Genomic DNA, 230,686 nt, shown 5'->3' on the forward strand with positions numbered 1-230,686 from the left:
GCGATGCGGGTGTACGTGGAGCCGGTGCTGCCCAAGCCGCAGCTTTGGTTACTGGGCCACGGCCGCATCGTCGAGGCGGTGTGCGAATTTGCCCATCGGCTTGGCTTCGACGTGATCGTCGACGACCCGCAAGCTTGCGCCGACCGCTTCCCGGCTGCGACCAGGCTGATCGATGATGATGTCCGCTACCGCCAACTTCAGCCCGGTTCTGGCGATTTCGTTGTGATCGCAACCCACCATAAAGGCGATTACGATGCGCTGAGCCAGGCGTTGCATTCCGAAGCCTGTTACATCGCGCTGGTTTCCAGCCGGAAAAGGGCGAAATTGGTGCTGGATCGACTGGCTGGCGAGGGCTTCTCTCAGACTACATTAGCCGCAGTCAGAGCGCCGGCCGGCCTGGATTTGGCGGCGAAATCGCCGGAAGAGATCGCCTTGTCCATCGTCAGCGAAATGGTCGCGCTTCGTCGCGGCGGTAGCGGCTTGCCGCTGAGTCGGGCCATAGCACCGGCCTGATCCGCCGACCTTTACCGGTCGCAAGCCGGCGTGTAACATCCTCGGCCAATTCCGGTGTAGCCACGTTCTTACCGCGTCCAACGAACCCAGGGGAGTGCCAGATGACCATACTCAACATCAACGGCAAAAGCCGAAAAACCCATTTGCCGCCCGACACGCCGCTATTGTGGCTGTTACGCGACGAATTGGGCTTGACCGGCACCAAGTTCGGTTGCGGTATCGCCATGTGCGGAGCTTGTACTGTACATATGGACGGCCAGCCGATCCGCGCTTGCGTGACGCCGATTTCGGCCGCAGAGGGCAAAGCCATCGTTACCATAGAGGCCATAGCTCAGGACGCCGTCGGTAAGAAGGTGCAGGATGCCTGGCTGGATTTATGCGTGCCGCAATGCGGTTATTGCCAATCGGGCCAGATCATGGCCGCGACTGCGTTGCTGAAGCAAAAGCCGCAGCCCGACGATGCCGACATCGATAAAGCCATGAGCGGTAATATCTGCCGTTGCGGTACCTACCCTAGAATCAGGGCCGCGATCAAACAGGTCGCTGCTAAAGCGGAGGTGCAGCCATGAACCGTTTGGCTCAGGATCTTGAGACTTCCGGCGTCAGCCCGGCCGACACCGATGGCTTTGAAATTGCCAACATCAGCCGCCGCGAGTTTTTGAAGGATTTAGCCTTGACCGGCTTGGTGTTGGCGGTCGGGGTGCCGCAGCTTTTGCAAGCCGACGAAACCGCCGCACCGGCGCAAGCCGAAAAGTTCGGCGCCGAGGCGATGCCGCATGGCTGGGTCGATAATCCTTTGGTATTCGTCGCGATTGCCGCCGACGGCGCCGTGACCATTGTCTGCCACCGCTCGGAAATGGGTCAGGGGGTGCGCACCAGTCTGCCGATGGTGGTCGCCGACGAAATGGAAGCCGATTGGGAGCGGGTCAAGGTGGTGCAAGCGCCTGGCGACGAGGTGCGCTTCGGCAACCAGGATACCGACGGCTCGCGCAGCACCCGCCACTTTTTTCTGCCGATGCGCCGGGTTGGCGCCGCCGCTCGGCAGATGCTGGAAACCGCAGCGGCCCGACATTGGCGGGTGGCGATCAGCGAAGTGCGGGCCGAGCGCCACGCCGTTTTGCATATACCGACCGGCCGCACCCTGGATTACGGCCCATTGGCCAAAGCTGCCGCGAAATTGCCGGTACCGGCGCGCGATAGCCTGCGCTTGAAAACTGCCGACCAGTTTCGTTACATCGGCAAGGGCAAGCAAGGTTTGTACGACGGTCGGGACATCGTGTCCGGCGCGGCGCAATACGGTATCGATATTCAGTTGAAAGATATGCTGTATGCCGTTGCCGCGCGGCCGCCGGTGCTGGGCGGTAAAGTGGTGAGCTACGACGCCAGCGCGGCCCTGAAAGTCCCCGGCGTGGTTAAAGTCGTGGAATTGCCGAGCAGTCCGTTGCCGGCCGATTTCAATCCGCTGGGCGGCGTTGCGGTGATTGCGCGCAATACCTGGGCGGCGATCCAGGGCCGTAAGGCCTTGAAGATCGAATGGGACCACGGACCGCACGCCGGCTACGATTCCGCCGCCTACAAGGCCGAATTGGAGGCAGCGGTGCGGGCGCCGGGCAAAGTGGTGCGGAACGAGGGCGACGTCGATACAGCGTTGCAAAATGCGGCCAAACGCCTGGAAGCCGAATATTACGCGCCGCATCTGGCGCAGGCGCCGATGGAACCGCCGGCCGCGACGGTGCGTATCGCCAACGGCGCCTGCGAAGTCTGGACCTGCACCCAAGCGCCGCAACTGACTCGCGAGCGGGTCGCCAAATGGTTGAAATTGCCGGTGGCGAAAGTCACGGTGCACGTCACGCTGCTCGGCGGCGGGTTCGGTCGCAAATCCAAACCGGACTACGTGATCGAAGCGGCTTTGTTGTCCAAGGCAATGCGCGGCAAGCCGGTGAAAATGACCTGGACTCGCGAAGACGATCTGCGCCATTCCTATTTTCATACCGTGTCGCTGGAGCGGCTGGAGGCCGGCCTGGATGCCGCCGGCAAGCCGGTGGCTTGGCTGCACCGCACCGCGGCGCCGTCGATCTCGTCGACCTTCGGTCCCGACAGCAAACAGCAGATGCCGGTGGAACTGGGCATGGGCGTTATCAATAACCCGTTCGCGATTCCGAACTTGCGGATCGAGAATCCGCCGGCCGCCGCCCATACCCGGATCGGCTGGTTTCGTTCTGTGTCGAATATTCCGCGCGCGTTCGCGATTCAATCCTTCGTCGCCGAACTGGCCGCCGCGGCCGGACGCGACCACCGCGATTTTCTGCTGGAACTGCTCGGCCCGGATCGCCGGATCGATCCGCGCGACCTGAAAGACATGTGGAACCAGGGCGAATCACCGGTTTTGTATCCGCTGGATACCGGTCGTTTGCGGCGGGTGATCGAAACCGCGACCCGCGAGGCCGGTTGGGGCCGGCCGGCTCAAGCCGGCCGCGGTTTGGGTTTGGCGGCGCATTACAGCTTCGTTACCTACGTGGCGGTGGTGGCTGACGTTGCCGTCGACGCCGGCGGCAAACTCAGCATTCCGCGGGTCGATATCGCCGTGGATTGCGGGCCGCAAGTCAATCCGGAGCGGATTCGCTCGCAATTGGAGGGCGCTTGCATCATGGGTGTCAGCTTGGCGACGCTGGGCGAGATCAGCTTCAAGGACGGTGCGGTAGTGCAGGATAATTTCCATACCTACCAATTGACCCGGATCGACGATGCCCCGCGCGAAATTCGGGTGCATTTGCTGCCGTCGGCGGAATACGACGCTCCGCTCGGCGGCGTCGGCGAACCCGGCGTGCCGCCGATCGCGCCGGCCTTGTGCAATGCGATTTTCGCCGCCACCGGCCAGCGCATCCGCCAGTTACCGATTCGCGACCAATTGTTGAAGGATTGAAGCGCTAGCGGTTGCGGTCCAGTTTACGGTAGCCGATCGCTTCGCTGAGGTGGGGGATTTCGATTGTCTTTGCGTCGGCCATGTCGGCGATAGTGCGGGCCAGTTTCAGGATGCGATGGTAGGCGCGATGCGACAAGCCGAATTTCTCCATGGCCTGCTCCAGCAATTGGTGGCCGGCGTCCGTCAGTTTGCATACGACTTTGACTTCGGCAGCCGTCAGTGCCGCGTTGGGTTTACCGCTGCGGGCATCAGCGATTTGCCGCGCCGCGACCACCCGGCGGCGGATGGTTTCGCTGCGTTCCTCGCCTTCCGCCGCGCCTTTGCGCAACATTTCCAGCGAGACTCGCGGCACTTCCAGGTGCATGTCGATCCGGTCCAGCAACGGCCCGGAGACTCGCGCCCGGTAGCGGGCGACTTGTTCCGAGGTGCAGCGGCAGCGGCCGGAGGCGTCGCCCAGATAGCCGCACGGGCAGGGGTTCATCGCCGCAATCAGTTGGAATCGGGCCGGAAAATCGGCTTGGCGATTGGCGCGGGATATCGTGATATGGCCGGTTTCCAGCGGTTCGCGCAACACTTCCAGCACTTTGCGGTCGAATTCGGGCAGTTCGTCCAAAAACAGCGCGCCGTTATGCGATAGCGAAATCTCGCCGGGTTTGGGGTTGCTGCCGCCGCCGACCAGGGCTGCGGCGGACGCGGTATGATGCGGTGCCCGAAACGGCGGTTGCCGCCAACGGCCGATGTCCAGACCATGGTCGCTGATCGAGGCGAGCGCGGCGGTTTCCTGGGCTTGTTGTTCGGTCAGTTCCGGCAGAATGGTCGGCAGCCGCGCTGCCAGCATCGATTTGCCGGTGCCTGGCGGGCCGAGCATCAGCAGATTATGTTGACCGCTGGCCGCGATTTCCAACGCCCGTTTGACGTGGTACTGGCCGTGAACGTCGGCGAAGTCGACTACAAAGGCCGCGGCGGTGCCGATTGTGCTCGGGGCGGGCGGTTCGATTGGCTTGTGTCCGCTCAAATGCGCGCAAACTTCCAGCAAATGTGCGGCCGGCAATAAGCCGGCGTCTTTGATTAAACTCGCCTCGGCAACGCAGCCAACTGGCAGAATCAGTTGCCTATGCGCGTCGCGGCAATGAATCGCCACTGGCAAGGCGCCGGGTATCGGCCGTAGCTCGCCACCCAGCGACAATTCGCCGATGCACTCGTATTCGGCCAACGAATTCTTCGGGATCTGGCCGGACGCGGCCAAAATCCCCAAGGCGATAGCCAAATCGAAGCGGCCGCCTTCTTTGGGCAGGTCGGCCGGCGCCAGATTGACCGTGATGCGTTGGATCGGAAATTCGAAATGCGAGTTGACGATCGCGCCGCGTACCCGATCCTTGCTTTCCTTCACCGCGGTTTCCGGCAAGCCGACGATGTTCAGCGCCGGTAAACCGTTGCTGACGTGGACCTCCACCGTTACCAACGGTGCGTCGATGCCGGACCGGCCCCGGCTGTAAACCACGGCCAGCGACATCGCTTATTCTGGCGACAGGCGCTGTTCCAGTTCGGCGATGCGTTGTTCCAGCTCTTCCAGGCGGGCGCGGGTTTTCGCCAACACGGCCTTTTGTACTTCGAATTCTTCGCGGCTGACCAGATCCAGTTTTGCCAAGCCGCTTTGCAGCAAGGCGTGGACGTTTTTTTCGACATCGTCCTTCAGGTTGGTCAGGCCGGGCGGAATGGCGCCGGCGATGCGCTCGGCTAAATTATCAATGGCTTTGGGATCGAACATGGTCATCACTCGTGGTCAATAAAGGGGTTGGGTGTCGGTAAATGGTCTCGGCAAATCTTGTCGGTATCATCCCGGTCTAGCGGTTGTTCGGTCAAGCCGCACTGGTAATGGTGCTGTTCCACTCGGAAATAATGGCAGGAACGGCACAAACCGAAACTTTTGGATTGGTTGACTTTTTGCAATAAGCCTAGCGCATTTTGCAAGGCCTCGCCCACACTGTCCACTTCCTGGCGGCTGATACGCGATTCGGCTTGCTTGAAGATGTCCAGCGGCTTCAATTCGTCGACCAAGCGTTTGCCGCTGGCAGTCAGGCTCAAATGGAAGATACGGCCGTCCAGCGTGTCGACCGACTTTTCCAAATACTGTTTGCGTTCCAGGATTTGGATGCTCTGTGACACGGTGCCCTTGGTCAGGCCCAGATATTCGGCAACCGCCGTATGCGTATTGCTGTAGCGGTTGCAGCGGGCCAAATATTCCAGAACCTGGCCGTGGACCGGTTGTAAGCCGATGGTTGCGTATTTTCGGCGTTCTTCCGAACGCAGTATGGCGCTGATCCGTTCGATCAGCTTGAAGGTTTCTAATTCATGCATCGGCCCGATTCTAACACAGGCCGGCCGGGCAGCCTTGAACTGCGGCCGGTCTGTGTCGGATAAACAGGCTTACATTAGTCGAGTTTGTCCATTTGGTCGCTCCAGTTGAGGTTATCGCGGACAAAATAACGGTATTCCGCCTGTTTTTGCAGATTCAACACGTACAGCGAGCGGCCGATGCCGCGCCGGCGGTAACCACCGTTTTCTTTGTCGACGATTTGATCGCGCCAGGCGCCGAAATTGACGTAGGTGAAGTTCTTGCGGGTCGGGCTGTCGATGTCGGCCTCGGCTTGCAGTGGGATATGGGTATGCCCCTCGCCGTGGATTTGGAAGCCCTGTTGCAATAGTGCTTCGTGAAAGGTCGGAAAGGCCAGCAAGTTTTTCAAACTGGCGCCGTCCTCGCTGTACACCGAGCTAGGCCGGATTCGTTCCAGCCAGTCCAGCACTTTCAGGACGCCACGCACGAACTGCAATTGAATGCGGTACATCAGGAAGGATTCGGTGAATTTCAGCCAGTATCTGGCCAGCGTCAAACCCAGGCGTTGCGAGCTTGGGGCGCTGGCCAGGGTATAGTCCCAATTCAGCCAGTCCTTCAAGGCTCGGAACAGCTGGTTTTCGATGATGTCGCGAATCCTGGCGTCGGTCGACGAACGGCTGGTTTCGTGCAGTATCCGGCTTACTGCGGCCGAACTGGGTCGGTACAGGTCCAACTCGTCCAAAATCCGGGTGATGCGGGCCAGATCCGGCGGAGCTGTGTCGGAGGTTTTGAATGCGTTCTCCAGCTCATCCTTGCTGCGCCAGATAAAGGTGGATAATACGCCGGCCGCCACGGTATCGCCGAAACAGGCTTCGGTGAACGGCCGGTAATTCAGCTTTTGCCAGGTTTTTGCTGCCCATCCGTCCTGGGTGTTCCAACCCGGCAGGCCGTCGGTGGCGGCGATGGCTAGACAATTGGCCCGGTCGCGCCACTGGCCGTGAGTGACGAACAGTCGCAAATCGGTGTCACCCCAGTAAAACGGCAGCCACGGCACGCTGTCGGCTGCGGTAAAGCGATCGGGGTCGCCGAAGTACATGTTGCCGATCCAGGCCCGGTATGCCGGTGTGAGTTCGCCAAGCGGCTGCCCCAGACAGTCTTCGTAAAACCGCTTCAGAATATCGGGATCGGCGAATATTTCCTTGTCGTGGTTGCCGAGCAATACCAGCACTTCCACCGTCGTAGGCGTGGTATCGGCACTGGTATTGAGCTTGCGTTTGGTTTTTTGGGCCTCGAGCAATTGCTTGGGAAGAGCTTTCAGGTGGTAGAAAAAACCGCCTGAATGCTCGCCTTTTGCCGGTGGCCGGTCGTGCAGAAGCAGAATCCCGTCCATGATCTTATGCAGGCATTCCTTGAATTCCGGCTTGCTGCGTTGCCACGGGTAAACCCCGGCTTCAGCCCAAACCGAGGTGCGGATCATATCCACGACATCGCCGTCCAATATCAGCGTCAATTGGTCGATGTGCTGGTTTTCGCAGGTGTCGGCCAGGTCGGAGAAAAAATCGGCCCAGACTGTTTCTTCGGCGCTTTGGGTGCCGACCGTGCCGTCGGTGAAATGGACGTCGCTAATTACGACGCAGAGCCGGTTCGAGGCCGTGCCGGAACCGGACGTTGCCGGTTGCAGCGTATCCAGCGTCAGCTGCAGATCTTCTTGGGTGATTGCCATGGTCGTATGCCTCAATTCCGGTGTTTGTTCAAAAATTCCACGAAGCGCGGAAACACGTCTTGCGCGGCGTTCTTACCCATGATGACGTCGGCATGGCCGTAGTCCGGGATCACGGCCAGCTCGTGGCGGCCCGGTACGATTTTTTCCAGGCGCTGGTGGCAGACGATGTTGGAGTCGCGGAACAGAGCGTTGTCCTGGCCGGCGACCAGCAGGCACGGGGTCTGGATGTCGGCGGCGTCGGCCAGATAGTTGTCCGGCAGGCTGCGGTAGCGCGGTTCGTTGGGCAGATACTTGACGGCGGTGTTGCCGGCGTTGACCATCTTCAACACGTGGCGGTAGTAATTGACTGAGCTGCCGCCGAACAGGTCGCCGCAGCGGCGGTGGGTGACGTCGTGCAGATTCTCGTGTTTGTACAGCACCGGAAATCCCCAGCCCCACATGAAACTCAGCATGTGGCATTCCGGCGAATCGCATTCGTGGTGGAAGGCCGAGATCGCCATCGCCAGCAATTTGCCGGCGCCGAAGCCGGGGTCGCGCCGCCAATGCGGATTCAGATAATCCACGCCCAAAATGTAATCGGCGGCCAACGGCCCCAAGTACAGTTTGATCTTGGCCGGTAGCGGCACGCACGGCGTCAGCGATACGCCGTTGGCGATCAGGCTGCGAATGCCGGTGACGGCTTTGCCGAACAGGCTCATGCTGAAGGCCAGCGCACCGAAGCAATGGCTGATCACATGGATCCTCACGTCCGGACCGACGGCTTGGCGCACGGTCGAGATCGCCGCCGGCATGTCGTACAAGGCCAGATCGTCGACGTTGTAGCGGTGGCGTTGCAGGTTGTACGAGTAGCGGTTGCTGATTCGGCCGTCCAGGGTCCAGACGTCGGTAAAGCCCTGGTCCAGCAGATAGCTGGTCAGGTTGTAATGTTCCGGCATGATGAACATGTCGCTGGCGGCAGTCAGGCCCGGAACCAGAACCACCACGTCGTTGCTCGGCGCCCGCTTGAAGCGCAACAGGCTCAAGCCCAGTCGGTCGGCGGTGGTGAACGGGTGGGTCGAGACTTCGGCATCCTTGACGCCTTCCAGCGTATACAACGGAATTTCGCGGACGAAGGCGCCCATTTTCGGCGTCAGCGCCGGTTTATAGACTTCCCACAAGGCGCCTAGGAAAAAGCCGCCGAAGCGTTCCACGGCGTGCAGCCGGTCGGCTAAGGTATCGCCGCTGGCGCGGATCGTGGTCAATTGTTTGGCGAAGTCCATGATCTCGATGTGCAGGATACCGGTGGCGTAGACCTTGGCTTTGGCTTCCTGGTCGGCTTCGACGTGGCCTTTGAACAGGTTAGTGAACAAGGTCGTGGTGTCGGCCCACAGATCCGGTCCGACATTGTCCTGGATTTGTTTGGCGCCGCTCAGCGTCAGCTTTTGGCCGTTGCTGTCGGTGAAAAACAGCCGGTACAGCATTTGTTTGCGGTTGGCGTCGGCACTGTCGACGAACAGGTTGAACACGCCCTGGTCGACAGTGCGACGGCCGCCGACCAGATCGCCTTCCACCCAGCCGATAGCGGCGGCCTGGTGGCGATCGTTATCCAAAAACGTATCCAGATCATCGCTCTGGATGGTCAGATGAAACATGAAGTAATGGCCGTCGGTCTTGCCTTGGTCGTAACCGTCTTGAAATGCAGTTTGGCCGGGGCTGAGGTAGCCTTTCATTTCTTCGGTGAATTCGAACGAAGTTTTTGCGTTGGAGTCAGTCATGTCTGTGTCCTCTGGCGATGGGGCTACACGCCCAGGCTGGCGTCGGGTGCAATGCCGGTGATGCCTTCGGCAATCCACTCGGCAGTAGCGGAAATGGTGGCGATCGGATTGGCGCCGACTGCGCTTGGCAGGATGGAGCCGTCGGCTATGTATAGGCCTTGGTAACCGAAGGCCTGGCCGCGGCTGAGCGGGTCGGCGGAGACCACGCCTTTCTCTACCGAGTCGGCCAGGATACAGCCGCCCAACGGGTGCACCGTTACGTTGTGTTTGACCGGCAACTCCCAAGTCGGCAATGGCAAAAACAGCTTGCCTTTGATAAAGGCGTTAAAGCGTTTGCCGGTGTCGAGAATGGCCTGATACAGGCCCATGCTGGTCTCTTGCGGCCAGTCCAGGTCGATGCGGCCTTCTTGGTTCAGGGTCAGGGTGCCGTCGCCGTTATCCAATCCCATGCAGAGCAGCACGCCGCTTTTCGAAGACAAGTCGTCTTTCAGGATTTCGTGCAGCGAAAAGCCCAGCGAGCCGTTCCAGATACCGTTGACCAGATATTTTTTCAGCCAGGCAATTAATGCCTTCGCCGCACGGACCAGTTTACGCAACAGACTGGTCGGGAAGGCGCCTTCGATATACCAAGCCAATGTGGCCGGGTAAGAGGCGTCTTCCATTATGAAGGCCCGGTTGCGCTGGAAACGGTCGAACAGGTGGTAGTCGGTGTATTGGGTTATCACCGGGCCATAGTTCGGATCGGCGTCCTTTTTGCCTTCGATTGCGAACGACAGAAAATCGCCGTTGCCGGAAAACCAGCGGCCCAGTTGCGCGCTTAATTTCGGCAACGTGCCGAATACGTCGCGGCAGCGCAGCAATAGCTCGTTGGTGCCGAAGGTGCCGGCCGATACGACCACGCGCCGCGCGGTAACGCTTTGCAATGTGTCTGCTTCCAGATCGCGGAACTCAACCCGATAGCCGTGTTCGCCGCCCGCTTGCGGGTCGTCGCGGCCGTCGGCACCGAGCGGGACGATTTTCTCGGCTTGGCGGTCGGTCTGGATCTGGCCGCCGTGGTGGTGTTCGCCGGCGTAGAGGTAGTTCAGGTCCAGTGTGTTCTTGGAATGGGTGTTGCAGCCGATATCGCACTCGCCGCAGTAGGTGCAGGAGGTTTGAGTGGCGCCGTAGCGGTTTTTCTCCTGGAGGCCGATGGCCAGTGGTTGCTCCCGGCCGTTGTAGCTGTAATCGTTGCCGAAAAATACGCAAATGTCGGCCAGCTTACTGGTGCGGTTGTCGTGGGCGGCGAATTCCTGAAACAGTTCGGTGCGGACGATTTGGCGGCGCGGATCGGTTTGCCAGGAAGGTACCGGCCGTGCCCCCAGCACTTGCTTGGCCACCCGGTAATAGGGCTGTAGCGTGTCTTGGTTTATCGCCGCGGGCCAGCCTTGTTCGAAGACGTGGGCCGGCGGCTCCAAAAACACGTTGGCATAAATCAGCGAGCCGCCGCCCAGGCCGGCCGAAATCACCGCATCCATTTTTTTGTAGTTGCGGATGTCGAACAGCCCGCGCAATTTCTTGTCCTGAATGTGTTTGGGCCGCTTCACCCCGTTGCCGTCGATGCTCCAGAAACTGTCGGCAATTTGTTTCGGCGAGCGGGCGAAAGACGCCATCGGATAGCGCCGTCCGCGTTCCAACAGCAAGACCTTGCTGCCCCATTTCTGCGCCAAGCGGCAAAAACTGATGGAGCCGCCGAAGCCGCTGCCGATGATGATGGCTTCGTAATCTAAATCCGGACCGGCCATTGATACCTCCTCGAGAAAGATTTTTTTATTATTATCGGGATTAGCCGAGTCCGCTTGTTAACTAGTTAACTTGCAAAAAGCCCAATATTACAAAGCCTTGCACAATGGTCAGCCGACGCGGCGGAGCCAGTATAGACCAATTGACAATTGACTTCGACGATTAACTGTGAACTTGTCGGGCGCCGATTCGGAGAGACGGCGTTATACTGCAAGCTCGATTAGTAATGCGTCAGGAGCAGGGTATGCAGAAAATAAAGGTGAATAATCCGGTAGTGGAAATCGACGGCGACGAGATGACCAGGATTATCTGGCGTTTCATCAAGGACAAACTGATCCTGCCTTATCTGGAATTGCCGATCGAATATTACGATTTGGGTATCGAGCACCGTGACGCCACCGACGACCAGGTGACAATCGATGCCGCCAACGCTATTAAAAAACACGGCGTCGGCATCAAATGCGCGACGATTACGCCGGACGAAGCCCGTGTCGAAGAGTTTGGTTTGAAAAAAATGTACAAATCGCCGAACGGCACGATCCGCAATATCCTGGACGGTACCGTATTTCGCGAACCTATCATCTGCAAAAACGTGCCGCGGCTGGTGCCGAACTGGACCCAGCCGATTTGTATCGGCCGGCATGCCTTCGGCGACCAATACCGCGCCACCGATTTTGTCACCAAGGGCAAAGGCAAATTGACGATCAGTTTTAAACCGGACAACGGCGGCCCTGAACAAAGCTACGAGGTCTACCATTTCGCCGGCGACGGTGTGGCGCTGGCGATGTACAACACCGACGAATCGATCGCCGGCTTCGCCCGTAGCTGTTTCAACGTCGCGCTGGACCGGGGCTGGCCGTTATACCTGTCCACCAAAAACACCATCCTGAAAAAATACGATGGCCGCTTCAAGGACATTTTCGAAGCCATTTACCAAACCGAATACAAAGCCCAATTCGCCGTCAAAGGTATTGTTTACGAGCACAAATTGATCGACGACATGGTCGCGTCGGCCTTGAAATGGAACGGCGCTTTCGTCTGGGCCTGTAAAAATTACGACGGCGACGTGCAATCGGATACCGTCGCCCAAGGTTTCGGTTCGCTGGGGCTGATGACTTCGACGCTGGTGACGCCGGACGGTATGATCATGGAGGCCGAAGCCGCACACGGCACCGTTACTCGCCATTACCGGATGCACCAGCAGGGTAAGCAGACTTCGACCAATCCGATCGCGTCGATCTTCGCCTGGACCCGCGGCCTGGCCTTTCGCGGCAAACTGGACGGCAACGCTCAACTGATCGATTTTTGCCACACGCTGGAAAAGGTCTGCGTCGATACCGTCGAGTCCGGGCTGATGACCAAAGATTTGGCGGTATGCATACATGGCGACGCGGTCGACGATTCGCAATATTTAACCACCGAGGCTTTCTTGGCGACATTGCAAACCAATCTGGAGCGCAGTTTGGCGTTGTAACCGATTTCCGATTTGGCCGATCCGGCTTTCCGGCTGGCCGGCCGAAACGAAAAAAATCTTGTCGGTCACGGATTTCGTCGGCTTGCGTTACCGTTTGATTTGCTTGATAAATAGCGAGTCGAAATCTGTTTGGCTTGTTTCGGAACGTGATTCAGCGCAATTAATCACGCAAATTTCACAGAGTTTATCTGGAAAACGGTGCTATGATCGCGCAACCTGATTGGGAATGCCGCCTTTTCGCCGTTCTGGCGATGCCGTTGCCCAACCGGGTACTGTAGCAATCCGATAACCGTTCTCCAAGGGAGTGGTTTGGCGGCAAAGAGGGTTGAGGAAGCGGTTTAGCCTACTCTTCAAAACTTGGCCGCCGGATAGAGGGGCTGACCGGAAACTTACAGTTGGAATGACCAACAATTTCCAGGAACCATGCCGCCCACAGCCGCCTCGCCAGCGGGCTAAGGACGAATCCGAGCCTGGCTTAGCGAGACGAGATTTCATGACATCTGCCAATCCCCACCTGCTCCACATCAAATACCGCCCCGATATCGACGGCTTGCGCGCCGTTGCCGTGCTTTCGGTCGTGGTGTTCCACGCCTTTCCCAACGGTTTGAAAGGCGGGTTTATCGGCGTCGACATTTTCTTCGTCATTTCCGGCTATCTGATTTCCAGCATCATTTTTCAGAATCTGGAGAAAGGTACCTTCAGTTTCGGCGAATTCTACGCCCGTCGGGTCAAGCGCATCTTTCCGTCGCTGATTCTGGTGTTGGCCGCCAGTTATGCGTTCGGCTGGTTTGCGCTGTTTGCTGACGAATACAAAGAGTTGGGCAAGCATATCGCCGCCGGAGCCGGCTTTGTCTCCAACTTTGTGTTGTGGGGCGAAGACGGTTATTTCGATTATTCGGCGGAAGCCAAACCGTTGCTGCATTTGTGGAGCTTGGGGATAGAGGAGCAGTTTTATATCGTTTGGCCCTTCCTGATTTGGCTGGCGTGGCGGCGGAATTTCAATATTTTGACCGTCACTGTACTGGTCGCGCTGGCGTCCTTTTATCTGAATATGCGGGGAATACGCTTCGACAGCGTAGCCACTTTCTATTCGCCGCAAACCCGTTTTTGGGAGTTGTTGTGCGGCAGTATGTTGGCCTGGCTCGCGCTTTACCGGAAAGGCGCTTATGCCCCTTTCCGGGCCAAACTCGATGGCTGGTTGGCGAGCGTGGTGTATCGCGAGACGCACGAAGCGGACGGCAAGACCCTGGCCAACGTTCTCTCGTTTATCGGTTTGTTTTTGCTGATTTACGGATTTTCCATCATCAACCGCAATTTTTACTTTCCCGGCAAATGGGCGGTGATTCCGATGCTGGGTGCGGTTTTGATCATCTCGGCCGGGCCGCAAGCCTGGTTTAACCGGATTGTTTTGTCCAACCGTCTGGCGGTTTGGGTCGGCGTGATCAGTTTTCCGCTTTATTTGTGGCATTGGCCTTTGCTGTCGTTTGCGCGGGTTTTGGAAACGGAAGTGCCCAGTGTCAATATCCGTTTGGTCGCGGTGGCGCTGTCCGTGCTTTTGGCATGGTTGACGTACCGCTTGGTCGAGCAGCCGATTCGTTTCGGCAAGGGCAATAAATCCAAAACGGTCGTTCTCATAGGGATGATGTTGATCATCGGCAATATCGGTTACTTCTCTTACTTGAAAGACGGTTTCGAGTTTCGCCAAGCCGACGCCCCCAGTAAGACCACGTTATTTGCAGACGTCAAAGGCACGGTGTTGTTCAATACGCCGGATGATTGGGTCGACGATATCTGCAAAGCGGAATTGGGCGCCAGTTACGAGTATCTGATTTGTCGTTTTACGACTTCGACCCCGAAAACCTTGGTCGTCGGCGACAGCCACGCTGCGCAATTCGTTTACGACTCGATATCGAAAGGGGCCAACGATTTGGCGTTGGTGGCGGTAAACGGTTGTTTGCCCTTTGCCGATTTGGTCGCTATCAATCCGTACGAAGAGTTCTCGGATAAGGCCTCGCGCTGCAGAGTCGTGATGCCGATTGTGATGAAAGTTCTCAGAGATTTTCCGTCGATCCAGCAAGTGGTGTTTGCCACCAGAGGGGCAATGTATGTCGATGGCTCCGGTTACGGCGATATCGAGAAGAAAAATACCTACCGCATCATCAAAGAGCCGAACGACTTGCTGCCGGAAAATTACAACCGGTTTATTTCCGGTTATGTGGCGTCGATTAACGAGATTCTGAAATTCGGCAAACAGGTGATTTTCGTCGAGGACGTTCCGGAAATAGGCGTCGAAGCCAGAAGTTGCGTTGAAGACCGGCCGATAAAAATTACCGACAAAGAGCGGCCGGATTGCAACGTGCCGCGCAAATCGTTCGACCAGAGAAATACCAATTACCGGCATGCGGTCGGCTCGATTAATGCTGCGACCGAAAACCGGATCAAGATTTTCCCGGCCTACGAATATTTGTGCGACGAATCATCGTGCGGAGCGGGCTTGGAAGACGGTGTGTCTTACTTCTACGATGACGACCATCTTTCCCTGCGCGGCAGTCATTATATTTTCGGTAAGTTCTCCGAGTGGCTGACTAAGGCGTCGCAAAAGAAATAATCCCAATTTCGCTCCGAGTTAAGACTAAAGCTGAATAAGGCTTGGCCGGGCGGTCGTTGACAGAATCAGCCGACCGGGCGGGCCGCGCGTTGGTCTTCCCGGTTGCCGATATCCGCAAAATTTCATTGTTTCCCAGTTACCTGCCGGCTTGGCGCGAAGATGCACTCGCCAACCGCTACGGCAGAGTCTGATCGGGCCGATAGATATCGGCGTCCCGCCCGTCACGCGGTTCGGTTTGTCAAATAGCGCGTTTCGTTTTAGAGTTTGTGCTCAGTTGCTCGGCAGGCCAATTGCCTTGCTGGGTTTGATCCGCCACCGGTCGAACACACACTATTGATTTCGGAAACGCCATGGACGAACAATTTCGCGGTAAGCACCAATACGGTTTATATGCGCAAAGCTTACTCTATCTGGCGTTGACGGCTTGTGCCTCAATAGGAGTCAGCCTGTCGCCCGGCGGCGGGGATCTTCTGCAATATATCACTCCGGCCGGATTTGGCCTTATCGCTTGGTATTGCGGATATGCCGGGGTAAAACACTATCGGGGCGGATTCTGGTTTTTGGGGGGTAACCTGTTTTTGGCTGTGGCGGTGTTCATGTGCTGGGTGGCTTACGATGGCTACCGCAGGGCCGACGCCAACGTCATGGTCGGGAGCTGCGCAGTCATTGGGCTTGCAGTGCTGGTGGCTTTGCCGTTGTTTTGGCAGGGCCATCAACGTCATCGCCGTTGGTGGCGGGCCGCCCACGGTTTTCCCGAATTCGAAGCTGTCGCCGAAGCAAATCCGGCACCGGCGCTGCCCCCAGACAATACTCTGCCGTTACTCTACCCTCCGCAACCCAACTGGCGCTTATTATTATTGATGGTGTTTAGCGCGATGCTATATGCGCCGTTTTTGATGTACCGCATTGCCAGCGACATGTGTGCTTTGGGCGGATCCCGCCTCAATCCGCGCCGCTGCGCTTGGCAGATGCTGGTTCCTCTTTACAACTTCAATGTGTTTTACCAAATGGCCGCGCAAGTTAAACGCTTGGCGCAAAAGCGCGGAATGGTTTTCAAGTTTTCGCCGCCCGTTCTGGCATTGATGTTAGTTGCTGCGACATTCGGCAATTTCGCCATGCCGCAGTTTTTATTCTTACTCGGTTGCATCCTGGCGGCATTGCCGTGGTTGATCTTGAATGCTTGGATGAACCGCTTGCGCGTCGCGCAGCCGGCGCAATGGCGCGCTCCGCTCGATCGATACACCTGGCGGCAGCGTAGTTTGTTTTTGGCCGGTATTCCGCTTATCGCGCTGGGTCTGCTCGGTAGCAAAGCCGAGTTCGCTTATTTCAAGGCGCCGGCCTTGGCCGCCGAGCAGCTGGTGTCCGGACCGGCCGCAGACTATGTCTTGACGATACCGGACCGGCAGTGGCGCGTGGTCGAGCGAGGAACTTTGTATTCCGACACCGATCTCGAATTGGTCAATCGAGTGACCGGCGAATGGGTCGTGGTGCGCATCAGTCCCAGCCAGCAGCAAACCCTGGACGGCTTCGTCGACCAGCGCCAGGCGTTGGTGGCGGCCAATTGGAACGATTACGAGGTGCAGGAGACGCGGCGCTTTACGGATGACGGCCAAAGTTTTCCGATGTCGCTGGCCCGATACAGCTACAAGGGGCCGGTGCCGTCGCGGGATTCGCCATTGCTGGTAGCGACGGTGTTGACCCCCGAAAAAGTGTTCGAAGTGGTCGGCCACGGCGGGAAACAGCCGAATGCGAGTGCGATGCAATTGGTCGAGAGTTTTCGGTTGGCCGTGGGTGGGAAGAAGTCATGAAAATAGTATGGATGCTGGTTGGATGCCTGTTGCACAGCGCAGGCTACGCGGCGGACACGGGCCGCGATTTGAAATTGGCCGGCTACGCGCCGAATTTGGTGCGCTGGGCGCCGACAGGCCAGCATTTGGAGTATGCCAGTCTCGCGCCGCAGCCGGAGCGGATCGAAGCATTAAAACAGCTCGGTTACGGCAGTGTGGCTGTCGATGAAACTCACCGGCTTTATCTCAGCCGCGACCGTCGGGTAGAGGAAACCGTCAGCGTTGCCCAATTGTATCTGACGGTAAAAGGCATAGAGAGCGACGGCAATAACGGTTTCTGGCTGGATGCCAATCACCAACGGGCCGACATCGAAGCAGCCTACGTGGTGCAACCGGATGGCGCGATTACCGATATCGACCCGAACACGCTGCAAGTCAATAACCAGAATGTCTACAATATTTTCACCGATACCGTATATGTGACGGTGCCGTTTGCCCGGCTCAGGCCGGGCAACATTGCGGTACTGCGCTACAAGATCGTGTCGGATCGCAACAAGTTGGCGATGGCTTGGGCGCGCAACTTGTTTCCGGCCAATTTTTATCCGTTGGAACGTTTCCGCGCTGAAGTCCGCTGGGACGGCCCGGCGCAGAAGCCGGCCTGGCAAACCGATTACCCCAAACTGACTTGTCGCGAAGGGTCGCAGGAAATGGTCTGTACCAGTACGGAAGCGGCAGCGCCGGTTCCGGTCGATAACCAGATGCCGTCGGCTTTCGACGTCTTGCCGGTTTTAGTGTTGGCTGAGCCCGCCAGTTGGGCGGCGGTTGCCGCGAGTATGGACAAACTTGCCGCACCGGCGTTGAGTCAGGACGCCAAAATCGAAGAGTTGGCGATGCAGCTCCGCGGCGACGCCAGCGATGTAAGGCAAATCGTGAGCCGCTTGAGTGGATTCGTCTCGCGCGAAATCCGTTACGTCGGCTTGGAGCGCGGCAACGGCAGTGTCATTCCCAGGCCGACTTCAGCGACGCTGGAGCGCCGCTTCGGCGATTGCAAGGATAAGACCATGCTGTTCGTTGACTTGGCGCGTCATGCCGGGCTGGATGCCTATCCGGTGTTGGCCTCTACCGGGCGCATGTCGCTGACCAAACTGCTGTTGCCGAGCGGCGTGTATTTCAACCACATGTTGGCCTGCGTGAAATCGGTGCAGGCCGGCGAGATTTGCGTGGACCTGACCGATCCCGACACCGGCGGCGGTCATCTGCCTTACGCCTTGCAGGGGAGTGTCGCTTTGGCAGTCGGCCGCGACGCGGTCGCTCCGCATAAACTCGGCAGCGAACCGTTTACCTGGGTGGAGCAAACCAAGGCCGATAACCGGTTGATCGGTGACGGCAGTGTGCAGGAAAGCCTGGCCCGGACCTACGACACGCACTGGGCTGCGGAATTACGGCGTTCGTTGTCGGCGAAACCGCGGGAAGAGCGCGAGCGCTGGCTGCATGAAGATTACCGGTCGGTGATGGGCGACAAGGCCAAGCCCGAGTTCAGTGCGCAAGGATTGGAGGCGGTCGATTCCGGCGTCACGCTGGCGTCGAGCGCCGAATATCGGAATGTATTCGATCCGGCGATGCTCAAAATCTACCGTGACGTTGAACCCTGGTTGAATTCGTTGGTGAAAGACGTCAAGTCCCGGAATAAGTATTATCCGTACGCCTTTAAGGGCATTCATTACCGGAGCGAAATCCGTTACCAGTTGCCGGCCGGGAGAAGCGTCGGCAATGTCGGTCCGAAAGCCGATTACCTGTCGCCCTGGGGCGCGCTGCATCGGTATTACCGCCAGGAGGGGAATAGTGTGACCGCGTATACCGACCTGCAAATGCCGAGGGCGGACGTGCCGGTCGAAAAATTGGCCGAATTCAACCGCTTTCTGGAATTGGCCGGTCAGGAAACCCGAATCTCGTTCACGCTGCGGGCAGCGGATTCGGCGCCGCGCTAGGCTCGGTTCCGCGAATTCGTCGGCTGTTGTCGGCGCCTTTTGAAAATCCCGCCGCGACAAGGTAGGCTAGCTGCCAAAGCCGATTGGATCACGCCGAGTATGACTAAAAGAAACCTGATAATTCTCGCCGCCCTGTTGTCGGCCGGTATCGCGTTTATCTACGCCCGCCGCCCGCCGCTACTGGAAGTCGATACCTATACGCTGGCGGAGGGCGAAGTCAGGGCTAGCGTCTCCAATACCCGGGTCGGCACCGTCAAAGCCTGTCGCCGCGCCTATTTGGCGCCTGCCACCGGTGGTCAAGTCGCGGCATTGCATGTCAAGGAGGGTGCCAAGGTTGGCCAGGGCCAGGTTTTGCTGGAAGTCTGGAATCAGGATTTGAAAGCCCAGGTCGCATTGCAAAAGGCGCAAATCGCGGCCAGCCGGGCCAGTGCCGAACAGACTTGTCAGTTAGCCGGAGGGGCCGAGCGCGAGGCGGCGCGGATGACTAAGTTGCGACAGCGCAATAACGTCGTGTCGGAAGAGCAAGTCGATAAGTCGCAGACCGGCGGCAAATCGCAGCGCGCGGCATGCGGGGCTGCGTTGCGGAATATCGAAGTCGCCGAAGCGCAATTGGGCGTTGCCGAAGCCGCGGTGCAACGTACCTTGGTCAAGGCGCCTTTCGACGGCACGGTTGCGGAAGTCAATGCCGAGTTGGGCGAATTCGTGACACCTTCGCCGCCCGGCATTCCGACGCTGCCGCCGATCGATTTGCTCGATGTCAGTTGCCTGACCGTATCGGCGCCGATCGACGAAGTCGACGTGGCCCGGATCAAAACCGGTATGCCGGCTTGCGTTTCGCTCGATGCGTTTCCGGATAAACGTTGCTCAGGCATCGTCACGCGAGTTGCACCGTACGTGTTGGAAAAAGAAAAGCAGGCGCGGACCGTGGAAGTGGAAGTGACCTTGCGCGACCCGAAAGACTTGGCCGAATTGTTGCCCGGCTACAGTGCCGATATCGAAGTGTTGCTGGCCGGTAAGGACAAGGCGCTCCGGTTGCCGGCCGAAGCCATTCTGGAAGGCAATCGCGTGTTGCTGGTCGGTGCCGACAACGTATTGCGCGAACAGCGCTTCGAGCCAGGGTTGACCAATTGGAACTACACTGAGGTGCTGAGCGGACTGCGGGCCGGCGACCGGGTGGTATTGTCGGTGGGCAAGGAAGGCGTAGCGGCAGGCGTGACGGTGCGGGCCAAACCATGATCCGGCTCAGCGGCATCGAACGCCGGTTCCAGGTCGGCGAGCAGACCGTGCATGCGCTGAATGGTATCGATCTGGCTGTTAAGGCCGGCGAGTACATTTCGGTGATGGGGCCCTCCGGTTCCGGTAAATCGACGCTGCTGAACATCATCGCCTTGCTGGACCAACCCTCTGCCGGCCGATATTGGCTGAACGGCCGCGACGTCACCTGCCAGAGCGACAACGAGTTGGCTCACACTCGGCGGGATAATATCGGTTTCGTATTCCAGTTCTTTCATTTGATTCCGCGCCTGACTGCGGCCGAGAACATCGAAATGCCGCTGATTCTGGCCGGAATAGACCCCACGCGCCGCCGCGAGCAGGTGCAGCAGGCGCTCGCCGAGGTTAACCTGAGCGATCGAGCCGAGCATCGTCCCAATCAGTTGTCCGGCGGTCAATTACAGCGTATTGCGATCGCCCGGGCCATGATCATGCGGCCGCCGATTTTGTTGGCGGACGAGCCGACCGGCAATCTGGATAGCAAGGCCGGCCAGGACATCATCAATTTGTTGGAAGAGTTGAATCGGCAGGGGGTGACGCTGATGGTGATTACCCACGACCAGCAAATCGGCGGGCGTGCCGGACGCCGGTTGAAAATTGTCGACGGCCGCTTGGCCGATTAGGCCGGAATCAACGCAGAAAAGGCAGCAATACGCCGAATACGGCGATTAGCGCCGCGCCGAGCAAAGCGCTTTGGGCCGGAATTTGGTCGAACAGGGTCACGGCCCAGGCCAGACTCAAAACCGGTGCCAAATAACCGACCGAACTGACCAGGGCTGCGGGCGCCCGCTGATAGGCGCGGGTCATGAAATGTTGGGCGCCGCTGCCGAATACGCCGACCAATCCCAATAAGCCCCAAGACGGGTAGTCCCGCGGCAGCTCGGCGCCGAACGTCGCAAAATAGACTGCGTGCAGCGGCAGTGCGACCAGGCAAAAATAGAAAATCACCGTCTGCGGCGCGTTGCTGCGACCGGCCCGGGCCACCATCAGAAACGCCAGGGCAGAGAGGAGGCCGGATAACAAGGCCATGGATTGGCCGAGTAGATTGTGGCTGTCGTGCATATCGAACAGCAAAGACACTCCGGTAAATGCGCCGATAATCGCCAGCCAGACTCTTAAGGAGTTGTGCTGGCCGAGCACCAGCGGCCCGAGCAATGCGACAAACACACCGCTACTGGCGGTTAAAAATGCGCTTTCGCCGGGGCCGATGCGCACGATTGCGGCGAACGACAACATTAATGCCGCAGCGCCGAATAAGCCGCGTAACCACAGCGAGGGCCGGCCGTCGCCGAGCAGCGCCCTGGTTCGACCCCGGATCAAAGCCGGAAGCAGCAGGATCAGCAAATTGGCCAGAATCCGGAAAAAGCTGATCACGCCGGCCGGCAGCGTGGCATCGAAGACGCGGATGGCATAAACGCTGGCGTTCATCAGAGAAAACAACAGGCAAGCCAATACCATGTCCAGCAAGCCCCGGCGAATTCCGGACTTGCTGTTCGGCGACGGTAATGGATTCTTCACGCCGTCGCGTCCGGCTTAAACGGGACGGGCTCAACCGGATGCGGCGGTCTGGCGTTTGGCAATATGGCGGGGCGAGATTCCAAAATATTTGCTGAAGGCGGCGCTGAAGTTACTGGCGTGATTATATCCGACCAACTCCGCGGCCACATCGATTTGGCAGGTGCCGGCTTCCAAGATGCGGTAGGCGCTATGCATCCTAGTGTTCAGAACTATTCCGTAAGGTGTGTTCTCGAAATAATGGTGGAATAGTTTCTTTAATTTGAATGGATTGGTGCCGACGCGTTTGGCTAATTGCGCGACCGAAGGCGGCGAGCGAAACTCCTGAATTAAAATTGTGCGGGCCGCATAAGCCATGGCCCGGTCTTTTTCGGTAAAGCCCGACCGGTGATGAATGCTGTTTTGCCAGAGAGGATTTAATTCAGAGGCTAATATCGACATCGCTTGACCGTGCATGAACATGCGTTTTAACGGGGTCGAAACGTTGCAGGAAACTAATTGTTCGGCGGCGATTAGCGCCGTGCTGGAAATAGGTTTCTGGCTTAATAAATTAATGCCGCCGTTTTTAAATAAAGCTGCTGAAGCGTTTTCTCCGAGATATTGGTCCAGCCAGGTTTTGGTCAGAGAAAAACGCAATTGCCACATTTCGCATTCGGCTTGGTATTGGCGCTCCCCGTCACTGGCATTAAAAGCGGTAATCGAGGTATAGCCTTCGTTGAAAACGATTGCGGTGCCGCCGCGCTCGACGAAACGCGAGCAGCCCCGCATGCCTAGCGTTACTACCAGACGCGGCTCCTGCCGCTCGATCCGGGTCGAGACGGCCAAGTCCCGGTTTGGCCGGTAGCGGGTTTCGATAAAGCTCAAATCCGTGTCGAGTGGGAACACTGCCGAATGGCCACTACCGAGTGCGTCAGGTAAAGATTGCCGTAATTGGTCCGACAACTGTTGCGCCGGTAAATCGTGTTGATCGATTTTATATTGTCCGGTAGTTTTTATGGCAGCTTCCAGCATAATATCGGCCCTTATTAAACTGTGTTATTTGGCGTGGTTTTCGGTAATTTTATTGCGAATTGTGACAGCAAATTTTTATACCATAAAAAATTACTCGGCTTGCCGGTTTATCTGCCGCCGATCAAATTATTTTTGCAGGGAGATTTAATAATCTCCAGCAGGGTTTTTTCGAAAAGATGTTGAAGGTTGCAACCAAAGGTTGGCGGCGATTGCGGATCAGACCAGTCTGCCATTCCGGCTCCAGCGGGCGTCTTTGCCAGGCCAAGTCGTCAGCCGTTCTCCGCGGCAATCTGCCGGCGTTTTGCGACATGCGGCAAATCCGGCTTGAGGTACACTGTCGCCAACACCGTATCGGCAAAAGTCATGCTGCAGCGAGATTTACTGATTCAGGCTGTCAAAGCCATCCGCACCCAACCGATGCGCGCCGTACTGATTATTCTGGCGATGAGTATCGGCGTAGCGTCGGTCAACGTACTGACCGCGTTGGGCGACAGCGCCCGGCGTTATGTGGTGCATGAGTTCGAATCGTTGGGTACGCATCTGGTCATCGTATTGCCCGGACGCAACGAGACCACCGGCGGCCACCCGCCGCTGTTCGGCGAAACGCCGCGCGATTTGACGCTGGACGACGCCGCGGCCTTGTTCCGCAGCCGGCAAGTTGCCGCGATCGCGCCGGTCAGCATCGGTGCGGCGCCGGTGTCGGTGGCGGGATTGGAACGGGAAACCAATATCATGGGTTCGACCCATTCTTTGTTGCGGGTAAGGCACTTGACGATGGCCCAAGGCGTATTTTTGCCTGAGGCCGAAGCGGATAAGGAAATGCCGGTTTGCGTGATCGGCAAAAAAATCGCCGACGAGTTATTTGCCCGGCGTAAAGCCGTGGGGGAATGGCTGCGCATCAACGACCGTCGCTTCCGGGTCGTCGGCGTGTTGGCTAAGGAAGGCCAGTCGATCGGTACCGGATTCGACGAATTGGTGATTGTGCCGGTGGCATCGGCGCAGGCCTTATTCGATAGTCATTCGCTGTTTCGGATATTGATCGAAGCGCACACCGAAGCGGCAATGCATAAAGCGGTCGACGAGGTGCGGGCGATCATCAGATTACGCCACGAAGGAGAAGATGACGTGACCATCATCACCCAGGACAGCGTGGTCAATACCTTCGACAAAATCCTGACGGCATTGACCTTGACCGTGGCCGGGATTGCCGCAGTCAGCTTGGCGGTGGCCGGGGTGTTGGTCATGAACGTGATGCTGGTCAGCGTCAGTCAGCGCACCGCCGAAATCGGCTTGCTGAAGGCCTTGGGTGCGACCCGCGGCCAATTGTTGCGCTGGTTCCTGTGCGAGGCCGCATTACTGTCGTTGGCTGGGGCGTTGTGCGGCGTTTTGCTGGGAAGGGTCGGCCTCGCGGCACTGCAATGGTGGTTTCCGAACTTTCCGGTGGCCTTGCCGGCGTGGGCCATGTTGGCGGCACTGGCGGTAGCGCTGGTAACGGGGCTGGTGTTCGGCGTGATGCCGGCCCGCAAGGCGGCGGCCCTCGAACCGGTTGCGGCATTGAGTAGGCGCTGAGCGATGGCCTGGCAGGATTTGTTCAAACTCGCGCTCGGCAGCATCAGCAGCCACAGGCAGCGCTCGTTGCTGACGGCGTTGGGGCTGATCATCGGTATTGCCGCGGTGGTGATCTTGACCTCGATCGGCCGCGGCGTCCACGGCTTCGTCTTAGGCGAGTTCACCCAGTTCGGCACCCATTTATTGGCGGTTTATCCCGGCAAGACCACCACCTTCGGTTTATCCGGCGCCACCATCAGTACGGTGAGACCCCTGACGGCGGCCGATGCCGAAAGTTTGGGCGCGGTCGAATCCGTGTTGGCGGCGATGCCGCTGGTACAGGGTAATGCCAGGGTCGAGGCCGGCGATAAACAACGGCGCAGCAATGTGTTCGGCGTCGGTGCGGCATTGCCGCAGGTGTGGCGAATTGGCGTCGATATCGGCCGTTTTTTACCCGATGAAGGTGCCGACAACGCCAGACCGTTCGCCGTTCTCGGCAGTAAGGTGCGGCAGGAGTTGTTCGGCGGCGCCAGCCCGTTGGGGCAGCGCATCCGTATCGGCAGCGATCGGTTTCGGGTGATTGGCGTGATGCGCAGCAAGGGCCAGATGCTCGGCTTCGATCTGGACGATACGGTGTTCATTCCGAGCGCCAGAGCGATGGAGATGTTCGATCGCCAGGGGCTGATGGAAATCGACGTGCTGTATCGCGCGGACGCCAGCGTCGAGCGAGTCGAGCAGGCTGTCAGGCAGCGGATGTTGGCTCGGCACGGTGCGGAGGATTTTACGATCGTGACCCAGAACCAGATGCTGGAAAAAATGGATTCGGTGTTGAGCGTGCTGACTCTGGCGGTGGCGGCCTTGGGCGGAATCTCGTTGTTGGTCGGCTCGGTCGGGATCTTGACGATCATGACCATTGCCGTTTCGGAGCGAGTATCGGAGATCGGCTTGTTGCGGGCGATAGGTGCCGAACGCGCTGCAGTGTTGCGCTTGTTCCTTTCGGAAGCGGTGCTGCTGAGTCTGGCCGGCGGTGCGGGCGGCGTGGCCTTGGGCATAGGTGCCGTCAAACTCGTGGCCTTACTGGTGCCGGCTTTGCCGGTGCAACTGGCCTGGAACTACATCGCGCTGGCGTTTGCAGTATCGTTGGCGATCGGCGCCGCAGCCGGAGTGGCGCCGGCGATAAAAGCGGCGCGATTGAATCCGTTGGATGCCTTGCGCGCCGAATGAGGCCAAGGCCGCTAAATTCTGTTGTTACAGTTGATCCCGAAATTCCCGCACTCTGCCATCGAATTATGGCGGCTTAGCACGCAGGCTAGTATTTCTCCATTGGCGCCATGACAATTGCGCGCGGTCTAAGTGCTCCGGTTTTTAAGGTCTTTTCAAGCTTGGATCGCCGTTATGGCAACTGAGTCTACGAGAAAATCGTGGCTCGCTTGCTTTCAAAATACTTACATGGAACAGGATTAGTCATTTATGAGAACCATAACAAAAACTTCTTTGGCAATTTTCGGCGGTTTGGCAATGGCGATGAATGCCGGTGCGGCCTGGAGTTCGCCGACCCACGCTACCGCATTGATCGACTGGAGTTCGCTTACGATCAAGGCCGTGGGTTTGGGCGACGTCGCGCCGACTTACACGCTGAGCGGACTGGGCGGCAATTCCAATTCCAACACCAGCGATTGGCTGCGTTGGAGCAGCGATACCTCCACTTCGGGGAATGCGTTCGGTGCCGGTGTAGGCGGCAGTAGCCAAGGTAGCGGCTCGGCTTCGGCGCAACGCAGCGCCAATTTCACGATATCCGGCAGCGGTTTTCTGATGCTGTCGGCGAATTATTCGCTCAGCGCCGAGATCAACGGCAACAATTGCTACGATTACTACTGTTACGGTACGAACGCGGCCAGTGCCAGCGTCAGTTTCGATCTGACCAACGTGTCCGGCTCCCAAAACCACCAGTCCCGCGCCGCGCAGTCGCTAAACTTGGGCAATTATTGGCAACCGGGTTTGACTTCCGACAGCAAACAGGGTGTGTTATCGGTCGGAGTGATCGTCAATAACGGCGATGTATTGAATTTCTCCGCCGCGGTTGCCGCCTCGGCTTCGGATACCATCAGCGGGCAGACCGAATTGCCGGGGGCTGGTAGTGTGTTATTGAACAGTGGTTCCGGCTCGGCAACGACTACGTTGGTCACGTTCCCCGTGAATTTTCAATTGACTGCGGTACCTTTGCCGGCTAGCGTCTGGTTGATGGGAACCGCTCTGGCCGGGCTGCTGGGACTTGGCCGGAAACGTCAGGCCTTGCTAGCGTAACCTGGCGGCGCCGGCCCAGCCGCGTCGACGGTTGCGGCCCGGCCGGCTTCGTGGCGGCGGATTCTCGGCTATGCTTATCCCGCTACCGATCATCCGACCACGAGGCCATTATGCTGAACATCAATAATTACTATGAGCGGTTGGTCATCGACCGCTTGTGGAAACTCGCCGAGCAATCTAACGAGCCTTTCCGGCAGGCGTTTCAAGAGGATGTCGCTTGTCTGGCACTGAATAAATTGCCGCCGTGTTATGTGCGCAATACCATCGATAAAGGCATTAATGTCAGCGAAGAGCACTATTTGCAGATGGTCGCCGCAGTGGAAACCGCGGTCGAGCAAGCGATGCAACAGGTGTTGAGCCGGCCGCGCCTCGATCGGGAATCGGCCGAATGAAGTCCAGGTTGTCGGTGTTGTATTTGGGCGCTTGTCTGGCGGCTTGCAGTGGTCCGCAGTCGGAATCGACCTCGGACACCATATCGGCCAATGGCAGGTCGCAACAAAACGCCGCCGAAGCTTTGCAGCAGGCCAAACAGGCGGAAAGGCAGGTGTTCGACAGTGCCGAGCGACAGAAAAAACAGGCTGATGAGTTTTGACGAGATTCAGCCCCGCCGTGCCACACGGCGGGGCCGGGTTGGCGGGTTATTTCAGTTTAGGGCAGTCGATATAATCAGGATGCGCGGAAATAACCACGGCGACGCGGTGCTTTTGGTCCGCGGTGTTATCGGGGCCGCCCGCTTCGCCGATCGCTTTGACGATCAATTGCGTGGCTCTGGCGCCATTGCTAATCAACATTTCGCTAACGGTTTTGGCCCTTCTTTCCGATAACGCTTGGTTAGCGGCCGGTTTACCCACGGTGTCGGTAGATGCGGTAACAGTCGCTGTGGCATCGGGGTGGTCGTGTAAAAAGTGGCCGATATGGCTGATGGTGTCTTCCTTGGTTTTGAACGGCACGTGGCTACCGGTTTTGAAATAGGCCACGGTTTCATGAATGGTTTCCACGTGATGGTGGTTATGTGAATGCACCTCTGTCAGCCACGCACACATTTCTTTTTCGGACTCCAACCGATGCTGGGCTGCGGCATGAGCGGCTTCCAGTGCGGCTTGTTTCTCGTCGATATTCCAGTAGTAGCCCTTTTCCCAGTGCTCCAGAATCTCGTTGGCGGTTTCCAGGCTTTCTTCCGCCAATTCCTGGTGCAATATGGATTGGCCGTAGTGGCCGGCCATGGCCGCATCGATTTCGGCTTTCAGGGCGGAAGTGTCTTGCTTGGGCGTGCTGCAAGCGCTCAGCGTTAAGGCGATGGCCGCGGCAGGCAGATATATGTATTGTTTTTTCATGGTTGTATTCTCCTTAAACTCTTAGCGCTTAGCTTATTCGCCGTCGTCCAGAGGACCGTAATGGGTCCAGTAGCCGGGCAAATGCAGACCGAAGTAGCGGGTATCCTCGCTAAACCGCTCCCAAGGGTAAGCCGGGGAAATAAACTCGTCGCTAGGGATAGGGGCGCTAATAAATTCCACCGCGCCGATCAAGGTACGGTCAACCGTATGGGCTACGCCGCGCAGTAAACCCCAACTCATCCCCAGCAGGATGTTTTGTTCGCTGCTGATGTTGACGATATTTTTGGGTAATTCGAGGATGCCGCCGGCCATATTAAAAAAGCCCTGGCTGACTTTGCTGGTGAAACCGGACAAGTAGCTTTGATGGCCGTCGGCATTGACCGCCGGCGCCAGCAACATGCCGGTCAGGAGGCAGGTGATGACAAATTTGTTTTTTTTCATTGTAGTATCTCCCATGGTGTTGCAATGATGATTCCGGTTAGCATCTATAAGCATAGCAGTAGAATGCCGAACACATTGGCGTTCAGACACTAACCCATGCCGGGCACAATTGCAAACCTCAAGAGCGGCGGTTTGGCCGGGTTGCGGCGGCTGATCGAAGCCGTTTTTTGAAGGAGTGAGCGGTGCCGGCTCAGGCAGGGGCGGACTGGTTGCGGGTCACGGGCCGATTTCCACCCGGTTACGGCCGTTTTTTTTGGCGAGATACAAGGCGTCGTCGGCGGTGCGGATGATGTCGTCCAGCGCCATAGTGCCATCGATCCGGCGGGTACACAGGCCAATAGACAGCGTCGATGGGATCGTGAAATTCTGGTAGCGGAAGCAGTGTTGCAGCACGGTTACTCGAATGCGTTCCGCCAGCGCAACCGCGGCTTCGGCGGAAATTTCCCGCAGCAGCATAATGAATTCCTCGCCGCCGTAACGTGCTAGCAGATCTTCGCGGCGCATTTCCGCTTGCAGGATCTTCGCCAGATCGCGTAGAACCTGATCCCCGGCCAGATGGCCGTAGTTGTCGTTGGTCAGTTTGAAGTGGTCGGCGTCGCACATCATCACCGTCAACCGGCTCCGGTTGCGTTTGCAGTACGAAAACTCCTGCTGGGCCCGGGAAATAAAAGCGTTTCGGTTCAAGACCTGGGTCATCGAATCGATGTTGGCCGCTTCGTAAAGCGCCTGTTCCGACAGCGCTTCGTTCGGTAGCTTGTAATCGATTTTCAGGTAAGTGTCGCCGATGCGGATTCGATCCAGTAGTTGCACGAGATGGCGGGTAATGCGTCGGTTGTTGACGAAGGTGCCGTTGGTGGAGTTAAGGTCTTCCAGATGCACCTGTCTGCCGTCTAGCGAAAGCAGGCAATGGCGGCGCGATATTTTCGGGTCGGCGATCGCGATATCTGCGCTAAGCTCGCGGCCCAGAACGTGCCGGGTAGCCATCAGCGGGAATTGTTTGCCTTGGTCTCTGCCGGACAGCACTACCAAGTAAGGCTGCAAATCGGCGCCGTCGCGGCCGGTTTGGGTGGGGTTGCCGGTCAGCGTATTCGAAAATGCGTTTAGTGTGGGATCGGGAGGGGCGGTCATTGCCTGATTCGGCGGGGTGGCGCCGCGGCCGGTAACGTTGATTGGCGAAAATTCCATGCTTGGCCCAATCGGTTGCAGCGGGTAGCGGAGGCCGGCCAAAAACGGTTTTGCATGGTCAATATTCGTGATCTGCTGATACGGCGCCCAGTGTCGCAGATAGGCCGATTGCTCGCAAGCCGCGAGCTTTTAAATCGGCTGTTGCCGCAGGGCTGTTCCGCGGCAACAAGGCAAGGCCTTATGCAAAAGCCTTTTTGAAAAACTCCGGCATCGCCAGACTGGCTTTGTGGATATCGCTGTTGTAGTACACAGTGTCGAAACCTTTGTTGATTGCATCCTGTTCGCGGAACGCGGCGAAGGCGTTCTTGCCGGCCATGGTTGCGCTCCACCAGCCGGATGGATAGATGCATTGCGGGAAGAACACGGTCTGGTAATGGTTAAAACCGCCGGCCCGCATCTCGTCGCGCATTTCCCGCAGGATGTGCATGTGCAGCAAAGCCGATTCGCTTTGTTGGACGACGATGCCGTTTTCGGTCAAGGCTCTGAAGCAGTCCTTGTAAAAGTCGGCGCAGAACAAGCCCGCCGCCGGGCCTACCGGATCGGTACTGTCGACGATGATGATGTCCACGCTGTTAGGCGCTGCATCCTTCACCCATTTGATGCCGTCGATGAATTTCAGCTCGGCCCGTGGATCGTGGTTGGACTCGCACAATTCCGGGAAATAAATTTCGGACAAGCGGGTGACGCGTTCGTCGATGTCGATCTGCACGGCTTTTTCGACGCCTGGATGTTTCAGCACTTCGCGGAGCGTACCGCAGTCGCCGCCGCCGATGATCAGTACGTTTTTGGGGGCGGGGTGGGTAAACAATACCGGGTGACTCATCATCTCGTGGTAAAAGAAATTGTCCCGGGTCGAAACCATGGTGCAACCGTCAATCACCATCAAATTGCCGAATTGTTCGGTCTCGTAGATTTCCAGAAACTGAAACTCCGACTGCTCTTCGTGCAATTTGCGTTTGATTTTTAATGAAAAGGCGGAGCCTGACGGCTCTTGCGCTTCGCTGAACCAGGTGGCGTCGAGCATGAGTTGTCCTCAAAAAGTCATAAAAGTCGCGGCATTATACTTTAGAATCCCTGCATCTATATGACAGTACGGGGAACCTGAGTGCCGGCACAAGCATGGTCGATTGAACAGGCAAAACAGCTTTACGCGATTCAACAATGGGGCGACGGTTATTTTTCGATTAACCAACACGGCCATGTCTGCGTCAAACCGAGCAGCGACAATCCGTTGGCAATCGATTTGTTCGAAGTGGCCGAGGCCTTGCGCGGTAAAGGCTTGAATCTGCCGGTACTGGTACGCTTCACCGATATTCTGCCCGACCGCATTCGCCGGCTGCAGCAGGCTTTCGATCAGGCCAGAACTGCTCATGGCTACGCTGGACATTACACGCCGGTATATCCGATCAAGGTCAACCAACAGGGCAACGTGGTGGAGGCCATCCTGTCTGCCGACAATATCGGTCTGGAAGCCGGTAGTAAGCCGGAGTTGCTGGCGATTCTGGGTTTGGCCAAAACCAACGGCACCATCGTCTGCAACGGTTACAAGGACAGGCTTTACATCCGGATGGCGCTAATGGGCCAGCTGATGGGTTTGTCGGTGTTCATCGTCATCGAAAAGCCGTCCGAGCTGGAATTGATCCTGGAAGAAGCGGCCAAACTGCAGGTCAAACCGTTGATAGGTCTGCGGGTGCGGCTGTCGACCATCAGCGCCGGCAAATGGCAAAACAGCGGCGGCGAAAAGTCCAAATTCGGTTTGCATGCCAGTGAAGTGCTGCAGTTGGTCGAGTACTTGCGCCAGGCGCAGATGCTGGATTGCCTGCAACTGATGCATTTTCATATGGGCTCGCAGATCGCCAACATTCACGACATTAAATTGGCCTTGAAGGAAGCCGGCCAGTTTTATCTGCAATTGCGTCGGCTCGGTGCCGAAATCAGCACAGTGGACGCCGGGGGCGGCTTAGGCGTGGATTACGACGGCAGCGGCTCGCGGCGGGAATGTTCGATCAACTACAGCATGTCCGAGTACGCCGATAACATCGTCCGCGCCTTCGCCGAGGTCAGCCGACAGCACAATTTGCCGCAACCCAACATCATCACCGAGTCGGGCCGGGCCATTACCGCCCACCATGCCGTGCTGATCACTAACGTCACCGAAGTCGAGCGGTTGCAGGGAGCCGGCTTGGTTGCCAAGCATTTCGATAACGTTAGCGAGGCTTATCATAATGCTCAATTCGACATGGCCGAAGCCCGCGCCCGTTTCGTGCAAGGGGATATCGATTTAGCCGATTTGGCCGCGGCCGAGCGGCGCTACGTCGGATTATGTCAGCAGATTCAGGAGCAATTGAATCTGGATAACCACCATCATCGGGAAATTTTGCAGGAGCTCGACGAAAAACTGGCGGACAAGGTGTTTTGCAATTTCTCGCTGTTTCAGTCGATGCCGGATATCTGGGGCATCGATCAGATCTTCCCGATCATGCCGATTCACCGCTTACACGAGCAACCAATCCGGCGTGCGGTATTGCAGGATTTGACCTGCGATTCCGACGGCAGGATCGACCAGTATGTCGATCGGCAAAATATCAGCAACACCTTGGCGCTGCACGCAATCGGCGATGACGAAGATTACTTGATCGGCTTTTTCATGGTCGGCGCCTATCAGGAAATCCTGGGCGACATGCACAATCTGTTCGGCGATACTCACTCGGTCAACGTCGAACTGGCGGCCGGCGGCTACCGCTTCAGCGATTTTATGGAAGGCGAAGATGTCAGCGAGTTGCTGGATTACGTGCACATCGATGCCGAGGCGCTGAAAGCCGCTTATCGGCGTAAACTGGACGGCGCAGCGTTGACGGCAGAACAGAAAGCCGGCTTCGAACAGGAGTTGTCGGCCGGATTGAACGCTTATACCTACTTGGAAAAATAGCTTCCTTAGAGTGACACAGGACGGGCGCAGACGATGAAAACGGGATTTATCGGTTTGGGGGCAATGGGGCTGGGCATGGCCCGCAATCTGGCCAAGGCCGGTCATTTGGCTGCGGTGTATAACCGAACTGTGGAGAAAGCTGCGTCCTTGGCAGCGGAAACGGGTGCGGAGGCTTGCGGTAGCATAGAACAGCTCGCTGGCAATGCCGAGGTCATAATGATTTGCGTGTCGGCCGACCAAGACGTACTCGACGTGGTGGATGCCGTTTGCATCGGCGTCAAGCCGGGGACTGTGGTCGTCGATATGTCTACGGTCAGTGGCGAGACCGCGAGAATAGCGGCGGCAAAGCTTGCCGAAAAACAAGCGGAATTTCTGGACGCGCCGGTATCCGGTGGCGTAGAAGGCGCCAGAAACGGCACTTTGGCAATGATGGTCGGCGGCGACGCGGGAGTACTGGAGCGGGTGCGGCCGGTATTGACCGCGATGACCGCGCGGATCGAACACATGGGCGGCGTTGGTGCCGGCCAGGCTTGCAAGGCGGTTAACCAAATCATGTGCGCCGGCATCAATCAGGCCGTGACCGAAGCCTTGGCGTTCGCCGCCGCGCAGCAATTGCCGCTAGACAAGGTTGTAGACGTGATAGTGGGCGGGGCCGCCGGCAATTGGTTTTTGCAACATCGCGGCAAGACCATGACCAACAACCAATACGCGCCGGGTTTCAAGTTGGCGCTGCATCACAAGGATTTGCTCATCGCCGAACGGATGGCGGCGCAGGTTGGACTGACATGTCCGTTAACGGCAGCAACGCTGGCGGATTATGCCAAACTAATGGCAGAGGGTTACGGCGACGAGGATATCTCGGCGCTGTACCGGTTAAAACAGCAATGATCTTTCAATTAGCTTACAAGATGTAACAATGAAAATTACGGTATTTGGCAGTGGATACGTCGGTTTGGTCACGGGAGCCTGCTTGGGCGAAGTGGGTAATCAAGTGCTGTGCATGGACGTCGATCAACGGAAAATCGACCAGCTGAAACAGGGCGTTATCCCGATCTACGAGCCCGGTTTGGACGAAATGGTCAAGGATAATGTTGCCGCCGGCCGGCTAAGCTTTACCACCGACGTCAAAGAAGCCGTCGATTTCGGTTTGTTCCAATTCATCGCCGTCGGTACTCCACCGGACGAGGATGGGTCGGCCGATTTGAAATACGTGTTGGCGGTGGCGAAAAGCATTGCCGAACACATGAACGATTACAAAATCGTCGTCGACAAATCCACTGTGCCGGTCGGTACTGCCGATAAAGTGAAGCAGACCGTGGCCGACGCGCTGGCCCAGCGCGGCCAAAGCTTGGAATTCGATGTCGTGTCCAATCCGGAGTTTTTGAAGGAAGGCTCGGCGCTGGACGACTTCATGAAGCCCGACCGCATCATCATCGGCACCGACAACCCGCGTACCGCCGAGCTGCTGAAAGCGCTATACGCGCCGTTCAACCGCAGCCGCGAGCGGGTCATTACCATGGACATCCGCTCTGCGGAACTGACCAAGTACGCCGCCAACGCGATGCTGGCGACCAAAATCAGTTTCATGAACGAACTGGCCAATCTGGCCGAGCGGTTGGGTGCCGACATCGAACAGGTGCGCCACGGCATCGGTTCCGACAGCCGGATCGGTTATAGCTTTATCTATCCGGGTTGCGGCTACGGCGGTTCCTGCTTTCCGAAAGATGTCAAAGCCCTTGAGCGCACCGCCCGCGACAACGGCTATCACGCCGAGTTACTGAGTGCGGTCGAGAACGTCAACGACCGGCAGAAACACCGCTTGTTTGAAAAAATCAGCGCGCATTACCCGGATGGCGTTAAAGGCAAAACCTTTGCCTTGTGGGGCCTGGCCTTCAAGCCCAATACCGACGACATGCGCGAAGCACCTAGCCGGGTATTGCTGGAAGCGTTGATCGAGGCCGGAGCCGTGGTCCGGGCCTACGATCCGGAAGCGCTGCAAGAAGCGCAGCGGATCTATGGCGACAAGGCCGGTTTGGTTTATTGCGCGAAACAGAATGAAACCCTAAACGATGCCGACGCGCTGGTCATCGTTACCGAATGGAAACAATTCCGCAGCCCGGATTTTGATGACTTGGGGCATTTGTTAAAGGACAAGGTGATATTCGACGGGCGGAATATGTATGAGCCGAGGTTGGTTAAGCAGTTTGGGTTGCAGTATTACGCGATTGGGCGTTGATTAGTTTTTTCTTGGATTCCGTTCGCCCTGAGCTTGTCGAAGGGCTATCGAAGTTGAGGTGTGTCGCTGGCGCGACGGCTTGATTTAATGTCGGTTCTCGCACTGACGGGCGAGATACTTTTCTTTGCTTGTCCAAAGAAAAGTATCCAAAAGAAACGACACCCGGATTCCGCTTATTCCCTGCGCGCCGAAGCTTTTGAACGGGGTTGCCGAAAGGGGCTCCTGCCCCTTCGTCAACGTGCGGCATCCATGCCGCACCCCTTCGGGCTATTCCGTTCAAAAGCTTCGGTGCTCGGCGCGGCATACGGGAGAAGCCCCGTCGTGGGATTGGTGGAGTAGCTCCGAATAGCGAAGCGTATTCGGAGGAATGAGGGATTTTGATCTATTACCGATAGCGCGTATGTCGAAAGATTTAAATCCAACATGAGTCCGATTACGCTTAAGCTAATCGGACTTATCACGCTGATTCCGACGAAAGCTCCGGTGCTGGGCGCGGCATACGAGGGAAATACCATCGCGGACTTGAAAGGCTTTGGTGATTCTTTTCCTCGTTCCCACGCGCCGCGTGGGAATGCAGACAATCCGCGCCAGCGGTAACAATGACCAAGCTATTAAACGAGGTCAAATTCATGGGCCGCAGCCGTTACCGCATTCTCCAATCAGACCATCCCCATTTCATAACCTGCACCGTACTGAACTGGATACCATTATTCACGCGTCCGACTACGGTGCAAATCGTGCTGGACGCTTTGCTCTACCGCCAACAAATGCACAATTGGCGAATCTACGGCTATGTCATTCTGGAAAATCATCTGCACTTGCTGGTACAAGCTGACGATTTACCCAATCAAATAGCCCACTTCAAGTCTTATACCGCGCGGCAGTTGATCGATTATTTGCAAGCTATGAATGCCGAGCGCTTATTGAAGCAATTGAGCTGGTTTCGCAAGGCGCATAAAACTGATCGGGATTATCAATTGTGGGAAGAAGGTAGTCACCCGCAGCTGATCGACAGCCCCGATGTTTTGCAGCAGAAATTGGATTACATCCACCTGAATCCGGTTAAACGTGGTTATGTCGATTTGCCGGAGCATTGGCGGTATTCGAGTGCCCGGAATTATGCGGGGCAAGAAGGATTGTTGTCGATCTATCGGGATTGGTTTTAGCTGATGACCGCAGCGCGGTTTGTTTGCGTTCCCACGCGGCGCGTGGGAACGAGATATTATGCTTCGGGGCTGCGAGGCTTGCCAGCGTACGGTCCCCAAAGCCCGTCTGTGCGCCATACTTCGGCAAACTTGCTTTCTCGTCCGTCATCGCGACTAGTTGGATAGTACTCACCACCGATGTATTGATCTACGCTGGTTACCGAAGCCGAGTAGTCGGAATATGGCCCGGTCAGCGGATTGAAAGGGACATAGATATGTGGCTCCCTAACATACTCATCCCCAAGTTCGTCAATTTCCAGAATGGCTTCAAAAGGGATGAGTGCTTCCAACTCAAACCACGCTTGGTTCGTTTTGGGAATTTCGTTCCAGAATGAGTAGATCTCCTGTCGCAACTGCCAGTTGTCAGGGTTACCTCGCCAAGGGTCGTGGTGCGGACGAGCGTCATCAAGCACAAAGGCAGCATCCCAGGCAGTGCGGTCATCGTTAAGGTACGCGAAGTGCCGCCTGACCGTGAACAAGAGCCCGGAGTGGCTGAGCCTTTTGTAGCTTGCCATGATCCATGGCGGTTTCCGCTCAAAGTCCGGTATCAGATCGCTATACGGATAGTCGAGTGCATCTGGCGCGCGGAGCAGGACTTGTTGGTGACTGTGAGTCTCTAGCACTCGATGAGCTTTGCGCTTAATGGCCAGCCGGGCACGCAACTCAGTCTTCTGACTCCTGCGGCGGATTGCTAGTGAGACTCCGAAGTATGCAAAGAGCAGGGAATCGTTTCTGGGTTGGAACAGGAGGTCTTCGAGTTCTGCTTTGCCCCAGAGATGCCACTCCTCGATGCCAAGTTCTTCGCACCGCGCACGGAAGGTGTCGCGTGCGCGCTTGGAGAAGTCGCATGCTGCAGTGAACACGATCCCATGCAGTCTTTCGTCGGAGGCTAGCTTTGTGTCGTTCAGGTAGCCCTTCAGTTTGGCAGGAGAAATCGTCCGCTCCCTCTTGCATTGAATCAGCCATAGGCGATCGGTGCTGCCCGTGACCACCATCTGTTCGTCTGTTTCATTAGGCTCATCGTCCTGCGTAATCTCGAAGCCCCGGGCGTCAAAACCATCGTCGGAGCCAGCGCGGCCGGTTGCTTCTAGGCGGCGCCAACGCTTGAAGTCATACACTAACTGTCGCACTAGATCTTCGAAGCGCTTCGGCTCGAGGTCTTCAAAGTGTAATGGCCCCAAAGTACGAGTAACTGGCAATGCGTGCTCCTAAAGTCTGGCTGTTCCGTGTCGGCAAGCTTGAGAGATGGAATCCAAGGCCTAACAAGTAACTCAGGGCGAACGGAATAGTTGTAAGCCATTCAGCCCAAATAAAGTTAGTAAGACCGCAGCTGACTATGCTTCACCCCATACCCAAAATAAATCAAAAACCCTAGCAGCAGCCAAATCAATAACCTGATCCAGGTATCCATCGGCAAGCCCGCCATCAAGCTCAAGCACACTAAAATCCCGCCAATTGGCACATAGGGCACGGCCGGGCATTTGAAATGGCGTTCCATTTCCGGGTGGCTGTTACGCAAGATCCAGACACCGCCGCAGACCAGGACGAAGGCGAACAAGGTGCCGATGCTGACCAGTTCGCCAAGTTTCTCGATCGGCATGAAGCCGGCCAGCAAAGATACGGCGACGCCGACCAGGATGGTTGATAAATGCGGGGTTTGAAACTTGGGGTGGACTTGGGCGAACAACGGCGGCAGTAGTTGGTCTTTGGCCATCGAAAAGAAAATCCGGCTTTGGCCCATCAGCAATACCAGCATCACCGAGGTCAGGCCGGCGATGGCGGCGATTTTGATGATCGGCGACAGCCAGCCCATGCCGACGTGGTCGACCGCCAGTGCGATCGGTGCCGGGACATTGAGTTCGGTATAGGAAATGATGCCGGTCAATACGCCGGCGACCAGAATGTACAACAAGGTGCAGACCGCCAGCGAGCCGATGATGCCGATCGGTACGTCTCGTTGCGGGTTGATGGCTTCCTGGGCGGCGGTGGATACCGCATCGAAACCAATGTAAGCGAAAAAAATCACGCCGGCTCCGGTCAACACGCCGCCGAAGCCGAACGGTGTGAAATTCGACCAATTCGTGGTATCGACGTGGCCGGCGCCGGCGACGATGAAGATCACGATCACCGCCGATTTGATCAATACCATGACGAAATTGAAGATCGCGGATTGGCGGATGCCGAGCACCAATAATCCGGTCAGCAGCAGGATGATTGCGGCGGCGGGCAGGTTAACGAAGCCGGTTTCGGGATTGGCCAGATAAGCCGTGGTGAGATAGGTGGGTAGATGCACGCCTAACGCGTCGAAGAAGCTGGTCAAGTAGCCGGCCCAGCCGATCGCTACGGTGCTGCTGGCTAGCGCGTATTCCAGGATCAAGTCCCAGCCGATAATCCAGGCCATCAGTTCGCCCATCGTGGCGTAGGCGTAGCTGTAAGCGCTGCCGGACACCGGGATCATCGCCGCCAATTCGCTGTAACACATCGCTGCCAGACCGCAGGCGATACCGGCCAAAATAAACGAGACGACGATGGCCGGGCCGGCATATTTGGCGGCGGCGATGCCGGTCAGCACGAAGATGCCGGCTCCGATGACGGCGCCGATGCCGAGGATGGTCAAGTCTTTGGCGGTCAGGGTTTGTTTCAGGCCGTGCTCGACATCGGTCAATGCGTCGACCGATTTGCGTTGCAGCAGTTGCTTGGGAATTTGCATGAGCGGTCTCGGTTATTTAGTTTGGGCGGATGTGACGGAGTCGGGCAGATTCTTGGCGCCGTCGAAGCGGGTGCCTTGCAAATTCGCGCCGGTAAAAATTGCATCGTGCAATTTCGCTTCCGAGAAGTTGGCGTTGCTGAGGTCGGCTCCGCTCATATCGGCACCGTCCATTTCGGCGGAATACAGGTCGGCGTTCTGCAAATTGGCTTTCACCAATTTGGCGTGTTTCAGCATGGCTCGGCCGAGTTGAGCGTTGCGTAAATTGGCTCCGCTTAGGTTGGCACCCTTCAAGCTGGCGCGCATCAGACCCATCGATTGGTTTTTCATGTCGGCAGCCCACTGTACGTTGCTGAGATTGGCATTGCTCAGGTTGGCGCCATCCATGATCGCCACCACCCGGCTGCCGCTCATGTCGGCCTTGCTGAGGTCGGCGTGCATCAGACTGACCCCGAAAATGCTGGTATTGGCCAGATTGGCGCCGCTTAGCTGGATGCGGGTCATCACCGTCAGGTCCAGCGTCAGGCCTTGCAGATTAGATTTATTCAAATTCGAGCGCCTAAGATCCGCTCCCCACAAGTCGGCGTTGCGAAAATCCAGGTTGGATAAGTCCAGATCGGTCAGATCCTTTCGTCGCAGGTCGGCTGGGTGCTGCTTGTCGGCTTTTGCGAGCAGTTGTTCGACTTGGGCTCGATTAAGTTCGGCGGCTAGGGTTGGTATCGGGCCCATTGCAATTGGGATTGCAAAAAGCACCGCTTTGATTGGGAAGTTCATAAAGTCTCCTGGCCATTTGCAAGGGAGTTAGGCTGCTTGGGTTTGGAAAATACGATGATATTGGCGTGCTGCTCCGCAATTGAAAAACCGTGCGGAACAAGTATTTCCGCCATTTTCTGCTGCCAATCGATACTAACAGGCGCTCTGGCGATATCGTTGCTAGGTAGCGCTATAAAATAAAATGGTCTAACCGTTGTAACCGAGTTAGACATTTCTATAACATCCATTAAGCTCTTATCCAAATTTCTGGCGTTAAAGTCCAGGGTTCTGACCGGACGGCCGGTCACTCGGCGTAAAGCACCGCCGACATTCGATATTAATAAGGCATCTCCCGGAAGAGCGGATACGGTGTTCTGGATAATAGGATCTCGGCTAATTTTAAAGATAATTTCGTTCGATAGTATTTTATATTTTCCGGTAACTGGCTGCGCCGCGGCAACAATGTCTGTAGACTGGTTGAGGCTGTTCAGAATGTCTTCGGTTTTTTCGATGTCGGATTTAATAAAATATAAGTGGCCGGCAATAATGATGGTGCCAATAGCGACACCGACGGCTTTGTAATATGGGCCTTGATTTTTGACCCGAAACGCAACTAAAAACAGGGGGAAAAATATCCAGCTAAAAGGATATACGTGGCGGATCAGATCTCCCGGGTCCAGGCCGTGGTAAGTATGGGCAATGACTAGCATTCCGCTCGAAGATGTGAGCAATAGCAGCGCGAATAAAATAAAGAACTTTTCGGTTAAATTGTAGCTATGCCGGTGTTTCCAACAAAAGTAAGCGAATAGAGTTGCCAGCGGAAGCCCGATTGAAATTAAGCGCAAAAAATCCCACGACAACATCGATATGTCCCGCGAGCCACTCAGGTCAAGTAGGATAGCTTCAATTAAAACGCGTAACGAAATCAGCGGCGTTGAAAAGTAACCTTGATTGACTTTGTAGGGTAGTGCTTCGCCAAATAGACTAATATTCCTCCAGAGTAAGGCTATTACGATAGGGGTCAAGCCCAATAGAAAAAATCCGAAAATTTTGGCAATCTTTTTCGGGCTTTCCTGTCTTAATGCTCCTAGTACTAGTAGTGCCGAAAAAAAAGATAAAAAATACGCCAAGCCAACGTTTCTGATGGCATAGGCAATGCCGGCGATAAATCCGGACAAAACAAATAATTTTAAACTTTTATGCTTATCTTCATATTGTAGGCTTCTAGTTGTTACGCCCAGGGAAATCAAGATCAGCAAGCTATAAACCGGCTCAGTAAATGGGCCTGGGCTGAATAAATAAAAGCTGGGGGCGCTTGCGATTATTGCTGCGGATAGAATCGAAAACGTCAGACCGATTAGCGGCCGTAGGAGAAAGACAAGGGCAGAGGGCGTTAATATCCAGCAAATCCGAGAAATCCACAGGTCGGCGTCGGTGGGTGGTAGACCGAATTGTGTAACCAGATAAATTAGTATTCCGTAGCCTGGCGGTTGATATATGGTTGGTTCGTAATCCACGGTGTAGTTGTTCGCCGCCCAAGGCGTTCTGGTTAAGCCGTGGCCCTTGATGAAATTTTGAGCTTCTTCGTAGTAGCTGTCGTTACTCGGGTAGAATCTTATCGAATCGATAAATGCTGTCAGATTCAATACGATAATTGTGCTTAATAGCAGCAACGGCAGGTATATGTAGAAAAAGTCCCGTAGATTGGGGCGAATATGCAAACTAGCCGTCAGACCGTTTTTCATGGTTTTTCCTGTGACTCTCAAGGTAATCGTATTGTATATCAATAATTTTAGGCTGGTAAGGCGGCGCCGGGAGGTGCTGCCGGAAACTGGCGATGTTAGTGAAATTGCCTATACTTGACCATTGATCGGTGTGTTGTTTCGGCTCTGGCGGGAATACGAAGCGGCAGTTTTTATTTTATAAGGGTCGAAAATACATTTGCGGCTATGCTGTTAAAATAGTCGCTATAAAATATAACAAATATTGAATGGTGGCATCATGTTATCGATAATTGTTCCGGCATATAACGAGCAGGAAGTGCTAGATCAGTTTTATGCTCGTGTGACGGTTGTGTTACAAACCGCCGCTCCGGACTACGAGTTGATTTTTGTCAATGACGGTAGCCGAGATGGCACTCTGCAGTTATTAGAGAGATTGTCGGAATCGGATCCGCGAGTTGTTGTTATCGATTTGAGCCGAAACTTCGGCAAAGAAATTGCTGTTTCGGCCGGGATTGACTTCTCGCGGGGCGATGCAGTGATTATTATCGATGCAGATTTACAGGATCCGCCTGAGTTAATCCCGGAGTTGTTGAAGCAATGGAATAGTGGCTTCGATAATGTTTATGCACGGAGAATTAGCCGAGACGGCGAGTCGGTAATCAAGAAAACGACTTCGTATCTGTTTTACCGGTTTATTCGAAGAATGACTAATATCGATATTCCTGCCGATACCGGAGATTTTCGGTTATTGAGCCGGCGCGCGGTCGATTCGTTGAAACAATTGCCTGAGCGGAATCGTTTCATGAAAGGCTTGTACGCTTGGATCGGTTATTCCTCTGTTGCGGTAGAGTATCGGCGTGATCCGCGCTATGCCGGCGAAACAAAATGGAATTATTGGAAGCTATGGAATTTCGCGTTGGAAGGGATTACTTCGTTTACAGAGGTTCCGCTTAAGGTAGCTAGTTATGTTGGCGTAGCTGTAGCATTTGCGGCATTTTGTTACGGAGTTTATATTATTATAAATACTATTTTGTATGGTAATCCGGTTGCAGGCTATCCGTCATTAATTGTGACGATTTTATTTCTCGGCGGAGTGCAATTAATATTTATCGGGGTATTGGGGGAGTATCTGGCGAGAGCCTTTTCTGAGTCCAAGCGTAGGCCCTTATACTTTGTTAACAAAGTTATCAGGAAATGAGGCTGTGGACGTTAAAGAAGAGTCAATATTAGGCGATGCTGTTTATACGCATTGGTATTACTTGTCCAAACTGAAAGCCATTCAAGGATTATTGGCGGATATTGTTTTTAAAAGAATTCTTGATGTTGGTGCAGGATCCGGAATTTTTTCGAAATTGTTGTTGATCGACGCTGGGTCGGCTGCGCGTTGCGTCGATACTGCATATGTCGATGATGAAAGGCGCGAGCTTTATCAGGGTAAGGATATCGTTTTTGTTAAGACAATCAATTCTGTCGATGAGGATGTCGTATTAATGATTGACGTTATTGAACACGTTGAGAACGATCGAGAGTTTTTAAAATATTATGTTGATAGAATGCCTGTGGGTGGGCATGTTTTAATTTCTGTGCCGGCGTTTAATTTGCTATGGTCGGGCCATGACGTTTTCTTGGAGCATAAGCGACGCTATTCTTTAGGGGAATTAGAATCGCTTGTAAAGAATGCAGGGCTACATGTAGTAAAAGGTCGGTATTTTTTTGGGTTGCTATTTCCTATTGTAGCCGCAATTCGAATATTTAGTAGATGGCGAGGCAGGACGAATAAAAATCAGGCGAAAAGCGATTTGACTAAGGCAAGTAATATTGTCAATAGTTTATTGATAATGATTCATCAGGTGGAAGCCAAGACTTTATTTTTGATCAATAGAGGTGCAGGGTTGTCTGCTTTTTGTTTGGCAAAGAAAGTGAGTTAGGAAAAAGCCCATTTTTTGTTGATAATGAAAGTCGTCACCGGAACTACTGTTACCATAAATAATATGGCGTAATGATAAGGTAATAACAACCGCTCGACGATAACCAGCACTCCCGCAGTATTTAGGCCCAATCCAATCAATGCGACGATCAAAAACTTGGTCATCTTTTTGGACCAATGCGTATCGCTGCTATTTCGAAAGGTCCAGTGGTATTGGCCTAAAAAGGATATTAAAAAGGCGACGGCAAAGGCGATAAAGTTAGCTTCTAGGGCTTGGGCTAACTGCGTTTCAATAACAAAGGCAAATATACCCGCATGCGTTGCTGTTGCTAAACCGCCGACGATGGCAAATTTTAAAATTTGCCATCGGGTTTGGCTTGATGGATTTCCGGATTTGGTTGGGACTGCAATATAACGCGGTTTCCCTTTGACTCGGTGATGTTTTTTTTGCTTTTTGGTTTTACGCATAGCTAACAGTTAACCGGGGTCTTTTTTCTATACCTGATCGACAGGTGGCTGATTGATATGTCGAAAATGTTTGCACCTATCTCAACAGACAGAAAGGTAAAATATTGTAACTGCGGTGTTGGTGCAAACTGATTGCCGTATTGTCGCAGATAAGTTTGAGCCAATTATGAATAAACCCAAAATATTCGGTTTTAAACCTGCAGCGGATTTTAATAAAAATCAGATTAGTTTATGCCTAAGCAACATTGCCAAGCAACGGGAATTGTTGGCAATCGTTCGAGCCGGATTACCGGATGATCTGTCGAAACACGTTTTGCATTGCGTTGCCTCGGATTCGGCGATTCTGCTCTACAGCGACTCCGCGAATTGGGCATCGCAAATTCGTTTTTTTGCGCGGAACATTCTGGAAAAGTTGCATGACGCCGGCGAGATGGGCTTGGTCAAACTGCAGGTTCGAATCGTGACCGCGGCTGTCGGCGCATCTGCGGCGCCCCGCAAGCCAAGGTTGCCTTCGGCGGAGGCCATCGAAGTACTTTGCCGGAGTGTTGACAGCGCTACCGGCGATGACGCGTTGGCAGTAGCGTTGAAGCGTTTGGGCGATACTTTGCGGCGGAGGACGCAGGAAGGCTAGTTGATGGAGGCGCTGCCCGGACGAACTAGAACCAGGCAGCGTCAAGATTGAGTCGGCGCGTTATCAGCCCGTGGCCCGTGCGGAAGACTGAGCCGAATGCAAGAAGGAAATCGGCGCGTCCTCGGCGTTTTCGAAGGTGACCTTTTCCCAGGCGTCGGTTTCGTTCAGTAGCGTCAATAACAATTTATTATTTAGCGCGTGGCCGGATTTGAAGCCCTGATATTCGCCGATCAGGCTGTGGCCCAGCAGATACAGGTCGCCGATCGCATCGAGAATCTTGTGTTTGACGAATTCGTCGGCGTAACGCAGACCGTCTTCGTTCAGCACCTTGTCGTCGTCGACCACGATGGCGTTATCCAGGCTGCCGCCCAGCGCCAGATTATTTTCCCGCAAAAACTCGATGTCTTTCATAAAGCCGAAGGTGCGGGCTCGGGCCACTTCCTTGACGAAAGTCGTCGTCGAGAAATCCATCACCGCGGTTTTCAAATGCTCGGAAAAAGCCGGATGTTCGAAATCGATCGTGAAAGTGACTTTAAAGCCTTCGAACGGCAGAAAAGCCGCCCATTTGTCGCCATCCTCGACCCGGACTTCGCGTTTGATCCGGATATATTGCTTGGGCGCGTCTTGTTCGACGACGCCGGCCGACTGCAGTAAAAATACAAAAGGCCCGGCGCTGCCGTCCATGATCGGTACTTCGGCGGCGCTGACATCGACGATCGCATTATCGATGCCCAGTCCGGCCAGAGCCGACAGTAAATGCTCTACCGTGGAAACCTTGACGCCGTCGCGTACCAACGTGGTGGATAGTTTGGTCTCGCCGACATTTTCGGGACGCGCGGAAATCATGACCGGCGCTTCCAAATCGACGCGGCGGAAGCGGATGCCGGTGTCCGGCTCGGACGGGTGCAGAGTCAGATAGACTTTGTCGCCGGTATGCAAGCCGACGCCGGTGGCTCTGATCGTGTTCTTCAAAGTACGCTGTTTAATCATGAAATGCCGACAATATGTAAAACAAGGCGGGGGAGTCTATCACAGATTGGGCGATAGCTCCCCCCGAACTTGGTGGGCCGCCTGAAGCGCTAAGCGGCGGACTTGCTTAGTCCGCTTGGCGACGCAAGAAGGCCGGTACGTCCAAGTAGTCCAGATCGACATCGTTTCTCGGTTGGGCGCCGAAACGCGACTCCCGGGTCGATTCCTGCTTTTGCTGGCGGATTACGGTTGGTTTTTCCAGTTGGCCGTAATCGACTTCGCCGGCCGCGACCTTTTTCACCAGACTGATCGGAGCGGCGTGTTTGGCTTTATCGCCCATGCCGGTCGCAACCACGGTGACTTTGATTTCGTTACCCAAGGTCGGATTAACCGCCATGCCGATTTTCATGTCGGCGTCTTCGGAAGCGAACGCGTGCATGATGCTGCCGATTTCGTCGAACTCGTTCAGGCCCAGGTCGCCGTTGGAGGTGACGTTAACCAGGATGCCGCGCGCGCCTTGCAGATTGTTGTCGTCCAGCAGCGGGCAGGCAATGGCTTTTTCCGCCGCCAAACGGGCCCGGTTTTCGCCGCTGGCGACGCCGGTACCCATGATCGCGCTACCCATGTTGGACATCACGGTACGGACGTCGGCAAAGTCGACGTTCATCAGGCCCGGATGGGTAATCAGCTCGGTGATGCCCTGAACCGCATCGCGCAATACGTCGTTGGCAGCGCGGAAGGCTTCGACCAGTGATTTGTTGTTGCCCAGAGTCGGCAGCAGTTTTTGGTTAGGAATGATGATCAAGGAATCGACCAGTTTTTCCAGTTCGCGCAAGCCGGCGTCGGCCACGCCTTTTTTCTTGGAACCTTCGAAGTCGAAAGGTTTGGATACCACGGCAACGGTCAGTACGCCCAACTCTTTGGCGACTTCGGCGAACACCGCAATCGCGCCGGTACCGGTACCGCCACCCATGCCGGCGGTCAGGAATACCATGTCGGCGCCAGAGATGACTTCGCGGATGCGGTCGCGGTTTTCTTCGGCCGCGGCCCTACCGATTTCCGGCCGGGTGCCGGCGCCCAAGCCTTTGGTCAGCTCTACACCCAGTTGGACGATGGATTCGACGTTCATTTCCCGCAGGGCCTGGGCATCGGTGTTGGCGCAGATAAACTGGACGCCGTCGATACCGTCGGCTGCCATGTGGTTGACCGCATTGCCGCCGCCGCCGCCGACGCCGATCACTTTAATCACAGCACTGCCGCTGCTATCCAATAATTCATATTTCATATTCACGCCCTCCAGACAAAAGATTAAAAATTACCTTGAAACCAGCTTTTTATTTTCGATAACAGATCGGCGCCGTCATCGTTTATGCCTAACGCCCGGCCGTGATGATCCTTGCCGTAAAGCAACAGACCGACCGCGGTCGAATAAATCGGGTTTTCCGCCACATCGGTCAATCCCGACACGTGCAGCGGTACGCCCATCCGAACCGGCATGTGGAAAATTTCCTCCGCCAATTCGACCAATCCCTTCACTTGGGAGCTGCCGCCGGTGATTACCATGCCGGCGGCGATCAGATCTTCATATCCACTTCTTCTCAATTCTGCTTGCACCAACAGCATCAACTCCTCGTAACGCGGCTCGACGATCTCGGCCAGGTTTTGCGCCGAGATTTTGCGCGGCTCGCGGTCGCCGATGCTCGGCACGTTGATGGTTTGTTGCGGATCGGCCAATTGGGTCAAGGCGCAGGCATACTGGCGCTTGATGTCCTCGGCGTTTTTGGTCGGCGTCCGTAACGCGACCGCGATATCGTTGGTGACCTGATCGCCGGCAATCGGAATCACCGCTGTGTGCTTGATCGCGCCTTCCGAAAAGATCGCCAGATCGGTGGTGCCGCCACCGATGTCGATCAGGCACACGCCCAGATCCTTCTCGTCGTCGGTCAATACCGCCGAACACGAAGCCAATTGCTCCAGCACGATGTCGTCGACGTCCAGACCGCATTTGCGGATGCATTTGACGATGTTTTGTTCGGCGCTGACGCTGCTGGTGACCATGTGTACCTTGGCTTCCAGGCGAATGCCGGACATGCCTATCGGTTCCTTGATGCCTTCCTGCTGGTCGATCACAAACTCCTGCGGCAGGATGTGCAGGATTTTCTGATCGGCCGGAATTGCCACCGCCCGCGCCGAATCGATCACCCGGTCGATGTCGTGCTGGGTGACTTCCTTTTCCTTGATCGCGACGATGCCGTGCGAATTCAGGCTTTTGATATGGCTGCCGGCGATGCCGGCGAAAACCGATTTGATCTGGCAACCGGCCATCAATTCGGCTTCCTCGACCGCGCGCTGGATCGAATGCACGGTCGATTCCAGATTGACCACGATGCCTTTTTTCAAGCCCTTGGACGGCGCGGTGCCGATACCGATCACTTCGATTTCGTCGCCGCCGCGGTATTCGCCGACGATGGCCGCGACCTTCGACGTGCCTATGTCCAATCCCACTAAAATATTTCGATCTGTCTTTTTGGCCATTGTTGTGTGCTCAGTAAGCGTTTAAATCAGGTTCTTATTCTTTTCTGCGATTGCTTTCCAATCGATAGCGGCGGCTTCCGGTTTCCAAGTCACGGCAAAGCCGTTCGGATAACGGGTGTCCACGCTCGCTATCATGGCGATTTGCTCCTCGCCCAATAAATCCATGGTCTTCAAAAAACGCTGCATATTCTCCAGCGGCGCCTTGCGGCCCAATTGCATCTCCATGCCGTTGGCCAGTTTAATCCGCCAAGCCCGGCGTTCGTTGACGTGGAACTCGGCCAATTGCATCGATTTATCCTTCAACACGATGTAAACGCCCTTCATGATTTCCAGCAGCTTTTTCTCCTGGCCTTCCGGGCCGGTAATCAACGGCAGATTCTTGAATTCCTCGATGTTGTCCGGAACCAGCAAATCGCCTTGTTTGTTCAATAGTGCCGAGTTGCCCCAGCGCACCACCGGCTTTTGTTCGGTGATTTTGATGTGCACCGCGTCCGGCCACACCCGTTTTACGTCCACCTTGTCCACCAACGGCAAGGCTTTGATCGCCTGATGGATGGCCTGCATATCGGCGTGGTAGTAACCCTGCTTCATCTGCGGCGCCAAAACCTGCTTCAATCTGTCCTTGCTGGTGTATTGGAACGCACCTTCGATGCGTACGTAACGGATCGGTTGGCCGCGCAGGGCTCTCTCGCCGAATTGCTGCCAACTCCACCAGCCGGCCCCGGCCAATACCAGGACCACAATCAAAAATCTAAGCCGCACCGGCCGATCCCGCCACGCTGGTCTCCAGGATTCGCCAGACCAATTCCTCGAAACTGACGCCAACCGCCTTGGCCGCCATCGGCACCAGGCTGTGGTCGGTCATGCCCGGCACGGTATTGACCTCGATCAATTGCAGCCGGCCGCTGTCGTCGATGAAGGCATCGACCCGGCCCCAACCGGTGACGCCGACGGTCTGACAGGCTCTCAGCGCCAGGGCTTGCAATTCCCGCTCGCGCTCCGGGCTCAAGCCGCACGGACAATGGTATTGCGTGGTGTTGGCGCGGTATTTGGCGTCAAAGTCGTAAAACGTATGCGGCGTTTCCAGCCGGATCGCCGGCAGCGCCTCGCCGTCCAGCATGCCGATGGTGAATTCCTGGCCCTGGATCCATTGCTCGGCATAGACCTCGCAGCGGTACTGGCTGGCGATTTTCAACGCCGCCAGCAATTCCTCGCGGTTATGGGCTTTGCTCATACCGATGCTGGAGCCTTCCTGGGCCGGCTTGACGATCACCGGAAAACCCAGCGCGTTGATACAGGTATCGATGTCGTGCTCGCCGCTCAACAAAAACCAGCGCGGAGTCGGCAGGCCGGCGCCTTGCCAGCATAATTTGGTGCGCAGCTTGTCCATCGCCAAGGCCGAGGCCAGTACGCCGGAGCCGGTGTAAGGCAAGTTCAGCGTCGCCAATACCGCCTGCAACACGCCGTCTTCGCCGCCGCGGCCGTGGATGATGTTGAACACCCGGTCGAAGTTGCGTCCTGCCAGGGCATCGATCGGGCTGCCGGTCACGTCTATTGCGGTGGCATCGATGCCTTGGGCTTGCAAGGCCCGGTATACGGCGTTGCCGCTGTTCAACGATACTTCGCGCTCGGCGGCGGAACCGCCCATCATCACCGCGACCTTGCCGAATGCGGCGGGATCTTTAATCCGTAAGGGCCTCATGTTTTGTCACCTATCCGGCAAACTTCGGTCTGCAGACTGACGCCGAACTTGGTTTGCACTTGCGTTTGAATATGTTCGATCAGAGCTTCGATATCCGCCGAACTGGCGTTACCCTGATTCTCGATAAAATTGGCGTGTTTTTCCGATACCACGGCGCCGCCCACTGCAAAGCCTTTCAAGCCGCAGGCTTCGATCAGCCGCGCGGCGAAGTCGCCGGGCGGATTCTTGAACACCGAGCCGCAGGTCGGCTTGTTGGTCGGCTGGGTCGCGTTGCGTTTCTCCAACAGTGCCTTGATATGCTGCTGGCTGGCTTCGCTATTGCCTTTGACCAATTTCAGTTGCACCGACAGAAACCATTCGTCTTCCAGGCCTTTGACCGAGCGGTAGGCGACTTCGAACTCGCCGTGATCGCGCTCGATCACTTCGCCGCGGGCGTTGACCATTTCCACCCGGTCGACGATGCGCCAGGTCTCGCCGCCGAAAGCGCCGGCATTCATTTTCAGGGCGCCGCCCATCGTGCCGGGGATACCGGCCAAAAATTCGGCGCCGGTCAGGCCCAAATCGGCGCAAAAGCGGGCGACGTGGGCACACGGCACGCCGGCTTCGACGTAAACCCGTTCCGAGTCGATCAGCCGCATCTCTTTCAAGCGGTTGCGGGTGTTGATCACTGTGCCTTTGATGCCGCCGTCGCGCACCAGCAAATTGCTGCCCAGGCCCAGCCAATACAAAGGCTCGCCTTCCGGCAGTTCGGCAATGAACTCGATCAGGTCGGCCTTATTCTCCGGAATGTACATGTGCTGCGCCGGGCCGCCGACCCGCCAACTGGTGTATTTGGCCAGCGGCTCGTCGTTCAGCAAGGTGCCTTTCCAGCTCGCCGGTGCCATCACTCGCTTCCTCTCAGTTCGGCCAGCGCCTCGGCCAGCTTTTGCGGCAGTTCGGCGGCGATTTGGCCGACGTTGCCGGCGCCCATGGTCAGGATCACGTCGTCTTTTTCGACGATGCCGGCCAGGATGGTGGCCAAATCCTCGCGGTTTTGCACGAATACCGGATCGACTTGGCCGCGCACCCGAATCGAGCGGCTCAAGGCTTTGCCGTCGGCGCCGGTGATCGGAGCTTCTCCGGCCGAGTAAACGTCCAGCAAAATCAACACATCGACCCCGGACAGCACTTCGACGAAATCTTCGAACAGATCGCGGGTGCGGGTATAGCGGTGGGGTTGGAATACCACGACTTTACGCCGACTCGGCCAGGCTTGGCGCAAGGCTTCCAAAGTGGCGGCCAGTTCGCGCGGGTGATGGCCGTAGTCGTCGACCAAGGTCAGTTTGCCGTCGGCGAAATCGACGTCGCCGTTAATTTGGAAGCGGCGGCCGACGCCTTTGAATTCGGCCAAGCTTTTCACAATGGCGGCGTCGTCCACGCCCAGCGCGGTAGCGATCGTGGTCGCCGCCAGCGCATTCAACATGTTGTGCCAGCCGGGCAAATTCAATGTGACTTGCAGCGGCGGCAGGTTGCCCCAGCGCAGCACGGTGAAATGGGTGCGCAGACCGTCTTGTTTGATGTCGACGGCGCGGACGTCGGCATAACTGCTGACACCATAGGTTTTTACCGGTTTCGAAATGTTCGGCAGCACGTCGCAAACGCCGGGGTCGTCCACGCACATCACGGCCAGTCCGTAGAACGGCAACTGGTGCAAAAATTTCAGGAAGGTGTCCTTCAGCTTGCTGTAACTGCCGCCGTAGGTCTCCATGTGGTCCTGATCGATATTGGTCACAATCGCCATCATCGGCTGCAGGAACAGAAACGAGGCGTCGCTTTCGTCGGCTTCGGCCACCAAATACTTGCCCAGGCCCAATTTGGCATTGGCGCCGGCACTGTTCAGGCGGCCGCCGATGACGAAAGTGGGGTCCAGGCCGCCTTCGGCCAGCATCATCGTGGTCAAACTGGTGGTGGTAGTTTTACCGTGAGTGCCGGCGACGGCAATGCCGAAGCGGAAGCGCATCAGTTCGGCCAACATTTCTGCGCGCGGAATCACCGGAATCCGGTTTTCGTAGGCCCTGACCACTTCCGGGTTGGTTTTATCTACCGCAGTGGAGGTGACGACGACATCGACATCGGCGACGTTTTCGGCCTTATGTTCCAGATAGACTTTGACGCCCAGGTTTTGCAAACGGTCGGTGACCGGCGAGGCCTTGATGTCGGAGCCGGATACGGTGTAGCCCAAGTTGCTCAGCACTTCGGCGATGCCGCTCATACCGGTGCCGCCGATACCGACGAAATGGATTTTGTCGATGTCGCCCAAGGCCTGATTGGCGGCGGGAATATTGGGGCGGTTCATCGCGCGGCCTCCGCGTGAGGCGCGGCAATTGCCGCGCAAATGTCGGCCACGGTTTGGGTGGCAGCGAGTCTGGCCTTGGCTTTCGCCGCTCGACTCATGGAATCTAAGGATGTCATGGCTTGGGTAATGGTTTTACGCAGGTTTTCCGCGTTCAATTCGGGTTGCGGCAGCAGTAAAGCGGCGCCGGCGTCGGCTAAATATTTGGCGTTCGCGGTTTGGTGGTCGTCGATGGCATGCAACAACGGCACGAAGATCGCCGGCAATCCGGCCGCCGCGACTTCGCTGACTGTCATCGCGCCGGCGCGGCAGACGATCAAATCGGCCCACCGGTAAGCGGCGGCCATGTCGTCGATGAAGGCTGCTACTTCGGCGTTTAGGCTGGTAGAGCGGTAAGCGGCGGCTACCTCGGTTTGCATCGCGGCACCGGTCTGGTGCTTGATCTCCAGATTGGCCAATGTCGCCAAGGCGGCTGGCACGGTCTCGTTCAATACTTTGGCGCCCTGGCTGCCGCCGAGAACCAGTATGCGCAGGTTACGGCCGGCGTCCGGCGTCCATGCCTGTTTGTCCGGCAATGCGCTGAAGCCGCTGCGCAACGGGTTGCCGGTGCATTCGGCGCCGAGATTCGGCGCAAAACTGGCGGGAAAGGCTTCCAGAATTTTGGTTGCCGCCAGTTTGGCCAGCCAGCGGTTGGTGGTGCCGGGCACCCGGTTTTGTTCGTGGATTACCAGCGGAATGCGCAGGCTCTTAGCCATCAGACCGCCGGGGCCGGCGACGAAGCCGCCCATGCCCAAAACCACATCCGGCCGGCGCTCGCGCAAAATCCGTTTGGCTTGGCGGCAGGCTTGCACCAATTTGACGATACCGCCGACTTTGGCTAACAAGCCTTTGCCGCGCAGGCCGGCCACCACCAGCCAGTCGATATCGATGCCGGCGGCCGGTACCACTTTGGCTTCCAGACCGGTCTGGGTGCCGAGCCAACTCACTTGCCAGCCGCGCGCAGCCATTTCCTGGGCCACCGCCAATGCCGGAAATACGTGGCCGCCGGTACCGCCCGCCATGATCACAATGCGGCCGCTCATGCCAGTTTCCCCTTGACGTTGCTCTTGTTGTGTTCGGTCACTTCGTAATGAATCCGAAACAACACCGCCACCGCGCCGCACATCACGATCATACTGCCGCCGCCGTAACTCATCAGCGGCAGGGTCAGGCCTTTGGTGGGCAACATGCCCATGTTGACGCCCATATTGACGAAGGACTGAAAGCCGAACCAGATACCCAAGCCGTAAGCCGCGAGCGAGTTAAAACGCAGGCCGGCCTGTTCCGCTTGTTCGCCGATCGCAAACGCGCGCACCACCAGGGCGCTGAACAGCGCGATGATGACCAGTACGCCGACCAAGCCCAGTTCTTCACCGAGTACCGAGAATAAAAAGTCGGTATGAGCTTCGGGCAGATAAAACAATTTTTGCAGGCCGTTGCCCAGGCCGACGCCGAAGAACTCGCCGCGGCCGAACGAAATCAAGGCTTGCGTCAACTGGAAGCCGGTGTCCTTGGCGTCGGCCCACGGGTCGAGGAAACTGGTGACCCGCGCCAGCCGGTAAGGCGAGACGATCACCAACATGACTGCCAGGCCGGCGACCAGCGCCAGCAGGATGACGAATTGCGAAATCCGCGCCCCGCCCAGAAACATCATGCCCATCGCGATGATCAGAATCACGACGGCGGAGCCGAAGTCCGGCTCCAGCAGCAACAGTACGCAAGCCACCGAAAACAGCATCAGCGGTTTGACCAGGCCGAAGGCGGAACGGCGCACGTGTTCGGCGTGGCGGGTGACGTAGCCGGCCATGTAAATCACCGAAATCAGTTTGACCACCTCGGACACCTGAATCCGCAGACCCAAAATCGATAACCAACGGATACTGCCGTTGACTTTGACGCCGACGCCGGGAATCAGCACCACCAGTAGCAGCGCCAGACCGGCGATGAACAGGGTTTGCCCCATTTTTTCCCAGCTTCTCATCGGCACGTTCAAGATAAAGCCGGCAAAGGCCAAGCCGAAGGCGATGTGCGCCAATTGTTTGAACGGATAATGCGAAATGTCGTCGGCCATCTTCACACCCAGGTGCAGCGAAGACGACGTGACCATCATGAAGCCGATACCGAGCAGGGCGAAGCAGGCCAGCATCAGTACCGGATCGGTATGCAAGCGGCTTTGCCGAGGCTTCGCTGCGGGCGTAGGCTTCAACATGACGGCAGCTCCATCACCGCTTCGGCAAATTTGTTGCCGCGGTCGACGTAACTGCGGTATTGGTCGAGGCTGGCGCAGGCCGGCGACAACAATACGCTGTCGCCGGCATCGGCCAGACTGGCGGCGGTTTTGACCGCTTCTTTCATGTTGCCGGCGAATTTGACCGGTACGTAATCGTGCAAGGCATCGGCGATCAATTGCGCATCCTTGCCGATCAAGACCACGGCTTTGGTTTTCTCGCGCACGGCCGGTGCCAATTCGGCCATGTCGGCACCTTTGGCGTCGCCCCCGGCGATCAGTATCACTTTACGGTCGTAGCCTTGCAGCGCGGCGATACAGGCGCCGATGTTGGTGGCTTTGGAGTCGTTGATCCAGTTGATGCCGGCTTTTTCGGCCACCTTCTGCATCCGGTGCGGCAGGCCTTTGAAGTTGCGCAGCGCGGTGCACATCGCGGTCATACTCAAACCGATGGCGCTGCCCAAGGCCAATGCGGCCAAGGCGTTGGCCAGATTGTGCGAACCTTCCAGACGCAAGTGAGAGGCCGGCATCAATACTTGATCGCCGTGCATCAGATTGATGGTTTCGCCGCGTTGCAGATAGAAATCGGCGGTGCTTTGGATCGAAAACGTCAAGCTCGGCCGGTTGGTGTCGCGCATCGCCATGACCAGCGCATCGTCCGCATTCAAAACCATCGTGCCGTCGCCGCGGAATATGCGTTGCTTTTCGGCGGCGTAGGTTTCGATGCTGGCATGGCGATCCAGATGGTCCGGACTGACGTTCAGCACGGTGGAGGCTTTGGCGTTCAAGGCTCGGGTGCGTTCCAACTGGAAACTGGACAGCTCCAGCACGTATAAATCGGCGTCCTGTTGTAATAAGTCCAGCGCTGGCGTGCCCAGATTGCCGCCGATGGCGGTTTTCACTCCGGCGGCGTTGGCCATTTCGCCGAGCATGGTCGTCACCGTGCTTTTGCCGTTCGAACCGGTGATGCCGATGATCGGCTTATCGGTGGCGCAGGCGAACAAATCGATGTCGCTGATGACTTTTACTCCGGCCTGCACGGCTTTGTGAATCGCGGTTTCGTGCAGCGATACGCCGGGACTGACGAGCAAGTGAGTGGCGACATCCAGCGCGGATTGATCGAAGCCGCCGGAAAACACGGGCACGTCCGGCATTTGTTCGCGCAGATTGTCGATCAACGGCGGTTGCTTGCGGCTGTCGACTACGGCGAACCGGATCGGGGTTTTTTGCAAAAATTGCGCGGCCGAATAGCCGGTCGCGCCCAGGCCGACGATCAGCAGTCGAGCGTTGGCCGGATCCAGTTGAAAATGGCGTTCCAGATTGGCGAGTAATTGTGCGGTATCCATGGCTATCTCAGTTTCAATGTCGCCAGGCCGATCAGGACCAAAATGACCGAAACGATCCAGAAGCGGACGATAATGCGCGGCTCGGGCCAGCCTTTCAATTCGTAATGATGGTGAATCGGGGCCATCAGAAATACCCGTTTTTTGCGGGTTTTATAGGAGGCGACCTGAATGATCACCGAAATGGTTTCGACCACAAAAATGCCGCCCATAATCACCAAAACGATTTCCTGGCGGACCAGCACGGCGACGATGCCCAGCGCGGCGCCCAATGCCAACGCGCCGACGTCGCCCATGAATACCATGGCCGGATAGGCGTTGAACCAGAGAAAGCCGAGGCCGGAGCCGATCAGCGCGGCGCAGAACACCACCAATTCGCCGGATTTGGGGATATGCGGTATTTGCAGATATTGGGCGAAATTGGCGTGGCCGGACAGATAGGCGAAGATCGCCAATGCGGCTGCGATCATCACGGTAGGCATGATCGCCAGGCCGTCGAGGCCGTCGGTCAAGTTCACCGCGTTACTGGAGCCGACGATGACGAAATAGGTCAACACGATGTACATCCAGCCCATGTCCAGCGTCACGTTTTTGAAAAACGGCACGATGAATTGGGTTTCGGCAGCGACTTGAGCGGTGCTGTACAAGTAGATGCCGGCACCCAGTGCGACCACCGACTGCCAGAAATATTTGGCTTTGGCCGACAGGCCGACGCTGTTGCCGAGCAGCACTTTCTTGTAATCGTCGATAAAACCGATGACGCCGTGCGCCAGCGTCACCAACAAAACCACCCAGATGTAACGATTGCTCAGATCGGCGCAGAGCAGGGTGCTGATCGCCACCGCGAACAGAATCATCGCCCCGCCCATGGTCGGGGTGCCCGATTTGGAGAAATGGCTTTGCGGACCGTCGTCGCGCACGCTTTGGCCGATTTTTCTGCGGGTCAGCTTTTCGATCACCATCGGGCCGCTCAGCAGCGAAATCGCCAAAGCGGTCAACACGCCCAGGATGGCGCGAAAGGTCAGGTAGTGTAAGACCCGGAAGCCGCTGTCGATACTGCTTAAAAAGTCTGCGAGTAAAAGTAACATTATGCCGCTCTAAAATTGTCGACCAGCGCCGCCACCACGTTTTCCATTTTTTGGGCGCGCGAGCCTTTAACCAGTAAAGTTTCCCCGCCGCTCAGTTCCGCGGTCAGGTCTGCAATCAATTGTTCCTGCGTGTCGTAATAACGCGCGCCGGCGCCGAAGCCGGCGACGCTGTGGCGGGCCAATTCGCCGGTGGCGAACAGGCGCTTGGCACCCATGGCTTTGACCAGTTCGCCCATCTCACGGTGTATTGCCGGACTATCCGGACCCAATTCGCCGAATGCGCCCAAAGCGACCCAGAGCTCGGTCTGGCTGCAGCCGTCGATGGCTTCCAAAGCGGCGCGCAGCGAACTCGGATTGGCGTTGTAGGTGTCGTCGACCACGATGTTGTTGCGGCGGCCGCGTAACGGCTGCATCCGGCCGACCACCGGCCGCAAGCCTTCCAGACCGGCTTTGATCGCGTCGAGCGCGATGTCGAATTGCCGCGCAACCGCCGCCGCTGCCAACGCGTTTTTGACGTTGTGGGCGCCGGCCAGATTCAAGCGGATAGTGATGCTCTCGCCGCCGGCTTGCAACTGGAAGCGGGTGGCGAAGCCGTCGGCATCAAGGCCGGTTTCGATTTGCTCGGCGCGTACGTCGGAAGCAGGATGGAAGCCGAAACTAACCGATTTGCGCAGGCCGGCCAGGGTGAGCCAGAAGTCGTAGAAGGCGTCGTCTCGATTCAACACCGCAACGCTTTCCGGGCTCAGGCTTTCGATGATCTCGCCCTTGGTTTTGGCCACGCCGTTCAGGTCGCCGAAACCCTCGATATGCGCCGCACCGACGTTATTGATCACGCTGACGTCGGCTTGGGCATAACGGCTGGTATAGGCGATTTCGCCGATGTGGTTGGCGCCCATCTCAATCACGGCATAGCGGTGGCCGGCATCGAGTTTCAGCAAAGTTAGCGGGACACCGATGTCGTTGTTCAAATTGCCTTGAGTCGATAAGGTGGGGCCTTGGGTAGCGAAAATCGCCGCGATCATTTCTTTGACCGTGGTTTTGCCGTTGCTGCCGGTGACGCCGGCAACTTTGACCGGCAATTGCCGGCGCCAGTAGCCGGCCAATTCGGCCAGCGCCAGGTGGCTGTTGTCGACCACGATTTGCGGTAGATCGGATGCGCAGGCGCGTTCTACCAGCAGCGCCGCGGCGCCGGCCTGTTGCGCTTGCTCGATAAAATCGTGGCCGTCGAAATTCTTGCCTTTCAAGGCCAGGTAAAGTTCGCCGGGTTTGAGCGTGCGGGTGTCGATGCTGACCGACTCGACGCTGCGGTCGGTTCCGGTCAGAGTGCCGTTGACGGCTCGGGCGATTTCGCTGAGCAGCATCTTCATGGTTTGCGCCACTCCGCCAAGGTTTTTTCCACCAGCGCGCTATCGCTGAACGGCCATTTTACGCCGGCGATTTCCTGGTAATCTTCGTGGCCCTTGCCGGCGATCAGTACGCAATCGTCGGGAGCTGATTGTTGTATGGCTGTGTTTATGGCCGTGGCCCTGTCGTTAATAACGGTTACTTTATCGCTACGGCAGCCCGCCAAAATGTCGGCGACGATGGCGGCCGGAGCTTCGCTTCGCGGATTGTCGTCGGTGACGATGACCTGATCCGCCCAGGTCTCGGCAATCCGGCCCATTTCCGGGCGTTTGCCTTTGTCGCGGTCGCCGCCGCAGCCGAACACCAGTTGCAACCGACTGTTGCCTTTGATGGCTTTCAAAACTTTTTCCAAGGCATCCGGGCTGTGGGCATAGTCCACGAACACGGTCGGTTTGCCCTGGCCGCCGAATTTTTCCATGCGGCCGGCAATGGCAGTTAGTGAGGCCAAGCGTGCTACGGCGGTTTCGAAACCAATGCCCTGGGCCAGCAATACGCACAGCACCGCCAGCAGATTTTCCAGATTGAAACTGCCGGCAATGCCGCTGGCGGCGGTTAGCCGTTTACCGCGCCAAACCGCGTCGAATTCGATGCCGGCGGCGCTAAATTTTGCATTTTCGGCCGTCACGCATTCGCAGCCCGGAAGCGTTCGTCCGCTGGCGCTGAAGGTCCACACCTGGACACCCTGGCCGATACTGTCCAATACCTGTGCGCTGCTGGCGTCATCCAAATTGATAGCGGCAAATTTCAAGCCCGGCGTCTTGAACAAGGCCAGCTTGGCTTGCAGATAGCTCTGCATATCGCCGTGATAATCCAGATGGTCCCGGCTCAAATTGGTGAATACCGCGCCCTTGAATTGCACGGCATTGACCCGGCCTTGCTGCAATCCATGCGAGGACACTTCCATGGCGACTGCGCGTTTGCCTTGGGCCGCCAATTCGGACAAGATCCGTTGTACGTCCAGCGCATCCGGGGTTGTATTTGCGGTCGGCTGTAACTTGCCGAATTCGCCCCAACCCAGCGTGCCGATCACGCCGCAATCGGGCAGCGCCTGCGCGAGCAGTTGGCTGCAGGTGGTTTTGCCGTTGGTGCCGGTGACTCCGATCACATCCAACTGCGCCGAAGGCCGGCCGTAAAACCGGGCGGCGATCTCGCCCAGACTGTCCGCCAATCCGGCAACGGCAAACAGCGGCGCAGCGAGCGGAGTCTGTAAGTGGGACGCACTCTGCTGCGGTTCGAATACTACGGCTTTGGCGCCGCGGCTGACCGCCTGCGCGGCATGGGTCAGGCCGTGTTGCCGGGAGCCGTTCAGGGCGATGAATACGTCGCCTGCGCGCGTGCAACGGCTATCCAGGCTCAAGCCGGTTATCTCCGCGTCCGTAGCTATATCAGTTAGTCCGTTCAGCAATTCGCTCAGCTTCATCGTTTGCTCAACAGTAAGTGCATGTTTTCCATGCCGTCCGGCTCCACGCCGTAAACTCGTAATGCTCCGGCCATGACCCGCGAGAAGGCCGGTGCGGCAACCAAACCGCCGTAATATTGGCCGCTGGTCGGCTCGTCAACCACGATCGCGATAATAAATCGCGGGTTACTGGCCGGCGCCATGCCGACGAATACCGATAAATATTTGTCGTCGGCGTAACCGCCGGCGGTGGCTTTTTTCACGGTGCCGGTTTTGCCGGCCACCCGGTAACCTTCGACTCTGGCTTGATAGGCCGTGCCTTCCTTGCTGATCACGTGCTCCAGCATTTCCCGGACTTTTCTGGCTGTCTCCGGCTTAAACACCCGTTGTGCGTCCGGATCTTCGTCGCGCTTCAATAGGGTCACCGAATGAATGATGCCGTCGTCGGCCAAGGCGGTATAGGCCCGGGCCAGTTGTAAAATCGAGGTGGATACCCCGTAACCGAACGATAAAATCGCTTGGTCGAATTCGTGCCAGCCTTGATAGTCGAGCAACGAGCCGCTGGCCTCGCCGGGGAAGCCGACGCCGGCCGAGGTGCCGAAGCCCAGTTTGTTGTAAACCCCCCAGAAATACTCCGGCGGCATGGTCATCGCGATCTGGGTCACCGCGATGTTGCTGGATTTTTGCAACACGTGGGTCAAATCCATCGTGCCGTAGTTATGCACGTCTTTGACCACGTTGCGGCCCAGGTGGTAAACGCCGTGGGTCTCGATCATCACATTCGGGTGGATATAGCCGCCGTCCAGCGCCGCCGCGATCACGAACGGTTTTACGGTCGAGCCGGGTTCGAAGCTGTCGACGATGGCCCGGTTGCGGTAACGGTTGCTGCTCAGTTCTTTCCGGTTGTTCGGGTTGAACGCCGGCTGGCTGACGCTGGCCAATACGTCGCCGTTTTTGGCATCCAATACCACCAGTGAGGCTGAATGCGCCTTGTTCTGGATTACTGCGTTCTGCAATTCCCGGTAAGCCAGGTATTGCAAGCGCTCGTCTATCGTCAGAATCAGGTCGCGGCCCGGCACCGCTGCTTCGATGTTTTCTACGTCTTTGATGATCTGGCCTTTGCCGTCTTTGATCACCCGTTTTTTGCCCGGTTGGCCGCGCAATATATGTTCGTAACCGTGTTCGATGCCTTCCTGGCCGATATCGTCGATATTGGTAAAGCCCAGCAAATGGCCGGAGACTGCCCCGGCAGGGTAATACCGCTTGAATTCGCGCTCGAAATAGACGCCGGTGATTTCCAGATCTTTAACTTTTTCGGCGATATCCGGATTAATCTGCCGGCGCAAATAGACAAAGCGCTTGTTGGCGTCTTTTTCTTTTTTCAACAGCGAGCGCAGCTCTTTTTCCGGGAAACCGAGGATTCTCGCCATCGGTGTCAGCTTGTCCTGTTCGCTGTCTTTCAATTGCCGTGGATTGACCCAGATCGATTGCACCGGGGTACTGATTGCCAACGGTTCGCCGTTACGGTCCTTGATCTGGCCGCGGTATGCCGACACCGACACGACGCCGATGTGTTGCATGTCGCCTTTATCCTGTAAAAAATCCTTGTCCAGGATTTGCAGATAAACCGCGCGGCCAACCAAGGCAGTCATCGCCAGCATCATTGTCGACAACAGCAGTTTTCGCCGTATCGGAAAATCGGTATTAAGGCGCGGTGCTGGGGCAGAACCGGTAAAAATTCGCATTACGGCTTGATGTAAATTATTTTGTCCTGCGGCGGCAAAGTCAGCATCAATCGCGACCTGGCCTCGACTTCAACTCGGTTTTCTTCGGTCAGCGTCGTCAATTCGAGCTGTAACCGTCCCCATTCGACTTCGTAATCGTCGAGTTCCTTTTCCTTTTTTTGGATCTCGATAAACAGCAGCCGCGATTGGTATTTGCTGTAAATCACCGCGATGCCGGATATAAGCAACACCGCTACCAGTATTGTCAGCAGGATGTTTCGAGCAAATATCATCAACGCTTCTCCGCGACTCGCATTACCGCGCTACGCGCTCTGGGGTTATCGCGCAATTCCTGCGCTTGGGCGCGTATCGATTTACCGATTTTGCGTAATTGCCCTTGTTCTATGTCCCGTTCTCTGACCGGCAATCTGCCGGGATCGGTTTTCGCCCCCGATTGGTCCCGAATAAACCGTTTGACGATCCTGTCTTCCAAAGAGTGAAACGAAATCACTACCAGTCGTCCGCCCGGCGCCAGTACCTCCAGCGCTTGCTGCAAACCTGCCTTGATCTGTTCCAGCTCCTGATTGATTTCGATCCTGATCGCCTGAAAGCTGCGTGTGGCAGGATGTTTGTGCTTGTCGCGAAACGGCACGCTTTGTTCAATCAATCTCGCCAGTTCCAGAGTGGTCGTGACCGGGGCCTGTTGGCGCTGGCCGACGATCGCCCGGGCGATGCGCTTGGCAAACCGTTCTTCGCCATATTCGAATAAAATCCGGACCAATTCCGGTTCGTCAACGCTAGCCAGGTACTCGGCAGCCGACAGTCCGCGTCCGGTGTCCATACGCATATCCAGCGGTCCGTCGCGTAAAAAACTGAAGCCGCGTTCGGCAATATCCAGTTGCGGCGACGATACGCCCAAGTCCATCAATATGCCGTCGATCTTGCCGGCGTATCCGTTACGTCTGGTTACTTCCGCCAATTCGGCAAAACTGGCATGACGTAATTCGAATCTGGGGTCCTGACGTAAACTCTCTGCCTCTTGGCTGTCAATCGCATCCGCGTCTCTATCCAGTGCCAACAACCGGCCCGATTCGCTCAGCTCGGCCAAAATGCCACGACTATGACCGCCCCGGCCGAAAGTGCAATCCAGATAGAGGCCGTCCGGTTTTATCGCGAGTTGCTCAAGCGCTTCCGCGTATAAAACGGTTTGGTGTGCCGGCATCTCCGTCAAAACGACAAAGAGCCAAGTTCTTCAAGGCCCTCGCTGTCGTTACCGTCCATCCATTCCTGTTCTTTGGCCTTCCAGGCGTCTTCGTTCCAGACTTCGAACTTGTTGAGTTGGCCGACCAGCACAATATGCTTTTCCAGGCCGGCGAACTCGCGCAATTTTTCCGGCAACAGCAGGCGGCCCTGGGCGTCCATTTCGCACTCCGAGGCGTTGCCTATGACAAAACGCCGCAACTTGCCGGCCATTTTGTTCAAGGTCGGTAAGCGGCTGATGGTTTGCTCCAGCTTTTCCCATTCGGGTAAAGGGTACAGCCAGAGGCAGCCCGGTTCGCCAACGCATTTATCGTCGACTGCAACGGTCACAACCAGTTGGCGGTCGCAGCACTCCTGTAACTCCTCCCGATAGCGGGTAGGAATCGCAACGCGCCCTTTCGCATCCAAACTGATTGAACTTATGCCTCGAAACAAATCAAACCCTCAAAAAGCCAAAAAAATCCATTTATGCCCACTTTACATCACTTTTGTACCACTATAGTTTTCAAAATGGGCTTAGTCAAGAGGCAGCTAGATTAAATTCTTTCTTTTTCTACAATGACTTAGGCCTGGTTGGGGGTTGGGTTTGAATGGGTGGTGAGGGAGGGGGTAAAACTGATTGGTATCAAAAAGTTAATGTCGATTTTTGATGTAAATCGCAATTAACGAAGGCTAATGCTTAAATTTATAAGGTTATTTTGTTCAAAACGGGAGAAGCGGCGCTTGCAGGAGCTCAGGGCGCCGAAAAAACTCGCGCTTGTTAGGGCGTGGTTTTCAGGGCGGATTGCTCTTTGAATGGGGGGCGAATTCAGGCTTGTTCGGGTTTTTGATCCCGGTTTAACAAGTTGTGTACGGCTTGTTTGGGTTGGAGGTTCTCGAAGAGTACTTTGTAAACCTGCGAGGTGATGGGCATTTCGACGCCGTATTTTTGCGATAACCCGAAGGTTTCGCGGGCAGCGGAGATGCCTTCCACTTCCTGGTTGATTTGTTTCAACGCTTGAGCCTGATCCTGGCCGCGTCCAAGGGCCAGGCCGAAACGGCGATTGCGGGATTGGTCGTCGGTGCAGGTCAGGATCAAGTCGCCGAGGCCGGCCAAGCCCATAAACGTGTCGGCTTGGCCGCCCAGACGGATGCCAAGGCGCATGATTTCGGTCAGGCCGCGGGTGATTAAAGCTGCGCGTGTGTTGGCGCCGAAACCCAAGCCGTCAGCGATTCCGGCGGCGATGGCTAATACGTTTTTGCAGGCGCCGCCGACCTGGACGCCAATAATGTCGTGGCTGGTGTAGACTCGAAAGCGTTGATTGTGCAGCATGGCGCTGAGTCGGGACGAAAATGCATCGGATGTCGAGGCGACGGTCACCGCTGTGGGCAAGTCTGCCGCGACTTCGGCGGCGAAAGTCGGCCCGGACAGCGCGGCGGTTTCGATATCTTCGCCCAGCGTTTCGGCGACGACTTGGCTTAACAGGGCGCCATCAAGCCCGTCGAAGCCTTTGGTGGCCCAAGCGACCATAGGTTTTTCCGCCAAAAAGGGTTTGATGCGAATCAAAGTATCCCGGAAGGCATGGCTGGGGACCGAAATCAAAAGTACCTGGCTGTAACTTACGGCTTTGCTGATGTCGGCGGTGAGTTCGAGATTCGCAGGCAACTGGGCGCCGGGCAGGTAGCGGCTGTTTTCGCGGGTTTGTTGCAGCGTAGCGATATGTTGCGGATTATGTCCCCATAGCGAGGTGCTGCAGCCATTTCTGGCTGCTTGGATAGCCAGGGCGGTCCCCCATGATCCGGCACCCAGGATGCTGATTGATGGCGGCATCCTGTCTTAGTTTAAAGTTTTGGCTTCGGCGTTTTGCGGAGCTTGTTGCGCCTGTTGTAAATGTTGCATGTACAGGGCGTCGAAATTAACCGGAGCCAGGACCAATTGCGGGAATCCGCCTTTGCTGACTAGGTCGGAGATGACTTCGCGGGCGTAGGGAAACAGGATGTTCGGGCAGAAGCTGCCCAGCATCGGTCCCATTTCCTGTTCGGTAAAGCCGGCGATCAGAAATACTCCGGACTGGTTGACTTCTACCAGATAAGCGGTGCTTTCGCCGACTTTGACGGTTACGGTCAGTGTGAGCGAGACTTCGAACATCGAGTTTTCGATCGGTAACACATTGGTGCCGAGATTCAGATCCAGCGCCGGCTCCCATTTTTGGGTAAAGATTTTGGGTGAATTTGGGGTTTCAAAAGAAATGTCTTTGGTATAGATCTTTTGAATGATGAATTGTTTTTCGCTGGATGCGTTGTTTTCGGCCATGGTCGTGGTTTGGGGTTGGTTGGTTAATCTTTGATTTTGCCCAGTTTGATCGGCAGTTTGTTGTCTTCCCATGATTGCATGCCGCCAATCATGTTATAGACCTGTTCGAATCCTGACTTAGTCAGGGTTTTGCAGGCAGCGGCCGAGCGGGCCCCGGTTTGGCAAGTCACGATCAGCGGATGCTTTTTGTGTTTCTCCAGGGCTGTGAGTTGTTCATCGATTTTGCCTAGCGGAATATTCAAAGCATTTTCGATGTGGCTTTTGCTGAATTCGTGCAATTCCCTGACGTCCAGAACGACGACGTCGTCACTGTTCATTTTGGTGACGGCAATTAGCGGCGAAATGTTTTCGTACTTATTAAAAGAATTGGCAAGCAAATCCTGAATTAGCAAGAAAATGACGCAGACCAGTGCAAATACCAGTAAATAATGGTTGGTGGCGAATTCGATATATTGTTCTATTGGTGCATTCATATTGTTGGTTATTGCTGTTTAAGCGCCGCAAAAAATGCTGCGCATCATTTGAATCAGATGAATAACGCGTTCGTCGTCGATAAAGTAATAAACGCGGTTGGCTTCCTTTTTATAATCAAGAATGCCTTTGTCCCGCAATATCGCCAAATGTTGCGAAATATTGCTCTGACTGGTTCCGACCTGTTCCACAATGTCTTGAACGCTGATCGAGTTGCTGCCCAATACGCAGAGGATTTTCAGTCGTAAAGGGTGGGACATGGCTTTCAGGCAGCGCGCGGCGCGGCTGATATCGCTGTCGTCATATTGAATACTATCGTCTTGATCTTCCATTTAATTACGATATAGCTTGGCAAAATTGGTCGCTAGGCGGCCTGTGGCATTTTTCGGATTTGGCGGCTGGTGGTGCTGGTATAATGCCTTGCTTAGATATGCAGCGGCCAAGCCGCCAACTTAGCGAGCAATACGAGGCCAGCAAATCTAACAGAGTAGGCCTTATTGTTCAATACCCGAGAATTGAGCCGGCGTAATTGTGCGGCAATGGCTGTCGCCGAGATCTGATTTTATAACCATTAGTGCTTGGAGTCCTTAATCCGATGGCAAACCGGCTTCCCCGCGCGCCGCTCGTTACCAACAGGTTTTCAGGGTCGAAAAACAGCGAATTATCGTCTCGGCTCGGGAGTATAAGAGTTGCCAAATACCCACCGATGGCGCTGGCGAGGGTAGTCGGTTGCCTGGTTTTCGCCGGGTTGGGGGGGGTAAGTCAGACATCATCGGCCGCTCCCGCAAACGACAAAACCTTGGCCGACGTCCAGTCGAAAATTCAACAGATCGGTGGCGACGTTCGCGACTTGCAAGCCGAAAAAAATCGGGCAGTGGAGCAGTTGCAAAAGCTGGAGATGCAATATGGCGAATTGGCAAATAGCCTGCGTGCATTGAAAGCCGAAATCAGGCAACAGGAGTCAGTGCTGCAGGAAGTGCGCGGCAAGAGCGCTGCGGCGCAACGCAGTATGCACGAACAACAGCAGGAACTCGAAGGGTTGCTCAAGGCGATCTACGCCATGGGCGGCGATAAGGAGGGCTGGAAAGTGATTCTGAACCAACGCGATCCGGCAGTGTCAAGTCGCATGGCGATTTACTTCGACTATATCAGTAAGGCGCGAGTGGAAAAACTCAAAGCGTTTGGCGAGGCCTTCAACGAACTTCGGCAGTTGGAGGCGCAAAAGGACGGCGAGTCTCAATTGCTTCAAGCTGCTTTGGTAAAGAAGCAGCAAGAGTCGGATGCAATGCTGGCGTTAAAGGGGCAACGCGAAGCCTTGTTAGCCAGAATTGAAAGCGATTATTCAGCCAAGGCCGACCAACTGCAGCGCTTGGTGGCTGACGAGAAAAAATTGCAGTCCTTGGTGGCGTCTTTGCAGAAAACTGATGATAATGCCGAGGACGAGTCTTCACCTGAGCCGCACAAGTCCGAACCAAGCACGAGCCCACCGCGGGTACTTTCCAAGCAAATGCCGGCTACTCCTCCGGTTGGCGCATCAGTAAGCCAGCCGTTTGCAGAGTTGCGCGGCCAATTGCCTTGGCCGGTGCAAGGGGCGGTGACGGAGCGGTTTGGCAGTCGGCGCTACGAAACCACTTGGGACGGCGTCGTTATCAGTGCCAGGGAAGGGGCTGACGTGCGTGCGGTGACGGGCGGCAAGGTAGTCTATGCTGATTGGCTGCGAGGTTACGGATTGATGATTATTGTCGATCACGGTAGAGGCTTTATGAGCTTGTACGCGTTCAGCCAAAGTTTACATAAAGGGGTTGGCGATCACGTTAGGGCCGGCGAGGTTTTGGCCTCGGTAGGTCGAAGCGGTGGCAGAGCCGATGCCGCCTTGTATTTTGGCATCCGAAAAAACGGACGGCCGGTCGATCCGGAGCAATGGTGCCGTAAACCGGACAAAGGTTAATTATTTTTAGGAAACAGGTTGTTGGAGTTCGAATTCAAATGTTAAAAAACAGAAACATATTAATCTTGCTGGTCGGATTTATTTTGGGCGTGGCGCTTAGTTTGTGCGGTAGCGTCTTTGCCGAAAAAGAGTCGCCGGCTTCGGTGAAAAGCGATGAGCTGCAGGCCTTGCCGTTTGACGAGCTGCGGACCTTCACCGAGATTTTCGGTCGCATCAAACAGGATTATGTAGAACCCGTTTCCGACAAGAAACTTTTGGAAGATGCGATTCGGGGCATGCTGTCCGGTTTGGACCCGCATTCGGCGTATCTTGCCAGCGAAGAGTATAAGGAGCTGCAAGAAGGCACCACGGGTCAATTCGGTGGTTTGGGTATAGAAGTCGGCATGGAAAACGGGTTTGTTAAAGTGGTTTCTCCTATAGACGATACGCCGGCGCAACGGGCCGGAATTAAAGCTGGAGACTTGATCGTTCGTCTCGACGATAAGCCGGTGAAAGGTATGACGCTGGCCGATGCGGTGAAAATCATGCGCGGCGAGCCAGGCAGCGAGATTGTGCTGACAGTGATTCGCGAAGGGGAAGAGGCGCCGCTGAAGTTCGCGTTGACTCGCGACATTATCAAAGTCAAAAGCGTCAAGAACAGGATTTTGGAAAAGAATTACGGGTATTTGCGGATCAGTAGTTTTCAGTCCGGCACTGGTCAAGGTTTATTGGATGCAATCGATGAGTTGAAAAAGGAGAACGAAGGCCCGCTGAAGGGTATTGTTCTGGATTTGCGCAACAATCCGGGGGGCGTTTTAAATGCGGCGGTGGATGTTAGTGATGCCTTTATCGATTCCGGGTTGATCGTTTATACCGAGGGACGGATCAAAAATTCGGAAATGCGTTTTAATGCCACTTCAGGCGATGTGATAAACGGTGCGCCTATCGTGGTGCTGATCAATGGCGGTTCGGCTTCGGCATCCGAAATTGTGGCCGGCGCATTGCAGGACCACAAGCGGGCCATCATCATGGGTGAGAAGTCGTTCGGCAAAGGCTCGGTGCAAACCATTTTGCCGACCAGTAACGGTGCGGCGGTCAAGTTGACTACGGCGCGCTATTTTACGCCTTCAGGTCGGTCTATTCAGGCCGAAGGTATCGAGCCCGATGTGACGTTGGCCAGAGTCAAACTGGCGGCAATGGATAAAGCGAAGCTGGATACCGTCAAAGAAGCGGATTTAACGCATCATTTGACCAACGGTAATGCTAAACCTGAGAAGAAGGTTGATGAAGAAGACGGTGATGACGCCAAAGATGCGCCGGAGAAAGATGGGGACGGGGCTGACTTGTCCGAGGCTGATATGCGCGATTACCCTCTGCATGAGGCGTTGAACTTGCTGAAAGGCATTAGCATCATGCGTCGTTAAGCGTTCGGTTTGATAAAGTCGTTCGCCGGAATCGCAGCGATTCCGGCGTCTTTGGCCAAAATAAAACCCCGAGTGGCTTTCGCCCGTCGGGGTTTTTTGTTTCAGGTCAGGCGGCTTTTTGTTAGCTGAGCGCGAAGTTCAATTGGTCGACGATTGATAACGCACTGAAAATTGATTCATGGCCGCCAAAACCAAATCTGCGTCGTTTTGGCTGCTTAAATCAAAGGCGTTGATGCCGACTCTGGACAAGTAGAATACTTGGTCGGGAAGGTATTGACCCACCGCGCGGAGCTCGCCTTGGTACCCGTCCCTGCTGCGTAGTAAGCGGGCCACGGAAAACAAGCGGCCGTCGCCGAAGATCGGAAAGTTCAGTTCGATCAAATCGATTTTATCCAGGTCCGAGTTCAAAGCGTCCAGTTGTTCGCCGGGAGCTACCCGGATGCCAACTTTGCTGTTACGTTCAAGGAGCTGGGCTTTCTCGCTGAGCCAGCGTTGCAGGCTGACCGTAATGTCTCCGCTGGGAAGCGGAGCAGCGTCTTCGATAAAAGTCCAGGTGTTGTTGATTAACTGTTGGTCTTTAATGATTTGCATAAACTCTTTCCCTAAACGGCTCCAGGCCGACGCGCTTTACGGTTTGTAAGAAGGCTTCGTCTTCTAAGCGTTGCTGAACATAAACGTCGAGGATGTCGGTAACGGCCGTGGTGATATCGCTTTTGGCAACTGCCGGTCCCAGGCGTTCGCCAATCGCGGCTTCGTTTTCGGATGAGCCGCCGAGTGTGATTTGGTACCACTCTTCGCCGTGCTTGTCGACACCGAGGATGCCGATATGGCCGACGCTTTGGTGTGCGCAACCGTTCATGCAGCCTGACATGTTGATTTTGATGTCGCCGATGTCGTGAATGTAATCAATGTCGTCGAGTTTGGAATTCAGTTCTTTGGCAACGCTGATCGAGCTGGCGTTGGCCAGGGAACAAAAGTCCAGGCCGGGGCAGCAAATAATGTCGGTTACTGTGCCGATATTGGGTGTCGCCAGCTTGAGTGCGTCGAGTTTTTGCCAGAGCGCAAATAAGTCGCTTTGTTTGACGTCGGCGAGCACGAGGTTTTGCCGATGGCTACTTCGGACTTCGCCGAAGCTATATTGGTCAGCCAAATCGGCCACGGCCTCCAGTTGTTCGGCGGTAATGTCGCCTGGCGGGGATTCGGGGGCTTTCAAAGAGATGTAAACGCCTTGGTAGCCGTCGATTTTGTGTTCGACTGTGTTGTATTTAGCCCATTTGGCGAAGTCGCTGTTAACGGCAAGGGTGTTGGCAAAATTCGGGTCGGGGCTTGCGATGGTTTCGTAAGCGGGCGGGGCGAAGTGGGCTTTAAGTTCGGCGATTCGTTCCTCGCTCAGTAACATGCTGTCGCGGATGCGTTCCCACTCCTGCTCGACCATGGCCTTGAATTTTTCCAGGCCGGTTTCCTTAACCAGAATCTTGATCCTGGCTTTGTACTTGTTATCACGGCGGCCGAACAGATTATATATCCGTAAAATCGCCTCCAGATAGGACAGCAGGTGCTGCTTTTCCAGATAAGGGCGAATGGTTTGGCCAATGATCGGGGTTCGGCCCAGGCCGCCGCCTACCAAAATTTGAAATCCGGTTACACCTGCGCTGTTTTTGACCAAGTAGACACCGATATCATGCAATTGGACTGCTGCTCGATCATGAGTTGCGCCGCTGACCGCGATTTTGAACTTGCGTGGTAGGAAAGCAAATTCGGGGTGCAAAGTGGTCCACTGTCTGATAATTTCGCAGTACGGCCGCGGGTCTTCGATTTCGTCTTTGCAAATGCCGGCCAAATGGTCCGATGTGGTGTTTCGTAGGCAATTGCCGCTGGTTTGAATGGCGTGCATCTGCACTGTTGCCAATTCGGCGAGCAGGTCTGGGACCCGTTCCAAAGCTGGCCAGTTATATTGAACGTTCTGCCGGGTTGTGAAGTGGCAGTATCCGCGGTCGTAATCGCGGGCCACCGATGCCAGCTTGCGCAATTGTTTCGAGGAAAGTAGGCCGTAAGGGACTGCGACCCTCAGCATCGGTGCATGGGTTTGCACGTAGAGGCCGTTCATCAGACGTAGTGCTCTGAATTGGTCGGCTTCCAGGTCCCCGTTCAGAAAGCGTTGGGTCTGGTCGCGAAACTCTCTAACGCGTTCTTCAATAAGTGTTTGATCTTTCTGGTTATATTGATACATTTAGCGATGATGCGTGGTTTACTGACTATTTTGCTAGGTATCTGAATAATATAACGGCCGGGATTAAATGACAAAGAATATTGTATGGTGATAACATGCCCGGTTAGTTTTTTTGCTTTTAATAACGACTAAAACATAGAGGATAAAGGGGGCTACCTTGTTGCGCTTATTGTTGATTTTGGCCGGGCTGTTGTTTGTGCCGCAAATGGCCATGGCCGAAGAGTTTCACAACCTCGGTCTGACCGGAACCGAGCGGGGGATATACACCGTTCTAATCTTTTTGGTGGCTTACGGCTTTGTCATGGCCGAAGAGTTCACTCATCTGCGCAAGTCCAAGCCGGTGATTTTTGCCGCGGCAGTGATTTGGGCGCATGTGGCCGTTCTGGCTAGCGAGGCCGGAGTTTCGGGCGAGGAGCTGCATAAAGCTTTCGAGCACGATTTGAAAGAATATGCTGAGCTGATGCTGTTTTTGCTGGTGGCGATGACTTATATCAACACCATGGCGGAACGTAATGTGTTCGAGGCGTTGCGCTCCTGGTTGATTCGGAAACAATTCGGTTACAAGCAGTTGTTTTGGATCACGGGCGTCATCACCTTTTTCTTGTCTTCCGTTGCTGACAACCTGACTTCGGCTTTATTGGTCGGCGCTGTGGTGATGGCGGTGGGTGCGGATAACGAAAAGTTTGTTTCTGTCGGTTTCGTCAATCTGGTTATCGCGGCAAATGCCGGCGGTGCGTTTTGCCCCTTCGGCGATATCACGACGCTGATGGTGTGGCAAGCCGGGTATGCCGAATTCTTTGATTTCTTTAAATTGTTTATCCCGTCGGTAGTCAACTTTGTCGTGCCTGCATTTTTCATGTCTCAGGCGGTTCCAGACGGTCAGCCGCAAGCCACCAACGAAGCGGCGGTAGAATTGAAGCCAGGTGGCTGGGTGGTCTGCGGTTTGTTCGCTGTAACCATTGGCTTGGCGGTCAGTTTTAAGCAGTTTTTGCACTTGCCGCCGTTCATGGGAATGATGGCCGGCTTATCGATTTTGATGTTGTTTAGCTATTACTTGAAAGTGCGCTTCCCGGCGGAAGACGGTTCTCGAGTCGATGTGTTCGATCGGGTCAAAGAAGCGGAATGGGATACCTTGTTGTTCTTTTTCGGCGTGGTATTTGCTGTCGGCGGTCTGGGTTATATCGGTTATCTGGAATTGCTGTCTGCGGCCATGTATGACGGTTTGGGGCAAACAACGGCTAACATTCTGGTCGGTATCATTTCCGCGGTAGTCGATAACATCCCGGTAATGTTTGCAGTGTTGAACATGAATCTGGATATGGATTTGTACCAATGGTTGCTAGTCACCTTGACCGCCGGCGTCGGCGGATCTTTGTTCTCGGTCGGTTCGGCCGCGGGTGTGGCGTTGATGGGGCAATCCAATCACAAATATACGTTCTTTAGTCACTTGAAATGGACGCCGGTTATCGCGGCCGGTTATGCGGCCAGTATCGTGACGCATTATTTGATCAACGGTTGATTTTAGGTCCTACCTAAAGTGCGTTGTTAGAGAAAGCGTATGGCGGAAACTGTAAGCAGTTGGCGCAGCGCTTTCTCTATCTATACCCAGCCGCGCGTGCTGGGTATGATTTGGCTGGGCTTTTCGGCCGGCCTTCCGTTCTCTTTGACGTCCTCTACTTTGTCGGCCTGGCTGGCTGACGCCGATGTTTCTCTGGCCGTAATCGGCTATTTCAGTTTGGTTGGTGTTGCATATTCGGTAAAGGTGTTGTGGGCGCCTGTGGTCGACCGATTGCCGTTACCGTTGTTTTGCCGGTGGTTGGGTAAGCGGCGGGGGTGGATATTCGGCGCTCAAATCGGCATAGCGTTGGGTTTGTTTGGGATGGGCGGCTTGGATGTTCATCAGGAGCTGGCGAAAATGGCTTGGTTGGCGATTTGGGTGGCATTCTGCTCCGCTACTCAGGACGTTGCAATCGACGCCTATCGGATTGAGATTGTAGCTCCGGAGATTCAGGGGGCGATGGCGGCGATGTACGTATTTGGTTACCGTCTGTCGCTATTGCTCGCTGGGGCTGGGGTGCTCTACATTGCGGAATATCAGAGTTGGTCTGCGGCATATCAGGGGATGGCGTTGACGATGTCGGTGGGCATGGTTGCGACGTTGCTGGCGCGCGAACCGGCCCGGCTGGTTGACGATCGGGTGGAGCGGCTCGAGCAAAGTGTGGAAGTTGCGCTTGGGGTGTCAGGGGTACGTAGCTTGTCGGCTAGTTTGCTACGTTGGTTTTCCGATGCGGTTGTCAGTCCGTTTGTCGAGTTTTTCCAGCGCAACGGCAAAAATGGCGCGCGGATTTTGCTGCTGATCGCTGTCTATAAAATGAGCGATATTGCGATGGGGGTCATGGCGAATCCGTTCTATTTGGAATTGGGGTTCAGCAAAAAAGATATCGCTGACGTCACCAAGGTATTCGGTTTTTTCATGACGATTGTGGGTACGTCGATAGGCGGGGTGTTGGTGGTTCGCTTCGGTATTATGCGGCCATTATTATTCGGGGCTGTGATTGTTGCGGCGACTAATTTGCTGTTTGCAGCTTTGGCTTTGGTGCAGCCCGATATCATGCTGTTGGCAGGCGTGATCAGTGCGGACAATTTGAGCGGCGGCATCGCTTCGGCCGCTTTTATTGCGTATTTGTCCAGTTTGACGAATTCGGCTTACACTGCAACGCAGTATGCGCTGTTTAGTTCGTTGATGACATTGCCGGCGAAGTTGATTGGGGGTGTTTCTGGCGACTTGGTCGCGCAGTTCGGTTATGCCGTTTTTTTCATGTATTCCACCGTTATCGGCGTACCGGCAATCGTCCTGGCGATCATGTTGGCGCGCTCCGCGTCGTTTGGCCGGCGAAATTAATTCATCTGAATACTGCTTTGGCTTGCGGTTCTGGTTGCTAAATCGTATCATAAGCAGTTCTCTATCAAGTATGTCTCCCGAAAAGGGTATGTGAGCGCTATGAAACCAGAAATTCATCCACAATATAAACAAATAACCGTGACATGCGGTTGCGGCAATACTTTCCAAACCGGTTCCGTTTTGGCTTCCGATTTGCACATTGAGGTATGCTCTTCATGCCACCCGTTTTTTACCGGTAAGCAACGCGTGGTCGACACTTCAGGTCGCGTGGATAAATTCCGCAAAAAATTCGGAAAATAAACGTCTTTCCGGCCTGCGCTCGGCCGCCAAGCCTTTGGCGGCTTTGAGTGTCGGCCAGCGTCAAAACAAGCTTTCTTCGTTAAATTCCTCTTCGAAGCTTTCTTCCGGTTGAATCGGCGCCGACATGGTTTTCGGTGCGGTTTCTTCTGCGAAATATTCCCAAATCCCGCCTTTTTCGTTTGGCTCTAGCAAAAGTCCGTCGCGCGGGTTGATATAGGCTTGCACAATTCCGGCGGGCGGAGTTTCCGGTTTTTCCGGAAAATGGTGTTGTACTGCTTTGATGAATTTAATCCACATTGGCAATGCAACTTTGCCGCCGGTTTCGCCGTGGCCTAATGGTAGGGAGTCGTCATATCCGATCCAGGTCGATGCGACGATTCCCGTGGCGAAACCATTAAACCAGGCGTCCCGCTGTTCGTTGGTGGTGCCGGTTTTTCCGGCGAGGTCGTTTCTGCCCAGTTGTTTGGCTTGGGTCGCTGTGCCGCGTTGCACGACATCGCGTAGCAAGCTGTTAATCAAGAAATTGGTCTTTGCTGAAATCGCACGTGGCGCTGATGTTTCTTGAGGTGGGTTCAGTTCGTTGCAATCGGCACACGCGATTGGCGGTTGGGCTTGAAATAACACAGCGCCGTCATTGTTTTCGATTCGCTCAATCAAATAAGGCGTTACCAGAAAGCCGCCGTTGGCAAACACGGCGTAGGCGGTGGCCATCCTTAAGGGCGATGCATAGCCGCTCCCCAGGGCGAGCGATAGCGTGGTCGGCAATTGTTCTTTGTCGAAGCCGAAACGTCTTGCCGTGTCTATGGCTTGCGTAACGCCGATTTCCTGCAATAACCGGATCGACACCAGGTTTATCGATTCACGGAGCGCTACCCGTAGCGGTGTCGGCCCCAAATAGCGCCGGTTATAGTTTTCCGGTCGCCAGTCGTTTTCTTGCGAAGGATCTTCGATCACAATCGGTGCATCATTAATAATGCTGGCCGGCGTAAAGCCTTTCTCAAAAGCCGCGGTGTAGATAATAGGTTTAAATCCGGAGCCAGGCTGTCGCTTAGATTGCGTGGCGCGGTTGTATTTGCTGTGGTAGAAATCGAAGCCGCCCGAGAGCGCCAATATGGCGCCATTGTTTGGGTTAAGCGCAGTTAAAGCCCCCTCTACTTCCGGTACTTGGGTCAATGCCCAATCGCCGCTATTGAGTCGTCTGACCCAAATCAAATCTCCGCTATGTAGGCTCGTTCGGTTAGCGCCGCTGCGCTTGATCCACTCGATGTTGCTGCGGTCGATTTGAATCCTGTCGCCGCCGTGAATTGTCGCGGTGATGCCTGACTCGGTAAGTCCAACAATTTGTGCTTGGCGGCAGTCGCCGATAACGGTATCGGTCAAGATAGCGCCGTTTCCGGAGGCGTTTTTGGTCAATGGGCCACGATATCCGTGGCGTTCGTCGTATTCGTGTACGGCTTCCTGAAGGGCGCGATCGGCAGCGCGTTGAAACTCGCTCGGCACCGTGGTGTATACCTTAAGGCCCAGTGTGTAGGCGGCATCGCCGAATTGCGCCATGATTTCTTGGCGGGCCATTTCGGCTACGTAAGGTGCTTGGAATTCGATATTGACCGGCTGCAATGCGGCGTCGTCCGCAGTGTTCAGCGCCGAGCGGTAGGTGTTTTCGTCGATATATTTTAACTCCAACATGCGCCGTAAAACGTAATTGCGCCGTTGCAGCGCGCGCTCGGGATTGGTGATCGGATTGTAGATGGACGGAGCCTTGGGTAGGCCGGCGATCATGGCTTGCTGCGGCAGGCTCAATTCGGAGAGGTTCTTGCCGTAATAGGTTTGTGCGGACGCGGCTAAACCGTAGGCCCGTTGCCCCATGTAAATTTTATTCAGATAAAGCTCGAGAATCTGATCCTTCGAATAGCGGCGCTCGATTTTTAAGGCCAGGAGGATTTCCTTCAATTTGCGCAAATAGGTTTTTTCGTTGCTTAGCAAAAAGTTACGCGCGACTTGCATTGTGATGGTACTACCGCCCTGGCGTTTTTTGCCTGTCAATACGAGCTGAGTAGCCGCTCTGGCCAGGCCGGTGGGGTCGATACCGATATGGGTAAAAAACCGGTCGTCCTCTGCCGCGATAAAGGCGTTAATTTGTTGCGGGGGGACTTGGTCGATGCTCACTGGCATTCGATGCTTTTCGCCGAATTGGCCAATCAACAAGCGATCTTGGCTGTAAATGCTGAAAGGCATTTGGTATTGCACGTTTTGTAACTGCTCGATATCCGGCAGTTCTTTGTCGAGTTCGGCAAAGAAAAAATAACTCGCTACAGCAAAAGTGGTGCAAAACGCTAAAACGCACAACGCCAGCCACTTGATCAGCGACTTCAGCAAAGAGCCTGATTTTGGAGCTTTTTTAATCGGCACAGCAGTACGAATGCGTTAAAAGATTTACAAGAATCGGTTCAGGAAATTCCTGTACATGGGGTCGATAAGCTAAAGTTACTTATAAAGTGGTTCATCTAACAGGATGAAAATAAAAAAACCATCTATACTTCGACCGTAGAGCTTCTGCGGGCCTCGGTTGCGCTGTGCGAGCTAAGTTTAGTCTTTTATGATTCAAAAAGGGTTTGTTCATGAGCTGGTTCAGCAGGAATCCGTCGGCTGTATTGGGAGTGGATATCAGTACGGCGGCGGTCAAGTTGTTGGAGCTAAGTCGGGCAGGTGCGCGATATAAAGTCGAGAGTTACGCCGTAGTGCCGCTACCCCAGGACGCCATCGTTGATAAGAATATCACTAATGTCGAGCAAATTGGCGGAGCGATCAAGGCAGCGGTCAAGCAATCGGCTACCAAGGCCAAGCATGCCAGTGTCGCTGTTGCCGGCTCGTCGGTAATGACGAAGATCATATCGATGCCGGCTTCGCTGACCGATGCCGAGATGGAAGAACAGATCATGGTCGAAGCGGACCAGTACATTCCTTATTCGCTTGACGAGGTGAATTTGGATTTCGAGGTGCAAGGGGTAACGAAAAGCAACCCGGATATGGTGGATGTGCTGCTTGCGGCGTCCCGGCGGGAAAATATCGAAGACCGCGTTGCAGCACTGGCTTATGCCGGCTTGAAAACGGTGGTGGTCGATGTCGAGGCATTTGCCATGGAAAATGCTTTTTCGCTGTTGATTGACCAACTGCCCGAAGGGATTGGCGGTATGACTGTCGCGATCGCCGATATCGGCGCGACGATGACGTCGTTGAATATATTGCATGCCGGAAAGACGGTTTACACCCGTGAACAGGGTTTCGGAGGCAAACAATTGACCGAGGAAATTCAACGCCGTTACGGACTTTCCTACGAAGAGGCGGGGTTGGCCAAGAAGCATGGCGGTTTGCCGGACAACTACGCGGCCGACGTACTGGAGCCTTTCAAAAAAGCCATGTTGCAGCAAATTGCTAGATCGCTCCAATTTTTCGTGTCTTCAAGCGCCAACCGTGGCGTCGACGCATTGATTCTGGCGGGCGGTTGCGCGTCTATCGCGGGGTTGGACAAATTAGTCGAGCGCGATTTGGGCATACCTTCTTACATAGCCAATCCGTTTATCAATATGGCGCTGTCCAATCGGGTAAAGCCGCAAAGTCTCAGTAACGATACGCCGGCGATGATGATTGCTTGCGGCTTGGCGTTAAGGAGTTTCGACTAATGGCCAGAATTAATTTACTGCCTTGGCGCGAGGAGCTCAGGAAAAGGCGGCAACAGGAATTTGTTGCCGGTATTGGCGCGGGAATAGTGGCCACCGCATTTATTTTGGTGGTTGTCTATTTATACATCGAAGGTTTGAAGGAATACCAGACCTTGCGTAACACAATGCTCCAAAACGAGATTTCCATTCTCGACAAGAGAATTCAGGAAATAAAAGATATCGAAGACAAGAAAAGCCGATTGTTGACCAAGATCGAAGTCATTCAAAAACTGCAGGAAAGCCGTCCGGAAGTGGTGCATCTGTTTGAAGAGCTTTCTAAAACTACGCCTGAAGGCGTTTATATAACTAAATTCGTTCAAGCGGGGGCTCTGATAACGTTGGACGGTAAGGCGGAATCCAATGCCAGGGTGTCGGCTTATATGCGGGCAATAGACAATTCTTTGTGGCTGAACGGCGCCGTACTCACAGTGATTCGGGGCGAGGGTAAGAAAAGCGGAACCATGAACGACTTTACGTTGACGGCAAAGCAGGGAAAGAAAGCCGATAACGTTCCAGGAGGGGCCGCAAAATGAATTTGTCGGAAGTCAATTGGGACGTCAATGCTGCGGGTAGTTGGCCGACACCGCTAAAAATTATCGTCATTGTCATTTTTTCGCTTCTGACCGCCGCTGCCGGCGTGTACTTGGTCACGATCCCGCAGTTGGATGAGTTGGAGGCGTTGGAAAAACAAGAGGCCAGTTTGAAGAGCGCATTCGAAGTCAAACAGAAGAAAGCCATTAATTTGCAGGATTACCGGGATCAACTCGAACAGATCGAGGCGTCGCTGGGCGACATGTTGAAGCAGATGCCGACCAAAGCGGAAGTGGCCAGTTTGCTGGTCGACATTTCCCAGACCGGGCTAGCCAGCGGCTTGGAATTCAAGTTGTTCCAACCCGGCGCGGAGGTTAATCGGGAGTTCTATTCGGAATTGCCGATCAACATTCAGGTTGTCGGCAAATATGAGGAACTGGGTTTATTTGTCAGCGGATTGGCGTCCTTGCCGCGTATCGTTACGGTACACGATGTGCAAATTACCCCGCTAGGTAAAGAAGGTAAAGACGGGATGACCATGGCGGCCATCATCAAAACCTACAACGAAAGCGAATCCGGGCAAGCCGGTGCGGCGGCGAAAAAACGGAGAGGACAGTGATGGGGATTGAGTGCAGAGTCGTCTCGACTCCGGCATGCTTGGCGTTCTTGTTGGTTCTTAGCGGTTGCGGTGGCGACGACGTCAGCGATCTGAATAAATATGTTCAGGAAGTCAAATCTCGGCCCAAGGCGCCGATAGAGCCTTTGCCTGAAATAAAAGTGGTGGAGTCGTTTATTTTTAAACCGGACGGTTTGCGCGATCCGTTCCGGCAGATCGAGAGAGCGAATGACGACAGCAGTGTCGACGTTTCCGGGGTGAGCGGTATTCATCCCGATACCGAACGCCGCAAAGAAGAGCTGGAGGCTTATCCGCTGGATACTTTACGCATGGTGGGAACGTTGCGCAACGAGAAGGGGTTCTGGGGACTGATCAGAGCGAATGACGGGACCATACACCGGGTTCAAGTTGGGAATCATATGGGGCAAAACTACGGCAAAATTTTGCGTATCCTCGACGACAAAATAGAGCTGATGGAGATCGTTCCGGACAAACCTGGCACTTGGCGCGAACAAGAGTCCGCGTTAGCGATGGCCGATGATAAAGGGTTATAAAATAATGAGTATCGAACTTAATAATGGCGTACGGATTGGCTTGGGACGGTTTTCGAGTCAACGATGGTTTCTGTTTTTGGTGTTGTTGCTGGCCGGGATGCCGGTGCGAGCCGAAGATGCGGCAATCAATAACCTCGAGTTCTCTTCGTTAGCCGGTAATCAAGTCCAAATCCAGTTGGAAACCAGTGGCGGATTGGTCGAGCCGAAAATATTTCAAACCGATAACCCGTCGAGAATTGCGTTAGATTTCGCTGGCGTCAAGAGTAATTTGGCGAAAAAAAGTTTTCCGATCAATCAAGGTGCCGCCGGCACCGTATATGTAGTGGAAGCATCCGGTCGTACCCGGGTCATTATTAACCTGATCGAGAAAGTGCCCTACGAGACTCGAGTTGAGGGCGATAAGTTTTACGTGCTACTGAAGTCGGCCGGTACGGTTTCCGCTGTCAACACGACAGTGCAACAAGCGCCTTCTGCGGCGAAGAATTCGGTGATCAGCAAGTTTTTGCCCGAGCAAAATATCAGGAGCATTGATTTTAGGCGGGGGCCGAATGGAGAAGGGCGCTTGCTGTTGGGTTTGTCGGCGGCCAACACCGTGGTGGACACCAAGCAGAGCGGCGGTAAAGTGGTGTTGAATTTTTTGAATACCCGTTTGCCGGAGTCATTGGTCAAGAGCTTTGATGTATCGGATTTTGCCACGCCAGTGCAAAGAATCGAGGCGGTTCCGAAAGGTGACAGCGTCAACGTTACGATAACGCCGAACAACGGCAATTACGAATATTCCTCGTATCAAGCCGATAACTTGTTGACGGTGGAGTTCAGACCGTTAACGCCAGCGGAAAAGGAAGCGCAACAAAAGGAAAAGTTTCCCTATGTCGGCAACAAACTGTCTTTGAATTTTCAGGATATCGAGGTTCGTTCGGTGCTCCAGATTCTGGCCGATTTTACCGAGCTGAACATCATCGCTGCCGATTCTGTGGCCGGGAACGTTACTCTACGGTTGAATGACGTGCCGTGGGATCAGGCTTTGGAGCTGATTTTGAAGGCCAAAGGCTTGGCGAAGCGCCAAAATGGCAACGTGGTGATGGTGGCGCCGGTAGCCGAGATCATGAAAATCGAGCAGGAAGAATTGGATTCGAAGAAGATTTTCGAAGAGCTGGAGCCGTTGAAAACTGAAAACGTCCAGATCAATTACGCCAAGGCTTCCGAAATTTGCGGTGTGCTGATGGGTATCGGCAACAACTCACAAGGCGGACAGTCGGGAGCGGGTGGTTCCAGTGGCGGCGGTGGTTGTGGTGGTGGCGGTGGCTCTGTTGCCAGTCCGGCAGGGTTGGGCGGCACGGGTCAAGCCGGCGGATTAGGAGGGGCGACCAGTATGCGATTGCTTTCGCCCCGTGGCACCGCGATCGTGGATGCCCGGACCAATACGTTGATTGTCAAAGATACTGCCAAAGCGATGGAAGACGTCCGTAAAATGATCAAATTATTGGACGTACCGGTGCGGCAAGTGTTGATCGAGTCGCGCATCGTGATCGCAGATACTTCCTTTGCCCAAAATCTGGGTACCAAATTCGGTGTTGCCCACAAGGCCGATGTCAACGGTGGAACGCAATACGGTATGACCGGCAGCGGTGTGGATACCAGTGAAAATTCGCAAATTCTGGCGGATTTAGGTTCGGCGTTGGCGGCGTCCAGCGGCGGTGCTCTGGCGTTGACCTTGGCTCGGGGCGCTGACTATTTGTTGAATTTGGAGATCAATGCGCTGCAGGACGACGGCAAGGGTGAGTTGGTATCCAATCCTCGGGTCATGACCAGCGACCGGGTTCAAGCTTCGATCAAACAAGGGGTGCAAATTCCTTATCAAACCCAAAGTCAAGCAACCGGACCGGTCACGCAGTTGGTCGATGCAGTGTTGGAGTTGAACGTAACTCCGCAAATTACCCCTAGCGGCAGCGTGATTATGCAGCTGGATATCAAAAAAGACTCGCCGGGTACGCCATTGGCGACCGGAGGCAACGCCACCGTACCGATCGATACGCGGCAGTTGAAAACCAAGGTGCAGGTCGAGGACGGCGAAACAGTTGTTCTGGGCGGTATTTACGAGTCTACTGTGCAGGATTCGTATAATACAGTGCCATGGGTGTCTGATCTTCCGGTAATTGGGTGGATGTTCAAAAAGAGCATAAAAACCGATAACAAGAAGGAGTTGCTGGTTTTCATAACGCCTAAGATCGTCAAGGAATCGTTGAGCGCAAAGTAATTGCGTTTGTCGCGGAGATGGTATCCGTAGAAAGGGGGCTTCAGCCCCCTTTTTCATGGTGAGTCCCAGATTGGCGGGACTCTCGTTCTTTCGGGGGGCTGGCTATGGTATATTCGATCGATCAATCTAAACCATCTCGTTTGCTTATGGCGACTGAAAGACTGCTTGCTTTAATTTTATGGTGTCTGCTTTTGCAGGCTTGTGGTCAGACCGGGCCGTTGTATATGCCCGATAGTCAGCCGCCGATTTACGTTCCCAAACAAGAAAAATAAACATGGATTTTTTTAACTATCGGCAACAGGCTTTGTTTGCCGAAAATGTTGCTGTTGAAAGCATTGCCGCCCAATACGGCACACCTTGCTACGTTTATTCGCGTGCCGCGTTGGAACAACAATGGCAAGCCTTTGATCGGGCTTTCGGCTCGCATCGGCATTTAATTTGTTACGCCGTGAAGGCCAACTCAAACATTGCGCTACTCAATTTGTTGGCCCGCTTGGGTTCGGGATTCGATATTGTTTCGTTCGGCGAAATGCAGAGAGTATTGGCGGCTGGAGGGCGTCCCGGCGACATCGTATTTTCTGGGGTAGGCAAGCGCGCGGACGAAATTTTGGCGGCTTTGCAAGTCGGCATCCGTTGTTTTAACGTTGAAGTCAGCGGTGAGCTCGATCGGATCAACGAGTTAGCCGGGCAACTTGGTGTTTTGGCGCCGGTATCGTTCCGAGTGAATCCCGATGTCGATGCCAAAACCCACCCTTACATCTCTACCGGCTTGAAGGAGAATAAATTCGGTATCGACATCGATAGTGCTATCCACGAATACCGGCGCGCGGCGGCTATGCCGAATATTCAAGTGGTCGGGATCGATTGCCATATAGGGTCTCAGCTGACAGGGCTCAATCCGTTTCTGGATGCATTGGATAGGGTGCTGGCGCTGGTGGATTTGCTTGCTGCGGAAGGAATCAAGCTGCATCATTTGGATTTAGGCGGTGGTTTAGGCATTCGCTATCGCGACGAAATGCCGCCGGCGCCGGCGGAATACGTCGATGCGTTGCTGCAGCGTTTGGGCAAATTAGATTTCGAGATTTTGTTGGAACCTGGCAGGGCGATTGTTGGCAATGCCGGTATTTTGCTGACCAAAGTCGAGTACCTAAAGCCAACCCCTAATAAAAATTTTGCGATAGTTGATGCGGCAATGAATGACTTGCTCAGGCCGGCACTTTACAGTGCATGGCAGGATATCGTGCCGGCTCGGTCGGTCAATTCCGGGCAAGAATTGGAATGGGACATTGTCGGCCCTGTTTGCGAGACCGGTGACTTCTTGGGTAAAGGCCGTGTGTTGACGCTGGCTCCGGGCGATTTGTTGGCGGTCCGCTCCGCAGGAGCGTACGGGTTTTCGATGAGCTCGAACTACAATTCCCGGCCTCGTGCGGCCGAGGTGATCGTTGACGGTAGTGACTGCCATCTGGTCCGTGAACGGGAGGGTGTTGAGCAATTATGGATTGGCGAACGCTTGTTGCCATAGGACGGTTATGGAGATTCGTTTTACCAAAATGCACGGCTTAGGTAATGATTTTATCGTCATTGATGCCGTTTCACAGCAGATCGATCTGAGTGCCGGTCAAGTGCGTTTTCTCTCTGACCGGCATTTCGGGGTCGGGTGCGACCAAGTATTGTTAGTCGAGAAGCCTGTCAGCGCAAATGCCGATTTTAAATATCGTATTTTTAACGCCGATGGCAGCGAAGTGTCTCAGTGCGGCAACGGGGCAAGATGTTTTGCCCGTTTCGTGCGGGAAAAAGCATTGTGCGACAAAGCGGAAATTGTCGTGGATACCGATGCCGGTCAATTGGTGTTGGGGTTCGATACTGACGGTTTGGTCCGGGTTAATATGGGGGTGCCGCGGCATGAACCGGAACAGATACCGCTAATCGCACCAAAACAACTACCGATTTATTCGTTATTGCTCGACGACGAATGCATCGAATTTGCCGCGGTTTCCATGGGTAATCCGCATGCGGTGCTGATTGTAGATGATGTTGAGCGAGCGCCTGTAGCGCAATTGGGGCCGCGGTTAGAGCGCCACGAATTTTTTCCGCAAAGGGCTAATATCGGTTTTATGCAGATCGTCGATCAATCATATGTTCGCTTGCGGGTCTATGAGCGAGGTGCTGCGGAAACGTTGGCTTGCGGCAGCGGTGCCTGTGCTGCGGTGGTGGCAGGTATAGAACTCGGCCTGTTGGATAGCCAGGTGACTGTGCGTTTGCCTGGCGGAGAGTTGCGGATCAATTGGTCGGGCAGGGGGTATCCGGTGTTCATGACCGGGCCGGCAGTTACGGTATTTGAGGGGCGAATAAGCATATGATTGACGAGCGGCGCGCGGATATCACGGATGCTTTGGTGGTCGACTACTTGCGGCTTCATCCGGATTTCTTTCATCACCATCTGGACTTGTTGGAGCAAATGCATATCCCGCATCCCAGTGGCAACGCAATTTCCTTGATATCCAAGCAGTTGGAAATCTTCCGGGTCAAGCATCAAGAGCAGGAAAGTCAGCTGAATGAGTTGATAGATATAGCCAGGGAAAATGATGCGTCGTTTAATCGCATGCATGAGTTGACACTGGCTATGTTGGAAGCGAATTCTCTGGAGGATGCGATTGCGAACTTGAGCGATGTGTTGTCAGAATGTTTTCTGACGGATTTTGTCGGAATCAAAATTATCAGGGGTGGCGTCTATTCGCCAATCAGTAATTTGTTTGTTACGGCGGATGAACCGAACTTGAAACATTTTGCCAACGAACTGGCGACCAATCAGCCCAAATGCGGGCGGCCGACGTTGGCGCAAGCGACTTTTTTGTTTGGTGATGTGGCCATGGAAGTCAAGTCGTGTGCGATTATCCCAATGGTGTTTACCCAGCTCGAAGGTCTATTGGCTATTGGTAGCCGCGACGAAAGTCGGTTTCATTACAGTATGGGAAGCGTATTTTTGACTCAGATGAGCGAGATTATTGGGACGCGGTTGATTTCGTTGTTGCAGCAGCTGGGTTAGTGCTGTGGATGCTGCTGCGCATAGCTTAGTAGACTTGTTCTTACGGTATCTGCGCGAAGAAAAGAGGGTTTCGGAGCATACTGCTGTCAATTACCTGCGCGATTTGGCGCGGTTTACCAATTTTTGTTGTTCTAAAGAAATCGGGAGTTGGGCTGATGTGCAGCCGGGCGAAGTGCGCCAATATGTCTCGGCTAGGCATAAGGATCGAATAAGCAGCAAAACCATCGGCCGAGATTTGGCTGCGTTGCGTAGCTTTTACCGATTTTTGCTCAAAGGAAACCATGTTGCGGCCAATCCCGTTTTGCATATTCGGGCGCCCAAGGCCCCAAAAAGATTGCCTAAGGTGTTGGATGTCGATCAGATGTCGGGAATGCTGGATGCAGTGGCTGATTCCGTGTATGAAATACGGGATCTTGCCATGTTCGAACTATTTTACTTATCAGGGCTTAGGCTAAGCGAATTGGTGAAGTTGGATCTGTCCGATGTCGACTTTGCGGCGGGGTTTTTGTTGGTGCGTTTCGGCAAAGGCGGTAAGCAAAGGCAGGTTCCGATTGGTTCCAGCGCCATTGTCGCGGTCAATTGCTGGCTAAATGTTCGCCCGGATTGTAATGAGTCGTCGCTGTTTATATCATTTTCAGGGCGAAGGCTAACCCAGCGTACCGTTCAGCTACGGTTGAGTCGGTGGGGTAAAAAAATAGGTTTGGAAGAGCATGTTCATCCACATATGCTGCGGCATTCTTTTGCTAGCCATCTTTTAGAGTCAAGTCAGGATATTCGGGCTGTTCAGGAGTTGCTCGGACACAGCAGCGTTGCAACGACTCAAATATACACGCATTTGGATTTCCAGCATCTGGCAAAGATTTACGACAGCGCGCATCCTCGGTCAAGAAAATCTCAAGAGAACGCTGAAAATTCGCCAAAGTGAAATTAAAATGTTGACAGGGTGGAGAGGTGTGGTTAGAATGAGCGGCTCTTCACTGCTGACGGTTTTGGGATTTGAAGGTTGAATCCTGGTTTGGTGGTGGCTTTGCTGGCTCTGTTGTTTTGGGGTCGGTAAGTTGGCGATTTCGATTTGGGGAGTTTGAATCGAAAGCCGCTGAAAAAGTGGTTGACATGATTTCTGATTGCTGTAGAATATGTCGGCTCAACAGGGCGAAATGCTCTGGCTCTTTAACAAACTGAATCGAAATAATTTGTGTGGGTATGTGTAGCGATCGATTTCTGTTAGAAATTATCGGTACAGACCACGTCAATTTAAGCTTATAAATTACGTTCTGTAATCGAGTCAAGATTGGTCGCTAATCTTTCTTAGCGACAAACCAAAATTAAACTGAAGAGTTTGATCATGGCTCAGATTGAACGCTGGCGGTATGCTTAACACATGCAAGTCGAACGCTGATAAGGTGCTTGCACCTTTGATGAGTGGCGGACGGGTGAGTAATGCATAGGAATCTGCCTATTAGTGGGGGACAACGTGGGGAAACTCACGCTAATACCGCATACGATCTACGGATGAAAGCAGGGGACCTTCGGGCCTTGCGCTAATAGATGAGCCTATGTCGGATTAGCTAGTTGGTGGGGTAAAGGCCTACCAAGGCGACGATCCGTAGCTGGTCTGAGAGGATGATCAGCCACACTGGGACTGAGACACGGCCCAGACTCCTACGGGAGGCAGCAGTGGGGAATATTGGACAATGGGCGAAAGCCTGATCCAGCAATACCGCGTGTGTGAAGAAGGCCTGAGGGTTGTAAAGCACTTTCAATGGGAAGGAATACCTATCGGTTAATACCCGGTAGACTGACATTACCCATACAAGAAGCACCGGCTAACTCCGTGCCAGCAGCCGCGGTAATACGGAGGGTGCAAGCGTTAATCGGAATTACTGGGCGTAAAGCGTGCGTAGGCGGTTGTTTAAGTCAGATGTGAAAGCCCCGGGCTTAACCTGGGAACTGCATTTGATACTGGATAACTAGAGTTGAGTAGAGGAGAGTGGAATTTCAGGTGTAGCGGTGAAATGCGTAGAGATCTGAAGGAACACCAGTGGCGAAGGCGGCTCTCTGGACTCAAACTGACGCTGAGGTACGAAAGCGTGGGTAGCAAACAGGATTAGATACCCTGGTAGTCCACGCCGTAAACGATGTCAACTAACTGTTGGGTTCTTAAAGAACTTAGTAGTGGAGCTAACGTATTAAGTTGACCGCCTGGGGAGTACGGCCGCAAGGCTAAAACTCAAATGAATTGACGGGGGCCCGCACAAGCGGTGGAGCATGTGGTTTAATTCGATGCAACGCGAAGAACCTTACCTACCCTTGACATCCTCGGAACTTGTCAGAGATGACTTGGTGCCTTCGGGAACCGAGAGACAGGTGCTGCATGGCTGTCGTCAGCTCGTGTTGTGAAATGTTGGGTTAAGTCCCGTAACGAGCGCAACCCTTATCCTTAGTTGCCAGCGAGTAATGTCGGGAACTCTAGGGAGACTGCCGGTGATAAACCGGAGGAAGGTGGGGACGACGTCAAGTCATCATGGCCCTTATGGGTAGGGCTACACACGTGCTACAATGGCCGGTACAGAGGGCAGCGAAACCGTGAGGTCAAGCAAATCCCACAAAGCCGGTCCCAGTCCGGATCGCAGTCTGCAACTCGACTGCGTGAAGTCGGAATCGCTAGTAATCGCGGATCAGAATGCCGCGGTGAATACGTTCCCGGGCCTTGTACACACCGCCCGTCACACCATGGGAGTGGGTTGCAAAAGAAGTAGGTAGTTTAACCTTCGGGAGGGCGCTTACCACTTTGTGATTCATGACTGGGGTGAAGTCGTAACAAGGTAGCCCTAGGGGAACCTGGGGCTGGATCACCTCCTTACAAAGACAGAATCCCGTTACACGTATCCACAACAAATTATTTCGATTGAAAGACGCACCTGGGTCTGTAGCTCAGTTGGTTAGAGCGCACCCCTGATAAGGGTGAGGTCGGAGGTTCAAATCCTCCCAGACCCACCAACGCGAAAAGCAAGACGAAAGCAACAAGGCAACTGAACACGCAAAAGACATTCGTCGGATTGCTGTTTTGATCTTGACGATTTCGGCTTTAGTCTTTTGACTGTTTTCGGGGCCATAGCTCAGCTGGGAGAGCGCCTGCCTTGCACGCAGGAGGTCGGGAGTTCGATCCTCCCTGGCTCCACCACTCGCCAGAGGCAAGCCAAGTGCCCGGGTCCAACGTATCCGTGAAGGCGATCAGCTCTATAATGCTTGAATACAGGCTTTATAGAATTGATCCTTAGATCAATACGCTCTTTAACAATATGGAAATCTGTAACCAAGTCTTGATCGGAAACGATCAAAACTGAAACGAGTTGCGGTTTATCGGAAGTGATTATCGAAAGATAAGCGCCGAAAGTAAATAGCAAGTCGTTCTCAAGCAACATCAGCGAACATGTCAGCTGACAAATAACTTAAATCGTAAGCCTAACAAAGCCGAAGATGAAAATCGGAAGCGAAGTAAAAGCAGACGTATTCGGGTTATATGGTCAAGTGAATAAGCGCATACGGTGGATGCCTAGGCAGTAAGAGGCGATGAAAGACGTGGTAGCCTGCGAAAAGCTTCGGGGAGGCGGCAAACAGCCTGTGATCCGGAGATGTCTGAATGGGGAAACCCGGCGAGGATAACCTCGTCATCTTTGAGTGAATACATAGCTCACTGAAGCGAACCCGGAGAACTGAAACATCTAAGTACCCGGAGGAAAAGAAATCAACCGAGATTCCCTTAGTAGTGGCGAGCGAACGGGGACCAGCCCTTAAGTGTTGATGACGTTAGTGGAACGGTCTGGAAAGTCCGGCGATACAGGGTGATAGCCCCGTACACGAAAACGTCTTCAGCATGAAATCGAGTAGGTCGGCGCACGTGAAACGTTGACTGAATATGGGGGGACCATCCTCCAAGGCTAAATACTCCTTACTGACCGATAGTGAACCAGTACCGTGAGGGAAAGGCGAAAAGAACCGCGGAGAGCGGAGTGAAATAGAACCTGAAACCGTATGCGTACAAGCAGTGGGAGCCCCTTCGTGGGGTGACTGCGTACCTTTTGTATAATGGGTCAGCGACTTACATTTTGTGGCAAGCTTAACCGAATAGGGGAGGCGTAGGGAAACCGAGTCTTAATAGGGCGTTTAGTCGCAAGGTGTAGACCCGAAACCGGGCGATCTATCCATGACCAGGTTGAAGGTGTGGTAACACACACTGGAGGACCGAACCCACTCCCGTTGAAAAGGTAGGGGATGAGTTGTGGATCGGAGTGAAAGGCTAATCAAGCTCGGAGATAGCTGGTTCTCCTCGAAAGCTATTTAGGTAGCGCCTCGTGTATAACTGCTGGGGGTAGAGCACTGTTTCGGCTAGGGGGTCATCCCGACTTACCAACCCGATGCAAACTCCGAATACCAGCAAGTTTCAGCACGGGAGACACACGGCGGGTGATAAGGTCCGTCGTGAAAAGGGAAACAGCCCAGACCGTCAGCTAAGGTCCCCAAATCTATGCTCAGTGGGAAACGATGTGGAAAGGCACAGACAGCCAGGAGGTTGGCTTAGAAGCAGCCACCCTTTAAAGAAAGCGTAATAGCTCACTGGTCGAGTCGGTCTGCGCGGAAGATTCACCGGGGCTAAGCATAGTACCGAAGCTACGGATTCACGCTTTGCGTGAGTGGTAGAGGAGCGTTCCGTACGCCTGCGAAGGTCGATTGAGAAGTCGGCTGGAGGTATCGGAAGTGCGAATGCTGACATAAGTAACGATAAAGGGGGTGAAAAACCCCCTCGCCGTAAACCCAAGGTTTCCTGCGCAACGTTAATCGACGCAGGGTTAGTCGGCACCTAAGGCGAGGCAGAAATGCGTAGTCGATGGAAAACAGGTTAATATTCCTGTACCAGTAGTAACTGCGATGGGGTGACGGAGAAGGCTATATCAGCGGTCGGTTGGAAGTGGCCGTTTAAGCAAGTAGGCATGTACCTTAGGCAAATCCGGGGTACTTTATGCTGAGATGTGATGACGAGTGTCTCGAAAGAAACGCGAAGTGATAGATGCCCTGCTTCCAGGAAAAACCTCTAAGCTTCAGGTTACTAGTGGCCGTACCCTAAACCGACACAGGTGGGTGGGATGAAAATTCTAAGGCGCTTGAGAGAACCCAGGTGAAGGAACTAGGCAAAATGATACCGTAACTTCGGGAGAAGGTATGCCCTCATTACGTGAAGGTCCTCGCGACTGGAGCGGAAGGGGGTTGCAAAAAATCGGTGGCTGCGACTGTTTAGCAAAAACATAGCACTCTGCAAACACGAAAGTGGACGTATAGGGTGTGACGCCTGCCCGGTGCTGGAAGGTTAATTGATGGGGTTATCTTCGGAGAAGCTCTTGATCGAAGCCCCAGTAAACGGCGGCCGTAACTATAACGGTCCTAAGGTAGCGAAATTCCTTGTCGGGTAAGTTCCGACCTGCACGAATGGCGTAACGATGGCCACACTGTCTCCACCTGGGACTCAGTGAAATTGAAATCGCTGTGAAGATGCAGTGTACCCGCGGCTAGACGGAAAGACCCCGTGCACCTTTACTATAGCTTGACACTGGACTTTGAACCTACTTGTGTAGGATAGGTGGGAGGCTGTGAAGCAGGAACGCCAGTTCTTGTGGAGCCATCCTTGAAATACCACCCTGGTATGTTTGGAGTTCTAACCTCGATCCATTATCTGGATTAGGGACAGTGTCTGGTGGGTAGTTTGACTGGGGCGGTCTCCTCCCAAAGAGTAACGGAGGAGCACGAAGGTACCCTCAGCCTGGTCGGAAATCAGGCAATGAGTGCAAAGGCATAAGGGTGCTTGACTGCGAGACGGACAAGTCGAGCAGGTACGAAAGTAGGTCTTAGTGATCCGGTGGTTCTGTATGGAAGGGCCATCGCTCAACGGATAAAAGGTACGCCGGGGATAACAGGCTGATACCGCCCAAGAGTTCATATCGACGGCGGTGTTTGGCACCTCGATGTCGGCTCATCACATCCTGGGGCTGAAGCAGGTCCCAAGGGTATGGCTGTTCGCCATTTAAAGTGGTACGCGAGCTGGGTTCAGAACGTCGTGAGACAGTTCGGTCCCTATCTGCCGTGGGCGTTTGAGATTTGAGGGAAGCTGCTTCTAGTACGAGAGGACCGAAGTGGACGAACCTCTGGTGTTCCGGTTGTCATGCCAATGGCATTGCCGGGTAGCCACGTTCGGACAGGATAACCGCTGAAAGCATCTAAGCGGGAAGCCCCTCCCAAGATGAGATCTCACTGGGACTTTAAGTCCCCTGAAGGGCCGTTGGAGACGACGACGTTGATAGGCACGGTGTGGAAGTCCAGTAATGGGCGTAGCTAACGTGTACTAATTGCCCGTGAGGCTTGACCATATAACACCCAATGCGTTTGGGTAGCAGTTGACTGCTGATAACAAACTGAGAACGACAAACTCGCTACAGATTTCCATGAGAACAGGTCAAGGGGCAAAGTCCCGCGAAGCCACACGCTTCGAACCTGTGCATGACGGCTGCAACAACAGCCTAACCAGTTTGCTTGGTGAACATAGCAAGCGTGAACCACCCGATCCCATCCCGAACTCGGAAGTGAAACCGCTTAGCGCCGATGATAGTGTGGCAGGTTGCCATGTGAAAGTAGGTCATCGCCAAGCTCTTAAACATAAAGCCCGTCTCAGACGGGCTTTTTTTTTGCCTAGACTCTTCTCACAGCTGCGTGCGCCAGGCAAGCTGCAGTACGCGATGGCTCAATCCAGGTACGGGACACGTAAGGCTGCTAATCCGCCTAGAGAGTCGTTCAATTCGACTACATTGCGGCAATTCGTGCTCGCCAGTCAGCTAAATTGAATCGACCAGTCACCCGAGAAACGACATTCCTTTCCCGGCCAATCAAAAAACTGCTGGGCGTCAACCATACATCCCCAAAGGCCCTCGCATGGACTCCTTCGATATCCAAGGCTACTGCATACGGCAATTTCCGCATTTCGCTCAACTGCTTTACTCGGCTGGGAATGTCGTAAGGCATCGCTACCGCAATTATTTGCAAACCCTTGTGGGCGAATTGTTGGTGCAAAGCGATTAAATCCGGAATTTCTTCGATACAGGCCCGGCAGTCGGTCGCCCAAAATGTGATCAATACTGGCTGACCGCCCAATTCTCGGAGCCCAATTTGCTCGCCACTTAGCGTGGTGAATACAGAATCGTTTAGACAATGCCTCCTATCGGGATGGGGGATAGCTATTACAAGAGTGATGGGCTATAAGCCAAAGCACTAACGACAGTCGTATAAGCCATCAATGAATGCATATAAGTCGCTTTTTAAGCTGAAAGCGCCGCTGCGTTTATAAGGTGTAGGCCGCAAAATAGTGTATCGAGAGCTAAGTTGAGGAGGCTATTTATGTGAGTGCCGGAAAAAATTGAAATTGTCTTGACAACAATTTGCTAGGTGGTAGACTGCCTCGCACCTTGAGGGACGTGGGTGTCTTCGAAAGAAGTCTGGTAATAAGGAAAAACAAAGAACTCCCGATTCGATCGGGGATTTAGATAATCTTTTAGGAGGTAGAAATGGCTGCTACAACTGAATCAGTTAAGGCTGATGCTGCGGAAGCACCGCTTTTAAATCAAAAAAACCTGTGGGCAGGCGTTGCTCTGTACTTGGTTTTTTATTCATTCATTCGTTGGTATGAAGGTGTTTACGGCTGGTCCGCTGGTCTTGACTCTTTCGCGCCTGAGTTTGAAACATACTGGATGAACATGCTGTACATCGAGATCGTTATCGAAGTACTGTTGTTTGCTGGTATCAACGGCTATATCTGGAAAACTCGTGATCGCAAAGTAATGTCAATCACTCCACGTGAAGAATTGCGTCGTCATTTCACACACTGGACTTGGTTGGTTTGCTACGGTTGGGCTATCTACTGGGGTGCTTCTTACTTCACCGAGCAAGACGGTACTTGGCACCAAACTATCGTTCGTGATACCGACTTTACTCCAAGTCATATCATCGAATTCTACCTGTCATACCCGATCTACATCATCACTGGTTCGGCTTCTTTTATGTATGCAAAAACAAGACTGCCTACATACCATGAAGGCCTGCATCTGATGTACTTGGTTGCGGTTATTGGTCCTTTCATGATTCTGCCTAACGTAGGTTTGAATGAGTGGGGTCACACATTCTGGTTTATGGAAGAGTTGTTCGTTGCTCCATTGCACTACGGTTTCGTATTCTTTGGTTGGGCTGCTCTGGCTGTAATGGGTGTTGTGAACACCGAAGTAATGGCAATTGCAAAATTGCTGAAAAAAGATCTGGCTTAATAGCTTATCTTTAAAAAGTAAAATACTATCTCCTTTCCTGCCGCTGCTTTAGCTGGTGGCGGTAGGATAAAGAGAAGTGAAAAAAATATAATTTTAATTCTTTAGGAGGTAAGCTAATGAGCGCATCTCAATCAGCTGTACGTTCTCGTGCGGAAGCGGTTCAAGTTTCCCGTACGTTTGACTGGATGATTCTTTTTACACTGTTCACCGCGGTTCTGGGTGGCTATCACATTCACTACATGTTGACCGGTGGTGACTGGGACTTCTGGACCGACTGGAAAGATAGACGTCTGTGGGTTACTGTAGCTCCTATCGTTTCTATTACATTCCCTGCGGCTGTTCAAGCTTGCTTGTGGTGGAGATACCGTTTGCCAATTGGCGCAACGATTTCTGTTGTTGCTCTGATGGTAGGTGAGTGGATCAACCGTTACATGAACTTCTGGGGTTGGACTTACTTCCCAGTTAACATTTGCTTCCCATCTAACCTGCTGCCAGGCGCTATCGTTCTGGACGTGGTTCTGATGTTGGGCAACAGCATGACTCTGACCGCTGTAATCGGTGGTTTGGCATACGGTTTGTTGTTCTACCCAGGCAACTGGCCTGTTATCGCTCCGTTGCACGTTCCTGTTGAATACAACGGCATGATGATGACTTTGGCTGACTTGCAAGGTTACCACTACGTACGTACCGGTACACCTGAGTACATCCGTATGGTTGAGAAAGGTACATTAAGAACTTTCGGTAAAGACGTTGCTCCTGTATCAGCGTTCTTCTCCGGTTTCGTTTCTATCATCATCTACTTCTTGTGGCACTTCTTCGGTCGTTGGTTTGCTAAAACTGACTTCATCGCTGACGACGCTTCTTAATTTGAAGTAGTAAGAAAATGAACTTGGCGGCAATATGTCGCCGTCAAAAAGTCTTAATTTAATTTCTCTAGTAATAGAGGAGGAAATATGAAAATAATAAAAGACAAAGTTGCAAAACTGTCCTTTGTCGCACTGTTGGTTGCAATGGCAACAGCGATGTTCTACGCTCCAGCAGCATCTGCTCATGGTGAAAAGTCACAGGCTGCGTTCATGCGTATGCGTACTATTCACTGGTTTGACCTGAACTGGTCAAAAGAAGAAGTGGCTGTCAACGATACAATGACAATTTCTGGTAAATTCCTGGTATTCGCAGGCTGGCCAGAAACTGTTGATAAACCAGAAGTTTCATTCTTGAACGTTGGTATCCCTGGTCCAGTATTTATCCGTGCTGGTTCTTGGATCGGTGGTCAACTGGTTCCTCGTTCAGTTTCTTTGGAACTCGGTGAAGTTTATGAGTTTAAAGTTCTGTTGAAAGCTCGTCGTCCTGGCGACTGGCACGTTCACTCAATGATGAACGTACAAGGCGGTGGTCCAATCATCGGTCCTGGTAAATGGGTAACTGTAACTGGTTCTATGAGCGAGTTCGTAAACCCAGTAACCACTTTGACTGGTCAAACCATCAACTTGGAAAACTACGCTCTGGATAACGTTTACTTCTGGCACGCTGTATGGTTCGCAATTGCGTTCGCATGGTTGCTGTTCTGGATCAAACGTCCTATCTTCGTTCCACGCCATATCGCTGTAAGCACTGGCAAAGCAGATTCTTTGATATCAGCTGGTGACAAAAAGGTCGGTATGTTGTTTGCTGTTGGTACCATGGTAATCGTAGCGGCTTCTATGGCTTCTACTAATGAAAAATACCCTGTTACTACTCCGCTGCAAGCTGGTTTGTTGCGTGGTATGAAAACTTACCAAATGCCTGAGTCAACTGTTTCTGTAAAAGTTGATGATGCTACTTATCGTGTTCCTGGTCGTGCAATGCAAATGACCTTGACCGTTACAAACAATGGCGATTCTGCTATTCGTTTGGGTGAGTTCAACACTGCTGGCGTTCGCTTCTTGGATCCTGCTGTTCACGAAGACGACACCAACTATCCTGATGACTTGTTGGCCGAAGAAGGCTTGTCTGTTAGCGATAACAGCCCGCTGGCTCCAGGTGAAACCCGCACTATCGAAGTTACCGCTTCTGATGCTGCTTGGGAAGTTTACCGTCTGGCTGACTTGATCTATGACCCAGACAGCCGTTTTGCTGGCTTGTTGTTCTTCTGGGATGCAAACGGCAACCGTCAATTGGTAACTGTTGACGCACCGCTGATCCCAACTTTCATCTAATATTTGAAAGTGTTCTAGGTTTGTAAAAACTTAGGATTGAAAAACAAACCCCCGCTATTGAAAGATAGCGGGGGTTTTTTTTGGAGTAAATTTCTGATAAAACACATAAATCAATGTTTTAATCGGAATGAATATTTGAGTTTAAGAGTACAGAGATGAAGAAAGTAATGTTAGTTTGTGTGATATTTTTATTGGTGGGGTGTGCGGAAAAGGAAGAATATCAAAATGTTGTGTTGGAACAGATGAAAGGAGATAAAGATATTAATGACTACAAAATAGCGCCCGAAAAGATGACAAAATGCGTAGTCCAAACTTCATCGTCAAATATGCCGGGATTGTTTTTTTTGGATCCATTGCGTAGGCAAGCGTATAAAAACTATACAAAGATGTTGCAGCTCAATAAAGCTAGCGACCCCAAAAAAAGCCTAGATGAGTTAAGGCACGAGTTTGGCGACGCAAAGAAGCTCTCGGAAGCGCATTCTAATTATGTAGAAAGTGTGGTTGATTGTATGTCCAATCTAGTTTCTTCTACAGAAGAAACTCAAAACAAGTAGTGGCGTCGGTTCTAGATCACTTATTCGGAAACCGCAAGATAGTCTGAGCGATAAGCTTAATTATTGATGGGATGTGATGTTGGCAAAATTAGCAAAAGCGAGTCGGGAGTTTTCTAAGCAAATGCATTTGCCAATTCTCTGCCTAATACTATATTAATACAATTGTCTGATATAGGAACTTGGTCGTGACGCTAAGATTAGTAGTGATCTCATATAAAGGTACTAGATTAACTGATAATGTAGTCGCCGAGTTTAATCAATCGGGTGGGGCAATAGGCAGGAAAAAAGAAAACACCTTGGTGTTAGGCGATCCGGAAAATTTTGTATCAGGTCGTCATGCCGAAATTTTGTATAACAATGGGCAATATCAATTAAAAGATATTAGTAAAAACGGTACCTATTTGGTTAATGCTAATGTCCAACTGAATGGCGAATCGATTACATTAAATGATAAAGAAGTTTTGCGAATAGGCGAATATGAGGTTTTAGTTGAGATAGACAGTGATCCGGCGGATATTTCAGCTATCGATTTTTCCGAGTTCGATAGGGGGCCTTTCTCTCAGGCTATCATGACGGAGGCGGGAGCACCTTTTGGCACTGAATCGGTTTCGGTCGGACTCGAGAAACTCTCGGAAGACACTAATAGACAATTTCCGCCGAGTCAAGCATTTCAAGACAGTTTTTCGGTGCCTAACGTCTTGATGGAAAATTCAGCACCGCCAGTTCAACCGGCTAAAGATATTGCCCAATTTCTGAAAGGGTTAGATGCGCTGGAGGATCCCAGACCTTTTGACATACCTATTGTCAATGGTGCAGCAATCGATAAGCGATTTACCGTTGAAAATTTCCCACAAGATGTATCCCCTCTATCGGGGATAGAGTTGAGCGAGCAGGCAGATCGAATAGCGCCTGAGTTACCGCAAGCGAGCAGTGTCTCTCGAGATAGGCAAGAGGAGGTTAGCAGTGTTAACGCAAGCCATCCAGGCGCAATCGACAATAGCGAATTGCTCAAATGTTTTTTGCAAGGTGCTGGGATTAGCGACACAGATTTTTTGCAAGAATCGCAGCGCCGCCAAGCGATGATGTCGGCTGGCCAACTCTTCAGAAATTTGATTGAAGGCTTGATGGACGTTCTGCGGGCACGCGCAGAAATGAAAAGTGAATTTCGTGTTTCTGTAACGACAATCCGGTCAACTGAAAATAACCCGCTAAAATTCAATCCTGATGTAGAAAGCGTGCTTAAACTCATGCTATCGCCGAATAACCCGGCATTCATCTCCCCGGATGTCGCAGTAGCAGAAGCATTTAGAGATATCAAGTATCACCAGATGGCGATTACCGCGGGCATTCAAGCTTCTCTTGCCGAAATACTGAGAAGATTCGAACCGGATACCTTTGAGAAAACGTTGGGTGAAGGATTAGTGTTTCAGAAGAAGGCGAGATGTTGGGAGCTTTATTGCGAAAAATATCCGGAATTAAAGTCCTTGGCGGTCAATGAGTTTTTTGGGGATGAATTTGCTGACGCATACGAGAAGCAGATGAATTTGTTTAGCCGGCGCTGAGCTTTAGCCTGATTAAGTTCCCATCTTAAGCCTATAACCGAGATCAACAGAGTATGTCTATCAACAATAAGATTGTTTGGACTGAAGGCATGTTCCTCCGGCCTCAACACTTTCAGCAACACGACCGTTATCTGGAAACACTGGTCGATGGACGTTGCCGTGGAATCAGAGCGCACGACTGGGGTTTTTCGACAATCGAGATTGACATCGCCCAATTGGCAATAGGTAAGATTTGCTTGAGCGAGGCGAGGGGTATCTTTCAAGACGGTACCCCATTTTACTTGCCACACGAAGATGAATTGCCATTACCTTTAGATGTCCCGCCAGGCACCAGTAATGAAATCGTTTACTTATCTTTGCCGTTGCAGCGCCCTGATGGTGTTGAAGTCGATAGCGAGCAAAACCCTGATGGGTTAGCACGCTATCGTCTAAACCACAGGGACGTCAGAGACAATAACGCTGGATATGATGGACGTTATCCGGTCCAAATAGCGAGTATACGTCCGAAGTTGTTGTTGAGTTCGCAAGAGCGCTCCGGATATTTGTGTTTGGGGATTGCGAATATCGTCGAAGTACGGGCGGACAAAACCGTCGTGTTGGATGAAAAATATATCCCTGTGACGCTGCAATCTAAGGCTAGCCGTATCCTAGCGGGCTTTGTACGCGAGTTGCAGGGATTGCTGCATACTCGCGGTGAGGCGTTAGCAACCCGAGTGGCGGGTGCCTCACATGGTGCCGCTGTGGCCGAAGTAGCGGATTTCATGTTGTTGCAAACGATTAACCGCTACGAACCATTACTCGAGCATTTAGCAGCAGACAGCTCGCTGCATCCGGAAAGCCTATTTTCTCTGTGTTTACAGCTAATGGGCGATCTGGCGACTTTTTATCGTTCAAGCAAGAGACCGATCGCCATTCCGCCTTATCAACATGACGATTTGCGTTGCAATTTCATTCCATTAATCGACGAGTTGCGGCGTTTGCTGAGCATGGTATTGGAGCAAAACGCGATTCAAATACCGCTCACCAAACACAGTCAATCGGTTTATTACTCCGGCCGCCCAGATGTACGACTACTGGAAAATGCGATCTATATACTCGCTGCCAATGCTCAAGTATCCTCGGAAATGCTGCGTATGCATTTCCCGCCCCAGGTTAAGATCGGTCCGGTTGAAGAGATAACGCAATTGGTCACCGCCGCATTGCCTGGAATTTCTATACATCCACTGCCGGTTGCGCCGAGGCAATTGCCATACCACTCAGGATGTTCATATTTCGAGCTCGATAAACAAAGTCCTTATTGGAAAAAAATGGCCGAATCGGGCGGATTTGCTTTTCATATCGGCGGCAATTTTCCAGGTCTGGAACTGGAGTTTTGGGCAATTAAAAAAGGGTAGGCTGCAATGACGCAAAATGGTCCATTCGGTGATGACGACAAAACCGTGTTACGCCCGTCGCCGGGCGGGCGTATGCCTGACTCCGCCACGATCAGTCGGGCTGTACAAAAATCGGTAACCCCGCCACCTGCCAGTTTTCAAAATCTGCCGCCAATAAGCGCGTTGAAGTTATCGGCATCCGCTTCGTTCTTGGATTTGGCTGCCGGCCTACTTTCGCTGGCCGCCAGATTAAAGACAATGGTCGCGTATTCGGCAATCGACGAATTAAAACAAAAACTCGCTAAGGAACTCAGCGAATTCGAGAACCGTGCACTTGCCTCAGGTCTACAACAAGAGCAAGTGCGTATCGCCAGCTATGGCCTATGTGCCTTTCTCGACGAAATTATCCAGAACACCCCGTGGGGATCACAAAGCAATTGGGGGCATCAAAGCTTGTTGATCGTGTTTCACAAGGAAGCCTGGGGGGGAGAGCGATTTTTTCAGATTCTCGATCAATTGGTAAGACAACCAGCACAAAATTTGGCTTTGATCGAGCTTTGTTATGTTTTATTGAGTTTCGGTTTCGAAGGCAAATACCGAATCATGGCTAACGGTATGAACGAGTTGGAAAAGCAACGGCTTGAACTATACCAATTGATCCAACGCGTTCGCGGAGACAGCCCGCCGGAATTGTCACCTCGCTGGCAAGGCCAGAAAACAGCAGTACAGCCGCTGCTAAACCGTATCCCTTTATGGGTGTTCGCAACCATAGCGGCCGGATTGGCCTTGCTGTGTTATTTGGGCTTTGTGTTCTTTATCAACGCCGCCTCAGATCCAACCTACAAAGAACTGCTCAAGTTGAGCAAGGAACCGATCTCGCTGGCTGCGGTGGAGTCTACTGCGCCGGCCGTCCCGGCGAGCCCATCGCCGATGCCAAACCGGGCGCAACGTTTTATTCCGCTATTGCACGACGAGATCGCCAGCAACATGGTAGAAGTAGTCGACGATAGCGTTATCCGTATCCGCAATTCATTTCCATCAGGTAGCGATCAGGTTAAACCCGAATTCATTCCGATGTTGAAAAAGATCGCTAAGGAACTCGAGAATCAGCGAGACTCGATACTCGTCACCGGGCATACAGATGATAAACCCATCGTGTCAGCCCGGTTTCCGTCCAATTGGCATTTGTCGACGGCGCGAGCCAAGAATGTATTGGCTATTTTGGTCGCTTCCGCTCAGTTGCGCGGAACCGCCCGGGCCGAGGGGCGCGCAGATGGAGAGCCGCTGGTGCCCAACGACAGCGCAGAACATCGCGCGCTTAACCGCCGTGTCGACATCCTGATTAAGTGAGAACTGCTCGTGGAACGGATATTCAATTTCTTCAAACGTAAATGGGTGTTGGAACTGATCGGCATACTGTTCCTATCGCTAATGATCTGGTTTATCGGGCCGCTGGTGGCAATTGCCGGTGTCGCGCCGTTGGAATCGGAATTGGCCAGAGGAATAACGATCGGGGTATTAGTATTTGTCTGGCTGATTTATCGGCTATTGGCCTACCGCTTCTCGCAACAACGCGACCATAAGCTGATGGCCGATTTGGCCGCAAAGGAGGGCAATGATAGTGCTAACGATACGGAAGCCGCCGCCACCGCAGAGTTGGATATCTTAGGCCGAGGTTTTGAACAAGCGTTAGCGTTGTTGAAAACTAGTGGGGGTAAGCAACAGCGAAGTACCCAGTTTCTGTACGAAATGCCTTGGTATGCAATTATCGGTGCGCCGGGGTCCGGTAAAACGACAGCATTGATCAATTCCGGTTTGCACTTCCCGTTGGCCGAGCGTTTGGGTACGCATTCGGTGAAAGGCGTCAGCGGTACCCGCGATTGCGATTGGTGGTTTTCCGACGAAGCGATATTGCTGGATACCGCCGGCCGCTACACCACGCAAGACAGTCATAAAGAGGTGGATGCGTCCGCTTGGCAGGGTTTCCTGCTGTTGCTTAAAAAATACCGGCCGCGCCGGCCATTAAACGGCGTATTCGTCGCGGTCAGCGTCAGCGACTTGATGCAACAGTCGGAAGAAGAATTGCGGCAGCATGCGGCGGCGGTCAGGCGCCGGATCATGGAGTTGAACGACCGCTTGGGTGTTCAGTTACCGGTTTACGTGTTGTTTACCAAAGCCGACTTAATTGCAGGTTTTAACGACTTTTTCGCCAACTTGACCGAAGACGAACGCAGCCAAGTATGGGGCGAAACTTTCCTGCGTACCGAAATGGCCACCGACAATCCGGCCGAACACATCCAGCAATTCGGACGTGGTTACGACGAGTTGATTGAGCGACTGACTCAGCGGCGTCTGAAACGGATGCAGGAAGAACGTGATGTTCAGAGGCGAGCGGCCATTTTCGATTTCCCGCAGCAAATGATGCTGTTCAAAACCGTTGCTACCGATTTTTTACAGGCTACGTTTTCCACCAACCGTTATGAAGAACCGTTTTTATTGCGCGGCGTGTACTTCAGCAGCGGCACCCAGGAAGGCACCCCTATCGACCGCATCATGTCGGCGCTGGCCGCCAGTTTTAGACTCGAGCGCCAAGCAGTTCCTTTATTGAGTGGCCGCGGCAAAAGTTATTTTCTGACCAAATTGTTGAAACAGGTGGTGTTTCCGGAAGCGGACCTGGTCGGCACCGATCCGCGGGTGGAGCGCCGATATCGCCTGATGACGTTTGCCGCCTACGGCGCTACCTTTGCGTTTGTTGCAATCGCCACCATTGTTTGGTCAATCAGTTTTACCGCCAATAAAATGGCGATAGCCGACGTCGACAAACAAATCGAAGCCTACCGTGCCAGTAATATCGTCGCTCAAGACGCCCGAAGCGGATTTTTGGCCTTGTTGCCGAAGCTAAACGCACTGCAGGCGGCGGGCGATGTTTATCGCCAAGCCGGCTGGAGTACAGGTTTTGGATTGGATCAAGGCGACAAGATCGGCTCCGGTGTGGACATGGCCTACCAGCGCTTGTTGAGGGAGGGCTTTGCGGTACAGATCGTCCAGCGCTTGCAACAACGCATGCAGAGCGACGAAGGTAGCAACCTGGATGTGTTATACCAGTTATTGCGAGTTTATCTGATGTTCGGCGAACCCCAACGGATGGACGTCAAGGTGGCTCAGCCCTGGATCAAGCTGGATTGGGAACAAATGTTCGCCACCGATCCGGAAACTCAAGCGAAATTGCAAACCCATTTGGATAATTTGCTGGCTTTGCCGTTGGATCCTGCCGCGATCGATAACAACTTTGTCGGCGCGGTTCGCAACAAACTGAGCCAAATACCGTTGGTCAATCAAGTCTACAGTCGCTTTAAAAGCGAGGCTTTGTTTGACCATAGCCACGATTTGATCGTTGCCGCCCAATTGGCGCCGAATGGCGGCCGGGTTTTCGTTGCGGCCAATGGCAAAGAGTTGGACTCAATCGTGGTACCCGGGGTGTTCACCGCTTATGGCTATACCGAGCTGTTTTTGAAAAAGGGTATGTCTTACGTCAAGGAAGCCAGCGAACAGAACTGGGTATTGGGTGTCGAAACCGGCAATTCCTTGACCGAAATCGACCGCTTGTACGGCGATTTCAAACGGTTGTATCTGGCCGATTATCAAAAAGCCTGGGATGGCGTCTTGGCCGCGGTCAAATTCCGGCCGCAAGCCGGGACCAGCCAACTGGTCGACACACTGGATCTGTTGTCCAGACCGGACTCGCCGTTGAAATTGTTGCTGGAGTTGGTCGAAAAAAATACTTCACTGAGCAAACTCTCGGCAGACTTGGCCGACAGCCTGAGCAAAGCCGCCGGCGCTGTCGCGGTGCCGGAGGCCGCCACCCAGAAATTGTTGGCGATGGCCAAACAGAACGAGCAAGGCATCGATCCGGTTAAAGCGTTAGAAGCTTATTTCGAGCCGTTTAACGCGCAAGTGCGCGGCGGCGCAGACCGGCCGGCGCCGATCGCTTCGGCGCTCTCCAGTATTAAAAATCTGCATGACTATTTGATGCAAATCGGCTCGGCCAGCAATGCCGGCGGCCAGGCCCTATCCACCGAAGCGGCCAAAGCCGCGGGCGGCGGTATTGATCCGCTGCAGGCGGCGAAGATGGAATTCGCCCGCTTACCGGGGCCTATTGCGGCCTCTTTAAACGCCTTGACCGCCACTGGCGGTCAACAAATCAAGAGCGGTGCAAAAAACCAGCTCAACGAAATGTTGAAAACCGCCGTAGCAATTCCCTGTAAGGCTGCCTTGTCCGGCCGCTATCCATTTGCGAAAAATACGCCTCAGGATGTGTTGTTGGCCGATTTTGGCAAGGTGTTTGCCGCTAACGGTATCGTCGACCAGTTTTTCAATGCCAATTTGAAACCGTTCGTCGATATTGCCGCTGTGCAGTGGCAAGAACTTAAATCCGATAACGCTCTGGGCTTGGCACCGGCCAGTATTCGCCAATTCCAGATCGCTGCTAAAATCCGCGATGCGTTTTTCCCGGGTGGCGGTGCCGTACCGCAAGTCCAGTTTGAATTGAAGCCGCTGTCCTTAGACGACCGGGTCGGGACCTTCCGGCTGAATGTCGAAGGCCAGGAATTGGTCTATCGCCACGGGCCGGAACAGCTGACTAAATTTCAATGGCCGGGAAGCAATAACAGCGCCGGAGTGCGAGTGGTATTCGAAACCCTGGACGGCAAACAAGTCAGCCGTGCCAAAGACGGGGCCTGGGCGCTGTTTCGTATGTTCGATGAATTCAACATTGAGCCGACAGGCCTGCCTGATCGCTTCAATCTGACCGTGCAAGTAGAAGGCCTCAGCGCCCGTTTCGAATTGCACGCCGCGAGCGTAAACAATCCGTTCGGCATTAGCGAATACCAAAGCTTCCGCTGCCCGGAGGCCTTGTGACGAATGTCGAACCGGCAACAGTCGGTTTTTTCGGCAAAGTTCCTAGCTTGGGCGATTTTGTTAGTCGGCGCTTGCCGCGCCAGTTCATCGAGCCCTGGGACCAATGGTTGCAATCGTCGTTGCGCGCCAGTCAGGATTCGCTGGGCGACAAGTGGCTATCGTCGTTTCTGGTCAGTCCTTTGTGGCGCTTCGCCCTCGGCCCCGGAGTTTGCGGCAACACTGCCTGGGCTGGCGTGATGATGCCCAGTGTCGACCGGGTCGGACGGTATTACCCGTTGACTTTGGCGCAGCCGGTGCCGAGCGACGCCGTGATGGGGTTGTTCCTGCCGGAGACGGATTGGTTCGCGCAATTGGAGGATGTGGCGCTGTCAGTTTTGAGCGAGTCCTTCGATTTGGAAGAATTCGACGCAGCGGTATCAAGTATTTCCTGGAACCGGCACGGTCCGCCCCATTATTTTCAAGGCAATTCTGATGCGGATTTCCGCCAACCCCAAGGTAAGTGGGCCGTTGGCTTCGAAATGCGTGATTTATCGCAAAGCGGGTTGGCGTATCCGTACTTGAGCCAAGCCTTGATGGCGAGGTTTTTAACGTGCTACAGCGTGTGGTCTTCGGCCGGCACCCAGGCCGGCCCTGCCAATCTGTTGTGTTGCGAAGGTTTGCCGCCCATCGAGACTTATGCCGATTTTTTAAAAGGCATCCCGCAAACCACGCGCTCCTGGCAATTACACAGCCATAAACAAACTTTGGAATCTCGTCAGATCGATCCGGCGGTCGTGACAAAGACCGAAATGGCCGCCGAATCGCCGCCGGCTACGCCGAGCTGGTCTTCCCATGGTGTAAGCGTGGTTGGCAATAAGCGCAAACACAACGAGGATGCGATGCTGAATTGCCCTGCGCAAGGGTTATGGGTCGTTGCCGATGGTATGGGAGGACACCAGTCAGGTGACTTGGCCAGCCGGCTGGTGGTTGACAGTCTATCGGCCATGGCGCCCACTGAGAGTTTAGACGGGCAAATTGAAGCGGCATTAGCGCGTTTGCAAAAGATCAACGAAGATCTACGCCGTTTTGCCTCCGGCCTGCAGCAGGGCGACATCATCGGTACCACGGTTGTGGCGCTTCTGGCCTGCGCGGCCGAATGCGCCGCGATTTGGGCGGGGGATAGCCGGCTGTACCAACTGCGGGGAGGGCGATTCCGGCAACTGACCCGCGATCACACGCTATTAGACGAATTGATGGATTCAGGCTTGATGACTCGGGAAGTGGCCGAGCAGCAGGTCGGAGCGAATGTGATTACCCGTGCCGTGGGTGGACAGCAGGATCTGGTTTTGGATGTGCTGAGATTCCGGGCCGAGGCGGGCGACCGTTACTTACTGTGTAGCGATGGCTTGGACAAAGAATTGAGTGAAGCCGAAATCGCCGCTTCGCTGGCGCTCGGCGATTGTCGGGAAGCCACTGATAGTCTGATCGATCAGGCCTTGGCGCGCAGCGGTAGGGACAACATCACGGTCGTTGTCGCCCAATTCGGCTGAAAGCCCTGTCCCAGGCTTTTACCCACGCCAGACGGCTGGCCGGTGTTAGCCGTTAGTCCCCACCTCAATTTACCAAATCCCGTATCGGGTACGACATATCGTGCCAACTGTGCGTTTAGACTTGATCGCCTGGCAGGTCCTGACTTTATGCGCTATTTCAATAATTATTATCTTTCAAACGCTTAGCTTTGGGTGGCCGATAAGCCGGCTTGGTTGGCATATTAATTGTGATAGTCCCTATCGTTGAGCGCCGATTGCTCAATTCGAGTGAGCGATGAATCCGGCAAGCACGTTTATTTCGAATTTCGGCACGCGTCGTAAAAGCGGCTACACTGGAAGCGCCGCAATCTGGGTAGAGCATGCCGGGAATTATGTTCGGCGACGTAAATTTGTAACCATGATGGGTTAATAATCAGTTGCGCGATGGCCGCATTTTCGGATCGCAACGCTCGTTGCGACTTGGCTGCCTTGTTTGCCGCTGGTGCTGGATTTTACCGATTTGGAGAATAGAACATGGCCGATTTATCAGGCTTGTTAAACGAAATAAGCCCGGATAACCCCTGCGGCGACAACTTGGAATATGACGCCGCCCGGATTGCGTTGGACACCGATATTCAAGGCACGCCGGAAAATCAGTTTACCGGCGAAAAAGCGATGCCGCCCAACTGGCGCGATATCCAAAAACAAACTCTGGCATTGTTGGAGAGAACCAGAGATCTGCAGGTGATTTTGTACTTGATCAGAGCGTTGATTCCGTTGGAAGGCTTGACCGGTTTTCGCGACGGGCTCGATCTGTTGCAGGAGTCGGTGAATCGGTATTGGGATAGCATTCACCCGCAACTCGACCCGGACGACGGCCTGGATCCGACGTTGCGGATCAATATCATCGAAGAGTTAGTGAATTTCGATTGGATCATCCGGCCGTTAAGTTTGACGCCGCTGGTCGAATCCAAAGCCGTAGGCCGTTTCTGTTTACGCGACATTCAGTATGCGACCGATAAGTTGGAGCCGCCGGAAGGCGTTGCCAAACCCGATATTAACGCCATCAAGGCCGCATTTTTGGATGTGGACGGTGAGGAATTGGGCGCAACGTTCCGGGCGATCGGCGAGAGTATTGCCAGCGTGGCGCAGTTAGAGAATTTTGTCAGCGAAAAAGTAGGTGTTGGCCAGGGCGCCAATTTGTCGGCGCTCCGATCCTTGCTTAAAGAAATCAGTTACCAGTTCGACCAACTCGCCGGCAGCCGACTGGAAAGCGAAGCCGAAAGCACCGAACAGAATGCCGAGCAAGACGAAGCCGACGCAACCAGTGGCAGCGCACCGGCTAAAGTCAAACAAGTGTCCGGGGCGATAGAGTCGCGTGCGGATGTCGTTCGGACGTTAGACTTGCTCTGCAAATATTACGCCGACTACGAGCCTTCCAGCCCGGTGCCTATTTTGCTGCAACGTGCCAAGTATCTTGCTACCGCGGATTTCCTGAGCATAGTCAATAACCTGATGCCGGATGCGCTGTCGCAAATTGATCTAATCAAAGGTCCCGATCTGAACTAAAGTGTTACTGTTGTTTACTATTTCAACTGGAGAAGAACATGGCTGAGAGTAGTCAGAAATTTATACAGCGAAACCGGGCGCCCCGGGTGCAGATTGAATACGATGTCGAATTGTATGGTTCGGAGAAGAAGGTACAGTTGCCGTTTGTGATGGGAGTGATGTCCGATTTGTCCGGCAAGCCTTCCGAACCGTTGGCTCCCGTGGCCGACCGCAAATTGCTGGAAATCGACGTCGACAATTTCAACGATCGTTTGAAATCGATGAAGCCGCGTGTTGCGTTCCAGGTCGCCAATACCCTGACCGGCGAAGGCAATTTGAGCGTCGATATCACCTTTGAAAGCATGGACGATTTCTCGCCGGCCGCGGTCGCGAAAAAGGTCGCCGGTCTGGATAAAATCCTGGAGGCCAGAACCCAGCTGTCGAATCTGATCACTTACATGGACGGCAAAACCGGCGCCGAAGAACTGATCGCCAAACTAATTAACGATCCGGCCTTGCTGCAAACCTTGGCGGCATCGGCCAAGCCAGCCGAATCCGGAGCTGAAACCACCGAAGGGCAAGGGGAATAAGCCATGGCAGAATTAGAATCGCAAAGCGCGCAAGGTGCAACCCAAACCCTGGAGTTCGACGATTTCTCCGCATTGCTGGCCAAGGAGTTCAAACCGGGTACCGAGGCGGCGAATCAGGTCAATACCGCCGTAGCGACCCTGGCCCAATACGCCTTGAAGGACGTCGCGAAAATTTCGGACGATGCCATCAAATCGATCCAGGCCATCATCGCCAGTCTGGACCAAAAAATCACCGAGCAGTTGAACTTGGTTCTGCATCACCCCGATTTCCAAAAACTGGAAGGCGCATGGCGCGGACTGCATTATCTGGTGAACAACACCGAAACCGACGAGATGTTGAAAATCAAGGTGTTGAATATTTCCAAAAACGAACTGGGCAAAACCCTGAAAAAATTCAAAGGGACCGCCTGGGACCAAAGTCCACTGTTCAAAAAACTGTACGAAGAAGAGTACGGCACCTTCGGCGGCGAACCTTTCGGTTGTTTGGTTGGCGATTACCATTTCGACCACAGCCCGCAAGACGTCGAATTGCTCGGCGAGATGGCGAAGATCAGCGCTTCGGCGCATACGCCTTTTATCTCCGGTGTCGCGCCTTCAGTGTTGCAAATGGAAAGCTGGTCTGAACTCGCCAATCCGCGCGACTTGACCAAAATTTTCCAAACGCCCGAGTACGCCGCGTGGCGGTCGCTACGCGAATCGGACGATTCACGCTATATCGGTTTGGCAATGCCGCGCTTCCTGAGCCGTTTGCCTTACGGCTCCAAAACCGATCCGGTCGAAGAATTCGATTTCGAAGAAGATACCTCCGGAGCCGACAGCGGCAAATATACCTGGTCCAACGCGGCCTACGCGATGGCGGTCAACATCAACCGCTCGTTCAAATATTACGGCTGGTGTTCGCAGATTCGCGGCGTCGAGTCCGGCGGTGCAGTGGAAGGTTTGCCGGTGCATTCGTTTCCGACCGACGACGGCGGCGTCGATATGAAATGCCCGACCGAAATCGCCATTACCGACCGCCGCGAAGCGGAACTGGCGAAAAGCGGATTCATGCCGTTGCTGCATAAGAAGAATACCGACTTTGCCGCGTTTATCGGCGCACAGTCCTTACAAAAACCGGCCGAATACGAAGATCCGGATGCAACCGCCAACGCCAATTTGGCCGCGCGTCTGCCTTACCTGTTCGCGACCTGCCGCTTCGCCCATTATCTGAAATGCATCGTCCGCGACAAGATCGGTTCTTTCAAGGAAAGGGAGGATATGGAGTCCTGGTTGAATACCTGGATCAGCCAATACGTACTGACCAATCCTGCCGTTGCTACCGAGAAAGACAAAGCCAGACGGCCTTTGGCCGGCGCCGAAGTGGTGGTGGAGGAAGTGGAAGGCAATCCCGGCTACTACCAATCCAAGTTTTTCTTGCGGCCGCATTACCAATTGGAAGGTCTGACGGTGTCTTTGCGTCTGACATCTAAATTGCCGTCGCAGAAAGGATAAATTGGATTGCTCGATTGAGCCGGATGCCTTGCGGATTGTTGTGATGAGCATTCGGCTCGCCGCGGTGAGCGGCAAGAAATTTTATAAATCCCGCATTGCCGGGACCTATAAATCCCGGGTGGCATACCCGTTTGTTTTAATGACCAAAGTGGAAAGGAGAGCAGTATGATTTTATTGAAATTTGCAACCGAAATTAAAGGCGACAGTACCGTCGAGGGCCACGCGGATTGGATCACGATTGATTCCCTGTCATGGGGCGTAGGCCGTGCGATCAGCACCAGCGGCGTCGGTAAAGACCGGGATACCAGTAATCCGTCTTTTTCGGAAGTGGCCATCAGCAAAAGCATGGACGTTGCGTCAGTGGACTTGTGGATGCAGGCCATTTGCGGCAAAAGCTTGGGCACTGCGACGATTCATTTCATTCAAACCGGCGGTGCCGATACTAAACAACAGGTCTATTTGGAGATCGAGCTTTCGGACGCCATCGTCAGCAGCTATAGCCAAAGCAGCGGCGGCGAGCGTCCCTCTGAATCGATTTCCCTCAACTTCAACCAGGCCAAAATGAAGTACAGCACCTTCGGCGTAGGCAAATCAGCCACCGCCGGCGCGTTCAAAGGCTGGGACTTGATGAAAAACCAAACCTTTTAATCGCCGTCCCCGGCAGCCTTCGCGTTGCCGGGGATATTTTTACGATCTATTGGAGAAGTCATGCTCAGTGTTTCGCAACTGATCGCAAACGGAGAACTGGATCCCGCTTTGCAGCAAACTCAGCAACAGATTCGCCAGAATCCGGCGGACGCCAAACTGCGGGTTTTATTGTTCCAGTTGTATTGCGTATCGGGCTGGTGGGACAAGGCTCTCAACCAACTCAACGTGTTGCGCGATCTGGATGCATCCTCTCTACTGATGGTCAGCACCTACGAGCAGGTTTTACAGTGCGAGGCCTTGCGTAAGGAAGTATTTGCCGCCCGCACCACACCACTGATTTTCGGCCAACCGCAGGAATGGATGGCCCTGATGCTGGAAGCGTTGAAATTGGAAATTGACGGCAACCACACCCTTGCAGCGGAATTACGCGGCCGTGCCATGCAACAGGCGCCGGCTACGCCCGGCTCCATCGACGGTACCCCATTCGCCTGGATTGCGGATGCCGACGTTCGGCTCGGTCCCAGTTTGGAGGCGATTATCAATGGTCGTTATTATTGGATTCCCTTCATGCAAATCAGCAAGATTCAGTTGGAACAGCCGACCGACTTGCGCGATTTGGTCTGGCTGCCTGCCCATTTCACCTGGGTTAACGGCGGCGAAGCCGAAGGCTTTATTCCGTCGCGTTACCCCGGTTCGGAACTGGCCGACGATGCCCGGATTCGCCTGTCTCGACTCACCGACTGGCAGTCGGTGGCGGCAGACGCTGCGCACGGCCTTGGCCAACGTTTATTGGCGACCGATGTCGACGATTATGCGCTGTTGGATGTGCGCAGCATCGAACTGGCCGCCGCAACGGAAGCACAATAATGGCCGATTTGCTTCACGCTGAGCGGTTACAGCCGTCCTTGTTGGACCGCTTGACCGATGATGCGCCGGAGAACCAAAAAGAAAGCCGGGAACAGCGCGTCATGTCGATGCGCCAGCTCCGGCAAAGCGTACTGCGCGATTTAAGTTGGCTGCTGAACACGGCGGCCTTGGAAAGCATGATCGATCTCGGCGACTACCCGTGCGTGGCTAATTCGGTTTTGAACTTCGGTTCGCCGGTGTTTTCCGGCGTATCGGTAACAGGGATCGATGCCAAACAGATCCAGAAAAAGGTTAAACAGGCGATAGCCAGTTTCGAACCGCGCATCCTGCCGGATTCGCTATCGGTGGAACTGGTGAAGGACGATGAGGAAATGAGCAACAAAGCCCTGTCTTTTACTATCGAAGGCGACCTGTGGGCGCAGCCCTTGCCGATTCATTTGTTTATCCGTAGCGACCTCGATCTGGAGACCGGGGAAATGAGTATTCAGGAATTGGATTAAGCGGCAATGGATCCGAAACTGCTTAAATACTACAACCGCGAATTGCAATACGTGCGGGAAGTCGGGGCCGAATTCGCCGCCGAATTTCCGAAAATTGCCGGCCGCCTGGGCCTGGATACCTTCGAGTGTTCCGATCCTTATGTCGAACGGCTGTTCGAAGGCTTTGCCTTCATGGCGGCGCGGGTACAGCTTAAAGTCGACGCCGAGTTTCCGAATTTTACCCAGCAGTTATTGCAAATTGTCTATCCGCATTATTTGTCGGCGACGCCGTCGATGACGGTGGTGGAATTCAAGCCCGATCTGGCCGAGGCGGCGTTGGCGGAAGGATTGACCATTGCTAAAGATACTGTGCTGCGCAGCTTGATTGCGAAAGGCGAACAAACCGCCTGCGAATATAGGACTTCGCAACCGGTGCAACTTTGGCCGCTGCAACTGGCGCAATTGGAATATTTGCCCAGTTTGGCGGCGATTTCCAGCAGCGGGCTGACACCGGGACGCTATCCGCCGACGGTCAAGGCCGCATTCCGCATCGTGTTGCGTACGGTCGGCGGCATTAAGTTCAGCAAGATGCCGCTGCAAAACTTGCCCTTGTTCTTGCGCGGTTCCGGCAATATTCCTTACCGCTTGTACGAGCAGTTTTTGGCCAACGCGGTGGGCTTGGCCGCAAAATTCAAAGCCGGCGCGTCCCATGGTTTCGAATACGCCAACGGCCGGGTGGCGCGTGGCATGGGCTTCAATCAGGAAGAGGCGTTGCTCAGGCAAACGCCGCGCTCGTTCGACGGTTACCGGATATTGCAGGAATATTTCGCGTTTCCGGATCGCTACCTGTTTGTCGAGTTGGAGCGGTTGAATCAGTTGACGGCGGCCTGCGACAGCGAGGAACTGGAGCTGTTCGTGCTGTTGGACCGGAGCGATTTGCAACTGGTCAACGCGTTGGACCAGAACAATTTGGCGCTGTTTTGCGCGCCGGCTATCAATTTGTTCCCGAAGCGCGCCGACCGCATGCACGTCGACCATCGCCAGTCCGAATACCATTTGGTAGTCGACCGCAGCCGGCCGATGGATTTCGAAGTGTACAGCGTTAACGAGGTTTGTGGCTACGGAAACGACCAAGCCGGCGAGCAACCATTTCTGCCGTTCTACGGTTCCAAATCGGCTTACCAGAATCAGGCTGAAACCGCATTTTATGCGCTAAGACGGACGAAACGGGTGTTGTCGTCCAAACAGCGCCGCAAAGGCGTGCGTTCCAGCTACATTGGCAGCGAAGTGTTTATCGCCCTGGTCGACGCGACCGAGGTCCCCTATTCCACCAAATTGGAGCAGTTGGGCGTTGAGACGCTCTGCACCAACCGCGATTTGCCTTTGGTCATGCCGGTTGGTTTGGGCGATACCGACTTTACGCTCCAGATCAGTGCGCCGGTCAAATCGATCCGTTGTATCGCCGGGCCAACCCGGCCGCTACCGGCAGCCTACGAGTCGGATACGGTGTGGCGCTTGATCAACCATTTGTCGCTGAATTACTTGTCCTTGATCGACAGCGATCAGAAAACCGGCGCCGCCGCATTGCGGGAATTATTGGGCTTGTATGCGGAAAGCCGCGAGCCGGCGATCAAGAAGCAAATCGAGGGTGTCATTTCGGTTAGCTCGAAGAATGTAGTCAGGCGCATCGATTCCAAAGGGCCGATGGTGTTCGGTCGCGGTCTGGAAATATCGGTCTTACTCGACGAATCGGCCTTCGAAGGCGGCGGGTATTTCTTAATGGGTACAGTGCTGGAGCAGTTCTTTGCCCGTTACGTGTCGATCAATTCCTTCGTCGAAACCGCGATTCGGACTACCGACCGCGGCGAAGTGGCCAGATGGCCGGTGAGGATGGGATGCCGCCAAACGTTTTGATCGACGAATTGCGGCAAGCCGCGGATCGCTTCGATTTTTTCGAAGCTTTGCGTTTGATAGAAACCTTGCACCCGGACAAGCCGCGGTTGGGCGAAAGTCTGAAAGCAGGGGATGATGCGATCCGCTTGTCTCAGGAACCCGGATTGGAGTTTCCGGCGTCGGCCATCTCGGCTTACGTCGCGGAGAGTGCTAATTCGGCAAAGCCCCGGCTGGCAGTCAACTTTATGGGATTGTTCGGCCCGAACGGTCCGTTGCCCTTGCATTTGACCGAATACGCCCGGCAACGTGCGCGCCACCATCACGACCCGACCCTGGCCCGGTTTGCCGATGTGTTTCACCATCGCATGATCAGCCTGTTTTACCGGGCTTGGGCCAATGCTCGACCGGAAGTGCATTACGATCGGCCGCACACCGACCGCTTTGCTTTTTATGTCGGTAGCTTGGCGGGCGTTGCCGGAGAAGCTTTCCAGCAGCGGGATGCGCTGGCGGATCGGGCGAAACTGTTTTATGCCGGCCATTTTTCCGTCCAAACCAAACATCCCGACGGATTGCGCGCCGTGATTGCCGATGTCCTGGGGCTAGGGGTGCGTATCGAGGAGTTCGTTGGCGAGTGGATGGATATCCAACCGGCCGAACAAACGCGCTTGGGTGCAAGTCCCGAAATTGCCAGCTTAGGCCAAACCGCTTTACTGGGTGCTTCGGTCTGGGGTTGTCAGCACAAATTCAAGGTCGTACTGGGGCCGATGGCGTTGGCCGATTATTTGGCATTGTTGCCGGGCGCGGTATTGTTCGAACAAGTCAAGTCCGCCGTACGGAATTACGTCGGTGATGAGTATGTGTGGGATGCCCAATTGGTATTGAAATGCGCAGAAGTACCGCCGGAAATGGCTCTGGGTGTGCCGCCGCAACAGGATAAGCGCAGTATGAACGGCTATGCCCAACTGGGCTGGAGTATGTGGCTGGGGCCGCGCAGTAGCGAATGCGACGCCGACGATTTATTGCTCGACCCATTTATCGCCGTAGGGGCGAACTGTTAAACCAACCTTAACTTTTGAACAGGAAATGTAGCGATGGCAGAAATTAGCCGAGTCAAGCTGTTTGGGAAACTCAACCGGGTTTGTTACAAAGCCGTCGAGAGCGCGACGGTGTTCTGCAAGCTGCGGGGGAACCCCTACGTCGAATTGGTGCATTGGTTGAGCCAATTGCTGCAATTGCCCGACTCCGACCTGCATCGGGCGATCAAGCATTACGGCCTGGACATGTCGCGGATTGCGAAAGAAGTCACCGAAGCGCTGGACAAGCTGCCGCGCGGCTCGACCTCGATTTCCGATTTCTCGCCGCATATCGAAGACAGCGTCGAACGCGGCTGGGTCTACGGCACGCTGTTATTCGGCGAAAACCAGGTACGTAGCGGCCATTTGCTGGTCGGCATGCTAAAAACCAAAGGTCTGCGCAACGAGCTGATCGGCATTTCCCGTGAATTTGAAAAACTGAAACCGGACAGCGTCTCCGACGAGCTGCCGAATGTGATTGCCGGTTCGCCGGAAGACGGCCAAACGGCAACCGACGGCAGCCATATCGCCGCGACGCCGGGCGAGGCCAGCGGTGCGATAGCGCCGGCGGCGATGGGCAAGCAGGAGGCCCTGAAACAATTCACCGTCGACCTGACCGAACAGGCCCGCCAAGGCAAGATTGATCCGATTGTCGGCCGCGACGAGGAAATCCGCCAGGTCATCGACATCCTGATGCGCCGCCGCCAGAACAATCCGATTCTGACCGGCGAGGCCGGGGTCGGCAAAACGGCGGTCGTCGAAGGTTTTGCTTTGAAAATTGTCGCCGGCGACGTGCCGCCGTCTTTGCGCGACGTCAGTTTGCGCACCTTGGACGTCGGCTTGCTGCAGGCCGGCGCCAGCATGAAAGGCGAATTCGAAAACCGCCTGCGCCAAGTCATCGAAGAAGTCCAAGCTTCGCCGAAACCGATCATTCTGTTCATCGACGAAGCTCACACGCTGGTCGGCGCCGGCGGCGCTGCCGGCACTGGCGATGCCGCCAATCTGTTGAAGCCGGCGTTGGCGCGCGGCCAATTGCGTACCGTCGCGGCGACCACCTGGGCCGAGTATAAAAAACATATCGAAAAAGACCCGGCCTTGACCCGCCGCTTTCAAGTCGTGCAAGTCCACGAGCCGGACGAAGCCAAGGCTATCCGCATGATGCGCGGCGTGGTTTCAGTACAGGAAAAACACCATCAGGTATTGATTCTGGATGAAGCGCTGGAAGCGGCGGTGAAATTATCGCACCGCTACATTCCGGCTCGGCAACTGCCGGATAAGGCGGTCAGCCTGTTGGATACCGCTTGCGCCCGAGTCGGCGTCAGCCAGCACGCTGTGCCGGCCGAGGTCGACGACTGCCGCAAGCGTATCGAAGCGCTGGAAACCGAATTGGCGATCATCGGCCGCGAAAAAACCGTCGGTGTCGAAGTGGTTGGCCGCGAAGAGTCGGCCAACGAAAAATTGGTAGCCGAACGCGAGCGGCTGGTGGGTTTGGAGGAGCGTTGGAACGCCGAGAAAGAATTGGTCGGCAAGATTCTGGCGTTGCGCAGCAAATTGCGTTCGGCCGGACATGCGGTGGACGGTGCAGCCGAACCAACAACCGATTCGACTGACGCGCAGGAAGACCGCGATGCCTTGTTGGCCGAATTGAAAGACTTGCAAACGCAATTGCGTGAACAACAAGGCGAGTCGCCGTTGATCTTACCGACCGTCGACCATCAGGCCGTCGCCGCCGTGGTGCAGGATTGGACCGGGATTCCGGTCGGGCGGATGGTCAAGAACGAAATCGAAACCGTGCTGAAATTGGCCGACAATCTGGAACAACGCATCATCGGCCAGCGCCATGCGTTGGAGATGATTGCCAAGCGGATTCAGACTTCGCGCGCCGGATTGGACAATCCGAACAAACCGATCGGCGTGTTCATGTTGGCCGGTACGTCCGGCGTCGGCAAGACCGAGACCGCATTGGCTTTGGCCGAAGCCTTGTACGGCGGCGAGCAGAACGTCATTACCATCAACATGAGCGAATACCAGGAAGCGCATACCGTGTCGACATTGAAAGGTGCGCCTCCCGGCTACGTCGGTTACGGCGAGGGCGGGGTGTTGACCGAAGCGGTCCGGCGCCGGCCCTACAGCGTCGTGTTGCTGGACGAGGTCGAAAAAGCTCATCCCGACGTGCACGAAATCTTCTTCCAGGTGTTCGACAAGGGCTGGATGGAAGACGGCGAAGGCCGCGTCATCGACTTCAAAAACACGCTGATTTTATTGACCACCAACGCCGGTACCGACCTGATCGCCAATCTGTGCAAAGACCCGGATCTGATGCCGGAACCGGAAGGGATTGCCAAAGCGCTACGCGAACCGTTGCTGAAGGTGTTCCCGCCGGCGCTGCTCGGCCGTTTGGTGGTGATTCCGTACTATCCGTTAAACGACGAAATGATAGGCGCGATCGCCCGCTTGCAATTGAACCGGATCAAAAAGCGGGTCGAAGAAACCCACAAGGTCCCGTTCAACTACGACGACGACGTGATCAAACTGATCGCCAGCCGCTGCACCGAATTGGAAAGCGGCGGCCGGATGATAGATGCAATTTTGACCAATACCGTCCTGCCGAAAATCAGCGAGGAGTTTTTGACCCGGATGATGGAGGGTGCGCCGATCGAGCGGGTGCAGGTTAAGGTTGAGGGTGGGGATTTTGGATATGAGTTCTAATCGTGATGTGATGCTTTGAATACTCAGCTATTTCGCGTTATCAAATAACTGCGGATTCGTTTTTGTTGTGTTTTTGGAATAAAAAAGTTTTTCTTTGAAAGTGGAGATTTTAAGATGGCTAGAGCAAGAAAATATTCTAAACAAGAAGTCCATGCGATTTTAACTACGAGAGAAGGGCTGCCAAGTCCGGTTAGCAACGAACCTAGTCATATTCTGAGTTTGCATGTTGGTGTAAGTGGTTTGCAAATATCTGATCGCTTAAGCGGGACTTTAAAGAGCGATAGTACCCACCCCATCATTATGGGGCCTACTGGAGTAGTAAGGCCTGAGTCCGAACATCGTGATATTTGGAAGGCTCTTAATCCGGGTATGAATACTCAGCAAGCGAAAGGTGCATTTGGTAGTTTTATTGATAACTCAAAAGATAATTCAGGTTCGTTTCTAGATGTACAACAAGCGGTTGTTGTGGGTTGGTTTTTGCTTAACTCTGATGAAGGACAAGTCGAATTGGCGAAGCTAGATGGAGCCTCGAATAGAGTGAAGATTTCTAAATCATTGGATAGATTAGAGTTTGTTAAAGAAAATGCGTTTAAAATGAATTTTGCCAGTAAAGATTCGGATATAACTCACTTGGAAGATTTTAGTCAGGCGGTAATGATTGTGGATAAGCTGCCAATGGATGGCATCCATGTCCAGACCTTATACCCTGTTAGATGAATATAGTTGGTGATTTTTGCTGAAAATCTAAATTGAGTTTTTCCGCAATTCGCTTCCTAGGTGAGTTTTTGCTTTGGCAATTTATAGTGGGAAGCGGAACAAGATATTTCTAGCGTGTAGTGGTCTGTTTTATTTCTTCCGCTTTAGAGAAAAAGGCCAGTTTTTAATTCACATTTCAAAATTAGTTAGATGGCAACTTGTCTAGACTACGCAAAAATCGCAATCGCCGCATATTATAAAAGCGCCAACCAATATTACTCCGAGCCCCCAGGGCATATGGTGGACGATTGGCAGGTGCAGAAGTGGGAGTCGGGGACCTGGTATGGCGACGGGTTTCAAGGCGGCATCTGGTGCAGCAGCACGGATGTCGTGGTTGGTTGCTGCGGCACGAATCCGGGGCAAAAGGGAAAACTATTCTCGGATATTGGGGCGGATCTGAGAATCGGTCTACGTATTCTGCCCAACCAATGTTCGTCGGCGCGACAAATGCTGAAGGCCGCCAAACAAATTGCCAATGGCAGAAGAATATCGGTGACCGGGCACTCATTAGGAGGCGGGTTGGCTCAAGTGATTGGCGTTTGGGAAGGAGTGCCTTTCGTCACCTTTAATGCGCCGGCGATGGCTCAAGTGATCAAAGCAGCCCATGTCAATATACTCAAGCCGCAAATGATGATTCGAACCTGGAAATCGAAAAGCGCATCCGATTGTCCCGGCGTCAATTTTCGGATCGCTGGCGATTTAGTCAGTGTCGAGGGGTTGGCGGGCGACCATGTCGGCATGGTTGTGGATTTGCCGAATGCCACCGGCGGCGGTGCGCACGGTAAGGCTAATTGTTGGCAGGCGGTATTGCAAACGGATTGGGCCAATGTAAACCCGTTCGAAGCGCTTTAAACCGGGTAGCTAACTTGGCGTTCAACGGTTAAGATTTTTACTTGCAGATTCGCAATCACGACAGAGAAAATCCGAAATCAGACACGTTGGAGATGGGAGACAGCATGACAAGTGCGGTAAGTTTACGCAAAGTGACGATGCCCACGGCGGCGCAAATTTGCCGGGATATTCAGTTGGAGCCGGATGCGTTACGTTGTTTGGCCGAGGACCTGGCACCGGCGGCATTTTTGCGCAACTTGATCGAACTCAAACTGTTCCCCGATGCCGTTCGGTTTCTGGCAAGAGCCTTGCCCAAGCGGGAAGCAACCTGGTGGGCCTGCATCAGCGCCCGCAGCGTGGTCGGACCGGATACCAAGCCGGAAGTGGTGAAAGCCTTGGAGGCTGCCGAGTTATGGGTGTTCAAGCCGACCGAACCCAATCGCAGATTGGCGAACAGCGCAGCCCACGATGCGTCGTTCGAAAACCCGGCTGCTTGGGCGGCAATGGCGGCGTTCTGGAGTGAAGGCAGTATGGCGCCGGAAAACGTGCCGGCCGTGCCGCCGGCCGACAATTTGACCGGTAAGGCTGTGGCCGGGGCCGTGATGCTGGCCGCGGTGCTGACGCAGCCGGACAAATCCCAGGACAAATACCAGTTCTTTCTGGAGCAAGGTATCGATATCGCCAACGGCGGCAACGGCCGGGTCTGGCAAGCGGCTTGATGGAGGGACGATATGGGACAGCCCGCCGCACGCTTGACCGATATGCATGTTTGCCCAATGTTCACCGGACCGGTACCTCATGTGGGCGGGCCGATTTCCGGCCCCGGCGCCCCCACCGTTTTAATCGGTAATATGCCCGCTGCCCGTGCGACAGATATGGCGGTTTGCGTCGGACCTCCCGATACCATTGCGATGGGTTCCACGACAGTATTGATTGGCAATATGCCGGCCGCCCGTATGGGCGACACTTGCGCCCACGGCGGCACCATTGTCGTCGGTTACCCGACCGTATTGATCGGGTAACTCGCCGGGCTCGGTTCTTCAACAGTTTCATTTAGGATTTCGACATGTCCCTCTCTCAAGATCAACGTGTAGCCAAGGTGACCACGGCGCTGGGCGATGGTGTTTTCGCACTTTATCGGATGACCGGTAACGAAACCGTCAGCCGCTTGTTCGAATACGAATTGGAACTGTTGAGCGAAAGCGGTACCCTCGATTTGAAAGCTTTATTGGGTACCGGTTTGACGGTCGAACTGGCATTGGAGAACAGCGGTAGTCGCTGGTTTAACGGTATCGTCACTCGGGTCAATCAACTCGGCATGCTGGGCGACTTGTACAACTACCGGGTCTGGTTGCACCCCAAAGCCTGGTTGATGACCAGGGCGAGCAATTGCCGGGTTTTGTCGCCTTCTGTCGGCGAAGGCAACCAAGCCGCGCCGACGACCGCGTCCGAGATTGTCAAGAGCATACTTGGCGAATACGGCATCGTGCCAACCCTGAATCTGAACGAAACCTACCCGGAGCGTGAGTTCTGCGTGCAATATCGGGAGACGGATTTCAATTTGGTCAGCCGTTTGATGGAGGAGGAGGGTATCTATTACTACTTCCAACACCAGAACGGCAGCCACACCATGGTGTTGTGCGACAACATGCAGGCGCACCAGGCGCTTGCCGGCAATGCCACGGTCAAGTATTACCCGCCCGACAATCAGGGCGTGCGCGACGAAGAGCATATCTTCGACTGGACTTTCAGTCGGCAAATTCAAAGCGGTGGTTACCGCTTGAACGAATACGATTTCGAAGCCGCCACTGCCGATTTGAAGGTGGCGTCGTTGATTGATGGCGAGCACGCGGAGTCCGGGAAGGAAATTTACGATTATCCGGGCGAATATAAAACCGCTACGGAAGGCGAGCGCTATGCCAGGTTACGGATGGAACAGGCCCGTTCCGAGCACGAGCAGATCTTTGCCGGCGGTAATGTAAGAGGGCTGGCAACCGGTCTGACGTTCAGCTTGGCCGAATATCCCCGCGCCGACCAGAATAGCCAGTACATGGTGTTGTCTACCGATATCAGCATTCGCAATAACGGTTTCGACTCCGGTGTCGGCGGCGAGGAAGAGTACCTGTGTACCTATTCGGTGATCAATACGTCTTATGTTTACCGCCCGCCCCGATTGACGCGGGTTCCGGTGGTTCAAGGCGTGCAAACCGCCGTCGTGGTTGGCGGACAGGGCGACGAAATCCTGACCGACCAATACGGCCGGGTTAAAGTCCAATTCCATTGGGACCGGCTCGGCACCAAAAACGAGAATAGCTCCTGTTGGGTGCGCGTCGCGCAGATTTGGGCCGGCAAGAACTGGGGCAGCATGTTCATACCCCGAGTCGGCCAGGAGGTTGTGGTCGATTTTCTGGAAGGCAATCCGGACAATCCGATCATAACCGGCCGAGTTTACAACAGCGTCAATATGCCGCCGTACACGCTGGATGCCAATAAAACCCAAAGTGGTATCAAGACTCGCAGCACGCCTCAAGGCGGCACCGGAAACTTTAATGAACTCCGGTTCGAGGACAAGTATGGTGAAGAGGAAATCTATCTGCACGCGGAAAAAAACTTTACCCGTATCGTCGAGAACAACGACGTACAGAAAATTGGTTTTGATAAAAAAGATGCCGGCGATCAAACCATAGATATCTATAACCACCGCACCGTGACCCTGGATCAGGGTAATGATAAATTGACGGTCAAGACCGGTAACCGCACCGTCGAGATTCAGCAAGGCAACGACGAATTGACCGTCAGTTCCGGTAACCGTAGCGTCAAGTTGGGATCGGGCAATTTGACGGTTAAGCTCGATGCCGGCGCCATTTCGGAAGAGGCGGCGCAATCCATAGAACTGAAAGTAGGCTCCAACAGCATCAAGATTGACCAGAGCGGTGTGACGATTAAAGGCATGATGGTCAAAATCCAAGCCGACACTCAGGCTGAGCTGAAGGGTTTGCAGACTACCGTTAGCGGCGACGGCATGCTGACATTGAAAGGCGGCGTGGTGATGATCAACTAATGCGTGGCGGGTACTGCCGGGTGCTATTTTATAACACTTTGATTTGCTAGGGTTTTTAAAGGTTCTGGTTGCGGCAACGCCCGGCGCGGCCCTACGATCTGTTCTAAAAATACTAAGCTATTGAATTAAATGTGCTTTTTAAAACCAGAATAATTCTTTATTATAATGCTAGGTAATTAGGTTGGACCCGGTCCGCACCTAGTCACTGCTGCTGTTCAATCAATCTGGAGAATTAAAGATGAGTTTTGAATTACCTGCATTACCGTATGCCAAAGACGCTTTGGCGCCGCACATTTCCGCCGAAACCATCGAATACCACTACGGCAAACACCACCAAACCTATGTGACCAACCTGAACAATCTGGTTCCGGGTACCGAGTTCGAAGGTTTGTCTCTGGAAGAAATCGTCAAAAAATCGTCTGGTGGCGTGTTCAACAACGCAGCCCAAGTCTGGAACCATACATTCTATTGGAATAGCCTGTCTCCCAACGGCGGCGGCGAACCGACCGGCGGCTTGGCCAACGCGATCGAGAGAACCTTCGGTTCGTTCGAAAAATTCAAAGAAGAATTCACCAAGTGCGCCGTCACCACGTTCGGTTCCGGCTGGGCATGGCTGGTGAAAAACGACAAGGGCGGCCTGGAACTGGTCAGCACTAGCAACGCCGGTTGCCCATTGACCGACGGCAAGACTCCGATCTTGACCTGCGACGTTTGGGAGCACGCCTATTACATCGATTTCCGCAACTTGCGCCCTAAATATCTGGAAGCATTCTGGGCTTTGGTTAATTGGGAATTCGCCAGCGCCAATTACGAAGCTTAAGTTCTAACCCGGCGCGGACCGGCGTCCTCACAGGCCCGCCCGCGCCGTTTTTGGCTGAAAAGCACTACGGAACGGCAGAGTCTATTCCCCTGCCTTCTTACTCGGCGCCATTCTTTTGCAAACCAGGTTTTGCCGACGGGCTAAAATAGCCTGTACCGTTCAGGAAATGCCCTGCCACAGCGTGTGGCCCACGATGAAGTACGTCTGCTTCCATAACAAGGGCGGCAAAGGCGTGACCAGCTCTTCGATCATTCATAAATGGCTCCCAAACTCAATCCGCAACAACTCGCCGCGGTCAAAACCGTGGATCGTCCTTTGCTGGTGCTGGCCGGTGCCGGCAGCGGCAAGACCCGGGTAATTACCGAAAAGATTGCGTACCTGGTGCAACAAGGCACCGCAGCGCGACATATCGCCGCCGTCACCTTTACCAACAAGGCCGCGCGGGAGATGAAAAGTCGGGTCGGCCGTTTGATCGACGACAAGCAAAGCCGCGGCCTGCGGGTGTCGACGTTTCATTCCCTGGGTTTGGAAATTCTGCGTAAGGAACACAAGGCGCTGGGGTACAAGGCCGCGATCACCTTGTTCGACGAGCAGGACAAATTGAGTCTGCTGAAGCAATTGATCGGCCATGGTGCCGACGGTTGCGACATCGACGCCGTCGAGAGTTACAACCATAAGATAGGTCAGTGGAAAAACGCGTTCGTCAGTCCGGAGCAGGTCTTGAGCCGGGCCGACGACACAGAAACCGCCGCGGCGGCGCGCTTGTATCATCAATTCAACCGCAGTTTGAAGGCCTATAACGCGGTGGATTTCGACGACCTGATCGGCCTGCCGGTGGAATTGTTTCAACGGCATCCGGATGTTTTGGAAAAGTGGCAGCATCGGATTCGCTATTTGCTGGTCGATGAGTATCAGGATACTAATATCACCCAGTACCAGTTGGTGCGGGCGCTTGCTGGGTCCCTGGGCAGGTTTACCGTGGTCGGCGACGACGACCAGTCGATTTATGCCTGGCGCGGCGCCCAGCCCGAGAATCTGAGTCAGTTGCAAAAGGATTACAGCCGGTTGCAGGTGATCAAGCTGGAGCAGAACTACCGCTCGGCCGGGCGGATTTTGAAGGTGGCCAACCAATTGATCGCCAACAATCCGCATACCTTCGAGAAAAAATTGTGGAGCGAACTCGGCTACGGCGAGCCGTTGCGGGTGTTGAGCCATAAAAACGATCTGGCCGAGGCCAAGCAAATCACCGCCGAGATCGTTCACCACCGGTTCAAGACCGGCGGCAGCTACGGCGACTATGCCATTTTGTACCGCGGCAACCACCAGTCGCGCTTGTTCGAGAAGGAGCTGCGCGAAAACAACGTGCCGTATTTCATCAGCGGCAGCGCCTCGTTTTTTTCGTTCACCGAAATCAAAGATGTGTTGGCTTATCTACGCCTGTTGGTCAACCGCGAAGACGACGCGGCGTTCTTGCGGGTGATCAACACACCGCGGCGGGAGATCGGGCCGACCACTTTGGAAAAATTGGGCGCTTACGCCAACGAGCGGCATATCAGCTTGTTCCAGGCCTGTTCCGAGCTGGGCTTGCAGCAGCGGCTTTCGGAAAAATCGGTGCAGCGTTTGACCCGGTTCTGCGATTGGGTGCGGGATAAGGCGCTGAAGATCGAGCGCGGCGATACCTTTGCCGAAATCGAAAAAATGATCGACGAAATCCATTATCCGCAGTGGCTGGACGAGAACAGCAAAACCCCGGCCTCGGCCGAGCGCAAGCTGAAAAACGTCTACGAATTGATCGAGTGGCTGCGGCGCATCGCGACTAAAGAGGAGGGCCGCGAACAGTCGTTGGCGGATGTGATCGCTAAAGTGATGCTGCTGGATATCCTGGATCGTAACCAGGAGGAACAGGCCGGCGACCAGGTCAGTCTGATGACTTTGCACGCCGCCAAGGGGCTGGAGTTTCCGCACGTGTTTCTGATCGGCATGGAAGAAAACCTGTTGCCGCACCAGAACAGCATCGAAACCGGGAATATCGAGGAAGAGCGGCGCCTGGCTTACGTCGGCATCACCCGCGCCCAACAAACTCTGACCTTCAGTTATTGCACTCACCGCAAGCGCTACGGCGAATTGGCGGAATGCGAACCCAGCCGGTTTTTAGGCGAGTTGCCGGAGGAGGATTTGGAGTGGGCCAATAAAAAACAATTGGCCCCGGAGGAGATCAAGCAGCGCGGCAAGGCTAGCCTGGCCGCGCTGAAGTCGATGTTGACCTGACGCCGACTATTGCAGTACCACGAAGAACGCTTCGCCGCCGCGTTGCAGGTTGACCAGCAGCGGCGCGTTGGGATTGACCACCTGCTTCATTTCGTCCAGGTTTCGGACCCGGTAGCGGTTGGCGGTGACGATGACGTCGCCGGGGCGCAGGCCGGTTTTCCAGGCTTTCGAGTTTTGTTCCACTTTTTCGATCAGAACTCCTTCCACCTGCTCTTTCGGGGTGACGCCGAGCGTGGCGCCGCTCAGGATCGGATGCAGTTTGGCGCCTTCGAGCTGTGGCCGTTTCGGTTTGCCTATCGTGGCCTGCACGGTTTTGCGTTCTTCGCCGCGCATGATGTCCAATTCGGCAGTATCGCCGACTTGCAGCAGGCCGACCGCATTACGGATTTGGGTGCTACCGCCTTTTACATCCTGGCCGTTGATTGCGACGATGATGTCACCGGGTTCCAGCCCGGCTTTTTCGGCCGGCGATCCGGCTTCGACTCGGCTCACCACGGCGCCGTGCTGGCTTTTCAAGGAGAAGGCTTTGACCAAGTCCGGCGTCAGATCTTGGGTGGTGACGCCGAGCAGGCCGCGGCGCACCTCGCCGTGCTGCACCAAAGACTCCATTAAACGCAGCGCCATGTTGGACGGAATCGCGAAGCCGATGCCGACATTACCGCCGCTCGGCGCCAGGATGGCTGTGTTCATGCCGACGAATTCGCCGCGCAAGTTGACCAGTGCGCCGCCGGAGTTGCCGGGATTGATCGAGGCGTCGGTCTGGATGAAGTCTTCGTAACCTTCGATGCCGAGGCCGGAGCGGCCCAGGGCGCTGACGATGCCGGAGGTGACGGTTTGGCCCAGGCCGAACGGGTTGCCGATCGCGACGACGAAATCGCCGACTTTCAGTTGGCTGGAATCGGCGACTTTTAACGCAGTCAGATTGTCGGCCGGGATTTGGATTACTGCGACGTCGGCTTCCGGGTCGGTGCCGAGCAATTTAGCGTTCAGTTGGCGGCCGTCGGCCAGGGTTACGTTAATCTTGTCGGCTTTGTCGATCACGTGGTTGTTGGTCAACACGTAGCCTTGGTCCTTGTCGATGATCACGCCGGAGCCCAGGCTGTTGCGCTGTTGTTGCTTGGGGTTGTTGGGGATGTTGAAAAACCGGCGGAAGAGGGGGTCGTTCATCAGCGGGTTTGCCTGCATCCTCACGTTGGTGGAGGTGGAAATGTTGACCACGGCCGGCATGCTTTGCTCCAGCATCGGCGCCAGTGACGGGAGGTTGGTGCCATCGACCTGCAAGGGCAATGCGGCGTTGGACTGCCAACTACTCAAGCCAAGCAAAAATAGCAGAATGATTTTTCTCATGGTGGTTATGTTTTTGGGTTGTGGTTTGTTGGATTGCCGGCATGGACACGCCGGAGCCTAATTTGTTTCCCGGAGTTTAATTAATAATCGGCTATCATAGGTTATGTTCCGTCGTTGGATTCCATACTCTTCAATCCGCACCTGACTAGTGGCTGTCGACATCCATTCCGCCGAGGGCCGGATTATCCGGCAGTTAATTCCGCTCTCCACGCTGCCGTTCAGTAAATTTGAGGCGATATGCGCCCAAATCAATATCGAATCCGCCGAAGAAGGTAAATTTTTATTTCAACGCGGCGACGAACGCAACGAGTTGGTCTATTTGCTGGACGGCAGCGTGACCTTGCAGACCGAAGCGCTCACGATTGAAACCATCAGCGCCGACAGCCCGTCAGCCCGGTTTGCGCTGGCGCATCAGATTCCGCGAAAAGTGAACGCAGTCGCTAATAGTAGAATTCGGTTTTTACGTTTGAATACCGATATGGTGAAATCGGCGCAAGACGGCAATTTCGAGGAAAACGAGAGTTTTATGGTGGTAGACGAGGTGGAGGACAACGACGACTGGATGACGACTTTATTGAAGTCGCCGGTGTTTCGTGCGTTGCCGCCGGCAAACCTGCAGAAGATTTTGATCGGTATGCAGGAACTGCGCGTCGACGCCGGGGACGTGATCGTCAGGCAGGGCGACGCCGGCGATTATTTCTACATCATCAAGAGAGGGCGTTGCCAAGTCAGCCGCAGGCCGGCGCCGAATGCAAAAGATATTAAGCTCGCCCTGCTGAGCGATCAGGATACTTTCGGCGAAGATTCGCTGATTTCCGGGGAGCCGCGAAATGTGTCGGTGACCGCGCTGACCGATGTCAGTCTGTTGCGCTTGGAGAAAGAGTTGTTTTTGACCTTGATCAAGCAGCCGACGCTGAAATATATCAATTATCGAGAGTCTCAGGAATTAGTGGCTAAAGGCGCGGATTTGATCGACGTTCGCGAGCCGGACCACTATAAGCCGCTGCATTTGCCGTTGAGCATCAATATCCCGTTCTTTTCATTGCGAATGCATTTGAAAACCTTGAACCGGCAGCATCCGATCGTGGTGGTGTGCCAGAACGGCCGCATGAGCGAGGCGGCGGCTTTTATTTTGATGAGGCACAAATTCAATGCGCTGATTTTGGCCGGCGGTATTGACGAGATCGATCCGAGCTATTTGAAATCGCCGTCTTCGTTTCCGATCGACGATGGTATCGAGACTGGCAATTTCCGTGAGATTGCCGGCGACACCGCCATGTCAGCCGCCACTAGCCAAGTCTTCGCCGAGCCTTCGTCGCTGCAGGACGACATGCTAAAGCTGCGTCGCTATTTGCAACAACTAAAGACCAAATACAATATTCTGGAAGCAGAGAAAAAGGCTTTGGAGATGAAATACTTATCGCTTGCCAAGTATTCCGAAAGCCTGAAGGCCGAGCTGGAGGAAATCAAGAACGCCGGCAACCGGGGCTGACCGGAGATTCCGGCCGCCCGGCGGGCTAGAAGCGGAATTATTTGATTTTGGCTTCTTTGTACATTACGTGTCTGCGGACGACAGGATCGAATTTTTTGATCTCCATCTTTTCCGGCATGGTTTTTTTGTTTTTAGTGGTGGTGTAGAAGTGGCCGGTACCTTCAGTCGAAACCAATTTGATTTTGTCGCGCATTGTCTGTCTCCTTAAACTTGTTCGCCACGGCTACGGATGTCGGCCAAAACCGCATCAATGCCATTTTTGTCGATGATTCGCATGCCTTTTGAAGATACTCTCAAGCGTACCCAGCGGTTTTCGCTTTCCACCCAGAATCTGTGATGGTGCAGATTCGGCTCAAAACGGCGCTTGGTTTTGTTCATTGCGTGTGAAACGTTGTGCCCGCTCAGGGGGCGTTTACCTGTTACTTGGCATACTCTGGACATGACTACCTCAATGCGAGCTTTTGATTCAAAATAGCCGCGCTTTATATCAAAAAAACTTTTCCGGGTAAACCGCAGCCTGGAAAATAAATTTGATAAAATCCCCCGCATTCCCACTTGTTTCGCGTAATACAGGACTTTATGGCAATCAAACTCGGCATGGTCATGGATCCCATCGGCCAGATCAATATCAAAAAAGACACCAGTTTTGCCATGTTGCTGGAGGCTCAGGCCCGCGGCTGGGAGCTGCACTACATGGAGTTGTCCGATCTATTTATGCGTAACGGCCATGCCTATGCCCGCAGCCGCCTGCTCGAAGTCAAGCGCGACGAGAAACAATGGCATGCTTTCGGCGCCGAGCGGCAGATCGAACTGTCCGAGCTGGACGTGATCATGATGCGCAAGGATCCGCCGTTCAACCAGGAATATATTTACGCCACCTATATGCTGGAGCAAGCCGAACGCCAAGGTGTGTATGTAGTCAATAAGCCGCAGTCGCTACGCGATGCCAACGAAAAAATGTTTACCGCCTGGTTTCCACAATGCTGCACCGATACGTTGGTGGCGCGGGATCCGCAAAAAATCCGCAATTTTCTGGCCGAACAAGGCGAGATCATTTTGAAGCCGCTGGATGGCATGGGCGGCGCCTCGATTTTCCATGTGCGCGAGGGCGACCCTAATCTGAGCGTGATTCTGGAAACCATGACCGGCCACGGCAGCAGTTACATCATGGCGCAACGTTACTTACCGGCGGTGAGAGACGGCGACAAACGAATCTTGATGGTGAACGGCGAACCGGTGCCGTATTGCCTGGCGCGGATTCCGGCCAGCGGCGAAAGCCGCGGCAATCTGGCGGCGGGTGGACGCGGTGAGGGCCGCGAATTGAGCGCGCGCGACCGTTGGATTGCCGAACAGGTTGGGCCGACATTGCGGGAAAAAGGTTTGGTGTTCGTCGGCTTGGATGTGATCGGCGATTACCTGACCGAAGTCAATGTCACCAGCCCGACCTGCGTCCAGGAATTGGATAAGCAATTCGGCATCAATATCAGCGCGCAATTGATGGACCACATTGCCGCCCAAGTGCAAGGTTGAAATGCAGGTTCCGCAGTTGACGCCGACCCCGCTGTCGCAAGGCGATTCGCTGATCACGGCTTTGTTTCTGGCGGCGGTGGTGCACGTCGTGATTGTATTGGGTATCAACTTTACCTCGCCGAAACCGGCAAAGATGGATAAATCGCTGGAGATCACAGTGGCCCATACTCCGCTGAAAAAGGCGCCGAAGGATGCCAAGTATCTGGCTGCGGAGCATCAGCTCGGCGCCGGCGAGCAAACCCAAAAACCGGAGCCTTTGCAGCATAAAGAGGCGGTACCGTTTTCGCCGCCGAGTCCGCCGCAGAAAAAAGTGGTGCCGCAGCCGATGCCGATTCCGGCCAAACCGGTCACCGAAAAGGTGCTGGTCCAAGCCAGGGCGCCGGTTAAGATTGCGGCTGAGCCGGAACAGCCGGTGGAAACACCCGAGCCGGTTGAGGTCCATGACGCCGCCCCCAAATTATCCCCTGAAGCCCTACAGCAGCAGATCGCGCAACTGGGCGAGCGGATTCGTAACAGCCAGCAAAGTACCCAGGAATCGAAAATCAAATTCGTCAACTCGATCAGTACCCACAAATACCTGGCAGCGCAATACGTCAAGGATTGGGAAGACAAGGTTGAGCGTACCGGCAATCTGAATTATCCTGAGGCGGCTCGCAAAAAAGGGGCCTCGCAAATCTTGACGATGGATGTCGGCATCAGTGCCGACGGCAGTATTTACAGTATGCGGATTGTTAAATCGTCCGGAAATCCGGCGTTGGACGACGCTGCCAAGCGCATCGTCAAGATGAGTGCGCCGTTTGCGGCGTTACCGGACGAGTTGTTGAGAGAAGTGAACGTTTTGGTGATTACCAGGGTCTGGAAATTCTCGGACGAAACCGGTATGACCGCCCGTTAGCCTATGAGCACTGCCATGACAGACGCAACTTATTTGAACAATCAGTTTTTGATCGCGATGCCCGGCCTGGCCGACCCGCATTTCTTTCATACCGTCACTTACCTGTGCCAACATAATGCGGAAGGCGCGCTCGGTATCGTGATAAACCGGCCGACCGGTATGAAGTTGAAAGATATTTTCGAGCAGATGGGCATCAAATCCGAAATCGAAGCCGTGTTGAACACGCCGATTTTCGCCGGTGGCCCGGTGCAGCAGGAACGCGGCTTCGTGATTCACAATGCCTGCGAGCAGCGTTGGGATTCCAGTATTTCCACGGCGGAAAACATCACCTTGACCAGTTCCCGCGACATCCTGGAAGCCATCGCCCAAGGTAGAGGCCCAAGCCATTATCTGATCGCACTGGGTTATGCCGGTTGGGGTAGCGGCCAGTTGGAGAAAGAAATCGTCGAAAACGCCTGGTTGAATACGCCTTGCGGCGAAGCCATCCTCTATGAAACGCCGATCAGCCAGCGCTGGAATGCCGCGGCCGGTCAGCTCGGCATCGACATCAATCGTCTGACCACGCCGGCCGGACATGGTTAAACAAGACCCGCTGGCTGCCAAATTAAGCAGCGACGCCTATTTGGGATTCGATTTCGGCAATAAAAAAATCGGCGTAGCCGTCGGTTATGCCGGCAGCGGCATCGCCAGTCCGCTGCAAACCATTCGTTCCTTAAACCAGGTGCCGGACTGGAGCAGGATCGGCCAACTGATCGCCGAATGGCGGCCGGCCGGCTTGGTGGTCGGCATTTCCCGGCAAGCCGACGGTTCCGACAACGTGGTGACGCCGCGGATGCAGAAATTCTGTCGCCAGTTGCAGGGGCGTTACAATTTGCCGGTGCACCAGATCGACGAAGCGCTGACCACGTTTGCCGCCAAACAGATGCTGTTCGACGAACTGCAACTCAGTGCGACCAAACTATGGGCGGTCCAAGACCAGCTTGCCGCCCAATTGATTTTGCAAAGTTGGTTCGACCGATAACCGCGGATTTCGGTGCGGATTGGTTATGCCCCGCGCCCGGCCGCCAACAATAACAAAATGCTCAACCACACCATGTCTATCGATTCTTTGAACATCGACGTCCTGCTGGACAATCTGGAACTCGCCATCCGCCAGCAGATCGGCGAACGAAAACTGCAAAATCCGCTGCTGATCGGAATCCACAGCGGCGGGGCTTGGGTTGCCCGCCACATGCACTTGCGCTTGGGCATCAGCGAGCCCTTGGGTTTGCTGGACATCACCTTTTACCGCGACGATTTTTCCCAAATCGGCATGCATCCCAAAGTCAAAACCAGCCAATTGCCGCCACATCTGGAAGGGCGCGATATCATTCTGATCGACGACGTGTTTTACAGCGGCCGTACCAGCCGCGCCGCACTGAACGAGATTTTCGATTACGGCCGCCCCAATCAGGTCGTGCTGGCGGTGTTGATCGAGCGCAACGGCCGCCAAATTCCGTTGCAGCCGGATTGCCGCGGCATCCGTATCGATTTGGCCGAGGGCCAGCGGATTAAATTGACCGGCCCCGACCCGCTCGGCATCGAGATTCAGGATTTGGCCGGAGTCGCGGCATGACCCGGCATCTGCAACTGACCGAGCAAGGCAAACTCAAACACTTTCTGACCATCGAGGGTCTGGATCGGGAGTTGCTGACCGAGATTCTGGACACGGCCGAATCCTTCGTCGGCATGTCCGAGCATCAGGTCAAGAAAGTGCCGTTGCTGCGCGGCAAGACCATCGTCAATCTGTTTTTCGAGAACTCGACCCGCACCCGCACCACGTTCGAGCTGGCTGCCACCCGGCTGTCGGCCGACGTGTTGAACATGGATATCGCCCGTTCCGCCACATCCAAGGGCGAAAGCCTGCTCGACACCATCCGCAATTTGGAAGCGATGCAGGTCGACATGTTCGTCGTGCGCCACGCTTTGAGCGGCGCCGCCCACTTCATCGCTCAACAAGTGGCGCCCCACATCAGCGTAATCAATGCCGGCGACGGCCAGCATGCCCACCCGACCCAGGCCATGCTGGATATGTTCACGATTCGTCAACATAAAAAACAATTCGAGGGCCTGAAGGTCGCGATCGTCGGCGATATCCTGCATTCGCGGGTGGCGCGCTCGCAAATTCTGGCTTTGAATGCCTTGGGTGTGGCCGAGGTTAGAGTGATTGCGCCGAAAACGCTATTGCCGGCCCAGGTCAAAACCATGGGGGTGACGCCGATCCACGACATGGACGAGGGTTTGGCCGATGTGGATGTGGTAATCATGTTGCGTTTACAAAAGGAACGGATGAACTCGGCCTTTCTGCCCAGCGAAAGCGAATTTTTCCGCTGCTTCGGCTTGACCGAAGCCAAACTGCAACGGGCCAAACCCGATGCGATCGTCATGCATCCGGGCCCAATCAATCGCGGCGTCGAAATCGCCTCCAGTGTTGCCGACGGCCCGCAGTCGGTGATCCTGCAGCAAGTCAGCAACGGCGTGGCGGTAAGGATGGCGATCATGTCAATGACCATGCAAAGCGGAGGTACGGCATGACAAAATTTCAGGGCAGAAATTTTGCACTGCCGGCGGTAGCCCGTCAGAGTAGTGAGCATGGATGCGGCATGACAAAATTTCAGGATGGAAATTTTGCGCCGCCAACGGCGGCCCTCCAGGGTGCCGCACAAGGAGGTGCGGCATGAACAAAATCCGAATCGATCACGGCCGTATCGTCGATCCGGCCAGCGGCATCGACGCCATTGGCCCGGTCTATATCGCCGACGGCAAAATCGTGGCGGTTGGCGAAGCGCTGGCCGATTTCGCTGCCGAACAAGCTATCGATGCGACCGGCCAAGTGGTTTGCCCCGGCTTCGTCGACTTGAGCGTGCGCCTGCGCGAGCCGGGCCAGACCCAAAAAGGCAATATCCAATCCGAAACCCGCGCCGCGCTGGCCGCCGGCGTGACTTCGTTGTGTTTGCCACCCGACACCAAGCCCTGTATCGACACGCCGGCCGTGGTCGAATACATCAAGGACAAGGCCGAGCAGGCCGGTTATGCGCAAGTTTACAGTATCGGCGCGCTGACCCAGCGTCTGGACGGCAACGAGCTCAGCGCCATGTTTGCGCTGAAGCAGGCCGGCTGCATCGCAGTCGGCAATGCCAGTGCCCCGCTCGGCAATTTGCTGATCTTGCGGCGGGCGATGGAGTACGCCAGCAGCCACGATTTGCTGCTGATGTTCCGCGCCAACGAAGCGTCCTTGTCCGGCAAAGGCTGCGCCCACGAAGGCGCGGTCGCCAGCCGCTACGGCTTGCCCGGCATTCCGGAAGCGGCGGAATCGATTGCATTGGCGCAGTGTCTGGAATTGGCCGAATTGACCGGCTGCCGGGTGCATTTCAGCCAGATCAGTTGCAAGCAATCGGTGATCAAGATCCAGCAGGCCAAGAAGTATGGTTTGAACGTCACCGCCGACGTAGCGATACACCAACTGCACCTCACCGAAAACGACATGGCACCGTTCGACGGCAATTACCACGTGATGCCGCCGCTACGGGGCACGATAGACCGCCAGTATTTGCGGGAAGCGTTGGCCAACGGCACCATAGACGCGATTTGTTCCGACCACCAACCGCACGATCTGGACGCCAAGCTCGGCGCGTTTCCGGAAACCGAGTCCGGCGTCGCAGCGCTGGAAACGCTGGTGCCGTTGACGCTGGCCCTGACCGGCCAACACCGCATCGGCCTGGCGCAAGCGATTGCCGGCCTGACCTGCAACCCGGCGCGGATCATGGGCCTGGCCGCCGGTACCCTGGCCGTGGGCAGCAACGCCGACGTCTGTATTTTCGATCCGGCGCTGGTCTGGCGGGTCGAGCGCCCGGCCTGGCTTAGCGCCGGCTGCAACACGCCTTATTGGGGGCGCGAATTGACCGGGCGCGTGACCCACACCTTACAAGCCGGACGGATTGCTTACCGGTTGCAGGATATTTCAGCAGCTAACAGGGCTTGAACGCCGAACCCGTGACGGCGGGTAAACCTCGCCAAGGAATTAAACATGAGTTGCATTAGAAACCGAGCCAGCAGTTCCGCTTCGACCAGCATTATCGACGATTTGAAAGGCGACCAATCCTGGCGCATCTTCCGGATCATCAGCGAGTTTACCGAAGGCTTCGATGAATTATCCGGCCTGTGCGACGCGATCTCGATTTTCGGTTCGGCCCGCTTGAAACCGGATCATCCCTATTACGTCAAGACCGTCGAAATCGCCGACCTGCTCAGTAAACAGGGCTTTGCCATTATCAGCGGCGGCGGTCCGGGGGTGATGGAGGCGGCCAATAAAGGCGCGATTGCCAACGACCAACCCTCCATCGGTTTGAATATCGAATTGCCGATGGAGCAAAAACCCAACCCTTACCAGAATATCGCGCTGAATTTCCGTTACTTCTTCGTGCGCAAAGTCATGTTCGTGCGCTATTCGATCGGTTACGTCTGTATGCCGGGCGGTTTCGGTACGCTGGACGAATTCTTCGAAGCGCTGACGCTGATGCAGACCCACAAGGTCTATCCGATTCCGCTGGTGTTGTTCGGCAGCGACTTCTGGAACGGGCTGATGGACTGGATGAAGGCGAAAATGCTCGAATACGGCACCATTTCCGAAGAGGATTTAGCACTGATCACCGTCACCGATGATCCGCACGAAGTGGTCAACATCATGGTCGCCCATCGCGAATGGAAAGACCGGCAACGTAAAAACTAGCCGCAACGCAACTTTTCGGACCAAGGTCGGTCCCAACTCGGCAACATCAATCAAACCAATTCGACATGACTGCAACAAGTCCCGATTCCTGCCAAGCGGCGCTGCAACAACTCAAACACCATATCAATAGCCAAATCATCGGCCAGGAAGTCCTGGTAGAGCGGATGCTGATCGCGTTGCTGGCCGACGGCCACCTGTTGGTGGAAGGTGCGCCGGGGTTGGCCAAAACCCGCGCCATTAATGTCCTCAGCCAGGGCGTACAGGCCGATTTTCACCGTGTGCAATTTACCCCGGACCTGTTGCCGGCGGATTTGACCGGCACCGAAATTTACCGGCCGCAGCCCGGCAGCTTCGAATTTCAGAAAGGTCCATTATTCCATAATCTGATTCTGGCCGACGAGATCAACCGGGCGCCGGCAAAAGTGCAGGCCGCGTTGCTGGAAGCAATGGCCGAGCGGCAGATCACGGTCGGTAAAGCCACCTATCCGCTGCCGCAACTGTTCATGGTGATGGCGACCCAAAATCCGATCGAACAGGAAGGCACCTATCCGCTGCCGGAAGCGCAGCTCGACCGGTTTTTGCTGCACGTCAAAATCGATTATCCGGATGCCGGCCATGAACAAGCCATTCTGCACCTGGCTCGGGCCGAAGCCAAAGGTGCTTTGCAAAACGGCGACTACCAGGCGCCCAAAATCAGCCAGCAAACGCTGTTCGCCGCCCGTGGCGAGGTACTCGACTTATACATGGCCGATAGTCTGGAGCAATACTTATTGCAGATCGTATTAGCCACCCGTAAACCGGCGGCATACGGTCAGGACTTGGCCGGTTGGATCCAATACGGCGCCAGCCCGCGCGCCAGCATTGCGCTGGACCGCTGCGCCCGGGCCAAGGCCTGGCTGGCGCAGCGAGATTTCGTCGACCCGGCCGACATCCAGGACATGGCCTACGACGTACTTCGCCACCGGTTGATTTTGTCCTACGAGGCCGAGGCCGAGGGCGTCACTGCCGACTACGTGGTCAAGGAATTGATCGCCAGGATTGCCGTGCCCTGATGGATGCGCAACACACCGCCGATAACCCGCGGGTGGCGGTTACTCTGAAAGGCTTGGTCGATCTGGCCAAACCGGCCGCCGCGATCAGCCTGGGTCACGCCAATATCCGCGCCGTCCAGAGCGGTAATTACCTGTCGCATCTGAAAGGGCGCGGCATGGCCTTCGACGAAACCCGTCTGTACCAGCCCGGCGACGATGTGCGCCGCATCGATTGGCGCGTCACCGCCCGCACCGGCAAACCGCACAGCAAAATTTTCAAAGAGGAACGCGAGCGGCCGATGTTCATCGCCGTCGATTATCGGGCGGCGATGGCTTTCGCCACCCGCGGCGTGTTCAAGTCGGTGCAGGCCGCCCGTCTGGCCGCATTGCTGGCGTGGGCCGCATTGCAGCAGGGCGACCGCATCGGCGGCCAGATATTCAGCGAAGCCGGTTGCCTGGAGTTGCGTCCGCAAACCGGCAAGCCGGCCTTACTGCGGTTTTTGAATGCCTTGGTAAAACCGGCCTATAGCGGCGACCCGGCAGATCAACTCGATATTCCGTTGTCCAGGCTGCTCCATCACGCCCGCCCCGGTAGCCGGGTCTATATTCTCAGCGATTTTCGCGGTATGAATCCCGCCGCCGAACGGCATTTGACCAATTTGGCCAAGCACTGCGAAGTGGTCATGGTGCATATTGCCGACCCGTTGGAAATGCGCTTGCCCAGCAAGGGCCGCTACCGATTTACCGACGGCTTGCGGGAAATCCTGTTCGACAGCGCCGACCGGCAACGGGCGCAGTCCTATCAGCAACAGTTTGCCGATCGTCGGCGCCTGCTGCAGAAATTGTCCAGCCAATTGCACTCGCTGCTGATCCCCTGTAGCACGCAGCAAACCGCTCTGGACGTGCTGACCGGCGCCCGGCCGCATTGCCGCTAGAGGCCCAGTCCGCCATGTCCGGATCCGAAAATTTGCTGAGTCCCGCCAATTTAGCCGCCCCGGCGCCACAGGCGCGGCAAACCGGCGTTGCGCGACCGCTGCATTTTGCCGCCAGCATCGCTATGCTGGCGACCGCAATTTTTATCGGCGGCTGGCTGGGCATGAAACTGGTAATTCCGCCGGGTTATTCCAGTCCGCTCTGGCCGCCGGCGGGGATCGCACTGGCCGCCTTATTGATTTGGGGCCGCCGGTTGTGGCCGGGTATCTGGTTGGGCGCCGTGCTCAACGAATTGACCGCTGCCGCTAATTTTTCCGGGCAATTGAATTCGACTGCCGTCGCGGCCGCGCTGTTTATCGCTGGGGGTAGCACCTTACAAGCCGTGGTCGCCTCCGGCTTGTCGGAACGGTATTTGCGGCCGGGCTTGCCGAAACTGGAAACGCCGGGCCGGATCTTGACGTTTTTTGTGTTAGTCGGCCCTTTGGCTTGCGTGACCGCGCCGAGCATTGGCATTGGTGCCCTGTACGGTTTGCAGCTGATGCCCGGCGACGAGGTACAAAACTCCTGGCGCAATTGGTGGATCGGCGACAGCCTGGGCGTGATGGTGATCGCGCCGTTGCTGTTCTGCGCCTTCGGCCGGCCGCATGCCTTGTGGCGGGCCCGGCGCTTGAGCGTGGCTTTGCCGCTATTGGGCACTCTGCTGGCGCTGGTGTTAGTGTTCACGCAGGTGTTTCGCGCCGAGCAAACCCGAATCCAGCAGACCTTCGATAACCGGGCGGCGGCCATCGAAACCCTATTGGCGGAATACACCACCCACGTCGTCGACAGTAGTCTGGCGCTGCGGGATGTATTCCTGGCGTCCAGCGATATCAGCCGCGAGCAATTTAGCGGCTTTGCTCGCGGCATCTTGGAGCGGCATCCGGAAATCCAGGCGTTGGAATGGTTGCCGAGAATACGCCAACCGCAACGCGCCGGCTTCGAAGCTAAATTGCGGCAGGAAGGCTACGCCGGATTCCGCATCACCGAACGCGACCCCGGCGGCCGTTCCGTGCCGGTCGGCGAACGCGCCGAATATTTTCCGGTGGCCTACGTCGAGCCGATGGCCGGAAACGAGAGATCCTTCGGGTTGGACTCGGTATCCAATCCGCTGAGTAAACAGGCCAAGGATGCCGCGCGGGCCAGCGGCAAGCCGACCGCATCGGCAGGGCTAAGTCTGGTGCAGGCCGATGGCGCAGTTCCGGGCGTACTGGTGTCTATCCCGGTATTCAAAATGGCGGCAGCGGCGGCAGACAGCGATTTCATCGGTTTCGTCTCGGCGGTAATTGTGCCGGCGCGGATGTTGGAGGTCGTCACCCAGGGCCTGAACACGCAGTCCTTGGATATCAGTATCGAGGATACCGCCGGCAACGGCGTCTACACCGAGTTGTTCGCCAAGCGCTTACCCTCGACGATGCGCCAGAATTACGCATTGCAGGATTGGCAACGAGTCTTCAAATTCGTCGACCGCGATTGGCGGGTGACGATAATGCCGAGCAGCCAATTCATCAACGAACAAGGGTCTTCGGTGTTATGGGTGACCTTGCTCGGCGGCCTATGCTTTACCAGTTTGTTGAATATCATGCTGCTGATCGTCAGCGGCCGCACCGCCGCCGTCGAAGCCCTGGTAGAACAGCGCACCCGCGATCTGGAAACGGCGGTATCCGAACAAAAAGCCGCGGCGCAACAGGCGCGCGAGTCCGAGCTTAAATTGCGTACTATCGTCGATTCGCAACCGGAGTCCGTGAAACTGCTGGCGCGCGACGGCCGGCTGCTGCAGATGAATCCGGCCGGCCTGGACATGATAGAAGCCGATTCGCTGCAACAGGCCCAGAATTGCCGATTGGAAGACTTGGTCGGCGCCAAATACCGGGACCAATTCAAAAAATTGATCCGTCGGGTGTTCGCCGGAGCGTCAGGCACCTTGGAATTCGAAATCACCGGATTGCGCGGCGGCCAGCACTGGCTGGACACTCATGCCGTTCCGATGCGCGACGCCGACGGCAACATTACCGCCTTGTTGGGCTTGTCGCGCGATATCACCGAACGCAAACTGGCCGAAGACGATTTAAAGCTGGCTGCCCGCGTGTTCAGCGAGGCTCACGAAGGGATTCTGATTACTGACGCCGAGGCCAACATCATCGACGTCAACCCCACCTTTTGCGAGATTACCGGTTACAGCCGCGACGAGATGGTCGGCAAAAAACCCAATATTCTGCAGTCGGGTAAATACGGTCCGGAATTCTACGCCGAGATGTGGCGCGACTTGCAGCAACAGCAGCATTGGCGCGGCGAATTATGGAACCGCAAAAAGAACGGTGATCTGTATGCGGAATGGTTGACGATTTCCGCATTGTGCGACAGCGACGGCCGCATCACGCATTACATCGGCCTGTTCTCCGACGTGACCCAAGCCAAACAACAGCAGCAGCTGTTGGAGCTGGTGGCGCATTACGATCCGTTGACCCGATTGCCGAACCGGATTCTGTTCGCCGACCGCTTGAGCCAGGCCATCGCTCACAGCAAACGAGAGAAGTCGTTGTTGGCGATCTGCTTTTTGGATCTGGACGGTTTCAAACCGGTCAACGACCTGTTCGGCCACGACATCGGCGATCGGGTGCTGGTGGAAGTCGCGGAGCGCATCAAGAATACGATTCGCGAGGAGGACAGCGTTTCGCGCCACGGCGGCGACGAATTTGCCTTGCTGCTGCGCGATATCGACACCCTTGAGCAATGCGAACAGGCCATTTTGCGTATCCATCAGGCGATCTCCGAACCCTTTTCGGTCGACGGCCAGCAAATCACGGTCGGTGCCAGCAGCGGCTACACCTTATATCCGCTGGACGATGCCGATCCGGACGGCTTGCTGCGGCATGCCGATCACGCCATGTATCAGGCCAAACTGGCTGGCAAGAACCGTTGCCAATTGTTCGATGCGACGCAGGACCAGCAAATCATGCATCGCCACCAACAATTGCGCGATATCGAAGCGGCCTTCGTGAATGGCGAAATGTGTTTGTATTACCAGCCCAAGGTTGATATCAAGCGCGGTCAGGTTGCCGGCGTCGAAGCCTTGATCCGTTGGTTGAGTCCGCAGCGCGGCATGGTGCCGCCGCTGGAGTTTCTGCCGGCCATTGCCTCTACGGATTTGGAAATCCGCATCGGCAACTGGGTGATCGAGCAGGCCTGCCGCGATCTGGCGGCCTGGCAGGCACTGGGCTTGAAATTGGAAGTCAGCGTCAATATCTCCTCCTACCATTTATTGTGGCCGGGAATTCAGGAGCACATAGCCGGCATCTTGCGGCAACATCCCGAAATCCGGGCACAGTCTTTGCAGCTCGAAATCCTGGAAAGTACCGCGCTGGACGATTTGAGCGCCGTGAACCGCATCATCAAGAATTGCCGCGAGCAGCTGAGTATCAGTGTGGCGCTGGACGACTTCGGCACCGGCTATTCGTCGCTGACCCATTTGCGGCATTTGTCGGTCGATACCGTGAAGATCGATCAAACCTTCGTCCGCGACATGCTTGATGATCCGGACGACTACGCCATCATCGACAGTGTGATTGATTTGAGCCAAGCCTTTAACCGTAAGGTGGTCGCCGAAGGCGTCGAAAATCAGGACCAAGGTGTGGTGTTGCTGTTGCTCGGCTGCCGATTGCTGCAAGGTTATGCGATTGCCAGGCCGATGCCGGCAGCGCAGATCGCCGATTGGGTGGCCGCCTACCGGCCTTTTGCCGACTGGGATTTCTATGCCAACGCCGAGTTGACGCCGGAGCAGACCATGATTGCGATTCGGCGTTGCGACGCCCGCCAGTGGTTGCAGCGGGTACGCGACTGCCTGTTTGCGGCCGGACAACAGCCGGTACCGGCCTGGCCGATCATGGATCGCCAGCGCACCCATTTGGGGCGCTGGCTGCGTCAGGCCCGGGAGGAGCGGCAGCACGCCGAGGACTGGCTGGAGCGGCTGCTGCAACTGCAGCAAAATTTGCACAGCCAGGCCGATCGCTTGCAACGATATTACGATGCCGGCGAGTTGGCCGCAGCCCAAACCGGTTTTGCTGATTTACAGGCGGTACAGCGGGAAATCGACGAAAGCCTGATCCTGTATACTCAACTGCCCTGAATTCGATAACGCCAACGATGGAACAATTGCCGTTAAGAGATATTCATTTGCCCGACGCCGTCGATTTTTGGCCACCGGCGCCCGGTTGGTGGGCTTTGGCGCTATTGCTGCCGGCATTAGTGTTCGGTTTGCGGCAGCTTTATCAACGAATACGTCGGCGCAGTGCCGTTAAAATCGCCGGTAAATTGCTAGAAGCCATGCGCAGCGAGCGCACAGGCGATGCCAGACAAACTGTGGCTGCCTTGTCCGCCTGGTTGCGCCGGGTTGCGCTGAGTACCGCACCGCGCCGCGACGTGGCCAGCCTGAGCGGCCATGCCTGGCTGCAATATCTGGATCGTTCTTTGCCGGATGCGCCGTTCACACAGGGGCTCGGACGTTGTCTGGCCGATGCCCACTACCGGCCGCAGCCGCCGAACGACGCGGAATTGGATGCCTTGTTCGAGCTATGCGAACGCTGGTTGAAACAGCAGGCGAAAAAATCATGATGACGCTGGCCTGGCCTTGGCTGTTGCTCCTGACACCGTTGCCGCTGTTGCTGCGCCGCTGGTTGCCGGCCCAGACTCCGGCCCGGCAGGCGGCATTGAAGACCCCGTTTCTGGACGATTTCGGCAGCGATCCGGGTCACATCGTCGGCAGCGAGCGGCGTTGGCCGTTGTGGCTGGCGGTTTGCGCCTGGCTTTGCCTGCTGTTGGCCGCGGCCCGGCCGCAGTGGCTGGGCGAACCGCTGGAGCAGACGGTCAGCGGCCGCGATCTGATGTTGGCGGTCGACGTCTCCGGCAGCATGCAGGAAGAGGACTTTTTGTTGGAGAAGCAGCGGGTCGACCGACTGACCGCGATCAAGCTGGTGGCGGGCGAATTCATCATGCGCCGCGCCGGCGACCGCCTCGGCCTGATTCTGTTCGGGACCCAGGCTTATCTGCACGTACCGCTGACTTTCGACCGCAAGACTGTACAGACCTTGCTCGGGGAGGCCTTTATCGGCATCACTGAAGACGAGCCGAAAACCTCCATCGGCGATGCCATCGGCCTGGCGATCAAGCGGCTGCAAGACCAGAAAGATGCCAGCCGGGTCTTGATCCTGTTGACCGACGGCGCCAACACCGCCGGCGAACTGACACCGCTGAAAGCCGCAGAGCTGGCAGCCGAAAACCACTTGAAAATCTATACCATCGGCATCGGCGCCGACGAAATTTTGGTGCGCAGCCTATTCGGCACCCGCCGGGTCAATCCGTCGCTGGATTTGGACGAGAAAACCTTGACCGCGATCGCCGAAGCCACCGGCGGCCATTACTTCCGCGCCCGCAACACCGAGGAATTGGAGCGCATCTACCAAATGCTGGACCAACTGGAACCGGTGGAAAAGGACAAACAATACTTCCGGCCGCGGAGCGAGCTGTTCCATTGGCCGTTGGGTTTGGCTTTGATATTGGCCGGCTTGATCGCGGCCGGGCGGTTACGGTGGAGCTGATGCCGGCAGAATTCCATTTTTTACGCCCGCTCTGGTTTCTGGCCTTGCTGCCGGCCGCCTTGCTGTTGCTGAAACTGGCCCGCCACCGGCAAAGCCGGGCGAATTGGACTGAGGTTTGCGATGCCGAGCTATTGCCGTTTGTGCTACAGGACCAGCCGTCGGCAGCGCAGCGGCGCTATGGCCTGATCGGTGCCGCGCTGGCGACCGTGCTGGCGATTGTTGCGTTGGCCGGGCCGACTTGGGAACGCTTGCCCAGCCCGGCTTTTCGCAACGATGCGGCACTGGTCATCGCCCTGGATTTGTCCAAATCGATGGACGCCGCTGATATCAAGCCCAGCCGCATCGGCAAGGCCCGCTACAAAATCGCCGACCTGCTGAAACAGCGCAAGGACGGCCAGACAGCACTGCTGGTCTACGGCGGCGATGCCTTTACCGTGACGCCGCTGACCACCGACACCGCCACCATCGACAGCCAGTTGTCGGCATTGACCACCGACATCATGCCCAGCCCCGGCAGTCATACCGCCATTGCCGTAGAACACGCCGCCAATTTGTTGCGTCAGGCCGGACTGGCCAAAGGCCATATCTTGTTGGTGACCGACGGCGCCGACGCCGACGTGGCGGCACAGGCCGAGCATTGGTTGCGCGGTTACCAATTATCAGTATTGGCGGTCGGTACCGCCGACGGCGCGCCGATCCAGGCGGCCGGCGGCGGTTTTTTGAAAGACCGCAGCGGCAATATCGTGGTGGCGAAGATGGACGAAGCGACCTTGGCGACTCTGGCTCGCAACGGCCGCGGCCTTTATCAGCCGGTAACGGCCGGCGACGAAGATGTCGAAGCCTTGAGCCGGGTGTTCAATTCCGCCGTAACCGATCCGCAAAATCAGGACTCCAATTTGCTGTTACAGCAATGGGACGAAAAAGGCCCATGGCTGGTACTGCTGGTGTTGCCGTGGGCGGCCGGGCAATTCAGGAAAGGCTTGTTGCTCTGGTGCCTGTTGAGTCTGGCGCCGCTGCCCAGAAACAGCTATGCGCTGGATTGGCAAAGCTTGTGGAAAAATCCCGACCAACGCGCCAAGCAGGCCTTCGAGCAGCAACAATACCAGCAGGCGGCCGAGCAATTCCAAGACCAGGCCTGGCGCGCCGCCGCCCAGTACAAAGCCGGCCAATACGAACAGGCCGCCGAGTCCCTGAAACACGCCAACAGCGCGGAAGGCCACTACAACCGCGGCAATGCGCTGGCCCTGGCCGGTCGTTTGCCGGAGGCGGTGCAGGCTTATCAGCAGGCCTTGCAACTCGATCCGCAGCATCAGGACGCAAAATACAATAAAGGATTGGTCGAGAAAAAATTGCAGGAGCAGCAGCAACAGCAACAACAGCCGAACCAGAGCCAGGACCGCCAGCCGCAGGACGGCGGACAAGAACAGCACGCGCAAGACCGGCAATCCCAGTCCGGTCAGGCAGACGGCGACCGGCAGAACGAAGCGGCCAAGCAGCAGCCGGGCGAGCAATCGGCGGCGGACCAGCGCAAGCAGGCCGAGCAACAATCAAAACCGGCGGAACAAAACCCCTCGGATAGCCGGCAAACTGCGCAGCCGGATCGGGCTCAAAATCAGCCCAAGGATGCCAAGTCGGAAGCGCAGCCGGCGGAAGCGGCCGCCGAGGTCGAGCGCAACGAAACCGAACGCGCCAACGAACAGCTATTGAAACGTATTCCCGACGAGCCCACCGGTTTGTTGCGGCGGAAATTCAAGTATCAATACAGCCAACGCAATCGCCGGAATCAGGCCGACAGCCCCTGGTAAAGCGATGCCCAAACCGTTCCACAGACTGACGAAAAGACGATGGATATTGGCCTGATAGTGTTTTTGATTGTGCTCAACGGCGTGTTTGCCATGTCGGAAATGGCCTTGGTGTCTTCCGGTTTGGCCCGCTTGCAGAGATTGGCCGGCGAGAAGCGGGCCGGCGCCGCCACCGCCTTGAAACTGCACCAAGACCCGTCGCGGTTTTTGTCCACGGTCCAGGTCGGTATCACCTCGGTCGGCATCCTCAGCGGCGCGCTCGGCGAAGACGCCCTGACCGAACCGTTGCAGCGCTATCTGGCCCAATTTCCCTGGTTGGCGCCTTACGCCGACAGCATCGCCCTGATCGCGACCGTGGTTGCCATCACCTATTTTTCGGTCGTGGTCGGCGAATTGGCGCCCAAGCGGCTGGCGCTGCTGAATCCGGAACGGATTGCGTTGGCCGTGGCCAAACCGATGAACACGTTGGCAGCGCTCGCCAGCCCGCTGGTGTGGTTGTTGTCCTCGTCCAGCTCGCTGCTGCTGCGTTTGTGCGGCGCCCAGCGGCCGCCGCAGGCCAGCGTGACCAACGAGGAAATCAAATTGCTGATGGAAATCGGCGCCGAGTCCGGCGTATTTCATGCCAGTGAGCGCCATCTGGTCGGCAATGTGATGAAGCTCGACGAGCAGCGGGTTGGCGCGGCGATGACGCCGCGGCTGCAGATTTACGCGGCCGACCTGGATGACGGCGATGCCGAGGTGCGGCGCAAGCTTGCCGAATGCCCCTATGCCAGAACCGTGATTTGCCGCGGCGGGCTGGACAACATCGCCGGGGTGCTGACCCGTAGCGAATTGCTGCAGCCGGCGATGAGCGGGGCGGCCTTCGAAATCGCACCGTTCGTGCACACGCCGCATTACGTGCCGGAGACGATGACTTTGGTGCAACTGCTGGAATATTTCAAAGCCAACCAGGTCGACCTGGCTTTGGTCGCCAACGAGTACGGCGATATCGAGGGCTTGGTCACGCTGAGCGACGTATTGAAAGCCATCGTCGGCGAATTGCCCGGCGCCGACCTGGATGTCGATATTGCCGAGCGGGCCGACGGCTCCTGGCTGGTCGACGGCGGCGTCTCGGTGCAGCGCTTGAAATCGCTGATCGGCTTCAGCGGCGAGCTCCCCGGCGAAGCCGACAATGCTTACCACACGGTGGGCGGATTCGTCTTGTTTTACCTGGAAGATATTCCGCGCATTGCCGAAGCCTTCGAGTACCGGGAATGGCGGTTCGAGATTGTCGATATCGACGGCGTGCGCATAGACAAAGTGCTGATCACGCCGCGGCCGGGCGAAGAATAAGTGCCGGGGTGGCCGATTGCGGCCGTGCCGGGCAAGCAGATTACTGACCAAAGGAAAAAACCATGCAAGCGCAGCGATTCTTAACCCTGATCTCCGCTTTATTGTGCTGGGCCGGGCCGGTGCCGGCCGCCGACATGAAACCGTTGCTGGAGGCCTCGCCGGCGTTGATGAAATTGTTGACGATTGACGAAGTCAGGCCCGGCGAGATGCGGGAGTCGTTGAGCCTGTCGGCGCGGGTGGATTTGGATCAGCATCGAGTGGCCCGGATCGGGGCCAGCGTGACCGGCCGCATCACCGAAATCAATGCGATGCTGGGCCAGAACGTCAAGAAGGGCGACCGGCTGGCGTTACTGAACAGCACCGAACTGAGCCAGGCCCAATCGGATTACCTGAAAGCCACGTCGCAAGTCAATCTGCGGCGAATCACGGTCAAGCGCGCCGAGCGGCTGCTGGAAAGCGGCGTGATCGCCGAAGCCGAACTGCAGGAACGCCAGGGCGTACTGGCCGAAGCCGAAGTGGATCTGCGCGCGGCCAGCGACCGCTTGCGGGTGATGGGCATGAACGAGGCCGATTTGAAGCGGCTGGACAAGCAGCGCAGCATCCATTCGTTTTCGCCGGTAACCTCCAGCATCGACGGCGTCGTGATCGAGCGTAACGTCGCCATCGGCCAGGTGGTGCAGCCGGCCGACAGCCTGTACACGGTCGCCGATTTGTCGCAACTATGGCTGGTGGCGGAAATTCCGGAACAGCAGGCGCACTGGGCCCGGCAGGGCGACCAGGTGCTGGCGGAAGTGCCGGCGTTGCCCGGCGAGAGCGTCAGCGGCAAACTGATCTACGTTTCCGATCTGGTCGATCCCGACACCCGCACCGTGACGGTCAGGATGGCGTTAGCCAATCCGCAGCGGCTGTTCAAGCCGCAGATGCTGGCGACTTTAAAAATCAGCAAGCCCGGCGCCCAGTCCCTGCTGATTCCAAGCCCGGCGGTGGTGCGGGAAGATGATAAAGACCACGTGTTCGTGCAGACTGCCGACAATCGGTTCGAATTGCGCCCGGTCAAACTCGGCCGCGAGGAAGCCCATAAGCGCGAACTAGTGGCCGGTCTGCGCCCCGGCGAAAAAATCGTCGTCAACGGCGCCTTTCATTTGAATAACGAACGCCTGCGTAGCGCGTTGGAGTAAGTCATGGTCAACCGTTTGATAGAACTGGCGCTGCAACAACGGATTTTGGTGGCGGTGCTGGCGGTGGCGGTGGCGCTGTTCGGCGTCCGCGCGGTGGGGCAGTTGTCGGTGGATGCGTTTCCGGATGTGACCAACATTCAGGTGCAAATCGCCACCGAAGCCACCGGAAAATCGCCGGACGAGGTCGAACGCTTGGTGACCGTGCCGTTGGAAATCGCCATGGCCGGTTTGCCGGGGCTGGAGGAAATGCGCTCGCTGAATAAAAACGGCCTGTCGCTGATTACGCTGATCTTCACCGACAAGACCGAAGTCTATTTCGCCCGGCAGTTGGTGATGGAACGCCTGATCGAAGTCAAACAGCAAATGCCTCCAGGCGTCAATCCGGTGCTGGGCCCGGTGTCGACCGGCCTGGGCGAAGTGTACCAATACACGCTGGATCGCGACGACGACGGCGAGCGGCCGTTGACTCAGGAAGAGTTGCAGTTTCGGCGTGAAGCACAGGATTGGGTGGTCAGGCCGCTGTTGCGCGGCATTCCCGGCGTCGCCGAGATCAATTCACAGGGCGGTTACGTCAAGCAATACCAGGTTCTGGTCAATCCCAACCGCTTGCACCACTACCGGATTTCGCTGAACGAGGTGTTCGAGGCCTTGGCCCGCAACAACGCCAACAGCGGCGGCGGCGTACTGCCGCATTATGCCGAGCAGTATTTGATCCGCGGCGTCGGCCTGATCAACGAGGTTAAGGACATCGCCAATATCGTGTTGAAGGAGGAAAACAGTGTGCCGGTGCATATGCACGACGTCGCCGAAATCAAAATAGGCCACGAAGTGCGGGTCGGTGCGGTGTTAAAAAACGGTTATACCGAATCGGTCGGCGGCGTGGTCATGATGCTGCGCGGCGGCAACGCCAAGGAAGTGGTGAGTAGGATCAAGGAACGGGTGGCGGAAATCAACGCCAAGGGCATGCTGCCGGGCGGTTTGAAAATCGTGCCGTATTACGACCGTAGCGATCTGGTCGACGCGGCCTTGCATACCGTGACCAAGGTGTTGATGGAAGGCATCGTCTTGGTCGTCATCATCCTGTTTCTGTTCCTGGGCGATGTGCGCTCCAGCCTGATCGTGGTCGGTACCCTGATCGTGACGCCGCTGGTGACTTTCATCATGATGAACCAATTGGGCTTGTCGGCCAACCTGATGTCCTTGGGCGGCCTGGCGATCGCGATCGGCTTGATGGTGGACGGTTCGGTGGTGGTGGTCGAGAACGCGTTCCGTTTGCTCGGCGAGCGCAAGGGCCGCGCCACCAGCCGGGTGCGGGTGGTACAGGCCGCGACCCAGGAAGTGGCGACGCCGGTGTTGTTCGGCGTCGGTATCATCGTCTTGGTGTTTTTGCCGTTGATGACGCTGCAGGGGATGGAAGGCAAGATGTTTGCGCCGCTGGCTTACACCATTGCGATCGCGCTGCTGATTTCGCTGGTGGTGTCGCTGACCTTGTCGCCGGTGTTGTGCGCGTTTGCGTTGGAGGGCCATGACGGCGAACACGATACCCGCTTGATTGCGTTCATCAAACGCCATTATCTGCGCTTGCTGGATTTTGCGATGGCCAACCGCCTCAAAGTGGTCGGCGCGGCCGTAGCGGCCTTTGTCGGCGCTTTGGTGTTGTTGCCCTTGCTCGGCACTTCGTTCATTCCGGAAATGAAGGAAGGCTCCATCGTGCCGGGTATTAACCGGATGCCGAATATCTCCTTGGAGGAAAGTATCAACGTCGAGATGCAGGCCATGAAAATGGTGATGCAGATTCCGGGCGTCAAAAACGTGGTGTCCGGCGTCGGCCGCGGCGAAAGTCCGGCCGATCCGCAATCGCAAAACGAGTCGACGCCGATTGTGACCTTGAAACCGCGCGAGGAATGGCCGCAAGGCTGGACTCAGGACGACATTGCCGATGCGATGAGCGACAAGCTGATTGAAAATCTGCCCGGCATGCAGGTGGTGATGGCGCAACCGATTTCCGACCGGGTCGACGAGATGGTGACCGGGGTGCGTTCCGACGTTGCGGTCAAGGTGTTCGGCGACGATCTGGCCGAACTCAAGCGGCTGGCCGATGCGATTGCCGGGGTGGCTAACGGCGTCAGCGGCGCCCGCGACATTCGGGTGGAACGGCTGACCGGGCAGCAATATTTGAACATTACCGTCGACCGCCAGGCGATTGCCCGCCACGGCCTGAATGCGTCGGACATTCACGACGTGATCGAAACCGCGATTGCCGGCAAAGTCGCGACCGAGATTTACCAGGGCGAGCGGCGCTTCTCTGCTGCGGTGAGATTACCGGAAGCCTTCCGCAACAATATCGCCGCGATCGACCAATTGATGTTGACCTCGACGAACGGGGCGCGGGTGCCGCTGGGCGACGTGACCAAGATCAGCCTGAACGACGGTCCGGCCCAGATCAGCCGGGAAATGGGCAAGCGGCGGATCGTGGTCGGCATCAACGTGCGCGACCGCGATTTGGGCGGCTTCGTCGCCGAGTTGCAAAAAGCCGTGGCCGATAAGGTCAAATTGCCGGAAGGATATTATTTGCAGTGGGGCGGCCAGTTTCAGAACATGGAGCGGGCTTTGGGCCATTTGCAAATGATCATTCCGGTGACGATTGCGGCGATTTTCTTTTTGTTGTTCATGCTGTTCAAATCGCTACGCTTTGCCGCGCTGATCATCCTGGTTTTGCCGTTTGCTTCGATCGGCGGTATCGTCACGTTGTTTTTGAGTGGTGAATATTTGTCGGTGCCGGCTTCGGTCGGTTTCATCGCCTTGTGGGGTATCGCGGTGTTGAACGGCGTGGTGCTGGTGTCCTATATCCGGGCCCAGCGCGAGAGCGGGCTGAGCCTGGAATATGCGGTGCGCCGCGGCTGCGAGCAGCGTTTCCGGCCGGTGATGATGACGGCGACGGTGGCCTTGTTGGGCTTGGTGCCGTTTCTGTTTGCGGTCGGGCCCGGTTCGGAAGTGCAAAAGCCGCTGGCCATCGTCGTGATCGGTGGTCTGATCAGTTCGACCTTATTGACTCTGGTGGTATTGCCGGTGTTGTACGGTTGGTTCGACGACCGTCAGGATGTTCATAAACCGTTTTCGATGAGATGAGCGGATTTTTGTCTATGCGTACTAGTGTGTCGCCCTGGTGGTTGGGGATATTGTGGTTTTGGCTGAGTGCCGTTGCCGGCGCCGCCGAGATCGGCGTTGCGGTCGACCGCAATCCGGTGGCTTTGAACGAGTCGTTTCAAATTACGTTTACCGCAACCGAGCAACCGGACGGCAATCCGGATCTCGAGCCCTTGCGGCAGGATTTCGAGATCGTCAACCAGCAACGCAGCAGCAGTGCCTCCTGGGTCAACGGCAAAAGTAACCGCAATGAACAATGGATTTTGACGGCGATGGCCAAGCGCAGCGGCGAGTTGACGATACCGGCCATTGCCTTCGGTGCCGACAGCAGCAAACCGTTGGCGCTGACGGTGACCGAAGCCGCGCAGCCGACCGCGAAGGACGATGAACTGTTCCTGGAAGTCTCGGCGACGCCGGAGCAGCCCTATGTGCAGGCGCAGGTGATTTATACGCTGAAACTGTTCCGCCGGGTGCAGATCACCCAGGCCAGTCTGGCGGAGCCGGAAATCAAGGATGCCCTGGTGGAAAAACTGGGCGAGGACAGTACTTACTCGACCCAAATCAAGGGTGTCGACTATTGGGTCACCGAGCGCAAATATGCAATTTTTCCGCAGCAGAGCGGCCTGTTCACGATTGCGCCGCTGGTGTTGAATGCGGAATACATCAGCAGCCGGCAGCAACCGCGTTTCAACGGCTTTTTCAACCGGCCCAGCACCGAGACCCGGCGAGTGGTCTCCAAAGCTGTGACATTGAACGTGCGCGCGGCGCCGGCCGAATTCAAAGGCGCCTGGCTTAGCGCAGAATCTTTGGAGTTAAGCCAGGGTTGGTCCGATTCCAGTTTGCAGGTCAAAGTCGGCGAGCCGCTGACTCGCACCTTGACCCTGAAGGCCAGGGGGGCGACGGTCGGCCAATTGCCCGAGTTGTTCGACAAAACCCCGATCGACGGCATCAAGACCTATCCCGACCAGCCGCTGTTGCACGAGGATAAACAAAGCGACGGTTTGACCGCGTCGCGCGAGGAGAAAATCGCCTTCATTCCGTCCAAACCCGGCGAGTACAGTTTGCCGGCGCTTAAGATCCAGTGGTTCAATTCCAAATCCCAGAAAATCGAGGTGGCGGCTTTGCCGGCCGTCAAAATCAAAGCTTTGGCGGCGGCCGAGGTCGCCACGCCGACGGCTTCCGCTGCCGAGTCCGAACCGGAGCAGGCCAGCCCGATAACGGCAACGCCGATCGCTGTCACTTCCGATAGCGGCGTTCGGCTGTGGCAGGCGGTTTCGGCTGTCCTGGCCATGGGCTGGTTGCTGACCGTAATCGGATTCGTAAGGTCCGGCCGGCAGCGGCGCCAAACTAGGGCTGCCAGTATGGCGCAGTCGGAAAGCGCGCTGGAAAAAGCGATAAAGCGAGCTTGTTGGGAAAATAATCCGCAAGCGGCCAAGCAGTTATTGCTGCAATGGGGCAGGGCCGAATTCGGCGCCGACAGTCTGGCCGGGTTGGCGAGCCGTTGCGATCAGCCGCTGTGCGACGAAATCAACGACTTGAATCGCTTGTTGTACGCACCCGGCGGGCAGGAGTGGCAGGGCCGCGACTTGTGGACCGCATTCAGCGGCCAAGCCCGCCGCGCAGCCGCGCCGGCGCCCCTCGGCGACGGCCTGGAGCCCTTATTCAAAATTTGAGCTAACCGCGCCGTTCGAGATGAGCCAGAGCCATGTACAGTGCGGCGATCGAACGGGCTTCGCTGCATTCGCCGCTGGCCAGCAGGCTGTCGATGCTGCGCAACGACCAGGGCACTACCTGTAATTCTTCCGGTTCGTCGCCTTCCAGCTTCTCCGGGTACAGTTCTTCGGCCAGGATGATGTCTATGGTGTGTTCCAGATAAGACGGCGCCAACGAGACCCGGTGCAGATGCTCCAGTTTGCCGGCGCCGTAGCCGATTTCTTCTTTCAATTCCCGGTTGGCGCCGCTGAGCATGTCCTCGCCGGCGTCGAGTTTGCCTTTCGGCAGTCCCAGTTCGTAGCGGTGGATGCCGGCGGCATATTCCCTGACCAGCAATACCGTTTCCGGGTCCAGCATCGGTACGATCAGTACCGCGCCGTGCGAGCTGTTGCGCGCCAGCCGTTCGTATTGGCGGCGTTCGCCGTTGCTGAATTCCAGATCCAGGGCTTCGATGCAGAATTGGCGGGTTTGGGCCAGCACCGTTTGTTTTAGAATTTTGGGTCGCTTGGGCATCGTGGGGCGGGTTTGGGTTAGTTAGGCCAAGTTTATGGCCGGAAGTTGTCCGCCGTATGTTCGGCAGCGGCCGGTATCGGCATGGGCTGGCCGAATCCGAGTCGGGGTTTAACTGTCAGTTTACGCATCATGCTTCTTGGGTCTAGCGCCTGGACTTGGGCAGGCATTGTAAAACGTTGCCGCTGCGGCGGATAGCATCGAATTCCCCGGCGCTGCCGCTTCGCGCGGTGTGCGGCTTATAATCGGCGAATATTTAACGGAGATCTCTAGCAATGTTGGATTGGCGGCAAATCGATACGGTGATGTTGGACATGGACGGCACCCTGCTGGACCTGAATTTCGATAACCATTTCTGGCAGGAATTCGTACCTTTGCGTTTTGCCGAGTTGCACGGCTTGACTCTGGAGCAGGCCAAGCAGGAGTTGGCGCCGCGGTTCAAGGCGATGGAAGGCCGTTTGGAATGGTATTGTCTGGATTACTGGAGTAGCGAACTCAATTTGAACATCGCCGGATTGAAGCAGGAATTGGCTGGTCTGATCGCGGTGCATCCCCATGTGGTGGAGTTTTTGGATGTGCTGCGCGGCCGGCGGCGGCTGTTATTGGTGACCAATGCCCATCGCGACAGTCTCAGTCTGAAAATGGAGAAGACCTGTCTGCACCGGTTTTTCGACGAGATTGTCAGTTCCCACGATTTCGGCTTTGCCAAGGAGCAGCAGGGATTCTGGCAAGCGCTGCAGGAGCGGCATGTATTCGAGAAGCAGCGCAGTTTATTGGTCGACGATAGCCTGGCCGTGCTGCACTCGGCCAGGCAATTCGGTATCGCTCATCTGGTCTCGATCAGCAAGCCGGACAGCCGGCGTCCGGTCAGGCCGATTGCGGAGTTTCCGGCGATTGAGGATTTTCGGGCGTTGATGCCGGGCTTGCTGCCGGATGCGGCCGATGTTCCCTAGGCTTACGGTCCGGCCGGGGCGGGCGTTTACCGTGCTGGACTACCCGTTCCCGCGGTTCGCGGCGCTCGGGCTTGGCGACCTGATCGGCCAGTAGTTCCGGTTCGATCGATGCTACCGGTACTTTTTCGCCGATGTAGTCTTCGATGTCCGGCATCGAGTAGGCGTATTCCTCGCAGATGAAGCTGATTGCTTCGCCGCTGGCGCCGAAGCGGGCGGTGCGGCCGATGCGGTGCACGTAATCTTCGACGTCTTGCGGCAGGTCGTAGTTGAACACGTGGGAGACGTCGGGAATATGCAGGCCGCGGGCGGCTACGTCGGTGGCGATCAGCAGGTTGACCTGGTTGTCCTGAAACGCGGCGAGCAGTTTTTGGCGCTTTTCCTGCGGCACGTCGCCGCTCAACATCGCGACTTTGTAGCCGTTGGCCTGCAGGTAGTCGTCCAGCCGTTCCGCGCAACGCTTGGTGTTGACGAAGACGATGCTGCGTTGCGGCTGGTGGTGTTTCAATAAGCCCAGCAGCAACGGAATTTTCTGGTCGTTGGCCGGGCAATAGGCGATTTGTCTGATCGCTTTCGAGGTGACTTCTTCCGGTTCGATCCGGATCAGCACCGGGTTGTTCATGTGTTCGTAAGCCAGTTCGGTGACTTTGTAGGACAGCGTGGCCGAGAACAACAGGTTCAGGCGTTTATCGGCCGGCGGCATCCGCCGTAGCAGAAAGCGAATGTCTTTGATAAAACCCAGGTCGAACATGCGATCGGCTTCGTCGAGTACCGTGACCTGGATGTTATCCAAGGTGAATGCGCCCTGTTTGTAAAAATCGATGATGCGTCCCGGCGTGCCGATGATGATGTCGACGTTGGTTTTGATCTTGTCCAGCTGTTTTTGGTAGTCGGTGCCGCCGTAGATCAACGCGAATTTCAGGTTCAGATACTTGCTCAACACCAGCGCGTCCTTGTGGATCTGGATCGCCAGCTCGCGGGTTGGCGCTAAGATCAAGGCTCGCGGGTTCTTGATTTTTTCGCTTTCGTCGTTGATCAGGTGCTGGAACGTCGCGAGCAGGAAGGTCGCGGTCTTGCCGGTGCCGGTTTGCGCTTGGCCGGCGATGTCTTTGCCGCGCAGGGATAAGGGTAACGACTTGTCCTGGATCGGGGTGCAGTTGATGAATCCCGCTTCTTTCAGACCTTTGATGATGGAGTCGGACAGCTCCAAATTGCTAAATCGCGTTTCCGTTAAGTGTGTTTTTTTCATAACTCGCTAGAATAACTCAAAACGCTGCGCGGTTGAAATCGATTGACAATTTAAGCGCGGCGAAACTATATTCATTGCTTTGCAAACTTATGGAGAATGGCGTGAGCGACCTAGTGCTTCATGTATCAGACGCTGATTTCAACGAAACTGTGTTAAAAGCCGGCTCGCCGGTATTGGTCGACTACTGGGCCGAATGGTGTGGCCCTTGCAAAATGATTGCTCCGGTGCTGGATGAAATTGCAGCCGAGTACCAAGGCAAACTGACCGTCGCCAAACTCAACATCGACGAAAACCCGAAAACCCCGCAACATTACGGTGTGCGCGGAATTCCCACTTTGATGATTTTCAAGGGCGGCGAAGTCGAGGCTACCAAAGTCGGCGCCTTGACCAAGTCGCAGTTGGCCGCGTTTATCGACAGCAACCTGTAAACAGGCTGTAACCGGACTTGTCGAAAATGTTTTGATAAGTCCGGTTATTGCGCTAGAATTCCGCCCGCTAGCTTCTCGCACCCCGATCGCCCGAGTTTTCCAACACACTTCTTCCGCCGTAAACAGCCTTCTGCTGTTTTGCATTTCTTCCATTTCCCTAAGTCAACATGAACCTTACCGAGTTAAAACTTAAACAACCGACAGAAATCATCGCTATCGCAGAATCACTGGGGTTGGAAAACATCGACAGAGCCCGAAAGCAGGAACTGATTTTCTCGATCTTGAAGAAGCAGGCGAAGAGCGGGGAGGATATATACGGTGACGGGGTACTGGAAATCTTGACCGACGGCTTCGGTTTTCTGCGCACGCCGGGTTGTTCTTATCTGGCAGGACCGGATGACATTTACGTATCGCCCAGCCAGATCCGCCGTTTCGGCTTGCGCACCGGCGATACCGTCAGCGGCAAGATTCGGCCGCCGAAAGAGGGTGAGCGTTACTTTGCGATGCTGAAGGTAGAGAGCATCAACTTCGAGTCTCCCGAGCAAGCCAAGAACAAAATTTCCTTTTCCAACCTGACACCCCTCTTCGCCAACAAACGTTTCCGCCTAGAGCAGGGCAACGGGACCAGCGAGGATTTGACCGCCCGCATCATCGATTTGATCGCGCCGATCGGCAAGGGCCAGCGCGGTTTGATCGTATCGCCGCCGAAAGCCGGTAAAACCATGATCATGCAAAGCATCGCCCATGCGATTGCCGAGAATAATCCGGAGTGTTATCTGATCGTATTGCTGATCGACGAGCGTCCGGAAGAGGTGACCGAGATGGAGCGTTGCGTGCGCGGCGAAGTGGTCTCCAGCACCTTCGACGAACCGGCTACCCGCCACGTCCAGGTCGCCGACATGGTGATCGAAAAAGCCCGGCGCATGGTTGAGCACAAGCACGACGTGGTTATTCTGTTAGACTCGATCACGCGTTTGGCTCGTGCTTACAACATGGTGGTGCCGTCTTCCGGCAAACTGCTGTCCGGCGGTGTCGATGCCAATGCCCTGGAAAAACCGAAGCGATTCTTCGGTGCTGCGCGTAATATCGAGGAAGGTGGCAGCCTGACCATCATTGCCACTGCGCTGGTCGAAACCGGTTCGCGGATGGACGAGGTGATTTTCGAGGAGTTCAAAGGTACCGGCAACATGGAACTGCATCTGGAGCGGAAAATCGCCGAGAAGCGGGTCTATCCGGCGATCAATATCAACCGTTCCGGCACCCGCCGCGAGGAATACCTGGTCGATCCGGACGAACTGCAAAAAACCTGGATTCTGCGCAAGATTCTGCAGCCGATGGACGAATTGGCGGCATCCGAATTCTTGTTGGGCAAACTTAAAGATTTCAAAACTAACGCCGCGTTTTTCGATTCGATGAAGCGTTAACGCTTGCTGCCGATGAGGCGAACGGCACTCCGCCTGCCGTTCGCTTCCGGTTCGCTCTACCCCCTCCAATCCCCCGTTGTCCCCGGTATTTCGCTGCCAAACCTAAAGAGTCCGATTCCGCTTCGAGTCGCGTTTGACATCCAACTGAAACATTTCTTGGTTGTGGATGTGCTTAATTTTGTTATATTGCGCCCCGACCTTAACGCGGAGAAATGGCCTTGCGAAACACTAGCAAATTTTTCATGCAGTTCGTCCGATTGGCGGGGCCTTTCTGGTATTCCGAAAACAAGGCCAGCATTCGCGGACTGTCGGCGGCGTTGATTGCGCTGACTGTCGCCCAAATCGCGATTTCAGTGATTATCACCGAATGGAGCGCCGATTTGTTCGACGCTCTGGAACAACGGTCGATGTCGCGGTTCTTTACCCAAATCGGTCTGATTGTGCTGATCTTTTTGGCGAACATTGCGATCACCGCGACGCACTTGGTCATTAAACGGCGGTTGCAATTGGGTTGGCGCGGCTGGTTGACCGATAAATTGATCGGCCAATGGATGCGAGACGGTCGCCACTATCTGGTGACCCACATTCCCGGCCAGCACGACAATCCGGACGGGCGTATCGCCGAAGATGTCCGGATTTCGACCGAATATGCGATCGATCTGCTGCACACAATTTTTTACTGTGTGTTGTTACTGGTTAGTTTTACCGAGATTTTATGGACCTTGTCCGGCAGCGTTGCCATCGATCTCGGCATCACCGAAATTCCGATTCAAGGTCATTTGGTCTGGTTGGCGCTGATCTACGCCGCCAGTGCCTCGGTTCTGGGCTGGTGGATAGGTCGACCGCTGACTACGGCGACCGATAATCGGCAAACCGTTGAAGCCAATTTCCGTTTTGCACTGGTCAAGGCCCGCGAAAATGCGCAAGCGATTGCCCTGATCCATGGGGAGCGCCACGAGAATCCGCATTTCCATCGCTTGTTCGGCAACATCGTCGACGCCTGGAATCAGCAAACCTTGGCCTGGCAACGGATCACCATGTTCAGTTCCGGCTATTCCATCCTGTCCATGGCCTTCCCCATCCTGGTGTCCGCGCCGCGCTTTATTCTGGGAACCATCAGTTTGGGCGCATTGATGCAATCGGCGCAGGCCTTCCAGCAGATGGTCGCCGCGCTGTCCTGGCCGGTCGATAACATGGGCAAGGTTGCGGAATGGCGGGCCTCGGTAGAACGCGTGCTTGGGTTGAGTAAGGCATTGGAACAATTGGAACGCGAAATCGCCAAACCCGATCCGCACCGCATTCGCAGAGTCAAGCAAGACAACTCGATGTTGGCATTCCGCAATTTGTGCATTAGTCGGCTGGACAACATCGTCTGTATTTCGATGCTAAACGAGGAAATCCGCGCCGGCGAAAGGGTGTTGATTGCCGGTAACGCCTTCTCCGGCAACAAATTGTTTAAGGCGATTGCAGGATTGTGGCCGTGGGGCGAAGGCACCATCGAACTGCCGGACGACGAACAGATGTTTTTCATGCCGCCCAAACCGTATTTGCCGACCGGCAACCTGCGCGCTTCAATTTGTTATCCGGCCGATGCCGGTAGCTTCGACCTCCAGCTATTGATCGACACGCTAGAACTGGCCGGCGTCGGCGAGTTGGCGGAGCAGTTGGATCGGCACGCCGATTGGGATAAGACTCTGGAGCGCGAGCAAAAGCAACGTTTGGGGTTGGTGCGCTTGCTGTTGCATAAACCGAAGTGGATATTGATGCAGGAAGCCTTTGATTCGCTCGATCCGGACGGCGAAGTGGAGATGGTCAATCTGATCAACAAAAAGTTGCCGCAAGCGGCGATGCTGACCATAACCAAACAACCGACGATACAGAACTTGCATAAACGCCGGATTACCCTGAGTTGAGCGCTTGCCGACAACCCGCTCGAACAAAATTTTTGCTCGAAAAGTGGGGTATTTGGTTTCTGAAACGTCTTAATGGATAAGGCGCCCGCCGATTGGCGGAGGCGCCGGGGTGTTAGTCCTTAAGAAAACTCTGAGCGATATGATTCTGCGGGCCGTGCGTAAACTGCTTTGAACGGAATCGACTCTATGTCGTTCGCTGAAACCTGGGGCAGCGTTTAATCGAAGCTTCCTCCTGTTCGGGTAATGTTATGAAACCAAGACATTCGCGCAGCAAGCCGGCGGATTTGGCCGCGGAAAAGTTGGAAGCCGCTTTTCCGTCGGCCCGCTATTTTCAAGTTCATTTCGAATATCTGCACGAAACCATCGCCGAGCTGAAGCAGCAGATCGAGACGGCGAATCGGCAAATTGCCGAGTTGCAGCGGCGGCTGCCGGAGGCGGAAGCGAAGCAGAGGATGGAATTGGACGGAAAGGCGGCCAACGCCTTTACGACTCAAGATTGGTGTTTGTAGCCGGAGCTGTTTTTATCCACCCAGCGTTGCTCGCCGTTGGTCAGCGTTTCCCGTTTCCAGAACGGCGCCCGGCTTTTCAGATTCTCCATGATGAAACGGCTGGCGTCGAAGGCGTCGCCGCGATGTTCGGACCAGGCCGCTACCAATACCAGCGAGTCGTTGGGTTCGACCCGGCCGACGCGATGCACGACCAGCGTATCCAAAACCCGCCATTGGCTTGTTGCCTGTTCGACTATATGCAGCAGTTGTTTCTCGGTCATGCCGGGGTAGTGTTCCAGGTACATGCCGGATACGGCATCGCCTTGGTTGAAATCGCGCATGGTGCCGACGAACACGGCCGTGGCGCCGTATTTTCCGGCCATGCCGGCCGCTTGTTGGTGGTTTGCGATTTCTTGCCAGGGATCGAAAACCGTATCCGATAATTTCACCGCCATAGTCTTCAACCTCCCGTCACCGGCGGAAAAAACGCCACCTCGTCGCCGTCCGCGACCAAGCTGTCCAGGTTGGCATAATTCATATTGATTGCCGCCAGCAATGCGCTGGGCCGTGCCAGATCGGGATTGGCCAACTGCCATAGTTCGCCCACCGAAACCGGGGTGGAAACGACAAATTCGTCGCCGTCACGACCGACGTATTCTTTCAAGCTTGCGAAGTACAGCACTTTGATCGACATTCTGTTTTACCGGGTAATACAATACGTTTATTTAATCTTTCAGCCTGTCATGTCCAATTCGCCGCTTACCCACTTCAACGCTGCCGGGGATGTCCACATGGTCGATGTCGGCGCCAAAGCCGTTACCCAACGCAGCGCGGTTTGCGAGGGCTATATCGAGATGCGGCCGGAAACGCTGGCATTGATTGTAAACGGCGCACATAAAAAAGGCGATGTGCTTGGCGTGGCCCGGATCGCCGGGATCATGGCCAGCAAGAAGACCGCCGAGCTGATTCCGTTGTGCCATCCGTTGCCACTGACCCATGTCGAAATCGACCTGCAGCCCCAGACCGCTCTGAATCGGGTTTACTGTCGAACCTTGGTCAAAACCAGCGGCCAGACCGGCGTCGAAATGGAAGCGCTGACCGCCACCCAAATTGCGCTATTGACCGTCTACGACATGTGCAAGGCGGTCGACCGCGGCATGACTATCCAAGGCGTGCGCCTGTTGGAAAAGAGTGGCGGCAAATCCGGCGACTGGCGGGCGGATGCCGTCGCCGCGCCTTAATTTTCCGGTTTGGCTTGCGGATTCCGGTTCAGAATTTTCTCGTCTATGGTTTTGTGCAGCAGGCGCAACAGCTCCGCCGAGCCGTCCTCGTCGGTCTCCATCTCTTCCGGTTTGGCCAGGGCCGCGTTAACGCGGACGCCGCCGGTTTGTTCCTGCAACGTGATCAAATATTCGGCTTCGGCGTAATGGTTGTTCAGTAAGGTTCTGATCAGGCTCAGATCCTTGCCGGCCGTGTCCGGGTCATAACGTACCTGGAATCTGCCGTCCTGCTGATTTTTGTCGAGGATCTCGATATCGGTGATTTTTAGTGCCGTTGCGATCATTTCCCAGGCCCGTTCTTCGCGGGTCTTCAAGGTGAGCAGCGGTTTGTCGCCGTCGGTGAAGGTCATCAGCCCGGCCAGAGCCGATTTCGGCTTCAGATCGTCGGAGTCGAGGGCCGGCTGCGGATTGGTGTGCTCGATCGGCAGCACCGGCGGTAATTCCAGATGGTGGGTATCGCGGTACTTCTCCGGCGTTTCGCCGCAGGCGGCCAACAGCAGGCAGGGAAGCGCGTGGCGGACTCGTTTCAACATAAACGGATTCACTCGCAAAAATAGCGTCTGTGTTCCAACACCGGGAACGACACCCGCATCTTTTCCAGTCGGTTCTTGTCGACTTCGCCGCAGACGAAGCCGGGGCCGGTCTTGTAGCAATCCAGCACCACGCCCCACGGGTCGATAACCATGCTGTGGCCGAAAGTTTGGCGGCCGTTCATATGAAAGCCGCCCTGGTTGGGCGCCAACACGTAGCACAGGTTTTCGATCGCCCGCGCCCGCAGCAGGACTTCCCAGTGCGCAGCGCCGGTTTTGGCGGTAAAGGCTGACGGAATCACCAGGATATCCAGGCCTTTGCGGGCCATCGGCCGGAAAAATTCCGGAAAACGCAGGTCGTAGCAGACCGCGACACCGAGGCGGCCGAATGGGGTATCGATCACGCAGGAACCTTCGCCGGCTTCCACCGAATCCGATTCCCGGTATTCCTCGGCGGTATCGGGGACGCTGACGTCGAACAAGTGCACCTTGTCGTAACGCGCCACACGTTGGCCCTGGTCGTTGTAGATCAGGCAGGCAGCGCGCACTTTATTCGGGACCGAGGCTTGCATCGGCATGGTGCCGCCAATGATCCAAGTGCCGTATTTTTTCGCCGTCGCAGCCAGGAACTCCTGAATCGGGCCCTGTCCGTCCGGCTCGCCGACCTTGACTTTGTCGTACTCGTTCATGCCCATGATGGCAAAGTTTTCCGGCAAAGCCACCAGCTTGGCGCCGGCTTTGACGGCTTCGGCAATTTGTTTTTCGGCTTCGAGCAAATTGGCGCTGACTTGCGGCCCGGAAGCCATTTGGATGGCGGCACATAGTGTCATGAGTGGTCCCTGATGGTATTTAGTTGGTTGCGTCGATCGGGGTGGGCAGTTCTCGCTGGCGCTGAACCGGTCATTTGCCGAGCGAATCCAGCCATTCGAAGCCGGTCAGGCTGCGCCAGGCTTTCTTCACCAAACCGTCCTGGTCGTGCAGCGGCGTTACTTCGACATTGCCCCATGGCCCGCTCAGTTTGTATTGCGAGCCGAAAAAATATCCCTCTTTGTAATCGTCGGTCACCGCTTGGGTAATCATCGCGGCGATGCCGCCGACGATTGTACCAGCAATGGGAACGGCGCCGGAACTCTTAGGTACCACGGCTACCCGCTGGTCCACGGTTTTATGGACCAAGTCGGCGTTGCCGGCGACACTGAGTTTGGCCGACACCGCGTCGATGACCAAATCGTCGGAATAGGCCAGGCCGTTACTGATCTTGACGGTACCGGTAATCGTATCGAAGGCCAGCCCCTGGCGGAAAACGTCGCTGAAATCCAGGCTCAGGCGTTTGGCCCATTGTTCCATCGCGATCAGCCCCAGCAAGCGGCCGAAGCCGGGTTCGATGCTGGAAATGCGGCCGTCGCTGAGTTTGAGCCGGAGTTGGCCGTTGACGCCGGCCAGCGAAAACTGCTGCGGGCCGCCGCGCCAACTGCCGTTAAAGCCGATTTCGGCGTCGGTGCCGCGAAAGTCGTCGGTAAAGCCCAGTTGCGACAGGAACAGACCGAAGCCTTTCATGTTCAATTTTCCGGTCAGTTGGGTGGAACTGGCGCTGCCCAATTTCAACCAGTCGGCGCTGAAGTCGATGGTTCCGGCCACGCTGGCCAGTTGCACGTGCTTGAAATGAATGCCGTTGATCAACCGTTCGGTGCGCAGTTTCAGATTGCCCAGGTCCACATTCCGCCACAGCAATTGCTTGCTATCGATATCGATCAGCGGCAAATCGCCGACGGCCGCCTCCTCGGCGCCGCCGAAATTGAGTCCTTCCATGGCGGTCAGATTAAGATGCTCCATTTGCAGGTGGATGCGCTCGGCGCCTCCGCGTTGGTCCGGAATCGTAAAGTGGCCGCGCGCCATCGTACTGTCTATCGAGCCTTGCCACGCTTGGTCGCTATGCTGCATCCGGCAGGCGACGGCACCTAAGCGGAGTCCTTGCCAAACCAGATCGCCGCTGTCCAGCACCAACTCCTGCAGTGCCGGCAGACGCGCTTGGTTGTCGCCGGAACCGAATGCGGCCAGCGCTTCGGATAATTTGAATTGGGGCTGGCGGATTTCCAATTTCAGGCCGGGACGGTCGAAAATTTCGGCGGCGCCTTCGCCGTAAACGATATGCGCCGAACGCAAGCCGTTACTTTGGCCGTCGATTTGCAAAGCTGCCTGCAGCTCCCGGCCGTAGCCGATATGCAACGGCACGAATTCGCCGTCGTCCAGTATGAAACGCAAGTTCAACGGGCGTTCCTCGCCGGCGGTTTTGCCGAGTCGCTCCGGCGCATCCAGGCTGACGCCCTGCAGATTGCTGGTAATTTGCAAGACGTCGGCCTGGTCGGCGGCGTAAGGCAGGGTCAGTGCGGCCTGGTAATTGAAGCCGCCCTTGGCCGCCTGGGTTTTCAAGAAAGAGAACTGCTTTTGTAAGCGCTCGACGTCGGTGACGCCGCTGATCAGCAATTGCGTTGCGCTCTGGTCGCTTTGCAACTGGCCGCGGATCGGATAGCCCAGGGTTCTGGCTTCCAGCGGGCTGCTACTGACGCGGTCTTCGGTGAAGTGCAGCACGCCGCCGATGTTGTCGACCATTAGATCGACCGGCTTCAGCAGCAGGCGCGCCTTATCCAGATGGGCATCGACTTTCACCGTGGTCGGCAGGGTGTCGTAATAGGCGATTTTCAGATCCAGGTCGACTTGGGTGTCGCCTTCCGGCGCCAGTACTTTGGCTAGCGGATCGGTTTTAACGTGCAGCGGGGTCTTTTGCAGATATTGCAGGCTTTGCGGCAGCTTGCTGTGTACTTGGCCCCAGACGTAGACGTAATCGCTGTCGGCCAGGTCCGGAATCGTCACGACGGCCTGATCGATACCCACTTCTTCGCTATGGCCGCCGTCGATCGCAACTTGCAAGTCGGCGCCAAGAAACTGCACGTCGGCATGCACCGCGCGCAAATGGGGCCATAAGGCATTGAACTGGATTTCGCCGTCGTCTATCGCAAACACCACTTCGAAACGGCCGGCGGCGGAGGTGAACGGAAAGTCCGCCAGCTTGCCCTGCAACCGCATTTCGCCCTTATCGATATGGCCGCCGACAAAGGCGTCGTCCAGCCAGGCTAATGCATCCTTGCCCATGATTTTGGCCGGCAGGTAGCGCGGCACCTGGCTGATGTCGGCGAAATTGCCGAAGCGGGTGCGCATGTCGATTACCGGACTGCCGCCGTCGTGCGGGATAATTAATTGCAGGCGGGTGGTGGTTTGGAAGTCGGCGCTATCCAACTGCAGGCCGTCGCTGGAAAATTGCCAATCGGTATTGGTTTGCACCCAGTCCAGCCGGCCGGTCAGGCGGGCGATTTCCAGTTGGTCCCGAAACATGGCCGGCGCGTCGAAACCGGCACGTTCGGTGTCGAAAACCAGCCGGCCCCCCTGGTCGCCGGCCGTGATGCTGCCGCGTAAGCCCTGCACTTGCGGCATGCCGTCGACCGCGTCGATGCCGAGCTCGGCAAATTCGCCGGTCACGGCGTAATGTTGCTGTGTGCTGTCGATATACAGCGCGGTGCTGCGCAATTCGCCGCGCGGATTCAGTTTCAACCAGCGTTCGAAGCCGGCGGCGTCTCCCAGAAACGGCGCCGTCAAATGGTCTAGGGCCTGTAGATTCAGGGTTTCGATACGGCCGCCGAGATTGCCTTCGGCGTCGCGCTGCAGGTAGAACTCGCCGCCGTGCCAGCGTTGGCGGTTGCTGACCGCGTTCATGTCGTAAACGCCCCAGCGCTGGCGGCCGTCGGTTTCGCTCCAGGCCAGATTGCCCTCGAAGGTGTCCAGTTGCAGGGCTTTGCCGGTCTGTTTGCCGAGCTTGATTTGCTGACCCTGCACGTAACCGGCAATCCGGTAGGGCGTCGAGTCGCGCCAATCGCTCCACAGCCGAATATCGCCCGAACCCGAATACAAATGCAGTCCGGCCGGTAAATCTTCGATCAACCAGGCCGGACCTTGCAGATTGTCGCCTTCGATATAAAGCCGACCGTTGAGGGCGTTGGCCTGGAAAATATTGCCGTGCAGTAGTGCGGAAATCCGCATGCTATCGCCTAAGGAATCCGGCAGCCGGCTGATTAAGTGGATTTCGTGGTCCTCGCTACGGTTTTCGATGCGCAAGTCGAAGTCGGCGATCGTCACCGGCGGCCGTTGTCGTTTAGAGTCCAGCCAGGTGACCTGGCTTTGCAGGATTTCGTATTGGCCGCCTTCCAGCAACCAGAGCGGTTGCTCGTCGCTGCTATGCAGGCCTTTGATGCGCAGGGCGCCGTCGGCATCGCGGATAATGTCCAGTTTGGCGCCGACCAGCGTGACCCAGCCGGAGGCCATCGCATCCTGGGTGAACAACCATTCCAGCAAATTGATGCCGATCCGTACCTGTTGCAAACTGATCGCCGGTTTGGTGACGGCTTCCGCGGCGTCTATCGTGATGTCGCGTAGTATCAATTCCGGGCTGAAGCCGCGCATCTTGGCGCTGAGCCGGCCTATGTGCAGCGGCACGCCGCTGATGCGCCGAATTTCGCTTTCCAGCCGTTGGCGGTGGTCGGCGATGTCGATCAGAAACAGCCTGACCGCGCTCAATGCCAGCGCCGCCGCGATCAGCGACCAGAACAGCAGGTGCCGGGTGGCCCGGCTGACATGGCGGTGGATAACCAAAACTTAGGCCTATAGCAACACCACGTCGTAGTGTTCCTGGTTGTATTCGGCTTCGGCGCGAATCTTGATCGCCACCTTCAGAAACACTTCCAGCTCGGCCAGCATGTCGGCTTCCTCGTCCAGCAGCATTTCCACCACCTGCTCCGAGGCCAGGACCAGAATTTGCTGCACGCTGTATTGGCGCACCACCCGGATGATTTCGCGGAAAATCTCCAGGCAGATCGATTCGGCGGTTTTCAGTACGCCGCGACCGCCGCAAGTCGAGCAAGGCTCGCACAGAATGTGCTCCAGGCTCTCGCGGGTGCGTTTGCGGGTCATTTCCACCAGACCCAGCGCCGATACCTCGGTGATCTTGGTCTTGGCGTGGTCTTTTTCCAGATTGCGCTGCAGCGCGGCCAGCACTTGTTTCTTGTGCTCGTCGCTCTGCATGTCGATGAAATCGATGATGATGATACCGCCCAGATTGCGCAGCCGCAGCTGGCGGGAAATGGTTTGCGCCGCTTCCAGATTGGTCTTGAAGATGGTTTCTTCCAGGTTGCGGCCGCCGACGTAGCCGCCGGTATTGACGTCCACCGTCGTCATCGATTCGGTCTGGTCGAACACCAGATGGCCGCCGGACTTGAGCTTGACCTTACGGTCCAGGGCCTTGCTGATCTCGTCTTCGACGTTGTAGATGTCGAACACCGGCCGCTCGCCGGAGTAATGTTCGATCACCGAGACGATTTCCGGGACGAAGGTCTCGGCGAATTCGACCAGCTTCAAAAAGGTTTCCTTGGAATCGACCCGGATTTTTTCGATGCCGTCTTTGTACAAATCGCGCAAGGTGCGGATGCTGAGCGGCAGGTCTTCGTGGATCAAGGATTTGACTTTGGCCTTTTTGCTCTTGTCCAGGATCGATTCCCAGAGTTTGTGCAAGAAGGTCATGTCGGAATACAGAATCACTTCCTCGACGCATTCGGCGGCGGTGCGGGCGATGAAGCCACCCGGCACCTGGTGCTTTTGCTGGTAGGCCTCGATGCAGGCCCGCAGCCGGGTGCGCTCGGACTCGCATTCGATGCGCTGCGACACGCCGGAGTTGCCGGCATAAGGCATGTAGACCTGGTAGCGCGACGGAATCGAAATGTCGGTGGTGAGCCGGGCGCCCTTGTTGCCGAGCGGGTCTTTAGTGACTTGCACCACCAGTTTCTGGCCTTCCTTCAGGTAATGTTCGATATTCTCCGAGCCTTTTTCGGCCAGTTCCTGGCTACTGAAGTCGGATAAATGCAGAAAGGCGGCCTTGTCCAGGCCGATGTCGACGAAGGCGGCCTGCATGCCCGGCAATACCCGGCAGACCTCGCCCTTGTAAATGTTGCCGACCAGGCCCTTTTGGCGAACGCGCTCGATGATCAGTTCCTGCAATACGCCGTTTTCGATGACGGCGACCCGGGTTTCCGGCGGCGTCACATTGATTAATATTTCTTCGCTCATTGAATCACTTCTATGCCGGCTTGGCTCAACAGTTGTGCTGTTTCGAATAGCGGTAGGCCCATCACCCCGGAAAAACTGCCGGCGATCGACTCGATAAACACGCTGGCCAGTCCCTGAATCGCATAGGCACCGGCTTTATCGCAAGGTTCCCCGGTTTGCCAATAGGCCACGATCTCCTGGTGGCTGAGGGGGCGGAAACGCACTTCGCTGACGCTCAAGGCCTGCCAATGGGTTTGCCCGCTACGCAAGGATACCGCGCTATACACTTGGTGGCTGCGGCCGGACAGCCGGCTCAGCATTTCGATGGCATGTTGCAGATCGTCGGGCTTGCCCAGAATCCGGCCATCACAAATCACGCTGGTGTCGGCGGCCAGTATCGGTAACCGGCTGTCGCTTTGCGCCGCGCACACGGCCGATTTTTCGGCCGCGACCCGCTCGACATAGGTGGCCGGGGCCTCGCCGGGGAACGGGGTTTCGTCGATGTCGACGGCCATGACGGCGTGGCGGATGCCGATTTGGGCCAGTAATTCGCGGCGGCGCGGCGAGGCCGAGGCCAGGATCAATTGTGCTTGCATACCGTTAACGGTGGTAAGGGTGGTTGTTGAGCAGACTCCAGGCCCGGTAAATTTGTTCGGCAACGACGATACGCACCAGCGGATGCGGGAAGGTGAGCGGCGACAGGCTCCAGGATTCGCGCGCTAACTCTTTGACCTGCGGCGACAGGCCTTCCGGGCCGCCAACCATCAGCGCGACCGGCTGGCCATTACCGAGCCAGCGCTGCAAAGCCTGCGCCAGATCGGGGGTCGACCAGGGTTTGCCGGGAATATCCAGCGTCACCACGTGGGCGCGCGGCGGCAAGGCGGCGATCATCCGTTCGCCTTCGTCGCGGGTAATGCGGGCCACGTCGCCGCTTTTGCGCTTGTCCGGCGCGATTTCGCGCAGTAGCAACTCGCACTCGCGCGGCAGCCGCTTGGCGTACTCATTATAACCTTGCTGTACCCAGTCCGGCATTTTGCTGCCGACGGCGATCAGATGAATTTGCATGGCGGGGAGGATACACAGAAGCGGCAAAGCTGACAACGCAGGGCGGCCGGCAGAGGGCGGCGGCGCGGTTAAATTAAAGCGCCAAGTCGTCCAATGGGCTGACAACACCTTGGCCGCCTTGATTCAGCACATGGGTGTAAATCATTGTGGTTTCCAGCTCGCTATGTCCCAATAAGGCTTGAATGGTGCGAATATCGGTGCCGCGTTGCAGCAAGTGCGTAGCAAAACTGTGGCGGAACGTATGGGCCGATACTCGCTTGTTGAGGCCGGCCTGCCGAACCGCCGCTTTAATCGCCTTATTGATTAGCGATTGGTCTACATGATGGCGGCGAGTCTTGCCGGATAAAGGATCGACCGATAACGAACGGGCCGGGAACACATATTGCCAGCCCCATTCGCGCACGGCATTGGGGTATTTCTTGGTCAGTGCATGAGGCAGATACACTGCGCCGAAACCGGCTGCCAAATCCTGATCGTGAATTGCCTTGACCTTCTCCAGATGATTTTGCAGCATCGGCACCATGGCCGCCGAAAACGTCGTCACCCTGTCCTTATCGCCCTTGCCGGAGCGCACGGTAATCTGCCTGTAGGCGTAATCGATATCCTGCACTCGCAAGCGGACGGCTTCGGAAATGCGTAAACCGCTACCGTACAAAAACTTGACCACCAATTGCGCGACGCCTTCCACCCGCGGCAAAACCTGCTTGATCTCGTCCACCGACAACACCACCGGAATATGACGGCTGGATTTGGAGCGAATCGCTTCGATACGCTTGAGCAGAGGGACACCCAAAACCTGCTTGTACAAAAACACCAGTGCATTCATGGCTTGGTTCTGGGTGGCGGACGCCACCTGGCGCTCGGTGGCCAAGTAACTCAAAAACGCCTCGATCTTTGCCTCGGCATCCTCCAGTAAAGCAGCCCTTTCGCTAAGCCGATGAAACTTGACGAACTGCTTGATCCACTCGCAATAGGTGCGCTCGGTATGCAGCGAATAATGCTTGAGCCGCATAATGCGGCGCACGTCTTCCAGCAAGGTTGGCGATTTTGTGCTTGACATCAAATTATTAACGAATATAGTGAGGCGCAAGCTGATTATAGAGGCAAATGTGCCCGAATTTATGGCAAATATCCGGTTATCAAGGCAGATGTGCCCGGTTTGGCGGTTATCAGGGCAAAAGTGCCCGAAATGGCCGGCAATATCAACTTGTCGGGCAGATTTGCCTGATAATCAATAGTTAAATGCGGGCCAATCTCAAAAGGCTTAGAAAACAATAAAAGATGATTGCGAAGAAACGGCAAATAATAGCTGAAGAAATCATGAAAATATGCTATTACCTGGAGGGAAAAACCTTGCAGGTTAACATGCGTTCAACCAGACAAGGTTTTTCCCTCCAGGTTAAGCCATGATTTTCAGCGTCAGTCGAGTTTCTTTGCTTGAATCAGAATTGTTGTTTCGAAATGTCGCTACGGCATTTAACCAGTCGTTCAACCTGACCAAAACTCCGCTTCGCTCCATTTTGGCAGGTTAACTCTATTCGTTAGCCAATGGAAAAAGCGAATGAGCAAAAGTGAAGTCGTAATTGAAGTGGATGCAATTCAAAGCTCCATTCGTAACTCACTCAAGGAGTTCGGGTTCAAAGTTCGTGGGCGCACTTTTAATAGACAAACCCCTGATGGTCTTACGCAAGTTATAAATTTCCAAATGGGACAATCCGAACCTCCGGGTAGTGTATTCATTCCGGGTTTAAAAGAAAATTTCTACGGGCTGTTTACTGTAAACCTTGGTGTATATGTCCCCGAAGTTGCTGAATTTCACGGAGGGTGCTTAGCGAAATCATGGGTTCAAGAATACAATTGCTGTATTCGTGATCGTTTAGGACCCGTAAGTGGTTTAACCAAAGATATTTGGTGGCGAACCCAAAATACGCCTGCTGTAACCGAGGACATACGAACTTTATTGCTTACGTTCGGACTTAATTTTTTAAATCGGTTTGAAAGTCGAGCGTGTATTCTAAAAGAGCTAGAAGGTGCTGAAAATAATTTAAGCTACTGCAACACACCGAGAATAGTTAGTTCAATTATTTACACAAAGCAAAATGAAATAGAAAAAGCCAGAAACCTGCTACTGAAACAGGTTTTAGAGACTCATAATATACGCCATCCTGAATATGTAAGAGCGCTCGCTATACGTTTAGGTTTGGGTGTAATTTAACAAGGCTAACAAGTCGTTACAGCATCACTCCGGCGCTTCGCGCCTCCGTTGGACAGTTTTTAAGTCGCAGTTTTGTGGTTTTGCTGCGCAAAAAGTTTTCCACAAAACCACGACTTAAAAACTGCCGCTGAACTCGGCGTTATGCATCAAAGGAGTCTTGTAACGTATGAAAAATGTGAGTTTTAAAGGATTAACGATAGCTATTGCAGTGGCTCTAGCTATTGATATTACCGGCGGAGTTATTGCTGTACCACTATATGCGGAAGAGCTTACAGAAGAAGCTGTTGAATCTCTATTTCATCAAACCAATGTATTGGTTTACATGTTAATTATTGGCACAAGTAGTTCGTTTTTAGGTGGTTATATTTGTGCAAAATATGCCAAGTTGGCTCCATATAAAAACGCAAGTATTTTTGGACTTATTGGTGTAATTATTAGCCTTGCCATGGCTACATTTGATCCGATCTGGGTTGATGTGGTCGGCTGCTTATTAATTATTCCAGCGGCCATAATGGGCGCACGGCTAGTAGGCAACAATAATGCATAACCAGCGGGTCAACTTGACCGGCAAAAGCTCCGCTCCTATCGTCGCTACGCTTTCGCCGTCAAGTTACCCTTATCGTTATAAGTCTTGTGGCGCCTATGAATAATGACCAACAATTATTCGAGTTACAGCAAATCAAGAAAAAGTGGGGGTATTGCTACATTCCTGCGGTACTTGCGTTTGCTCTAACTGCAATATCTATAACCATGGGTGTTAGTTATAATGACGCTGTTAACTTTGTGCTCGTTCCTGGCGGCTTTCTTTCTTGGGGGCTTTTGTCGTATCACGTGATTACAACCAAATGCCCGAATTGTAAACAAAGGTTTTACAGCTTGTGGTGTTTAGCCGGTTCCGCCAATATTAGAAAACATTCCTGTTGTAACTGTAACTTCGCTTTGCAGCCAAACAATCCAACAAAACCTTATACTAAGGCCACAGGTGATGAATGGAACCAGTAAATCCTTATAACACGTCGCTCAAAGGGACGCTCCGCTTCGCTGCGCGCCCCTTAGCTTGGCGTTAGAGAAAATTAGGACAGTTCTATGATTGACCATGTAGGCTTAACAGTTAGCAACATCGAAAAAAGCAAAGAGTTTTACAAGCTTGCACTCGCCCCAATTGGTTTCCAGCTTTTAGCTGAAGTGCCAGCATCTATTTCAGGCAGCAAAGATTTTGCTGGCTTTGGTGAGCCGCCAAAACCAGAGTTTTGGATAGGCGGCGGCACCCCCAATGACCCACCAATTCACATTGCATTTCAAGCAAGCTCGCGAGCGCAAGTGGATAGTTTTCATACTGCCGCACTTTCTGCAGGTGGTCGTGATAATGGCGCTCCTGGAATTCGCGCCCATTACCATCCCAACTATTATGGGGCGTTTGTCTTAGACTTTGACGGCCACAACATCGAGGTTGTTTGTCATGTCTCAGCGTAACATTTTCTCTAACCCATCATTCAAGCGGGACGCCTAACGGCGCCCCTTAATTCACACGTTAGGTTGCTGAACCATGGACCAGCTTGATGACACAGATATTCGTCTTAGTGCGCAACGCTCGCTCTGGGGTAATGTGCCTTCAACTCTTCGTTCAGCATCTCTTGAAGTTTCCGATGCCGCTATCTCTTTTCGCTGCTACTTTGACAAGGGAGCGTCTGAAGATGACTACGAGCTTTTGCGGTGTGCCGGAACAGAGGTGATTTCAGATTATCCATCCGAGTACACAATTGATGAGCAGTTTATTTTTCTTCCTTGGCCTGAGAGAATGACCCATCTTAAGCATCTGGTGTTTCTTCGCCATGAAGCAACCTAACCCTACGCTCAAGCGGGACTGCGCAAAAGCGCGCAGCCCCTTAGCTTCACGTTATGCGTCAAAATAGCTTCGATGAAACAATCAACACTTGAACTGAAACGGAATAGACGTAAAGTTGTAGCCGGGCAAACGGGGCGGGATTACTTTGACTTCATCGTGGATGGAAAGTCTCTTATTGAAATACTAGAGCCGAGTGATTTAATTGGGTGCTTGGGCTGGGGGTGCCCGGAAATAGAAAAGCACACTATTGCGCAACTATTGGCGAAAGAATTGCCTGAGCCTGAAAGCGGACGGGTACCTATTTATATTTGTCCCGAGTGTGGTGATCTCGGGTGTGGCGCTGTAACCGCGAGAATATGTGAAGAATCGGAAAGTTATATATGGTCAGATTTCGCATTCGAGAACAATTACGAAGGTACTGTCGAGCTATATAGCGAAATCGGCCCATTTGCTTTCGACAAGGCCGCATATAGCAAAGTCTTGAAAAAGAGGGAAACTGAAATTGTCGCATAACATGTCGCTCAACCTCGCTCCCTTAGGTCGCTTGACGCTGCGCGATAAAGCCGCGCAGCGCCGGTTAGCTCTACGTTAGGCAACACGGCCATGCTCCGCTTCTCATCAGGTGACAACTTCCTCGAGATGGAGGTCCCGCTCGTTGAAGATGTCTCTGTTCACAGCGTAAACGGGGCGGTCGTGGTCTTGCGAGTTCGATCGAACGGGTACTCCGGCATGAACGATCTGTGGGTACATGCCCCGGACCTCAAGGCATTTGCCTCTGCCCTCGTCCAACTCGAGCGTTCACTTCGCGGCGAAGCACGCCTTGCGTCTATGTCGCCCAATGAGCTTGAGTTGCGTGTGTATGCCGCTTCCTCCACGGGACACCTCGCGGTCCACGGAACTATCGGCCAGCTTGTTAAGGGGGAGAACCAATCGTGCTGGCACTCAGTGACATTTGGCTTCGAGTTCGAGCTTGGGCAACTGAGTAACGCAATCAGTGAACCGTGGGTTCGGCAGAATGTCGCCTAACCGGTCATTGCAGCCGACCGCCTCCGGCGGCGGCTGAATTCCAACGTTATGCCCAATAGTCGGAACTGAAATGGAACAAAAAGTAGAAGAGTTATCGTCAGAGGACATCGCTCGGGTTGAGGCTCAAAGAAAATGGGTTCGGGAGCACTATCCACCCGAATCCGAAGAAAAATACCAAACCCTTGATGGGAAACTCGTGCTTCTGAACGCCATACTCAAGAACAAATGGATCGAGCCTAACGAAACCGCGAAATTTCAATGCTTGGGAATCACATTCGGCGACGCACTAGCACAAAAATTAGGCTTAAAATGGGTCGCTGTTGAAGACGAGTATGGTCGTGATCCAGCGCTTATAGCGGAAGGGACATCAATAATTACATTTCCACTTACTTCCATTTCAAAAAGAATCGAGAAAGGTGAAGAAGTTGATGTTTTTAATTTGTTTGAAAATGCTTGTGCAAAAATCAATGAACTCAAACAACAACTGGCATAACACGTCGCTCAAAGGGACGCTCCGCTTCGCTGCGCGCCCCTTAGCTAGGCGTTAGGCAGAAAATATGAGCTACATCGCTTCGTTTTACCTCGTGAAAGCTTCTCAAGCAGAAGAACTTGTCTCTTTGGCAGAGTTGATTCCAGCCCAGAAAAAATTTCTGGGGATATTTCCTAAAAAGGTGGTGGATACAAAAACGAAGTTCTGGGACTTCCTAGCTAACCACGTATCGGAGTTGAATGAATACGAATACTCTGGGTTTGCTTTTGTCGAGTTATTTGCGCTGCTCCCTGATGTTACCGCTATTAGTAAATCGTCTTTAGGCATTCGTATTGCCAAGGCGATGGACAGCACCTATTTATCGTTCACGGAACACGAAGCGCAGGAGGCTTTGTCGGCGCTGGGTTCTGAACCTCCCAGCGATGCTAAGATTCGAGCCTATTTCGAAGAAGATGACCGGGGCTATGACGCATCGGATTGGGTCATTCCCGTTCAGGAAGCGTGGAGCACTTTGAAGGAGTGGTTGCACCAAGTGCATGATAACGAAATTGGCTTGTTGTCAGTTGGCTAGTGTGCGCCACGGATGCCTAACCCGGCGCTCAAAGGTAAGCGATCTTCGAACGACGTACTTGAATTGAATTGGATAATGTCCTAGCAATTAGAAAGTGATTAAGCCGTTTGATCGGCGAGATTCCAAGGCAACAGTGCTTCGAAGTCCTCAGCGGTTTTCGCCGTGGGGAGCTCTCGGAACAGATCGACCAGATAGGTGTAAGGATCGATACGATTAGCCTTGCAGGTTTCGATCAGCGAATAGAGATTGGCGCTGGCTCGTGCGCCGGCTACCGTGTCGCAAAACAGCCAGTTGCGGCGGCCCACCACGAAAGGGCGTATGGCGTTTTCGCAGAGGTTGTTATCAATAGGCCACGCACCGTTCTCGACAAGACCGTAAGGCGCAATAACCAACGGGCATTGCGCCGAATGACGGAGGTCGACATACGGCGCAATGCGGCTATCGCCTATTGCGTATATGGACTCCTCCCGTTTTGCAAGCGGATCACTTCTGTTGGTAAAAGGTACGACTGCACACGTATATCCGGCCTTACTTGAGCATCATAGGCTCTGGCCATAATGGGCTATTCGCGCGCTGGTTCCTTATCGCCCTAACGTGCTCTTGGGCACAACGCAATAGTCAGGTTTTACCAGCGCCGGTTCGTCCGGTTGCCATCAGGGTGATGCTTCGCAATCGAGTGGATTGCTCTTTTATCTCAATCGGTTTGGGCGTGACAGTTTACTGTCAGGCCCAAGCCGATTCCCCAGCCGGCCGGTCTCGGTCCGGTTGGTAGTCGATGTTCTTGCTCAATAACGCCCAAGCAATTCGAGCGTTTTTATTGGCCAAGGCGACGGCGGCGATGTTTTTGTTACGCCGCTCGCTGAGGGTTTGCAGCCAACGGCTGCGCGGATCGTCTTTTTGCCCGGCGACTTTGAGCACGGCCCGTGCGCCGTGAATCAACAAGGTCCTCAAGTAGGCATCGCCGCGCTTGCTGATGCCCAACAGCCGTTCCTTGCCGCCACTGCTATGTTGACCTGGCGTCAAGCCTAGCCAAGCCGCCATGTCCCGTCCACGCTTGAATTGCTTGCCGTCACCCACGCCGCTGACCAGGGCTGTGGCGGTAATCGGGCCGATGCCCGGAATTTGCTGTAGACGTTTGGCGCCCGGATCGGTATCGGCTTGGCGTTGAATGCGTTTATCCAGATCTTTGACGCGCTCATCCAGGCCGATCAAATCGTCTTTTAAACCGTTGAGCAAACTTCGGAAGTGGCTGGTCAGGTGGTTGTCACCATCTTCCAATAAGCCCGGTAGCGCTTTGCGTAAGGTTTCCAGGCGTTGTCCGACGACGATGCCGTATTCGGCCAGCAAGCCGCGAATTTGATTGGCCTTCTCGGTGCGCTGACTGACCAATTGACTGCGTATGCGATGCGTGGCCTGTAGGTCTTGCTGAGCCACCGTCTTGATGGCTACGAAACGCATCGTTGGTCGCGAGACCGCTTCGCAGATCGCTTCCGCATCATTGGCGTCGTTTTTGTTCGCCTTGACATAGGGTTTGACGAATTGCGGCGCAATCAATTTGACGGTATGACCCAGTTTTTCGAGTTCTCGTCCCCAGTAGTGGGCACTGCTACAGGCTTCCAGGCCGATCAAACATGACGGCAAATCCCGAAAAAAAGCCAGCATTTGCACGCGTTTGAGCTTTTTCTTCAGTACCGGTTGCTCATGGCTATCGACGCCGTGCACTTGAAACACCTGCTTTGCCAAATCAATTCCTATACGTTTAACATTCATCTCGGACTCCTCCTTCCGCTTGTCGGATAGCTTTAGTCTATCCCTCTGGCACCCGATGCCGCTAGGAGGGAGGAGTCCATCCCATTGCCCTACGCGGGCTTTTGAGGGCAAAAGTGCCCGAAATGGCCGGCAATATCAACTTGTCGGGCAGATTTGCCTGATAATCAATAGTTATGGGTCAGTCTAAGAGAAAGCAATGAATCAAGAAAATAATCATACGGACATGGATATACAAGTAACGGCTAAAAAAGATGAGCTTTCACTAAAGGCTAAAGGTGCAGGTCTTCTAATACTGATAGCAATGTGTATAGTCGGAATAATTCTATTGTCGTTAAAAATGGCTGATATGGAAAAAGGTACGATTCTATTTGCGCCACTACTCTTTCTTCTTTATATAACCTACAACTTAATAGCTACTTTAGATGCAGTTCTAGGAATAACAGTTAGGTATAGGGATGACTAAAACCCATAACACGTCGCTCAAAGGGACGCTCCGCTTCGCTGCGCGCCCCTTAGCTTGGCGTTAGGCTTTGAGCTTCAACACAAGAGTGGCAAAATTTTTCACATGAGAACTTGAAATGAATAAAAGTTTAATTTTCTTTGGGTTATTCGCAGTTGGAGTAATAGTTGGCGCGTCCCTGAACTTTATTCCTATAAAAAATACCATTCATATAGATGTTGAGAAACGCACTATTGACTTGATACCACCGTCCCCAGATTCACTGTCTTTAACAGATGCTTTTGTTAGAGATGTGGCGGTTCGTCGTCTTAATAATGCCATCATCAACTCTAATAGAAAGGTAACTTATGAAATAACCAATGTTCGTGATGGTAAGATATTCTTCAATGAAACGAATGAAACAGAATTAGAAAATCCAGGAAAAGATGCCTTGACGGAAACCATAAAAATAGGCCAAAAACTTGATGAACCTTCTGTCGATCTAGTTGATGATGACGGGATTCCAATCAGCCCCATAAGAACTCAAAATGGGGAATTAGTTTTTCGAGAATATAAGGTAACCGTATTTCCTGGTAAAATCAAAAAGATCGTCGCAAAAATTCAAGACAGAATGGAGATTCTTCCGTTTAAAGATATAGATGTTTCGATGCGTCCAACTCGTCGTTCTGAACTAGTTATAGAGGGACAAAAGGAAATTATTGAACAACTTGAAATTAGTACAAACCCAATTACTTGGCTCGACAATTGGGAAAGGGCTGATCCTCCATCTAATGACTCAAGGACAAAATTTGGCTGGAGAACGAAAAGCGATGGCTTATTTCCTTTTCAAGGAGGATTATTAAAAATTGCTGTAAAAAAGAACTAAGGAACCTCTGAAAAACTGCCGTTTAGCAGGCTGGTGAAAAATTCAGAAAAGGAAACGAAAGATGGGGTCAGGTCTAGCTTAATAGCATTATTTGCACTATATTCTGCCCATGACCCGACCCATCAGAATCGAATTCTCAGGCGCGCTTTATCATGTGACGTCCCGTGGCGACCGTCGTGAAAACATCTATGAAGACGATGAGGACCGGGTTCAATTTCTCGATGTTTTGCGGCGGGTTGTGGACGATTTCAATTGGGTTTGCCACGCCTATTGTTTGATGACTAACCATTATCATTTGGTGGTAGAAACGCCTGATGCCAATCTGGCGAAAGGCATGCGACAGTTGAACGGCGTATTTACCCAAGCCTCGAATCGTCGCCACGGCCGCACCGGGCATTTGTTTCAAGGCCGTTACAAAGCAATATTGGTCGATGGCGAAAGCTATCTGTTAGAGCTGACGCGTTATGTCGTGCTCAACCCCGTCCGTGCCGGCATGGTCGCATCACCCGCAGACTGGTTATGGAGCAGTTACCGGGCAATGACCGGCGAAGCACCGGCGCCGTCCTGGTTGGCCACCGATGGCTTGTTGGCGCAGTTTTCAACGCATCGCGATACGGCAGTCAAACGCTATCGGGAATTTGTCTTGCAAGGGCTGGATCAAGAATCGATCTGGCGCGATCTAAAACGGCAAATATTTCTGGGCGAGGATGCCTTCGTATCGCAGATGCAGGCAAAAATTAAAGGGAAAAGCGAGGATGTCAATTTCGCAAAAGCGCAACGGCGGGCGCCGGCATTGCCGTTAGCCGAGTACCAAAAACGTTACGCCAGCCGGGATGAGGCGATTGTGTCGGCCTATGCTTCAGGAGAATACAGCTATCAACAACTGGCGGATTTTTTTGGTCTGCATTTTACAACAGTCGGTAGGATGATCAGGGCTGCAAGATCGAACGCAAAACTATAAATCCCGGTCCCCACGGTCCTTCGTTAGCCGTTTACGCCTCTTGTTTGATAGCCGTCATTTCGGCAGGGTGTCGAGCTGTCCTCTGCGGATAATGCAAATCCGCTTCAGGCAGAGTTGTGCTGGAGCCTTGGGCCGCGAAGCCAAAAGGATGGCTTGAAGCTACGGCCAAGGCACTGGATGCCCGCGTCCTGCGGGCATGACGGCCGTTGTGGATAACGATCAGCGCAAAGCGTGGGAAGAGGAAGTCATCGGACATCTCCCTGGCAAAACGCTCAAGCCGCGCGGCTTCCTCTGCGCTTCAACCCCTAAAGTACCTTCCGGCTAAGTCGGACAGCCTTCCATTTTGTAGATATAAAAGCCGTCGCGTTTGATGCTGTCGATCACGTCGGCCGGAGCGTTCTGGCTGTGGCAGAAACGGCACTCCCTGCTGCTAACCGTCGCGTCCGCTTCGCCGATCGACGCCAGCCATTGTTTGGCGTAGGCGATCGCTTGTTGGTCGTTGCGATCCGCGGTGAACACGTCGAAGTGCATCAAGCGGCCGTCGCCGGCGGTGACGTAAGTGTCGTAAACATGGATTTGCATGGTGGTTCTCCTGCTGCAAAAAATCGATATTGGCCGGCATATCCGGCTCGGCTATTTTATATCGAATCAATATCAATTTGCCGATTGCGTTGGAGCACGCGGCGGATCATTGCAACAACTCGACAAACCGGTCCACTTCGTCGGCGGTCGTGGCGAAGCTGGCGACCAGACGCAGCAACACCTCGTTTTCGGCGAGCAGGCCGGGATAGGCGTGCGGCGGATTCCACGGGTAGAACACCGCGCCGGCGGCGCGCAGCCGGTCGGCGTCGCTCCGCTCCAGTACTGCAAACACTTCGTTAGCCTCCGCCGGCCAGGCCAGCCGGGCGCGGCGGGCGGCGACAATGCCTTGCTGCAGTCGGGCTGCCATCGCGTTGGCGTGGCCGGCCAGTTCCAGCCAGAGGCCGTCTTGTAGATACGCTTCGAATTGGGCGGCAATGAAGCGGCTTTTGGAGAACAGTTGCGCGGCGCGTTTGCGGATGAAAGGTAAATCTTTGGCCGTGTCCGGGTCCATGAACACCAAAGCCTCGGCACACCAGCAGCCGTTTTTGGTGGCGCCGAACGAGACGATATCCACGCCGAGTTGCCAGGTCATTTGCGCCGGCGTCAATTGCAGCGCGGTCAGCGCGTTGGCGAAGCGGGCGCCGTCCATGTGCAAAGGCAGCCGGTGTTGGCGGGCGATCGCAGCGATGGCGGCGATTTCATCGGGCCGATACAGCGTGCCGATTTCGGTGGCCTGGGTGATCGAGACCGCCATCGGCTGGCCGGCGTGGATGAAGCCGGGCGGAAAGCGGCCGATTTCGGCGGCCAGCTTGGCCGGGTCGATCTTGCCCAGGTCGCCGTCGACCGGCGCCAGCCGGGCGCCGTGGGTGAAAAACTCCGGGGCGCCGCATTCGTCTTCCAGCATGTGCGCTTCGCGGTGACAAAACGAGACGCCGCCGGGGCGATTGATTGCGGCCAGGGCCAACGCATTGGCGGCGGTGCCGGTGCCGACGAAAAAGACTGCGACCTCACGTTCGAACAGTTCGCAGAAACGGCGTTCGATGTTGCGGTCCAGCTCGCTGGCGCCGTAAGGTGCGGCGAATCCGGCGCCGGCGGCCAGTAAATGTTGGGCGATGGCAGGGTGAGCGCCGGCCCAGTTGTCGGAAGCGAAGTTCATAGTGTGTTGCCGGGTTTGAATTGCGAGAAAAAGGTTTCCGGTTTAAGTCGATTTAGGCCGCAGTATCGGCGGCGCGGAGCAGATGCTACCCGCTGGCTGGTTTTTCTGGTTCATTTCAACCAATTTGCTTTTAAAAATGGCTTTTTTCAACCAATTGCCGGTAGAATGCCCTGCGTTTTCGACTCTATATCCCATAAACAATGGTCATACTCAGCACGCTGCTTTGGACCCCCGCTGCCGGGGCGCTATTGCTGGTGCTAATCCCCGCCCATCAAACCCAAGCAGTCCGCCTGACGGCGAATCTGTTTGCCGGCGTGGCTCTAATGCTGGCCTGCATGCTATTGGCGCACTACGACGCCGCCGATCCGGCTTTGCAACTGACCGAATTCTACCCGCTGAATCCCAAACTCGGTAGCGCCTACGCGCTAGGCATCGACGGCCTGTCGCTGCCGATGTTGATCCTGGCGGCCTTGTTAACCTCGATCTCTTTGATCGCGTCGTTCAATCTGGCCGACGGCGTCAAGGGTTACCACATCTGCATCCTGCTGCTGGAGTTCGGCATGCTCGGCGTGTTCATGGCCCAGGACTGGGCCTTGTTCTATATCTTCTGGGAAGTGACCTTAATCCCGCTGTTTTTTCTGATCGACCGTTGGGGCGGCAAACGCCGTCACGCCGCCAGTTTGAACTTCGTGCTGTACACAATGGGCGGCTCGGTATTCATGCTGCTGAGTCTGTTGGCGATCAGCCAGTACGATTTGCAGAACCAGGGCTCGTTGATGGCGTCGATGGGCCAGGCGGCGCAGAACATGCCGGCCGTCGAACAGGTACTGGTGTTGTTGGGCTTTCTGATCGGCTTCGGCGTGAAGATGCCGATTTTTCCGTTGCACGGCTGGTTGCCGCTGGCGCACGTCGAAGCGCCGAGCGCGGTCAGTATTTTGTTGTCCGGGATTTTATTGAAGATGGGCGCCTACGGCCTGCTGCGCTCGGTGGTGATGTTGCCGGTCGCCGCGCAACTGATTCAACCCTTGCTGATGTTTCTGGCCCTGTTCGGTATGGTTTACGGTGGCCTGCTGGCTTGGCGTCAGCCGGACATGAAAGCCATGGTGGCCTATTCCTCGTTGAGCCACATGGGCGTGGTGTTGCTCGGCATCGCCACATTGAACCAGACCGGCTTCATCGGCGCGATTCTGCATATGACTGCGCACGGCCTGATCGCCGGCGCCTTGTTCTTACTGGTCGGTTTGCTGTACGAACGCACCCACACCCGCAATATCCAGGATTACAGTTCGCTGGTGCAGGTCATGCCGCGCTTTGCCGGGCTGACGACGCTGGCGCTGCTGGCGGCAATGGGCCTGCCGGGCTCGATCGGCTTTGTCGCCGAATTGCACATGCTGATCGGCGGCTTTCAGCAATGGGGCGGCTGGATGGCATTTTTCAGCCTGAGCCTATTGATCAGCGCGGCTTATGCCATGCGCACCATCGGCCTGCTGTTCACCGGGCCGGTCAAGCCGCAGATGCGCGACATCGCCGATTTGACGCCGTCGGAGCTGGCGGCGTCGGCGGTATTGGTCGGCTGCATCGTCGTGTTCGGCTTGTTGCCGGCGCCGTTGATCGAATTGTCGGCCGCGTCGGTCGGGCGGATGCTGGCCGTGATCGGCGAGAGGTTGCTGTGATGCGGCCGCTATGTCTTGGCTTGGCAGGTCGGGGAGCGATTTGATGGCGGCGTCGGTTTGCGAGGCTGGCGATCTGCGCGACATTGTCCGTCATGCGATCGCACATTTGGACCACGTGTTGCCGGGCCAGGCGCCGATCCACGATTTCGTCCACCACAACACCTTGCACGGCTTTCAGCATTTGCCGTTCGAGCAGGCGTTGGCCGAGTTCACCGCGCTGACCGGAATCGATTGCTATCTGCCGGCCGACAAGTTCCGCGAGTTTTACCGGCAACAACGCATCACCGACCGCGATCTCGATGCGGCATTGCAGCATCGGTTCGGCAGTGCATTGGCCGAACCGCTGGCCGGTAGCGCCGGTATTGCCCGGCGCGAACTTTACCGGGCCGTGTTACTGCACGATTTACAGGCCATTAGCCCGCAGCAACTGGCCTGGCGGCTCGGCGAATCCGCCGAATTCGATGTCGCGACGGCCGGCGGCCGGCCGCTGCGCGAGGTGTGGCAGGCGGTTTCGGCGAAGTTGGCATTGCCGGCGGCAGAATTGCATCCCGAGGATTTGCTGGATCTATCTGCCGCGCCATTCGACAATGAATTGCCGCAAGCGGACGATGCCGATAACCCGGCGCTCTGGTTCGACCGGGTCGGCGTCACTTTGACCTGGCGCGGTGTGCTGCTGGCTTTGGCGGGCAAGGACATTTTGGAACTGGTGCGGCCGCAGTTGATTCGTTTGTGCGCATCGTTGCTGGACGAAGGTTTGGCGGCCTGGCGTTTGCCGGGACGCCAGGAATTGGGATTGTATGAGGCCTGGCGGCAGGCGCTGGACTACGATGCGCTGCCCTTGTTTCACGATCTGGCGGAGTGGCGCAGCGTTACGGCACGCTTGCCGGAAGATGCGACGGACGCCATCGTCCAGCAATTGCAGGCCATGGCCTTGCCGGCGGATCGCTGGGAAGGCTATTTGCAGCGGCTGGCGCTGGAATTGCCGGGCTGGTCCGGGTTGATCAACTGGCGGCAGCAGCACCCGGATTATCGGGAAGGGCGGCCGGTTCCGGTGCGGCTTACCGATTATCTGGCCATCCGGCTGGTATTGGATCGGCTTTACGCTCAGCCGTTGTGCCGCAGCCTGTGGCATGGTCCGGCTCAATTCGACCGCTTGCAGGCCTATTTCGAAAAACATCAAGCCGAATTCGGCGTCCGTCGGGCGCTGTTCGGCGGCGAGTTGCCGGAGTACCTGGCTCAGGCCGCTCAGCAATTGGTATCCGCGGCCGATAGCTCCCGGCAAGCCTGGCAAACGCTGGCGCAACGGATTCGGAGTTGGCGGCAAAGCCCGTTGGCGGCAGCCGATGGCAGACTCACCGCCCACGACCAGGGCTGGCGACTATTTTCGCTTTGTCGGAATTTAGGGTTGGGGCCCGATGCAGTGTCGGCTCTGGAAAAAAGCCAACTGCTGGCCTGGTTGACGCCGGTCGCCGAATTTGACGAACAACAACGGGCTTCGGTCTGGCTGGACGCTTACGAGCGGCATTATCGTCAGGATTTGTTACAAGCCTTGCACGCCAATCACGGCCGCGGCCGCTGGCGGCGGCGGGAGCGGCGGCCGCAAGCGCAGGTATTTTTCTGCATGGACGAGCGCGAGGAAAGTTTCCGTCGCCATCTGGAAGAGTGGAATCCGGCCATCGAAACCCTGGGCGCTGCCGGATTTTTCGGCGTGGCGATGGACTATCAGGGGTTGGACGACCATCATCCGACGCCGTTGTGTCCGGTGGTGGTGACGCCGGCGCATCGGGTAGCGGAGGTTTGCCTACCTAGCCGCGAGGATTTGCTGGCCGACCACCGTGCCGGCTTGAACCGGGCGCAAATCATCAGCGACTGGTTGCATCAAACCTTGCGCCGGCATCTGTTGCGGGCATATCCGCTGATATACCTGTTTGCGCCGCTGAAGTTGGCCGGGCTGTTGGGCAAGACCTTATGGCCGGACCTGCAATACCGCCTGGAACGGGCCTGGCAGGCGCGGCTGGTGCCGGCGGCACCGACCCGCTTGCAGTTTACCGCCGATGCCGCAGCGCCGGTCGCAGCGAAACCCGGTTTCAGCGACGAGGAGCAGGCGCAACGGGTCGGCCAATTCTTGCGCACCACCGGACTCAGCTACGGCTTTGCCCGGATCGTCGCCATTTTGGGCCACGGTTCCACCAGCCAAAACAATCCGCACGAGGCTGCCCACGATTGCGGCGCTTGCGGCGGCCGCCGCGGCGGCCCGAATGCCAGAGTATTCGCGGCGATGGCCAATCGGCCGCAGGTGCGGGCTTTGCTGGCCGGGCAGGGCATTGCGATTCCGGACGATACCTGGTTCGTCGGCGGCCAGCACGATACCTGCAGCGACGCGATCGTCTGGTACGACGCGGATCTGGTACCGGCTGCGCTGGTCGCCGATTTCACCCGCTTGCAAGCCGATCTGGCCGAGGCCGACCGGCGGGCCGCGGCCGAACGCTGCCGGCGCTTCGCCTCGTCGGGGTATCCGGTTTCGCCTGGGGCCGCGTTCCGCCACGTCCAGCGCCGTGCCGCCGACTTGAGCCAGGTGCGGCCGGAATTCGGCCATGCCACCAACGCCGCCGCCTTTATCGGCCGGCGTGCGGCGACGCAGGGCGTGTTTTTCGACCGCCGCCTGTTTTTGATTTCCTACGATCCGACTCAGGACGGCGACGGTACGATTCTGGAAAATATTTTGCTGACCGCCGGGCCGGTCGGCGCCGGCATCAATCTGGAATATTACTTCTCGACCGTCAACAACGACCGCCTCGGTTGCGGCACCAAGATTCCGCATAACGTCACCGGTTTGTTCGGGGTCATGGAGGGCGCGTTCAGCGATTTGCGCACCGGTTTGCCACTGCAGATGGTGGAGATTCACGAGGCGATGCGCCTGCAAATCGTGGTTGAAGCCAACACCGAGACCTTGGCGCGGATTTATACCCGGCAACCGGTGTTACAGGAGCTGGTCGGCGGCGGCTGGGTGCATCTGAATGCGCTCGACCCGGACGATGGCCGGATTTTCGTGTTCGACCGCCGCGAAGGTTTTCTGCCCTGGCAGCCGGAGGGCCACGAACTGCCGCTGCGCGATGATTCGGCAGCCTGCTACGCCGGGCAGGCCCAGGCCGTGGCGCCGATCCTGGTTCGGCAACCGGACATCGCAGGGGAATAACGACTATGGCCGGATACGCATTTTTGATTCCGTTGTTACCGCTGCTTGCCGCCTTATCGATTGGCGGCCTGCATTTTTTTAGTCTGCTGCGCGGCGAAGCCGGCGAAAAGCTCAGCGCCCGGTTGGCGGCCTGGGCGATCGGCTTGGCGGCTGCGCTGGCGCTGGGTTTGCTCGGGCTGGAGCTGGCCGGTAGCCCGAGCGGGTTGCAGGTCTACGGTAGTTGGCTGGCCAGCGGCAAGTTGGCGATAGGCTTTTCGTTGCAGGCCGGCGGCTTGAATATGGCATTGGCGGCATTATTCGGGTTGCTGTTGCTGGCCGTGGCCCGCTTTTCCCGGAATTACCTGCACCGCGAACCCGGCTTTCACCGCTTCTTCTTTATTCTGAGCCTGTTTGCCGCGGCAATGCTGTTGCTGGTGTTGTCCGGCAACGCGGTGTTCACCTTTGTCGGCTGGGAAATCGCCGGCGTCTGTTCTTATCTGCTGATCGCCTACGCCTACGAGCGGCCGGTGGCGGCGCACAATGCCACCCGCGTGTTTATCACCAACCGGGTCGGCGACGGCGGCTTTTTGCTGGGCATCGGCTTGATGCTGGCCTGGCTGGAATCTGCCGACTGGCAAACCTTGAATAACGGCGCGGCCGACCTGGACCGCGGCGATGCTACCTTGCTGGCCTTGAGTTTTGCCGTCGCCGCTTTCGCCAAATCGGCGCAGATTCCGTTCTCGCCCTGGCTGGCGCGGGCGATGGAAGGGCCGACTCCATCCAGCGCGATCTTTTACGGCGGCGCAATGGTGCATGCCGGGGTATTCCTGACCCTACAACTGCGACCGTTATTCGAGCAGGCCCCGGCGGCAATGGCCTTGCTGGCGGCGATCGGGGCGATGACCGCCATTTACGGCTATTGGGTAGGCTTGAGCCAGACCGACATCAAAAGCTCGCAAATCTTCGCCGCATCGGTGCAACTGGGCTTGATGTTCCTCGAATGCGGCTTAGGCTGGTGGACCTTGGCCGCCTGGCATTTGGCGGCGCATGCCGTGGTGCGTTGCTATCTGTTTCTGACCACACCGTCGATTTTGCATAACACCCATGGCCGGCCGCTCGAGCCGGTGCCGGCGGCGCTCGCCGACTGCCGCTGGGCCTTTGTGGCTTCGTTGCAGCGCGGCTGGCTGGAGCCGGCGGTGGATTGGCTGTTAGTGAAGCCAATCCTGCAACTGGCTAAGGATGCCCGTTACATCGAAGAGCGGATTCTGGACCCGTTGATGGGCTCGCCGGCACCGGCGATCAGGGCGATGTCGTCGTTGGCGCAGCGGGAAGAGCAAAAGATGGGCGCCAATCTGAGCAGTGCCGAAGACAGCTTTGCCCAGGGCAGCGGCCTGGCCGGCAAGCTGGCGCAATGGACTTCGGGCTTGCTGAACTGGTTTGAATACCATTTCATCTTGCGCGGCATCGGCGGCGAGTCGATTCGGGTCGGGCGCCGGCTGGGGCAGGCGGCGAACCGGTTCGAACAGTTGTTGTTGCGTGCCCGTTATCTGGCGCTGTTCGTGTTGATTACGTTGATGGTAGCTTTGGGGTACCGATGACGACCGATATCGTTTACTGGCAGGCGGCCGCGGCGTTTCCGGTGCTGAGCGTATTGACCGCGCTGCCGCTTCTGACCTGCGGCGTGGTTTTGGGCCTGAAAGGCTGGCGGCTGTGGCCGACGGCCTTGACCGGCGCGGTGGCGAACGTGTTGTTGAGCATTTACCTGCTGTGGGTGTTCGATGCCGAAGCGCCCGGCATCCATCTGGCCGAGAAAATCGACGGCCTGGGTTACCGGGTCGGCGTCGACGGCACCAATATCCTGTTTATTCCGTTGACGGCGGTGTTGGGTGCGCTGGCGCTGGTCTACACCCTGATCACCCGCCACCGCAACGACCGTTTATTCGTCGCCTGTCTGCTGGCTTACCAAGGCATCCTGATCGGGGCATTTGCGGCGCTGAACACGCTGCAATTCTGGTGCTGGAGCTTGTTGGAACTGGTGCCGGTGGCCTTGCTGACGATGGTTGCCGGTACCGGCCGCTTGCGCAACCAGGCCGTCAAAACCTTGCTGCAATATTGGTTGTCCGGTCTGGCGATGAGTCTGGCCGGCTTTCTGTTGCTCAGTTTCGGGCTGGCCGGCAACGGTATGGATTTGAGTTTCGATTGGCTGGCGCTGAAACACCATAATCTGGCGATTCCGAACGAAACCTTGATCTTTCTGCTGCTGTTCTTCGGCTTTGCGGTGCGGATGCCGCTGTTTCCGTTCCACGCCTGGTTGCCGGTCTTGGGCGAGCACGGTACCGCAGCCAGCGCGGCGATTTTTCTGCACGGGCTGAAGCTGGGCATCTATGCGCTGATCCGCTTCATCTTGCCGTTGACGCCGGGTGCGGCCGAGCAATGGACCCATTTCGTCGTCACGCTGGGTTTGATCGGGATTTTTTACGGGGCCTTGCTGGCCTTGATGCAAATCAATATGCGCCGCTTAATCGCGTTCGCGGTGATCAGCCATACCGGCATGTTGGCGATCGGCGTGTTTTCGTTCAACGATTTCGCGCTGGAGGGCAGCATTTTGTTGTCGGTGGCTTACGGCCTGGCTACCGCCGGCATGTTGTTCTGCATCGGCCTGATTTACGAGCGGACCCGGACTTCGTTCCTGCCGCGCCTCGGCGGGCTGTTCGAGACCAATTCGACCTTGGCTTTGCTGTTTCTGATCTCGGCGCTGAGTACGATGGTGATGCCGGGCACGCCGGGATTCGACGCCGCTCATTTGTTGATCGAGGGTACTATCGAAGAACACGGTTGGTGGATCGCGATCGCAATTCTGTTGGGCAACGTGTTGGGGGCGGCATTCTTGTTGTGGGCGTTTCAACGTCTGTTCATCGCTCACCCGAAACGCTTCGTGCAGCCTTACGGCAGCGTTCACCATCCGGTATTGAAGGAACGTATCATCGCCGTGACGGTGTGCGGCTTGTTGATCGGTACCGGTTTTTATACGACGCCGTGGCTGAAATACATCGACCAGGAGGCGCGGGAAATCGGCGAGCATTATCCGGCCCATCACAGCCACCATATCAACGAGACCCACCATGAATGAGGCTGTGCCGCTGCTGACGCTATGCCTGCTTTGGCCCTTGCTCGGCGCATTGGCGCTAGCCTGCGTCCGCGATGGCGGCCGGGCGAAGCGGCTGGCCTTGGTCGTGGCGGGGGTCGAGCTATTGTTGACCTTGGGCGTCGTCTTCGGCTTCGACCCGAGCGATGGCGGCTATCAATGGCAGGAACACCATTTGTGGATACCCAGCCTGAACGCCTATTACTCGGTCGGAGTGGACGGTATCTCGCTGTTGTTCCTGCCGATGACGGCCTTGTTGACCTTGATGGCGCTACTGGCCGGCTGGAATGCGGCAGCCCGGCTGCACCGATTTCAGTTGGCGCTGGTGCTGATCTTGGAGAGTGCCACCATCGGCGTGTTCGTCGCACTGGATATGGCGCTGTTTTTCCTGTTTTGGGAGTTGACGCTGCCGCCGATTTTCTTCCTGGCCGGTTTATGGGGGATCGGTGCCGAACGGCGCCAGGCTGCGCTGAAATACACTTTGTATATGCTGTTCGGCGGCGTACCGCTGTTGTTCGCGATCGCGACGCTGGCCTTGAACCACGCCCATTACACCGGCGGCGACGTGCCGGGCGGTCTGGTCTTCAGTTTGCCGGTGTTACTGAACACGCCGATGGATGCCGCGACCCAGGAGCTGGTGTTTTTTTTGCTGATGCTCGGTTTCGCGGTGAAAGCGCCGTTGGTACCGTTTCATACCTGGCTGCCGACCATGGCGATGGAAGGGCCGGCGTTTCTCACGGCCTTGCTGGTCGGGTTGAAGCTGGGCTTGTACGGCATTCTCCGCTTTGCCTTGCCGTTGGCGCCGCAAGCGGCGCTGGAGCATCGCTGGCTAGTGGCGATCGTCGGCGCCGTTACCTTGGTATACGCCGCCCTGATCGCGTTGCAGCAAACCAACTTACGCCGGTTGCTGGCCTATTCCAGCATCAGTCACGTCGGCTTGGTGCTGATGGGTTTGGCGGCATTCAATTATCAGGGGCAGCAAGGGGCGTTACTGCAATTGCTGAATTTCACGCTGGTCGCCGGCAGCCTGATGCTGATGGCCGGCATGCTGCAACAGCGCTTGGGCAGTTGCGAGCTGGTGCATCTGGGTGGCTTGGCCAAACCGGCGCCGCGTCTGGCTTGTTTGTTCTTCCTGTTTACGCTGGCTAGCCTGGGCGTACCGGGTACCAACGGTTTTCCGGCGGAATTGCTGGTTCTGATCGGCACCTTGCAGGCTTACCCGGCGTTGGCGATGGTGGCTTTGTTCGGCGCCGTGTTGAGTGCCGCCTACATGCTCGGTTTCGTCAGGAAAGCCTTGTTCGGGCCGACTAACGCTACGGCTCGCAACTGCCCGGATCTGACCCGGCGCGAGCTTTTGCTGTTGTTGGTCCCGGCCGTGCTGGTATTGCTGGTCGGACTCAGTCCAAAAAGCGTATTGGTCTGGCCGGAAAGCAGCTTGTTGATGCGGCAGCAGGCCGTGGCCGAAGCGGAATCGGTGCGAGCGGTTTCCGGGCTGGCGCCGGCTCGAGCCGCCACCGCGGATGCGGCCGACTCGATTTGAAAGCTGGCGGCGAAGGCTGGGACCGGTCCGGAAAATTGATTGGCATATAGTTTCGAATCGATATAATATTGACCCAAGCCCGGCGGTTTCAGGCCGGGAGCTCAAAAATACGTTACGGCATTGGGATTACCCCTAAAAGGACGATAAATATGCACACTCCCGCGAAATTATTATTAGAAAACAAAGCTTGGTCCGAAGAAATCAGTAGCAAAGACCCGGATTTTTTCGGTCAATTGGCCAAAGAGCAAAAGCCGGATTTTTTGTGGATCGGTTGTTCCGACAGCCGGGTACCGGCCGAGACCATCGTCAATGCGCAACCCGGCGAAATATTCGTCCATCGCAATATTGCCAACCAAGTCATCGTTACCGACTTCAATTGCCTGAGCGTTTTGCAATATGCGGTCAACGTGTTGAAAGTCAAACACGTGATCGTCTGCGGCCATTACGGTTGCGGCGGCGTCAAGGCGGCATTGCAGCCGCAAAAATCCGAATTGGTGATCACCAACAAATGGCTGATGCACATCAAGGATGTGTATCGGTTGCACGAGGAAGAATTGGAAACGGTGTCGCCCGAAGACAAAGTGAACCGTATGATCGAGCTGAACATCGTCGAACAGGTTTACCGGCTGGCGCATACCTCGATCATCCAATCCGCCTGGCGCCACGGCCACAAACCCACCTTGCACGGTTGGGTATACGGGCTGAACGACGGTTTGATCCAGGAATTGATCAAGCTCGACCATAACACCCAAATCAATCCGATTTACCGCTATGCGGATTAAGCGGCCTGCCCACTATTAACGACGGATTGAAACCAATGACAACGCATTTGAGTTATTACCTGAAACATTTGCACCAGGATCTGCCGGCCGGCATCGTGGTTTTTCTGGTGGCGTTACCGCTCTGCCTGGGGGTGGCCCTGGCCTCCGGTGCACCGCTGTTTTCCGGGATCATCGCCGGATTGGTCGGCGGCTTGCTGGTGTCCTGGGCTAGCGGCTCGCAACTGAGCGTGTCCGGTCCGGCGGCCGGCCTGACCGTGATCGTCTTCGAAGCCATCGAAACCTTAGGCGGCTTCGGCGGCTTCCTGTTGAGTGTGGTACTGGCCGGTGGCCTGCAGATTGTATTGGGCTTCTTGAAAGCCGGAGTCATCGGCGCGTTTTTTCCGGCGGCGGTGATCAAAGGCATGCTGGCGGCAATCGGTCTGATTTTGATCATCAAACAGACACCGCACGCCACCGGCTACGACACCAGTTTCGAAGGCGACGAAAGCTACATGCAAGAGACCGCCGAATCGAGTTTTTTCGAATTGTCGGAGGCCTTGGAGGGCATTACGCCCGGCGTGACGCTGGTTAGCGTGGTCGCGTTGTTGATCCTGATCGTTTGGGACAGCGCGCTCATCAAACGCTTCAAGGGTTTGAAGCTCGTGCCGGGGCCGTTGTTGGCTGTGATTTGGGGTGTCGGTTTCAATGCCGTGGCGCTGCAATACTTCCCGGAATTGGCGATCGGCGATAAGCATCTGGTGTCCTTGCCGGAACTGGGCACTACCGCCAATTTTGTCAACCAGTTGCGGTTGCCGGACTTCAGCTATTTCGGCAATCCGAAAGTTTATTCGATTGCGGTGACCATTGCGATTATCGCCAGCCTGGAAACCTTATTGAGTATCGAGGCGGTCGATAAGCTGGATCCGCACAAACGATTGGCGCCGACCAACCGCGAGCTGAAGGCGCAGGGCTTGGGCAATATGGTGAGCGGGATGATCGGCGGTTTGCCGATTACGGCCGTGATCGTGCGCAGTTCGGCCAATATCAACGCCGGCGGTCAGACCCGGCTGTCCTGCTTCTTCCACGGTCTGCTGTTGATGGTCAGCGTGCTGTTTTTCGCCAAGTACCTGAACATGATTCCGCTGGCCTGTCTGGCGGCGATTTTGCTGCAAACCGGTTACAAATTGGCCAAACCGGCCATGTTCGTCGAGTTTTACCGTAAGGGCTGGAACCAATTCCTGCCGTTTGTGATTACCGTCGCCGCGATTTTGTTAACCGATCTGCTGGTGGGCATTGCAATAGGCATGGGCTGCGGATTTTTCTTCGTGCTGCGCGCCAATTTTCACGCGGCGATTACCTTGACTCAGCACGGCCAGCATTACCTGCTGCGCTTGCATAAGGATGTATCGTTTTTGAATAAGGCCCTATTGCGCAAATGCCTGCAGGAGGTCCCAAATGACTGCGAACTGCTGATCGACGGTTACAAGGCGCAATTTGTCGATCTGGATATCTTAGAGACGATAGGCGATTTCATGTTGGCGGCGCCGGACCGGGGCATTCAAGTCGAGATTCAAGGCATCCCGCTGGAAGACATTACTCCGTCTGCCGGCCATTGATGCGTCAGCCCGCCCGTGTCGGGGCGGGCGGCGTTAGCTAGCGGTTGTCGGAGTCAATTTTGCTATCAGTTTCTCTATGGCGTCGCGTTGGCGTTCGATATCTCGCACCAGCTCGAATTGGGCCAGCGCCCGGCGCAGATTTTGGCCGGCGTCGTCCACTTTGAAGTAGCGGTTGCCCTGCAAATAATCGGTGAAGAAGCGCAAACCCAGTTCGAACGGAATCAGACGGATCGCCGGATACAGATAGCGGTAATCCGCCGCCGTGAAAAAATGGCCGGCCTCGGCCAGATAGTGCTCGAGAACCGCACTGCAACGCTGCAGATCGAAGCCGTTGGTGTCCGGAATATGGCAACAGGAGCGCAGGCAGTCGCCGATGTCGTAATGCACCAGACCGGGTTTCACGGTATCCAGATCGACCAAACCGATAATCCGGTCGCTGTTCGGCTCGAACAGAAAGTTGTTCAATTTCGGATCGCCGTGTATCACTCGATCCACCAATTCACCGCGCTGTCTGGCCTGTTCCAGCTCATGGATGCCTGCGCCGAAATCGGCGATGAAACGGCGGCAGCTTGCAAACTCGGGATCGCTCGGCACTTGCGGTGCTTGAGCCAACGCCGCCTGATACTGACGAAAATATTCGGGGGTGATGTGGAAGCCGGGCAGGGTGTCGTGCAGGGTTTCGGCGGCCAGGGTGCTGCACAAGCTATGAAAATGGCCGAGTGCGGCGCCGACTTCGCCGGCTTCGCTGAGATTGGCGAGCCGTTCCCGGCTTTCGGATGGCGTGATCCATTCCAGTGCCCGCCAGACCCGGCCGCTGTCGCGGTCGCGAATTTGCGCGTCGTCTGCAGCCGGCAGCAGTCGGGGGATGCGTAAACGAACCTCGACTGCGGTTTGTCGGCCGAGGTGGCGGTTCAATGCGGTTAGATTTTCCGCGATGCGTTCCGGATGCGGAAACACCCGGTCGTTGATGGCTTGCAAGACGAAGTTGTCGCCATCGGCTTCGACCAGGAAGGTATCGTTGATCAGGCCGTTACCGAGCGGCCTGATCGCGTGGATGTTCCGGCCGCCGGCGAAGCGGCGGGCAATCGGTTCCAGCCGGTTCACGGATTTAACTGCCGGGCCAGTGCGCGTAAGGCCTGGCCGCGGTGGCTCACCGCATTTTTGGTTTCCGGTGGCAGTTGCGCCGAGGAACATTGGAATTGGTCCAGCCAGAAAATCGGATCGTAGCCGAAGCCGTTTTCGCCGACCGCAGCAGGCAGGATCTTGCCTTCCCAGACGCCCTGGGCAATCAGCGGAGTCGGGTCCGCAGCGTGGCGCAGGTAAACCATCACGCAAATAAAGCGGGCGCTGCGCAAGGCGTCCGGCACATCGCGCATTTCCGCCAGCAGTTTCTCCAGATTGGCTCGGTCGTCGGCGCCGATGCCGGCATAGCGGGCGGAAATCACGCCGGGCGCGCCGTTGAGTGCGTCGACGACAATGCCGGAATCGTCGGCAATCGCCGGCAGCCGGCAATGCGCGGCGGCATTGCGGGCCTTGATGATCGCGTTTTCGATGAAGGTGGAGCCGGTTTCCTCGGGTTCGGCGACGTTAAATTGCGATTGCGGCAGAATCTTGTCGCTTTGCAGAATGGCCTGGATTTCCCGAATTTTGCCCGGATTGCCGCTAGCCAGTACGATCGAACTCATCGGCTTAGAATGCGATCGGTTTCGGCGCGGGTTTCTTCGCCTCTTCCAACGCCGCTTGTTGTTTTTCCAGTAATTGTTTGATGCCGTGTTCCGCCAGTTCCAGCATCGCATTCAGTTCGTCCTTTCTGAAGGCATGGCCTTCGGCCGTACCCTGGACTTCGATGAAGTGGCCGGCTTCGTTCATAACCACGTTCATGTCGGTCTCGGCCTGGTGGTCTTCGGCATAGTCCAGGTCCAACACCGGTACCCCGTTGTAAATGCCCACCGATACCGAAGCGACTTGGCCGTGCAGCGGGTTTTTCTTGATTTTGTGGGTTTTCAGCAGGTGGTCGATTGCAATCGACAAGGCAACGAAACCGCCGGTGATTGACGCGGTGCGGGTGCCGCCGTCGGCTTGAATCACGTCGCAATCGATGGTGATGGTATTTTCGCCGAGCGCCTTCAAGTCGATCGCGGCGCGCAGGGAGCGGCCGATCAGACGCTGGATTTCCAGAGTTCTGCCGCCTTGTTTGCCGCGGCCGGCTTCGCGGTCCATCCGGCTGTGGGTCGAGCGCGGCAGCATGCCGTATTCGGCGGTGACCCAACCCTCGCCTTTGCCTTTTAGGAAACGAGGGACGCTATTGTCGACGCTGGCGGTGCATAAGACCCGGGTGTCGCCGAATTCCACCAACACCGAGCCTTCGGCGTGTTTGGTGTAATGGCAGGTAAAACGAATTTCGCGTAATTGGTCCGGATTGCGTCCGCTTGGTCTCATATTGTTCTCGGCTGTATCAAAAGTTGCGGCATTATACTGGCTTTGCCGGGCCGATTTTTAACTATTGGGGGCTCAGCGCCTGCTGCAATTCGGCGACGGTTTGCGGCCGGTTTTCCGGAAAAATCGCCATGGCCCAATCGATCGCTTTTAACAGATATTCCGGGAAGCGGCGCTTGTGGGCTTTGACGGCCGGCGGCAAATTGTCCTGCTTGGCGCGGTCCGGCGACGGTATCGGGATTTTGTAGTCCAGGCAGGCGCGCATGCTGGCACCGACGGCGTAAATGTCGGACCAGGGGCCGAGATTGCCGTTGCTGTCGTATTGTTCGATCGGCGAATACCCGTTGGTCAGCACTTTGGCCCGGTTGCGCTGCGGGTCCAGCGTGATTTTGCGGATCGCGCCGAAATCCAGCAGCAGCGGATCGTTTTCGGCGCGGATCAGAATGTTGGCGGGTTTGATATCCAGATGCACCAAGCCTTTTTGATGAACCGCGTCGATACCGTTCAGCAACAATGGGAATACCGTCAACAGGAATTCTTCGGTAATCGGCAGGCTTTTGCGGTGTAGGATTTTATCCAGGGTGACGCCGTAGTCGTAGGTCATGACCATATACACGGTATCGTTGGCTTGGAAGAAGTTGATTACGTCGACGATGTTGTGATGCTTCAGCATCGCCAGAACTTTGGCTTCCTCGAAAAACAGCGCCCGGCCGCGCATGAATAACGCCTTGGCTTCTTCGCTATTCGGCGCCACCAGGTTATTCCAGGTACGGTGCGCCAGCTTGCGCGGCAAGTATTCCTTGATCGCCACCTGCGTCTGGTCGGACATTTGCCGGGCCAGATAGACCGAACTGAAGCCGCCGTGCGCCAATTCCCGCTCGATCATGTACTGATCTATAATGGTTCCCGATTGCAGGTAGTTCCATTGTTTCGGGTAGGTTTCCGGATCGTAGTATTCGGCCATAAGGAAAGCTGCGCGGGTAAAGCGTGAAGATTATAGGTGAAAAATGATTAGAAGCATGACCGCGTTCGCGGACGGCGAAATGAGCGCCGACAACCTGACTATCTTGTGCGAATTGCGTTCGGTTAACCACCGTTACAGCGACGTCAGCGTCAAATTGCCCGAGCGCTTGCGATTTGCCGAAGCCGACGTTCGCCGCTTGATAGCCGAAAAGCTGAAACGCGGCAAAATCGAATGTGCATTGAGTTACAAGAAGCAGACCGGCGAAGCCAGCTTCAATGTGAATCGGGAAAACGTGCGGCGTCTGTTGGCGGCTACCGCCGTTATCGAAGCCGAAATGAGCAAGCCGCAAGCTTTTTCGGCGCTCGATGTGTTGGCTTTTCCCGGTGTTCAGCAAGAGCAGGAGACCGACAAGGACGCGCTGCACGACAAAATCGTTCAGCTGCTGGAGGAAACTCTGGACAAAATGCTGGAGACTCGGGTTCGAGAGGGGGCGCAACTGGCACAATTGCTGGAAGACCGCTGCCAGAAGGTGTTGGTGTTGGTCGAAGCGGCGCATAAACGGATGCCCGAGGTATTGAACAATTTACGCAATAAATTGACCGCCAGAGTCCAGGAAATGGTTGCCGAGCCCAATTTCGACCGGCTGGAGCAGGAGCTGGTGCTGCTGGCACAAAAGTTCGATGTGGCCGAGGAATTGGACCGTCTGGAAACTCACGTCCTGGAAGTGCAGCGTGCGTTAAAGCAACCCGAACCCACTGGCCGGCGCCTGGATTTTTTGATGCAGGAAATGAACCGGGAAGCTAACACCCTCGGCTCCAAATCCGCCGACCGGGAAATGACCCAGATCTCGATCGATTTGAAAGTGCTGATCGAGCAGATGCGCGAGCAGATTCAGAATATTGAATGATGTTTCAGGCTGTCTAAACCAATCCAGCCAGACCATAAAGCCCAGTCAATCTGGGCTTTTTTGTGTCCGTAAGTTTCCCACGCTTGCTACTCGTTCGGTTTAATCGACAGGCAACAGCGTTCTCTCTGCAGCAACCGGCCGCCCGTTCAAGGCCAAATGTCATTGTCCCGCCTGAACCTTTCCAATCATTGAGACAGCCCAAGCGGCGGGATTGTGGGTCGCTTCGCGCGATCGGTACCCGAAACCGCCGCGAGAAGGGGATCAAACAAATATTTCATCAGCCTCCTGCTGCCGGATTGGGAACCGGCTCAAATTCAGCCGCGCTTGATCGGGGCGGTCAACCGTTAACGGTCATGGTATTCCAGCTCCGGATATGCTCGCTCGCCCGGCGGCTGGGTTTTTTCCGAATGGCGAAATAGATAATTTTGCAAGGTGCCGGGGTAGGTGATGCCGGCGTGGTAATCGTAGAATTCGTATTCGACTTCTTCTACCGGTGAGGTCTGGGTTTTCGCTACCGTATGTTCGCTGTGTTCGGCCCAAGCCGGCATCAGCCATAGTCCGCATAAAACGGTCAACCCCGCTGTTCTAAGTGTGTTGTTGTTTTTCATATCAGTCACCTCTGAGTCATTACAGCGGTTTCGGGCGAATTTCCGACCTTCTCGCTTGGAATTTAGTTCCTCGGCAATCGGCGTCTAGCCTACCAATCATTTGAAAAACACCCCCCGCAGGTAGGGCGAAACGTTAGCGTATCCCGGTTAATCTTGCTATCGACTGAAACGGAGACTGGCGAAGTGCCGGTCTCGACGTTTCAACCCTGATTTCCGCGAATTCAAGGTTTGTCGTGGCTGGACCCTGAGGTGCATTGGCATCGCATATTTCGCCAGGTCGTTCGCCGCGGCGATGCGTTGGCCACCGGCGGTTTAGCGGGCGAAGACCAAGCTCATCTTTTGGCATTGCGCGATGCGGTGGACGGTGATTGGACCGCGCCGCACTTTCTGGTTCGGGCGGTATTAGGTAACGAAGATCGTCCGGACCCTTTTTAAATTTTGGCACCGGGTTGCCGTCGTGAAAAGACCTTGCGACCGCGCCTTGGCTTCGGAGGTGCGGTCGTTTCTGAAGCTGACAACAACGGTGCAGCGGAATCCGCTCTAGGTCCTGCCCCCTAAGTCTGTAGGGTGTTGGCGGCAGGGATTTGCGGTTATCGTAAAAGAACTGAGTAAATTCGCTAGAATCTAGCGATTGCACTCGGCAACAACAGGAGCGCCATGAATGGCGACCTTATATTTTCATCGTTAGTCTTTGGAGTAGAGTATGAAACTGAAACACACATCGATGATCGTCGGCGCGTTGCTATCGGGCGGCTTGGCCAGTGCTGCGCATGCCGTACAGCAACCTAATTTTTACGAATGTTTCGGCCGCGGCGCCAACCTGACTCTGAGCATAGGCAGCAAGGCGGAAGTCGGCATTTTCCCGGCGGTGACCATACTCAATCTGGACCTGGGTAAAAAGAACTATTCCTTCAAAGAGGCCGACATCACGGTCGAATCCACTTTAATCGGCGAGCTGTGGGAGGTCACGCTGGAACACATTCCTGATTTGCGCATCGACCACGCCTCCGTGGTGATTCCGCAAATCAACTTGGGCGACGCTCCGCAGCATTTCGTCAGCCAGTTGATCCTGACCCGGGTTGCCACGCCGTTTACCGGTGAACCACCCAAAGGCGTGGTCAATGCGTCCCGATACATCGACCTGAGTTGCTCGGCGTCTGTGGTCTATTATTGATAACCCGATATTGCCATGCCGACGCAAGTCGGCATGCTTTCGCCCGGTTGCTTCCGTTTGATATCGACGTGTTGCAACGCTTGACCGCCCACCCCACATAGCTTGCGTATGACATTGTCTGCCACGTTAATTGCCGGAACCGCCTATTTCATGTTGGGCGGGCTTTGGTTCACGCCGCTGTTCGGCAAATACTGGGACCGGGCGGTCGGCTTTTGCCGTCCGCAACGCTGGCGGCCGCCGGCGATCTACTACCTGGGGCCATGGCTGGGCTGCCTGATTGCGGCTTTTGCCACTGCAATCCTGTTCGATTTAATCCGGCCGGCATCGTTGACCGATGCATTAAAAATCGGGTTTGCGATCGGTGCCGGCTACGGCGCCGCGCTTACCGCAGTCAATGCCATCTCGCCGAACATGCCGAAACCGGGGCTTTACGCACTGGTGGTCGGCGGTTACCACTGGCTGGGATTGACCTTATGCGCCGCAATTTTGTACGAATTGGCCTAACCGATCATGCCGAAAACGACTTGCACTTATTGGAATCCGTTATTTCCCGCCAAGCAGGACGGCTGGCAGCCGATTCCGGGTCTGGAAGGCCAGGCGGATCAATTGACGCTGAGCATCGATCCGGAAACCGGCGAATATACCCGCCTGACCCGCTTCCTGCCGGGGGCCGACACCGCCGAATTCGGCGGCAAGACCCACGACTACCCGGAAGAAGTGTTCATTGTCAGCGGCCGTTTGTACGACGCGGCTTTTGACCTGTGGCTGGAAGCCGGCCACTACGCCAGCCGACCGCCCGGCGAATTGCACGGTCCGTTCAAAACCGACCTTGGCTGCGTGGTGCTGGAAGTGTCGTTTCCGAATCGGGTCTGACGATAAACCCATGTCCGAATCTCCCGAACACATAAAAGACCTGTTATTGAGCGATGGCCTCCCGGCCGATGCCGAATGGCTGTTCGGGCTGTACCGCCAATCTATGCAGCTTTACATCGAAGCTACCTGGGGTTGGGACGAAGACTTTCAGAAAAGCGGTTTTAACCAAAACCTCAAGCCCAGCGATTGGCAGGTCATTTGGCGGGGCGAACACCGTATCGGCGGGTTCGTGTTGAACGAATGTAGCGACCATCTCCGGCTGGCGATGATCATGCTCGAGTCGGAATATCGACGCCAAGGACTCGGCCGAAAAATCCTTATTCACATACAACATATAGCCAGGCAAAAGGCATTGCCGGTCAGGCTCAATGTCATCAAAGCCAACCCCGTCTTGCCGTTTTATACCAAATTGGGTTTTCGCCAATACGCTGAAGACGAGGCGTGTTTCCGATTGCAGTGGGACGCCTAAACCTCAGGCGTTGTGCTGCCGCTTTTAGGTAGTCTGCGCTTGAAAATCGCTAAACGCGCTACCATGTCGCCGGCATCAGAACCCAATAGCCGGAGGCCGCCATGAACGATCCCAAGCAAACCCATTCTGCCGATCCCTTCGTCAAGCGCGTGCTCGCGGTTGGCGCAGTCGCCGCCGTACTACTAGCCGTTTGGAATTGGCGCCCAGGACTTTCGGCGCCGGAACCGGCATCGATCCGAACCGTGGCGGCGCGCGGCGATTTGGCGGCCGACGAGAAAAGCACCATCGAGCTATTCGAAAAATCCCGCGATTCGGTGGTTTACATCAGCACCGCCGCGCTGGTGCGCGACGCCTGGACCCGTAACGTATTTTCGGTACCCAAGGGTACCGGCTCCGGCTTTATCTGGGACGAAGCCGGCCACGTGGTGACCAACTTCCACGTCATCGCCGGCGCCAACGAAGCCACCGTCAAACTGGCCGACGGCCGCGATTACAAAGCCGCACTGGTCGGCGCCAGCCAGGTGCACGATATTGCTGTGTTGAAGATCGGTGTCGGCTTCAAACGGCCGCCGCCGGTGCCGATCGGTACTAGCAGCGATTTGAAGGTCGGGCAAAAAGTGTTCGCAATCGGCAACCCGTTCGGTCTGGACTGGACCTTGACCAGCGGTCTGGTATCGGCGCTGGACCGTTCGTTGGGCGGCCAGGAAGGTCCGGCCGTCGAGCATTTGATTCAAACCGACGCGGCGATCAATCCCGGCAATTCCGGCGGTCCGTTGCTGGATTCCGCCGGCCGCCTGATCGGCATCAATACCGCAATCTATAGCCCCAGCGGCGCCTCGGCCGGCATCGGTTTCGCGGTGCCGGTGGATACGGTGATGCGGGTGGTGCCGGAATTGATCAAACAGGGCAAATACATTCGTCCGGCCCTGGGCATCGAAATCGATCAACAGATGAACGAACGGCTGGCCGCTTTGACCGGCACGGCCGGCGTCGCGGTGTTGCGCGTACAACCCGGTTCGGCGGCGGATAAGGCCGGCTTGCGCGGCGTCGAACTCACGCCGAACGGGATAATCCCCGGCGACATCATCGTCGCGATCAACGGCAAGCCGGTCGACTCCTTGTCCAAATTGTTCGCCCGCCTGGACGAACAGAAAATCGGCGATGTCGTCAAAGTGCAGCTGGTCAACAACGGCCAGACCCGCGAAGTCGAAGTAACCTTGCAGCCGGGGAATTGATTGGGCTTGGTAGTTGGTTATAACTACCAAGCTACAAATGATCGAACCCCACCCTCGCTCCCGCGAACGCGGGAGCCCCGTTGCGCATTCGATTCGCACCTTGGCTGCAAAATCTCGCCAAATCCGGATCGACTGGTAAGCTCGCAGACTAAACGCCCGCATCTCGCCAGTCATGAACCCAACCAAACCGCCCAAACTCAATCCGCGTAAATTGCTGCTCAGCAAATGGACCGCCGTCGCGCCGCAAAATAAGGAAAAGCATTTCATCGTCAGTAAAGTGCTATGGCCCGACGATCCGACGTTGCCGTTGGAGTTGATCGAGCTGGAAGCGGTGCACAGCAAGCGCATCCAACTACTGCCGTGGCGGGCCTTGCAGGACACCGCCACCTGGCGCCAAGGCTGGCATTGAGCGATGAGTTACAACCTGGTCTGGTTCAAGCGCGATCTGCGCCTGCGCGACCACGCGCCGCTGTGGCAAGCTTGCCGCCATGGTCCGGTCCAGTGCCTGTACATCATCGAACCCAGCCTGTGGGCCGCGGCCGATGCGGCAAGCCAACATTACCTTTTTCTGCGGGAAAGTCTGTTAGACCTGGATTTGGCGCTACGAAAACGCGGTGGCGGCTTGCGGGTTGAAATCGGCGAAGCGGTCGATGTACTGGAACGGCTGTGGCGGCAGGCGCCATTCGCGGCCATATATTCGCATCAGGAAACCGGCAACTGGCTCAGCTTTCAGCGCGACTTGGCCGTGCAGCGCTGGTGCCGGACTCGGCGCTTACCCTGGCACGAATATCCCCAATTCGGGGTGGTGCGCCGCCTGCGGGATCGCGATTTGTGGCAGACCGAGTGGGAAAAACTGATGGCGGCGAATTGTCTGGAAGCACCGACAGGCGGTCAATGGCTGCAACCGGAGCGGCGGATGAGGTTGCCCGAGCCGCAGACCTTCGGCCTGACCCAATCCGATCCGCCGCAGCGGCAACAGGGCGGGCGCCGCCAGGGCATCGAAACCTTGCGCGATTTTCTGTTCGAACGCAGCCGCGGATATCGCGGCGGCATCTCCTCGCCATTATCGGCACCAACTGCCTGCTCGCGGCTGTCGCCGTATCTGGTCTTCGGTTGCCTGAGTCTGCGGGAAGTGGTGCAAGCCAGCCGCCGCCAGATCGCTGCCTTGCCGCAAGGCGACCCGCGCCGGGCCGGTCTGACGGCTTTCGTCAGCCGTCTTTACTGGCATTGCCATTTCATCCAGAAACTGGAAAGCGAGCCGGAGCTGGAATTCAGAAATATGCATCGCGGCTACGACGGTCTGCGCGAAGCCGATTGGAATCCGCATCATTTTCAAGCCCTGATCGACGGCCGCACCGGCTGGCCGCTGGTGGATGCCTGCGTGGCGATGTTGAAGCAGACCGGTTGGCTGAATTTCCGGATGCGGGCCATGCTGGTTTCGGTGGCCAGCTATCCGCTGTGGCTGCACTGGCAGCCGGTCGGCCATTGGCTTGCTGGGCAATTTCTGGATTACGAGCCTGGCATTCACTGGAGCCAAATGCAAATGCAGGCGGGCACCACCGGCATCAACGCCACCCGCGTCTATAACCCGATCAAACAAGCTCGCGACCACGACCCGCACGGCCACTTCGTTCGGAATTGGCTGCCGGCCATGCGGCGGGTGCCACAGGCATGGCTGTTCGAACCTTGGCGGATGCCGGCCAGACTGCAACAGCAACGCGGGGTCAAGGTCGGCGTCGATATTGCCGAACCGCCGGTCGATCTGGAAATCGCCACCCGACAAGCCAAAGCCAGACTTTATGCCGTGCGTGGCAAGGCAGAAGTCAAAGCCGCCAAGGCCGCCATCGTCGCCAAACACGGTTCGCGCCAGCGGCCGGCGCGGCGTCGAAAAGCTCGAGCCGCCAGCGGCTGGATGCAAACCGAATTGGAGTTTTGATGCATCGCAAGGCTTCGCTGCCGTCGAAAGTCTGCCCGGTCTGTAACCGGCCGTTTGCCTGGCGCAAGAAATGGGCAAAAGACTGGGATGCCGTGAAATATTGCTCGGAACGCTGCCGCCGGCAACGGCCAGCGGTAACCGCGCCATGACTACATTGCGCCTGATCCTGGGCGACCAGCTCAATCCGCTGCATAGCTGGTTGGTCGATAGCGACCCGAACGTGGTCTATACGCTGATGGAAATCCGTCAGGAAACCGATTACGTGCTGCACCATGCCCAAAAAATCATCGGCATTTTTGCGGCGATGCGCGACTTTGCTGGGCAATTGGCCGCTCGAGGCCATCGCGTCCATTACCTGAAAATCGACGATGCCGACAACCGGCAAGCGCTGCCCGCCAATCTGGATTGCTTGATCGACCGCTTTCAAGCGCAGCGCTTCGAATACCAGTTGCCCGACGAATGGCGGCTGGATCGGCAGTTACGGGAGTACTGCCAAAACCTGGCTATCGCCAGTCGGGCCTGCGACAGCGAACATTTCTACACCGAGCGAGACGAAGCCGCCCAATGCTTCGGCGCCCAGCCGCATTGGTTGCTGGAAAAATTCTATCGGCGGATGCGGGTCAAACACCGCGTATTGCTCGACGACAGGCAACGGCCGCTGGGCGGGCAATGGAATTTCGACCATGACAACCGCAAGGCCTGGCCCGGCGTGCCGGCGGTGGCTTACGACAACCGGCCGCGGCATGACCATAGCGCGCTGTGGCAAGACATCGTCGCTGCCGGCGTCAACAGTTTCGGCGCGGCCGACGCCGAAGACTTTCGCTGGCCGCTGAATCGGGCGGAAGCGTTACAGCAACTCGACGCTTTTATCAGCGACGGCTTGGCCCAGTTCGGCGATTTTCAGGACGCGATGAGCCGGCGCAGTTGGCGCCTGTTTCATTCGCTGCTGTCGTTTGCGTTGAACACTAAAATGCTCAGCCCGCGCGAAGTAGTCGAGCGAGCCGAAGCAGCCTATCGCCAGGGCCAAGCGCCGCTGGCGGCCGTCGAAGGTTTCATTCGGCAAATCATCGGTTGGCGCGAATATGTGCGCGGCGTGTACTGGGCCAAGATGCCGAATTATGCGCAACTCAATCATTTCGGTCATACCCGGCCGCTGCCGTCCTGGTTCTGGACCGGCGAAACCCGCATGAACTGTCTGGCGGCCTGCATCGGCCAGTCGCTGCAATACGCTTATGCCCACCATATTCTACGGCTGATGGTGATCGGTAATTTCGCGCTGTTGGCCGGCTTGGCGCCCGAGGCCGTACATCGCTGGTATCTGGGTGTGTATATCGACGCCTTCGAATGGGTGGAACTGCCCAACACGCTGGGCATGAGCCAGTTCGCCGACGGCGGCTTGCTGGCCACCAAACCTTACGTCTCCAGCGCGGCCTACATCGACCGGATGAGCGACTATTGCAAGGGTTGTCATTACGATAAAAAAGCCCGCAGCGGGGAGCGCGCTTGTCCATTCAACGCGCTGTACTGGCATTTTTTCATCCGCCACCGCGACCAGTTACAGCGCAATCCACGCCTGAGCATGGTCTATCGCAACCTGGACCGTTTTGCCGCAACCGAACGCGATGCGCTGGTTTGCCGGGCGCAGGTAGTGGTGACGGATCTGTCCGGGCTTTGAATGGGGCTTCGCCGCAAGGGCTTACAGATGATCTGAATATTCGCGGCTCCGGTCCAACCGCAGCTATTTGATTTGAGTTGCCTGAGCTTAAGGTGCCGGGGCAACCGCAAGCTTATGCTGCTCGCGCGGTTGCGCCGGTTTACTGTCGGACGAAGCGTCCGATCGATTCCGGAGAATTGGTTAATTATTGATTGGTATTGGCACCGGCCGGCGCGAAACCGTCCACGCTGATTTCCACAACGGGTTGGCCTTCCTGACCGGTTTGACGGAAGCGCAACGCGCCGGTCACGGCGGTCGGCGTTGCCGAAGTACAGCCGCTTTGCACGTAAAACCAAGACGAATCACGCATCGACGAGCCGTCCGGGTCCATGAAGTTAACGTCCGAGGTAAAGTCCACCCAGTTGTCGCTGATGGGGGCGACCGAGGTCAGTGGTTGCGCTACCGTGCTGCCGGCGACGTGGGCGACCGAGGTAGAGGTCAAGCCGACGCGGAATAAGACTTCATCCGATGCCGAGCCGCCGCGGGTGACGAAATTGTAGCCGGCGGAAACCGGGCCGCGATTGCGAAAGCCGGCGCGTTTGAAATCGTTGACTTCGAAATACTGGGTGCCGGCTGACGACGGGTTGTAGTCGACGTTGTTCAGGCGGATTTTAGCGGCGTAAACGCAACTGGTCCCGGCAGCGTTACGCCAGACTTGGTCGGTTACGGTACCGATGGTGATGTTGTTGATGCGGATATTGCGCGGGGTGCTGACGACCAGAGAGTAGCCGCTGACCGGCGGATTGTTGCTGGGCACCGCGCAGGTGTTGTTGGCGCCGCCGTTGGGCGAAAACGTTGGCGGAGTCGACTCCAAAGAGCCGAAGTCGCCGGTCAGGTTGCAGGTCGCGTAGGCCGAAGTGCCGCCGGGGACGGCAAAGCCGGTGGCCGGTAGCGTTACCAGGCCGGTGGCCATGGCCGATCCGGAGACGGCAAAGGCGGCGAGCATTGCTGCCGCAAGTGATGTGTGTTTCATGGTTTCTCCTTAGTTCGATAAATTGTGTGTCGTTGCTATTGAGGAGGGTTTGCTCGTCCTTGAGCATTGGAATCGGCTAGAAGCCGTGTCCAACGCAGGTGGTTACCTGGGTTCCGTCGACCGTCACGCCATCCGGACAGATGGCGGACAGAAATTGGGTGCGGCTATCGATAATGGCCCGCTCGCTGCCTTTGGCCGCCGAGAGGTCGGCGCCGCGTAAATCCGCGCCGGACAGATCGCTACCACCGAGTTCCGCCCCCGCTAAGTTGGCCTGTTGCAGATCGGCATCGGCAAGTAAGGCATCGTTTAAATTGGCGTCGGACAGATTAGCTTCCCGCAACCGGGTGTCGGTCAGTGCGGCGCCGGCTAAATTGGCGTAGCTGAGGTTGCTGTTACGCATGTCGGCGTTTGCCAATTGGGTGCCGCTGAGTTCCGCGCCGGTCATGGTGGCGTGGGCCAATTGCGCCTGGGACATGTCGGCGCCGGCCAGTTTGGCGCCGGACAAATTGGATTGGCTGAAGTTGGTTTGTTGCAGATTGGCCGATTCGGCGATCAGCGGGTTGTTGCCGTCGGATTGCAAGCTGGACAGATTGGCGCCGGCCACCCGGGTTTCGGCGCCGATGACCAGCGAACCGATCACTGCCGCGCCGGATAAATCGGCGCCGCTCAAATCAGCGCGGCCCAATTCGCCGCCCAAACGGGCTTTGAACAGCACGGCGCCGGCTAAATTTCGATCCTTCAGGCTCGTGTTCTCGCTAAAGTCGCAACGGGTCAGATCATCGCCGGCCTTGGCGGTTCGGCAAGTTTCCAGGTCAGCGGCCTTGTAGGTCTTTAACCAGCGCCAGTAGTTAGGGCTGCTGTCCGGCACTTGGTTTTGATTCTCGGCTTGTAGGCTCAAATAGGCCGAGCCGGCGTAGTTGACCCGGTCATTGGCGGCATAGATCGGGGTTTCCCCCCAGTCGCCGCGAAACACACCAGGTAATTTTCCCGCGGGAGCCGGATTTGGATCGTTAGGCGATAGGGTTGTCGGGTCGGTATCGGTCAATGCCAAGTCGGCATTGCTCGATGCATTGGCCGTTGCGGCGTTTGGTTGTGGCAGAGTCGGCTTTGCACCATTGCCAATCAAGAGCTTAGGGGTAGCGAGCGAGTTTTGGTCGTCGGTCGCCCATTGCAGGGCGCCGCCGAAAATCATGGCTACCGAAGCGATACCGGCGCCGGATAACACCGTCTTGTAAATATTCATAAGCGTGCTGACGAGTCGAAGAATTCGGTCTTCGCTACCGAGACCTGTTTTTCATTCTAGCAGGCATATTGCTGCATAAAGCGCAGGAAAAAATCCTAAAAAATTATTGAAATATAAGGAATTTTTCCTGTATCTCTCGAAGAGGTTGCCGATTAGAATCGCGCAGTTTTCGTTAGAGCCATCCTCGCAAGAGGCCAACTTACCAACCACTGACCTTTCCCATGTTGTCGCTTTCCGATCGCTATTCACCGCACTCAGTCTGCGGATGCCGAACTACGTTCTCTTGGTTGCTTCTAGCGTTGATCCTGATGTTTGGTGTCCGCCAATGTCCGGCGGCAGAGCGCGAAGTCGAAGCCAACGAATTGGATAGTGTCATCGTCGAAGGCAAACCTACCGCCAAGATCAGCCCGCTCGAAGGGTTGCAACTGGACAAAGAGCAAATCGCCGGCAACATTCAGTCGATCTCCGCCAAAGACATTAAGGAATCCCTGGCCACCAGCATGGGCGACTTGATGAACAGCCATTTGCAATCGGTTAACGTCAACGATTACCAGGGCAACCCGTTCCAGATGGACATCAGCTACCGCGGCTTTTCAGCGTCGCCGCAATTGGGTACGCCGCAAGGCCTGTCGGTATTTATCGACGGCGTCAGGGTGAACGAACCCTTCGGCGATATCGTCAATTGGGATTTGATCCCGATGAACGCCTTGTCCAGCATGGACGTATTTCCGGGGTCCAATCCGTTGTTCGGATTGAATACGCTGGGCGGCGCCTTGTCGCTACGCACCAAAAACGGTTTTGACGATAGCGGCGTCAACTTGCGGTTTACCGGCGGATCGTGGGACCGGAAGAAAGGCGAGCTGACCGCCGGTTGGAACAACGGTACCGTCGCCGCTTTTGTGTCCTTTACCGGATTCGACGAAGAAGGCTGGCGAGACAATTCGCCGTCCCAGGTTAACCAGGGTTTCGCTCGTTTCGATGTGCGCGGCGACAATTACAATCTGCGTTTCAGCACCTTGGTGGTGGGCAACAACCTGTTGGGAAACGGCTTGATTCCGACCGATTTGTACCGGCAGGATCCGGCCTCGGTGTTTACTTCGCCGGACAGCACCCAAAATCAGCTCCAGCAATACACCTTGGGCGGCGAACTGTTTTTGAACGACGAGTGGAGTGTCACCGGGCAAATATACCGCCGCGACAGTAACCGTAAATCGGTTGCCGGCGATATTTACGAGGGATTTTCCGACATGAGCGTCGACGGACCGGGAAAGGATCAAGTGGTGCAAGCGAACGGCACTTTGACCGGAGAGCCGGTGTGCCGCTACCAGGATGCCAATCACGACGGCATTATCGATTACGGTCTTTTTATCTACGACCCCTTTACCGGCACCAGTACCCTTGATCCGACGAGCATAAACAAAAAGAACTTGACGGTGGAGGAAAGTAATAATCTGTTTCCGTTGGATCCTTTGAATTTAAGTACCGGCTGCAGCACCGTGCGTTACGAGCGCGTGTCCGGCCCGCGCAACGGTGCGGCGGTTAACAACACCGATCCGATCGATCCCAATCCGATTTATTCGCCCGCCGGCTACATTCCTGGAACTCCGATCGGGGTATTGAGCAAAACCGACATCGGCCAGATCACCGACGGCGCCTCGCTGCAATTGAACTGGAACAACAAGCGGCATAAATTCATGTTCGGCGGCTCTATCGATTATGCCTCGACCGATTTCGACACCAGCCAGCGCCTTGGTTTGATCGACGCCAGTCACCGGGTGTATCTGGACCCGGCCAACATCGATCCGATTTACACCGCCAGCCAGCAGGACATCAATAACAACTCCTTCAGCGGCGTTTCCCGCACTCTCAGCGGCTATTTCAGCGAGACGTTTTCGCCGGTGGATAATCTGCACCTGAGCGTTTCCGGTCGCTTCAATCGCACCAACGTCAAAAACCGGATGCGGGCTCGTACCCGTGCCGGTTTCGAAAGTTTGAGCGATATCAAAGACCTCAATCAATACCGGCCGACGGTCATTTTGTGCAACGGCAGCGATCTGGCCTCGTGTGGGGACACGCCCAACTACAACGACGAGCGCTGGTTAAATGACGTTTATAACTCTCAAAACCCGTACTACGGCCTGGGCCAATATAGCGAAACCCCAACTTCGGAAAGCTTCGACTACACCTCGTTCAACCCGTCGGCCGGCTTTAGTTATCTGCCGTTCAAAAACCAGGATGTACCATACAAGGACTTGAATCCGTTCTTTAACTGGAGCCGGGGCACGCGGACGCCGTCCACTGTGGAACTGGGCTGCGCTTACGACGGCACCATGGTGCCGCAAGATCCGGGCGATCCCAACTCGCAATCAATACCTAAAAGCTTGGCGACAATCGGCGGCTCCTGCACCTTGCCGACCGCCTTGTCCGGCGATCCGTTTCTGCCGCAGATTTTCGCGAGTTCTTATGAATTTGGGGTGCGCGGCAAAGTTTTCGGCGATTGGAATTGGAATGCCGGCGTCTACCGCACCGATGTCAGCAACGACATTTATCTGGTCGGGATTACCGCCGACCGTAGCTTTTTCGACACCATCGGCGAGACCCGGCGGCAGGGGATCGAGTTCGGTTTTTCCGGCAAGGCCGGCATCGTCGATTTCTCGCTGAACTACGGCTATACCGACGCTACCTTCCAGTCGCATCTGTTCATGCTGAGTCCGCACAACAGCAGCGCCGCTCAGCGCGATGTCAATGCCGACTTCGGGCAGCAATTGTACGATTCGACCGGGAGGCCGATTGTGGCCTTGCAGGACATGATCGAAGTAAACCCCGGTGACCGTATGCCCGGTGTGCCGTTACACAACATCAACGCTTCGCTGAATTTTCATGTAACCGAGCAATGGCAGTTCGGCATCAACATGGTGGCGCACACCGCCTCCTTCGTGCGCGGTAACGAAAACAACGACCATCAGCAGGGCGCCTACCACTATTACTACACCACCGACCAACTGGGTAATTCGATCCTGGTCAGAGGCCGCCAATACAAAGATGCCGGCAGCGTCTCCGGCTTTGCCATCTTTAATTTGAAAACCCAATACCAAGTCAGTAAGACGGTCAAAGTGTTCGGCATGATCAATAACTTGTTCGATCGGCAATATGCGACGGCCGGGCGGCTGGGTACCAATCCGTTTTCGCCGTCGGAGCGCGGTGCCATCGGTCCGAGTGGCTGGAATTACAACTCCAGGGATTGGCTGAGCAGTACCTTCATCGGGCCCGGTGCGCCCAGAGCGTATTGGGTCGGAATCGAGATGTCGTTCTAAACCGCAACAAGCCAAGTCTTACCCCCAGATTGGCTTATCCCCCAAACGGTGAAAGGCTGACGGCGCGGAAACCCGGCCGTAGCACATTTTGCCGTTTGTGAAATATTCACCTGCAAATACCCTCTCTGGGGAGGGGGAAGCGCAGCGCCGGACCGATTACAGTATCCGCCCAGTAACCGGGCTAATGCGTCGAAGCACAACTCAAAGCACGCCCCCGGTTAACCGCAGTTCGGCAACGGCGATTCGCTCGCGGTTTCCGCGCTACTGCAAGTACCGACAGCTTCGGCGCATCCAGGCCGTGCTGTTGCATGCCGCCATAACCTTGCGGTTTGGCGGTTGTTGATGTTGATCTGCCCCCCCAAGGATGCGGCCAACATGTTTTAGTCCATTTCAATACTCAGGTGAATATGATGAATCTTGTTAAATCTTCGCTACTGGCCGTGCTGCTGTTGCCGGCGATCAGCTCCAACGCCAGCGCCGCCCTGGTGACGGTCGACGCCGCCAACTTCGGCATCTTCGAAAAAACCGTCAGCGGTGCCACGACTATTGTTTCCCATACCACGCCGGATAATCTGCCGCGCTACGACCTGGGCAGTCCTTTTTCCGACACGACGACCCAGATTACCATCCGTCATTATTTTGTTTACGACTTGAGCCAAATCACCGGCAAGATCGTCGGCGCGACCTTGAAAATCTTCTCGCCCAGTGACGCCAGATCGCCGAACGAAACCGATCACTACAAAATTTCCGCGGTTTCGACCGGCGTCGATGTGCTGACCAACGGCAATTCCAGCGCAGCGGAAAATCTGGCAGCCTTCGATGACATGAACGACGGCACCCTTTATGGCCAGGCCGACTTGAAGGCCTCCACCATCACCACCGGTTCGATTCTGACCATCGATTTGGCGGGGGCGCTGGCTGACTTGAACGCCAAACTGGGCGGCAAGTTCGCGTTGGGCGGGGCCATCGATCCTCTCGTCAGCCAAGATGACGGCAGCGGCAACTTGCTGGTGCCTTATTACTTCACGAGCGCGCAAAACAGCACCGATCCAGTACCGCAATTGATCCTGGAAACCGCGCCGGTGCCGCTGCCGGCGGCTTGGACCTTGTTCCTGGCCGGCGCAGCCGGTTTGTCGTTCGCCAAAAAACGGCGGCTGGCGGCCTGACGCAATCGGCGGCCTTTGCGGCCGCGGTCTCCATTTGCTGCCGGCCTGTACGACGAGGGCCGGCACGTTCCGATCCCGCCAGCGTCTTCCAGCTACCCTGGATTTTTGGTATTGAACACATCGGGAACTGACACCCCGCTATTTTGGTACGATGATGCCGCGGCGGTCGGCGCGTAGCCGGCGCCGCGCAAATCCTTCGGCAGATTAGCGGACACTTGGCATGACGAGTTCAATCAACAAATCGGCAAATCCCCAGGGCAAGGGCTTGGTCGCGCTATTGGACAGCTTGCAACAAGCCAAGCAGCAACTGGTCGTACCCGCCAAGAACCTTCAACAAATCAGCAGCGACTTGTTCACCTCGCTGTTCGTGTTAAACAGCCAGATTCGCTTCAAACCGACCGCCGGGCAAACCTATTGGCTGTACTTCAAGGATAACCAGTACCGGCTGTCGTTGATCGCGCCGGAGCAATGGCCGCCGGCCCAATCCGGCCGCTTCATCGGCGCATGCGAACTGCAAGCCGATTTGAGCTGGACCCTGGAATTGGCGGACGATTGCGTCAATGACAACGCGTTCCTGCAGGAAATCGCCGACCGCCGCCAACAACTGCAACAAGCCGAAACCATCGACGCCGCCTTGCCGGTATATCTGGAAACCCTGCCGTACCCTCGCCTCGGCACTGGCTTATTCGCTGAAACAATCGATGCAAAAATCCGGAATTTCCGGCTTGAGTTATCGGCAGGCGGAAAGGTTGCTCGCAGGGCCAAGCGAATAACAAATAACCCTGGATATGTGATTTTGAACGAGGCGATATGAAAAAAGCTCCGCCCCAAGCCGTGGTCATATTTGCCGCAACGATTGCGCAGCATATTGCCGATAGTTTACAACGCTCCGATAAGTCGGTATCCAGCCTACTAATCAATGCGATCAGAGCCGAGCTGGCCAAAACCTATTTTCGCCGCGAACTGCTGTTTCGAGACTTCGACAAGCGGAAAGAGCGCGACGATAGCCTGGACTTGATTTCCGGTACAGACGAATTCCCTGCGGAATTGGCATGCAACGAATCCGACCGTTCGCAGCCTGCTAACTATCCTAACGATTATCAGGCCCATACTTACATTGCCGAAGTACTGCTGCGTCCGCTTGAAACCGCGCCTAACCGAAAAGATGCTTTGCCGACGAATGTACATTCGCTGTTGCTGTTTCTAATCCGGCTCGCGCCCGACATACGCTGGCAAGCCGCGCGAATGGGCCGCGAACGCGGTTTGACTCAACGGATTAACGACGATTTTTTTAGGCCGGTCGCCTTGAAGCTCGCGGCGATAGCTAACAAGGCTAAAGCGCTTAAAGCCTTGGCCCTCAGCTTGCGCGAACAATACGGAAACCTATGGCTGAAGGCGGCCGATAATCGTCAGGAAGTTCCGGAAACTTTAACCCTGTTCGACGTTATCGAAACGGTGCCCAGGCCGCTAAGCCTGAAAATTGCTGACGACAAGTTTGTCGAAGGTTACCTGCCATTGATCGAGCATATCGTGCTATCGTTGAACGAAGGTTACGGATTGTTACGCTCGATTGGCCTGCCGCCCGACGAGTTTTTGCGGTTGTTATACGGAAGCGATGCCGATAAACAGCTTTCCATCGGCCGGTTGCGTGAATTAAAAGCTATAAAAAAAGCCGCCCATCGTTATCTGGCCCGCGGCGAGAAAACGACGCCTTACGCCGCTTATCGGCAGGTGTTTCAGGATATATCGGGCGGAGGCAGCGACTTGAGCAACGCCGGTTTCGACAGTTTTAGCGCGTTTGCCGCCAGCCCGGTCGGAGCGTATTTACTGCAAATGACTGAAGTGGAGTACCAAGCGCCGGACGATGAATCCGGTAGCGACGACCCCGGTCTGCAAGCGGAGCTGGAGCAACAACTGGCGCAAACCCTGGATAGGAACGACGCCAAGATAAGCCGGGTAGCGCGATATGCCGCCAAACGCTTGTTGACGGATCATTATTGTTACGATCAAGTATTCGCCGAACCCCAATTTCAGCAATTGCTGGTCAGCGATCCCAAGTACGCCCATTTAGGCAGGGATGCGGTGTTCACCAAAATTATGCGGGAAGTCGAAACCGTCCTGCGCAGCTTCGACTTTGACGATGAAGGTTATTGAGTAAACAGGTCGCTCCTCATGCCCATATCGGAAAAACAACTCTGGCAAGAAGTGTATCGAAGGCTGGAGCTTATCCAAGCTGAAACGCCGGTGTCGCAAACGACCATCGATAGTTATGCCGAAACATGGCCGGACCAACTAGCGGACGAAACCGCGGAGCAATGGTTCGGAAGAGCCCGGCGACTGGCCCAAGTGATTCCATTCCGGCCTGCCGTGTTCCAACCCCTCACCGAAATCCGCCGCCTGGCCGCCGATACCCTGGAAAGCGAGTTCCCGTTACCGTCCGCCCCCCTGCTATCGCAAGACCAACAGTTTCGGTTGACTATTCAGGCCCTAGCCGACGACAAATTGCAATTGACCTTGGAAACTCTGGGCATCGCCAGTCACCGATACGCCCATTGCGTGCTGGGAATAGCCGCCGCCGACTCCAAAAGCCAACTCATCTGTGCCGTACGTTTAAACGCTGACGGTGAAGGCGTCGATTCGTCTTTGCAGAATACCCCGGCCATTCGCAAAGCGCTGGTCAATCCAGTCATTGCCTTGATCGAATCTTCCGCAACTTAAATCCGAACGTCCGAGTTGATCCAGTTAGCAGGGTTAGGGCCATGTTTTTACGCCGATTCTTTTCGCCAAGTCCGCAGAGCTCGCACGTTTTCATTCCGTTAAAAAATCTTTCCCGGCACCACCACACGCTGCTGGAAATTTATGCAGAAGATCAGCCCCACGGCGGCTCGACGTCCGACCGGGAGGCAAAAGCCGTGGACAAAGGCTGGAATATCGTAGCCGCGCCATTAATGGCCAGCGGCCTGTATGCCGACGGCTTATCGGTGGTCAACGCCATCCGCCGCTTTCCCTTGCAGCCGGCTTGGTCGATTTTGGGCTGGACGCGCCGCGCCAATTGGCTGGACCGGCAGCGCCTATATGTGGCGAGCCAACCCGAAAACATCGAGGGCGACAGCGCGCAACTGGGTTTGGCCATCGCCTTGTTGATGAACGGCAGCGCTGGTCCGCATCGGTTCGCGATAGCCACCGGCCGTTTGAATGGTGGGCGTTTTATCGCCAACGACATCGGCATAGACGAAGTCAACGGCATTCCGGAAAAACTCGATATCGTGATCGACGCCTGCAACATCGGCCGATTTCCCAAGCAGGCTTTGTACTTTTTTACCCCGAAAACCTTTAGCCGTAACGACGAAAAGATTGCCGTTTTATCGTTACCGCAAATCGGCACCTTGCAAGCGCTCGGCATCACGGTATGTGCAATCGATACGCTCAGCGAGGCGCAAAAATGGCTGGGCGCACATCGACTGAGGATATCCGCGGCCGAGCGGCGGATAAACTTGGTCGCCAAGTTTACCGCCGTTCTGCTTGGGTTATGGCTTACCGGCTACGCATGGCTGCAAACGCCCATCGACTTGAAACTGCTAGCCCCCAAAGTCGGCATGGCTAAAGCGCCGTTCCTGGTATGCACGTCCGACGCTCCCAACGGGCGTAGCGTCAAATACCTTGACTTACCCAGAGACGGCAGCATGCCCTTGTTGCCGTTATTGGCCGAGAACACCCGACATGCGGAAGTCAGATTGGGCTTGTTACTGCGGGCCGAGGATAGCCTGTTGCCCATCGACTATTACCTCGCCTTAGTCAACTACGGCGAAAAAACCGGTTTAAACATCATGAGTACCAGGCAAGATAGTCCGCCTCCGAACACAATACGTATCGGCCCCGGCCAAGCCACGCCGCTGGAATGGGTGATGAAAGAACCGGCTCAAGCGGAAAACGACGTGTTCATCGTCTTGATCCAACACTTGCCATTTTCCGCAAGCGAGATCGAAAGCCAGTTTCATAGCCGCTTCCCCTATGATGGTCCGCCACCCTCGGTATCCGCAGTGATGAATTTTTTTCAAGCCGATTTTCCGGTGGGGTACAGTTTTTTCTATCAATCGAGCAACGACGACCCAACATGTATAAATCGATAAGCCTAATCGTGTCGTTCGTCTATGCCGGCTTGGCCTGTGCGGACACACAATCGCCCTGTTTGAGTTACCAAACCTTGAAAGCCGGCAGAATTGTATTTTTACAAAATCAAGCCGCTCATGCCGGAAAGCGGCATTACGCCTTGAGCATGACCGATGCAGCCGACGGCTATGCCGGCTTGAAGGAAGTCTTAGCCGGCGGCGAACCATTGATCGCGGTACCGGATCAATCCAAACCGGTCTATCAAATTCCCGATCGAGCCAAACGCATTCACGTTTTTACCGCCCATCGGCCGCTCGCCGCCGTCCCGCTGCAAGCCGCTATTGTCGCTCATCAACCTAACCGGCCCATCGATAAACGCAATACCGGGCCCATCGTGCAGGCCTTGACGCCGGAAACGGACCAGCCCGGCAGCATTCCGCCCACCGACTTGTTGTGCTATTTCACCATCGAATTACCCTGATTCCGGGAGCTGCCATGACGATTAACCCGGTGTTTGCTGTTACCGTTCTTTGGCGTGGGCTGAGCCGGTCCAAGCCTGAGGCGGCCCGTCCCGGCACGGTAGCTGCGGAGCATAAACATGAACGGCTATTTTACGGCCGGGTAAATCGTCTCGTGCCCTGGCTGGTGAGCGGGCTGATGCTGACGCTGTCCGGTTGCGCCGGGCAACCGACCAGTGGCAATGAGAACGCTGCCTTGCAGCAAGTCGATGCCCTCACTCTGGCCGGCGATTTTTGCGGCGCAGCCGAGGTGTTGTATGCCGAAATTCCGCGGCAGCCGCACCCCGGTTATATGGCTACCAAGGTTCGCCTATTGTTTTTGCAGCGATTGGGGGTTTGCGCACAACTGCGCGGCGCAACAGCCGAATCGGATAACCGGGCGCAACAGGTTCACGCCGAAGGCGTGGCAAAATTCGCGTTTGCCGACACCCAATTGACGGCCGATTTTCATCATGAACTTGCCAATTACTATTTCGTAACCGCTCGCATTGGCTACGGCGTACCGTGGCTGCTGCAAGAACTGCCTCTGAGAGAACGCCTGGGCGAGTATTTTCCGCTGGCCCGCGTACAAACCTTGTTAGGGTTTTATCACTACATCGTCGGGGCGGACCGGCAAGCCGAGCGTCTGTTGCGACAAGCCCGCGCAAACGCCGCACATTGCGAGTTTGCCGTGGCGGACGTGTTCGATCAATTGACGGTGGAACTGTTGAAAGCCCTGCCCAGCCAACGGGCGACGGCTAAAGAATTCGTGCAATTTATCAAAACCGACATCCGGCAAAAAAATCTGCCGCGAGCGGAATGGGAAGCCTACGTCAACAGCAACGCGGCGCAATTGTTCGAGGCATTCCAACACGGCAAAAAATTCAGTCTTAGCGACGGCACCAACCACATGGTTGGGTCGGACCAGCCGGAACAAGTACCCTACGATGCGGCAGGTAGCTATACCCAAATGATGACGCTGTGGCTACAAATCGGCGCATCGCGCGGTGACCGGGCGCAACTGGCCGAAATCTATCGGGACGTGGCGGCCAAAATCCGGAAGCATCCGGCCTTGAAGGCGCCGGTCGAGCAAGCCGCGGTCATCGCATTCGCCGAGGTCGGCGACCTGGACAATGCCTATGCCGGTTTGGCATCGGCCAAAAGCGATAGCGACGAGTTGGTAGCGTTAGCGCCCGGCATCAAATCTCTATTGGAGCAACAGCAGACCTGCTCCAGCGGCGGGGTGGAGCTAGCGGCGGGACATTATGTCGAGGCGATTGCCGCGCTCGAACAGTGCATAGCACAGGGAGAAAATTCCGACAAAACCTGGAATCAGGCCAGCCGCACCCGTTACCCGACGTATTTGGGGCTGGCCTACGAAGCCTCCGGCGACAACGATCGCGCCCAAGCCGCCTTCACCCATGCCGTGACCGCGTTCGAACCGATGCGCCGCAATATTCCGCTGGCCGACCGGGCGATCCTGTTTCGGGAAAAAAATCTGCGCGCGCCGTATTGGGGTTTGCTCAGGCTAGCGGCCAAACACGCCCAACAAACCCAGCGGGAAGCGGATTTTTTCGCGGCGCTGATCGCGGCCGACCAATTGCGCGCTCGTCAACTGGGCGATGTGTTGGCGCCGGACCAAGCCTTGTCCGCCACCGACTTGCAGGCGCTCAAAACTCGGCTGGGTTCCGATCAAGCGGTATTGATTTACACCGTGATGGACAAACATTGGGTCTTGCTGGGTTTCGACAACCAGCGCCACGTCGTCGCTATCAATCCAATTGACGCGGCCGGTTTTAACCAAACCCTGGGCGAGATTGCCGATGCGTTGGCGGACGAAACCTCTAACGCCGTCACTCTGCAAGGCAAGCTGGCCCAAGTGGGCAAGCTTCTGCTGGCACCGGCCGCTTCGGTGCTAGCCGATAAAAAGCAGTTGTTGGTCTTGACCGACGGCGCGCTGAACGGCATCCCGTTCGACGTATTGAGCTTGAGCTCCGATCTTTATCGGCCCTTGATCCAAGACTACGCAATCCGTACCGCACCGTCGTTGAAACTATTGGCCGGCGACCGCGAACGCGCCGCCACGCCGGCCGCCTTGTTTGCGCTGGGCGACCCTAAGTACCACGCCCGACCCGGTACCGCCGATGCGGCTGAGCCAGGGAACAATTCGCGGTTTTGGGACGACAGGCTGCAAGCCAGGCCTTTGCCGGAAACCCGTGCCGAAGTGCGAGCCGTCGCCGCCGCGTTTCCGCGCGTCGAAAAACAACTGCTTTTGGGTGCCGACGCCAGCGAATCCCAACTCAAACGGATTGACTTTAGCCGCTACGGTTATCTGCATTTCGCCACTCATGGCATCCTGGGCGGGACCATACCCGGCATTTGGGAGCCCGCGCTAATATTGGCCGAGGAAAACGGCGGCAACACCTTTCTGGTGGCCAGCGACGTCGAGCGCTTGCATCTCAACGCCGAGCTGGCGGTATTGTCCGCCTGCGAAACCGGCGAAGGCAGTTACATCGTCGGCGAAGGCACGTTGAGCATGGCGCGCGCCTTCATGAAAGCCGGGGCGCGCAATCTGGTCGCCTCGTTGTGGCAAGTGCCCTCGGCGAGCACCCGGGAAATAATGGAGTTGTTTTACCGCCAACTGCAACAAGGCGTAGCCGTCGATGCGGCCTTGCGCAACGCCAAACTGGCTTGGTTGCAAAGCCGGATGCAGCGAAACGAGGCAGCCAGCCATCCGGCGTATTGGGCGGCATTTGTATTGTTCGGCCGCTAGGGGGAATCGCCGATTACTTATTAAACGGCGGGAGCTATTTGCATTTTAGCGTTGGAAATCAGGCCGATCGCAATTTTTAAATCTCGCCAGTAGAACTGGGCTGGGAGGAATGCTCGTTAGCGGTTAAAAGCTGTCAGAAGGCGCTAAGGCTAAAATGCAGGCCGTGTTGAATTTACGAGCCGCACCGGTCGAGCGATGCAGTGCAGTTTTTACCTACAAGCTTGATCGTCTTGGAGGTCTTTTCCATTCATGATGGGGAGATGTTAATCCAGAATTTCATAGTCGATAGAATTTCGGATGTCCACCCAATAGCTCGGCTGCGATATCGCGAATAATCGCCCTTTCCAGGCTGCGAGGTGTTGTCCTTCACTGAGACACCAAGCGAATAACCAATGGCCGTCGGCCGTCATGCCGCGCAAGACTTGACGAGCTTTCGGGTTATCCCACGCGGTTTGTCCCGCATCCTGAAACTGATTCGCGGGATCGAAGGTGGCCGATACCGGTGGCGCCCGGCGGATTACCAGGCTGTGGGCAGTGGCCACGCTATCGTCTTTGTCCGTGGCACTTTGCAAAATTACCGGGTAACCTAAGATTTCGTCGCGCGCGGGATCGCGGGGCGCCGGCTCCATATCGGCGAGACGCAACACAGCCCACAACGGTTCGGCGCCACCCGTCAGGCTATACACCCGCCAGCGTACGTTTTTGTCATCGCCGCAGTTATCCTGGCACGTCGCCGTCAATCCGGCTTGCCGCACAGCGGTTTCGAAGCGGCGAATCATATCCAAGCGAGCAGTGACCGGGATGCTGAGTGAATTGGCATAGCTCTCGTCCATATACAAGCGGCCATACACTTTATACAAGTCGGCCGGCTTTGCAGAGGGTGTTAACAGGCTCAGTGCCAATCCCGCCATTCCGATGCCAGTGCTGACGTCCATTCCGGCCGGGGACAACGGTGCGCCAGTGGCCACCGCCCCGACGAAACTGGCGTCTTCGGCCATATTCCGTATCGGATTGGACCCACCGGCTGGTATCGCAGCCATTGTCTCTTTGCGGGTCTTAAACTGCTTGGCCTGGAATTGCTGATACATTAAATCCTGAACATCTTGCCTTTTACTCCGGCTACCGAGTACATCGCGAATTAAAAACGAAATTTGATGCGCTTCCTCGGTCGGCAGCACTTTACGGTGTGCCTCCGAAATCGCAATGGGCCGGGAGGCCGGAGCGCACGCCGTCAAGGACAACACGATGGTGGCGGCTAGCGAGCGAACGATGGTTGATGTCATGGCAGTTTTCCTTAAGGTTAAGACGGAGCCAGGCCTGGGTCCGAGATTTATGCGTTACCCATACCAAGCGACCTTTCATTTACCGGGGCTGTAGCCGTAATTCTGGGCAGTGCAGTAAACCGCAGTCACCCTATTGCGGTTAAATTAATCTATTTGACCATGATGGTCATCGCCGGGGAGCTTGTACAAGAAATTACAGCGGTAGCACCAATAACTCCGCTTATGTTTTTGCGTGTTGAAAGATAAGTCGGCCGCTTATCAACCCGGCCCTATTTATTCCTGGTTTTCCGTTCGGATTGAACTTGTCGAAGCCTAGTGTGGTGAACCCGATACGCTCAGCATCCTCAAGGCATAAAGACGAACAGAATTTAATGCCGGATCAATAAATGCGGCAACGTTGTTCACTCTCAAACCAATCGCAAAAAATTGCCAACCTACGCATCAAACCCCTGATTCCATCTTGAAAACAACAGTGCGACGCGAAAAAAACGACCGAGTTTTGAATTCGCGCCGCTCACTAGCCCGTGCGCAATGTCGATGGGCTGTTCAGTTACTGTTAACGGAATTCGCGAGGTGATTATGAAAATCGGATTATTCAGCCTTTTAGTTTGCCTGCCGGCCATGGCTTCGGCAAACGATTTGACGGCGGTGGAAGTCGATTATAACGGTCTGCCGGGCTTGGGTGGCAGTAATGCCCAATTGTCTCGTTGTGGAATCAGTCTCAACATACCCGCTGGTTACGTGCCGGTTCGCCACTACAACTCGTTTGAATGCAGAGACTACGGCAGCGGCATCAACACCACGTTATACGATCTACCCCGCGACCGCCTCTCTGTCTGCGGTATTCTTGGGGTCGGCACCCCACCATGGGTTCCCGTCGCCTACGAGATTAATTCAAGTTGTTACAAGGATACGACCAACGCCGGCGACACCACCGCCACGCTTATCCGCTTACCGAGCAACAATATGACCATTTGCGGCCTTGTCTCGCCTCCCGGATACGATGAATCGGCAAAAACCTACGATCCGTCGTGTAACGTCAACGGCATTTCGCAAAATCCGAATGCGATAGTTATTCAAGAGCAGAACGCAACGCTACCGCCTCCGCCCCCTCCACCGGTTACTCCCCCCTCTAAGTCCGATTGGGTACGAGTTTTTCCCGTGGATCGTAGCGAGCTCATCAAGGACGGAAAGTGATCCACCATTCGATAGGCCAAATTTGACGCTTATTGCTATTCCATCGCGTGATTTTACAGTTTGATTACGAGGTCAATATGAACAAGTCAATTTTACTAAGTGCCATTTTGTTATTCGCCAACATCACGGCGGCGTCAGCCGAAGGCGCTGACCCGGTGCTCGGCCAATATTTCATGACGGCGGCCTTGCTGGGTTTGCGCGACGGCACCATGAGTTCGAGCGAAGCCGCCGACTTATTTCGTTCCGCTGCGGATAACTTGAATGGGGTGAACGGCGTATTGGCCGGCGAACTCAGGCAAGCCGCCGATGCACTGGACGGCCCCGGCATTGCCGGCGAAGACTTGCAAAACACGATCGCCGATGCCGCAGGCCTGGGCAATGGCAACGAATCCGCAGACGGCGCCGAAGCCGGCTTGGGTTCCGGTGGCAGCGGAGCCGGACCGACCGGAAAACATAATCTCGAAAAAGAAGATGAGTCTTCCGAGTCTTACGAAAACTAACGAACCCTTGGATATGCGCGGCTAGCAGTAACCGGCATGCCGCGCTGATTTCATCGGGATAAACCGCAATCGGCAACGAGGTTAACCGCATGATAAGCAAGCATAAACACAGCCTAACCGGCCGCGGCGACACTCCGGGCATGAGCGAACCAGCCTCAGCACATGCCGGATTAAACGGCGGGATGGTATGCCTGGCGTTTTTGTTGGGCGCGACGCTGGGTAGCGGCGCCGCTTGGCTGGGGTTAACGCTCGCCGGCTGGGCGGCCGGCTCCGGCGTCGAGCAGGCCTCGCCGATTTTAGCTCTCGTATTGTTGGCATTGCTGGCGGTCGCCGCAACCCGTCCGGCATTTTATGCGGCGGAGAGTTCACAGCGGCCGCCGCTTGAATTTATCGTCTGGGTCGAATTGGGCATGGCCGTTTTTGGCGGCGTTTGTCTGGTATATCCGGCTTTGGGGGCGCTGGCATTCGCGTTATGGGTATAAAAAATCGTCGACGCAAATGGTAGGTGTAAGCATGGAACTGATTATTTTAAACATCTTGGTCACTGCCTCGGGCTTGTCTCAACAGCCGTATTTTTTGCCGCTGTTATTGGCGACGCCCGCCTCGGTAATCTGTTTTTATGCGTTGCGGTATTTATACCGTTTGCGGACATGGCATCAAACACACGGTTGGGTGATTCGCCGTTCCGGCCCGTCTGTCGATACTAGCGGGGATCAGATCAGAATTACTTATCGTGCCGAAGTGGCCTATCGGGTTAACGAAAACCTATATTGCGGCCAAGACTTTCATTTTTACGAAACGATCAACCTCGGCGACAGTGTGCCGGTGCTCTATCATCCCAAACAGCCGCAACGCTGCATGCAAAATGACCGAGACTCCAGGTTGCCGCTCATTGCCGTTTGGTTTATCGCCTTGGCGGCAATGGGTTCTTTGGCGCTACAACCCGATTCGAAAGCCGGCGCCTTACCCTGTGCCGATTGTCGCTCACCGCTAACGGAGCCGTTAATATGACTTACACCCTGCTGAACTCGGTACGCATCAAGCTTTACAGTCTGTCCGCAGTGCTGACGGTTTTATTCGGGCTCCGCTATTACCCCTTCGGCGGCGTAAGCCTCGGGGTTATGTTGGCGTTTTTTCTTATCTTCGTCGGCTTGCCGCTTTCCCGGCGGGTACGGGTGGACGGAAGCGGCATCGAGTGCCGCAACTGGTTATTCGGCTGGCGGCTGAAATGGCCGGACATCGATTATTGGGAGATACAAGCGTATCCCCGCCAAGCCGACAAGCGGCCGCCCACCCTGTTTTTAATCGATAAAAGCGGGCAAACCCGCGCCTTGCCGCCGACCTGTATCGACCGGACACGGCTATTGGCGATCGAGCAAGTCTTGCAACAGCGGCTGCCGCATGCGCCGATACCCTGGCTGTCGACGCTTAGGTCCAGTCCGGAATGGTATCGGCCGCAAGCCAAACCAAGCGAAGCTTGAATCGGCCTTTGACTTAGCCGCAACGCGGCTAATCCTGGTTCCCACGCAGCGCGTGGGAACCAGGGGGCGGGTGCCGGGAAATCCAGACAAAATCATGCTATTGGCGTTAGCTGAAGCAAACAAAAAAGCCGCTGACAAAACCAGTTAAGCACGATTATTATTCCGCTATCTCTACAGCACGTATGTTAGGACTATTTTATGAAACTCCGTGGCTTGCCGATTGTGTTCACGCTCTCTGTCTTCCTGGCCGGCTGCGCGCGCGTACCGGCCGGCGTTACCTTTAACGACGCGCAACCGCGCTGGTCGTGGACAGGTACTTGGCGCGCCAGCGACAACACGGTGATGAATATTGTGCAGAAGGATAAGGAATGGGTGGCGTCCGGTACCGGCAACGCCATCAACGGGGTCGCCACGTTGAACGGCAACCTGGCCACGGGCCGTAGCTTACCCACCGACCCGGTGCCGCGCGAATTCGAATTCCGGCTATCGGACGACGGCATGTATGCGCAGGGGACGGTGAAATTCACATTAATCGGCTGGACGCAGGATCGGGTGCTGACCAGGATTTCGGGGGCGCCGGAGGCGCTTGATGGAGCGAACACAATGCAGGTTGTCATGCAACACTATACTGGGGTGGCTCCCCTAACCTCCAGTAATGCCCCCTCTACTTCTCAAATGGAAGACCCTGACGGCAAGGTAATTGAACCCTATGCAGTCCAAACGGATTTACGCAGCGAAGGTTCCATTGCGCACTCACGGTACAAATCTATTGGTACTTTTAAAATTATTGGCCGAGTTCATCGTATTGATAACTCTAGTTTAGTGATGCAGATAAAATCTCTGCATGGCGAACCGGACGAATTTAAAACGGTGAGTTGCGCCTTGGATACAAGAATTGTTGTACCTCCAGAGGTATTTGCGCTCAAGGAAGGCGATGGTATTAAAGTACGTGGCTATTATCGTAACGAATCGGGATCGTCCCACTTCGATCAATGCCGGATACTTGAGTCCTCATCAGCAGACCAATTGGATAAATGGGATCAGAAAAAAATCGATCAGATCAAATTTATTGTTGCACTGCAACGTAATCAAGGGGATTCAGAGAGTAATCGAGCTCAATTGGCTCGTTTAGAACAGGAAGAGGATCGCTTGTGGACTGAGCACGAACGCGCGAGCAAAGAATCTCGCCCCATGTGGGCCGACGCATATCAACGTGCCGCTGCCAAGCCGCAGCCAATCGCACCAACGCCGCCATCCGTTCCGTTAACCGCCACGGCCTCCGCTGCACCGGCAATCAGCGCCCCCGCAGCACCGGCGCTTCCTGCCAATGTTTTCACCGTGGACCAATTCAACGCGATCAAGCGTGAAAATTCCGTAGCCGCAGTGGCGCGCTTTTCCGCGTTGGGCGCCATTATTTTGGTAGGCAAAGTCAGTCGCGTCAGAGAGATCGGTATTCTTTTGGACGGCGATGAATTGGGCTCAGGCGATGCGGATTGCGAGTTCCCGGAAACCCGCAACGGTTGGGTCGTGCCGCCGCAAGCGGCGTCGTTGCGGAAGGGTGATTACGTCGTCATGCAAGGCACTTACGGCGGCGGCTTCAGGCATCCCGGCCTGGTGAATTGCCGAATTCTACAAATCAAGCGCATCGAAGAATTGGCGCAAATCGCCCGTCCCGTGGCCGCAAGCAGCGCCGCTCAAGTAGCCGCGCCGGACATTCAAGTCGGGCAAGGTTACATCGGCGTTAACTTGCAGGACTTGGCCGGCAAGTCTGGTGGTCAAATCACGCAGGTAACTTCGCAATCGCCGGCCGCCCAAGCAGGTTTAAAGGCTGGAGACGTCATCCTAATGATCAATGGCAAATTTGTCGACAATACCATGGCGATAAAGCGTCTGATTGCCGCATCGCCCAATATCCCGCTGAATCTGGACGTTCTACGTTCCGACAATCGCTTGCGGGTAACCGTTACGCCACAGTTATCAAAGTAGTCTCAAAAACCTGACATTCCTGCTGGGAGAGAATTATGAAAAGACCGTCGTTCGTTTATTACATACTGTTGTTTGTTGCCAGTGTGGCATCCGGTTCTGTACATGCGGGGTTTGACACCTCTGTAATGACTAACGTGTTACATAACATGGCGGTAAAGCAAGCCATGAAGAGCCAGCAAAAGCAGAGGCAACAACAGGATCAATCTAATAATTTGACCGCAACGTCTCCGGCCGGAATTAATCGACAGGGCGGTCAAATCAAAGCCTTAATTGTTACTGGGGAAGGCATGTATCCCGCCTCGAATAACCCCGCGCAAAGTCAAGCTTATCCGCAAATATTGGAAACGGTCGCCGGCAGCTTGAAAGATCATATAGTGTCTTCTGGGCAATCCGCCGATGTTTATATGCGCACTCAAAACGATCCGAACATCCGCGAATTCGTGCCGCGAATCCTTGAACACAAATTACATAACTCTCTCATTCAAGTCGCCATGTCGCGCGAAAACAATGGCGATATTTATATTGTACCCACGTTTAATCCCTTGGCGTTTCAAACCAATGACGTCCAAATCTTGCAAGGGATAGAAGGCAAATACCAAATTTACTCGGCGGCAAATCCCAACGCACCGATGCCTACGTTTCAGCAAGTGGCGGAGCGGTTTATTCTGGATTTGAAAAAAAACGGATACGTTAAGAATTAAAATCGGGTGGTGATATATGCATCCAAGATCGCCGGCCGTCCGGGCAAAGAACCAATCCTTGAACAAGCCCAGGGCTGAGGATTCAAGGCATTCGCGCGTGCCCATTGATTACGGGTATTTTTAGCCGCAACCCGGCAATTCGCGGTTTCCGCGTTCCGGGTCGGAACCGAGATAACAGGAAACACGAATCGATCATGTGGAAACGGCATCACCCCGGTGGGTTCCACAGCGATAAGCAACCGGCTGTCCACTGAGTGGAACAGCTATTTTTTTAACGAAGGAGAAAACCATGACATTTAAAAAACCTGTTTACATGTTGTTCGCCGGCTTGAGTTTGCTGCAATTCAACAATGAAGCGAACGCCGCCCTCGCCCAAGCCTCTGCGACGATAGATTGGAGCAGTTTTCAAATCACCCTGGCCGGTAACGGCACGGACCCCGCTCCGACCATTGTCTGGACCTATTTGACGTCGAATAGCGTCTCTCGCCTGACCAGTACTTCGCAACCCGGCGATCCGTTTCAGTACGCGTTCGATTGGACAAGCCCGTTACATACCGAATTGACTAGTGGCGGCACGTCGACCGCTTCGTCGATTTCCGGTTTGAGCTTGCAGAGCCAAGCCAGCGACGGCAATTTATCTCCGTCGACCTGGGCTCGCTCGGACAATCATCGTTACGGCGAATTCCAGGTTTTCGGAACCGGCTCCCTGAGCTTTTCGGTCGATTACGTGTTGGATGCGGCTATCGAGTCACCCGGCATAGCCTCCGGGGCAACACCTAATCAAGCAGTTGTTAACGCCTCGCTTTATCTTAGCGACTTAGGCGGAAACCAGCCGCAAACTGCCGAGGAATATTTGACCTTGCTGCCCGGCGACTTACCCGCTCACAAAGAAGGTACTTTACTTGTGACTTTGCAAATTGAGGACGGCGAGAAATATGCCTTTTCCGCGAATACCTCTGCCAACGCCAATGTATCGGCCGTGCCAGTCCCGGCAGCGGCTTGGTTATTCGGGTCGGGATTGATAGGACTTATGGCCGCGAGAAAACGGACGGGTTTCAAGGTTAGCAACTAGTCTGTTTTTTCAAGTCACCACATCCAATGGCGTAAGTTTCAAAATAACGCCAACCCCTTCTCGTCACCGAACCAGTCTCCCCCAATGACCTTAAGTTAAGGAACAGACCGGCTGGTTCACATCCTGTAGGAGCAGGCCATGCCTGCGATCGCAGGCGTTTGATCGCGGGCGTGGTCAGCTCCTACTATCCGTCACTTAACGATATTCGCCTCCCTCGCCAGGTAATATTTCACTCCCGCTACCCTCCCCACGTAGGGCGCTTCTAAAACCGGCAATTGTTACCTTATCCCCCAACGGACCCAGGCTGCGGCTGTTAGGTCCGCCGGTTTTTATTCATTCGTTTTGGGGGAACTCAGATGTACAGATTACTTGTTGGTAAACAACGCGCGGCTGGTCGCGCTTTCTGGTTAGCGGTTTTAGTGATCGGCGGCGCGAATGCGACCGCCGGCTGGGTAGCGACGGGTCCGGCTCAGTCGGTAACCGTAGCCTGGACTAGCGACGAAGATCCGGATGCCGGCGGCCAGGCGGCTTGAGCCGGCCTTGCTGAATCGGATTCGAACTGTTCCAGGAGATAACCATGTCATTCCCAATTTTTCAGATAAGACCTCTGCCTTGGGCTGTTGCGGCGGTGCTGGCCGGCGGATCGTTGGCGGCGGTTCCGGCCGCCGCCGCGGCACGCTACGATTTTGCCGGTACCGGTCTGCAAGGTGATCGCAACAGCGTTGCCCGCGACATCAACGACCAGGGCCAAATCCTGCTGTTGAACAATCTGCCCGGTAAGGACCGGGAACCAAGCGTTACCCGTTCCTACATTTACCGCAACGGTAGCGCCGAGGAAATCACCGTCGGCGGCAAATCGGTACAAGCTTACGCGATCAATAACCGGGGCGACGTCGTGGCCTCGGTCAATGTCGATGCCGACCATCCGTATACCAATCAGCTCTTTATCCGCCGGGACGGCGCCAACGAGATGACCGGCTTGAGCACGGATAGCCGTAAAGGTGTGTCATGGGCGATCAACGACCACGGCGATATCGCCGGCACGTTGATCGGCGGCGAGAGAGCCGAAGGCGTGATCTACCGCAACGGTACGTTGCTGAAAACCGGCGGTGCTGGGGCGAGTGCGATCAACAATCGCGGCGACGCCGCCGGTTACGTGGCCGGTCCGGGCGGGCTCGGTTCGGTTGCTCATTTGTATCGCGACGGCGTCGGCCAAGCTATCGGTGGCCTGGGGGGCTATAGCGGGCAAGGTTTGGCGATCAACGCCGGCGGCGAGGTGGTCGGCTACAGCTCGTTGAGCCCGGATGAGTACCTCCTCCACGCCTTCCATTACGCCAACGGCCGGATGCAAGACCTGGGCAGTCTGGGCGGCGACAGTCGGGCTTCGGACATCAACGATACCAGTCAGATCGTCGGCTATTCGCGCACCACCGACAACGCCATGCATGCCGTGCTGTGGAATAACGGCCGGATTTACGACTTGAACCGGCTGGCAGCCGACGGCTGGACCTTGCACCACGCCTTGGGCATCAACCGTTACGGCCAGATCGTCGGCTTCGGTTCGCACGAAGGGGCTGAAGCCGAAGGCTTTGTACTGACCTTGCATCCGGAATGGCAAGGTAACGGCAACGGGGCTTGGGACGATGCCGCGCGCTGGAATTACGCCGGCTTCGGCAGTTTCGGTTTCGCGCCCGGCCAACCGCACGATGTTGTCGTCAATCCGGGCGGTAACGCCACTATTTTGGGCAGCGCCCATGCCAGCGTGCGCAGTCTTGTCGTGAGCGGTAGCGCCGGCCAAAGCGTGGCGTTTGATTTGAATCGTGGCTATACCGCGGCCGAGCGCGGCACTCGTCTGCAAAATGCCGCGTTGACCGGGGCCGGTACGTTGGACGGCGGCTTGCAAATCGATGCCGCCAGCCGGGTGCAGGTCGGTAGCGGCGAGCAGATGCGCTTAGTGGGCGGCAGCGTCGACAACGCCGGCAGAATCCAATTGATCGGCGCCAGCGGCAATCTGGCCCGCTTGCACACCGATCGTATGTTGATCAATCAGGGCCAATTGCAACTGCAAAATGCCGCCGCCGATTTTGCCGGCGGCCTGGAAAATCGCGGCCAGCTGCAGGTCGGTTTCGGTGCCAATAGCGTAACCGGCGCCGTGACCAACGCCAAAACCGGCCGAATCGTGCTGTCCGGCAACGGCGAAACCGCATTCTGGGGCGATGTGACTTTGCAATCCGGCAGCGAATTGCGGGTCGGGCGCGATGCCGGCGCCGTGTTTTTCGGCCAGGTGGTGGTGCGCGACGGTGCCTTGTTGAGCGGCACCGGCACCAGTTATTACGAAGGCGGCCTGTCCTTGGGTAATTCGCCGGCCTTGGTGGCCAACAGCGGTAGCGCCAGCTTCGGCAGCGAGAACCTGTATCTGGCCGAAATCGGCGGTCTCGAAGCCGGTCAGCAGTTCGATCAATTGCAAGTAGCCGGCAACCTCAATTTCGGCGGCGTGCTGCAACTGATGTGGTGGGACAACTTCGCGGCCCAGGCCGGCGATGTGTTCGACTTGTTCGACTGGGGCAGCAGCTCCGGTAAGTTCACGCGGATCGATACTCGCTTCGCGACCTTGGCCAACGGTTTGCGCTGGGATTTTTCCAAGCTGTATACCACCGGCGAAATCGGCGTCGCGGCGGTACCGCTGCCCGGCGCTTTCTGGCTGTTCGGTTCGGCTCTGCTTGCTTTGGCCGGCCGCCGCCGCAACGCTTAATCCAATATTGTTAGGAGAATTATCATGAAAAACATTAAGTTAAAACAACACTCCATCCGCGGTTTGCTTGCTGTCGCCGGGCTGGGCCTGTTTTGGGTCGGCTCGGTTCAGGCCGGTACCCCCGGCCGCGGTTACAGCACCAAGCAACCCAAGCCGACGCCGATCCGCACTCAGGAATATCGGGCGCAAACCGCATGCCCGACCGCCGGCTGCGTAGAGTTCTTCGGGCCGCTGATTCGCGGCATCGGCAAGGGCGGTTAACCGCGATGTTGCCCGGCGGTTTGGCTGCGATGCCGTCGCCGGGCGTGTTTGTTGTCCCGCCCATCAATACCGTTTCACCCTGATGTTTTCGAAGGGCGTGCGTCATGGGCTACGACAGCCAGAAACGAGAGTAATCAGGAGTATCCCATGCGTATCTTATTAGTTTCCACAGCATTCTCAGGCCTGACCCAGCGTTTTTTTACCGAACTCAACGATGCCGGCCATGACGTCTCTGTCGAATTGCATTTAGGCGACGAAGCCCGGCTGTTGGAGGGGGTTGAGCTGTTTCATCCCGAACTTATCCTCTGCCCGTTTTTAACCCGGCGCATTCCGGCCACGATTTACCAGCGCTACACCTGTCTGATCGTACACCCCGGCATAAAAGGCGACCGCGGCCCGTCCTCGCTGGATTGGGCCATTCAGGAAGGTGTGCCGGAGTGGGGCGTAACCCTGCTGGCCGCCGACGCGGAAATGGACGCCGGGCCAATTTGGGCCAGCCGCACGTTTCCGATGCGCGCGGCCACCAAAAGTAGCCTGTTCAACCGGGAAGTGACGCAAGCCGCCGTCGAGTGTCTGTGGGAAGCCATGAGCTACATACAGGCTCCCAGCTTCCGCCCGGAACCCCTGGATTACGGCAATCCCAGCGTCACCGGCAGATTGCGCCCGGCGATGAAGCAGAGCGATCGCGCCATCGACTGGCAACAGCACGGCAGTGCCGAAATCGTGTCCAGAATTCGCGCTGCGGATGGCAGTCCCGGCGTACTGGATCAAGTGTGCGGTCAGCCGTTTTACCTGTTCAACGCCCATGCCGACGACCAGTTCATCGGTAAACCCGGCAGCATCGTGGCGATCGCCGAACAGGCTATTTGCCGGGCCACCATCGACGGCGCGGTCTGGATTGGCCACCTCAAACCAAAGCAGGCGGACGGAAAAGGCATTAAGTTGCCGGCCGCAATGGCATTGGGTGACCTGCTCCAAGCGCCACGGCAGGGCATGGCCCGCTGGTTCGCAACCGGGGTCAAACGCCTGACGATCGATCATTTGAAGCCGGGCCGACAATATCCGCTACAGGAGATATGGTACGAGTTGGAGGGGGACGTGGCCTTTCTGCACTTTACTTGCCACAACGGCGGTATGAGTACCGATCAATGCCGTTTACTGCTGAAAGTGTATCGCTATCTGGCGGGGCTAAGCGTCAAAGCAATCGTATTGATGGGCGGTGAGGATTTCTGGTCAAACGGCATTCACCTCAATCACATCGAGGCCGCCCAAAACCCGGCGGACGAATCCTGGCTGAATATCAACGCCATCGACGATCTGGTCAGACAAATCATCCAGACTCCCGACAAGCTCACCATCGTCGCTGTGGCCGGCAACGCCGGTGCTGGCGGGGCGATTCTGGCGTTAGCCGCCGATCTGGTTTGGGTGCGGGATGGGGTGGTGTTCAACCCGCATTACCGCAACATGGGCGGACTATACGGTTCGGAATATTGGACTTATCTCCTGCCCAGGAGGGTGGGTGCGGAGGCGGCGGAGCGTTTGTCGACAGCCTGTATTCCGCTCAGCGCCAGGAAAGCATGGCAACTGGGTATGGTCGATCAAGTGCTGGATAGTTCGCATGCCTTGTTTGTCGCCCAAGTCAAACACTTGGTACGCCACCGTCTCGAAAACGACGCGTTATTGCGGGAAGAACTGGGCGCCAAAGCCGGTCGCCGGTGCCGCGACGAAGCCGAAAAGCCGTTGGCGGCTTATCGTCAGGCAGAGTTAGCCCAAATGTTCGAAAACTTTTACGGCAGTGGCGATTACCACGAGGCCCGCAAGGCTTTCGTGTTTAAACAGGCGGCCAAAGACACGCCGCTTGCTATCGCCAGCCATCGGCAAGCGGAAGCCCAAGCCCAAATGGTTTGGCAACAGCCGCCGCGATCGGTATCGCCCGACAGATCGCGCAATGCCGGTGCGTTACAAAACTCCTGAGATTAATACTCAACCAGAGGTGAACGAAATGACTACCAATCTGCAATTGGATAACCCTTTAACCGCGAATTCTCAAGCGGTGACCGACCAAAACGGCAACCGCAGTTCTCTTAATATTTCCAGCGATAGGTTGGGCATCGGCACCGCCGACCCGAAAGCCAAACTGCACGTCAGCGCCGACATTGTGGCCGGCACGGACGCCAACGGCTATCGCTATATTTTCCACACCAGAACCCATGCCGGTGGCGATTTTCTGCATATCACCGGCGACGATGCGAATGGCAACTGGCAGTGGGATAGAGGGATTTCATTGGTTAAAGCGACCGGAAATATGGGCATCGGTACAACCCATGCCAGCCAGCGGCTGACGCTGGGATCAGGAAATGTGCAATTGCCAGCGCCTGTAGCTGGCGAGCATGGCAATCTGTATTTCGGCGGGATAACCGACCAAGGCCAGATAGGCATGCGTCTGTTCGGCGGCTACATAAACAACACCTACCAATCCGGCTTTATCGACGTGCGTGCCGGCAACCTGGAAAACGGCTTGGTATTCCGGGTCGACGACGTGCAAGGCGGTATGG

Annotated in this window: 203 protein-coding genes, 2 tRNA genes, 3 rRNA genes and 1 pseudogene (2 of these 209 only partly in view); 141 read left to right on the top strand and 68 right to left on the bottom strand. The window is 55.6% G+C overall.

Annotation, left to right across the window (positions count from 1 at the left end):
• The 3 genes from ACH518_RS05805 to ACH518_RS05815 all read left to right on the top strand — a co-directional run.
• Positions 1-513, top strand: the 3' portion of a protein-coding gene (locus ACH518_RS05805; protein WP_445372210.1) for an XdhC family protein. 282 nt of this gene lie to the left of the window's left edge; the window shows 513 of its 795 coding nt (coding positions 283-795); the start codon falls outside the window, past its left edge; the stop codon is at positions 511-513.
• A gap of 101 nt (positions 514-614) precedes the next feature.
• On the top strand, positions 615-1,082 hold the full coding sequence (locus tag ACH518_RS05810) for a (2Fe-2S)-binding protein (RefSeq protein ID WP_278209823.1): 468 nt from the start codon (positions 615-617) through the stop codon (positions 1,080-1,082).
• Positions 1,079-3,436 carry a molybdopterin cofactor-binding domain-containing protein gene (locus ACH518_RS05815; protein ID WP_445372211.1) on the top strand — a complete coding sequence of 786 codons (2,358 nt, stop codon included), beginning with the start codon at positions 1,079-1,081 and terminating at the stop codon, positions 3,434-3,436. The genes ACH518_RS05810 and ACH518_RS05815 overlap by 4 nt, the downstream gene beginning before the upstream one ends.
• Positions 3,437-3,440: 4 nt before the next feature.
• Here the strand turns inward: ACH518_RS05815 and ACH518_RS05820 are convergent, their stop codons facing one another.
• The 6 genes from ACH518_RS05820 to ACH518_RS05845 all read right to left on the bottom strand — a co-directional run bounded on the left by ACH518_RS05820 (position 3,441) and on the right by ACH518_RS05845 (position 11,029).
• The gene (locus ACH518_RS05820; protein ID WP_445372212.1) at positions 3,441-4,949 is read right to left on the bottom strand and encodes a YifB family Mg chelatase-like AAA ATPase; all 1,509 of its coding nucleotides are present in this window, start codon (positions 4,947-4,949) and stop codon (positions 3,441-3,443) included.
• Between the two features lie 3 nt (positions 4,950-4,952).
• The gene (ubiK, locus tag ACH518_RS05825; protein WP_140914118.1) at positions 4,953-5,204 is read right to left on the bottom strand and encodes a ubiquinone biosynthesis accessory factor UbiK; all 252 of its coding nucleotides are present in this window, start codon (positions 5,202-5,204) and stop codon (positions 4,953-4,955) included.
• Between the two features lie 5 nt (positions 5,205-5,209).
• The gene (locus tag ACH518_RS05830) at positions 5,210-5,794 is read right to left on the bottom strand and encodes a MarR family winged helix-turn-helix transcriptional regulator (RefSeq protein ID WP_140914117.1); all 585 of its coding nucleotides are present in this window, start codon (positions 5,792-5,794) and stop codon (positions 5,210-5,212) included.
• A gap of 74 nt (positions 5,795-5,868) precedes the next feature.
• Positions 5,869-7,494, bottom strand: a complete 1,626-nt coding sequence (locus tag ACH518_RS05835) for a hypothetical protein (protein ID WP_445372213.1) — start codon at positions 7,492-7,494, stop codon at positions 5,869-5,871.
• An 11-nt stretch (positions 7,495-7,505) separates the two neighbouring features.
• Positions 7,506-9,248: an alpha/beta fold hydrolase gene (locus ACH518_RS05840; protein ID WP_445372214.1), complete on the bottom strand. Its 1,743-nt coding sequence runs from the start codon at positions 9,246-9,248 to the stop codon at positions 7,506-7,508.
• A 23-nt stretch (positions 9,249-9,271) separates the two neighbouring features.
• A complete protein-coding gene (locus ACH518_RS05845; RefSeq protein WP_445372215.1) occupies positions 9,272-11,029 on the bottom strand; it encodes a GMC family oxidoreductase N-terminal domain-containing protein in 1,758 nt (585 codons plus the stop codon).
• Between the two features lie 242 nt (positions 11,030-11,271).
• On the opposite strand from ACH518_RS05845, the gene ACH518_RS05850 reads away from it, so the two are divergent.
• The 6 genes from ACH518_RS05850 (at position 11,272) to ACH518_RS05875 (ending at position 20,779) form a co-directional block, all read left to right on the top strand.
• Complete coding sequence (locus ACH518_RS05850) at positions 11,272-12,501, top strand: NADP-dependent isocitrate dehydrogenase (protein WP_445372216.1); 1,230 nt, start codon at positions 11,272-11,274, stop codon at positions 12,499-12,501.
• 493 nt (positions 12,502-12,994) lie between these two features.
• Complete coding sequence (locus ACH518_RS05855; protein ID WP_445372217.1) at positions 12,995-15,109, top strand: acyltransferase family protein; 2,115 nt, start codon at positions 12,995-12,997, stop codon at positions 15,107-15,109.
• Between the two features lie 350 nt (positions 15,110-15,459).
• Positions 15,460-16,917, top strand: coding sequence for a hypothetical protein (locus ACH518_RS05860; protein ID WP_445372218.1), 1,458 nt, complete (start codon positions 15,460-15,462; stop codon positions 16,915-16,917).
• Positions 16,914-18,884 (top strand): DUF3857 domain-containing transglutaminase family protein, encoded by a 1,971-nt coding sequence (locus ACH518_RS05865; RefSeq protein WP_445372219.1) that lies wholly within the window; start codon positions 16,914-16,916, stop codon positions 18,882-18,884. The genes ACH518_RS05860 and ACH518_RS05865 overlap by 4 nt, the downstream gene beginning before the upstream one ends.
• Positions 18,885-18,983: 99 nt before the next feature.
• On the top strand, positions 18,984-20,120 hold the full coding sequence (locus tag ACH518_RS05870) for an efflux RND transporter periplasmic adaptor subunit (RefSeq protein ID WP_445372220.1): 1,137 nt from the start codon (positions 18,984-18,986) through the stop codon (positions 20,118-20,120).
• Positions 20,117-20,779, top strand: coding sequence for an ABC transporter ATP-binding protein (locus ACH518_RS05875; RefSeq protein ID WP_445372221.1), 663 nt, complete (start codon positions 20,117-20,119; stop codon positions 20,777-20,779). Before ACH518_RS05870 ends, ACH518_RS05875 begins: the two co-directional genes overlap by 4 nt.
• 7 nt (positions 20,780-20,786) lie before the next feature.
• Here the strand turns inward: ACH518_RS05875 and ACH518_RS05880 are convergent, their stop codons facing one another.
• On the bottom strand, positions 20,787-21,674 hold the full coding sequence (locus ACH518_RS05880; RefSeq protein ID WP_445372222.1) for a DMT family transporter: 888 nt from the start codon (positions 21,672-21,674) through the stop codon (positions 20,787-20,789).
• Positions 21,675-21,704: 30 nt separating this feature from the next.
• Entirely contained in the window at positions 21,705-22,682 is a 978-nt protein-coding gene (locus ACH518_RS05885) for a helix-turn-helix transcriptional regulator (RefSeq protein ID WP_445372223.1), read from the bottom strand.
• A gap of 363 nt (positions 22,683-23,045) precedes the next feature.
• On the opposite strand from ACH518_RS05885, the gene ACH518_RS05890 reads away from it, so the two are divergent.
• From ACH518_RS05890 to ACH518_RS05910, 5 genes are all read left to right on the top strand, one after another.
• A complete protein-coding gene (locus ACH518_RS05890) occupies positions 23,046-24,251 on the top strand; it encodes an ABC transporter permease (RefSeq protein WP_140914105.1) in 1,206 nt (401 codons plus the stop codon).
• 3 nt (positions 24,252-24,254) lie between these two features.
• Positions 24,255-25,454: an ABC transporter permease gene (locus ACH518_RS05895; protein ID WP_445372224.1), complete on the top strand. Its 1,200-nt coding sequence runs from the start codon at positions 24,255-24,257 to the stop codon at positions 25,452-25,454.
• Between the two features lie 246 nt (positions 25,455-25,700).
• Positions 25,701-26,534 (top strand): VPLPA-CTERM sorting domain-containing protein, encoded by an 834-nt coding sequence (locus ACH518_RS05900; protein WP_445372225.1) that lies wholly within the window; start codon positions 25,701-25,703, stop codon positions 26,532-26,534.
• A gap of 110 nt (positions 26,535-26,644) precedes the next feature.
• Entirely contained in the window at positions 26,645-26,926 is a 282-nt protein-coding gene (locus ACH518_RS05905) for a late competence development ComFB family protein (protein ID WP_278209806.1), read from the top strand.
• The gene (locus ACH518_RS05910) at positions 26,923-27,126 is read left to right on the top strand and encodes a hypothetical protein (RefSeq protein ID WP_445372226.1); all 204 of its coding nucleotides are present in this window, start codon (positions 26,923-26,925) and stop codon (positions 27,124-27,126) included. Before ACH518_RS05905 ends, ACH518_RS05910 begins: the two co-directional genes overlap by 4 nt.
• Positions 27,127-27,172: 46 nt before the next feature.
• Here ACH518_RS05910 and ACH518_RS05915 read toward each other — a convergent pair whose 3' ends face one another.
• The 4 genes from ACH518_RS05915 to speE all read right to left on the bottom strand — a co-directional run bounded on the left by ACH518_RS05915 (position 27,173) and on the right by speE (position 30,518).
• Positions 27,173-27,868: an OmpA family protein gene (locus ACH518_RS05915; RefSeq protein WP_445372227.1), complete on the bottom strand. Its 696-nt coding sequence runs from the start codon at positions 27,866-27,868 to the stop codon at positions 27,173-27,175.
• 33 nt (positions 27,869-27,901) lie between these two features.
• On the bottom strand, positions 27,902-28,309 hold the full coding sequence (locus ACH518_RS05920) for an exosortase system-associated protein, TIGR04073 family (RefSeq protein ID WP_140914099.1): 408 nt from the start codon (positions 28,307-28,309) through the stop codon (positions 27,902-27,904).
• Between the two features lie 216 nt (positions 28,310-28,525).
• Positions 28,526-29,494 carry a GGDEF domain-containing protein gene (locus tag ACH518_RS05925; RefSeq protein ID WP_445372228.1) on the bottom strand — a complete coding sequence of 323 codons (969 nt, stop codon included), beginning with the start codon at positions 29,492-29,494 and terminating at the stop codon, positions 28,526-28,528.
• A 178-nt stretch (positions 29,495-29,672) separates the two neighbouring features.
• Complete coding sequence (gene speE / locus ACH518_RS05930) at positions 29,673-30,518, bottom strand: polyamine aminopropyltransferase (protein ID WP_445372229.1); 846 nt, start codon at positions 30,516-30,518, stop codon at positions 29,673-29,675.
• 81 nt (positions 30,519-30,599) lie between these two features.
• On the opposite strand from speE, the gene speA reads away from it, so the two are divergent.
• The 4 genes from speA to ACH518_RS05950 all read left to right on the top strand — a co-directional run bounded on the left by speA (position 30,600) and on the right by ACH518_RS05950 (position 35,825).
• Entirely contained in the window at positions 30,600-32,423 is a 1,824-nt protein-coding gene (gene speA, locus ACH518_RS05935; protein WP_445372230.1) for a biosynthetic arginine decarboxylase, read from the top strand.
• A 33-nt stretch (positions 32,424-32,456) separates the two neighbouring features.
• Positions 32,457-33,311 carry an NAD(P)-dependent oxidoreductase gene (locus ACH518_RS05940; protein ID WP_445372231.1) on the top strand — a complete coding sequence of 285 codons (855 nt, stop codon included), beginning with the start codon at positions 32,457-32,459 and terminating at the stop codon, positions 33,309-33,311.
• Positions 33,312-33,339: 28 nt separating this feature from the next.
• Complete coding sequence (locus ACH518_RS05945; protein WP_445372232.1) at positions 33,340-34,659, top strand: UDP-glucose dehydrogenase family protein; 1,320 nt, start codon at positions 33,340-33,342, stop codon at positions 34,657-34,659.
• A 629-nt stretch (positions 34,660-35,288) separates the two neighbouring features.
• Positions 35,289-35,825 (top strand): REP-associated tyrosine transposase, encoded by a 537-nt coding sequence (locus ACH518_RS05950; RefSeq protein WP_445372972.1) that lies wholly within the window; start codon positions 35,289-35,291, stop codon positions 35,823-35,825.
• A 56-nt stretch (positions 35,826-35,881) separates the two neighbouring features.
• On the opposite strand, the gene ACH518_RS05955 is transcribed toward ACH518_RS05950, so the two are convergent.
• From ACH518_RS05955 to ACH518_RS05970, 4 genes are all read right to left on the bottom strand, one after another.
• Positions 35,882-37,063 (bottom strand): hypothetical protein, encoded by a 1,182-nt coding sequence (locus tag ACH518_RS05955; RefSeq protein ID WP_445372233.1) that lies wholly within the window; start codon positions 37,061-37,063, stop codon positions 35,882-35,884.
• Positions 37,064-37,179: 116 nt separating this feature from the next.
• Positions 37,180-38,574 carry an amino acid permease gene (locus tag ACH518_RS05960; protein WP_445372234.1) on the bottom strand — a complete coding sequence of 465 codons (1,395 nt, stop codon included), beginning with the start codon at positions 38,572-38,574 and terminating at the stop codon, positions 37,180-37,182.
• 12 nt (positions 38,575-38,586) lie between these two features.
• Positions 38,587-39,345, bottom strand: coding sequence for a pentapeptide repeat-containing protein (locus ACH518_RS05965; RefSeq protein ID WP_140914092.1), 759 nt, complete (start codon positions 39,343-39,345; stop codon positions 38,587-38,589).
• Complete coding sequence (locus ACH518_RS05970) at positions 39,342-41,069, bottom strand: hypothetical protein (RefSeq protein WP_445372235.1); 1,728 nt, start codon at positions 41,067-41,069, stop codon at positions 39,342-39,344. Before ACH518_RS05970 ends, ACH518_RS05965 begins: the two co-directional genes overlap by 4 nt.
• Positions 41,070-41,325: 256 nt before the next feature.
• Between ACH518_RS05970 and ACH518_RS05975 the strand changes: the two genes are divergently transcribed.
• Both ACH518_RS05975 and ACH518_RS05980 read left to right on the top strand, forming a co-directional pair.
• Complete coding sequence (locus ACH518_RS05975) at positions 41,326-42,246, top strand: glycosyltransferase family 2 protein (protein ID WP_445372236.1); 921 nt, start codon at positions 41,326-41,328, stop codon at positions 42,244-42,246.
• Between the two features lie 4 nt (positions 42,247-42,250).
• A complete protein-coding gene (locus ACH518_RS05980) occupies positions 42,251-42,976 on the top strand; it encodes a class I SAM-dependent methyltransferase (protein ID WP_445372237.1) in 726 nt (241 codons plus the stop codon).
• Here ACH518_RS05980 and ACH518_RS05985 read toward each other — a convergent pair.
• A complete protein-coding gene (locus ACH518_RS05985) occupies positions 42,973-43,443 on the bottom strand; it encodes a GtrA family protein (RefSeq protein ID WP_140914088.1) in 471 nt (156 codons plus the stop codon). The two genes, ACH518_RS05980 and ACH518_RS05985, sit on opposite strands and share 4 nt — an antisense overlap.
• Before the next feature lie 166 nt (positions 43,444-43,609).
• On the opposite strand from ACH518_RS05985, the gene ACH518_RS05990 reads away from it, so the two are divergent.
• The gene (locus ACH518_RS05990) at positions 43,610-44,074 is read left to right on the top strand and encodes a hypothetical protein (RefSeq protein WP_445372238.1); all 465 of its coding nucleotides are present in this window, start codon (positions 43,610-43,612) and stop codon (positions 44,072-44,074) included.
• A 63-nt stretch (positions 44,075-44,137) separates the two neighbouring features.
• Here the strand turns inward: ACH518_RS05990 and lpxC are convergent, their stop codons facing one another.
• The 21 genes from lpxC to ACH518_RS06095 all read right to left on the bottom strand — a co-directional run bounded on the left by lpxC (position 44,138) and on the right by ACH518_RS06095 (position 65,192).
• Positions 44,138-45,064, bottom strand: a complete 927-nt coding sequence (lpxC, locus tag ACH518_RS05995; protein WP_140914086.1) for a UDP-3-O-acyl-N-acetylglucosamine deacetylase — start codon at positions 45,062-45,064, stop codon at positions 44,138-44,140.
• Between the two features lie 106 nt (positions 45,065-45,170).
• The gene (gene ftsZ, locus ACH518_RS06000; protein WP_140914085.1) at positions 45,171-46,328 is read right to left on the bottom strand and encodes a cell division protein FtsZ; all 1,158 of its coding nucleotides are present in this window, start codon (positions 46,326-46,328) and stop codon (positions 45,171-45,173) included.
• Between the two features lie 23 nt (positions 46,329-46,351).
• Positions 46,352-47,578: a cell division protein FtsA gene (gene ftsA / locus ACH518_RS06005; RefSeq protein ID WP_054758926.1), complete on the bottom strand. Its 1,227-nt coding sequence runs from the start codon at positions 47,576-47,578 to the stop codon at positions 46,352-46,354.
• 21 nt (positions 47,579-47,599) lie between these two features.
• Positions 47,600-48,340 carry a cell division protein FtsQ/DivIB gene (locus tag ACH518_RS06010; RefSeq protein ID WP_445372239.1) on the bottom strand — a complete coding sequence of 247 codons (741 nt, stop codon included), beginning with the start codon at positions 48,338-48,340 and terminating at the stop codon, positions 47,600-47,602.
• Positions 48,330-49,280 (bottom strand): D-alanine--D-alanine ligase, encoded by a 951-nt coding sequence (locus ACH518_RS06015; protein WP_445372240.1) that lies wholly within the window; start codon positions 49,278-49,280, stop codon positions 48,330-48,332. The genes ACH518_RS06010 and ACH518_RS06015 overlap by 11 nt, the downstream gene beginning before the upstream one ends.
• Complete coding sequence (gene murB / locus ACH518_RS06020) at positions 49,277-50,164, bottom strand: UDP-N-acetylmuramate dehydrogenase (protein ID WP_445372241.1); 888 nt, start codon at positions 50,162-50,164, stop codon at positions 49,277-49,279. Before murB ends, ACH518_RS06015 begins: the two co-directional genes overlap by 4 nt.
• Entirely contained in the window at positions 50,164-51,615 is a 1,452-nt protein-coding gene (gene murC, locus ACH518_RS06025; protein WP_445372242.1) for a UDP-N-acetylmuramate--L-alanine ligase, read from the bottom strand. Before murC ends, murB begins: the two co-directional genes overlap by 1 nt.
• A complete protein-coding gene (murG, locus tag ACH518_RS06030; RefSeq protein WP_445372243.1) occupies positions 51,612-52,694 on the bottom strand; it encodes an undecaprenyldiphospho-muramoylpentapeptide beta-N-acetylglucosaminyltransferase in 1,083 nt (360 codons plus the stop codon). The genes murC and murG overlap by 4 nt, the downstream gene beginning before the upstream one ends.
• A complete protein-coding gene (gene ftsW, locus ACH518_RS06035) occupies positions 52,691-53,860 on the bottom strand; it encodes a putative lipid II flippase FtsW (protein ID WP_445372244.1) in 1,170 nt (389 codons plus the stop codon). Before ftsW ends, murG begins: the two co-directional genes overlap by 4 nt.
• On the bottom strand, positions 53,854-55,224 hold the full coding sequence (gene murD, locus ACH518_RS06040; protein ID WP_445372245.1) for a UDP-N-acetylmuramoyl-L-alanine--D-glutamate ligase: 1,371 nt from the start codon (positions 55,222-55,224) through the stop codon (positions 53,854-53,856). Before murD ends, ftsW begins: the two co-directional genes overlap by 7 nt.
• Positions 55,225-55,226: 2 nt before the next feature.
• Positions 55,227-56,309 carry a phospho-N-acetylmuramoyl-pentapeptide-transferase gene (mraY, locus tag ACH518_RS06045; RefSeq protein WP_140914077.1) on the bottom strand — a complete coding sequence of 361 codons (1,083 nt, stop codon included), beginning with the start codon at positions 56,307-56,309 and terminating at the stop codon, positions 55,227-55,229.
• The gene (locus ACH518_RS06050) at positions 56,309-57,676 is read right to left on the bottom strand and encodes a UDP-N-acetylmuramoyl-tripeptide--D-alanyl-D-alanine ligase (protein WP_445372246.1); all 1,368 of its coding nucleotides are present in this window, start codon (positions 57,674-57,676) and stop codon (positions 56,309-56,311) included. The genes mraY and ACH518_RS06050 overlap by 1 nt, the downstream gene beginning before the upstream one ends.
• Positions 57,673-59,133, bottom strand: a complete 1,461-nt coding sequence (locus ACH518_RS06055; protein WP_445372247.1) for a UDP-N-acetylmuramoyl-L-alanyl-D-glutamate--2,6-diaminopimelate ligase — start codon at positions 59,131-59,133, stop codon at positions 57,673-57,675. The genes ACH518_RS06050 and ACH518_RS06055 overlap by 4 nt, the downstream gene beginning before the upstream one ends.
• The gene (locus ACH518_RS06060) at positions 59,130-60,857 is read right to left on the bottom strand and encodes a peptidoglycan D,D-transpeptidase FtsI family protein (protein WP_278209787.1); all 1,728 of its coding nucleotides are present in this window, start codon (positions 60,855-60,857) and stop codon (positions 59,130-59,132) included. Before ACH518_RS06060 ends, ACH518_RS06055 begins: the two co-directional genes overlap by 4 nt.
• The gene (ftsL, locus tag ACH518_RS06065; RefSeq protein WP_140914073.1) at positions 60,857-61,129 is read right to left on the bottom strand and encodes a cell division protein FtsL; all 273 of its coding nucleotides are present in this window, start codon (positions 61,127-61,129) and stop codon (positions 60,857-60,859) included. Before ftsL ends, ACH518_RS06060 begins: the two co-directional genes overlap by 1 nt.
• Positions 61,129-62,058 carry a 16S rRNA (cytosine(1402)-N(4))-methyltransferase RsmH gene (gene rsmH / locus ACH518_RS06070; protein ID WP_445372248.1) on the bottom strand — a complete coding sequence of 310 codons (930 nt, stop codon included), beginning with the start codon at positions 62,056-62,058 and terminating at the stop codon, positions 61,129-61,131. The genes ftsL and rsmH overlap by 1 nt, the downstream gene beginning before the upstream one ends.
• Positions 62,059-62,063: 5 nt before the next feature.
• Positions 62,064-62,531, bottom strand: coding sequence for a division/cell wall cluster transcriptional repressor MraZ (gene mraZ / locus ACH518_RS06075; protein WP_140914071.1), 468 nt, complete (start codon positions 62,529-62,531; stop codon positions 62,064-62,066).
• 373 nt (positions 62,532-62,904) lie between these two features.
• Positions 62,905-63,906, bottom strand: coding sequence for an NAD(P)H-dependent glycerol-3-phosphate dehydrogenase (locus ACH518_RS06080; protein ID WP_445372249.1), 1,002 nt, complete (start codon positions 63,904-63,906; stop codon positions 62,905-62,907).
• A gap of 6 nt (positions 63,907-63,912) precedes the next feature.
• Positions 63,913-64,389, bottom strand: a complete 477-nt coding sequence (secB, locus tag ACH518_RS06085) for a protein-export chaperone SecB (RefSeq protein ID WP_445372250.1) — start codon at positions 64,387-64,389, stop codon at positions 63,913-63,915.
• 23 nt (positions 64,390-64,412) lie between these two features.
• The gene (locus ACH518_RS06090; protein ID WP_313901423.1) at positions 64,413-64,862 is read right to left on the bottom strand and encodes a rhodanese-like domain-containing protein; all 450 of its coding nucleotides are present in this window, start codon (positions 64,860-64,862) and stop codon (positions 64,413-64,415) included.
• Between the two features lie 18 nt (positions 64,863-64,880).
• On the bottom strand, positions 64,881-65,192 hold the full coding sequence (locus ACH518_RS06095; RefSeq protein WP_140914068.1) for an ArsR/SmtB family transcription factor: 312 nt from the start codon (positions 65,190-65,192) through the stop codon (positions 64,881-64,883).
• A 467-nt stretch (positions 65,193-65,659) separates the two neighbouring features.
• Here ACH518_RS06095 and ACH518_RS06100 point away from each other — a divergent pair, with 467 nt between their 5' ends.
• Both ACH518_RS06100 and ACH518_RS06105 read left to right on the top strand, forming a co-directional pair.
• Positions 65,660-66,808, top strand: coding sequence for a murein hydrolase activator EnvC family protein (locus tag ACH518_RS06100; RefSeq protein WP_445372251.1), 1,149 nt, complete (start codon positions 65,660-65,662; stop codon positions 66,806-66,808).
• A gap of 38 nt (positions 66,809-66,846) precedes the next feature.
• A complete protein-coding gene (locus tag ACH518_RS06105; RefSeq protein ID WP_140914066.1) occupies positions 66,847-68,211 on the top strand; it encodes a S41 family peptidase in 1,365 nt (454 codons plus the stop codon).
• Between the two features lie 138 nt (positions 68,212-68,349).
• Here the strand turns inward: ACH518_RS06105 and ACH518_RS06110 are convergent, their stop codons facing one another.
• On the bottom strand, positions 68,350-68,802 hold the full coding sequence (locus ACH518_RS06110; RefSeq protein WP_140914065.1) for a DUF934 domain-containing protein: 453 nt from the start codon (positions 68,800-68,802) through the stop codon (positions 68,350-68,352).
• Positions 68,789-70,441 carry a nitrite/sulfite reductase gene (locus ACH518_RS06115; protein WP_445372252.1) on the bottom strand — a complete coding sequence of 551 codons (1,653 nt, stop codon included), beginning with the start codon at positions 70,439-70,441 and terminating at the stop codon, positions 68,789-68,791. Before ACH518_RS06115 ends, ACH518_RS06110 begins: the two co-directional genes overlap by 14 nt.
• A 211-nt stretch (positions 70,442-70,652) precedes the next feature.
• Here ACH518_RS06115 and nhaD point away from each other — a divergent pair, with 211 nt between their 5' ends.
• The 3 genes from nhaD to rpmE all read left to right on the top strand — a co-directional run bounded on the left by nhaD (position 70,653) and on the right by rpmE (position 73,643).
• Positions 70,653-71,960, top strand: coding sequence for a sodium:proton antiporter NhaD (nhaD, locus tag ACH518_RS06120; protein ID WP_445372973.1), 1,308 nt, complete (start codon positions 70,653-70,655; stop codon positions 71,958-71,960).
• A gap of 39 nt (positions 71,961-71,999) precedes the next feature.
• Positions 72,000-73,343, top strand: coding sequence for an AmpG family muropeptide MFS transporter (locus ACH518_RS06125; RefSeq protein WP_445372253.1), 1,344 nt, complete (start codon positions 72,000-72,002; stop codon positions 73,341-73,343).
• A gap of 99 nt (positions 73,344-73,442) precedes the next feature.
• Positions 73,443-73,643 (top strand): 50S ribosomal protein L31, encoded by a 201-nt coding sequence (gene rpmE, locus ACH518_RS06130; protein ID WP_140914061.1) that lies wholly within the window; start codon positions 73,443-73,445, stop codon positions 73,641-73,643.
• A 60-nt stretch (positions 73,644-73,703) separates the two neighbouring features.
• On the opposite strand, the gene ACH518_RS06135 is transcribed toward rpmE, so the two are convergent.
• The gene (locus ACH518_RS06135) at positions 73,704-76,019 is read right to left on the bottom strand and encodes a penicillin-binding protein 1A (protein WP_445372254.1); all 2,316 of its coding nucleotides are present in this window, start codon (positions 76,017-76,019) and stop codon (positions 73,704-73,706) included.
• 242 nt (positions 76,020-76,261) lie between these two features.
• Between ACH518_RS06135 and ACH518_RS06140 the strand changes: the two genes are divergently transcribed.
• The 15 genes from ACH518_RS06140 (at position 76,262) to rrf (ending at position 91,063) form a co-directional block, all read left to right on the top strand.
• Positions 76,262-77,323: a pilus assembly protein PilM gene (locus ACH518_RS06140; protein ID WP_140914059.1), complete on the top strand. Its 1,062-nt coding sequence runs from the start codon at positions 76,262-76,264 to the stop codon at positions 77,321-77,323.
• Positions 77,323-77,895, top strand: coding sequence for a PilN domain-containing protein (locus tag ACH518_RS06145; protein WP_445372255.1), 573 nt, complete (start codon positions 77,323-77,325; stop codon positions 77,893-77,895). Before ACH518_RS06140 ends, ACH518_RS06145 begins: the two co-directional genes overlap by 1 nt.
• Complete coding sequence (locus ACH518_RS06150) at positions 77,892-78,512, top strand: type IV pilus inner membrane component PilO (protein ID WP_140914057.1); 621 nt, start codon at positions 77,892-77,894, stop codon at positions 78,510-78,512. The genes ACH518_RS06145 and ACH518_RS06150 overlap by 4 nt, the downstream gene beginning before the upstream one ends.
• Entirely contained in the window at positions 78,512-79,063 is a 552-nt protein-coding gene (locus ACH518_RS06155; RefSeq protein WP_140914133.1) for a pilus assembly protein PilP, read from the top strand. Before ACH518_RS06150 ends, ACH518_RS06155 begins: the two co-directional genes overlap by 1 nt.
• 4 nt (positions 79,064-79,067) lie before the next feature.
• On the top strand, positions 79,068-81,320 hold the full coding sequence (pilQ, locus tag ACH518_RS06160) for a type IV pilus secretin PilQ (RefSeq protein ID WP_445372256.1): 2,253 nt from the start codon (positions 79,068-79,070) through the stop codon (positions 81,318-81,320).
• A 146-nt stretch (positions 81,321-81,466) separates the two neighbouring features.
• Positions 81,467-81,592 (top strand): LPS translocon maturation chaperone LptM, encoded by a 126-nt coding sequence (gene lptM, locus ACH518_RS06165; RefSeq protein ID WP_140914132.1) that lies wholly within the window; start codon positions 81,467-81,469, stop codon positions 81,590-81,592.
• Positions 81,593-81,594: 2 nt separating this feature from the next.
• On the top strand, positions 81,595-82,842 hold the full coding sequence (lysA, locus tag ACH518_RS06170) for a diaminopimelate decarboxylase (RefSeq protein ID WP_445372257.1): 1,248 nt from the start codon (positions 81,595-81,597) through the stop codon (positions 82,840-82,842).
• 7 nt (positions 82,843-82,849) lie between these two features.
• On the top strand, positions 82,850-83,680 hold the full coding sequence (dapF, locus tag ACH518_RS06175; protein ID WP_445372258.1) for a diaminopimelate epimerase: 831 nt from the start codon (positions 82,850-82,852) through the stop codon (positions 83,678-83,680).
• Positions 83,677-84,366: a DUF484 family protein gene (locus ACH518_RS06180; RefSeq protein ID WP_445372259.1), complete on the top strand. Its 690-nt coding sequence runs from the start codon at positions 83,677-83,679 to the stop codon at positions 84,364-84,366. The genes dapF and ACH518_RS06180 overlap by 4 nt, the downstream gene beginning before the upstream one ends.
• A 4-nt stretch (positions 84,367-84,370) precedes the next feature.
• Positions 84,371-85,291 carry a tyrosine recombinase XerC gene (gene xerC / locus ACH518_RS06185; protein ID WP_445372260.1) on the top strand — a complete coding sequence of 307 codons (921 nt, stop codon included), beginning with the start codon at positions 84,371-84,373 and terminating at the stop codon, positions 85,289-85,291.
• 402 nt (positions 85,292-85,693) lie between these two features.
• Positions 85,694-87,229 (top strand): 16S ribosomal RNA (locus ACH518_RS06190).
• Between the two features lie 60 nt (positions 87,230-87,289).
• Positions 87,290-87,366, top strand: a tRNA-Ile gene (locus tag ACH518_RS06195).
• A 108-nt stretch (positions 87,367-87,474) separates the two neighbouring features.
• Positions 87,475-87,550: transfer RNA gene (locus ACH518_RS06200), tRNA-Ala, on the top strand.
• Between the two features lie 341 nt (positions 87,551-87,891).
• A 23S ribosomal RNA gene (locus tag ACH518_RS06205) occupies positions 87,892-90,785 on the top strand.
• A gap of 162 nt (positions 90,786-90,947) precedes the next feature.
• Positions 90,948-91,063 (top strand): 5S ribosomal RNA (gene rrf / locus ACH518_RS06210).
• The 16S, 23S and 5S rRNA genes sit together here with 2 tRNA genes alongside, the layout of an rRNA operon.
• Positions 91,064-91,215: 152 nt before the next feature.
• On the opposite strand, the gene ACH518_RS06215 is transcribed toward rrf, so the two are convergent.
• Positions 91,216-91,662, bottom strand: a complete 447-nt coding sequence (locus tag ACH518_RS06215) for a TlpA disulfide reductase family protein (RefSeq protein ID WP_445372974.1) — start codon at positions 91,660-91,662, stop codon at positions 91,216-91,218.
• 311 nt (positions 91,663-91,973) lie between these two features.
• On the opposite strand from ACH518_RS06215, the gene amoC reads away from it, so the two are divergent.
• From amoC to rep, 25 genes are all read left to right on the top strand, one after another.
• Positions 91,974-92,726: a bacterial ammonia monooxygenase, subunit AmoC gene (gene amoC, locus ACH518_RS06220; protein ID WP_140912023.1), complete on the top strand. Its 753-nt coding sequence runs from the start codon at positions 91,974-91,976 to the stop codon at positions 92,724-92,726.
• 116 nt (positions 92,727-92,842) lie between these two features.
• Positions 92,843-93,592: a bacterial ammonia monooxygenase, subunit AmoA gene (amoA, locus tag ACH518_RS06225; RefSeq protein ID WP_445372261.1), complete on the top strand. Its 750-nt coding sequence runs from the start codon at positions 92,843-92,845 to the stop codon at positions 93,590-93,592.
• Positions 93,593-93,679: 87 nt separating this feature from the next.
• Positions 93,680-94,924: a bacterial ammonia monooxygenase, subunit AmoB gene (amoB, locus tag ACH518_RS06230; RefSeq protein WP_140912025.1), complete on the top strand. Its 1,245-nt coding sequence runs from the start codon at positions 93,680-93,682 to the stop codon at positions 94,922-94,924.
• A gap of 155 nt (positions 94,925-95,079) precedes the next feature.
• Positions 95,080-95,478 (top strand): hypothetical protein, encoded by a 399-nt coding sequence (locus tag ACH518_RS06235; RefSeq protein WP_445372262.1) that lies wholly within the window; start codon positions 95,080-95,082, stop codon positions 95,476-95,478.
• 185 nt (positions 95,479-95,663) lie between these two features.
• Complete coding sequence (gene tagH, locus ACH518_RS06240; RefSeq protein WP_445372263.1) at positions 95,664-97,040, top strand: type VI secretion system-associated FHA domain protein TagH; 1,377 nt, start codon at positions 95,664-95,666, stop codon at positions 97,038-97,040.
• 53 nt (positions 97,041-97,093) lie between these two features.
• Positions 97,094-98,434, top strand: a complete 1,341-nt coding sequence (gene tssK, locus ACH518_RS06245) for a type VI secretion system baseplate subunit TssK (protein ID WP_445372264.1) — start codon at positions 97,094-97,096, stop codon at positions 98,432-98,434.
• 6 nt (positions 98,435-98,440) lie between these two features.
• Entirely contained in the window at positions 98,441-99,763 is a 1,323-nt protein-coding gene (gene icmH / locus ACH518_RS06250; RefSeq protein WP_445372265.1) for a type IVB secretion system protein IcmH/DotU, read from the top strand.
• Between the two features lie 9 nt (positions 99,764-99,772).
• Positions 99,773-103,330, top strand: coding sequence for a type VI secretion system membrane subunit TssM (tssM, locus tag ACH518_RS06255; protein ID WP_445372266.1), 3,558 nt, complete (start codon positions 99,773-99,775; stop codon positions 103,328-103,330).
• Complete coding sequence (tagF, locus tag ACH518_RS06260; RefSeq protein ID WP_445372267.1) at positions 103,327-104,859, top strand: type VI secretion system-associated protein TagF; 1,533 nt, start codon at positions 103,327-103,329, stop codon at positions 104,857-104,859. The genes tssM and tagF overlap by 4 nt, the downstream gene beginning before the upstream one ends.
• A 513-nt stretch (positions 104,860-105,372) precedes the next feature.
• On the top strand, positions 105,373-106,407 hold the full coding sequence (gene tssA / locus ACH518_RS06265) for a type VI secretion system protein TssA (RefSeq protein WP_445372268.1): 1,035 nt from the start codon (positions 105,373-105,375) through the stop codon (positions 106,405-106,407).
• 38 nt (positions 106,408-106,445) lie between these two features.
• Positions 106,446-106,976, top strand: coding sequence for a type VI secretion system contractile sheath small subunit (gene tssB, locus ACH518_RS06270; RefSeq protein WP_256611893.1), 531 nt, complete (start codon positions 106,446-106,448; stop codon positions 106,974-106,976).
• 3 nt (positions 106,977-106,979) lie between these two features.
• On the top strand, positions 106,980-108,467 hold the full coding sequence (tssC, locus tag ACH518_RS06275) for a type VI secretion system contractile sheath large subunit (protein ID WP_278209765.1): 1,488 nt from the start codon (positions 106,980-106,982) through the stop codon (positions 108,465-108,467).
• Between the two features lie 165 nt (positions 108,468-108,632).
• Positions 108,633-109,115, top strand: a complete 483-nt coding sequence (locus ACH518_RS06280) for an Hcp family type VI secretion system effector (protein WP_445372269.1) — start codon at positions 108,633-108,635, stop codon at positions 109,113-109,115.
• A 60-nt stretch (positions 109,116-109,175) separates the two neighbouring features.
• Positions 109,176-109,982, top strand: a complete 807-nt coding sequence (locus ACH518_RS06285; protein WP_445372270.1) for a type VI secretion system accessory protein TagJ — start codon at positions 109,176-109,178, stop codon at positions 109,980-109,982.
• The gene (tssE, locus tag ACH518_RS06290) at positions 109,982-110,482 is read left to right on the top strand and encodes a type VI secretion system baseplate subunit TssE (RefSeq protein ID WP_278209762.1); all 501 of its coding nucleotides are present in this window, start codon (positions 109,982-109,984) and stop codon (positions 110,480-110,482) included. Before ACH518_RS06285 ends, tssE begins: the two co-directional genes overlap by 1 nt.
• Before the next feature lie 6 nt (positions 110,483-110,488).
• Positions 110,489-112,375: a type VI secretion system baseplate subunit TssF gene (tssF, locus tag ACH518_RS06295; protein ID WP_445372271.1), complete on the top strand. Its 1,887-nt coding sequence runs from the start codon at positions 110,489-110,491 to the stop codon at positions 112,373-112,375.
• Positions 112,357-113,412, top strand: a complete 1,056-nt coding sequence (gene tssG, locus ACH518_RS06300; protein ID WP_260839268.1) for a type VI secretion system baseplate subunit TssG — start codon at positions 112,357-112,359, stop codon at positions 113,410-113,412. The genes tssF and tssG overlap by 19 nt, the downstream gene beginning before the upstream one ends.
• 33 nt (positions 113,413-113,445) lie before the next feature.
• Positions 113,446-116,136, top strand: coding sequence for a type VI secretion system ATPase TssH (gene tssH, locus ACH518_RS06305; RefSeq protein ID WP_445372272.1), 2,691 nt, complete (start codon positions 113,446-113,448; stop codon positions 116,134-116,136).
• A 114-nt stretch (positions 116,137-116,250) separates the two neighbouring features.
• Complete coding sequence (locus ACH518_RS06310) at positions 116,251-116,853, top strand: hypothetical protein (RefSeq protein WP_445372273.1); 603 nt, start codon at positions 116,251-116,253, stop codon at positions 116,851-116,853.
• Between the two features lie 276 nt (positions 116,854-117,129).
• Entirely contained in the window at positions 117,130-117,744 is a 615-nt protein-coding gene (locus ACH518_RS06315; RefSeq protein WP_445372274.1) for a hypothetical protein, read from the top strand.
• Between the two features lie 104 nt (positions 117,745-117,848).
• On the top strand, positions 117,849-118,442 hold the full coding sequence (locus ACH518_RS06320) for a DUF6931 family protein (RefSeq protein ID WP_445372275.1): 594 nt from the start codon (positions 117,849-117,851) through the stop codon (positions 118,440-118,442).
• A 12-nt stretch (positions 118,443-118,454) separates the two neighbouring features.
• Positions 118,455-118,745 (top strand): PAAR domain-containing protein, encoded by a 291-nt coding sequence (locus tag ACH518_RS06325; RefSeq protein WP_140912045.1) that lies wholly within the window; start codon positions 118,455-118,457, stop codon positions 118,743-118,745.
• 44 nt (positions 118,746-118,789) lie between these two features.
• Positions 118,790-120,784, top strand: a complete 1,995-nt coding sequence (locus tag ACH518_RS06330; protein ID WP_445372276.1) for a type VI secretion system Vgr family protein — start codon at positions 118,790-118,792, stop codon at positions 120,782-120,784.
• A 238-nt stretch (positions 120,785-121,022) separates the two neighbouring features.
• Positions 121,023-121,604 carry a superoxide dismutase [Fe] gene (gene sodB / locus ACH518_RS06335; RefSeq protein ID WP_278209757.1) on the top strand — a complete coding sequence of 194 codons (582 nt, stop codon included), beginning with the start codon at positions 121,023-121,025 and terminating at the stop codon, positions 121,602-121,604.
• 258 nt (positions 121,605-121,862) lie between these two features.
• Positions 121,863-123,872: a DNA helicase Rep gene (rep, locus tag ACH518_RS06340; protein ID WP_445372277.1), complete on the top strand. Its 2,010-nt coding sequence runs from the start codon at positions 121,863-121,865 to the stop codon at positions 123,870-123,872.
• Positions 123,873-123,878: 6 nt separating this feature from the next.
• On the opposite strand, the gene ACH518_RS06345 is transcribed toward rep, so the two are convergent.
• Positions 123,879-125,219 (bottom strand): DegQ family serine endoprotease, encoded by a 1,341-nt coding sequence (locus ACH518_RS06345; protein ID WP_140912049.1) that lies wholly within the window; start codon positions 125,217-125,219, stop codon positions 123,879-123,881.
• 148 nt (positions 125,220-125,367) lie between these two features.
• On the opposite strand from ACH518_RS06345, the gene ACH518_RS06350 reads away from it, so the two are divergent.
• Positions 125,368-126,711: a cyclic nucleotide-binding domain-containing protein gene (locus tag ACH518_RS06350; RefSeq protein ID WP_445372278.1), complete on the top strand. Its 1,344-nt coding sequence runs from the start codon at positions 125,368-125,370 to the stop codon at positions 126,709-126,711.
• 37 nt (positions 126,712-126,748) lie between these two features.
• On the opposite strand, the gene rpmG is transcribed toward ACH518_RS06350, so the two are convergent.
• Both rpmG and rpmB read right to left on the bottom strand, forming a co-directional pair.
• Positions 126,749-126,904: a 50S ribosomal protein L33 gene (rpmG, locus tag ACH518_RS06355; RefSeq protein WP_140912051.1), complete on the bottom strand. Its 156-nt coding sequence runs from the start codon at positions 126,902-126,904 to the stop codon at positions 126,749-126,751.
• 11 nt (positions 126,905-126,915) lie between these two features.
• Positions 126,916-127,152, bottom strand: coding sequence for a 50S ribosomal protein L28 (gene rpmB / locus ACH518_RS06360; RefSeq protein ID WP_140912129.1), 237 nt, complete (start codon positions 127,150-127,152; stop codon positions 126,916-126,918).
• Positions 127,153-127,290: 138 nt separating this feature from the next.
• Here rpmB and gshB point away from each other — a divergent pair, with 138 nt between their 5' ends.
• The 18 genes from gshB (at position 127,291) to ACH518_RS06450 (ending at position 150,630) form a co-directional block, all read left to right on the top strand.
• Complete coding sequence (gene gshB / locus ACH518_RS06365) at positions 127,291-128,241, top strand: glutathione synthase (RefSeq protein WP_140912052.1); 951 nt, start codon at positions 127,291-127,293, stop codon at positions 128,239-128,241.
• A gap of 1 nt (position 128,242) precedes the next feature.
• Complete coding sequence (locus tag ACH518_RS06370) at positions 128,243-129,136, top strand: energy transducer TonB (RefSeq protein WP_445372279.1); 894 nt, start codon at positions 128,243-128,245, stop codon at positions 129,134-129,136.
• 15 nt (positions 129,137-129,151) lie between these two features.
• Positions 129,152-129,718, top strand: a complete 567-nt coding sequence (locus ACH518_RS06375; protein ID WP_140912054.1) for a YqgE/AlgH family protein — start codon at positions 129,152-129,154, stop codon at positions 129,716-129,718.
• Positions 129,711-130,157, top strand: a complete 447-nt coding sequence (gene ruvX, locus ACH518_RS06380; protein WP_445372280.1) for a Holliday junction resolvase RuvX — start codon at positions 129,711-129,713, stop codon at positions 130,155-130,157. Before ACH518_RS06375 ends, ruvX begins: the two co-directional genes overlap by 8 nt.
• Positions 130,158-130,229: 72 nt before the next feature.
• The gene (gene pyrR, locus ACH518_RS06385) at positions 130,230-130,751 is read left to right on the top strand and encodes a bifunctional pyr operon transcriptional regulator/uracil phosphoribosyltransferase PyrR (RefSeq protein ID WP_140912056.1); all 522 of its coding nucleotides are present in this window, start codon (positions 130,230-130,232) and stop codon (positions 130,749-130,751) included.
• Positions 130,748-131,710, top strand: a complete 963-nt coding sequence (locus ACH518_RS06390) for an aspartate carbamoyltransferase catalytic subunit (RefSeq protein WP_445372281.1) — start codon at positions 130,748-130,750, stop codon at positions 131,708-131,710. Before pyrR ends, ACH518_RS06390 begins: the two co-directional genes overlap by 4 nt.
• Positions 131,711-131,852: 142 nt before the next feature.
• Complete coding sequence (locus ACH518_RS06395) at positions 131,853-133,157, top strand: dihydroorotase (RefSeq protein ID WP_445372282.1); 1,305 nt, start codon at positions 131,853-131,855, stop codon at positions 133,155-133,157.
• A 45-nt stretch (positions 133,158-133,202) separates the two neighbouring features.
• Positions 133,203-133,904 (top strand): LOG family protein, encoded by a 702-nt coding sequence (locus ACH518_RS06400; RefSeq protein WP_445372283.1) that lies wholly within the window; start codon positions 133,203-133,205, stop codon positions 133,902-133,904.
• Between the two features lie 65 nt (positions 133,905-133,969).
• The gene (locus ACH518_RS06405) at positions 133,970-134,956 is read left to right on the top strand and encodes an AAA family ATPase (RefSeq protein WP_140912060.1); all 987 of its coding nucleotides are present in this window, start codon (positions 133,970-133,972) and stop codon (positions 134,954-134,956) included.
• Positions 134,956-135,870 (top strand): DUF58 domain-containing protein, encoded by a 915-nt coding sequence (locus tag ACH518_RS06410; RefSeq protein WP_445372284.1) that lies wholly within the window; start codon positions 134,956-134,958, stop codon positions 135,868-135,870. The genes ACH518_RS06405 and ACH518_RS06410 overlap by 1 nt, the downstream gene beginning before the upstream one ends.
• A gap of 14 nt (positions 135,871-135,884) precedes the next feature.
• The gene (locus ACH518_RS06415) at positions 135,885-140,030 is read left to right on the top strand and encodes an EAL domain-containing protein (RefSeq protein WP_445372285.1); all 4,146 of its coding nucleotides are present in this window, start codon (positions 135,885-135,887) and stop codon (positions 140,028-140,030) included.
• Between the two features lie 17 nt (positions 140,031-140,047).
• Positions 140,048-140,515 carry a DUF4381 domain-containing protein gene (locus ACH518_RS06420; RefSeq protein ID WP_445372286.1) on the top strand — a complete coding sequence of 156 codons (468 nt, stop codon included), beginning with the start codon at positions 140,048-140,050 and terminating at the stop codon, positions 140,513-140,515.
• On the top strand, positions 140,512-141,498 hold the full coding sequence (locus tag ACH518_RS06425) for a vWA domain-containing protein (RefSeq protein ID WP_445372287.1): 987 nt from the start codon (positions 140,512-140,514) through the stop codon (positions 141,496-141,498). The genes ACH518_RS06420 and ACH518_RS06425 overlap by 4 nt, the downstream gene beginning before the upstream one ends.
• Positions 141,498-143,303, top strand: a complete 1,806-nt coding sequence (locus ACH518_RS06430; RefSeq protein WP_445372288.1) for a VWA domain-containing protein — start codon at positions 141,498-141,500, stop codon at positions 143,301-143,303. The genes ACH518_RS06425 and ACH518_RS06430 overlap by 1 nt, the downstream gene beginning before the upstream one ends.
• A gap of 39 nt (positions 143,304-143,342) precedes the next feature.
• Positions 143,343-144,632, top strand: a complete 1,290-nt coding sequence (locus tag ACH518_RS06435; RefSeq protein ID WP_445372289.1) for a hemolysin family protein — start codon at positions 143,343-143,345, stop codon at positions 144,630-144,632.
• A 62-nt stretch (positions 144,633-144,694) separates the two neighbouring features.
• On the top strand, positions 144,695-145,810 hold the full coding sequence (locus ACH518_RS06440) for an efflux RND transporter periplasmic adaptor subunit (protein WP_445372290.1): 1,116 nt from the start codon (positions 144,695-144,697) through the stop codon (positions 145,808-145,810).
• A gap of 3 nt (positions 145,811-145,813) precedes the next feature.
• Positions 145,814-148,939: an efflux RND transporter permease subunit gene (locus ACH518_RS06445; protein ID WP_445372291.1), complete on the top strand. Its 3,126-nt coding sequence runs from the start codon at positions 145,814-145,816 to the stop codon at positions 148,937-148,939.
• 14 nt (positions 148,940-148,953) lie between these two features.
• On the top strand, positions 148,954-150,630 hold the full coding sequence (locus ACH518_RS06450) for a BatD family protein (RefSeq protein WP_445372292.1): 1,677 nt from the start codon (positions 148,954-148,956) through the stop codon (positions 150,628-150,630).
• Between the two features lies 1 nt (position 150,631).
• Here the strand turns inward: ACH518_RS06450 and nudE are convergent, their stop codons facing one another.
• Positions 150,632-151,183, bottom strand: coding sequence for an ADP compounds hydrolase NudE (gene nudE / locus ACH518_RS06455; RefSeq protein WP_140912067.1), 552 nt, complete (start codon positions 151,181-151,183; stop codon positions 150,632-150,634).
• Between the two features lie 272 nt (positions 151,184-151,455).
• On the opposite strand from nudE, the gene yrfG reads away from it, so the two are divergent.
• On the top strand, positions 151,456-152,133 hold the full coding sequence (gene yrfG / locus ACH518_RS06460; protein ID WP_445372293.1) for a GMP/IMP nucleotidase: 678 nt from the start codon (positions 151,456-151,458) through the stop codon (positions 152,131-152,133).
• Here yrfG and rhlB read toward each other — a convergent pair.
• Positions 152,048-153,379, bottom strand: a complete 1,332-nt coding sequence (gene rhlB / locus ACH518_RS06465; RefSeq protein WP_278209738.1) for an ATP-dependent RNA helicase RhlB — start codon at positions 153,377-153,379, stop codon at positions 152,048-152,050. The genes yrfG and rhlB overlap by 86 nt on opposite strands.
• Positions 153,380-153,480: 101 nt before the next feature.
• Here rhlB and trxA point away from each other — a divergent pair, with 101 nt between their 5' ends.
• The 4 genes from trxA (at position 153,481) to ACH518_RS06485 (ending at position 157,653) form a co-directional block, all read left to right on the top strand.
• Positions 153,481-153,807, top strand: coding sequence for a thioredoxin TrxA (gene trxA / locus ACH518_RS06470; protein WP_140912070.1), 327 nt, complete (start codon positions 153,481-153,483; stop codon positions 153,805-153,807).
• A gap of 167 nt (positions 153,808-153,974) precedes the next feature.
• Complete coding sequence (gene rho / locus ACH518_RS06475) at positions 153,975-155,231, top strand: transcription termination factor Rho (RefSeq protein WP_140912071.1); 1,257 nt, start codon at positions 153,975-153,977, stop codon at positions 155,229-155,231.
• A gap of 242 nt (positions 155,232-155,473) precedes the next feature.
• Complete coding sequence (locus ACH518_RS06480; protein ID WP_445372294.1) at positions 155,474-157,144, top strand: ABC transporter ATP-binding protein/permease; 1,671 nt, start codon at positions 155,474-155,476, stop codon at positions 157,142-157,144.
• 248 nt (positions 157,145-157,392) lie between these two features.
• Positions 157,393-157,653 carry a hypothetical protein gene (locus tag ACH518_RS06485; protein ID WP_140912073.1) on the top strand — a complete coding sequence of 87 codons (261 nt, stop codon included), beginning with the start codon at positions 157,393-157,395 and terminating at the stop codon, positions 157,651-157,653.
• Here ACH518_RS06485 and ACH518_RS06490 read toward each other — a convergent pair.
• Positions 157,635-158,087: a molybdenum cofactor biosynthesis protein MoaE gene (locus tag ACH518_RS06490; protein WP_445372295.1), complete on the bottom strand. Its 453-nt coding sequence runs from the start codon at positions 158,085-158,087 to the stop codon at positions 157,635-157,637. The genes ACH518_RS06485 and ACH518_RS06490 overlap by 19 nt on opposite strands.
• 5 nt (positions 158,088-158,092) lie before the next feature.
• Positions 158,093-158,326: a MoaD/ThiS family protein gene (locus ACH518_RS06495; protein WP_278209734.1), complete on the bottom strand. Its 234-nt coding sequence runs from the start codon at positions 158,324-158,326 to the stop codon at positions 158,093-158,095.
• Between the two features lie 49 nt (positions 158,327-158,375).
• Here ACH518_RS06495 and moaC point away from each other — a divergent pair, with 49 nt between their 5' ends.
• The gene (gene moaC, locus ACH518_RS06500) at positions 158,376-158,873 is read left to right on the top strand and encodes a cyclic pyranopterin monophosphate synthase MoaC (RefSeq protein ID WP_445372296.1); all 498 of its coding nucleotides are present in this window, start codon (positions 158,376-158,378) and stop codon (positions 158,871-158,873) included.
• Here moaC and ACH518_RS06505 read toward each other — a convergent pair.
• The 7 genes from ACH518_RS06505 to ACH518_RS06535 all read right to left on the bottom strand — a co-directional run bounded on the left by ACH518_RS06505 (position 158,870) and on the right by ACH518_RS06535 (position 167,714).
• Positions 158,870-159,445: a hypothetical protein gene (locus tag ACH518_RS06505; RefSeq protein ID WP_445372297.1), complete on the bottom strand. Its 576-nt coding sequence runs from the start codon at positions 159,443-159,445 to the stop codon at positions 158,870-158,872. The genes moaC and ACH518_RS06505 overlap by 4 nt on opposite strands.
• A gap of 8 nt (positions 159,446-159,453) precedes the next feature.
• Entirely contained in the window at positions 159,454-160,272 is an 819-nt protein-coding gene (locus ACH518_RS06510) for a carbon-nitrogen hydrolase family protein (RefSeq protein WP_445372298.1), read from the bottom strand.
• A 70-nt stretch (positions 160,273-160,342) separates the two neighbouring features.
• Positions 160,343-164,143 (bottom strand): YhdP family protein, encoded by a 3,801-nt coding sequence (locus ACH518_RS06515; RefSeq protein WP_445372299.1) that lies wholly within the window; start codon positions 164,141-164,143, stop codon positions 160,343-160,345.
• A gap of 9 nt (positions 164,144-164,152) precedes the next feature.
• Positions 164,153-165,610 (bottom strand): ribonuclease G, encoded by a 1,458-nt coding sequence (gene rng, locus ACH518_RS06520; RefSeq protein WP_140912080.1) that lies wholly within the window; start codon positions 165,608-165,610, stop codon positions 164,153-164,155.
• Entirely contained in the window at positions 165,607-166,185 is a 579-nt protein-coding gene (locus ACH518_RS06525) for a Maf family protein (protein ID WP_445372300.1), read from the bottom strand. Before ACH518_RS06525 ends, rng begins: the two co-directional genes overlap by 4 nt.
• A 4-nt stretch (positions 166,186-166,189) precedes the next feature.
• Positions 166,190-166,654, bottom strand: a complete 465-nt coding sequence (rlmH, locus tag ACH518_RS06530) for a 23S rRNA (pseudouridine(1915)-N(3))-methyltransferase RlmH (RefSeq protein ID WP_445372301.1) — start codon at positions 166,652-166,654, stop codon at positions 166,190-166,192.
• Between the two features lie 73 nt (positions 166,655-166,727).
• Positions 166,728-167,714 carry an integron integrase gene (locus ACH518_RS06535; RefSeq protein WP_445372302.1) on the bottom strand — a complete coding sequence of 329 codons (987 nt, stop codon included), beginning with the start codon at positions 167,712-167,714 and terminating at the stop codon, positions 166,728-166,730.
• A 501-nt stretch (positions 167,715-168,215) separates the two neighbouring features.
• Between ACH518_RS06535 and ACH518_RS06540 the strand changes: the two genes are divergently transcribed.
• The 8 genes from ACH518_RS06540 to ACH518_RS06575 all read left to right on the top strand — a co-directional run bounded on the left by ACH518_RS06540 (position 168,216) and on the right by ACH518_RS06575 (position 172,802).
• Positions 168,216-168,869 (top strand): DUF4304 domain-containing protein, encoded by a 654-nt coding sequence (locus ACH518_RS06540; RefSeq protein ID WP_445372303.1) that lies wholly within the window; start codon positions 168,216-168,218, stop codon positions 168,867-168,869.
• Positions 168,870-169,035: 166 nt separating this feature from the next.
• Positions 169,036-169,416 carry a hypothetical protein gene (locus ACH518_RS06545; RefSeq protein WP_445372304.1) on the top strand — a complete coding sequence of 127 codons (381 nt, stop codon included), beginning with the start codon at positions 169,036-169,038 and terminating at the stop codon, positions 169,414-169,416.
• A 539-nt stretch (positions 169,417-169,955) separates the two neighbouring features.
• Complete coding sequence (locus ACH518_RS06550; RefSeq protein WP_445372305.1) at positions 169,956-170,342, top strand: VOC family protein; 387 nt, start codon at positions 169,956-169,958, stop codon at positions 170,340-170,342.
• A gap of 73 nt (positions 170,343-170,415) precedes the next feature.
• Positions 170,416-170,715 carry a hypothetical protein gene (locus ACH518_RS06555; RefSeq protein ID WP_445372306.1) on the top strand — a complete coding sequence of 100 codons (300 nt, stop codon included), beginning with the start codon at positions 170,416-170,418 and terminating at the stop codon, positions 170,713-170,715.
• A 72-nt stretch (positions 170,716-170,787) separates the two neighbouring features.
• Positions 170,788-171,228, top strand: a complete 441-nt coding sequence (locus ACH518_RS06560) for a hypothetical protein (RefSeq protein ID WP_445372307.1) — start codon at positions 170,788-170,790, stop codon at positions 171,226-171,228.
• Between the two features lie 126 nt (positions 171,229-171,354).
• Entirely contained in the window at positions 171,355-171,741 is a 387-nt protein-coding gene (locus ACH518_RS06565; RefSeq protein WP_445372975.1) for a WapI family immunity protein, read from the top strand.
• A 70-nt stretch (positions 171,742-171,811) separates the two neighbouring features.
• Positions 171,812-172,234 (top strand): DUF3806 domain-containing protein, encoded by a 423-nt coding sequence (locus ACH518_RS06570; RefSeq protein WP_445372308.1) that lies wholly within the window; start codon positions 171,812-171,814, stop codon positions 172,232-172,234.
• A gap of 64 nt (positions 172,235-172,298) precedes the next feature.
• Positions 172,299-172,802, top strand: a complete 504-nt coding sequence (locus ACH518_RS06575) for a hypothetical protein (RefSeq protein WP_445372309.1) — start codon at positions 172,299-172,301, stop codon at positions 172,800-172,802.
• Between the two features lie 98 nt (positions 172,803-172,900).
• On the opposite strand, the pseudogene ACH518_RS06580 reads toward ACH518_RS06575, so the two are convergent.
• Together ACH518_RS06580 and ACH518_RS06585 are read right to left on the bottom strand one after the other, a co-directional pair.
• Positions 172,901-173,170 (bottom strand): annotated as a pseudogene (locus tag ACH518_RS06580) (transposase domain-containing protein); the annotation flags it as partial.
• 355 nt (positions 173,171-173,525) lie between these two features.
• Positions 173,526-174,572, bottom strand: a complete 1,047-nt coding sequence (locus tag ACH518_RS06585) for an IS110 family transposase (protein WP_445371832.1) — start codon at positions 174,570-174,572, stop codon at positions 173,526-173,528.
• Positions 174,573-174,768: 196 nt separating this feature from the next.
• On the opposite strand from ACH518_RS06585, the gene ACH518_RS06590 reads away from it, so the two are divergent.
• The 3 genes from ACH518_RS06590 to ACH518_RS06600 all read left to right on the top strand — a co-directional run bounded on the left by ACH518_RS06590 (position 174,769) and on the right by ACH518_RS06600 (position 176,858).
• Positions 174,769-175,035, top strand: a complete 267-nt coding sequence (locus ACH518_RS06590) for a hypothetical protein (RefSeq protein WP_445372310.1) — start codon at positions 174,769-174,771, stop codon at positions 175,033-175,035.
• A 115-nt stretch (positions 175,036-175,150) separates the two neighbouring features.
• Positions 175,151-175,897 (top strand): hypothetical protein, encoded by a 747-nt coding sequence (locus tag ACH518_RS06595; RefSeq protein ID WP_445372311.1) that lies wholly within the window; start codon positions 175,151-175,153, stop codon positions 175,895-175,897.
• A 109-nt stretch (positions 175,898-176,006) separates the two neighbouring features.
• The gene (locus ACH518_RS06600) at positions 176,007-176,858 is read left to right on the top strand and encodes an REP-associated tyrosine transposase (RefSeq protein WP_445372312.1); all 852 of its coding nucleotides are present in this window, start codon (positions 176,007-176,009) and stop codon (positions 176,856-176,858) included.
• 321 nt (positions 176,859-177,179) lie between these two features.
• On the opposite strand, the gene ACH518_RS06605 is transcribed toward ACH518_RS06600, so the two are convergent.
• Together ACH518_RS06605 and ACH518_RS06610 are read right to left on the bottom strand one after the other, a co-directional pair.
• Positions 177,180-177,440: a DUF2024 family protein gene (locus ACH518_RS06605; protein ID WP_445372313.1), complete on the bottom strand. Its 261-nt coding sequence runs from the start codon at positions 177,438-177,440 to the stop codon at positions 177,180-177,182.
• A 106-nt stretch (positions 177,441-177,546) separates the two neighbouring features.
• Positions 177,547-178,596 carry a threonine aldolase family protein gene (locus ACH518_RS06610; protein ID WP_445372314.1) on the bottom strand — a complete coding sequence of 350 codons (1,050 nt, stop codon included), beginning with the start codon at positions 178,594-178,596 and terminating at the stop codon, positions 177,547-177,549.
• Between the two features lie 200 nt (positions 178,597-178,796).
• On the opposite strand from ACH518_RS06610, the gene ACH518_RS06615 reads away from it, so the two are divergent.
• From ACH518_RS06615 to ACH518_RS06645, 7 genes are all read left to right on the top strand, one after another.
• Positions 178,797-180,269, top strand: coding sequence for a complex I subunit 4 family protein (locus tag ACH518_RS06615; protein WP_445372315.1), 1,473 nt, complete (start codon positions 178,797-178,799; stop codon positions 180,267-180,269).
• A gap of 43 nt (positions 180,270-180,312) precedes the next feature.
• Complete coding sequence (locus ACH518_RS06620) at positions 180,313-183,465, top strand: DUF2309 domain-containing protein (protein WP_445372316.1); 3,153 nt, start codon at positions 180,313-180,315, stop codon at positions 183,463-183,465.
• A gap of 5 nt (positions 183,466-183,470) precedes the next feature.
• Entirely contained in the window at positions 183,471-185,042 is a 1,572-nt protein-coding gene (locus tag ACH518_RS06625; protein ID WP_445372317.1) for a proton-conducting transporter transmembrane domain-containing protein, read from the top strand.
• A complete protein-coding gene (locus ACH518_RS06630) occupies positions 185,039-186,574 on the top strand; it encodes a complex I subunit 4 family protein (RefSeq protein WP_445372318.1) in 1,536 nt (511 codons plus the stop codon). Before ACH518_RS06625 ends, ACH518_RS06630 begins: the two co-directional genes overlap by 4 nt.
• Positions 186,567-188,129, top strand: coding sequence for a complex I subunit 4 family protein (locus tag ACH518_RS06635; RefSeq protein WP_445372319.1), 1,563 nt, complete (start codon positions 186,567-186,569; stop codon positions 188,127-188,129). The genes ACH518_RS06630 and ACH518_RS06635 overlap by 8 nt, the downstream gene beginning before the upstream one ends.
• A gap of 149 nt (positions 188,130-188,278) precedes the next feature.
• Positions 188,279-188,911 (top strand): carbonate dehydratase, encoded by a 633-nt coding sequence (can, locus tag ACH518_RS06640; RefSeq protein ID WP_445372320.1) that lies wholly within the window; start codon positions 188,279-188,281, stop codon positions 188,909-188,911.
• Between the two features lie 35 nt (positions 188,912-188,946).
• Positions 188,947-190,506: a SulP family inorganic anion transporter gene (locus ACH518_RS06645; RefSeq protein ID WP_445372321.1), complete on the top strand. Its 1,560-nt coding sequence runs from the start codon at positions 188,947-188,949 to the stop codon at positions 190,504-190,506.
• A gap of 33 nt (positions 190,507-190,539) precedes the next feature.
• Here the strand turns inward: ACH518_RS06645 and ACH518_RS06650 are convergent, their stop codons facing one another.
• The 4 genes from ACH518_RS06650 to ACH518_RS06665 form a co-directional block, all read right to left on the bottom strand.
• A complete protein-coding gene (locus ACH518_RS06650) occupies positions 190,540-191,610 on the bottom strand; it encodes a phosphotransferase enzyme family protein (protein WP_445372322.1) in 1,071 nt (356 codons plus the stop codon).
• Positions 191,607-192,191, bottom strand: a complete 585-nt coding sequence (gene rdgB / locus ACH518_RS06655) for an RdgB/HAM1 family non-canonical purine NTP pyrophosphatase (protein WP_140912096.1) — start codon at positions 192,189-192,191, stop codon at positions 191,607-191,609. Before rdgB ends, ACH518_RS06650 begins: the two co-directional genes overlap by 4 nt.
• Positions 192,192-192,195: 4 nt before the next feature.
• The gene (rph, locus tag ACH518_RS06660) at positions 192,196-192,945 is read right to left on the bottom strand and encodes a ribonuclease PH (protein WP_140912097.1); all 750 of its coding nucleotides are present in this window, start codon (positions 192,943-192,945) and stop codon (positions 192,196-192,198) included.
• A gap of 61 nt (positions 192,946-193,006) precedes the next feature.
• On the bottom strand, positions 193,007-193,906 hold the full coding sequence (locus ACH518_RS06665) for a serine/threonine protein kinase (protein WP_140912098.1): 900 nt from the start codon (positions 193,904-193,906) through the stop codon (positions 193,007-193,009).
• A 43-nt stretch (positions 193,907-193,949) separates the two neighbouring features.
• Here ACH518_RS06665 and ACH518_RS06670 point away from each other — a divergent pair, with 43 nt between their 5' ends.
• Positions 193,950-194,813: a YicC/YloC family endoribonuclease gene (locus tag ACH518_RS06670; protein WP_140912099.1), complete on the top strand. Its 864-nt coding sequence runs from the start codon at positions 193,950-193,952 to the stop codon at positions 194,811-194,813.
• A gap of 344 nt (positions 194,814-195,157) precedes the next feature.
• On the opposite strand, the gene ACH518_RS06675 is transcribed toward ACH518_RS06670, so the two are convergent.
• Positions 195,158-195,421 carry a hypothetical protein gene (locus ACH518_RS06675; protein ID WP_445372323.1) on the bottom strand — a complete coding sequence of 88 codons (264 nt, stop codon included), beginning with the start codon at positions 195,419-195,421 and terminating at the stop codon, positions 195,158-195,160.
• Between the two features lie 249 nt (positions 195,422-195,670).
• Here ACH518_RS06675 and ACH518_RS06680 point away from each other — a divergent pair, with 249 nt between their 5' ends.
• The 10 genes from ACH518_RS06680 to ACH518_RS06725 all read left to right on the top strand — a co-directional run bounded on the left by ACH518_RS06680 (position 195,671) and on the right by ACH518_RS06725 (position 202,783).
• A complete protein-coding gene (locus ACH518_RS06680; protein WP_445372324.1) occupies positions 195,671-195,856 on the top strand; it encodes a hypothetical protein in 186 nt (61 codons plus the stop codon).
• A 268-nt stretch (positions 195,857-196,124) separates the two neighbouring features.
• A complete protein-coding gene (locus ACH518_RS06685; protein ID WP_140912101.1) occupies positions 196,125-196,595 on the top strand; it encodes a hypothetical protein in 471 nt (156 codons plus the stop codon).
• 108 nt (positions 196,596-196,703) lie between these two features.
• Positions 196,704-197,099 (top strand): DUF1761 domain-containing protein, encoded by a 396-nt coding sequence (locus ACH518_RS06690; RefSeq protein WP_445372325.1) that lies wholly within the window; start codon positions 196,704-196,706, stop codon positions 197,097-197,099.
• Positions 197,100-197,105: 6 nt separating this feature from the next.
• A complete protein-coding gene (locus ACH518_RS06695) occupies positions 197,106-197,468 on the top strand; it encodes a cupin domain-containing protein (protein WP_445372326.1) in 363 nt (120 codons plus the stop codon).
• Positions 197,469-197,478: 10 nt separating this feature from the next.
• Positions 197,479-197,937: a GNAT family N-acetyltransferase gene (locus ACH518_RS06700; protein ID WP_445372327.1), complete on the top strand. Its 459-nt coding sequence runs from the start codon at positions 197,479-197,481 to the stop codon at positions 197,935-197,937.
• Positions 197,938-198,038: 101 nt separating this feature from the next.
• Positions 198,039-199,172 (top strand): S1C family serine protease, encoded by a 1,134-nt coding sequence (locus tag ACH518_RS06705; RefSeq protein ID WP_445372328.1) that lies wholly within the window; start codon positions 198,039-198,041, stop codon positions 199,170-199,172.
• A 172-nt stretch (positions 199,173-199,344) separates the two neighbouring features.
• Positions 199,345-199,581, top strand: coding sequence for a TIGR02450 family Trp-rich protein (locus ACH518_RS06710; RefSeq protein ID WP_445372329.1), 237 nt, complete (start codon positions 199,345-199,347; stop codon positions 199,579-199,581).
• A gap of 3 nt (positions 199,582-199,584) precedes the next feature.
• Positions 199,585-201,108: a deoxyribodipyrimidine photo-lyase/cryptochrome family protein gene (locus ACH518_RS06715; protein WP_445372330.1), complete on the top strand. Its 1,524-nt coding sequence runs from the start codon at positions 199,585-199,587 to the stop codon at positions 201,106-201,108.
• Positions 201,108-201,257, top strand: a complete 150-nt coding sequence (locus ACH518_RS06720) for a DUF2256 domain-containing protein (RefSeq protein ID WP_445372331.1) — start codon at positions 201,108-201,110, stop codon at positions 201,255-201,257. Before ACH518_RS06715 ends, ACH518_RS06720 begins: the two co-directional genes overlap by 1 nt.
• Positions 201,254-202,783 (top strand): cryptochrome/photolyase family protein, encoded by a 1,530-nt coding sequence (locus ACH518_RS06725; RefSeq protein WP_445372332.1) that lies wholly within the window; start codon positions 201,254-201,256, stop codon positions 202,781-202,783. The genes ACH518_RS06720 and ACH518_RS06725 overlap by 4 nt, the downstream gene beginning before the upstream one ends.
• Positions 202,784-202,967: 184 nt before the next feature.
• Here ACH518_RS06725 and ACH518_RS06730 read toward each other — a convergent pair whose 3' ends face one another.
• Together ACH518_RS06730 and ACH518_RS06735 are read right to left on the bottom strand one after the other, a co-directional pair.
• A complete protein-coding gene (locus tag ACH518_RS06730) occupies positions 202,968-203,795 on the bottom strand; it encodes a hypothetical protein (protein ID WP_140912108.1) in 828 nt (275 codons plus the stop codon).
• 76 nt (positions 203,796-203,871) lie between these two features.
• Positions 203,872-205,038 (bottom strand): pentapeptide repeat-containing protein, encoded by a 1,167-nt coding sequence (locus ACH518_RS06735; protein ID WP_445372333.1) that lies wholly within the window; start codon positions 205,036-205,038, stop codon positions 203,872-203,874.
• A 308-nt stretch (positions 205,039-205,346) separates the two neighbouring features.
• On the opposite strand from ACH518_RS06735, the gene ACH518_RS06740 reads away from it, so the two are divergent.
• The 8 genes from ACH518_RS06740 (at position 205,347) to ACH518_RS06775 (ending at position 216,898) form a co-directional block, all read left to right on the top strand.
• On the top strand, positions 205,347-208,352 hold the full coding sequence (locus ACH518_RS06740) for a TonB-dependent receptor (protein WP_445372334.1): 3,006 nt from the start codon (positions 205,347-205,349) through the stop codon (positions 208,350-208,352).
• A 407-nt stretch (positions 208,353-208,759) separates the two neighbouring features.
• Positions 208,760-209,518 carry a hypothetical protein gene (locus ACH518_RS06745; protein WP_445372335.1) on the top strand — a complete coding sequence of 253 codons (759 nt, stop codon included), beginning with the start codon at positions 208,760-208,762 and terminating at the stop codon, positions 209,516-209,518.
• 220 nt (positions 209,519-209,738) lie between these two features.
• Positions 209,739-210,332, top strand: coding sequence for a DUF2452 domain-containing protein (locus ACH518_RS06750; RefSeq protein WP_445372336.1), 594 nt, complete (start codon positions 209,739-209,741; stop codon positions 210,330-210,332).
• Positions 210,329-211,672, top strand: a complete 1,344-nt coding sequence (locus tag ACH518_RS06755; RefSeq protein ID WP_445372337.1) for a hypothetical protein — start codon at positions 210,329-210,331, stop codon at positions 211,670-211,672. Before ACH518_RS06750 ends, ACH518_RS06755 begins: the two co-directional genes overlap by 4 nt.
• 18 nt (positions 211,673-211,690) lie before the next feature.
• Positions 211,691-212,236 carry a hypothetical protein gene (locus tag ACH518_RS06760; protein WP_445372338.1) on the top strand — a complete coding sequence of 182 codons (546 nt, stop codon included), beginning with the start codon at positions 211,691-211,693 and terminating at the stop codon, positions 212,234-212,236.
• Between the two features lie 41 nt (positions 212,237-212,277).
• On the top strand, positions 212,278-213,648 hold the full coding sequence (locus ACH518_RS06765; protein ID WP_445372339.1) for a hypothetical protein: 1,371 nt from the start codon (positions 212,278-212,280) through the stop codon (positions 213,646-213,648).
• Positions 213,633-214,109, top strand: a complete 477-nt coding sequence (locus tag ACH518_RS06770) for a hypothetical protein (RefSeq protein ID WP_445372340.1) — start codon at positions 213,633-213,635, stop codon at positions 214,107-214,109. Before ACH518_RS06765 ends, ACH518_RS06770 begins: the two co-directional genes overlap by 16 nt.
• A gap of 14 nt (positions 214,110-214,123) precedes the next feature.
• Positions 214,124-216,898 carry a CHAT domain-containing protein gene (locus tag ACH518_RS06775; RefSeq protein ID WP_445372341.1) on the top strand — a complete coding sequence of 925 codons (2,775 nt, stop codon included), beginning with the start codon at positions 214,124-214,126 and terminating at the stop codon, positions 216,896-216,898.
• Positions 216,899-217,161: 263 nt separating this feature from the next.
• Here ACH518_RS06775 and ACH518_RS06780 read toward each other — a convergent pair whose 3' ends face one another.
• Complete coding sequence (locus ACH518_RS06780) at positions 217,162-218,181, bottom strand: hypothetical protein (RefSeq protein ID WP_445372342.1); 1,020 nt, start codon at positions 218,179-218,181, stop codon at positions 217,162-217,164.
• Between the two features lie 579 nt (positions 218,182-218,760).
• On the opposite strand from ACH518_RS06780, the gene ACH518_RS06785 reads away from it, so the two are divergent.
• The 13 genes from ACH518_RS06785 to ACH518_RS06845 all read left to right on the top strand — a co-directional run.
• Positions 218,761-219,378 (top strand): hypothetical protein, encoded by a 618-nt coding sequence (locus ACH518_RS06785; RefSeq protein WP_445372343.1) that lies wholly within the window; start codon positions 218,761-218,763, stop codon positions 219,376-219,378.
• Positions 219,379-219,455: 77 nt separating this feature from the next.
• A complete protein-coding gene (locus tag ACH518_RS06790) occupies positions 219,456-219,878 on the top strand; it encodes a hypothetical protein (protein ID WP_445372344.1) in 423 nt (140 codons plus the stop codon).
• An 89-nt stretch (positions 219,879-219,967) separates the two neighbouring features.
• Complete coding sequence (locus ACH518_RS06795) at positions 219,968-220,360, top strand: hypothetical protein (RefSeq protein ID WP_445372345.1); 393 nt, start codon at positions 219,968-219,970, stop codon at positions 220,358-220,360.
• 31 nt (positions 220,361-220,391) lie between these two features.
• Entirely contained in the window at positions 220,392-220,889 is a 498-nt protein-coding gene (locus ACH518_RS06800) for a hypothetical protein (RefSeq protein WP_445372346.1), read from the top strand.
• Complete coding sequence (locus tag ACH518_RS06805; RefSeq protein ID WP_445372347.1) at positions 220,886-221,359, top strand: hypothetical protein; 474 nt, start codon at positions 220,886-220,888, stop codon at positions 221,357-221,359. Before ACH518_RS06800 ends, ACH518_RS06805 begins: the two co-directional genes overlap by 4 nt.
• 198 nt (positions 221,360-221,557) lie before the next feature.
• A complete protein-coding gene (locus ACH518_RS06810) occupies positions 221,558-223,345 on the top strand; it encodes a PDZ domain-containing protein (RefSeq protein WP_445372348.1) in 1,788 nt (595 codons plus the stop codon).
• Between the two features lie 35 nt (positions 223,346-223,380).
• Positions 223,381-224,046, top strand: coding sequence for a hypothetical protein (locus ACH518_RS06815; protein WP_445372349.1), 666 nt, complete (start codon positions 223,381-223,383; stop codon positions 224,044-224,046).
• Positions 224,047-224,335: 289 nt separating this feature from the next.
• Positions 224,336-225,118 carry a VPLPA-CTERM sorting domain-containing protein gene (locus ACH518_RS06820; RefSeq protein ID WP_445372350.1) on the top strand — a complete coding sequence of 261 codons (783 nt, stop codon included), beginning with the start codon at positions 224,336-224,338 and terminating at the stop codon, positions 225,116-225,118.
• 356 nt (positions 225,119-225,474) lie between these two features.
• Positions 225,475-225,651 (top strand): hypothetical protein, encoded by a 177-nt coding sequence (locus ACH518_RS06825; protein WP_445372351.1) that lies wholly within the window; start codon positions 225,475-225,477, stop codon positions 225,649-225,651.
• Positions 225,652-225,695: 44 nt separating this feature from the next.
• Positions 225,696-227,870, top strand: a complete 2,175-nt coding sequence (locus ACH518_RS06830; protein WP_445372352.1) for a hypothetical protein — start codon at positions 225,696-225,698, stop codon at positions 227,868-227,870.
• A 24-nt stretch (positions 227,871-227,894) separates the two neighbouring features.
• Complete coding sequence (locus ACH518_RS06835; RefSeq protein ID WP_278209690.1) at positions 227,895-228,131, top strand: hypothetical protein; 237 nt, start codon at positions 227,895-227,897, stop codon at positions 228,129-228,131.
• A 147-nt stretch (positions 228,132-228,278) separates the two neighbouring features.
• Positions 228,279-230,105: a hydrogenase maturation protein gene (locus ACH518_RS06840; RefSeq protein WP_445372353.1), complete on the top strand. Its 1,827-nt coding sequence runs from the start codon at positions 228,279-228,281 to the stop codon at positions 230,103-230,105.
• A 28-nt stretch (positions 230,106-230,133) separates the two neighbouring features.
• A protein-coding gene (locus ACH518_RS06845; RefSeq protein WP_445372354.1) for a hypothetical protein crosses the window boundary here: on the top strand, positions 230,134-230,686 show its 5' portion. Its footprint extends 518 nt past the window's final position; only the first 553 of its 1,071 coding nucleotides appear in the window; its start codon is at positions 230,134-230,136; the stop codon falls past the right edge of the window.

It is taken from the genome of Methylomonas sp. HW2-6, from assembly GCF_052474525.1.

What these genes read in the sequence shown, in the direction of transcription:
- ACH518_RS05810 (WP_278209823.1), top strand. Translation starts at nt 615, where the DNA reads ATGACCATACTCAACATCAACGGCAAAAGCCGAAAAACCCATTTGCCG.
- ACH518_RS05815 (WP_445372211.1), top strand. Translation starts at nt 1,079, where the DNA reads ATGAACCGTTTGGCTCAGGATCTTGAGACTTCCGGCGTCAGCCCGGCC.
- ACH518_RS05820 (WP_445372212.1), bottom strand. Translation starts at nt 4,949, where the DNA reads ATGTCGCTGGCCGTGGTTTACAGCCGGGGCCGGTCCGGCATCGACGCA.
- ubiK (WP_140914118.1), bottom strand. Translation starts at nt 5,204, where the DNA reads ATGTTCGATCCCAAAGCCATTGATAATTTAGCCGAGCGCATCGCCGGC.
- ACH518_RS05830 (WP_140914117.1), bottom strand. Translation starts at nt 5,794, where the DNA reads ATGCATGAATTAGAAACCTTCAAGCTGATCGAACGGATCAGCGCCATA.
- ACH518_RS05835 (WP_445372213.1), bottom strand. Translation starts at nt 7,494, where the DNA reads ATGGCAATCACCCAAGAAGATCTGCAGCTGACGCTGGATACGCTGCAA.
- ACH518_RS05840 (WP_445372214.1), bottom strand. Translation starts at nt 9,248, where the DNA reads ATGACTGACTCCAACGCAAAAACTTCGTTCGAATTCACCGAAGAAATG.
- ACH518_RS05845 (WP_445372215.1), bottom strand. Translation starts at nt 11,029, where the DNA reads ATGGCCGGTCCGGATTTAGATTACGAAGCCATCATCATCGGCAGCGGC.
- ACH518_RS05850 (WP_445372216.1), top strand. Translation starts at nt 11,272, where the DNA reads ATGCAGAAAATAAAGGTGAATAATCCGGTAGTGGAAATCGACGGCGAC.
- ACH518_RS05855 (WP_445372217.1), top strand. Translation starts at nt 12,995, where the DNA reads ATGACATCTGCCAATCCCCACCTGCTCCACATCAAATACCGCCCCGAT.
- ACH518_RS05860 (WP_445372218.1), top strand. Translation starts at nt 15,460, where the DNA reads ATGGACGAACAATTTCGCGGTAAGCACCAATACGGTTTATATGCGCAA.
- ACH518_RS05865 (WP_445372219.1), top strand. Translation starts at nt 16,914, where the DNA reads ATGAAAATAGTATGGATGCTGGTTGGATGCCTGTTGCACAGCGCAGGC.
- ACH518_RS05870 (WP_445372220.1), top strand. Translation starts at nt 18,984, where the DNA reads ATGACTAAAAGAAACCTGATAATTCTCGCCGCCCTGTTGTCGGCCGGT.
- ACH518_RS05875 (WP_445372221.1), top strand. Translation starts at nt 20,117, where the DNA reads ATGATCCGGCTCAGCGGCATCGAACGCCGGTTCCAGGTCGGCGAGCAG.
- ACH518_RS05885 (WP_445372223.1), bottom strand. Translation starts at nt 22,682, where the DNA reads ATGCTGGAAGCTGCCATAAAAACTACCGGACAATATAAAATCGATCAA.
- ACH518_RS05890 (WP_140914105.1), top strand. Translation starts at nt 23,046, where the DNA reads ATGCTGCAGCGAGATTTACTGATTCAGGCTGTCAAAGCCATCCGCACC.
- ACH518_RS05895 (WP_445372224.1), top strand. Translation starts at nt 24,255, where the DNA reads ATGGCCTGGCAGGATTTGTTCAAACTCGCGCTCGGCAGCATCAGCAGC.
- ACH518_RS05900 (WP_445372225.1), top strand. Translation starts at nt 25,701, where the DNA reads ATGAGAACCATAACAAAAACTTCTTTGGCAATTTTCGGCGGTTTGGCA.
- ACH518_RS05905 (WP_278209806.1), top strand. Translation starts at nt 26,645, where the DNA reads ATGCTGAACATCAATAATTACTATGAGCGGTTGGTCATCGACCGCTTG.
- ACH518_RS05910 (WP_445372226.1), top strand. Translation starts at nt 26,923, where the DNA reads ATGAAGTCCAGGTTGTCGGTGTTGTATTTGGGCGCTTGTCTGGCGGCT.
- ACH518_RS05915 (WP_445372227.1), bottom strand. Translation starts at nt 27,868, where the DNA reads ATGAAAAAACAATACATATATCTGCCTGCCGCGGCCATCGCCTTAACG.
- ACH518_RS05920 (WP_140914099.1), bottom strand. Translation starts at nt 28,309, where the DNA reads ATGAAAAAAAACAAATTTGTCATCACCTGCCTCCTGACCGGCATGTTG.
- ACH518_RS05925 (WP_445372228.1), bottom strand. Translation starts at nt 29,494, where the DNA reads ATGGAATTTTCGCCAATCAACGTTACCGGCCGCGGCGCCACCCCGCCG.
- speE (WP_445372229.1), bottom strand. Translation starts at nt 30,518, where the DNA reads ATGCTCGACGCCACCTGGTTCAGCGAAGCGCAAGAGCCGTCAGGCTCC.
- ACH518_RS05940 (WP_445372231.1), top strand. Translation starts at nt 32,457, where the DNA reads ATGAAAACGGGATTTATCGGTTTGGGGGCAATGGGGCTGGGCATGGCC.
- ACH518_RS05945 (WP_445372232.1), top strand. Translation starts at nt 33,340, where the DNA reads ATGAAAATTACGGTATTTGGCAGTGGATACGTCGGTTTGGTCACGGGA.
- ACH518_RS05950 (WP_445372972.1), top strand. Translation starts at nt 35,289, where the DNA reads ATGGGCCGCAGCCGTTACCGCATTCTCCAATCAGACCATCCCCATTTC.
- ACH518_RS05960 (WP_445372234.1), bottom strand. Translation starts at nt 38,574, where the DNA reads ATGCAAATTCCCAAGCAACTGCTGCAACGCAAATCGGTCGACGCATTG.
- ACH518_RS05965 (WP_140914092.1), bottom strand. Translation starts at nt 39,345, where the DNA reads ATGAACTTCCCAATCAAAGCGGTGCTTTTTGCAATCCCAATTGCAATG.
- ACH518_RS05970 (WP_445372235.1), bottom strand. Translation starts at nt 41,069, where the DNA reads ATGAAAAACGGTCTGACGGCTAGTTTGCATATTCGCCCCAATCTACGG.
- ACH518_RS05975 (WP_445372236.1), top strand. Translation starts at nt 41,326, where the DNA reads ATGTTATCGATAATTGTTCCGGCATATAACGAGCAGGAAGTGCTAGAT.
- ACH518_RS05985 (WP_140914088.1), bottom strand. Translation starts at nt 43,443, where the DNA reads ATGCGTAAAACCAAAAAGCAAAAAAAACATCACCGAGTCAAAGGGAAA.
- ACH518_RS05990 (WP_445372238.1), top strand. Translation starts at nt 43,610, where the DNA reads ATGAATAAACCCAAAATATTCGGTTTTAAACCTGCAGCGGATTTTAAT.
- lpxC (WP_140914086.1), bottom strand. Translation starts at nt 45,064, where the DNA reads ATGATTAAACAGCGTACTTTGAAGAACACGATCAGAGCCACCGGCGTC.
- ftsZ (WP_140914085.1), bottom strand. Translation starts at nt 46,328, where the DNA reads ATGAAATATGAATTATTGGATAGCAGCGGCAGTGCTGTGATTAAAGTG.
- ftsA (WP_054758926.1), bottom strand. Translation starts at nt 47,578, where the DNA reads ATGGCCAAAAAGACAGATCGAAATATTTTAGTGGGATTGGACATAGGC.
- ACH518_RS06015 (WP_445372240.1), bottom strand. Translation starts at nt 49,280, where the DNA reads ATGAGGCCCTTACGGATTAAAGATCCCGCCGCATTCGGCAAGGTCGCG.
- murB (WP_445372241.1), bottom strand. Translation starts at nt 50,164, where the DNA reads ATGGCACCGGCGAGCTGGAAAGGCACCTTGCTGAACGACGAGCCGCTG.
- murC (WP_445372242.1), bottom strand. Translation starts at nt 51,615, where the DNA reads ATGAACCGCCCCAATATTCCCGCCGCCAATCAGGCCTTGGGCGACATC.
- murG (WP_445372243.1), bottom strand. Translation starts at nt 52,694, where the DNA reads ATGAGCGGCCGCATTGTGATCATGGCGGGCGGTACCGGCGGCCACGTA.
- ftsW (WP_445372244.1), bottom strand. Translation starts at nt 53,860, where the DNA reads ATGTTGAAGCCTACGCCCGCAGCGAAGCCTCGGCAAAGCCGCTTGCAT.
- murD (WP_445372245.1), bottom strand. Translation starts at nt 55,224, where the DNA reads ATGGATACCGCACAATTACTCGCCAATCTGGAACGCCATTTTCAACTG.
- mraY (WP_140914077.1), bottom strand. Translation starts at nt 56,309, where the DNA reads ATGTTACTTTTACTCGCAGACTTTTTAAGCAGTATCGACAGCGGCTTC.
- ACH518_RS06050 (WP_445372246.1), bottom strand. Translation starts at nt 57,676, where the DNA reads ATGAAGATGCTGCTCAGCGAAATCGCCCGAGCCGTCAACGGCACTCTG.
- ACH518_RS06055 (WP_445372247.1), bottom strand. Translation starts at nt 59,133, where the DNA reads ATGAAGCTGAGCGAATTGCTGAACGGACTAACTGATATAGCTACGGAC.
- ACH518_RS06060 (WP_278209787.1), bottom strand. Translation starts at nt 60,857, where the DNA reads ATGCGAATTTTTACCGGTTCTGCCCCAGCACCGCGCCTTAATACCGAT.
- ftsL (WP_140914073.1), bottom strand. Translation starts at nt 61,129, where the DNA reads ATGATATTTGCTCGAAACATCCTGCTGACAATACTGGTAGCGGTGTTG.
- rsmH (WP_445372248.1), bottom strand. Translation starts at nt 62,058, where the DNA reads ATGCCGGCACACCAAACCGTTTTATACGCGGAAGCGCTTGAGCAACTC.
- ACH518_RS06080 (WP_445372249.1), bottom strand. Translation starts at nt 63,906, where the DNA reads ATGCCGCCATCAATCAGCATCCTGGGTGCCGGATCATGGGGGACCGCC.
- secB (WP_445372250.1), bottom strand. Translation starts at nt 64,389, where the DNA reads ATGGCCGAAAACAACGCATCCAGCGAAAAACAATTCATCATTCAAAAG.
- ACH518_RS06090 (WP_313901423.1), bottom strand. Translation starts at nt 64,862, where the DNA reads ATGAATGCACCAATAGAACAATATATCGAATTCGCCACCAACCATTAT.
- ACH518_RS06095 (WP_140914068.1), bottom strand. Translation starts at nt 65,192, where the DNA reads ATGGAAGATCAAGACGATAGTATTCAATATGACGACAGCGATATCAGC.
- ACH518_RS06105 (WP_140914066.1), top strand. Translation starts at nt 66,847, where the DNA reads ATGTTAAAAAACAGAAACATATTAATCTTGCTGGTCGGATTTATTTTG.
- ACH518_RS06110 (WP_140914065.1), bottom strand. Translation starts at nt 68,802, where the DNA reads ATGCAAATCATTAAAGACCAACAGTTAATCAACAACACCTGGACTTTT.
- ACH518_RS06115 (WP_445372252.1), bottom strand. Translation starts at nt 70,441, where the DNA reads ATGTATCAATATAACCAGAAAGATCAAACACTTATTGAAGAACGCGTT.
- nhaD (WP_445372973.1), top strand. Translation starts at nt 70,653, where the DNA reads ATGGCCGAAGAGTTTCACAACCTCGGTCTGACCGGAACCGAGCGGGGG.
- ACH518_RS06125 (WP_445372253.1), top strand. Translation starts at nt 72,000, where the DNA reads ATGGCGGAAACTGTAAGCAGTTGGCGCAGCGCTTTCTCTATCTATACC.
- rpmE (WP_140914061.1), top strand. Translation starts at nt 73,443, where the DNA reads ATGAAACCAGAAATTCATCCACAATATAAACAAATAACCGTGACATGC.
- ACH518_RS06140 (WP_140914059.1), top strand. Translation starts at nt 76,262, where the DNA reads ATGAGCTGGTTCAGCAGGAATCCGTCGGCTGTATTGGGAGTGGATATC.
- ACH518_RS06145 (WP_445372255.1), top strand. Translation starts at nt 77,323, where the DNA reads ATGGCCAGAATTAATTTACTGCCTTGGCGCGAGGAGCTCAGGAAAAGG.
- ACH518_RS06150 (WP_140914057.1), top strand. Translation starts at nt 77,892, where the DNA reads ATGAATTTGTCGGAAGTCAATTGGGACGTCAATGCTGCGGGTAGTTGG.
- ACH518_RS06155 (WP_140914133.1), top strand. Translation starts at nt 78,512, where the DNA reads ATGGGGATTGAGTGCAGAGTCGTCTCGACTCCGGCATGCTTGGCGTTC.
- pilQ (WP_445372256.1), top strand. Translation starts at nt 79,068, where the DNA reads ATGAGTATCGAACTTAATAATGGCGTACGGATTGGCTTGGGACGGTTT.
- lptM (WP_140914132.1), top strand. Translation starts at nt 81,467, where the DNA reads ATGGCGACTGAAAGACTGCTTGCTTTAATTTTATGGTGTCTGCTTTTG.
- lysA (WP_445372257.1), top strand. Translation starts at nt 81,595, where the DNA reads ATGGATTTTTTTAACTATCGGCAACAGGCTTTGTTTGCCGAAAATGTT.
- dapF (WP_445372258.1), top strand. Translation starts at nt 82,850, where the DNA reads ATGGAGATTCGTTTTACCAAAATGCACGGCTTAGGTAATGATTTTATC.
- ACH518_RS06180 (WP_445372259.1), top strand. Translation starts at nt 83,677, where the DNA reads ATGATTGACGAGCGGCGCGCGGATATCACGGATGCTTTGGTGGTCGAC.
- amoC (WP_140912023.1), top strand. Translation starts at nt 91,974, where the DNA reads ATGGCTGCTACAACTGAATCAGTTAAGGCTGATGCTGCGGAAGCACCG.
- amoA (WP_445372261.1), top strand. Translation starts at nt 92,843, where the DNA reads ATGAGCGCATCTCAATCAGCTGTACGTTCTCGTGCGGAAGCGGTTCAA.
- amoB (WP_140912025.1), top strand. Translation starts at nt 93,680, where the DNA reads ATGAAAATAATAAAAGACAAAGTTGCAAAACTGTCCTTTGTCGCACTG.
- ACH518_RS06235 (WP_445372262.1), top strand. Translation starts at nt 95,080, where the DNA reads ATGAAGAAAGTAATGTTAGTTTGTGTGATATTTTTATTGGTGGGGTGT.
- tssK (WP_445372264.1), top strand. Translation starts at nt 97,094, where the DNA reads ATGTCTATCAACAATAAGATTGTTTGGACTGAAGGCATGTTCCTCCGG.
- icmH (WP_445372265.1), top strand. Translation starts at nt 98,441, where the DNA reads ATGACGCAAAATGGTCCATTCGGTGATGACGACAAAACCGTGTTACGC.
- tssA (WP_445372268.1), top strand. Translation starts at nt 105,373, where the DNA reads ATGGCCGATTTATCAGGCTTGTTAAACGAAATAAGCCCGGATAACCCC.
- tssB (WP_256611893.1), top strand. Translation starts at nt 106,446, where the DNA reads ATGGCTGAGAGTAGTCAGAAATTTATACAGCGAAACCGGGCGCCCCGG.
- tssC (WP_278209765.1), top strand. Translation starts at nt 106,980, where the DNA reads ATGGCAGAATTAGAATCGCAAAGCGCGCAAGGTGCAACCCAAACCCTG.
- ACH518_RS06280 (WP_445372269.1), top strand. Translation starts at nt 108,633, where the DNA reads ATGATTTTATTGAAATTTGCAACCGAAATTAAAGGCGACAGTACCGTC.
- ACH518_RS06285 (WP_445372270.1), top strand. Translation starts at nt 109,176, where the DNA reads ATGCTCAGTGTTTCGCAACTGATCGCAAACGGAGAACTGGATCCCGCT.
- tssE (WP_278209762.1), top strand. Translation starts at nt 109,982, where the DNA reads ATGGCCGATTTGCTTCACGCTGAGCGGTTACAGCCGTCCTTGTTGGAC.
- tssF (WP_445372271.1), top strand. Translation starts at nt 110,489, where the DNA reads ATGGATCCGAAACTGCTTAAATACTACAACCGCGAATTGCAATACGTG.
- tssG (WP_260839268.1), top strand. Translation starts at nt 112,357, where the DNA reads ATGCCGCCAAACGTTTTGATCGACGAATTGCGGCAAGCCGCGGATCGC.
- tssH (WP_445372272.1), top strand. Translation starts at nt 113,446, where the DNA reads ATGGCAGAAATTAGCCGAGTCAAGCTGTTTGGGAAACTCAACCGGGTT.
- ACH518_RS06310 (WP_445372273.1), top strand. Translation starts at nt 116,251, where the DNA reads ATGGCTAGAGCAAGAAAATATTCTAAACAAGAAGTCCATGCGATTTTA.
- ACH518_RS06315 (WP_445372274.1), top strand. Translation starts at nt 117,130, where the DNA reads ATGGTGGACGATTGGCAGGTGCAGAAGTGGGAGTCGGGGACCTGGTAT.
- ACH518_RS06320 (WP_445372275.1), top strand. Translation starts at nt 117,849, where the DNA reads ATGACAAGTGCGGTAAGTTTACGCAAAGTGACGATGCCCACGGCGGCG.
- ACH518_RS06325 (WP_140912045.1), top strand. Translation starts at nt 118,455, where the DNA reads ATGGGACAGCCCGCCGCACGCTTGACCGATATGCATGTTTGCCCAATG.
- ACH518_RS06330 (WP_445372276.1), top strand. Translation starts at nt 118,790, where the DNA reads ATGTCCCTCTCTCAAGATCAACGTGTAGCCAAGGTGACCACGGCGCTG.
- sodB (WP_278209757.1), top strand. Translation starts at nt 121,023, where the DNA reads ATGAGTTTTGAATTACCTGCATTACCGTATGCCAAAGACGCTTTGGCG.
- rep (WP_445372277.1), top strand. Translation starts at nt 121,863, where the DNA reads ATGGCTCCCAAACTCAATCCGCAACAACTCGCCGCGGTCAAAACCGTG.
- ACH518_RS06345 (WP_140912049.1), bottom strand. Translation starts at nt 125,219, where the DNA reads ATGAGAAAAATCATTCTGCTATTTTTGCTTGGCTTGAGTAGTTGGCAG.
- rpmG (WP_140912051.1), bottom strand. Translation starts at nt 126,904, where the DNA reads ATGCGCGACAAAATCAAATTGGTTTCGACTGAAGGTACCGGCCACTTC.
- rpmB (WP_140912129.1), bottom strand. Translation starts at nt 127,152, where the DNA reads ATGTCCAGAGTATGCCAAGTAACAGGTAAACGCCCCCTGAGCGGGCAC.
- gshB (WP_140912052.1), top strand. Translation starts at nt 127,291, where the DNA reads ATGGCAATCAAACTCGGCATGGTCATGGATCCCATCGGCCAGATCAAT.
- ACH518_RS06370 (WP_445372279.1), top strand. Translation starts at nt 128,243, where the DNA reads ATGCAGGTTCCGCAGTTGACGCCGACCCCGCTGTCGCAAGGCGATTCG.
- ACH518_RS06375 (WP_140912054.1), top strand. Translation starts at nt 129,152, where the DNA reads ATGACAGACGCAACTTATTTGAACAATCAGTTTTTGATCGCGATGCCC.
- ruvX (WP_445372280.1), top strand. Translation starts at nt 129,711, where the DNA reads ATGGTTAAACAAGACCCGCTGGCTGCCAAATTAAGCAGCGACGCCTAT.
- pyrR (WP_140912056.1), top strand. Translation starts at nt 130,230, where the DNA reads ATGTCTATCGATTCTTTGAACATCGACGTCCTGCTGGACAATCTGGAA.
- ACH518_RS06390 (WP_445372281.1), top strand. Translation starts at nt 130,748, where the DNA reads ATGACCCGGCATCTGCAACTGACCGAGCAAGGCAAACTCAAACACTTT.
- ACH518_RS06395 (WP_445372282.1), top strand. Translation starts at nt 131,853, where the DNA reads ATGAACAAAATCCGAATCGATCACGGCCGTATCGTCGATCCGGCCAGC.
- ACH518_RS06400 (WP_445372283.1), top strand. Translation starts at nt 133,203, where the DNA reads ATGAGTTGCATTAGAAACCGAGCCAGCAGTTCCGCTTCGACCAGCATT.
- ACH518_RS06405 (WP_140912060.1), top strand. Translation starts at nt 133,970, where the DNA reads ATGACTGCAACAAGTCCCGATTCCTGCCAAGCGGCGCTGCAACAACTC.
- ACH518_RS06410 (WP_445372284.1), top strand. Translation starts at nt 134,956, where the DNA reads ATGGATGCGCAACACACCGCCGATAACCCGCGGGTGGCGGTTACTCTG.
- ACH518_RS06415 (WP_445372285.1), top strand. Translation starts at nt 135,885, where the DNA reads ATGTCCGGATCCGAAAATTTGCTGAGTCCCGCCAATTTAGCCGCCCCG.
- ACH518_RS06420 (WP_445372286.1), top strand. Translation starts at nt 140,048, where the DNA reads ATGGAACAATTGCCGTTAAGAGATATTCATTTGCCCGACGCCGTCGAT.
- ACH518_RS06425 (WP_445372287.1), top strand. Translation starts at nt 140,512, where the DNA reads ATGATGACGCTGGCCTGGCCTTGGCTGTTGCTCCTGACACCGTTGCCG.
- ACH518_RS06430 (WP_445372288.1), top strand. Translation starts at nt 141,498, where the DNA reads ATGCCGGCAGAATTCCATTTTTTACGCCCGCTCTGGTTTCTGGCCTTG.
- ACH518_RS06435 (WP_445372289.1), top strand. Translation starts at nt 143,343, where the DNA reads ATGGATATTGGCCTGATAGTGTTTTTGATTGTGCTCAACGGCGTGTTT.
- ACH518_RS06440 (WP_445372290.1), top strand. Translation starts at nt 144,695, where the DNA reads ATGCAAGCGCAGCGATTCTTAACCCTGATCTCCGCTTTATTGTGCTGG.
- ACH518_RS06445 (WP_445372291.1), top strand. Translation starts at nt 145,814, where the DNA reads ATGGTCAACCGTTTGATAGAACTGGCGCTGCAACAACGGATTTTGGTG.
- ACH518_RS06450 (WP_445372292.1), top strand. Translation starts at nt 148,954, where the DNA reads ATGCGTACTAGTGTGTCGCCCTGGTGGTTGGGGATATTGTGGTTTTGG.
- nudE (WP_140912067.1), bottom strand. Translation starts at nt 151,183, where the DNA reads ATGCCCAAGCGACCCAAAATTCTAAAACAAACGGTGCTGGCCCAAACC.
- yrfG (WP_445372293.1), top strand. Translation starts at nt 151,456, where the DNA reads ATGTTGGATTGGCGGCAAATCGATACGGTGATGTTGGACATGGACGGC.
- rhlB (WP_278209738.1), bottom strand. Translation starts at nt 153,379, where the DNA reads ATGAAAAAAACACACTTAACGGAAACGCGATTTAGCAATTTGGAGCTG.
- rho (WP_140912071.1), top strand. Translation starts at nt 153,975, where the DNA reads ATGAACCTTACCGAGTTAAAACTTAAACAACCGACAGAAATCATCGCT.
- ACH518_RS06480 (WP_445372294.1), top strand. Translation starts at nt 155,474, where the DNA reads ATGCAGTTCGTCCGATTGGCGGGGCCTTTCTGGTATTCCGAAAACAAG.
- ACH518_RS06485 (WP_140912073.1), top strand. Translation starts at nt 157,393, where the DNA reads ATGAAACCAAGACATTCGCGCAGCAAGCCGGCGGATTTGGCCGCGGAA.
- ACH518_RS06490 (WP_445372295.1), bottom strand. Translation starts at nt 158,087, where the DNA reads ATGGCGGTGAAATTATCGGATACGGTTTTCGATCCCTGGCAAGAAATC.
- ACH518_RS06495 (WP_278209734.1), bottom strand. Translation starts at nt 158,326, where the DNA reads ATGTCGATCAAAGTGCTGTACTTCGCAAGCTTGAAAGAATACGTCGGT.
- moaC (WP_445372296.1), top strand. Translation starts at nt 158,376, where the DNA reads ATGTCCAATTCGCCGCTTACCCACTTCAACGCTGCCGGGGATGTCCAC.
- ACH518_RS06505 (WP_445372297.1), bottom strand. Translation starts at nt 159,445, where the DNA reads ATGTTGAAACGAGTCCGCCACGCGCTTCCCTGCCTGCTGTTGGCCGCC.
- ACH518_RS06510 (WP_445372298.1), bottom strand. Translation starts at nt 160,272, where the DNA reads ATGACACTATGTGCCGCCATCCAAATGGCTTCCGGGCCGCAAGTCAGC.
- rng (WP_140912080.1), bottom strand. Translation starts at nt 165,610, where the DNA reads ATGAGCGAAGAAATATTAATCAATGTGACGCCGCCGGAAACCCGGGTC.
- ACH518_RS06525 (WP_445372300.1), bottom strand. Translation starts at nt 166,185, where the DNA reads ATGCAAGCACAATTGATCCTGGCCTCGGCCTCGCCGCGCCGCCGCGAA.
- rlmH (WP_445372301.1), bottom strand. Translation starts at nt 166,654, where the DNA reads ATGCAAATTCATCTGATCGCCGTCGGCAGCAAAATGCCGGACTGGGTA.
- ACH518_RS06535 (WP_445372302.1), bottom strand. Translation starts at nt 167,714, where the DNA reads ATGTCAAGCACAAAATCGCCAACCTTGCTGGAAGACGTGCGCCGCATT.
- ACH518_RS06540 (WP_445372303.1), top strand. Translation starts at nt 168,216, where the DNA reads ATGAGCAAAAGTGAAGTCGTAATTGAAGTGGATGCAATTCAAAGCTCC.
- ACH518_RS06545 (WP_445372304.1), top strand. Translation starts at nt 169,036, where the DNA reads ATGAAAAATGTGAGTTTTAAAGGATTAACGATAGCTATTGCAGTGGCT.
- ACH518_RS06550 (WP_445372305.1), top strand. Translation starts at nt 169,956, where the DNA reads ATGATTGACCATGTAGGCTTAACAGTTAGCAACATCGAAAAAAGCAAA.
- ACH518_RS06555 (WP_445372306.1), top strand. Translation starts at nt 170,416, where the DNA reads ATGGACCAGCTTGATGACACAGATATTCGTCTTAGTGCGCAACGCTCG.
- ACH518_RS06560 (WP_445372307.1), top strand. Translation starts at nt 170,788, where the DNA reads ATGAAACAATCAACACTTGAACTGAAACGGAATAGACGTAAAGTTGTA.
- ACH518_RS06565 (WP_445372975.1), top strand. Translation starts at nt 171,355, where the DNA reads ATGGAGGTCCCGCTCGTTGAAGATGTCTCTGTTCACAGCGTAAACGGG.
- ACH518_RS06570 (WP_445372308.1), top strand. Translation starts at nt 171,812, where the DNA reads ATGGAACAAAAAGTAGAAGAGTTATCGTCAGAGGACATCGCTCGGGTT.
- ACH518_RS06575 (WP_445372309.1), top strand. Translation starts at nt 172,299, where the DNA reads ATGAGCTACATCGCTTCGTTTTACCTCGTGAAAGCTTCTCAAGCAGAA.
- ACH518_RS06585 (WP_445371832.1), bottom strand. Translation starts at nt 174,572, where the DNA reads ATGAATGTTAAACGTATAGGAATTGATTTGGCAAAGCAGGTGTTTCAA.
- ACH518_RS06590 (WP_445372310.1), top strand. Translation starts at nt 174,769, where the DNA reads ATGAATCAAGAAAATAATCATACGGACATGGATATACAAGTAACGGCT.
- ACH518_RS06595 (WP_445372311.1), top strand. Translation starts at nt 175,151, where the DNA reads ATGAATAAAAGTTTAATTTTCTTTGGGTTATTCGCAGTTGGAGTAATA.
- ACH518_RS06600 (WP_445372312.1), top strand. Translation starts at nt 176,007, where the DNA reads ATGACCCGACCCATCAGAATCGAATTCTCAGGCGCGCTTTATCATGTG.
- ACH518_RS06605 (WP_445372313.1), bottom strand. Translation starts at nt 177,440, where the DNA reads ATGCAAATCCATGTTTACGACACTTACGTCACCGCCGGCGACGGCCGC.
- ACH518_RS06610 (WP_445372314.1), bottom strand. Translation starts at nt 178,596, where the DNA reads ATGAACTTCGCTTCCGACAACTGGGCCGGCGCTCACCCTGCCATCGCC.
- ACH518_RS06615 (WP_445372315.1), top strand. Translation starts at nt 178,797, where the DNA reads ATGGTCATACTCAGCACGCTGCTTTGGACCCCCGCTGCCGGGGCGCTA.
- ACH518_RS06620 (WP_445372316.1), top strand. Translation starts at nt 180,313, where the DNA reads ATGGCGGCGTCGGTTTGCGAGGCTGGCGATCTGCGCGACATTGTCCGT.
- ACH518_RS06625 (WP_445372317.1), top strand. Translation starts at nt 183,471, where the DNA reads ATGGCCGGATACGCATTTTTGATTCCGTTGTTACCGCTGCTTGCCGCC.
- ACH518_RS06630 (WP_445372318.1), top strand. Translation starts at nt 185,039, where the DNA reads ATGACGACCGATATCGTTTACTGGCAGGCGGCCGCGGCGTTTCCGGTG.
- ACH518_RS06635 (WP_445372319.1), top strand. Translation starts at nt 186,567, where the DNA reads ATGAATGAGGCTGTGCCGCTGCTGACGCTATGCCTGCTTTGGCCCTTG.
- can (WP_445372320.1), top strand. Translation starts at nt 188,279, where the DNA reads ATGCACACTCCCGCGAAATTATTATTAGAAAACAAAGCTTGGTCCGAA.
- ACH518_RS06645 (WP_445372321.1), top strand. Translation starts at nt 188,947, where the DNA reads ATGACAACGCATTTGAGTTATTACCTGAAACATTTGCACCAGGATCTG.
- rdgB (WP_140912096.1), bottom strand. Translation starts at nt 192,191, where the DNA reads ATGAGTTCGATCGTACTGGCTAGCGGCAATCCGGGCAAAATTCGGGAA.
- rph (WP_140912097.1), bottom strand. Translation starts at nt 192,945, where the DNA reads ATGAGACCAAGCGGACGCAATCCGGACCAATTACGCGAAATTCGTTTT.
- ACH518_RS06665 (WP_140912098.1), bottom strand. Translation starts at nt 193,906, where the DNA reads ATGGCCGAATACTACGATCCGGAAACCTACCCGAAACAATGGAACTAC.
- ACH518_RS06670 (WP_140912099.1), top strand. Translation starts at nt 193,950, where the DNA reads ATGATTAGAAGCATGACCGCGTTCGCGGACGGCGAAATGAGCGCCGAC.
- ACH518_RS06675 (WP_445372323.1), bottom strand. Translation starts at nt 195,421, where the DNA reads ATGAAAAACAACAACACACTTAGAACAGCGGGGTTGACCGTTTTATGC.
- ACH518_RS06685 (WP_140912101.1), top strand. Translation starts at nt 196,125, where the DNA reads ATGAAACTGAAACACACATCGATGATCGTCGGCGCGTTGCTATCGGGC.
- ACH518_RS06690 (WP_445372325.1), top strand. Translation starts at nt 196,704, where the DNA reads ATGACATTGTCTGCCACGTTAATTGCCGGAACCGCCTATTTCATGTTG.
- ACH518_RS06695 (WP_445372326.1), top strand. Translation starts at nt 197,106, where the DNA reads ATGCCGAAAACGACTTGCACTTATTGGAATCCGTTATTTCCCGCCAAG.
- ACH518_RS06700 (WP_445372327.1), top strand. Translation starts at nt 197,479, where the DNA reads ATGTCCGAATCTCCCGAACACATAAAAGACCTGTTATTGAGCGATGGC.
- ACH518_RS06705 (WP_445372328.1), top strand. Translation starts at nt 198,039, where the DNA reads ATGAACGATCCCAAGCAAACCCATTCTGCCGATCCCTTCGTCAAGCGC.
- ACH518_RS06710 (WP_445372329.1), top strand. Translation starts at nt 199,345, where the DNA reads ATGAACCCAACCAAACCGCCCAAACTCAATCCGCGTAAATTGCTGCTC.
- ACH518_RS06715 (WP_445372330.1), top strand. Translation starts at nt 199,585, where the DNA reads ATGAGTTACAACCTGGTCTGGTTCAAGCGCGATCTGCGCCTGCGCGAC.
- ACH518_RS06720 (WP_445372331.1), top strand. Translation starts at nt 201,108, where the DNA reads ATGCATCGCAAGGCTTCGCTGCCGTCGAAAGTCTGCCCGGTCTGTAAC.
- ACH518_RS06725 (WP_445372332.1), top strand. Translation starts at nt 201,254, where the DNA reads ATGACTACATTGCGCCTGATCCTGGGCGACCAGCTCAATCCGCTGCAT.
- ACH518_RS06730 (WP_140912108.1), bottom strand. Translation starts at nt 203,795, where the DNA reads ATGAAACACACATCACTTGCGGCAGCAATGCTCGCCGCCTTTGCCGTC.
- ACH518_RS06735 (WP_445372333.1), bottom strand. Translation starts at nt 205,038, where the DNA reads ATGAATATTTACAAGACGGTGTTATCCGGCGCCGGTATCGCTTCGGTA.
- ACH518_RS06740 (WP_445372334.1), top strand. Translation starts at nt 205,347, where the DNA reads ATGTTTGGTGTCCGCCAATGTCCGGCGGCAGAGCGCGAAGTCGAAGCC.
- ACH518_RS06745 (WP_445372335.1), top strand. Translation starts at nt 208,760, where the DNA reads ATGATGAATCTTGTTAAATCTTCGCTACTGGCCGTGCTGCTGTTGCCG.
- ACH518_RS06750 (WP_445372336.1), top strand. Translation starts at nt 209,739, where the DNA reads ATGACGAGTTCAATCAACAAATCGGCAAATCCCCAGGGCAAGGGCTTG.
- ACH518_RS06755 (WP_445372337.1), top strand. Translation starts at nt 210,329, where the DNA reads ATGAAAAAAGCTCCGCCCCAAGCCGTGGTCATATTTGCCGCAACGATT.
- ACH518_RS06760 (WP_445372338.1), top strand. Translation starts at nt 211,691, where the DNA reads ATGCCCATATCGGAAAAACAACTCTGGCAAGAAGTGTATCGAAGGCTG.
- ACH518_RS06765 (WP_445372339.1), top strand. Translation starts at nt 212,278, where the DNA reads ATGTTTTTACGCCGATTCTTTTCGCCAAGTCCGCAGAGCTCGCACGTT.
- ACH518_RS06770 (WP_445372340.1), top strand. Translation starts at nt 213,633, where the DNA reads ATGTATAAATCGATAAGCCTAATCGTGTCGTTCGTCTATGCCGGCTTG.
- ACH518_RS06775 (WP_445372341.1), top strand. Translation starts at nt 214,124, where the DNA reads ATGACGATTAACCCGGTGTTTGCTGTTACCGTTCTTTGGCGTGGGCTG.
- ACH518_RS06780 (WP_445372342.1), bottom strand. Translation starts at nt 218,181, where the DNA reads ATGACATCAACCATCGTTCGCTCGCTAGCCGCCACCATCGTGTTGTCC.
- ACH518_RS06785 (WP_445372343.1), top strand. Translation starts at nt 218,761, where the DNA reads ATGAAAATCGGATTATTCAGCCTTTTAGTTTGCCTGCCGGCCATGGCT.
- ACH518_RS06790 (WP_445372344.1), top strand. Translation starts at nt 219,456, where the DNA reads ATGAACAAGTCAATTTTACTAAGTGCCATTTTGTTATTCGCCAACATC.
- ACH518_RS06795 (WP_445372345.1), top strand. Translation starts at nt 219,968, where the DNA reads ATGATAAGCAAGCATAAACACAGCCTAACCGGCCGCGGCGACACTCCG.
- ACH518_RS06800 (WP_445372346.1), top strand. Translation starts at nt 220,392, where the DNA reads ATGGAACTGATTATTTTAAACATCTTGGTCACTGCCTCGGGCTTGTCT.
- ACH518_RS06805 (WP_445372347.1), top strand. Translation starts at nt 220,886, where the DNA reads ATGACTTACACCCTGCTGAACTCGGTACGCATCAAGCTTTACAGTCTG.
- ACH518_RS06810 (WP_445372348.1), top strand. Translation starts at nt 221,558, where the DNA reads ATGAAACTCCGTGGCTTGCCGATTGTGTTCACGCTCTCTGTCTTCCTG.
- ACH518_RS06815 (WP_445372349.1), top strand. Translation starts at nt 223,381, where the DNA reads ATGAAAAGACCGTCGTTCGTTTATTACATACTGTTGTTTGTTGCCAGT.
- ACH518_RS06820 (WP_445372350.1), top strand. Translation starts at nt 224,336, where the DNA reads ATGACATTTAAAAAACCTGTTTACATGTTGTTCGCCGGCTTGAGTTTG.
- ACH518_RS06825 (WP_445372351.1), top strand. Translation starts at nt 225,475, where the DNA reads ATGTACAGATTACTTGTTGGTAAACAACGCGCGGCTGGTCGCGCTTTC.
- ACH518_RS06830 (WP_445372352.1), top strand. Translation starts at nt 225,696, where the DNA reads ATGTCATTCCCAATTTTTCAGATAAGACCTCTGCCTTGGGCTGTTGCG.
- ACH518_RS06835 (WP_278209690.1), top strand. Translation starts at nt 227,895, where the DNA reads ATGAAAAACATTAAGTTAAAACAACACTCCATCCGCGGTTTGCTTGCT.
- ACH518_RS06840 (WP_445372353.1), top strand. Translation starts at nt 228,279, where the DNA reads ATGCGTATCTTATTAGTTTCCACAGCATTCTCAGGCCTGACCCAGCGT.